The 230,686-nt window shown below is 63.4% G+C and carries 199 protein-coding genes, 2 tRNA genes and 1 riboswitch (1 of these 202 cut by a window edge); of the genes, 101 read left to right on the top strand and 100 right to left on the bottom strand.

All coding sequences use genetic code 11. From position 1 onward, the window contains the following. On the bottom strand, positions 1 to 478 hold the 5' portion of the coding sequence (locus tag EK416_RS05740; RefSeq protein WP_127076552.1) for a phosphoadenylyl-sulfate reductase. It extends 287 nt beyond the left edge of the window; 478 of the gene's 765 nt are visible here — the first part of the coding sequence; it begins with the start codon at positions 476 to 478; its stop codon lies off the left edge, out of view. A gap of 566 nt (positions 479 to 1,044) precedes the next feature. On the opposite strand from EK416_RS05740, the gene EK416_RS05735 reads away from it, so the two are divergent. The 4 genes from EK416_RS05735 (at position 1,045) to bamA (ending at position 6,519) form a co-directional block, all read left to right on the top strand. Further along, complete coding sequence (locus EK416_RS05735; protein ID WP_127076551.1) at positions 1,045 to 2,685, top strand: alpha-D-glucose phosphate-specific phosphoglucomutase; 1,641 nt, start codon at positions 1,045 to 1,047, stop codon at positions 2,683 to 2,685. Between the two features lie 307 nt (positions 2,686 to 2,992). Next, the gene (locus EK416_RS17675; protein ID WP_210210973.1) at positions 2,993 to 3,133 is read left to right on the top strand and encodes a hypothetical protein; all 141 of its coding nucleotides are present in this window, start codon (positions 2,993 to 2,995) and stop codon (positions 3,131 to 3,133) included. Positions 3,134 to 3,429: 296 nt separating this feature from the next. Beyond that, positions 3,430 to 3,924 (top strand): Ros/MucR family transcriptional regulator, encoded by a 495-nt coding sequence (locus EK416_RS05730; RefSeq protein WP_127076550.1) that lies wholly within the window; start codon positions 3,430 to 3,432, stop codon positions 3,922 to 3,924. A 351-nt stretch (positions 3,925 to 4,275) separates the two neighbouring features. After that, on the top strand, positions 4,276 to 6,519 hold the full coding sequence (gene bamA / locus EK416_RS05725) for an outer membrane protein assembly factor BamA (protein ID WP_245433952.1): 2,244 nt from the start codon (positions 4,276 to 4,278) through the stop codon (positions 6,517 to 6,519). Positions 6,520 to 6,530: 11 nt separating this feature from the next. Here the strand turns inward: bamA and EK416_RS05720 are convergent, their stop codons facing one another. Continuing rightward, on the bottom strand, positions 6,531 to 7,274 hold the full coding sequence (locus EK416_RS05720) for a sulfite exporter TauE/SafE family protein (protein ID WP_127076548.1): 744 nt from the start codon (positions 7,272 to 7,274) through the stop codon (positions 6,531 to 6,533). Between the two features lie 97 nt (positions 7,275 to 7,371). On the opposite strand from EK416_RS05720, the gene EK416_RS05715 reads away from it, so the two are divergent. From EK416_RS05715 to EK416_RS05685, 7 genes are all read left to right on the top strand, one after another. Next, a complete protein-coding gene (locus EK416_RS05715) occupies positions 7,372 to 8,256 on the top strand; it encodes a LysR family transcriptional regulator (RefSeq protein WP_127076547.1) in 885 nt (294 codons plus the stop codon). 196 nt (positions 8,257 to 8,452) lie between these two features. Then, positions 8,453 to 8,541, top strand: a riboswitch (glycine riboswitch). A gap of 156 nt (positions 8,542 to 8,697) precedes the next feature. Continuing rightward, positions 8,698 to 9,852, top strand: coding sequence for a glycine cleavage system aminomethyltransferase GcvT (gene gcvT, locus EK416_RS05710; RefSeq protein WP_127076546.1), 1,155 nt, complete (start codon positions 8,698 to 8,700; stop codon positions 9,850 to 9,852). A 20-nt stretch (positions 9,853 to 9,872) separates the two neighbouring features. Next, positions 9,873 to 10,250 carry a glycine cleavage system protein GcvH gene (gene gcvH, locus EK416_RS05705; protein ID WP_127076545.1) on the top strand — a complete coding sequence of 126 codons (378 nt, stop codon included), beginning with the start codon at positions 9,873 to 9,875 and terminating at the stop codon, positions 10,248 to 10,250. Further along, a complete protein-coding gene (gene gcvPA, locus EK416_RS05700; RefSeq protein ID WP_127076544.1) occupies positions 10,250 to 11,599 on the top strand; it encodes an aminomethyl-transferring glycine dehydrogenase subunit GcvPA in 1,350 nt (449 codons plus the stop codon). Before gcvH ends, gcvPA begins: the two co-directional genes overlap by 1 nt. After that, positions 11,592 to 13,148: an aminomethyl-transferring glycine dehydrogenase subunit GcvPB gene (gene gcvPB / locus EK416_RS05695; protein ID WP_127076543.1), complete on the top strand. Its 1,557-nt coding sequence runs from the start codon at positions 11,592 to 11,594 to the stop codon at positions 13,146 to 13,148. Before gcvPA ends, gcvPB begins: the two co-directional genes overlap by 8 nt. 80 nt (positions 13,149 to 13,228) lie before the next feature. Further along, positions 13,229 to 13,483 carry a type II toxin-antitoxin system RelE family toxin gene (locus EK416_RS05690; RefSeq protein ID WP_127076542.1) on the top strand — a complete coding sequence of 85 codons (255 nt, stop codon included), beginning with the start codon at positions 13,229 to 13,231 and terminating at the stop codon, positions 13,481 to 13,483. Between the two features lie 4 nt (positions 13,484 to 13,487). Next, positions 13,488 to 13,859, top strand: coding sequence for a helix-turn-helix transcriptional regulator (locus tag EK416_RS05685; RefSeq protein ID WP_127076541.1), 372 nt, complete (start codon positions 13,488 to 13,490; stop codon positions 13,857 to 13,859). An 83-nt stretch (positions 13,860 to 13,942) separates the two neighbouring features. On the opposite strand, the gene scpA is transcribed toward EK416_RS05685, so the two are convergent. Together scpA and EK416_RS05675 are read right to left on the bottom strand one after the other, a co-directional pair. Continuing rightward, positions 13,943 to 16,105, bottom strand: coding sequence for a methylmalonyl-CoA mutase (scpA, locus tag EK416_RS05680; RefSeq protein ID WP_127076540.1), 2,163 nt, complete (start codon positions 16,103 to 16,105; stop codon positions 13,943 to 13,945). Between the two features lie 174 nt (positions 16,106 to 16,279). Next, positions 16,280 to 18,265 (bottom strand): methylmalonyl-CoA mutase family protein, encoded by a 1,986-nt coding sequence (locus EK416_RS05675; protein WP_127076539.1) that lies wholly within the window; start codon positions 18,263 to 18,265, stop codon positions 16,280 to 16,282. Between the two features lie 279 nt (positions 18,266 to 18,544). Here EK416_RS05675 and carB point away from each other — a divergent pair, with 279 nt between their 5' ends. The 3 genes from carB (at position 18,545) to EK416_RS05660 (ending at position 23,123) form a co-directional block, all read left to right on the top strand. Further along, positions 18,545 to 21,874, top strand: a complete 3,330-nt coding sequence (gene carB, locus EK416_RS05670; RefSeq protein WP_127076538.1) for a carbamoyl-phosphate synthase large subunit — start codon at positions 18,545 to 18,547, stop codon at positions 21,872 to 21,874. Between the two features lie 116 nt (positions 21,875 to 21,990). After that, positions 21,991 to 22,470, top strand: a complete 480-nt coding sequence (greA, locus tag EK416_RS05665; protein WP_127076537.1) for a transcription elongation factor GreA — start codon at positions 21,991 to 21,993, stop codon at positions 22,468 to 22,470. 209 nt (positions 22,471 to 22,679) lie between these two features. Beyond that, a complete protein-coding gene (locus EK416_RS05660; RefSeq protein WP_127076536.1) occupies positions 22,680 to 23,123 on the top strand; it encodes a hypothetical protein in 444 nt (147 codons plus the stop codon). A 244-nt stretch (positions 23,124 to 23,367) separates the two neighbouring features. Here EK416_RS05660 and EK416_RS05655 read toward each other — a convergent pair whose 3' ends face one another. From EK416_RS05655 to metC, 12 genes are all read right to left on the bottom strand, one after another. After that, entirely contained in the window at positions 23,368 to 25,152 is a 1,785-nt protein-coding gene (locus EK416_RS05655) for a L,D-transpeptidase family protein (protein WP_127076535.1), read from the bottom strand. 485 nt (positions 25,153 to 25,637) lie between these two features. Next, positions 25,638 to 25,961: a YidB family protein gene (locus tag EK416_RS05650; protein WP_127076534.1), complete on the bottom strand. Its 324-nt coding sequence runs from the start codon at positions 25,959 to 25,961 to the stop codon at positions 25,638 to 25,640. Between the two features lie 270 nt (positions 25,962 to 26,231). After that, the gene (gene map / locus EK416_RS05645) at positions 26,232 to 27,035 is read right to left on the bottom strand and encodes a type I methionyl aminopeptidase (RefSeq protein WP_127076533.1); all 804 of its coding nucleotides are present in this window, start codon (positions 27,033 to 27,035) and stop codon (positions 26,232 to 26,234) included. Positions 27,036 to 27,313: 278 nt separating this feature from the next. Then, entirely contained in the window at positions 27,314 to 28,699 is a 1,386-nt protein-coding gene (locus EK416_RS05640) for a nitrogenase component 1 (protein ID WP_127076532.1), read from the bottom strand. A gap of 11 nt (positions 28,700 to 28,710) precedes the next feature. Beyond that, a complete protein-coding gene (locus tag EK416_RS05635) occupies positions 28,711 to 30,240 on the bottom strand; it encodes a nitrogenase component 1 (RefSeq protein WP_127076531.1) in 1,530 nt (509 codons plus the stop codon). A 9-nt stretch (positions 30,241 to 30,249) separates the two neighbouring features. After that, positions 30,250 to 31,779, bottom strand: a complete 1,530-nt coding sequence (locus EK416_RS05630) for a nitrogenase component 1 (RefSeq protein WP_127076530.1) — start codon at positions 31,777 to 31,779, stop codon at positions 30,250 to 30,252. Between the two features lie 37 nt (positions 31,780 to 31,816). After that, positions 31,817 to 32,671, bottom strand: a complete 855-nt coding sequence (gene nifH, locus EK416_RS05625) for a nitrogenase iron protein (protein WP_127076529.1) — start codon at positions 32,669 to 32,671, stop codon at positions 31,817 to 31,819. A 30-nt stretch (positions 32,672 to 32,701) separates the two neighbouring features. Next, positions 32,702 to 33,643 (bottom strand): radical SAM protein, encoded by a 942-nt coding sequence (locus tag EK416_RS05620; RefSeq protein ID WP_245433951.1) that lies wholly within the window; start codon positions 33,641 to 33,643, stop codon positions 32,702 to 32,704. Further along, positions 33,640 to 33,993: a NifB/NifX family molybdenum-iron cluster-binding protein gene (locus tag EK416_RS05615; RefSeq protein ID WP_127076528.1), complete on the bottom strand. Its 354-nt coding sequence runs from the start codon at positions 33,991 to 33,993 to the stop codon at positions 33,640 to 33,642. Before EK416_RS05615 ends, EK416_RS05620 begins: the two co-directional genes overlap by 4 nt. Positions 33,994 to 34,430: 437 nt before the next feature. Continuing rightward, positions 34,431 to 35,126, bottom strand: a complete 696-nt coding sequence (locus EK416_RS05610) for a methyltransferase family protein (protein WP_127076527.1) — start codon at positions 35,124 to 35,126, stop codon at positions 34,431 to 34,433. Between the two features lie 355 nt (positions 35,127 to 35,481). Then, positions 35,482 to 37,311: a single-stranded-DNA-specific exonuclease RecJ gene (gene recJ, locus EK416_RS05605; RefSeq protein ID WP_127076526.1), complete on the bottom strand. Its 1,830-nt coding sequence runs from the start codon at positions 37,309 to 37,311 to the stop codon at positions 35,482 to 35,484. A 155-nt stretch (positions 37,312 to 37,466) separates the two neighbouring features. Then, positions 37,467 to 38,645: a cystathionine beta-lyase gene (gene metC / locus EK416_RS05600; protein ID WP_127076525.1), complete on the bottom strand. Its 1,179-nt coding sequence runs from the start codon at positions 38,643 to 38,645 to the stop codon at positions 37,467 to 37,469. A gap of 151 nt (positions 38,646 to 38,796) precedes the next feature. On the opposite strand from metC, the gene EK416_RS05595 reads away from it, so the two are divergent. From EK416_RS05595 to EK416_RS17810, 4 genes are read left to right on the top strand one after another with little or no spacing between them, the layout of a single operon-like run. Continuing rightward, entirely contained in the window at positions 38,797 to 39,813 is a 1,017-nt protein-coding gene (locus EK416_RS05595; protein ID WP_127076524.1) for an amino acid ABC transporter substrate-binding protein, read from the top strand. Positions 39,814 to 39,853: 40 nt separating this feature from the next. Further along, a complete protein-coding gene (locus EK416_RS05590) occupies positions 39,854 to 40,927 on the top strand; it encodes an amino acid ABC transporter permease (protein WP_127076523.1) in 1,074 nt (357 codons plus the stop codon). Then, positions 40,924 to 42,000, top strand: coding sequence for an amino acid ABC transporter permease (locus EK416_RS05585; protein WP_127076522.1), 1,077 nt, complete (start codon positions 40,924 to 40,926; stop codon positions 41,998 to 42,000). The genes EK416_RS05590 and EK416_RS05585 overlap by 4 nt, the downstream gene beginning before the upstream one ends. A gap of 23 nt (positions 42,001 to 42,023) precedes the next feature. Continuing rightward, positions 42,024 to 42,593: a hypothetical protein gene (locus EK416_RS17810; protein ID WP_181952121.1), complete on the top strand. Its 570-nt coding sequence runs from the start codon at positions 42,024 to 42,026 to the stop codon at positions 42,591 to 42,593. Positions 42,594 to 42,775: 182 nt separating this feature from the next. On the opposite strand, the gene gltA is transcribed toward EK416_RS17810, so the two are convergent. Both gltA and gltX read right to left on the bottom strand, forming a co-directional pair. Beyond that, entirely contained in the window at positions 42,776 to 44,113 is a 1,338-nt protein-coding gene (gene gltA, locus EK416_RS05575) for a citrate synthase (protein ID WP_127076521.1), read from the bottom strand. 355 nt (positions 44,114 to 44,468) lie between these two features. Further along, the gene (gltX, locus tag EK416_RS05570; protein WP_127076520.1) at positions 44,469 to 45,968 is read right to left on the bottom strand and encodes a glutamate--tRNA ligase; all 1,500 of its coding nucleotides are present in this window, start codon (positions 45,966 to 45,968) and stop codon (positions 44,469 to 44,471) included. 191 nt (positions 45,969 to 46,159) lie between these two features. On the opposite strand from gltX, the gene EK416_RS05565 reads away from it, so the two are divergent. The 3 genes from EK416_RS05565 (at position 46,160) to EK416_RS05555 (ending at position 50,437) form a co-directional block, all read left to right on the top strand. Further along, positions 46,160 to 48,349 carry a ComEC/Rec2 family competence protein gene (locus tag EK416_RS05565; RefSeq protein WP_164729875.1) on the top strand — a complete coding sequence of 730 codons (2,190 nt, stop codon included), beginning with the start codon at positions 46,160 to 46,162 and terminating at the stop codon, positions 48,347 to 48,349. After that, positions 48,321 to 48,899 (top strand): hypothetical protein, encoded by a 579-nt coding sequence (locus EK416_RS05560; RefSeq protein ID WP_164729874.1) that lies wholly within the window; start codon positions 48,321 to 48,323, stop codon positions 48,897 to 48,899. Before EK416_RS05565 ends, EK416_RS05560 begins: the two co-directional genes overlap by 29 nt. A gap of 311 nt (positions 48,900 to 49,210) precedes the next feature. After that, positions 49,211 to 50,437 carry an LL-diaminopimelate aminotransferase gene (locus EK416_RS05555; RefSeq protein WP_127076517.1) on the top strand — a complete coding sequence of 409 codons (1,227 nt, stop codon included), beginning with the start codon at positions 49,211 to 49,213 and terminating at the stop codon, positions 50,435 to 50,437. Between the two features lie 101 nt (positions 50,438 to 50,538). Here the strand turns inward: EK416_RS05555 and ada are convergent, their stop codons facing one another. Both ada and EK416_RS05545 read right to left on the bottom strand, forming a co-directional pair. Then, the gene (ada, locus tag EK416_RS05550) at positions 50,539 to 51,732 is read right to left on the bottom strand and encodes a bifunctional DNA-binding transcriptional regulator/O6-methylguanine-DNA methyltransferase Ada (RefSeq protein ID WP_127076516.1); all 1,194 of its coding nucleotides are present in this window, start codon (positions 51,730 to 51,732) and stop codon (positions 50,539 to 50,541) included. Between the two features lie 131 nt (positions 51,733 to 51,863). Next, on the bottom strand, positions 51,864 to 52,808 hold the full coding sequence (locus EK416_RS05545) for a LysR family transcriptional regulator (protein ID WP_127076515.1): 945 nt from the start codon (positions 52,806 to 52,808) through the stop codon (positions 51,864 to 51,866). Positions 52,809 to 52,981: 173 nt separating this feature from the next. On the opposite strand from EK416_RS05545, the gene EK416_RS05540 reads away from it, so the two are divergent. From EK416_RS05540 to rpe, 7 genes are all read left to right on the top strand, one after another. Beyond that, the gene (locus EK416_RS05540; RefSeq protein ID WP_127076514.1) at positions 52,982 to 54,016 is read left to right on the top strand and encodes a class 1 fructose-bisphosphatase; all 1,035 of its coding nucleotides are present in this window, start codon (positions 52,982 to 52,984) and stop codon (positions 54,014 to 54,016) included. A 9-nt stretch (positions 54,017 to 54,025) separates the two neighbouring features. After that, the gene (locus EK416_RS05535; protein ID WP_127076513.1) at positions 54,026 to 54,907 is read left to right on the top strand and encodes a phosphoribulokinase; all 882 of its coding nucleotides are present in this window, start codon (positions 54,026 to 54,028) and stop codon (positions 54,905 to 54,907) included. 35 nt (positions 54,908 to 54,942) lie between these two features. After that, positions 54,943 to 56,937 carry a transketolase gene (gene tkt / locus EK416_RS05530; RefSeq protein WP_127076512.1) on the top strand — a complete coding sequence of 665 codons (1,995 nt, stop codon included), beginning with the start codon at positions 54,943 to 54,945 and terminating at the stop codon, positions 56,935 to 56,937. Positions 56,938 to 56,997: 60 nt separating this feature from the next. Beyond that, a complete protein-coding gene (locus EK416_RS05525; RefSeq protein ID WP_127076511.1) occupies positions 56,998 to 58,455 on the top strand; it encodes a form I ribulose bisphosphate carboxylase large subunit in 1,458 nt (485 codons plus the stop codon). Positions 58,456 to 58,538: 83 nt separating this feature from the next. Beyond that, positions 58,539 to 58,958 (top strand): ribulose bisphosphate carboxylase small subunit, encoded by a 420-nt coding sequence (locus tag EK416_RS05520; protein WP_127076510.1) that lies wholly within the window; start codon positions 58,539 to 58,541, stop codon positions 58,956 to 58,958. Positions 58,959 to 59,096: 138 nt separating this feature from the next. Next, entirely contained in the window at positions 59,097 to 60,017 is a 921-nt protein-coding gene (cbbX, locus tag EK416_RS05515) for a CbbX protein (RefSeq protein ID WP_425376110.1), read from the top strand. Positions 60,018 to 60,037: 20 nt separating this feature from the next. Next, on the top strand, positions 60,038 to 60,703 hold the full coding sequence (rpe, locus tag EK416_RS05510) for a ribulose-phosphate 3-epimerase (protein ID WP_127076508.1): 666 nt from the start codon (positions 60,038 to 60,040) through the stop codon (positions 60,701 to 60,703). A 52-nt stretch (positions 60,704 to 60,755) separates the two neighbouring features. Here the strand turns inward: rpe and EK416_RS05505 are convergent, their stop codons facing one another. Beyond that, positions 60,756 to 61,391, bottom strand: a complete 636-nt coding sequence (locus EK416_RS05505; protein WP_127076507.1) for a hypothetical protein — start codon at positions 61,389 to 61,391, stop codon at positions 60,756 to 60,758. A gap of 270 nt (positions 61,392 to 61,661) precedes the next feature. Here EK416_RS05505 and EK416_RS05500 point away from each other — a divergent pair, with 270 nt between their 5' ends. The 6 genes from EK416_RS05500 to EK416_RS05475 all read left to right on the top strand — a co-directional run bounded on the left by EK416_RS05500 (position 61,662) and on the right by EK416_RS05475 (position 68,492). Continuing rightward, entirely contained in the window at positions 61,662 to 62,702 is a 1,041-nt protein-coding gene (locus tag EK416_RS05500; RefSeq protein WP_164729873.1) for an aminotransferase class I/II-fold pyridoxal phosphate-dependent enzyme, read from the top strand. A gap of 140 nt (positions 62,703 to 62,842) precedes the next feature. Next, positions 62,843 to 63,826 (top strand): ArsR/SmtB family transcription factor, encoded by a 984-nt coding sequence (locus EK416_RS05495; protein ID WP_127076505.1) that lies wholly within the window; start codon positions 62,843 to 62,845, stop codon positions 63,824 to 63,826. After that, a complete protein-coding gene (gene metF / locus EK416_RS05490) occupies positions 63,823 to 64,728 on the top strand; it encodes a methylenetetrahydrofolate reductase [NAD(P)H] (protein ID WP_127076504.1) in 906 nt (301 codons plus the stop codon). The genes EK416_RS05495 and metF overlap by 4 nt, the downstream gene beginning before the upstream one ends. A 10-nt stretch (positions 64,729 to 64,738) precedes the next feature. Beyond that, positions 64,739 to 65,800, top strand: a complete 1,062-nt coding sequence (locus EK416_RS05485; RefSeq protein WP_127076503.1) for a homocysteine S-methyltransferase family protein — start codon at positions 64,739 to 64,741, stop codon at positions 65,798 to 65,800. A 182-nt stretch (positions 65,801 to 65,982) separates the two neighbouring features. After that, on the top strand, positions 65,983 to 67,464 hold the full coding sequence (locus EK416_RS05480) for a circularly permuted type 2 ATP-grasp protein (protein ID WP_127076502.1): 1,482 nt from the start codon (positions 65,983 to 65,985) through the stop codon (positions 67,462 to 67,464). Beyond that, positions 67,461 to 68,492: an alpha-E domain-containing protein gene (locus EK416_RS05475; RefSeq protein WP_127076501.1), complete on the top strand. Its 1,032-nt coding sequence runs from the start codon at positions 67,461 to 67,463 to the stop codon at positions 68,490 to 68,492. Before EK416_RS05480 ends, EK416_RS05475 begins: the two co-directional genes overlap by 4 nt. 178 nt (positions 68,493 to 68,670) lie before the next feature. Here the strand turns inward: EK416_RS05475 and phbB are convergent, their stop codons facing one another. Further along, a complete protein-coding gene (gene phbB, locus EK416_RS05470) occupies positions 68,671 to 69,396 on the bottom strand; it encodes an acetoacetyl-CoA reductase (RefSeq protein WP_127076500.1) in 726 nt (241 codons plus the stop codon). A 353-nt stretch (positions 69,397 to 69,749) separates the two neighbouring features. Further along, the gene (locus EK416_RS05465; RefSeq protein ID WP_127076499.1) at positions 69,750 to 70,940 is read right to left on the bottom strand and encodes an acetyl-CoA C-acetyltransferase; all 1,191 of its coding nucleotides are present in this window, start codon (positions 70,938 to 70,940) and stop codon (positions 69,750 to 69,752) included. Between the two features lie 215 nt (positions 70,941 to 71,155). On the opposite strand from EK416_RS05465, the gene phaR reads away from it, so the two are divergent. The 4 genes from phaR to tcuB all read left to right on the top strand — a co-directional run bounded on the left by phaR (position 71,156) and on the right by tcuB (position 74,970). Continuing rightward, on the top strand, positions 71,156 to 71,854 hold the full coding sequence (phaR, locus tag EK416_RS05460; RefSeq protein WP_245433948.1) for a polyhydroxyalkanoate synthesis repressor PhaR: 699 nt from the start codon (positions 71,156 to 71,158) through the stop codon (positions 71,852 to 71,854). 121 nt (positions 71,855 to 71,975) lie between these two features. Beyond that, positions 71,976 to 72,569 (top strand): RBBP9/YdeN family alpha/beta hydrolase, encoded by a 594-nt coding sequence (locus EK416_RS05455; RefSeq protein ID WP_127076498.1) that lies wholly within the window; start codon positions 71,976 to 71,978, stop codon positions 72,567 to 72,569. Between the two features lie 27 nt (positions 72,570 to 72,596). Then, complete coding sequence (gene tcuA, locus EK416_RS05450) at positions 72,597 to 73,838, top strand: FAD-dependent tricarballylate dehydrogenase TcuA (RefSeq protein ID WP_127076497.1); 1,242 nt, start codon at positions 72,597 to 72,599, stop codon at positions 73,836 to 73,838. Next, positions 73,825 to 74,970 (top strand): tricarballylate utilization 4Fe-4S protein TcuB, encoded by a 1,146-nt coding sequence (gene tcuB, locus EK416_RS05445; protein WP_127076496.1) that lies wholly within the window; start codon positions 73,825 to 73,827, stop codon positions 74,968 to 74,970. Before tcuA ends, tcuB begins: the two co-directional genes overlap by 14 nt. A gap of 6 nt (positions 74,971 to 74,976) precedes the next feature. Here the strand turns inward: tcuB and EK416_RS05440 are convergent, their stop codons facing one another. Genes EK416_RS05440 through cbiE form a run of 4 tightly spaced genes read right to left on the bottom strand, consistent with a single transcriptional unit; the run spans position 74,977 to position 78,726 of the window. Next, entirely contained in the window at positions 74,977 to 76,317 is a 1,341-nt protein-coding gene (locus EK416_RS05440; protein WP_127076495.1) for a cobyrinic acid a,c-diamide synthase CobB, read from the bottom strand. Then, positions 76,314 to 77,078: a precorrin-4 C(11)-methyltransferase gene (gene cobM, locus EK416_RS05435; RefSeq protein WP_127076494.1), complete on the bottom strand. Its 765-nt coding sequence runs from the start codon at positions 77,076 to 77,078 to the stop codon at positions 76,314 to 76,316. The genes EK416_RS05440 and cobM overlap by 4 nt, the downstream gene beginning before the upstream one ends. Next, positions 77,075 to 77,494, bottom strand: a complete 420-nt coding sequence (locus EK416_RS05430) for a cobalamin biosynthesis protein (protein WP_127076493.1) — start codon at positions 77,492 to 77,494, stop codon at positions 77,075 to 77,077. Before EK416_RS05430 ends, cobM begins: the two co-directional genes overlap by 4 nt. Further along, complete coding sequence (gene cbiE / locus EK416_RS05425) at positions 77,491 to 78,726, bottom strand: precorrin-6y C5,15-methyltransferase (decarboxylating) subunit CbiE (RefSeq protein WP_127076492.1); 1,236 nt, start codon at positions 78,724 to 78,726, stop codon at positions 77,491 to 77,493. Before cbiE ends, EK416_RS05430 begins: the two co-directional genes overlap by 4 nt. A gap of 41 nt (positions 78,727 to 78,767) precedes the next feature. On the opposite strand from cbiE, the gene EK416_RS05420 reads away from it, so the two are divergent. Beyond that, positions 78,768 to 79,547 carry a cobalt-precorrin-6A reductase gene (locus EK416_RS05420; RefSeq protein WP_127076491.1) on the top strand — a complete coding sequence of 260 codons (780 nt, stop codon included), beginning with the start codon at positions 78,768 to 78,770 and terminating at the stop codon, positions 79,545 to 79,547. Here EK416_RS05420 and cobJ read toward each other — a convergent pair. From cobJ to cbiB, 4 genes are all read right to left on the bottom strand, one after another. Next, entirely contained in the window at positions 79,514 to 80,278 is a 765-nt protein-coding gene (gene cobJ, locus EK416_RS05415; RefSeq protein ID WP_127076490.1) for a precorrin-3B C(17)-methyltransferase, read from the bottom strand. The genes EK416_RS05420 and cobJ overlap by 34 nt on opposite strands. Beyond that, positions 80,275 to 81,033: a precorrin-2 C(20)-methyltransferase gene (locus EK416_RS05410; protein WP_127076489.1), complete on the bottom strand. Its 759-nt coding sequence runs from the start codon at positions 81,031 to 81,033 to the stop codon at positions 80,275 to 80,277. The genes cobJ and EK416_RS05410 overlap by 4 nt, the downstream gene beginning before the upstream one ends. Beyond that, positions 81,030 to 81,677 (bottom strand): precorrin-8X methylmutase, encoded by a 648-nt coding sequence (locus tag EK416_RS05405; RefSeq protein ID WP_127076666.1) that lies wholly within the window; start codon positions 81,675 to 81,677, stop codon positions 81,030 to 81,032. Before EK416_RS05405 ends, EK416_RS05410 begins: the two co-directional genes overlap by 4 nt. A 236-nt stretch (positions 81,678 to 81,913) precedes the next feature. Then, positions 81,914 to 82,888 carry an adenosylcobinamide-phosphate synthase CbiB gene (cbiB, locus tag EK416_RS05400; RefSeq protein WP_127076488.1) on the bottom strand — a complete coding sequence of 325 codons (975 nt, stop codon included), beginning with the start codon at positions 82,886 to 82,888 and terminating at the stop codon, positions 81,914 to 81,916. 29 nt (positions 82,889 to 82,917) lie between these two features. Here cbiB and EK416_RS05395 point away from each other — a divergent pair, with 29 nt between their 5' ends. Continuing rightward, positions 82,918 to 84,132, top strand: a complete 1,215-nt coding sequence (locus tag EK416_RS05395) for a threonine-phosphate decarboxylase (protein ID WP_127076487.1) — start codon at positions 82,918 to 82,920, stop codon at positions 84,130 to 84,132. Between the two features lie 393 nt (positions 84,133 to 84,525). Here EK416_RS05395 and EK416_RS05390 read toward each other — a convergent pair whose 3' ends face one another. The 19 genes from EK416_RS05390 to EK416_RS05300 form a co-directional block, all read right to left on the bottom strand. Next, a complete protein-coding gene (locus EK416_RS05390; protein ID WP_127076486.1) occupies positions 84,526 to 84,753 on the bottom strand; it encodes a hypothetical protein in 228 nt (75 codons plus the stop codon). Between the two features lie 6 nt (positions 84,754 to 84,759). Continuing rightward, the gene (gene mce, locus EK416_RS05385) at positions 84,760 to 85,164 is read right to left on the bottom strand and encodes a methylmalonyl-CoA epimerase (protein ID WP_127076485.1); all 405 of its coding nucleotides are present in this window, start codon (positions 85,162 to 85,164) and stop codon (positions 84,760 to 84,762) included. A gap of 25 nt (positions 85,165 to 85,189) precedes the next feature. Next, the gene (locus tag EK416_RS05380; protein ID WP_127076484.1) at positions 85,190 to 86,878 is read right to left on the bottom strand and encodes a ribonuclease J; all 1,689 of its coding nucleotides are present in this window, start codon (positions 86,876 to 86,878) and stop codon (positions 85,190 to 85,192) included. A gap of 48 nt (positions 86,879 to 86,926) precedes the next feature. Further along, positions 86,927 to 87,670 (bottom strand): biotin--[acetyl-CoA-carboxylase] ligase, encoded by a 744-nt coding sequence (locus EK416_RS05375; RefSeq protein WP_127076483.1) that lies wholly within the window; start codon positions 87,668 to 87,670, stop codon positions 86,927 to 86,929. 6 nt (positions 87,671 to 87,676) lie between these two features. Further along, positions 87,677 to 89,155 carry an NADH-quinone oxidoreductase subunit NuoN gene (gene nuoN / locus EK416_RS05370; RefSeq protein ID WP_127076482.1) on the bottom strand — a complete coding sequence of 493 codons (1,479 nt, stop codon included), beginning with the start codon at positions 89,153 to 89,155 and terminating at the stop codon, positions 87,677 to 87,679. 2 nt (positions 89,156 to 89,157) lie between these two features. Next, positions 89,158 to 90,696, bottom strand: coding sequence for an NADH-quinone oxidoreductase subunit M (locus EK416_RS05365; protein ID WP_127076481.1), 1,539 nt, complete (start codon positions 90,694 to 90,696; stop codon positions 89,158 to 89,160). Further along, complete coding sequence (nuoL, locus tag EK416_RS05360; protein ID WP_127076480.1) at positions 90,693 to 92,627, bottom strand: NADH-quinone oxidoreductase subunit L; 1,935 nt, start codon at positions 92,625 to 92,627, stop codon at positions 90,693 to 90,695. Before nuoL ends, EK416_RS05365 begins: the two co-directional genes overlap by 4 nt. A gap of 7 nt (positions 92,628 to 92,634) precedes the next feature. Then, the gene (gene nuoK / locus EK416_RS05355) at positions 92,635 to 92,976 is read right to left on the bottom strand and encodes an NADH-quinone oxidoreductase subunit NuoK (protein ID WP_127076479.1); all 342 of its coding nucleotides are present in this window, start codon (positions 92,974 to 92,976) and stop codon (positions 92,635 to 92,637) included. Between the two features lie 4 nt (positions 92,977 to 92,980). Beyond that, a complete protein-coding gene (locus EK416_RS05350) occupies positions 92,981 to 93,583 on the bottom strand; it encodes an NADH-quinone oxidoreductase subunit J (protein WP_127076478.1) in 603 nt (200 codons plus the stop codon). A gap of 451 nt (positions 93,584 to 94,034) precedes the next feature. Next, positions 94,035 to 94,526, bottom strand: coding sequence for an NADH-quinone oxidoreductase subunit NuoI (nuoI, locus tag EK416_RS05345; protein ID WP_127076477.1), 492 nt, complete (start codon positions 94,524 to 94,526; stop codon positions 94,035 to 94,037). Positions 94,527 to 94,554: 28 nt separating this feature from the next. Beyond that, entirely contained in the window at positions 94,555 to 95,586 is a 1,032-nt protein-coding gene (gene nuoH, locus EK416_RS05340) for an NADH-quinone oxidoreductase subunit NuoH (protein ID WP_127076476.1), read from the bottom strand. Then, positions 95,579 to 97,678, bottom strand: coding sequence for an NADH-quinone oxidoreductase subunit NuoG (nuoG, locus tag EK416_RS05335; protein ID WP_127076475.1), 2,100 nt, complete (start codon positions 97,676 to 97,678; stop codon positions 95,579 to 95,581). The genes nuoH and nuoG overlap by 8 nt, the downstream gene beginning before the upstream one ends. A gap of 618 nt (positions 97,679 to 98,296) precedes the next feature. Beyond that, a complete protein-coding gene (locus tag EK416_RS05330; RefSeq protein ID WP_127076474.1) occupies positions 98,297 to 98,851 on the bottom strand; it encodes a GNAT family N-acetyltransferase in 555 nt (184 codons plus the stop codon). Positions 98,852 to 99,135: 284 nt separating this feature from the next. After that, the gene (locus tag EK416_RS05325; RefSeq protein ID WP_127076473.1) at positions 99,136 to 100,746 is read right to left on the bottom strand and encodes an oleate hydratase; all 1,611 of its coding nucleotides are present in this window, start codon (positions 100,744 to 100,746) and stop codon (positions 99,136 to 99,138) included. Between the two features lie 165 nt (positions 100,747 to 100,911). Beyond that, positions 100,912 to 105,060 (bottom strand): glycogen debranching protein GlgX, encoded by a 4,149-nt coding sequence (gene glgX, locus EK416_RS05320; protein WP_127076472.1) that lies wholly within the window; start codon positions 105,058 to 105,060, stop codon positions 100,912 to 100,914. Continuing rightward, a complete protein-coding gene (gene glgA / locus EK416_RS05315) occupies positions 105,057 to 106,532 on the bottom strand; it encodes a glycogen synthase GlgA (RefSeq protein ID WP_127076471.1) in 1,476 nt (491 codons plus the stop codon). The genes glgX and glgA overlap by 4 nt, the downstream gene beginning before the upstream one ends. Further along, positions 106,529 to 107,791 (bottom strand): glucose-1-phosphate adenylyltransferase, encoded by a 1,263-nt coding sequence (glgC, locus tag EK416_RS05310; protein ID WP_127076470.1) that lies wholly within the window; start codon positions 107,789 to 107,791, stop codon positions 106,529 to 106,531. The genes glgA and glgC overlap by 4 nt, the downstream gene beginning before the upstream one ends. A gap of 200 nt (positions 107,792 to 107,991) precedes the next feature. After that, positions 107,992 to 110,187 carry a 1,4-alpha-glucan branching protein GlgB gene (gene glgB / locus EK416_RS05305; protein WP_127076469.1) on the bottom strand — a complete coding sequence of 732 codons (2,196 nt, stop codon included), beginning with the start codon at positions 110,185 to 110,187 and terminating at the stop codon, positions 107,992 to 107,994. A gap of 119 nt (positions 110,188 to 110,306) precedes the next feature. Then, positions 110,307 to 112,808, bottom strand: coding sequence for a glycogen/starch/alpha-glucan phosphorylase (locus EK416_RS05300; protein ID WP_181952120.1), 2,502 nt, complete (start codon positions 112,806 to 112,808; stop codon positions 110,307 to 110,309). A 239-nt stretch (positions 112,809 to 113,047) separates the two neighbouring features. Between EK416_RS05300 and EK416_RS05295 the strand changes: the two genes are divergently transcribed. From EK416_RS05295 to EK416_RS05240, 12 genes are all read left to right on the top strand, one after another. Next, positions 113,048 to 113,740 (top strand): site-2 protease family protein, encoded by a 693-nt coding sequence (locus EK416_RS05295; protein WP_127076468.1) that lies wholly within the window; start codon positions 113,048 to 113,050, stop codon positions 113,738 to 113,740. Between the two features lie 224 nt (positions 113,741 to 113,964). Next, positions 113,965 to 115,248 (top strand): homocitrate synthase, encoded by a 1,284-nt coding sequence (gene nifV / locus EK416_RS05290; protein ID WP_127076467.1) that lies wholly within the window; start codon positions 113,965 to 113,967, stop codon positions 115,246 to 115,248. Positions 115,249 to 115,277: 29 nt separating this feature from the next. Continuing rightward, complete coding sequence (nifW, locus tag EK416_RS05285; protein ID WP_127076466.1) at positions 115,278 to 115,619, top strand: nitrogenase stabilizing/protective protein NifW; 342 nt, start codon at positions 115,278 to 115,280, stop codon at positions 115,617 to 115,619. Positions 115,620 to 115,643: 24 nt separating this feature from the next. Continuing rightward, positions 115,644 to 116,495, top strand: a complete 852-nt coding sequence (locus EK416_RS05280) for an electron transfer flavoprotein subunit beta/FixA family protein (protein ID WP_127076465.1) — start codon at positions 115,644 to 115,646, stop codon at positions 116,493 to 116,495. Positions 116,496 to 116,522: 27 nt separating this feature from the next. After that, the gene (locus tag EK416_RS05275; protein WP_127076464.1) at positions 116,523 to 117,632 is read left to right on the top strand and encodes an electron transfer flavoprotein subunit alpha/FixB family protein; all 1,110 of its coding nucleotides are present in this window, start codon (positions 116,523 to 116,525) and stop codon (positions 117,630 to 117,632) included. A 30-nt stretch (positions 117,633 to 117,662) separates the two neighbouring features. Then, complete coding sequence (locus EK416_RS05270) at positions 117,663 to 118,967, top strand: FAD-dependent oxidoreductase (RefSeq protein ID WP_127076463.1); 1,305 nt, start codon at positions 117,663 to 117,665, stop codon at positions 118,965 to 118,967. A gap of 31 nt (positions 118,968 to 118,998) precedes the next feature. After that, a complete protein-coding gene (locus EK416_RS05265; RefSeq protein ID WP_127076462.1) occupies positions 118,999 to 119,295 on the top strand; it encodes a ferredoxin family protein in 297 nt (98 codons plus the stop codon). Positions 119,296 to 119,496: 201 nt separating this feature from the next. Then, positions 119,497 to 119,994, top strand: coding sequence for a ferritin-like domain-containing protein (locus EK416_RS05260; RefSeq protein ID WP_127076461.1), 498 nt, complete (start codon positions 119,497 to 119,499; stop codon positions 119,992 to 119,994). A gap of 340 nt (positions 119,995 to 120,334) precedes the next feature. Beyond that, on the top strand, positions 120,335 to 122,146 hold the full coding sequence (gene nifA / locus EK416_RS05255) for a nif-specific transcriptional activator NifA (RefSeq protein WP_127076460.1): 1,812 nt from the start codon (positions 120,335 to 120,337) through the stop codon (positions 122,144 to 122,146). A gap of 19 nt (positions 122,147 to 122,165) precedes the next feature. Further along, complete coding sequence (locus tag EK416_RS05250) at positions 122,166 to 122,582, top strand: Rieske (2Fe-2S) protein (RefSeq protein WP_127076459.1); 417 nt, start codon at positions 122,166 to 122,168, stop codon at positions 122,580 to 122,582. A 154-nt stretch (positions 122,583 to 122,736) separates the two neighbouring features. Then, complete coding sequence (bioD, locus tag EK416_RS05245) at positions 122,737 to 123,363, top strand: dethiobiotin synthase (RefSeq protein WP_127076458.1); 627 nt, start codon at positions 122,737 to 122,739, stop codon at positions 123,361 to 123,363. Positions 123,364 to 123,370: 7 nt separating this feature from the next. Beyond that, complete coding sequence (locus EK416_RS05240; RefSeq protein WP_127076457.1) at positions 123,371 to 123,907, top strand: bifunctional adenosylcobinamide kinase/adenosylcobinamide-phosphate guanylyltransferase; 537 nt, start codon at positions 123,371 to 123,373, stop codon at positions 123,905 to 123,907. 46 nt (positions 123,908 to 123,953) lie between these two features. Here the strand turns inward: EK416_RS05240 and EK416_RS05235 are convergent, their stop codons facing one another. From EK416_RS05235 to EK416_RS05220, 4 genes are all read right to left on the bottom strand, one after another. After that, positions 123,954 to 124,511 carry a hypothetical protein gene (locus EK416_RS05235; RefSeq protein ID WP_245433946.1) on the bottom strand — a complete coding sequence of 186 codons (558 nt, stop codon included), beginning with the start codon at positions 124,509 to 124,511 and terminating at the stop codon, positions 123,954 to 123,956. 557 nt (positions 124,512 to 125,068) lie between these two features. Continuing rightward, positions 125,069 to 126,124: a quinone-dependent dihydroorotate dehydrogenase gene (locus EK416_RS05230; protein WP_127076455.1), complete on the bottom strand. Its 1,056-nt coding sequence runs from the start codon at positions 126,122 to 126,124 to the stop codon at positions 125,069 to 125,071. Next, positions 126,121 to 126,534, bottom strand: a complete 414-nt coding sequence (locus tag EK416_RS05225; protein ID WP_127076454.1) for a DUF952 domain-containing protein — start codon at positions 126,532 to 126,534, stop codon at positions 126,121 to 126,123. Before EK416_RS05225 ends, EK416_RS05230 begins: the two co-directional genes overlap by 4 nt. Positions 126,535 to 126,547: 13 nt before the next feature. Continuing rightward, positions 126,548 to 128,137 (bottom strand): lysine--tRNA ligase, encoded by a 1,590-nt coding sequence (locus tag EK416_RS05220; RefSeq protein WP_127076453.1) that lies wholly within the window; start codon positions 128,135 to 128,137, stop codon positions 126,548 to 126,550. A 203-nt stretch (positions 128,138 to 128,340) separates the two neighbouring features. Between EK416_RS05220 and EK416_RS05215 the strand changes: the two genes are divergently transcribed. Then, complete coding sequence (locus EK416_RS05215) at positions 128,341 to 129,315, top strand: DUF817 domain-containing protein (RefSeq protein WP_127076452.1); 975 nt, start codon at positions 128,341 to 128,343, stop codon at positions 129,313 to 129,315. Between the two features lie 30 nt (positions 129,316 to 129,345). Next, positions 129,346 to 129,729: an ArsR/SmtB family transcription factor gene (locus EK416_RS05210; protein WP_127076451.1), complete on the top strand. Its 384-nt coding sequence runs from the start codon at positions 129,346 to 129,348 to the stop codon at positions 129,727 to 129,729. Positions 129,730 to 129,762: 33 nt separating this feature from the next. Here EK416_RS05210 and queE read toward each other — a convergent pair whose 3' ends face one another. After that, the gene (gene queE / locus EK416_RS05205; protein WP_127076450.1) at positions 129,763 to 130,404 is read right to left on the bottom strand and encodes a 7-carboxy-7-deazaguanine synthase; all 642 of its coding nucleotides are present in this window, start codon (positions 130,402 to 130,404) and stop codon (positions 129,763 to 129,765) included. Between the two features lie 6 nt (positions 130,405 to 130,410). Beyond that, positions 130,411 to 131,139: a 7-cyano-7-deazaguanine synthase QueC gene (gene queC, locus EK416_RS05200; protein WP_127076449.1), complete on the bottom strand. Its 729-nt coding sequence runs from the start codon at positions 131,137 to 131,139 to the stop codon at positions 130,411 to 130,413. A 107-nt stretch (positions 131,140 to 131,246) separates the two neighbouring features. Here queC and eno point away from each other — a divergent pair, with 107 nt between their 5' ends. Then, positions 131,247 to 132,527 carry a phosphopyruvate hydratase gene (gene eno, locus EK416_RS05195; protein WP_127076448.1) on the top strand — a complete coding sequence of 427 codons (1,281 nt, stop codon included), beginning with the start codon at positions 131,247 to 131,249 and terminating at the stop codon, positions 132,525 to 132,527. Between the two features lie 488 nt (positions 132,528 to 133,015). On the opposite strand, the gene EK416_RS05190 is transcribed toward eno, so the two are convergent. Next, complete coding sequence (locus EK416_RS05190) at positions 133,016 to 134,125, bottom strand: hypothetical protein (RefSeq protein ID WP_127076447.1); 1,110 nt, start codon at positions 134,123 to 134,125, stop codon at positions 133,016 to 133,018. A 169-nt stretch (positions 134,126 to 134,294) separates the two neighbouring features. Here EK416_RS05190 and EK416_RS05185 point away from each other — a divergent pair, with 169 nt between their 5' ends. The 3 genes from EK416_RS05185 (at position 134,295) to EK416_RS05175 (ending at position 137,287) form a co-directional block, all read left to right on the top strand. Next, positions 134,295 to 134,570, top strand: coding sequence for a hypothetical protein (locus EK416_RS05185; protein WP_127076446.1), 276 nt, complete (start codon positions 134,295 to 134,297; stop codon positions 134,568 to 134,570). 343 nt (positions 134,571 to 134,913) lie between these two features. Further along, the gene (locus tag EK416_RS05180) at positions 134,914 to 135,210 is read left to right on the top strand and encodes a hypothetical protein (protein WP_127076445.1); all 297 of its coding nucleotides are present in this window, start codon (positions 134,914 to 134,916) and stop codon (positions 135,208 to 135,210) included. Positions 135,211 to 135,439: 229 nt separating this feature from the next. Continuing rightward, positions 135,440 to 137,287, top strand: a complete 1,848-nt coding sequence (locus tag EK416_RS05175) for an ABC transporter ATP-binding protein (protein ID WP_127076444.1) — start codon at positions 135,440 to 135,442, stop codon at positions 137,285 to 137,287. A gap of 126 nt (positions 137,288 to 137,413) precedes the next feature. Here the strand turns inward: EK416_RS05175 and EK416_RS05170 are convergent, their stop codons facing one another. From EK416_RS05170 to EK416_RS05155, 4 genes are all read right to left on the bottom strand, one after another. Next, entirely contained in the window at positions 137,414 to 138,175 is a 762-nt protein-coding gene (locus tag EK416_RS05170) for a protein tyrosine phosphatase family protein (RefSeq protein ID WP_127076443.1), read from the bottom strand. A 94-nt stretch (positions 138,176 to 138,269) separates the two neighbouring features. Further along, positions 138,270 to 138,620: a DMT family protein gene (locus EK416_RS05165; protein ID WP_127076442.1), complete on the bottom strand. Its 351-nt coding sequence runs from the start codon at positions 138,618 to 138,620 to the stop codon at positions 138,270 to 138,272. 508 nt (positions 138,621 to 139,128) lie between these two features. Next, positions 139,129 to 140,199 (bottom strand): ferrochelatase, encoded by a 1,071-nt coding sequence (gene hemH / locus EK416_RS05160; RefSeq protein WP_127076441.1) that lies wholly within the window; start codon positions 140,197 to 140,199, stop codon positions 139,129 to 139,131. 344 nt (positions 140,200 to 140,543) lie between these two features. Beyond that, positions 140,544 to 141,278: a hypothetical protein gene (locus tag EK416_RS05155; protein WP_127076440.1), complete on the bottom strand. Its 735-nt coding sequence runs from the start codon at positions 141,276 to 141,278 to the stop codon at positions 140,544 to 140,546. 166 nt (positions 141,279 to 141,444) lie between these two features. Between EK416_RS05155 and lspA the strand changes: the two genes are divergently transcribed. From lspA to EK416_RS05130, 5 genes are all read left to right on the top strand, one after another. Continuing rightward, positions 141,445 to 141,945 (top strand): signal peptidase II, encoded by a 501-nt coding sequence (gene lspA, locus EK416_RS05150; RefSeq protein WP_127076439.1) that lies wholly within the window; start codon positions 141,445 to 141,447, stop codon positions 141,943 to 141,945. A 35-nt stretch (positions 141,946 to 141,980) separates the two neighbouring features. Next, positions 141,981 to 142,460: a hypothetical protein gene (locus EK416_RS05145; protein ID WP_127076438.1), complete on the top strand. Its 480-nt coding sequence runs from the start codon at positions 141,981 to 141,983 to the stop codon at positions 142,458 to 142,460. Between the two features lie 420 nt (positions 142,461 to 142,880). Beyond that, positions 142,881 to 143,318 (top strand): phasin family protein, encoded by a 438-nt coding sequence (locus EK416_RS05140; RefSeq protein ID WP_127076437.1) that lies wholly within the window; start codon positions 142,881 to 142,883, stop codon positions 143,316 to 143,318. A gap of 188 nt (positions 143,319 to 143,506) precedes the next feature. Next, entirely contained in the window at positions 143,507 to 143,755 is a 249-nt protein-coding gene (locus EK416_RS05135; RefSeq protein WP_127076436.1) for a hypothetical protein, read from the top strand. Positions 143,756 to 143,995: 240 nt separating this feature from the next. Then, positions 143,996 to 144,072: transfer RNA gene (locus EK416_RS05130), tRNA-Pro, on the top strand. Positions 144,073 to 144,564: 492 nt separating this feature from the next. Here EK416_RS05130 and purL read toward each other — a convergent pair. The 5 genes from purL to purC form a co-directional block, all read right to left on the bottom strand. Then, entirely contained in the window at positions 144,565 to 146,778 is a 2,214-nt protein-coding gene (gene purL, locus EK416_RS05125) for a phosphoribosylformylglycinamidine synthase subunit PurL (RefSeq protein WP_127076435.1), read from the bottom strand. 226 nt (positions 146,779 to 147,004) lie between these two features. Then, the gene (locus tag EK416_RS05120; RefSeq protein ID WP_127076434.1) at positions 147,005 to 147,415 is read right to left on the bottom strand and encodes a hypothetical protein; all 411 of its coding nucleotides are present in this window, start codon (positions 147,413 to 147,415) and stop codon (positions 147,005 to 147,007) included. A gap of 56 nt (positions 147,416 to 147,471) precedes the next feature. Then, positions 147,472 to 148,155: a phosphoribosylformylglycinamidine synthase subunit PurQ gene (purQ, locus tag EK416_RS05115; RefSeq protein WP_127076433.1), complete on the bottom strand. Its 684-nt coding sequence runs from the start codon at positions 148,153 to 148,155 to the stop codon at positions 147,472 to 147,474. Next, positions 148,152 to 148,391, bottom strand: coding sequence for a phosphoribosylformylglycinamidine synthase subunit PurS (gene purS, locus EK416_RS05110; RefSeq protein WP_127076432.1), 240 nt, complete (start codon positions 148,389 to 148,391; stop codon positions 148,152 to 148,154). The genes purQ and purS overlap by 4 nt, the downstream gene beginning before the upstream one ends. A 29-nt stretch (positions 148,392 to 148,420) precedes the next feature. Next, positions 148,421 to 149,197, bottom strand: a complete 777-nt coding sequence (purC, locus tag EK416_RS05105) for a phosphoribosylaminoimidazolesuccinocarboxamide synthase (RefSeq protein WP_127076431.1) — start codon at positions 149,195 to 149,197, stop codon at positions 148,421 to 148,423. Between the two features lie 288 nt (positions 149,198 to 149,485). On the opposite strand from purC, the gene EK416_RS05100 reads away from it, so the two are divergent. Next, positions 149,486 to 149,809 (top strand): DUF1476 domain-containing protein, encoded by a 324-nt coding sequence (locus EK416_RS05100; protein ID WP_127076430.1) that lies wholly within the window; start codon positions 149,486 to 149,488, stop codon positions 149,807 to 149,809. Positions 149,810 to 149,866: 57 nt separating this feature from the next. Here EK416_RS05100 and EK416_RS05095 read toward each other — a convergent pair whose 3' ends face one another. Next, positions 149,867 to 150,937, bottom strand: a complete 1,071-nt coding sequence (locus EK416_RS05095; RefSeq protein ID WP_127076429.1) for an NAD(P)/FAD-dependent oxidoreductase — start codon at positions 150,935 to 150,937, stop codon at positions 149,867 to 149,869. A gap of 13 nt (positions 150,938 to 150,950) precedes the next feature. Further along, entirely contained in the window at positions 150,951 to 151,271 is a 321-nt protein-coding gene (locus EK416_RS05090; protein WP_127076428.1) for a 2Fe-2S iron-sulfur cluster-binding protein, read from the bottom strand. 433 nt (positions 151,272 to 151,704) lie between these two features. Between EK416_RS05090 and EK416_RS05085 the strand changes: the two genes are divergently transcribed. Further along, positions 151,705 to 154,788, top strand: a complete 3,084-nt coding sequence (locus EK416_RS05085) for a hypothetical protein (RefSeq protein ID WP_127076427.1) — start codon at positions 151,705 to 151,707, stop codon at positions 154,786 to 154,788. 542 nt (positions 154,789 to 155,330) lie between these two features. Continuing rightward, complete coding sequence (locus EK416_RS05080; protein ID WP_127076426.1) at positions 155,331 to 157,289, top strand: DUF4139 domain-containing protein; 1,959 nt, start codon at positions 155,331 to 155,333, stop codon at positions 157,287 to 157,289. 376 nt (positions 157,290 to 157,665) lie between these two features. Here the strand turns inward: EK416_RS05080 and EK416_RS05075 are convergent, their stop codons facing one another. The 5 genes from EK416_RS05075 to pdxH form a co-directional block, all read right to left on the bottom strand. Continuing rightward, on the bottom strand, positions 157,666 to 158,382 hold the full coding sequence (locus EK416_RS05075; protein WP_127076425.1) for a nitrile hydratase subunit alpha: 717 nt from the start codon (positions 158,380 to 158,382) through the stop codon (positions 157,666 to 157,668). Then, the gene (locus EK416_RS18090; RefSeq protein ID WP_127076424.1) at positions 158,324 to 158,791 is read right to left on the bottom strand and encodes an SH3-like domain-containing protein; all 468 of its coding nucleotides are present in this window, start codon (positions 158,789 to 158,791) and stop codon (positions 158,324 to 158,326) included. The genes EK416_RS05075 and EK416_RS18090 overlap by 59 nt, the downstream gene beginning before the upstream one ends. Next, positions 158,788 to 159,099, bottom strand: a complete 312-nt coding sequence (locus EK416_RS18085) for an SH3-like domain-containing protein (protein ID WP_127076423.1) — start codon at positions 159,097 to 159,099, stop codon at positions 158,788 to 158,790. Before EK416_RS18085 ends, EK416_RS18090 begins: the two co-directional genes overlap by 4 nt. Positions 159,100 to 159,235: 136 nt before the next feature. Beyond that, the gene (queD, locus tag EK416_RS05060) at positions 159,236 to 159,592 is read right to left on the bottom strand and encodes a 6-carboxytetrahydropterin synthase QueD (RefSeq protein WP_127076422.1); all 357 of its coding nucleotides are present in this window, start codon (positions 159,590 to 159,592) and stop codon (positions 159,236 to 159,238) included. A gap of 182 nt (positions 159,593 to 159,774) precedes the next feature. After that, the gene (pdxH, locus tag EK416_RS05055) at positions 159,775 to 160,389 is read right to left on the bottom strand and encodes a pyridoxamine 5'-phosphate oxidase (protein WP_127076421.1); all 615 of its coding nucleotides are present in this window, start codon (positions 160,387 to 160,389) and stop codon (positions 159,775 to 159,777) included. Between the two features lie 184 nt (positions 160,390 to 160,573). Between pdxH and fabI the strand changes: the two genes are divergently transcribed. From fabI to EK416_RS04990, 13 genes are all read left to right on the top strand, one after another. Further along, the gene (fabI, locus tag EK416_RS05050) at positions 160,574 to 161,398 is read left to right on the top strand and encodes an enoyl-ACP reductase FabI (RefSeq protein WP_127076420.1); all 825 of its coding nucleotides are present in this window, start codon (positions 160,574 to 160,576) and stop codon (positions 161,396 to 161,398) included. 59 nt (positions 161,399 to 161,457) lie between these two features. Beyond that, positions 161,458 to 162,678, top strand: coding sequence for a hypothetical protein (locus tag EK416_RS05045; RefSeq protein ID WP_127076419.1), 1,221 nt, complete (start codon positions 161,458 to 161,460; stop codon positions 162,676 to 162,678). A gap of 9 nt (positions 162,679 to 162,687) precedes the next feature. Further along, complete coding sequence (locus EK416_RS05040) at positions 162,688 to 163,266, top strand: histidine phosphatase family protein (RefSeq protein ID WP_127076418.1); 579 nt, start codon at positions 162,688 to 162,690, stop codon at positions 163,264 to 163,266. A gap of 225 nt (positions 163,267 to 163,491) precedes the next feature. Beyond that, complete coding sequence (gene aroC, locus EK416_RS05035; RefSeq protein ID WP_127076417.1) at positions 163,492 to 164,580, top strand: chorismate synthase; 1,089 nt, start codon at positions 163,492 to 163,494, stop codon at positions 164,578 to 164,580. A 312-nt stretch (positions 164,581 to 164,892) separates the two neighbouring features. Next, complete coding sequence (locus EK416_RS05030) at positions 164,893 to 165,420, top strand: hypothetical protein (protein WP_127076416.1); 528 nt, start codon at positions 164,893 to 164,895, stop codon at positions 165,418 to 165,420. A 380-nt stretch (positions 165,421 to 165,800) separates the two neighbouring features. Next, on the top strand, positions 165,801 to 167,822 hold the full coding sequence (locus tag EK416_RS05025) for a protein meaA (protein WP_127076415.1): 2,022 nt from the start codon (positions 165,801 to 165,803) through the stop codon (positions 167,820 to 167,822). Between the two features lie 94 nt (positions 167,823 to 167,916). After that, entirely contained in the window at positions 167,917 to 168,504 is a 588-nt protein-coding gene (locus EK416_RS05020; RefSeq protein WP_127076414.1) for a GNAT family N-acetyltransferase, read from the top strand. Then, complete coding sequence (locus EK416_RS05015) at positions 168,504 to 169,409, top strand: carbon-nitrogen hydrolase family protein (protein ID WP_127076413.1); 906 nt, start codon at positions 168,504 to 168,506, stop codon at positions 169,407 to 169,409. Before EK416_RS05020 ends, EK416_RS05015 begins: the two co-directional genes overlap by 1 nt. Before the next feature lie 141 nt (positions 169,410 to 169,550). Continuing rightward, positions 169,551 to 172,856 carry a transglutaminase family protein gene (locus EK416_RS05010; protein ID WP_127076412.1) on the top strand — a complete coding sequence of 1,102 codons (3,306 nt, stop codon included), beginning with the start codon at positions 169,551 to 169,553 and terminating at the stop codon, positions 172,854 to 172,856. Between the two features lie 113 nt (positions 172,857 to 172,969). Next, on the top strand, positions 172,970 to 175,723 hold the full coding sequence (locus EK416_RS05005; protein WP_127076411.1) for a [protein-PII] uridylyltransferase: 2,754 nt from the start codon (positions 172,970 to 172,972) through the stop codon (positions 175,721 to 175,723). Positions 175,724 to 175,734: 11 nt separating this feature from the next. Next, the gene (locus EK416_RS05000; protein ID WP_127076410.1) at positions 175,735 to 176,292 is read left to right on the top strand and encodes an NUDIX hydrolase; all 558 of its coding nucleotides are present in this window, start codon (positions 175,735 to 175,737) and stop codon (positions 176,290 to 176,292) included. Then, a complete protein-coding gene (gene rlmB / locus EK416_RS04995; protein ID WP_127076409.1) occupies positions 176,289 to 177,221 on the top strand; it encodes a 23S rRNA (guanosine(2251)-2'-O)-methyltransferase RlmB in 933 nt (310 codons plus the stop codon). Before EK416_RS05000 ends, rlmB begins: the two co-directional genes overlap by 4 nt. Beyond that, a complete protein-coding gene (locus EK416_RS04990) occupies positions 177,218 to 177,574 on the top strand; it encodes an ArsC family reductase (protein ID WP_127076408.1) in 357 nt (118 codons plus the stop codon). Before rlmB ends, EK416_RS04990 begins: the two co-directional genes overlap by 4 nt. A gap of 337 nt (positions 177,575 to 177,911) precedes the next feature. On the opposite strand, the gene EK416_RS04985 is transcribed toward EK416_RS04990, so the two are convergent. Then, positions 177,912 to 178,100 (bottom strand): hypothetical protein, encoded by a 189-nt coding sequence (locus EK416_RS04985; protein WP_127076407.1) that lies wholly within the window; start codon positions 178,098 to 178,100, stop codon positions 177,912 to 177,914. 567 nt (positions 178,101 to 178,667) lie between these two features. Here EK416_RS04985 and EK416_RS04980 point away from each other — a divergent pair. Next, positions 178,668 to 180,614, top strand: coding sequence for a cation:proton antiporter domain-containing protein (locus tag EK416_RS04980; protein ID WP_127076406.1), 1,947 nt, complete (start codon positions 178,668 to 178,670; stop codon positions 180,612 to 180,614). 128 nt (positions 180,615 to 180,742) lie between these two features. Further along, entirely contained in the window at positions 180,743 to 181,447 is a 705-nt protein-coding gene (locus EK416_RS04975) for a phosphatase PAP2 family protein (RefSeq protein WP_127076405.1), read from the top strand. Positions 181,448 to 181,492: 45 nt separating this feature from the next. Here EK416_RS04975 and EK416_RS04970 read toward each other — a convergent pair whose 3' ends face one another. Then, positions 181,493 to 182,323: a M15 family metallopeptidase gene (locus tag EK416_RS04970; RefSeq protein ID WP_245433945.1), complete on the bottom strand. Its 831-nt coding sequence runs from the start codon at positions 182,321 to 182,323 to the stop codon at positions 181,493 to 181,495. 124 nt (positions 182,324 to 182,447) lie between these two features. On the opposite strand from EK416_RS04970, the gene EK416_RS04965 reads away from it, so the two are divergent. The 3 genes from EK416_RS04965 (at position 182,448) to EK416_RS04955 (ending at position 186,988) form a co-directional block, all read left to right on the top strand. Continuing rightward, positions 182,448 to 182,873: a hypothetical protein gene (locus EK416_RS04965; RefSeq protein ID WP_127076404.1), complete on the top strand. Its 426-nt coding sequence runs from the start codon at positions 182,448 to 182,450 to the stop codon at positions 182,871 to 182,873. Positions 182,874 to 183,235: 362 nt separating this feature from the next. After that, positions 183,236 to 184,993: an arginine--tRNA ligase gene (argS, locus tag EK416_RS04960; RefSeq protein ID WP_127076403.1), complete on the top strand. Its 1,758-nt coding sequence runs from the start codon at positions 183,236 to 183,238 to the stop codon at positions 184,991 to 184,993. Positions 184,994 to 185,038: 45 nt separating this feature from the next. After that, positions 185,039 to 186,988, top strand: a complete 1,950-nt coding sequence (locus EK416_RS04955) for an SPOR domain-containing protein (RefSeq protein ID WP_164729872.1) — start codon at positions 185,039 to 185,041, stop codon at positions 186,986 to 186,988. A gap of 437 nt (positions 186,989 to 187,425) precedes the next feature. Here EK416_RS04955 and rpoD read toward each other — a convergent pair whose 3' ends face one another. Next, positions 187,426 to 189,501: an RNA polymerase sigma factor RpoD gene (rpoD, locus tag EK416_RS04950; protein WP_127076401.1), complete on the bottom strand. Its 2,076-nt coding sequence runs from the start codon at positions 189,499 to 189,501 to the stop codon at positions 187,426 to 187,428. Between the two features lie 258 nt (positions 189,502 to 189,759). Then, the gene (gene dnaG / locus EK416_RS04945) at positions 189,760 to 191,643 is read right to left on the bottom strand and encodes a DNA primase (RefSeq protein ID WP_127076400.1); all 1,884 of its coding nucleotides are present in this window, start codon (positions 191,641 to 191,643) and stop codon (positions 189,760 to 189,762) included. A 308-nt stretch (positions 191,644 to 191,951) separates the two neighbouring features. Between dnaG and EK416_RS04940 the strand changes: the two genes are divergently transcribed. Then, a complete protein-coding gene (locus EK416_RS04940) occupies positions 191,952 to 192,662 on the top strand; it encodes a retropepsin-like aspartic protease family protein (RefSeq protein WP_164729870.1) in 711 nt (236 codons plus the stop codon). 62 nt (positions 192,663 to 192,724) lie between these two features. Continuing rightward, positions 192,725 to 193,363: a retropepsin-like aspartic protease family protein gene (locus EK416_RS04935; protein WP_127076398.1), complete on the top strand. Its 639-nt coding sequence runs from the start codon at positions 192,725 to 192,727 to the stop codon at positions 193,361 to 193,363. A 16-nt stretch (positions 193,364 to 193,379) separates the two neighbouring features. On the opposite strand, the gene EK416_RS04930 is transcribed toward EK416_RS04935, so the two are convergent. Further along, on the bottom strand, positions 193,380 to 194,108 hold the full coding sequence (locus EK416_RS04930) for a DUF1614 domain-containing protein (RefSeq protein ID WP_127076397.1): 729 nt from the start codon (positions 194,106 to 194,108) through the stop codon (positions 193,380 to 193,382). A 356-nt stretch (positions 194,109 to 194,464) separates the two neighbouring features. On the opposite strand from EK416_RS04930, the gene EK416_RS04925 reads away from it, so the two are divergent. Together EK416_RS04925 and EK416_RS04920 are read left to right on the top strand one after the other, a co-directional pair. Next, positions 194,465 to 196,099, top strand: coding sequence for a CorA family divalent cation transporter (locus tag EK416_RS04925; protein ID WP_127076396.1), 1,635 nt, complete (start codon positions 194,465 to 194,467; stop codon positions 196,097 to 196,099). A gap of 165 nt (positions 196,100 to 196,264) precedes the next feature. Beyond that, entirely contained in the window at positions 196,265 to 196,687 is a 423-nt protein-coding gene (locus EK416_RS04920) for a hypothetical protein (protein ID WP_127076395.1), read from the top strand. A 22-nt stretch (positions 196,688 to 196,709) separates the two neighbouring features. On the opposite strand, the gene EK416_RS04915 is transcribed toward EK416_RS04920, so the two are convergent. Together EK416_RS04915 and EK416_RS04910 are read right to left on the bottom strand one after the other, a co-directional pair. Beyond that, on the bottom strand, positions 196,710 to 197,384 hold the full coding sequence (locus EK416_RS04915) for an alpha/beta hydrolase (protein WP_127076394.1): 675 nt from the start codon (positions 197,382 to 197,384) through the stop codon (positions 196,710 to 196,712). Between the two features lie 23 nt (positions 197,385 to 197,407). Beyond that, positions 197,408 to 197,692 carry a BolA family protein gene (locus EK416_RS04910; RefSeq protein ID WP_127076393.1) on the bottom strand — a complete coding sequence of 95 codons (285 nt, stop codon included), beginning with the start codon at positions 197,690 to 197,692 and terminating at the stop codon, positions 197,408 to 197,410. A 116-nt stretch (positions 197,693 to 197,808) separates the two neighbouring features. On the opposite strand from EK416_RS04910, the gene EK416_RS04905 reads away from it, so the two are divergent. The 4 genes from EK416_RS04905 (at position 197,809) to EK416_RS04890 (ending at position 202,180) form a co-directional block, all read left to right on the top strand. Beyond that, entirely contained in the window at positions 197,809 to 198,516 is a 708-nt protein-coding gene (locus EK416_RS04905; protein WP_342634622.1) for a DnaJ domain-containing protein, read from the top strand. A gap of 78 nt (positions 198,517 to 198,594) precedes the next feature. Then, the gene (gene cobS, locus EK416_RS04900) at positions 198,595 to 199,581 is read left to right on the top strand and encodes a cobaltochelatase subunit CobS (protein ID WP_127076392.1); all 987 of its coding nucleotides are present in this window, start codon (positions 198,595 to 198,597) and stop codon (positions 199,579 to 199,581) included. Between the two features lie 104 nt (positions 199,582 to 199,685). Beyond that, the gene (gene cobT, locus EK416_RS04895) at positions 199,686 to 201,551 is read left to right on the top strand and encodes a cobaltochelatase subunit CobT (RefSeq protein ID WP_127076391.1); all 1,866 of its coding nucleotides are present in this window, start codon (positions 199,686 to 199,688) and stop codon (positions 201,549 to 201,551) included. Positions 201,552 to 201,709: 158 nt separating this feature from the next. Then, complete coding sequence (locus EK416_RS04890) at positions 201,710 to 202,180, top strand: hypothetical protein (RefSeq protein WP_127076390.1); 471 nt, start codon at positions 201,710 to 201,712, stop codon at positions 202,178 to 202,180. Positions 202,181 to 202,436: 256 nt separating this feature from the next. Here the strand turns inward: EK416_RS04890 and EK416_RS04885 are convergent, their stop codons facing one another. Further along, the gene (locus tag EK416_RS04885; RefSeq protein ID WP_127076389.1) at positions 202,437 to 203,912 is read right to left on the bottom strand and encodes a catalase; all 1,476 of its coding nucleotides are present in this window, start codon (positions 203,910 to 203,912) and stop codon (positions 202,437 to 202,439) included. A gap of 95 nt (positions 203,913 to 204,007) precedes the next feature. Between EK416_RS04885 and EK416_RS04880 the strand changes: the two genes are divergently transcribed. Continuing rightward, positions 204,008 to 204,910 carry a hydrogen peroxide-inducible genes activator gene (locus tag EK416_RS04880; RefSeq protein ID WP_127076388.1) on the top strand — a complete coding sequence of 301 codons (903 nt, stop codon included), beginning with the start codon at positions 204,008 to 204,010 and terminating at the stop codon, positions 204,908 to 204,910. 9 nt (positions 204,911 to 204,919) lie between these two features. On the opposite strand, the gene EK416_RS04875 is transcribed toward EK416_RS04880, so the two are convergent. Next, positions 204,920 to 205,759, bottom strand: a complete 840-nt coding sequence (locus EK416_RS04875; protein ID WP_127076387.1) for a helix-turn-helix transcriptional regulator — start codon at positions 205,757 to 205,759, stop codon at positions 204,920 to 204,922. Positions 205,760 to 205,865: 106 nt separating this feature from the next. Between EK416_RS04875 and EK416_RS04870 the strand changes: the two genes are divergently transcribed. After that, positions 205,866 to 206,855 (top strand): aldo/keto reductase, encoded by a 990-nt coding sequence (locus tag EK416_RS04870; RefSeq protein ID WP_127076386.1) that lies wholly within the window; start codon positions 205,866 to 205,868, stop codon positions 206,853 to 206,855. 34 nt (positions 206,856 to 206,889) lie between these two features. On the opposite strand, the gene map (EK416_RS04865) is transcribed toward EK416_RS04870, so the two are convergent. Next, positions 206,890 to 207,723, bottom strand: a complete 834-nt coding sequence (map, locus tag EK416_RS04865; RefSeq protein WP_127076385.1) for a type I methionyl aminopeptidase — start codon at positions 207,721 to 207,723, stop codon at positions 206,890 to 206,892. A gap of 252 nt (positions 207,724 to 207,975) precedes the next feature. Between map (EK416_RS04865) and EK416_RS04860 the strand changes: the two genes are divergently transcribed. Further along, entirely contained in the window at positions 207,976 to 208,740 is a 765-nt protein-coding gene (locus EK416_RS04860; protein WP_127076384.1) for a competence/damage-inducible protein A, read from the top strand. Positions 208,741 to 208,742: 2 nt separating this feature from the next. Here the strand turns inward: EK416_RS04860 and EK416_RS04855 are convergent, their stop codons facing one another. From EK416_RS04855 to EK416_RS04810, 10 genes are all read right to left on the bottom strand, one after another. Further along, on the bottom strand, positions 208,743 to 208,979 hold the full coding sequence (locus EK416_RS04855) for a sulfurtransferase TusA family protein (protein WP_127076383.1): 237 nt from the start codon (positions 208,977 to 208,979) through the stop codon (positions 208,743 to 208,745). Then, complete coding sequence (locus tag EK416_RS04850; RefSeq protein WP_127076382.1) at positions 208,976 to 209,503, bottom strand: NADH-quinone oxidoreductase subunit B family protein; 528 nt, start codon at positions 209,501 to 209,503, stop codon at positions 208,976 to 208,978. Before EK416_RS04850 ends, EK416_RS04855 begins: the two co-directional genes overlap by 4 nt. Before the next feature lie 10 nt (positions 209,504 to 209,513). Continuing rightward, positions 209,514 to 211,028: a hydrogenase large subunit gene (locus EK416_RS04845; protein ID WP_181952118.1), complete on the bottom strand. Its 1,515-nt coding sequence runs from the start codon at positions 211,026 to 211,028 to the stop codon at positions 209,514 to 209,516. Then, positions 211,025 to 212,461 (bottom strand): hydrogenase 4 subunit F, encoded by a 1,437-nt coding sequence (locus EK416_RS04840; protein ID WP_127076381.1) that lies wholly within the window; start codon positions 212,459 to 212,461, stop codon positions 211,025 to 211,027. Before EK416_RS04840 ends, EK416_RS04845 begins: the two co-directional genes overlap by 4 nt. Continuing rightward, positions 212,458 to 213,123 (bottom strand): hydrogenase-4 component E, encoded by a 666-nt coding sequence (locus EK416_RS04835; RefSeq protein WP_245433944.1) that lies wholly within the window; start codon positions 213,121 to 213,123, stop codon positions 212,458 to 212,460. The genes EK416_RS04840 and EK416_RS04835 overlap by 4 nt, the downstream gene beginning before the upstream one ends. Beyond that, positions 213,120 to 214,085 carry a respiratory chain complex I subunit 1 family protein gene (locus EK416_RS04830; RefSeq protein WP_127076380.1) on the bottom strand — a complete coding sequence of 322 codons (966 nt, stop codon included), beginning with the start codon at positions 214,083 to 214,085 and terminating at the stop codon, positions 213,120 to 213,122. Before EK416_RS04830 ends, EK416_RS04835 begins: the two co-directional genes overlap by 4 nt. Beyond that, positions 214,085 to 216,103, bottom strand: coding sequence for a hydrogenase 4 subunit B (gene hyfB, locus EK416_RS04825; RefSeq protein ID WP_127076379.1), 2,019 nt, complete (start codon positions 216,101 to 216,103; stop codon positions 214,085 to 214,087). Before hyfB ends, EK416_RS04830 begins: the two co-directional genes overlap by 1 nt. Beyond that, the gene (locus tag EK416_RS04820; protein ID WP_037236944.1) at positions 216,100 to 216,366 is read right to left on the bottom strand and encodes a helix-turn-helix domain-containing protein; all 267 of its coding nucleotides are present in this window, start codon (positions 216,364 to 216,366) and stop codon (positions 216,100 to 216,102) included. The genes hyfB and EK416_RS04820 overlap by 4 nt, the downstream gene beginning before the upstream one ends. 710 nt (positions 216,367 to 217,076) lie before the next feature. Beyond that, complete coding sequence (locus EK416_RS04815; protein WP_127076378.1) at positions 217,077 to 218,180, bottom strand: D-alanyl-D-alanine carboxypeptidase family protein; 1,104 nt, start codon at positions 218,178 to 218,180, stop codon at positions 217,077 to 217,079. A 16-nt stretch (positions 218,181 to 218,196) separates the two neighbouring features. Then, a tRNA-Leu gene (locus EK416_RS04810) sits at positions 218,197 to 218,282 on the bottom strand. A 706-nt stretch (positions 218,283 to 218,988) separates the two neighbouring features. Here EK416_RS04810 and EK416_RS04805 point away from each other — a divergent pair. The 3 genes from EK416_RS04805 to EK416_RS04795 all read left to right on the top strand — a co-directional run bounded on the left by EK416_RS04805 (position 218,989) and on the right by EK416_RS04795 (position 220,554). Further along, a complete protein-coding gene (locus EK416_RS04805) occupies positions 218,989 to 219,225 on the top strand; it encodes a BolA family protein (RefSeq protein ID WP_127076377.1) in 237 nt (78 codons plus the stop codon). A 92-nt stretch (positions 219,226 to 219,317) separates the two neighbouring features. Continuing rightward, a complete protein-coding gene (gene grxD, locus EK416_RS04800) occupies positions 219,318 to 219,656 on the top strand; it encodes a Grx4 family monothiol glutaredoxin (protein WP_127076376.1) in 339 nt (112 codons plus the stop codon). Positions 219,657 to 219,867: 211 nt separating this feature from the next. Then, positions 219,868 to 220,554: an NnrU family protein gene (locus EK416_RS04795; RefSeq protein ID WP_127076375.1), complete on the top strand. Its 687-nt coding sequence runs from the start codon at positions 219,868 to 219,870 to the stop codon at positions 220,552 to 220,554. 124 nt (positions 220,555 to 220,678) lie between these two features. On the opposite strand, the gene EK416_RS04790 is transcribed toward EK416_RS04795, so the two are convergent. From EK416_RS04790 to erpA, 4 genes are all read right to left on the bottom strand, one after another. Continuing rightward, the gene (locus EK416_RS04790; protein WP_127076374.1) at positions 220,679 to 221,992 is read right to left on the bottom strand and encodes a DUF2130 domain-containing protein; all 1,314 of its coding nucleotides are present in this window, start codon (positions 221,990 to 221,992) and stop codon (positions 220,679 to 220,681) included. 233 nt (positions 221,993 to 222,225) lie between these two features. Then, positions 222,226 to 223,776: a 2-polyprenylphenol 6-hydroxylase gene (gene ubiB / locus EK416_RS04785; RefSeq protein WP_127076373.1), complete on the bottom strand. Its 1,551-nt coding sequence runs from the start codon at positions 223,774 to 223,776 to the stop codon at positions 222,226 to 222,228. Between the two features lie 206 nt (positions 223,777 to 223,982). Continuing rightward, entirely contained in the window at positions 223,983 to 224,771 is a 789-nt protein-coding gene (gene xth, locus EK416_RS04780; protein WP_127076372.1) for an exodeoxyribonuclease III, read from the bottom strand. 6 nt (positions 224,772 to 224,777) lie between these two features. Next, positions 224,778 to 225,113, bottom strand: a complete 336-nt coding sequence (gene erpA / locus EK416_RS04775) for an iron-sulfur cluster insertion protein ErpA (protein ID WP_127076371.1) — start codon at positions 225,111 to 225,113, stop codon at positions 224,778 to 224,780. Between the two features lie 110 nt (positions 225,114 to 225,223). Between erpA and EK416_RS04770 the strand changes: the two genes are divergently transcribed. Continuing rightward, a complete protein-coding gene (locus tag EK416_RS04770) occupies positions 225,224 to 226,423 on the top strand; it encodes a deoxyguanosinetriphosphate triphosphohydrolase (RefSeq protein WP_127076370.1) in 1,200 nt (399 codons plus the stop codon). Positions 226,424 to 226,522: 99 nt separating this feature from the next. Here the strand turns inward: EK416_RS04770 and EK416_RS04765 are convergent, their stop codons facing one another. Both EK416_RS04765 and EK416_RS04760 read right to left on the bottom strand, forming a co-directional pair. After that, on the bottom strand, positions 226,523 to 227,554 hold the full coding sequence (locus EK416_RS04765; RefSeq protein WP_127076369.1) for a cytochrome-c peroxidase: 1,032 nt from the start codon (positions 227,552 to 227,554) through the stop codon (positions 226,523 to 226,525). A 501-nt stretch (positions 227,555 to 228,055) separates the two neighbouring features. Beyond that, a complete protein-coding gene (locus tag EK416_RS04760) occupies positions 228,056 to 228,274 on the bottom strand; it encodes a hypothetical protein (protein ID WP_127076368.1) in 219 nt (72 codons plus the stop codon). Here EK416_RS04760 and EK416_RS17670 point away from each other — a divergent pair. Beyond that, complete coding sequence (locus EK416_RS17670) at positions 228,273 to 228,413, top strand: hypothetical protein (protein WP_164729869.1); 141 nt, start codon at positions 228,273 to 228,275, stop codon at positions 228,411 to 228,413. The two genes, EK416_RS04760 and EK416_RS17670, sit on opposite strands and share 2 nt — an antisense overlap. Positions 228,414 to 228,498: 85 nt before the next feature. Here EK416_RS17670 and EK416_RS04755 read toward each other — a convergent pair whose 3' ends face one another. Next, a complete protein-coding gene (locus EK416_RS04755; protein ID WP_127076367.1) occupies positions 228,499 to 228,975 on the bottom strand; it encodes a DUF2059 domain-containing protein in 477 nt (158 codons plus the stop codon). Between the two features lie 179 nt (positions 228,976 to 229,154). Between EK416_RS04755 and ahcY the strand changes: the two genes are divergently transcribed. Next, positions 229,155 to 230,555: an adenosylhomocysteinase gene (gene ahcY / locus EK416_RS04750; protein WP_127076366.1), complete on the top strand. Its 1,401-nt coding sequence runs from the start codon at positions 229,155 to 229,157 to the stop codon at positions 230,553 to 230,555. Positions 230,556 to 230,686 lie beyond the last annotated feature (131 nt).

The following is a 230,686-nucleotide window of genomic DNA, read 5'->3' as shown; positions in this document are numbered from 1 at the left end:
TGGACTGCTCGCGGCGAACGCCCGTCACCCACCCGGCCGCGTTTTCGAGCGCGCGCTGAAGAGGCAGCACCTTGCGAGCGTCACAGCACGCCTTGCGCTGGTCGACCGAATAACGGAAGCCGAAAATGCCATCGCGCGCGACAAGTTCCTCGACGTCGCCAGCATCGGGAAATACGACGCGGATACGGGTGCCGAAAACGCGCTCGCTGCGCGAAAGGATATCGTAAGTCTCGGGGAAATGCCGGCCGGTATCGAGTGTGAATGCCTCGATACGAGACCGCGCCTTGGCGATAGCGTGAAGAAGGACTTGATCCTCAATGCCGAGGCTGGTTGAGAATAAAATTCGGCCATCGATAGAATTTTCAATCGCGGCGATACGTGTCGGCAAGTCCTCGATGGAGAACAAAGCGTTATTCAGCGCCTCGGCGAGCTTTTTTCGCTCGGTCGGACGATCCAATTCTTCTACAGGTGCAGACATATTTTATTCAGCACTTTCGTGGGGCAAGTCAGCCGGGGCCCGGTATGTAGCGCCTAACATACACGCAAAAAACGTCTTCGAACGCCCGAATTGGAAATAAAGATCATTTTGTTTCGTGGGGCGGAAGCATGGAAAATATCTGTTATCGGGTGGCGGTGCGTATTATGTTTCTTTCAAAAAATCGCAAATTCATCGAATGTCAGTTCGCGGCCACTCAGAACTGAGCGGCGTGCAAAATGGAAAATTTGTAGCGCAAGGGGCCGATGTCGCGAAGCGGCACGTTTAGGCAAGAGGCGCTCGCGACATTTGTCGATCTGGAAATGCGGGCTGTTTTCCGTTTGCCGGGTCGGCTTTCGTGACGCCTCCGGTCACTGTTTTGCATTCGATTGGTACGGCCGTCAGATGCAAATCGGAACAGCACCCGGAGTCAGCAAGGTGCCGGTGCTTTCAGGGCGCGCGCCGGTGGTGTCATCGCTTCGCGTCGAAAAAGGCGCGTCATGATCCCGACTGGCGTAAAATGGCGGGACGGGGTATGCAAATCCCGATCAACGCCCTGCGGAGCCGATATGGAAATCCAGCGAATCGCAACCACCCCGATCGAGGGCATGAAGCCCGGCACGAGCGGGCTGCGCAAGAAGGTGACCGAGTTCGCCAAAGGGCACTACCTCGCGAACTTCGTGCAATCGGTGTTCAACGCGGTCCGGCCTCCCGAAGGCTTCGGCGGCGTGACGCTGGTGGTGGGTGGCGACGGGCGCTTCTACAACGCGCAAGCGATCCAGACCGTCATCCGCATCGCTGCCGCCAACGGCGTCGGGCGCCTGCTGGTTGGCGCGGGCGGTATCCTGTCCACCCCCGCTGCCTCGTGCGTCATCCGCAAGCACAAGGCGTTCGGCGGGCTGATCCTGTCGGCCAGCCATAATCCAGGCGGGCCGGACGGGGACTTCGGCATCAAGTTCAACGCCGCGAATGGTGGCCCAGCGCCGGAAAAGATCACCGACGCGATCTATGCCGCGACACTGTCGATTGATGAAATTCTCACGCTCGATACGCCCGACATCGACCTCGACCGTATCGGCAGCCATCGGCTAGGCGATACCAAGGTCGAGGTGATCGATCCCGTCGCGGACTACGTCGAGCTTATGCGCGAGCTGTTCGACTTCCCCGCACTTCGGGCGGCGTTCGCATCGGGCCTGACGCTTGCGTTCGATGCCATGCACGCCGTCACCGGCCCCTATGCCCACGCCATCTTCGAGCGTGAGCTTGGTGCGGCCCCTGGTACCGTGCGCAACGGCACCCCGCGCCCCGATTTCGGCGGCCATCACCCGGACCCGAATCTCGTGCACGCCAAGGAACTGCTCGACCTGATGATGAGCCCCGACGCGCCCGATCTTGGCGCAGCTTCGGACGGCGACGGCGACCGCAACCTTATCATCGGGCGCGGCATTTTCATCTCGCCTTCGGATTCGCTCGCGATTCTCGCGGCAAATGCGCATCTCGCCCCGGCCTATCGCAACGGCATCGCCGGCGTCGCCCGCTCCATGCCAACGAGCGGTGCGGTGGATCGCGTCGCCGAAAAGCTCGGCGTGGCCTGCTACGAGACGCCCACCGGCTGGAAGTTCTTCGGCAATCTGCTGGACGCCGGGCGCATCACGATCTGCGGCGAAGAAAGCGCAGGCACCGGCAGCAACCATGTGCGCGAGAAGGACGGCATCTGGGCGGTTCTTCTGTGGCTGAGCATTCTTGCCGTGCGTGGCCAGAGCGTGGCCGAAATCGCGAAGGATCACTGGGCAACCTACGGGCGAAACTATTACACACGCCACGACTATGAGGGGCTCGATACGCCCGCCGCGCAGGGGTTGATGAGCGGGCTTGAGGCACGCCTGGGGAGCCTCGCGGCGACTACAGTGCACGGTCGTCGCGTCGTCAAGGCAGACAATTTCAGCTACACAGATCCGGTAGACGGCAGCGTTTCCGGGAACCAGGGGCTGCGCGTCTTCTTCGAAGACGGGGCCCGGATCGTCTTTCGGTTGTCGGGGACGGGCACGACAGGGTCGACGCTCCGCGTATACATCGAGCGCTATGAGGCCGATCCGGCCCGTCTGGCGCTGGATACACAGGAGGCGCTCGCCGACCTCATCGCGACAGCCGATGAACTGGCGGATTTGCGCGAACGGACCGGCCGCGCGCAGCCGGATGTCATCACCTGAGGCCGTTCCGAGCCTCCACCAGCATCAACGAACTCAGAGCCATGTCCTTGCGGTCGCCGAGGTCGCGACCGCCTCCATGACGTGCGAGTTGCCGTCCCCGACATCACCAAAAAGCACGTGCAGATCGCGACGCTTGCGGCCGCCAGCGAGACCGCGCTCGATGGCACGCCGGGGCTCAAATACACCCGGTCGCTTTCGCGCCATGGCCTCTCGCAGGTGACCGCCGTTTCAGCGACCGGACGGATGTTTATTTCGCGCGCAAGCAGGTGCCGGAGCGGCGGTGGCGCGCGAAAGGCCATGCGCCTCGGTGTCGAGCGAAGCCCGACTCTATTTCGACGCGACGCTTCTGACGCTCGTCGTGCTTCCGGCGCTTTACGCTTGGCTCGGCAAGGCTCGGCGACAGCGAACAGGGCGCGAGATGCGGGCAGCAGGTGGCGAAGGCCCGTAGAGATCGCGTTTCGACCTGAACCCCCGATCCGCGCGCGGCGAGGGTTAGTCGTCCAGGTTCTGATGCCGCCGGGGCGCGGCGCAGATCGAAGCTTTTTTTGGCGCTGTATACCAGTGCGTGATCCAGATCAACACGAGCGACTCTCCCGTCCGTCATCCACAAAAATATACCGGATGGTGCACAATGGGCTACCCTTTACTCGCCAACATCTGTAAGAGGCGTCAAGAACCCGATGACAAAAACTGGCGCGTACAAAATAGATATACTTTCGCGCCAACAGCACAAGCCTGGGACTCATGGTAGACAGCAACGAAATCGAACTGACCTCATTCACGGCAGATGTGGTGGCGGCCTATGTCGCGAACAACGTGATCAGCGCCGACAAGCTTCCGGACTTTATTGGTTCGGTGTATGCGGCGCTCAGCAAAGCCGCGACGCAGGCCGTTGAACCGGTGAAGCCGGAATTGACGCCCGCTGTCCCGGTCAAGAAATCCGTGACGCAGGATTTCATCATCTGCCTTGAAGACGGCAAGAAGTTCAAATCGCTCAAACGGCATCTCAAGACTCATTACGACCTCTCGCCTGAAGAGTATCGCGAGAAATGGGGCCTGCCGCACGATTATCCGATGGTGGCGCCGGCCTATGCGGCAGCGCGCTCGAACCTCGCCAAAAGCATGGGCCTCGGCCAGCGCAACGCGGCCAAGCCCGCAAGCCCCGTTCAGTCGGCTCCTGCGGCCGCACCGAAAACAGCCGCCAAGGGCCGGGGCAGGCGTCCCAAGAACGCGGCGTAATCGTGTTGAGGACTGAGGCCCCGCCGAGGGCCTCAAGACTCCCCTCCGGTCCGCTCACGTGGGAGCCTTGGACCCGAAGGATGAAACCGCTTCGCGGTATTTGCGCCGGCAAACGGCCACCCAGAACAGGCCTGGTGCCTGCGCCCGCCAGGGCAATACGCTCCGGCCACGCTCGCGTCATAAAGCTGAGGCTCGCTTGCCTGCATGGCAAGTTGCAGAGCGTGCGAGGAGCGTTCGTCCTCGCGGAAAGTTAAAGTCGCGGCCGGGTTCGTTTCCTGGCTTCTCGTTTTCGGCGTGTTCGTCGCCGCGGCATCCTTTGCGAGGCAAGCGTCGGCTGCGGCCGACGGTGCCGTGATCCGTACCATAAACGTGGTCGGCACAAGCAGGATCGAGCCTGAAACCGTCCTGCATTACCTTTCGTTCAAGCCCGGCGACCGCTACGACCCGGCCAAGGCCGACGACAGCGTGAAGGCGCTGTTCCAGACGGGCCAGTTCCGCGATGCATCGCTCGCCATGCAGGGCGGTGCACTCATCGTGAAGGTTGCCGAAAATCCGCTCGTGGCCCGCGTCGCCTTCGAGGGCGCGAAGGACGTCACGTCCGACACGCTGGCGAAGGAGGTGCAACTCAAGGCGGGCGGCACCTTCTCGAAAGCGCGCGCCGAAGTCGATGTGCAGAACGTTCTCACCGTCTATCGCAGGCAGGGCTATTACGCGGCGCAGGTCGAGGCCAAGACCATCGACCGCGAGCGCGACCGCGTAGACGTGGTGTTCGAGATCAACGAGGGGCCGCAGATCAAGGTCGTCGGCATCAACTTCATCGGCAACGCGTCGATCTCCGACGCGGAACTTCGAAAAGAGATCACCACAACCGAGTCAGGGCTTCTCGATTTCCTTCGCAATTCCTCCGTCTACGATCCCGACCGCCTCAATCTCGACCGCGAGCTAGTGCGCCGTTTCTACGTGAAGAGCGGCTTCGCCGATATGCGCGTGCTTTCCGCCACCGCCGACATGGACGCCGAGAAGCAGGGCTTCTTCCTCACCTTCACGCTCGACGAGGGCGCGCGCTACACCTTCGGCAGTCTCGACGTGGAGGCGACCGCGCATGGCTTCGACGCGAAGGCGCTCGCCGCCGCCATCAAGGGCAAGGCGGGCGACATCTACAACGCCGAACTCGTCGACAAATCGGTGGAGGCGCTGACGAAAGCCGCAGCCGAGGGCGGCGCGCCGTTCGCGCAGGTGCGCCCGCGCATCGACCGCGATCCTCTACTGCGCACCATTTCGGTGGCATTCGTGGTGGAAGACGGCCCGCGCGTCTATATCGAGCGCGTCGAAATCAGCGGCAACACCGCCACGAAGGACGAGGTCATTCGCCGCGAGTTCCGCGTAGCGGAGGGTGACGCCTATAACAAGCTCATGGTCGAGCAGGGCCGTCAGCGCGTGATGCGCACGGGCTTCTTCAAGGATGTGAAGGTCGAGAGGCAGCCGGGCAGCGCGCCCGACCGCGTCGATCTCGCGCTGAAGGTGACGGAGGCCGAGACGGGCAATCTCGGTTTCGCGCTGGGCTATTCCTCGAACGACGGCATCATCGGCGAGGTGGAATATACCGAGCGTAATCTGATGGGCACGGGCCAGTATCTTCAGGTCAAGCTGTCGGGCAGCCTTTCGGGCAACGGCGCGTTCAACGTGAGCTGGACGGAGCCGCGCTTTCTCGACCGCAACGTCTCGTTCGGCCTCGACGCCTTCGCGAAGTCGGCGGACTACACCGAAAGCGCGGGCTACACGGTCGCGGGCTACAAGGATTTCCGCGTCGGCGGCACCACGCGCTTCGGCTTCCCGATCACCGAGGAATTTTCCACCGGGATCAACTACACGCTGATGATGGATCGCGTGTATGGCGTGGACGACGACGCCTCGCTCGCCGTGAAGCAGATCAAGGGCACGTCGGTCATCTCGTCCATCGGCTACAACATGATCTACGACACGCGCGACAGCAAGAAGAAGCCCACGCGCGGCTTCTACTTCAAGGGCGTGCAGGATCTCGCGGGCGCGGGCGGCGACGTGAACTACATCCGCTCCACCAGCGAGGCGCGCGCCTATTATCCCATCTCGCAGGAGATCGTGCTCGCGGGCCGCGCGCAGGCTGGGAACATCACCGGCTGGGGCGGGCAGAGCGTGCGCGTGGTCGACGCGTTCTACAAGGGCAGCGAAACCATCGCGGGCTTCAAGAGCTTCGGCCCGCGCGACGCGACGACGGGTTACGCGCTCGGCGGCACGCAGTTCTATTCGGCGACGGCGGAACTGCGTTTCCCGATCCCGTTCCTGCCGACCGACCTCGGCCTGTCCGGCGCGGTGTTCGCGAGCGCGGGCACGATGTTCGGCACCGACGCCGCCAGTTTCGCGAAGGCGTATGCGGCGGCGAACGGCACGTCGAACACGCTCGTCACCACGAATTCGTCGAAGCTGCGCGCCTCCACCGGCTTCAGCCTCATCTGGGATTCGCCGCTCGGGCCCTTGCGCGCCGACGTGGCGACCGTGCTGTCGAAGGCCAACGGCGACAAGACGCAGACCTTCGGCTTCGGTTACGCGGGCTGGTGAGGGGTCTATGCCTAGAATAGCGGCCTGAGTGCCATTTCGCTTCCGAGAAGCAAAAGGCAAACCAGGAACCCGCGGCGGAACGTCCGGGAGCTAATCCTGTAACGCACGATCTGGCCCGTCCACATACCAGCGAGCGCAGGCACGACGGCGAGTGCCGACAGGCCGATGTCATTCAGCTGGAATGCGCCACGCACAGCGAGACCCGCCGCCAGCGCAAGGGTGGAAACCGTGAAGGACAATCCGAGCGCCTGAACGAGATGGTCTTTTCCTAAACCGAGCGCTTGCAGATAAGGCACGGCCGGGATGACAAACACGCCGGTTCCGCCAGTGACAATGCCTGTCGTCCCGCCGATCACGGGCGACAGCCAAGGTTCGATGCGTCGCGGAACATTGAACTGGCGGGCCAGAAGCGTGTACGCCGAATATATAACCAGCGCGACGCCAAGGAGGGGACTCGTAAGATGCGTGTCCCCGCTTGCGATCCATGATGAGCCGATCGCGGTCCCTGCGACGATCGCCAACATCATCGGCCAAAGTCTCCAAGCGAGTTCCCCGATACCGGGCCCGGCCAGAAGCTGCCAGACATTGGTAATGAATGAAGGAACGATCAGCAGGCTCGCCGCCGCCAGCGGTGAGACGAGGGAACCGAGTACGCCCATCGCCACAGTAGGCAAACCCATCCCGGTGATGCCTTTAACGACACCAGCCACAAAAAACGTCGCAAGGATTGCAGCGAGAGAGTGTTTATCGAACATGGCGTCGGTTTAATTCTCCGGAGGAAAACGGCAATGCGGATTTCCCGATGGCTGACTTCGGCTGGCCCGAAGGCTGATCGTGGGATATGCTTGATGGATGCGGTTCGACCTGACCGATCTTCGCCTGTTTCTCGCTGTGGTGGATGCCGGCAGCATAACGCATGGCGCGGCGAACGCCGGCTTCTCTCTCCCGGCGGCAAGCGAGCGGCTGCGGGATATGGAAGCGGCAGGCAAGGTAACGCTGCTAACGCGGGGCCGACGAGGCGTAACGCCAACGGAAGCCGGTGAAACGCTCACCCACCACGCGCGTACGATCCTGCACCAGATGGCTCAGATGCGGGGCGAACTCGGCCAATACGCGCAAGGGCTGCGCGCCACCGTTCGTGTTTTCGCCAACACGGCGGCCATTACCGAGTTTCTGCCCCGGCTGCTGGCGCAGTGGATGGGCGCGCATCCTCAGGTCGATGTTGAGTTGAAGGAGCGACAGAGCAGCGAAATTGCCCGAAGTGTCGCGGCGGGCTTTGCCGAAATCGGCATTCTCTCGCGAGCGGTCGAAACCGGCGACCTCGTTTTGCGGCCGTTTGTGATCGACCGGCTCGTGGTGGTGGCCGCCCGGGGGCACGCCCTTGCCAAAGGGCGGCCAGTCTGTTTCGCCGATCTGCTCGCCCACCGCTTCATCCGCCTTGCTGACGGCGCCTTGCAGGATCATATCGACGCTCAGGCGATCAGGCTTGGAACGACACTCAAGAGCCGTGTGGCGCTCCGCAGCTTCGATGGCATCTGCCGCATGGCTGGCGAAGGTGTGGGGATAGGCATCGTCCCCGAGTCAGCCGCGCGTCGATACAGGCTTTCTGCGAAGATTTCCATCATTCGCCTTCAGGACGAATGGGCCACGCGCAGACTCTCGGTATGTGTGCGCCGCGAGTGCGATCTGACACCGCCCGCTCGAAGTCTCTTTGAGCATCTGACGGCAGGCGGTTAACGCCATAACGGGCATCATTCGCCTTCCGGAACGAGCCCCTTTCTACGGAGTGACACTGAGCGTTGCCAATCCTCTCGCGAAGCTTGCGGCGCGCGGCCCCGAAGGCGCAGGCGTGACGCGGTGTTCGCTATCAAGAACTTTCTATCCCCCGGGTGGTTGACAGGCGGCCACGGGCGGGCGACTTAAGATGTGCTGACCGATGCATGCGGGAGAGACCAGCCCAGGCTGGCGCCGAAGGAGCAACCGCCCCGGAAACTCTCAGGCAAAAAGGACCGCGCGCAGACAGCACTCTGGAAAGCAGCCGCCCGCCAAGGCGGCTCACCGATGGGGTAAAGACCGGCCTTCCGCCTCGCGGCCGTGCCGGTGAAATCTCTCAGGTTCCGTGACAGAGGGGGCTCATGACCGCGCAAGCGGAGCCTCGAATACACGGAGACGCCAGCCATGAGCGCTGCCCCCGCCACCACAGACCACGAAGCCGCGCCGCCGCTGCGCCAGACGCCACTTGCCGCGCTCCACCGCGAGCTTGGCGCGAAGCTTGTGCCGTTCGCGGGTTACGAGATGCCCGTTTCCTATGCAACCGGCATCGTGAAGGAGCATACGCATGTGCGCGAGCGCGCGGGCTTCTTCGACGTGTCGCATATGGGGCAGGCGCGGATTACGGGGCCGGACTTTGAAACCGTTGCCGCCGCGTTCGAGCGGCTCGTCCCCGGCGACATCGCGGGGCTGAAGTGCGGCCAGATCCGCTACACACAACTTCTCAACGACGAAGGCGGCATCATCGACGATCTGATGGCGACGCGCGAGGCGGACGGCACCGGTCTGTTCCTCGTCGTGAACGCTTCGCGCAAGGAGGTCGATTTCGCGCACATCGCCGCCCATCTGCCGCCGACCGTGACGCTCGCGCCGCTGGCGAACCGCGCGCTCGTCGCGCTGCAGGGCCCCGACGCCGCGCGCGTGCTTGCGCGGCAAATGCCGGAAGCGGCCGGTCTTGCATTCATGACGGCGGCTCCGCTCGATTGGCGCGGCGCGGCTGTGTTCGTGTCGCGATCCGGCTATACGGGCGAGGACGGTTTTGAAATCTCCGTGCCCGCCGATGCCGCCGAGGCCTTCGCGCGCAGCCTTCTCGCTCACCCCGAAGTCGAGGCCATCGGTCTTGGCGCCCGCGATACGCTGCGCCTCGAAGCGGGGCTTCCGCTTTACGGGCAGGACATGGACGAGACGACATCGCCGATCGAGGCCGCGCTCGACTTCTCGATCGGCAAGCGGCGTCGGCGCGATGGCGGTTTCATCGGCGCGGAACGCGTTCAGCGCGAGCTGGCCGATGGTCCGGCGCGTGTCCGCGTCGGGCTTCGCCTCGAAGGTCGCTCCGCCGCACGCACGCATATGAAGATCGCAAGCGAAACGGGCGAGACCCTCGGCGAAATCACCAGCGGCGCCTACACGCCGACCGCCGCCGCGTCCGTCGCTTTCGGCTATGTGCCGCCGCGCTCAAGCGCCCCTGGCACGCCGGTTGCTGTCGAAATCCGGGGAGCGTTCCAGCCCGCGCGCGTCGCGAGCCTGCCCTTCGTGCCGCATCGTTACGTCCGCAAAGCATAAAAACCCAAAGGTCAGAAGCCATGACGCTCATCAGATACACGGAAGACCACGAATATATCAGCGTCGAGGACGGCGTCGGCACGGTCGGAATTACGGACTACGCGCAAGGCAAGCTCGGCGACGTGACCTTCGTCGAACTGCCGAAGGTCGGCGAGAAGGTGAAGCAGGGCCAGCCCATCGCGGTGGTCGAGTCGGTCAAGGCCGCGAGCGACATCTACTCGCCCGTGAGCGGCGAGGTGGTCGAAATCAACGAAGCGCTTAACGACAAGCCGGAACTCATCAATCAGGAGCCCGAGACGGGCGCGTGGATCTACAGGCTTGCGCTTTCTAACGCCGGCGAACTCGACAAGCTCATGGACCGGGATGCCTATCTCGCCTATGCGGGCGCGGAGGGCTGATGCGCTATCTTCCCCACACGGACGCGGATCGCCGCGCCATGCTCGCCGCCGTCGGCCAGAGCGACATCGACATCGACGCGCTTTTCGCTGCCGTGCCCGAAGGCGCGCTCCGGCGCGACCTGCCTGATCTGCCCCGCGCGCAAAGCGAACTCGCGGTTGAACGCGTGCTGTCGCGGCTTGCCGCCCGCAACGTGCCCGCATCGTCGGTGCCGTTCTTTGCGGGCGCGGGCGCCTACCACCATCATGTGCCGGCAACGGTTGATCACATCATCCAGCGCTCGGAGTTCATGACGGCCTACACGCCCTACCAGCCGGAAATCGCGCAGGGCACGCTGCAATATCTGTTCGAGTTTCAAAGCCAGGTCGCTGCGCTGACGGGCATGGAAGTGGCGAACGCCTCCATGTATGACGGCTCCACGGCGGCGGGCGAGGCCGTGCTGATGGCGCATCGCGTGACGCGGCGCGGCAAGGCGGTGGTCGCGGGCGGGGTGCACCCGCATTACCGCGCGGTGATCGAGACGGTTTCGCGCCTTGGCGGGTTCGAGGTCGATGTGCGGGCGGTGGATCCCGCAACGAGCTTCGAGGCGGACGCCGACAAGGACACATCCTGCATCGTCGTGCAAATGCCCGACGCCTTCGGCCGCGTGGCGGACCTCTCGGCGCTTGCGGAAAAGGCCCATGAGGCGGGCGCTCTGCTCGTCGTCGTGGTGACGGAAGCGGTGTCGTTCGGGGCGCTGAAATCGCCGGGCGCGATGGGCGCCGATATCGTGGTGGCTGAAGGCCAGAGCATCGGCAACGGCCTCAATTTCGGCGGCCCCTATCTCGGACTGTTCGCTGCGCGAAAGAAATTCGTGCGCCAGATGCCGGGGCGGCTTTGCGGCGAGACGGTGGACCACGACGGGCGGCGCGGCTTCGTGCTGACGCTGTCGACCCGCGAGCAGCATATCCGCCGCGAGAAGGCGACGAGCAATATCTGCACGAACTCGGGGCTTTGCGCGCTCGCATTCACGGCGCATCTGACGCTGCTCGGCGAAGCGGGCCTGCGGAAGCTCGCGCGCATCAACCACGCGAACGCGGTGGCCTTGGCGAAGGCGCTCGACAGCGTGGACGATGTGAATGTGATGACGCCCGCATTTTTCAACGAGTTCACAATCCGCACGCCGAAACCCGGCGCGGCGGTGATCGATGCGCTGGCCGACCGCGGAATCATCGGCGGCGTGCCCGCATCGCGGCTCTGGCCGGACGCGCCGACGCTCGCGAATGCCATCGTCGTCGCGGCGACAGAAACGACAACTCCCGACGACATCGCCGCCTTCCGGGCCGCGCTCGAAGAGGTGCTCCATGGTTGAGATGCCGAAAGTGATCCTTCCCGCCGTCGAGGCGGCAGCCGCGCCCGCGCCGACCTTCACCGGCAATCGCGCGCTTCAGATCGAGGAGCCGCTGATCTTCGAGATCGGCTCGACGGAAACCACCGGAGTCGATTTCGAGGAGGTGGCGGAAACGGAAACGCGCCTCGGCGGCCTTGAGCGAGACGACGCCATCGGGCTGCCGGGGCTCTCTGAGCCGGAGACGATGCGTCATTACGTGCGCCTCAGTCAGAAGAATTACTCCATCGACACCGGCATATTTCCGCTCGGCTCCTGCACCATGAAGCACAACCCGCGCCTCAACGAGAAGATGGCGCGGCTGCCGGGTTTTGCGGACATCCACCCCCTTCAGCCGGAGAAGACCGTGCAGGGCGCGCTCGCGCTGATGACGGAGCTGTCGCGCTGGCTGCTCGAACTCACGGGCATGCACGCGGTCTCGCTGTCGCCCAAGGCGGGCGCGCATGGCGAATTCTGCGGCATGGCGGCGATCAAGGCGGCGCTCGAAGCGCGCGGCGAGGCAGACGCGCGCCGCGTCGTGCTGGTGCCCGTCTCGGCCCACGGCACGAACCCTGCGACGGCGGCGCATTTGGGCTTCACCGTTCGCGCGGTCGAGGCGGGGCCGGACGGCACCGTGAGCGTGGACGCCGTGCGCGCGGCGCTCGGGCCGGATGTCGCCGCGATGATGCTGACGAACCCGAACACCTGCGGGCTGTTCGAGCCGCATATCCGCGAGATCGCCGACGCGCTGCATGAGGCGGGCGCGTACCTCTATTGCGACGGCGCGAATTTCAATGCCATCGCGGGCAAGGTGCGCCCCGGCGACCTCGGCGCGGACGCGATGCACATCAACCTTCACAAGACGTTCTCGACGCCGCATGGCGGGGGTGGGCCGGGTGCCGGGCCGGTGGTTCTGTCGGAAGCGCTTGCGGCTTATGCGCCCGTGCCGTTCTTGCGCCGCGATGGCGATGCGTTGCGTCTCGTGGAACACGAAGCCGATGCGCCGGACGGGGCCGCGCCGTTCGGCCGTCTCGCAGCCTTTCATGGCCAGATGGGCATGTTTGTGCGCGCGCTCGCCTACATGATGAGCCACGGCGCCGACGGCATCCGTCAGGCGTCCGAAGATGCGGTGCTGAACGCGAATTACGTGCGCGCGCGCCTCGCCGACGTGCTGACGCTGCCATTCCCCAAGGGCGCGATGCATGAGGTCTTGTTCGACGACGGCTTCCTGAAAGGCACGGGCGTCTCGACGCTCGACTTCGCGAAGGCGCTGATCGACGAGGGCTTTCACCCGATGACTGTATATTTCCCGCTCGTCGTTTCCGGGGCGATGCTGATCGAGCCGACCGAGTCCGAATCGAAGCAGGGCCTCGACCAGTTCATCGAAGCGGTGCGAAGCCTCGCGCTCGCAGCGAAGGCCGGAGATGCCGCGCGCTTCACGCAGGCGCCCCGCTTCGCGCCGCGCTCGCGCCTCGACGAAACCCGCGCCGCCCGCGAGTTGGTGCTGAGCTATCAGGAGAAGGCGGCGAAGTGAACAGTCTTCAATGGCCCAAAGGCCAGGAGTTCCCAGCCTTTTGGCCATTGACGTTTTATCGCTATAAGCGATAATGCGGCATGCTGGCTATAACCTTCACCAGAGAGGCGGCAAAGGCGCTCAAACGAATGCCTGCGAACGTTGCTGCAACGATCCGAGCCAAGATCGAGCACTATGCGACGGACCCGGATTCGTTGGCGAACAATGTAAAAACGCTGAAGGGCTCAAACGGATTGCGAAGACTTCGCATCGGGGACTGGCGCGTTATCTTCACCGAGAACGGCGAGGTGCTTGCAATCCTCAAGATTGCTCCTCGCGGAGAAGCTTACGAGTGAGAGAATGAATACGCAAACCATCGTAACCCCATCCGGCGAGCGTCTGGTGATCCTTCCGGAGACAGACTACAACCGCCTTCTTGAAGCAGTGGAAGATGCGGCCGATATCGCCGCGGGCGATGAAGTCCTCCGCAAGCTTTCCGCTGGCGAGGAAGAATTGCTTCCATCGGAGTTTGTCGACCGGCTTCTTGCCGGTGAAAGTCCGCTGCGATTGTGGCGCGAGCATCGGCGGCTTACGAGTGCGGCGCTCGCCGAGAAGGCGGAGGTCGCCCAGTCCTACATTTCCGAAATCGAAACCGGAAAAAAGGAGGGGGGCCTTAAGACCATGAAAAAACTGGCCGACGCTCTCGGTATCGGCCTGGAAGATTTAGTCTGACATCATTACCGCAAGCCACGGAGAGGCCGCCCTTTACGGCTCTCCTCCGAAAGTATCCTTGCAAAGCGCAATGTGGCTTCTTGTCACTCCGCCGCGAGCTTCGTGTAGCCGAGATGCGCGTTGAGCTTGGCCAGAAGGTCGGTCGACGCATCCACGATGTTCGTGCCAGGGCCGAAGATCGCCACCGCGCCCGCCTTGTAGAGCGCGTCGTAATCATCCGGCGGGATGACGCCGCCAGCGACGATGAGGATGTCGGGCCGCCCCTGCGCCTCAAGTTCGCGCTTCAATTCCGGCACGAGCGTAAGATGGCCCGCCGCCAGCGACGACACGCCGACGATGTGCACGTCGTTTTCCACCGCCTGCCGCGCCACTTCGGCGGGCGTCGCGAACAGCGCGCCGATGTCCACGTCGAAGCCGAGATCCGCGAAGGCGGACGCGATCACCTTCTGGCCGCGGTCGTGGCCGTCCTGACCGACCTTGGCCACGAGCAGACGCGGGCGGCGCCCGTCTTCCTTCTCGAACGCCTCGCACAAGGCGATGACATGTGGAACCTTGTTTTCCATCGAGCCGACCTCCGCCCGGTAAACCCCCGAGATGGCGCGTGTTTCCGCCCGATGGCGACCATAGATCTTTTCGAGCGCATCTGAAATTTCGCCGACGGTCGCTTTCGCGCGGGCCGCGTCGACCGCGAGCGCGAGCAGATTGCCGCCGCCGCTTGCCGCCGCGTTGGTGAGCGCTTCGAGCGCCGGCGCGACAGCCGCGCCGTCGCGCTCGCCACGCAGACGCTCCAGCTTCTCGATCTGGGCTGCGCGCACCGCCGAATTGTCGACCTTCAGCACCTCGATGGGCGCTTCGTTCAACGGCTGATATCTGTTCACGCCGACGATGACCTGCTTGCCGCTGTCGATGCGGGCCTGCGTGCGTGCGGCGGCTTCCTCGATGCGAAGCTTCGGAACGCCCGCGTCGATGGCCTTCGCCATGCCGCCGAGACGCTCGACTTCCTCGATATGCTCCCACGCCTTCTTCGCAAGCTCATAGGTGAGCCGCTCGACGTAATAGCTGCCGCCCCACGGGTCGATGGTGCGGGTCGTGCCGGTTTCATATTCGATGAAAAGCTGCGTGTTGCGCGCGATGCGGGCCGAGAAATCGGTCGGCAGCGCGAGCGCTTCGTCGAGTGCGTTGGTATGGAGCGATTGCGTGCCGCCATGCGTCGCCGCGAAGGCTTCCACGCAGGTGCGCGTCACGTTGTTGAAGACGTCCTGCGCGGTGAGCGACCAGCCGCTTGTCTGACAGTGCGCGCGAAGGCTCATGGACTTCGGCGACTTTGCGCCCTCGGCCTTCATGAGCCGCGCCCAGAGCGCGCGGCCCGCGCGCATCTTGGCTACTTCCATGAAGTAGTTCATGCCGATGGCCCAGAAGAACGACAGGCGAGGCGCGAAGGCGTCGATGTCGAGCCCGGCGGCCTTGCCCGCGCGCGCATATTCCACGCCGTCTGCCAGCGTGTAGGCGAGTTCGAGGTCCGCGGTCGCGCCCGCTTCCTGCATGTGATAGCCGGAAATCGAGATCGAGTTGAACTTCGGCATGTTCGCGCTCGTATAGGCGAAGATGTCCGAGATGATGCGCATCGAGGGCAGGGGCGGATAGATATAGGTGTTCCGCACCATGAATTCCTTGAGGATGTCGTTCTGGATCGTGCCGGAGAGCTGCGCGGGCTTCACGCCTTGCTCCTCGCCCGCCACGATGAACAGCGCGAGGATCGGCAGTACCGCGCCGTTCATGGTCATGGACACGCTCATTTCCGAGAGCGGGATGCCGTCGAACAGCGTGCGCATGTCGTAGATCGAATCGATGGCCACGCCCGCCATGCCGACGTCGCCGCGCACGCGCGGGTGATCGCTGTCATAGCCGCGATGGGTGGCGAGGTCGAAGGCGATGGAAAGACCCTTCTGGCCCGCCGCGAGATTGCGGCGGTAGAAGGCGTTCGAGTCCTCGGCGGTCGAGAAGCCCGCATATTGGCGAACCGTCCAGGGCTGCTGGACGTACATCGTGGGGTAAGGCCCGCGAAGGAACGGTGCGAGCCCCGGATAGGTATTCAGGAAGTCGAGGCCTTCGATGTCGGCGGGGCCGTAGGCGGGTTTGAGTTGGATGCCCTCCGGCGTCTCGGCGGCCTCGCCGAAGGGGGCGCCCGCAAGGCTCGGCGTCTGCCACTCGATCTTCGAGAAATCCGGCAACGGAGAATTCGTCATCGTTCGCTTCCAGTGTCCCGCCCGGCCAACGCCGCTGCGGGTCGATCACCCCAGCGCGTATTGACCGATGCATTGAGTTCGGCTCCTCGGCGCGTCTTTTGACCGAAGGCAGGCCGATTGAAATCTGTTACCGAAGCGTCGTGCTCTTCAGAAAAGCGCGACGCTTCATCGCCATCAAGCTTCGTCGAATGCACCGAAGTTTTCATCCTCCGCCTCAAGACCGGCGGCCTCCGCCAGTTCCTCGACACGCAGGATGCGCTGCGCTTCTTCCAGGATGGCCAGCGCATTGCAGCCTTCATAGACGAGGCGGTCGACGGCCGTCCGGTCATGCGGATCAAGCGTCGAGAGCAAGGCCGCCGGGCCGGCGAGATAAACGTGGCTCGCGCCCGCACGCTTCAGCGCGGCGGCTGCTCCCTTCAACTCGGCATAGGTCGCGTTGGACGAGCACAAACAGGCGATCGGCGCCGGACTCTGCTTGAACGCAGCCGCGAGTTTTTCGACATCGGTGAAGCCTTCCTCGGGCACGATGGTCTCGATACCGCCCGCAGCGAAGAAGCTCTGGACCCAGAGCGACCGCGCGCGGTAGTCCGACGGCGAGCCGAGAAGCGCGAGGAACAGGGGCGGTCTGGAACCGATGCTGGCGAGTGCGAAGTCGGCGCGCTGGCGCAGCACTTCGAAAGGTTCTGCGTCGCGCCGGGCGACGTCGAGCGGGCCGGTCGCGATCAGGTCGCAGACGACGCGCGAAGCGGAGCGCAGTTCCGGCAACGGCACGCCGCGTGCGGCCGCCGCAACAAGCGCCGCAAAGCGTTCGCCCGTGCCGGGGGCGGGAAGCGCGAAATCGACGGTGGGATGCGCTTCTTCCGCGATGATGGAGGCAGGTTCTTCGAAGGCGATCTTCTCGTTGAGGTTCGGGAAGACCGAAACGCCGGTTATCTTTTCCTTGCGGTGAGCGATGGCACGGTCGCGCTTGTCGGCGGTTTCTTGCAGGCGAGCCGAAACGAAGCCGCTTTCGAGCGCCTTGAGCAGGCCGCCCTTGGCTTCAACCTCGCGGAAGAGCGCCCAGGCCGACGCCGCGAGGTTTTCGGTGAGCGTTTCGACATAGGACGAACCGGCGGCGGGGTCGGCGACGGCGGATAGCCAGGCTTCGCTCTGGAGCACAAGCCCGGTATTGCGCGCGATGCGCCGTGAAAGGGGCGTGGGCTCGGTCGCGGCCTCGTCGAATGGGTGAACTTCGATGGCGCTCGCTCCGCCGATGGCCGCGCCGAAAACGCTCGCGGTCGAGCGCAGCATGTTTACGTGCGGATCGTAGACGGAGAGGATACGGGGCGGTGTCTTCGCGTAGAGAAGAATATGCTCGTTTGGCGCCACGCCTGCCGCTTCATGGGCGCGGGCCCAGAGAAGGCGGATGGCGCGGAAGGCCGCAATCGTGAGGAACAGGTCGGCGGAGGCGGACAGCTTGAAGCCGATGGCGCGCGAGGCGTCCTCGCGCGAAAGCCCGGCGGCTTCGAGAGCGCGCCAATAGGCCACCGCCGCGGCGAGCGTGAAGCCGAGTTCGTCCACAACGGAACCGCCCGCGCCGTTCCAGGCCCGGCTCGACGCAAGGAACGGGGTTACGTTCGGGAAACGTTCGCGAATGGCAAGCGCCGCGTCGACCGTATCGGCGAGTGCGGCTTTCCGGTCGGCAGGAACCTCGCCCGCAACGGCGAAAGCGGTGATCGGGTCGAATCCGGTGGTGCCGACAATTGTCTTGTCCGCTTTCGCGAGAAGGAACGCGGCATCTGCGGGGGTGCTGCCGCCCGCGAGAAAAATCGGCACGCCCGCATCCAGTACGGCCCCAAGCTCGGCGGCCTTGCGAATGGCGGGACCGTTGGCGAGATCCAGGCTCAGCGCCGTCGCGCCGTTCGCAAGATCGTCGGCCAGTTGCCGCTCTGCGTCGGCAAGCGATGCCCCCGCGAGAGGCTGCACGATGAGCCAGCCGCGCTGGCCGTGACGCGCGGGCGACGTGGCTGCGCCGGTATAGAGCGGCGACGTCGCGAAGCCTTCATAAAGCTGGTTTTCGAGCACGCGGAAAGGCGCGCCCTTCAGCGCCTTTTCCACAATGGCGCGCCAGTCCGCTTCGGAGGCTGGCGGAAATTCTTTGGCGAGTGCGAAATGTTCCATGGCGGCGCATGATAGTGATGCGGCCCCTGTCAGTCCACAGCCGCGGGATCGTTTTTTTGCCTTTTTCGGGGGCGCAGCACCGCGCCTTAAGGCCGCGCTCGCGGCTAGTCATTCACAAAAGAGGGAAGACGCGGGAATTGCGAAACAAGGCGGCTATTCGGTGCCGCGGCGGCAGCATGGCTGCCTCCAAAATGCGCATTCGTGTAAGCTCGCTTCCACGCTGTTGTTGAATCGTCGCCCGCTTCCTTTATAACGCGACGAAACCCGAGCGCCAGAAGTATGCCCAAACGCACAGATATAGACTCCATCCTCATCATTGGGGCTGGCCCGATTGTTATCGGCCAGGCCTGTGAATTCGACTATTCCGGCACGCAAGCCTGCAAGGCTCTGCGTCAGGAGGGATATCGAATCATCCTCGTGAATTCGAACCCCGCCACGATCATGACCGACCCCGATCTGGCGCACGCCACCTATATCGAGCCGATCACGCCCGACATGGTGACGAAGGTGATCGAGCGCGAACGCCGCGAACATCCAGACGAACGAATGGCTCTGCTGCCCACCATGGGCGGCCAGACCGCGCTCAATACCGCGCTGAAGCTCGCGCGTGACGGCGTGCTCGACCGCTTCGGCGTCGAGTTGATCGGCGCGAACGCCGACGCCATCGACAAGGCCGAGGATCGTCAGCTTTTCCGCGAGGCGATGAAAAAGATCGGGCTCGCGACGCCGAAATCACGGCTTGCGCAAACCCTCCAGGAGGCCATCGAGGCGCTCGAACACGTTCCGTTGCCCGCGATCATCCGCCCGTCCTTCACGCTCGGCGGCACCGGCGGCGGCATCGCGTACAACCGCGAGGAATATCTTCACATCTGCGAGCGCGGCCTCGAAGCGTCGCCTACCACGCAGATCCTGATCGAGGAATCCGTCCTCGGATGGAAAGAGTTTGAGATGGAGGTCGTCCGCGACAAGAAGGACAACTGCATCATCATCTGTTCCATCGAGAACGTGGACCCGATGGGCGTGCATACGGGCGATTCGATCACGGTCGCGCCCGCGCTGACGCTGACCGACCGCGAATATCAGGTCATGCGCAACGCCTCCATCGCGGTGTTGCGCGAGATCGGCGTCGAGACCGGCGGCTCCAACGTGCAGTTCGCGGTCAACCCGCAGGACGGCAAGCTCGTCGTCATCGAGATGAATCCGCGCGTGTCGCGATCGTCGGCGCTTGCGTCGAAGGCGACGGGCTTCCCCATCGCGAAGGTGGCGGCGAAGCTCGCCGTTGGCTACACGCTCGACGAACTCGACAACGATATCACCAAGGGCGCGACCCCGGCTTCCTTCGAGCCGACCATCGATTACGTCGTCACGAAGATCCCGCGCTTCGCCTTCGAGAAGTTCCCAGGCGCTCCGACGACGCTCACCACGGCGATGAAATCGGTCGGTGAGGCGATGGCCATCGGCCGCACCTTCCATGAAAGCCTGCAAAAGGCGCTCCGCTCCATGGAAACGGGGCTCACCGGCCTCGACGATTACGTGCTCGAAGGGCTCGGCAAGGGCGACGACAAGAACGTCATCCGCGAGGCACTCGGCACGCCGTCGCCGGACCGGCTCCTCAAGGTCGCGCAGGCACTCCGCCTTGGCGTCGATCACGAGCAGATCCACACGATGTGCCGGATCGATCCGTGGTTCATTGAACGGCTTCAGGAAATCGTCGACGTCGAAACAAAGATCCGCGAGCATGGCTTGCCCGGCACGGAACGCGCGTTCCGCGAATTGAAGGCAATGGGCTTTTCCGATGCCCGCCTTGCGTCGCTCGCCGGTCTGACGGAAGCCGAGGTCGTGGAGAAGCGCCGCGCGCTGAAGGTGTTCCCCGTCTACAAGCGAATCGACACCTGCGCGGCGGAATTTCCCTCGCCGACGCCTTACATGTATTCGACCTACGAGAGCCCGATTGCCGGGCAGGCAAGCTGCGAGGCCGCGCCGTCCGCGCGCGAGAAGATCGTCATCCTCGGCAGCGGCCCGAACCGCATCGGTCAGGGCATCGAGTTCGACTATTGTTGCTGTCACGCGGCTTTCTCGCTGTCGAAGGCGGGCTACGAGACGATCATGGTGAACTGCAACCCGGAGACCGTCTCGACCGACTACGACACGTCGGACCGCCTCTATTTCGAACCGCTGACACCGGAAGACGTGCTTGCGATCATCGAAAGGGAAGCGTCGAACGGCAAGCTCAAGGGCGTGATCGTGCAATTCGGCGGCCAGACGCCGCTGAAGCTCGCGCAGACGCTCGCCGACAAGGGCGTGCCGATCCTTGGCACATCGCCCGACGCCATCGACCTCGCCGAGGACCGCGACCGCTTCAAGGCGCTCGTGGAGAAGCTCAATCTGCGTCAGCCGCAAAACGGCATCGCCTACTCCATCGAGCAGGCTCTCGCCGCGAGCGAGGAAATCGGCTTCCCCATCGTGGTGCGGCCTTCCTACGTGCTGGGCGGCCGGGCCATGGCGATCATTCCGCATCAGGCCGCGCTGAAGGACTATTTCGACACGACACTCGCCGCCTTCGTTCCGCCGGACGTGCACCATCGTTTCGCGGGCAACCGCCACGCGGAAGTGAATGCCGTGCTTGCGAAAAACGCGCTTCTGCTCGATTCCTATGTGCGCGATGCGACCGAGGTCGATGTCGATGCCATTTCAGATGGCACGGACGTCTTCATCGCGGGCGTGATGGAGCATATCGAGGAAGCGGGCGTGCATTCGGGCGACAGCGCCTGTTCGCTGCCGCCGCATTCGCTCTGCGAAGAGACGCTGCGGGAGCTTGAGCGCCAGACGGCCGACATCGCCCGAGCGCTGAACGTCGTGGGGCTGATGAACATCCAGTATGCGGTGAAGGACGGCGACGTCTACGTGCTGGAGGTGAACCCGCGCGCGAGCCGCACCGTGCCCTTCGTGGCGAAGGTGATCGGTTATCCGGTCGCGGCCATCGCCGCCCGCGTCATGGCGGGTGAGAAACTCGCGGACATGAACCTCAAGCATCGCGCAAACGTACAGCATGTGGGCGTGAAGGAAGCCGTGTTCCCGTTCGAGCGCTTCCCGGAGATCGATCCGGTGCTTGGGCCCGAAATGCGCTCCACCGGCGAGGTCATGGGCATCGACAAGACCTATGCGGTCGCCTTCGCCAAGGCGCAGCTCGCGAGCGGCAGCCGCTTGCCGACAGCCGGAACGCTGTTCGTGTCGGTGAAGGAATCCGACAAGGACCGCATCGTTCAACCTGTCCGCGACCTTGTGGACATGGGATTCAAGGTGCTCGCCACACGCGGCACGGCGCGTCACCTCGAAGCGAACGGCATCCCCTGCACGCGCATCAACAAGGTGCTCGAAGGGCGGCCGAATATCGTCGACGCGATGAAGAACCGCGAGGTCGATCTCGTCTTCAACACGACGGAGGGGGCAAAGGCGCTTGCCGACAGTTCCACGATCCGCCGTACCGCATTGATGTACAAGATTCCTTATTACACGACGATCGCGGGCGCGCTCGCGGTTACAAAATCAGTTGCGGCAATGCGCGCGGGCATCCTTGAAGTTCAGCCTCTGCAGAAATATATCGCCTAAACTGTGTGTGCCGGTTCCGGAGGGCGGTCCGGCATGCATTGCTTTTTGTCGAATTCCACTTTCAGATGGATGAACGGTTCCGGGGGGAGTTTCTCCGGACCTGGGGAGAATTGGGGATGAGCGAAAAAGTGCCGATGACTGCCCAGGGGCATGCAGCGCTTGAGGCCGAGCTTAAATATCTGAGAAGCGTCGAGCGTCAGCGGATCATCAAGGCCATCGCGGAGGCGCGGTCACACGGCGACCTTTCCGAAAATGCCGAATATCATGCCGCGAAGGAAGCGCAGGGCATGAACGAGGCCAAGGTGGCAGACCTCGAAGACAAGCTCAGCCGCGCCGAAGTGATCGACATCTCCAAGCTTTCCGGCGAGACGGTGAAGTTTGGCGCGACGGTGACGCTCGTCGACGAGGACACCGAGGAAGAGGTGAAGTATCAGATTGTCGGCGATCTCGAAGCCGATGTCCGGAACGGAAAGGTTTCCATCGGTTCTCCGATCGCGCGCGCGCTCATCGGCAAGAAAGCTGGCGATTCCGTCGAGGTGAACACGCCGCGTGGCGCGAAGTCTTACGAGATCCTGAAAGTCGCGTTCCTCGGCTAAGGCGAGAAAACTTCATTCCGTACGCTCCTGTAGCAAAGCCGCCGGCCAGGCGGCTTTTTTTTGCATCGGGCTGATCGCGTCATGCTCTTGCGATCAGGTGCGCTCGCGCGCTCCGGCACGCGATGTGAACATATTGCCTCCCTATTTTACTCCAGAAGGTCCGGTAGGGTATTCCCGGGACACGCAGGCACAATTCAGGGGGAGATAACATGAGACTTTTAAAGGCCGCCCGCGCCGGGCTGATTGCGTTCATCGCGTTTGTTGGCCTCTCGTCGGCGAGCTACGCCGACAGCGGAACGGTGACGCTGACCATCTACAAGGCCGGTTGGGTCATCGGTGGCTCCGGGGGCAGCGGCTCACTCGTCTTTCAGGGTAGGCGCTATGCGCTCTCGACCGGAGGCCTCGATTACGGGCTCGTCTTCGGAGGTTCGAAGACCGTGCTGCGCGGAAGGGTGAGCAACATCTGGTCGCCGAGGGATGTCGAGGGCGTCTATGGTGCCGCTGGTGCGGGACTTGCGGTGGGGCGGGGTGCCCGCGCTATCGTGCTGACCAATCAGAAGGGCGCGGTACTGGAACTCACGGGTAGCCAGGTCGGGCTGCTGGCCAACCTCGATCTGAGCGGCCTCGCGATTTCACTGGACCGGCATAGGTGATGGGCGGCTGTGAGCTGACTGCCCGACTGTTAATCCTGCGTCTTCGGTAAGCTACGGTCAGCTTGCCTCGGACACCGGCGAAACGGGCCAGCTCCGCTTCCAGAATGCGCCACGCGCAGCAGCAAAGGGCTTTCGGTCGCTGCCGCGGCTTCGCAGGCAACTCAGTCGTTGCCTTCGAACCAGGGGGAAGGCTGACTTTCGCTCTTCCTTCTCGACGATTGCCCGCGCGGCCAACGCGTTCGTTTCAGGGAAATCGGTGGTCCGGCTTCGGCAGGGCCACCGGCGCCAATCTGCTTGCAGCCAAGGGTGGCTGCGGGCAGGCCACCCGCAACGCGGGCGCGCTCTTGCTGTCCGTCCGGCCAGGCTGAACCACGTAGCGCTTGTTGCAAACGCTGACCTGAGGCGGGATGCGGCTTTCGTCGAAAAGATCGTAAGCCGGTTTCAGGTCGCGCCAGAACTCCGCCCACGGATGCCAGTCGAACGCGGCGAGACGCTCGTCTGTCATGCGGAACGGAAAGGCATGCACGCCGACCCTTTCCTGTCCGGCGTCGAGCGCGGCGGTGACGAGCAGCCAAAGCTCATCGATGAAAGCGTCCGTCATGGCATAGCAGCCGATGGACGCGCAGGCGCCATGCACCATGAGGTGCGAGCCGGTTCGGCTGTAAGCCCGGTCGAACAGGTTCGGGTAACCGATGTTGAAGGCGCGATGATAGCGGCTGTTCGGATTGAGCTGGCCCTTGCCGATCGTATAGAAGCCTTCCGGCGTCTGCGCATCGCCTTCAGCGAGTTTCGGTCCGAGCTGGCCCGACCAGGCGCAAATCGGATAGGTCGCGAACAGCGCGAAGCCGTCCACGCCCTTTATCCAGAGTTCTGCTTCAAGATCGGCCTTGAAAATGCGCAGGAACACCGGATCGCCCCTCTTCATGCCTTTCTCTCGCAGCCGCTTGTCGACATCGGCGGGATCGGCGGTTTTGGCGGCGGAGACGCCCTTGAAGAAATTGCGATAGCCGTTCGGCGAAAAGGTTTCGGATTGAAGATCGATGGCCCGCCGAACGTGTCCCCCGTCCACGTCCCATATCTTGAGCATCTTGTCCGGGCTTCCCGAAATGGCGAGGCTTCCGTCGACAGACACCGCAACCGATGCGACCGCGTCCGCATGCCCTTCGAACGTCCTGACCAATGCGCCTGTCTGCGCATCCCATAGTTTCAGCGTCCGGTCGGCGCCTCCGGAAAGGATGCGGCCACCATTCGCGAATGCGAGCGTCGTTGTTTCCGAGGAATGCCCCTCGAAGGTTTTGAGAAGTTGGCCGCTTCCGATGTCCCAGAGCTTGAGCGTCTTGTCCTTGCTCGCGGAAACGGCCTGCAACCCGTCCGGTGAGACCGCGAGCGAAGTCACGGCATCGCCATGACCTTCAAAGGTGCTTTCCGGCTGCCCCGTTTCAAGGTTCCAGAGTTTAAGCGTCTTGTCCGCGCTGGCCGACAACGCCCGGCCGCCATCGGGTGCGAAGACGACCGCCGTCACGTCGCTGGAATGGCCTTCGAGGGTTTTGGCAAGCTGGCCGGTTTCCAGATCCCAAAGCTTGAGCGTCTTGTCCTTGCTGGCCGAGAGAGCCCGCCGCCCGTCGGGGGCGATGGCGACCGAAAGAACATCGCTTGCGTGCCCCTCCATGGTGGTCACGAGTTCCCCCGTCTTGACCGCGAACAGCCGCAGTGTGGCGTCGGAGCCTGCCGCGAGAATGAACTGCCCGTCAGGAGAGAACGCCAACGCGTAAATCCGTATGGCCTGAGCATCCAGCGTTCTCAGCAAGAGGCCGGTCGGAACGTCCCAGAGCCTGACGAGGTTGTCCTGGCCGCCGGTGACGGCCTGCCTGCCATTCGGCGAGATCGCGACGGCGTTGATCGCTTTCGAATATCCGAGGAAGAGAGCAAGGGTTGGGTCGATCGCGGCGCTGGCCCGCTCGGAGATCGGAACGGCAAGACCGAGCAGCAAAAGGGCGATGCGCAGCGGTCCTCTCAGGCAAGGCGCCATGTCTTTCCCCTTGTTGCGGGCGACTGACGCGGCGCGACGCAGTTGAAAGCATCGGGCGCTGTAAGGGCCCTCGTCGCCCCTGTCATCGGGTCACTTGGGCGACAAAGTCAACTGCCGAGATAGGCCCTTGCTGGAAGCGTTGCGTCGAACCTTCGAGAAGATCGCCAACACTTGGCCGACCCTTGTTTTCATCCAGCGTCGGCGTCAGGCAGGACGGCTGGTCCTCGTCGACTGGGCTGCTCATCGGGCGCCCTGAAAAGGGGCGGCGATGCAGATGCGACCACGCCTGCCCCCCGGCGGAGCCGGCTCGGTGCCTCAGACCTTCGCGAACGCCGCGCCCTTTGCCGCAAAATCCGTGAGCGCTGCAAGACCAGCGCATATAGGCCGATGCCTTTGCGGGAAGACTGACGCGTCGGCGCGATTTCATTTCGGCGGCCAGGCCGGATGTCGGCAAAGCCGCCTCTTAGCGTGTCTCCCCAATTGACCTAGTACCGCCAGTCCCATCGGGCGCGCGTCGCGCCTCCGGCCGTCAGCGTACCGACCGTCTTCGGCAGGAGTTCCGACAACGCTTCAGCGGTTGCGTCGGCCGACAAACCGACTTTCGCCCCGAGCTTCTGCAACGTTTCAAACCCGAGGGCGCGGTGGATCTGACCGGCGGAAATCGGCTGTTTCTCTTCCTTGCCGACCCACGACCGGACGATGGGGCCGAGCCCTTCTTTCTCGAATTTGCTGATCAGGCCGCTAACGCCGCCCTGTTCCTGAATAAAGCCCTTCACTATGCTCTCGGCGGGATTATCTGAATGGCCCATGTTGAACACTCCCTCGCATTTTAATGAAACACCAATCAGCTATATTTATTAATCCATCGCAAGCGCCAGTTTGCCACGGGGCGGCAAGCCCGTTGAGTTGCGGCACACCACTTGCGTGTGCGAGCGTCATCTACTCCCACCGGCACAACACGTGCGTGCGGGAGCGTCCAGTCTCGTCAGTCGAGCCCTATCGCAACGAGCGACGCAAACCCGCCATATCCGCTGTTGCATCGATCGGGCGCGATCGCGGAATGTGCGTTCCGCGCGCGTTCAGAAATACGGCGGCTTGGTATGCCCGGCGGGCGATAACGTGAAGATTTCGCAGCCATCCCTGGTGACGCCGACCGTGTGTTCGAACTGCGCGGACAGGCTCTTGTCTCGCGTCACCGCCGTCCAGCCGTCCGAGAGAACCTTCACGGCGTAGCCGCCCGCGTTGATCATGGGTTCGATGGTGAAGATCATCCCCTCTTGCAGCGTGGGGCCCTCGCCGGGGCGGCCATGATGGCGCACCTTCGGGGGCTCGTGGAATTTGCGGCCGACGCCATGCCCCGAAAAATCGCGCACGACCGAGAAGCGTTGGCTCTCCGCGAAACTCTGAATGGCATGACCGATGTCACCGAAAGTCGCGCCGGGTTTGACCTTTGCGATGCCGAGCATCATGGCGTCATAGGTGACATCGACCAGCTTGCGCGCTTTCACGCTGACCTCGCCGCAAAGATACATGCGGCTGGAATCGCCAAACCATCCGTCCAGCACGGGGGTCACGTCTATATTGACGATGTCGCCTTCCTGCAGGCGCTTGTCGCCGGGAATGCCGTGACAGACGACGTGATTGACGGAAATGCAGGTTGCTTTCGGGTATCCCCGATAATTGAGCGGCCCGCAGATGGCCCCGTGATCCTCGATGAACCGCTCCATGAGGTCGTTCAGTTCTATCGTGCGCACTCCCGCCTTCACATGAGGCGTGATGAAATCGAGCGTGGCGGCAGCAAGTTGACCGGCGCGACGCACGCCTGCGAAATCATCCGGACTGTAGAGAGGGATTCCTGAAGACCCGGTTTGCGCGTCGTCCATGGAGACGTCTTTCGTTGAGGATGATGGAGTGCAATTTTCAAAGCGAGTGAAAATCGCCCCATTTCCCGCAAAAAGCAAATGAAGCCAGCCGCCTTCCTGATCGGTGCGGCTGAATGACCGGATCGGCAAGGTTTGGGAATGGCCGATCCTGACGGGAGGCCGTCCCATTCATGGGCGCTGAACAGCGGCAGGCCGCAGCACATGGCCGCGGCCTGGGTGATGAAGGCGCTTCGATAACAGCCGCTCCGTGGGTGGTTTGGCCGTCGGCCTGCTCGCTTTTACGCGCTGTGGCTGACCACCGTGCTGTAGATGCGTTCGAGAAGGGCAAGCGCACCCCGATAACCGACATAGCTTCGTGACAGCACGACCTCATAGGAAGCCGGAAAGCCGACTTCGACGAGCGAGCCCTTCATTTCCTTCACGAGGTCGCGCTCCCAGGTCGTGCCGAAGATGATCGGCGGCTTTTGGCCGAAATCGGCGGCGCGGAGCGACTGGTGGATGAGGTAGCTGTCCTCGATGAACTCAACCTCCACCGAAACGTCATGGTCGATGCGGCGGAACTCGTCGCGGATCGCGTCGCGATATTCGAGCGGCGGGTCTTCGGTCACGATCTGCTTTGCCGGGATCAGACCGAGCTGCGTCACGAGGAATTTCGTCAGCGCGAGGTTATAGGCGCTGTCGCCGGCCACGGCGAATTTCGCAGGCAAGCCCCACCAATATTCGGAATAGAAATCGGTGAAACCGTCGATGTAGTTGTAATAACGCAGCTCTTCGGCTTCGATGAAAGCTTCGACCCGCTTCTTGGGCAGCTTGGCGAAAGCCGCAACCTCGCGCAGGAAGGCCGCGCTCTGCCTCGCGCCGATCGGCAGTACGGGGATGTGCAGGAATGGCTGGTCGTACTTCTCCTGAAGCAGCTTTGCGGTCGAAAGGTTCAGCCAAGGCGTCAGCACCAGGTTGAAGCCTGCCTTCGGGATATCGCCCCATTCCGAAACGCCGGCGCTATCCGGGCCGAACAGCACATTGACCTTGAGGCCGATGCCTGTCAGCAGCCGCTTTATCTCTTCCAGGTCGCCGCGCCAGAACGTGTTGTGATAGGGCAGCAACGACCACAGGTTCACGGTTTTCGCTTCGCGCGTGCCGTCCCAAGGCTCCAGATACTGCTCGATGATGGCCTGCGTGACCGCTTCATGGCCGGTGAAGTTGTTGCCGCGAAAGCCGCCGGTCTCCGCGTAGACGATCGGAACGCCGCGTTTCTGGAAGTCGCGGACGACCGAGCCCACGTCGTCGCCGACGAGATCCGGGATGCACCCCGTCAGCACGACGAACAGATCCGAGTCGATGACCTTCAGCGAGGATTCGATCAGTTCGCGAAGCCGGTCGGCGCCCCCGAAGATCACTTCGCGCTGCGATGCGTTCGTGCTGGGCACGACGGGACCGCCGCCGTATCCTGCGCTTTGATAGCCGTTGTAGAACGCGATGTTCATATATTGCTTGTCGGCGCAGCCCGGCCCGCAATGGGTGATGGGAACGACGCGCGGGATCGCCGCCGCGCTCTGCATCGCGCCGATGGCGCACACATAGCGCACGAGTTCGATGTGTGTCGCCTCCGCGGCTTCCGGCTTTGTCTCGGCCGCAGCGCGGGGTTTCAAGGCGAGAAGGGCCATGAAGTCTCCTGTTAGCTGGCTTGGGCGCGGGCAAGCGCGAAGGGATCCTTCTCGCGTAGCCACGACGTTTTGTAGGGAAGGCGAACGTGCCTCGCGATGTCCTGATGGAACTTGCGATGGCGCAGGACGGCGAGAACGGACTCGCCGAGATTGATCATGCCCTGATAGCCGAGCGCATGGTGCTCGTCGCCGAGCGGAATCGCGGGGATGCCGACGCGGGCGGCAAGCGGCGCCAGACCGTTGTGGCGAATGATGATGAAGTCCGGATTTACGCGCTGGAGCAGGTTGTAAAACTGGAACTGCTGGCGATTACCCACGGTGAAGAAGTCGACATCGCCGTAATTTTCGAGAAGATGCGCGAGCGAGTCCTGCTTCGGATCTTCGCTGTCGTAGACCGGGTCGTGATGGAACACGAGCGAGCCGTCCACCTCGACGCCAAGCTCGCGCAGCACTTCGATGAGGCCGTGCGAGTAGGCCGACCCTGTCGCAACATAACCCTTGACGCCGCGGAGCTTCTCGCGAAGCGCCGCGATCTTCGGCTTCACTCGGGCATGCTCTTGCGCAATGTAAGCCTCCGCCCGGTCCTCGCGGCCTGTCACGCGGCCGAGTTCGCGCAGCAACGCGTCGGTGCCCGGAAAGCCGTAGGGCTGAGGCGCCTTGATCTGCGGCACGCCGAATTCCTGTTCCAGCGCCGTGCCGAGATACGAGCCGAGCGTGTAGCAGAAACTCACCGTCGCCGCCGCCTCCGACATCTGCGCCAGTTCCTCGACGGATGAGAGCGGCATCACGTAGTTCACGCGGAGGCCGAGTTCCTTCAGCATCGGCGTGAAGACGTCCGAACCCCAAAGGTTGATGACGTTGACGAGATCGTCCTGCTTTTTCGCGGGGGTCTTGCGGACGATCTGGCGAAGGACGCCATGCTGCGCCGCGTCGAAGCCGGTGCTCCAGTGCTTCGACTTGAAGCCCTCGCAATGCACGGGGATGACCGGCACGCCGAGCTTGGCTTCGGCATGGCGCGCCACGCTGTCGACGTCGTCGCCGATGATGCCGCTCGCGCAGGACGTTGCGATGAAGATTGCGGCGGGCTTGTGCCGCTCGAAGGCCGCGCGGATGGCGGCGTCGAGCTTGTCCGCGCCGCCATAGACCATGTCGCGCTCACGCAGGTTCGTGGAGATGAAACGGACATTGCGGACGGGAAGGCCACGCGCCTTGCAGCCGTTGCGGAAGCGCTGATTGTAGACGACCTGACCCGCCCCGCAGCCGATCGGCGAATGCTGGATCAGCACCGCGTCGCGGACATTACCCGCCTGCGTCTCCACCATCTGCTCGGAACAGACGGAGCCTTGCGTGAAGGGCCCCGTCAGTTCGCAGACGCGGCGCGCCTTGCCGCCGCCCCGTCCGCTTGGTCCGCATCCGCCGCAGTCGCCGCGCGAGAACGCGGACTCCTCGGCGAGCGCGGACGCGGTGCCGTCCCAGCCGATGATGGTTCCGAGACGCTGCTCGCGCGTTTCGACCGTCGGCGTCTTGAGGTTGATTGCCATGGCCCGAGGCTACTCCGCCGCCACGCGTGCGAGGGCGAACGGGTCTTTTTCGGCAAGCCAGGATTTCTTGTAGGGAAGCTTCACGCGGCCTGCGATGTCCTGATGGAACTTCCGATGCTGAAGCACCGCCAGAATGGCTTCGCCGAGATTGATCATGCCCTGATAACCGAAGGCATGCAGTTCGTCGCCGAGCGGGATCGCCGGGATGCCAAGGCGCGCGGCAAGGGGCGAAAGCCCGTTGTGGCGGATGATGATGAAGTCCGGGTTCACCCGCTGCAGCAGGTTATAGAATTGAAACTGCTGGCGGTTGCCGACCGTGAAGTGCTCCACCTCGCCATAGTTTTCGATGAGATGGTCGAGCGTGTCCTGCTTCCGATCTTCGCTGTCGTAGACCGGGTCGTGATGGAACACGAGCGAGCCGTCGACTTGCACGCCGATTTCGCGAAGCACACCGATGAGGCTGTGTGAGTAGGCCGAGCCGGTGGCGATGTAGCCCTTGAGCCCCGCCAGCTTCTTTTTCAGTTCCTCCACCTTCGGGCGGACACGGGCGTGCTCTCGCTCGATGAAGGCTTCGACCTTGTCTTCGCGCCCCGTGACGCGTGCGACTTCGCGAAGCCATGCGTCGGTCCCCGCGAAGCCGTAAGGCTGCGGTGCGCGGATCTGCGGGACGCCGTATTCCTGTTCGAGGCCTTGAGCGAGATAGGTGCCGAGCGTGTAGCAGAACGTGACCGTTGCCGCCGCCTCGGACATCTGCGCCAGTTCCTCGACCGTCGCCATGTCGATCACATAGTTCACGCGAAGGTCGAGTTCCTTCAGCATCGGCGTGAAGACGTCGGAGCCCCAGAGGTTGATGACGTTGACCAGATCTTCCTGCTTTTTCGTCGGGTTCTTGCGCACGATCTGACGCAGGATGCCGTGCTGCGTCGCGTCGAAGCCCGTGCTCCAGTGCTTGGAGGCGAAGCCTTCGCAGTGAAGCGGAATGACGGGGATGCCGAGGTCGGCTTCGGCATGCCTCGCCACGCTCTCCACGTCGTCGCCGATGATGCCGCTCGCGCAGGATGTGGCGATGAAGATCGCTTTGGGCGCGTGTCGCTCGAACGCCGCGCGGATGGCCGCGTCAAGCTTGTCCGCGCCGCCATAGACCATGTCGCGCTCGCGCAGATTGGTCGAGATGAAGCGGATGTTCTGCACGGGATGGCCGCGCATCGCGAGGCCGTTGCGATAGATGGAGTTGTAGATCACCTGGCCCGCGCCGCAGCCGATGGGCGAATGCTGGATCAGCAACGCGTCGCGAATGTTGCCGGCCTGGCATTCCACCATCTGCTCGGAGCAGACGGACCCTTGCGTGAACGGTCCGGTCAGTTCGCAGACGCGGCGCGCCTTCGCTCCGCCGCGCCCGCTCGCGCCACAGCCGCCGCACTCGCCGCGCGCATAAGCGGATTCCTCCGCAAGCGCGCTCGCCTTGCCATCCCAGCCGATGATCGTGCCGAGGCGCTGCTCGCGCGTTTCGACGGTGGAGGTTTTCAGGTTGATGGTCATGGACTCACGGGCTCCGTTGAGTTTGCCGAACTGGTCGTTAAGCGGCAGCGCGTTCCTGCTCGACGAGCCGGTCGGCCCATTTCGCGGACCATTCGCGCAGTTCGAGCGGACCGAGGGGTGTCGGCACCTTGGATTCGGTATGGTCGGCGATGCGGCGCGCGAGGGCGCGATAGACCTCCGCCTGCTCGGACTTCGGCGCGGCCTCGATGGTGGTCCGGCCCGAAAGCTCGGCCTGTGTCACGGTCAGCGAGCGAGGCACATACTGGACGATGGGCGTCTTCGTGTGAGCTGCGAAGTCGTCGATGATCTCGCGCTGGAAGTCGGTGTTGATCGAGTTGGCGATGATGCCGCCAAGTAGCGCGCCGCCAGCCGTCGAGAATTTCTCGATGCCCTTGAACAGGTTGTTCGCTGCGTAGACCGCCATGAAGTCGGACGACGACACCGTGAACACGTGTTCGGCGATGCCCTCGCGCACCGGCACGGCGAAGCCGCCGCATACCACGTCGCCGAGAACGTCGTAGATGACGTAGTCGAGGTCGAGTTCCTCGAACACGCGCTGCTGCTTCAGAAGCTCGACCGCGGTGATGATGCCGCGCCCCGCGCAGCCCACGCCCGGCTGTGGGCCACCCGCTTCGACGCAGTAGATGCCGCCGAAGCCCTGAAAGATCGCCTCATAGGCGTCGACACGGCGGCGTTCGGCCAGAAGGTCGAGCACGGACGGAATATATTCGCCGCCCCGCAGGGTGTTGGTCGAGTCGGCCTTCGGGTCGGCGCCGAACTGCATGACCTTGTAGCCCGCTTCGGCGAGCGCCGCGCTGATGTTCGACGTTGTTGTCGATTTGCCGATTCCGCCCTTGCCGTAGATGGCGATCTGCTTGAGTTTCTTGGACATCTTCTCTCCTGACAGGGTTTAGGCAGTTGTTCAGCCGTGCGAAAAGGTCGGCTCGGCCGCGAGGCCATCGCCGTAAAGCTCGTTGGTGTGGTCGCTGACGCCGGGGATGCCGCACGCATCGGCGCGGCAACGCTGGCAATGCGTGAAGACCCGAAGGTGCTTCGACGCCTCGGCTCTGGCGCGCTGACGCTCGATCATTCCGGGCTCTTTCAGATGCGCGAGCTTGTGCTGCGGGATCAGCGGAATGATGTTGATGAGGTGCGCGCCGAGCCCGGCGACACGGGCCGCGACATCGCCGATGTGGCGGTCGTTTACGCCGGGAATCAGCACCGTGTTGATCTTGATCGTGAGCCCGAGCTGCGCCGCCTTCTCGATCCCATCCAGCTGATTGGCGATCAGCCGCTCGGCGGCTGCGATCCCGTCGACGCGCTTTCTCTGCCACGCGATCTTCGGCGTGATCTGCGCCTGAATTTCGGGATCGACGGCGTTTACCGTCACCGTCACGGTTTCCACGCCAGCCGCCGCGAGCGCGTCGACATGTTGCGGCAACGCGAGTCCGTTTGTCGACAGACACAGCACGAGGTGCGGCCAGCGTTCATGCACGCGGGCGAAGGTGTCGAGCGCATGCGATGTGGCCAACGGGTCGCCCGGCCCGGCGATGCCGACGACGGCGAGGTTCGGCAACAGCGCGAGCGCGCGTTCCACGATGCCGACGGCTTCGTCGGGCGAAAGGAGCCGCGTGGCCACGCCGGGGCGCTGTTCGCGGCGGTTGAAATCGCGGCGGCAGAAAGCGCATGCGATGTTGCACGTCGGCGCGACCGGCAGATGCAGGCGCGCGGCGGCGGCGTGCCCCTCGGCGGTGGTGCTGAAACAGGGATGACGCCCTTCGAGCGCCGGAAAGGCGGGCGCTGCCGTCTCCTTCATGGCGCGAATTGCGCAGGAAAGGGCGGGCGGGTCGGAAGGGGCGGTCACGCTGCTTCCCTTTCGACAAGGAGGCCGCTTTCGGCAAGTTCGGCCAGTGCGTGTTCGATCGTATCTTCGGTTTCAAAGGCAAGGATGCCGAGCGCGTCGAGCCGGTTCACCGCGCATTCGCCGATGCGTGAAACGAGGACCGCGCGGCAATCGCTCACAAGGTCCACGGACACGTCCATCGGATCGCGAACCGTCCGTTCGTCGCGCGCGGCACCGCATGCGGGAAGGTTGCGCCGTTTTTCCAGAAGCCGGAAGCGGCCGTCCTCAAAATCCCAGATCTGGAATTGCAGCGCGTAACCGAAATGCTCGGTGACGGCTATGCCGTCGCTCGTGCCTATGGCGACTTTCATAAGCTTTCCCGGTTAATTGGTTGCCCGTATTGTCTCGCCGCGTTACGCCGCGACGCGCTCCTGCCGAATGGCGAGCGTTCCCGAACCAGCGATCAGCGGCTCTCTGAGCAACCGCTGCGGGTGGAAACCTTCAGAAAGCTGACCGTTTCCGTCGAATTTATCAAGAATAATTTTTACGCCGGAGGCGAAAGTGACGTGTCAGGAAGAGCGTAATTTTCGTGCCTGCATGACATGCAGTTAGTTTTTCTTTCCGGGGGCGCTCATGGCGCGAGACGCTTGCCGTTTCCGCTCAACATTTGGACGAGCACTATCGCGGGCCAATTCTGGAGCCCCCGACTGCTGAAGCCGGATCATGAAATCGTCCCGGGTTGCAAGGGGCGGCGGCGAACCGGCAGTTTCGCTTCCAGCCGGACAGGCTGGATCTCGCGGATAAACGGCTACCAGAGTCCCGGCACCAATCGATGGTGCGTGATCGCGGCATAGTCTTCGTATCCGGCGAGTTCCTGCCGCAGGGCGCGATCTTCGCGTGCGGTGCGCCATACAAACAGCATCATCACGAGGGCCATCGGCAGGAGCGCCCAGCCCGAACCGAGCATGAGCGCGGTGCCGGGCAACCCCAGCAGCGTCCCCACATACATCGGGTGGCGGACGACGGTGTAAGGGCCGTCGGTGACGACCGCGTGGCTTCTATCGCTCTGGATGCGGACGGTACTTTCGGCGTGGCGGTTCACGACCATCGTCCACGTCGTGATCAGCGAACCCGCCAGGAAGCAAAGAACGCCCGGATAGATGGTCCACCAGGGCAACGGTGCCCACGAAAAGCGTTCGGCATCCAGTCCGGCCAGAAAGGGATAGAAGAGGACGACGGGCAGGAACAGGGCATAGAAAAGCCTGTCGAAAGGCTTCGTGTCCTTGCGAATGCCTTTTGCGCGTTCTTCCAGAAGTCCGGGGCTTGCGAAACGCACGATCAGACTGCCTGCGACCGACACGCCGACAAACACGGCGGCATAAAGCCAGCCGCGGTTCCAATCGAGGCTGCCGGCTCCCAGAAAGGCAAGGGCGACATAAAAGCCTGAACCAACCGCCGGTTTGATCAGGGCACGAACAAGGCCCGGTGATATTCCCGCTGCCATGGTGACGAAGCCTCCCGCAATTCGGGAAGAATTACTCCTGAAATATGGCACCGCCAAGAGAATAACCGTACACGGACGGCGCGACACGTTAACGTCCGGTCAGGTGTCGCTCACGCTGAGTTTCTGCCCGTCCCCCTCTGAACTTCGAGGAAGGAGTTTCCCCGACCTGATCGCGATTCAATCGGAACGGCATCTAGTGGTCCGATTCCGACATTTGCATCCGTTTGCAGCACGCTTGCGAGCAAATGTGGAATCGAAGGACCACTACCAACATCATGATTTGATTGGAGTTTTTGAATTTGACATTTGAGCGAGAGCGCGCAGCCATCGGGACTCAAATGTGAAATTCGCTCCACTAGCGCGCATTCGCGGGCGCGACATCCTCGATGTGGAACTCGATGCGGCTCTTGCCGCCCCATTCGTCGCGCTCGATGCGGCCCGCCACGTGGCAGGCGAGGTCGCGCCCGGCGGCGAGCGCCGCGCCGATCTCGGTTTCCGCCGCACGGAAAGCGACCGCGCTGATCTGGCTGCCGTCCATATCCTGAAGAGCAAGGCGCAGGTGGCCGCCGGAAATTTCCTTGATCATGGTCGGGCGAACGGAGGCGAGGCTGAAGCGCGGCGCGGGATTGCCCTGTCCGTAAGGGCCAGCCGCCTCAAGCTGTGCGCAGAAATCGAGCGTCGCCGCGCGTGGCCTGAGCACACCGTCGATTGGCAACTCGGGCGCGGCGCTTGCAACGCGATAGGCGGGGTCGAGCGCCGCGCGCAGAAAGGCCGCCAGCTCGTGCAGCCGCGCCGTATCGACGGTGATGCCCGCCGCCATCGTATGGCCGCCACCCTTTTTCGCGACGCCGGCTTCAACCGCACCGCGCACCGCCGCGCCGATGTCGACGCCCGATACCGAGCGCGCGGAGCCGGTGGATTCGCCCGCTTCCTCGTCCTGCGAGAAGATCAGACACGGCCTCTGAAACCGCTCGGTGAGGCGGCTCGCCGCAAGACCGACAAGCCCCTTATGCCAGGCGGGCGAACCCGCGATGATGATCGGCGCGGACGGGTCTTCCATCAGCGTGCGGTCGGCCCAGGCGGCCGCTTCCTCGACCGTCTTGATTTCGATCTCGCGTCGTTCGCGGTTGAGGCGGTCGAGCGTTTCGGCGATGCGGCGCGTCTCGATTTCATCTTCGGACGCAAGCAGCCGTGCGCCAAGGCTCGCGTCGCCGATACGCCCGCCTGCGTTGATGCGCGGCCCGAGCACGAAGCCGAGCGTATAGGGCGAGGGCGGCTTGTTCACGCCCGCCGCGTCGGCGAGCGCGCGAAGGCCCGGATTGCGGCGATTGCGGAGCACTTTCAGCCCCTGCACCACGAAAGCGCGGTTGACCCCGGAAAGCGGCACCACATCGCACACCGTCGCCAGCGCCACGATGTCGAGCCAGCCGAGCAGGTCCGGCGCGGGGGATTTCGTGTAGGCGCCTTTAGCCCTAAGCCGCCGCTGGGCCGCGACACACAGGAGGAATGTCACGCCTGCCGCGCAAAGGTGGCCTTGCGCAGACAGGCAATCCTGCCGGTTCGGGTTCACCACGGCATAGGCAGCCGGAAGCTCCTCGTTCACCTGATGATGATCCACCACGACGACATCGATGCCCCGTTTCGCCGCGACGTCGAGCGCCTCGAAGCTGGTCGAACCGCAGTCCACCGTCAGGATGAGCTGCGCGCCGTCCTCGATGAGTTGAGTGATGGCGGGGCCGTTCGGGCCGTAGCCCTCGGTTATGCGGTCGGGGATGTAGATGCGCGCGTCGAGCCCATGCCACGCGAGGAAGCGCTTCATCAGCGCCGAGGACGACGCGCCGTCCACGTCGTAGTCGCCGAAGATGGCGATGCGCTCGCCCGTCTCGATGGCGCGCGCGATGCGCTCGGCGGCCTTGTCCATGTCGGTGAAGGTCGACGGGTCGGGGCAGAGCGCGCGCAGCGTGGGGTTGAGCACGTCGGCCACGTCGTCGAGCGAGACGCCGCGCGCGGCAAGGATGCGGCCGATGATTTCCGGAAGGTTATGGCGCTGCGCGATCGCCGCCGCGATATGCGCATCCTGCGGCGCCAGGCGCTCGATCCATTTGAGCCCGCGCGCCGAACGCTCCACGCCGAGAAACGCCGATTGCGCGCGAGGATGCTGTAACGGCAGGGACAGGGAACGCACTCGCAAAGCTCCATCTTGACCAAGAGCGCAAGTGTATTCGATTCGTTCGTCGTGAAACCGGCGTGAAACAAAAACTGCGACCGTTTTCCACGGATGTTCTCGCGGGTCAGCCTGCGTTAACGACCGACCTGATTCTGAGCGAGCGCAGCAGGCGATCAGCCCGCCAGCGCCGCGAAGCTGCGTTCGAGGTCGCGCTTCAGGTCGCCCACGTCTTCGAGGCCGATGTGGAGGCGCAGCGCCGGGCCTTCCGCCTGCCACTTCGTCGCCGTGCGCGAATGCGAGCAGTCGAACGGCACGATGAGGCTTTCATAACCGCCCCACGAATAGCCCATTCCAAAAATCTGAAGCGCGTTGAGGAAACGCCGTACGGCTTCCTTCGGCTGCGGCTTCAAGACGATGGTGAAAAGCCCGCTTGCGCCGAGAAAGTCGCGCTTCCAGAGGTCGTGGCCGGGACAGCCGGGGAGAGCCGGATGAATGACGCGGGCGACTTCGGGGCGCGCCGCCAGCCATTCGGCCATCGCGAGCGCGGATTTGTAATGCCGCTCAAGCCGCACCGGCAACGTGCGAAGGCCGCGCAAAGCGAGAAATGCATCCTCGCCGTTTACGCAAAGGCCGAGCGTCTCATGCGTGGCGGCGACCGCCGGGGCCGTCGCTGCGTCGCAGGTGATCGCGCCGAGAAGCGAATCCGCATGGCCGACGATGTACTTCGTCGCGGCCGTCACCGTGATGTTCACGCCGAGATCGAAGGCGCGGAGGAAGATCGGCGTCGCCCATGTGTTGTCGATGGCGACGGGCACATTGCGCCCGCGCGCGGCGGCGCAGATCGCCGGGATGTCCTGCACCTCGAAGGTCTGCGAGCCGGGCGACTCGGTGAAAACGAGCTTCGTGTTCGACCGGATCAGCGCCGCAATGCCGCCGCCGATCAGCGGATCGTAATATTCGACCTCCACGCCGAGCCGCTTCAGCACCTTGCTCGCGAAGCGCCGGGTCGGGAAGTAGGCGCTGTCGGTGATGAGGATATGCCCGCCCGCTTCGGCGTAGGTGAGAAGCAGCGTCGACACGGCGGAGAGGCCGGATGGCGCGAGAAAGGTTCGCGCGCCTCCTTCGAGCTTCGTCAGCGCCTCTTCGAGCGCGCGGGTGGTCGGATTCGATGGACGCCCGTAAGTATAGGGCACGTCGCGCGATTCGAGGCTCTCGGCGTTCGGGTACAAGACCGTCGAACCGCGATAGACGGGCATGTTCACGAAGCCGAAATAGCGATGCGGATCGCGACCGAGCTGTGTCGCTTCCGTCTCGACGGAAATATCCTCGTCGCGTCCGTGTTGGCCTGTCATGTCGCCTCGCCTCGTAAAAGTCTTTTGTTCACACCATTCAAGATGGGGCGTCAAGTTAGACCGCAAGCCCGCGTTTTGCCTTAATGCTGCCAAGTCAAGGACATCAGCCTGACGGAAGCCCCCCGCAGCGAGCCTCGAACCAGGAGACAGGATGAAGCGTCACGGGATTCTATATTGCGCTCTTGCACTTGCACTTCACTGTGTCGGCGCTCAGGCGGGGACGCTTGACGAGGTCAGGGCGCGCGGCAAGCTGAATTGCGGCGTCACGCAGGGGCTCGCGGGCTTCTCCTCGGCGGATGCGAGCGGCAACTGGGCCGGTCTCGATGTCGATTTCTGCCGCGCGGTCGCCGCCGCCATCTTCGACGATGCATCGAAGGTAAATTTCGTGCCGCTGTCATCGAAGCAGCGCTTCACGGCGCTCCAGTCGGGCGAGATCGACGTGCTTTCGCGCGTCTCGACCTGGACGATGCAGAACGATACGGCGCTTGGAATCACCTTCGTCGGCGTGATCTATCACGACGGGCAGGGGCTTATGGTGCGCAAGAAGCTCGAAGTGCAAAGTGCGCTCGAACTGTCTGGCGCGGAGGTGTGCACCAACACCGGCACGACGACCGAACTCAACATCGCGGATTTCTTCCGGGCTCGCTCCATGCCCTACAAGATCGTCGCCTTCGAGAAGTCGGACGAGGCCCTCAAGGCTTACGAGGCGGAGCGCTGCGACGTCTATTCCACCGACGCGTCGAGCCTGTCGGCGCAGCGCATCAAGCTCGCCCAGCCGGACGATCACGTGATCCTGCCGGATCTCATTTCAAAAGAGCCGCTCGCCCCGGCCGTCAGGCAGAACGACCCGCAATGGGAAAGTCTCGTGCGCTGGACGCTGTTCGCGCTCATCGACGCGGAGGAACTGGCGGTAACGAAAGCCAATGCGGACAAGCTTTCCCGAACCGACGCGGCCCCCGGTGTGCGGCGGCTGCTCGGCGCGGAAAGCGATTACGGGCGGGCGCTCGGTCTGGACAAGGACTGGGCGCTGAAGGCCATCCGCGCGGTCGGCAATTATGGCGAGATTTTCGATCGCAATCTCGGCCAGCAAAGCCCGCTCAAGATCGAGCGCGGGCTGAACAAGCTCTGGAACAACGGCGGCATCCTGTTCGCGCCACCGGTGCGATAGCTTTTCACCGACATCACTTCCACGGAAACGCAAAAGGCAAATGGAAGAGACGGGACGCGCGGCACGCTTCTGGATACAGGCTGCGCTTCTCGCCGCAGTGGTGGCGTTTGCCGGGTGGCTCGTCTTTACGGCATGGACGAACATCGGGCGGTTGCCCGTGCATTTCGGCCTCGGCTTCCTGTCGGAGCCTGCCGGTTTCAGCGTGCTGCAAACGCTCATTCCGTTTGACGAAAGATCCACCTACGGCCGCGCTTTCGTCGTCGGCCTTCTCAATACGCTGCTTGTAGCGGCCATCGGTATCGCCATCGCCACCGTCATCGGCTTCAGCATAGGCGTCGCGCGGCTTGCGCCGAATCGCCTGGTGCGCGCTGTCGCCGCCGGATATGTCGAGCTGTTCCGCAATCTGCCGCTGCTGCTGATCCTGTTCTTCTTTTACTTCGGTGTGTTGCGCCAGTTGCCGCCGCCACGCACAGGCTTCGAGTTCGCGGGCGCGTATCTCAACAATCGCGGGCTGTTCTTGCCGGAACCGCAAGGCGGCGGCTGGTTCTTCGTCGCGGCGGTGGCCTTGTTCGCGGCGGCTCTGGTCTTGAAAGCGCGGTGGCGCGTCTTCGCCAATGTCGGCGGGGCCGTCGCACTCATCGCCGCATTGGCGATGACGCACATCGTCTGGCCCGAAGCGCGCGGGCTCTCCGTCTCCGGCGGCTTGCGCCTCATCCCTGAATTCGTCGCGCTCGTCGCCGCACTTGCGATCTACACCGCCGCCTATATCGCCGAGATCGTGCGCGCGGGCATTCAGTCGGTCGCGCGAGGGCAGGGGCAGGCGGCCGCCGCGTTGGGGCTGACCGGCTTGCAGGCGATGCGCTACGTCGTTCTTCCGCAAGCCCTGCGTCTCGTCGTGCCGCCGCTCACGAGCCAGTATCTGAACCTCACCAAGAATTCCTCGCTCGCGGTGGCCATCGCCTACCCGGATCTCGTGTCGATCTTCGCCGGTACGACGCTCGCGCAGACGGGGCAGGCGGTGGAGATCATGGCGTTGACCATGGGCGTCTATCTCACGTTGTCGCTCGCCACGGCCGCGCTTCTCAACTGGCAGAATGCGAGGATCCGTGCATGACAATGCCCGACGCGCCGCGTTTCTCCGCCGATATGCCGCCGTTTCGCCGCCTGCTCGGGCGTGCGGTGAACGCCGCCGTGACGCTCGCGCTCGGCGTGGCGCTCGCCTTCGCCGCTTACGGCGCGCTGTCGTTCCTCGTGTTCGGCGCGGCGTGGAGCGGCGATGTCTCGGCCTGCCGGGCGACCGATGGCGCTTGCTGGCCGTTCGTCGCCGCGAAGCTGAAGCAGTTCGTTTTCGGCCGCTATCCCGACAACGAGCTATGGCGAGCGATGACGGGGATGCTGCTTCCGCCCGCGCTCCTGGTGGCGGCGTTCCTCGCGCGCCGTCGCGTCGGGTTGGCTGGCTACGCCGCAGCCGTGGCGCTCGGACTGCCGCTCGCGTTCCTTCTGGTTGCCGGCGACGGCGTCCTGCTCGCGCCCGTCCCAACGGACGTATGGGGCGGCCTCACCTTGACGCTCCTCGTGTCCTACACCGGGATCGCGGCCTCTCTGCCGCTCGGCATCGTGCTCGCGCTGATGCGGCGGTCGAGCTGGCCTGTGCCGCGCTGGCTTGCGATCTGTTTCATCGAATTCTGGCGCGGGGTGCCGCTCGTGACGGTGCTGTTCATGGCGGCTGTGATGCTGCCGCTTTTCCTGCCGGAGGGGGCAAGCATCGACAAGCTTGCGCGCGCTCTTTTCGCCATCGCGGTGTTCGCTAGCGCCTATATGGCGGAGACGATTCGAGGTGGCCTCCAGAGCGTGCCCGAAAATCAGGTTACAGCGGGGCGAGCGCTAGGCCTGCGCTATTCACAAATCCTCGCGCTCATTATTCTTCCACAGGCAATTCGTAGCGCCCTGCCGGGTATTGCCGGGACGTTCATCGGCCTTTTGAAAGACACGACCCTGGTCCTAGTCATTGGATTATTTGACTTCCTCGGCATGATACAACTCGCCGCCACTGATCCGGCATGGTCTGCATCGACGACGACATTGACTGGCTACGCTTTCGCGGCCCTTGTCTTTTGGAGCCTGTGCTATGCTATTGCAGCAGTCAGCGCATATTTAGAGCGCGTAACGGCCGAGGGCCGACGCTAACGTCTTTTCCGGGGGAATACGTTATGGATCCAGATCTCGTGCGTCAGCAGGAAGAAGCACAACGCGTGGCAAGCGGGGCCGCGCCAAAACCGGCCGAGGCATCGGCTGAACCCGTTCAAGTGGTGGAAGAACCCAAGGCTCCCGCATTCGAGCCCGGCCGCAAGCCGCCCCTTCCGCCGCATTGGCACGCGGAAGCCGCCCCCGCAGCGGAGGAAGCTCCGGCCGCTGCTCCCGCCCCGTCCGTCGAGGCGGTTGCCGAGGCTCCCGAGGTCGCTCCGGCGGTTGAGGCCCCGGTTGCACCCGTCGAGAAGGCTCCCGCGCCAAAGAAGGCCGTCAATCCCAATCGCCGCGCTCTTCCTCCCTTGGGACGCAAGAAGGTTGAGGGCGAGCCGGTCAAGAAGGGCTTCTTCCGCGGCTGGGTGAAGTTCGTGGTGCTGACGCTGGTCGGCGCACTTCTGGGCGCGGGCGCTGGCTTCGGCGCGTTCCAGTATCTTCACCTCGCGCCTGAGCAACTCAATACGACGCTCGCCTATGGTGGCGGTGCCGGTGCCCTGCTTCTGGGCCTTTGGGCGCTTTTGCACTTCGACGTCTAATCGTCATCAAGCGAAGCGCGTTCCAGAGAACGCGCGATCCGCCTTATATCATCAGATCAGGCCGGACCGAGAAGCGGTTCCGGCCTTTTTTGTTCGCTCCGTGGCCTGAGAAAGGAGCGATGCCGGCGGCCAGACCGCCGAAAAGACGGCGCGTCCCACAATGAGACGCGCGCCTTTCAGTTCTACGCGCGCAGATCCAGAGGCACGTAATCGCGCTGCGGCTCGCCGATGTAAAGCTGACGCGGACGGCCGATCTTCTGCTCCGGATCGGCGATCATTTCTTTCCACTGGGCGATCCAGCCGACCGTGCGCGCAACCGCGAACAGCACGGTAAACATCGAGGTCGGGAAGCCGAGCGCCTTCAGCGTGATGCCGGAGTAGAAGTCGATATTGGGATAAAGCTTCTTCTCGATGAAGTATTCGTCTTCGAGCGCGATGCGTTCAAGCTCAAGCGCCACCTGCAGAAGCGGGTCGTTCTTGACCCCGACGATGTCGAGCACTTCCTTGCAGGTTTTCTGCATCACCCGGGCGCGCGGGTCGTAGTTCTTGTAGACGCGGTGGCCGAAGCCCGAAAGGCGGAAGTTGTCGTTTTTGTCTTTCGCGCGCTTGATGAACTCGGGGATGCGGTCGACCGTGCCGATTTCCATCAGCATCTTCAGCGCTGCCTCGTTTGCGCCGCCATGCGCCGGCCCCCACAGGCAGGCGATGCCGGCGGCGATACAGGCGAAGGGGTTTGCGCCGGATGAGCCCGCGAGCCGCACCGTCGAGGTCGACGCGTTTTGCTCATGATCCGCGTGAAGCACGAAGATGCGGTCCATCGCGCGGCTGAGCACGGGATTGACCTTGTACTCCTCGCACGGCACCGCGAACATCATGTAGAGGAAGTTCGACGCGTAATCGAGATTGTTGTTCGGGTAGATGAACGGCTGGCCGATGGAGTATTTGAACGCCGTCGCCGCGATGGTCGGCATCTTCGCGATCATGCGGATGGCCGCGAGGTCGCGCTGCACCGGATCGTTGATGTCGATGGAGTCGTGATAGAACGCGGCAAGCGCGCCGACCGTGCCCACCATGACGGCCATCGGATGCGCGTCGCGGCGGAAGCCGGAGAAGAACTTGTTCATCTGCTCGTGGATCATCGTGTGATACGTCACACGATTGCGGAACTGCAGATATTCCTGCTTGTTCGGCAATTCCCCGTACAGAAGAAGATGGCAGGTTTCGAGGAAGTTGCCGTTCTCCGCGAGCTGATCGATCGGGTAGCCGCGATAGAGAAGAACGCCCTTGTCGCCATCGATGAAGGTGATGTCGGATTTGCACGACGCGGTCGAGGTGAAGCCCGGGTCGTAGGTGAAGGCGCCGGATTGCCCGTAGAGTTTGGAGATGTCGACCACGTCGGGGCCGACGGACCCGGAATAGACCGGCAGTTCGATTTGCTTGTTCTGAAGGATGAGAGTGGCCGAGCCGTTGGGCTTGGCGTCACCCTTGTGATGTGCGGAGTTGGTATCGGTCGAGCTCATGCTCGCCTCCTGGTGACGTTATGCCGCGCGCGGGAGGCGCGTAGGGTGCCGTGAGGGTGACACGCCATCGCCTAATTTGCCAGCACATTTTGCACTGCACACTTTGCGTGCAACCGCACATTATCGCGAGCGCAATCCCGTTTCGTGCGGGTATTAATGCAAAGGCTTGCCGCGCGTTCCAGGCTCACCAGCCTGCGCGATTAAGGCATGTTGTATACCAAGAATGCAATTCACGAAAAGCAGAGGCGATCCGTTTATGCCATGCATCGGCGGCGGCGAGCCTCGGCTTTTCGGTCAAGCGCGTTCGGAAGGCGGACTCAGCGATCGGGTTGCATCAACCCGATCGAATCCGGGTCTAGGCGGCCTGATCGGCGATGCGGGCCAGCGCCTCGTCGCGGCCGAGCACGGCGAGCACATCGAAGACGGGCGGTGACACCGTGCGACCTGTCGCTGCGGCGCGGAGCGGCTGCGCGATATTGCCGAGCTTCGCGCCCGTTTCCTCGGCGTAGGCGCGCGTAGCGGCTTCGATCGAAGGCGCGTCCCATGTTTCAAGCGCGGCGAAACGCTCCTTCAGCGCGGCGAGATGCTTGCGCGCCTCGGGCGAGAGAATCTTCGCGGCCTTTTCGTCCAGATCGAGCGGGCGCGGCACGAACAGATAACGCGCGGCAACGAGCAGTTCGACGAGCGACTTTGCGCGCTCCTTCAGCCCCGGCATCGCCAGTTCGAGCTTTTTCCAGCCCGCTTCGTCGATTCGCGAGGCGAACTCTTTCGCGGCTTCCACCTCCGGCGCGATCACCTTGATCTGGCGCACAAGCTCCGCGTCCGACGTGTTGCGGATGTAGACGCCGTTCAGGTTTTCGAGCTTGGCGAAGTCGAAGCGCGAGGGCGAGCGGCCGATGGCGTCGAGGTCGAACCACTCGGCGGCCTGCGCGGTGGTGAAGATCTCGTCGTCGCCATGTCCCCAGCCGAGCCGCGCGAGGTAATTGCGCATCGCGTCTGGCAGATAGCCCATCGCGCGGTACGCATCGACGCCGAGCGCGCCGTGACGCTTCGACAGCTTCGCGCCGTCCGGCCCGTGGATCAGCGGGATATGCGCGAAGGTCGGCACCTCCCAGCCCATGGCGGTGTAGATCTGCGTCTGGCGCGCGGCGTTGGTGAGGTGATCGTCGCCGCGAATGACGTGGGTGATGCCCATGTCGTGATCGTCCACAACCACGGCCAGCATGTAGGTCGGCGTGCCGTCCGAGCGCAGCAGCACCATGTCGTCGAGGTCTTTATTGGCCCATTGAACGCGGCCCTGCACCTGATCCTCGACCACGGTTTCGCCCTCGCGCGGGGCCTTCAGGCGGATGACGAAGGGCGCATCCGGCGCGGGCGGCGTCTTGCCGTCGCGATAAGGCGAATTGAAAACTCTGGGCTTGGCCGCAAGCACGGATTCGAGCCGCGCGATTTCTTCGGCAGGTGCTCCGGCCTTCTTCGCATCGGCGAGAGCCTTTCGCGCCTCGTCCACCTCCGCGCGATAGGCTTCAAGCTCAGCGGGCGTCGTGTAGCAGCGATAGGCGTTGCCGCTTTCGAGAAGCTGATAGGCGACTTCCTTGTGCCGCTCGGCGCGGGCGAACTGGAATACCGGCTCGCCCTCCCAGTCGAGGCCGAGCCACTGCAAGCCGTCGAGAATCGCCGCGATGGCCGCATCCGTCGAGCGCGCGCGGTCCGTATCCTCGATGCGCAGCAGAAAACGCCCGCCCGTGTGCTTCGCATAAAGCCAGTTGAACAACGCGGTGCGCGCGCCGCCGATATGCAGGAAGCCGGTGGGGGATGGGGCAAAGCGTGTCACCACGCCCGATGCGGACGCCATGGGAAACCTTCCATTTCGCGGATTGGGATCGTTCGGCTGCGATGTAGCACGATGACGCGCGGATTGGTAGGGCGGGCGACCGCCAGGACATGGCAGTATGGCGTGCGTCGCCTCCGTCTCGACCATTCCTGTGGACATTTTTTCCTCTTGGCGCTGTAAGATGTGCCGGAGCGGCGAAAATGGGTGGTGGCGTGAGCATTGTCGTTCCTGCGGGAGTGGGCGAGCCGCGCGGCGGGCGGCTGTCGCGTGCGCTTGCTTCGGCGGGGCGCGCGCTCGCGGCGGAACTGGACGCCGAGCAGGGGCGCTGGTTCCTCTGGGTTCCCGTGTTCTTCGGCGTGGGCATCGGCGCCTATTTCGCGCTGCCCGCCGAACCGGATCTGTCGCTTTCGGGCGGGCTGCTGCTCCTTGCGCTGAGCCTTCGCATTCTGGCGCGGGCGCAGCTTTTCGGGTTCTTGCTGACGACCGTAATTCTTTGCGCGAGCGCGGGCTTTTTCGCGGCGAAGGTGCGAACGGCGGTGGTCGCTGCTCCCACGCTCGAACGCCACGGCGCCTACGGCATGGAAGGTTTCGTCGAGCAATTCGACCGGCAGACGGAGAAGCGCGCCCGCGCGATCGTCCGCCTGTCGAGCCTCAAATACGAAGACGCCGAGATGCGGGCGCGGCCCTTCCGCGTGCGCGTGAGCCTTCGCGGAGACGTGGATCTGAGGCCCGGCGATGCAATCCGCTTCCGCGCCATCCTCGGGCCGCCGCCCGAGCCGGTGATGCCGGGCGGCTACGATTTCGCGCGCGCGAGCTATTATCAGGCTGTCGGCGGCTCGGGCTATTCGCTGACGAAGCCGGAGAAGATCGAAGGCCGCGCGCTGCCGTGGGACATGGTGCCTCGGACATGGCTCGCGGATCTGCGCGGGCGGATCGGCGAGCGCATCAAGGCCGCGCTGCCCGGCCAGACGGGTGAGATCGCCGCCGCGCTGACGGTCGGTCAGACCGCGGGCCTCGACGAGCAATCGATGGACGACCTCCGCGCATCGGGCCTCGCGCATATTATCTCGATTTCCGGGCTGCATATGTCGCTTGTCGCGGGCGGCGTGTTCTGGTTCGTGCGCTGGGTGCTTGCACTGTTCCCGGCCGTCGCGCTCCGCTATTCCACGCGCGGGCTGGCGGCGGGCGCGGCGCTCGTCGCCGTGACATGCTATCTGGCCCTGTCGGGCGCGGCGATTGGCGCGGTGCGCGCCTATCTCATGATCGCTGTGGTGTTTCTCGCGATCCTGATGAACCGCCCCGCCCTCTCGCTCCGAAACGTCGCGCTGGCCGGGCTTGCCATCCTCGTCGTGCTGCCTGACAGCCTCATCGACATCAGCTTTCAGATGTCGTTCGCTGCCACCGCAGCACTCGTCGCGGGTTATGAGCGTTTCGGGCGGTTTCTGCATTTCGACGCGCGCAACATCCGCGAGCGGCTCTTGTGGCAGCCGGTTTATCTCATCGGCGGCGTGCTTGTGACGACGGCCACGGCGGGGCTCGCGGTCGAGCCGTTTTCAGCCTACCACTTCCACACGCTGACAACCTATGCGGCGCTCGGCAATCTTGTCGGCGGGCCGCCGGTCGATTTCATCGCCATGCCCGCGATGATCGTTGCGCTTGTCGCCATGCCGTTCGGTCTGGAGGAAGCACCGCTCGCCGCGATGGGTGTCGGCATCGATGCCATGATGGCGGTCGCGCATCGGGTGGGCGGACTGCCCGGCTCGACCGTTCCCGTGGCGGCGTTCCCTTTCGCGGCGCTGCTCGTGATTGTGGCGGGCGGTCTCTGGCTCGTGATTTGGCGGCGGCCATGGCGGGTGCTCGGCCTCGGCGCGATCGGGATCGGCGTGGCGATGACATCCATTCACGCCCGCCCCGACATTCTCGTGGACCGGGATGCGAAACTCGTCGCCGTGCGCGACCGCGACGGCCGCCTGCAAGCGCCAAAGACGCGCCGCGCGTCCTACGCGCTCCAGCAATGGCTCAGGGCTGATGGCGATACGCGGAAGCCGAAGGACGCAGCAACCGGCGCGGGCTGGCAGTGCGACCGCACGAGTTGCATCGTTATGGTGAAGGGGCGGCTTGTGAGCCTGATCGCGCGCCCCGACGCCATCGAGGAGGACTGCCGCCGCGCCGCGATCCTCGTCATGCCGATGGACCTTGCTCGGCCCTGTCCTGCGCCGAAGCTCGTGCTCGACCGTGGCACGCTGTGGGAGCGCGGCGCGGCCGCGATTTCGCTTGGCGACGGCGTGATGGTCGTGGAGGCGGCATCGGAAGGGCGCGGGGTGCGCCCGTGGTCGCCCGCCCGGCGAAAGCGTGAAAGATTCCGCGCGGACGTTGAAGGCGACGACCCCGTCGACAACTGATTTTCCTGCGGGCTTCGCAACCGATCTTGACCGTTATGGAAAAATACCTGTCGAAAAGTGCTCTTCTCGCGAGCCTTCGGCATCGGCTAATCCTTTGCAAAGGTCGGGTCTTTATGATTGTGTTCGCGACGATTGGTGCGAGGCAGCTTTTGTCGCGACCCTCGATCAACTTTTGTTACAATTTGATGAAGATTGTTACCTGCGTGCGCGCTATATGATTCGATGTGGGCATCAAGATTCGCAGCTTCGCGAAACGGGGGTCGACATGCATCGAACCGAACAAGAGTTCGCGTTGCGTGCCGCGTCGGATTGTAATCGTCCTGTTCGCGCCGGTAGGGTGGGCGCAAGTTTGTTAGTAGTCGGTTTCTGTCTCAGTCTCGCCGCATGCGCGGAGGATCTGTCGTATCCAAGCGTTGCGGGCATTTCGGATGTCGGCAGGGTGCTTACGCCAGAGGAGCGCCAGAAGACGGTCGAAGAACTGCAAAGACAGCAGAACCACGCGGCTTCCGTGCGTACCGAGGTCGCCAGCACGGTCGCAAAGAGCGATTAGCTTCGGCTTTTCGATTTGAAGTGCTTCCGAACCGCATCGAAAGCACTTCATAGATGTCCTGATGGGGGACAGGAACGGGGAAGGATGCGAGTCGTTCCCCGTTCCTTAGCTTGTGCCTCGCGATCTTCGCCCCGGCCGAGTATCGTTTGAGCGCCCCTTGCTTCTGCGCCCGGCTCGTCTCAAAGCCCTGCAATCCCCTCCCTCCACCCTTATTGGCGCAAAGCTCCATGGACAGGGGGCTGACTCCGGCTTTATAGATGGTCCGGCGTCGGGCACGCACCCCGCGCTTTGCTACTCAGGAACATCCAACCATGACCGAAGAATTCCACCGCATCAAACGACTGCCGCCTTATGTCTTCGAGCAAGTGAACAAGCTCAAGGCAGCAGCACGAGCGCGTGGGGAAGACATCATCGATCTTGGGATGGGTAATCCAGACCTTCCGACGCCCGATCACATCACCGAAAAGCTGGTCGAGACGGTCGGCAAGCCGCGTACGAACCGCTATTCGGCGTCGCGCGGCATCCCGGGGCTGCGCCGCGCCCAGGCCGCCTATTACGACCGTCGCTTCGGCGTCAAGCTGAACCCCGACACGCAGGTCGTGGCCACGCTCGGCTCGAAGGAAGGCTTCGCCAACATGGCGCAGGCGATCACCGCGCCGGGCGATCTGGTTCTGGTGCCAAGCCCGACCTATCCGATCCACGAATTCGGCTTCATCATTTCGGGTGGCACCATCCGCCACGTGCCGGCGAGCGTTGACGACACGTTCCTGCGCGCGGTCGACAAGGCCGTGAAGCACAGCGTGCCGAAACCGCTCGCGCTCATCATCTCCTATCCGTCCAACCCGACGGCGTTGATGGCAAGCCTCGATTTCTACAAGGAAGTCATCGACTATGCGCGGAAGCACGATCTCATCGTGCTGTCCGACGTCGCCTATGCCGAGATCTATTTCGACGACAACCCGCCGCCGTCCATCCTGCAGGTGCCGGGCGCGTTCGATGTGGCGGTTGAGTTCACCTCGCTGTCGAAGACATATTCCATGCCCGGCTGGCGAATGGGATTCTGTGTCGGCAACGAGCGGCTTTGCGCGGCGCTGGCGCGCGTGAAGTCGTATCTCGACTACGGCGCCTTCACGCCGATTCAGGTCGCCGCGACGGCCGCGCTGAATGGGCCGCAGGAGTGCGTCGAGGAGATGCGACAGATCTACAAGCGCCGCCGCGACTGCCTCGTGGAAACATTCGAGCGCGCGGGCTGGCCTATCCCGGCTCCGGGCGGCACGATGTTCGCGTGGGCGCCGCTTCCTCCCGGATGGGAGAAGGTCGGCTCGCTCGAATTCTCGAAGCTGCTCCTTGAAAAAGCGGGCGTTGCTGTCTCGCCCGGCCTCGGCTTCGGTGAATATGGCGAAGGCTTCGTCCGCATCGCGCTTGTCGAGAACGAGCACCGCATTCGTCAGGCTGCGCGGGCGGTCAAGAAGTTCCTGTCATCCGGCGAGCAGACGCTGCACAACGTCATTCCGTTCGCTGAGGCGGGCGGGCGCTAGATCGGTCTCAGGTAATCGGCATCGATCGGCGTGGCCAAGCCGATCGACATACGAATTTGCAGCGTCGCGCCGCGTCGATTGACGGGCATGACGTTGCGGCATCAAGGAAGTCGGAGTTTTTCCGCGTTGCTTTGTGCGTGACAAAACCCGGCCTCTCCTTCCAGCGCGTTGTTGTCAGGCAAATCGGTCGCCTCGCGCGGAGAAGCGGGACGGTTGCGCTCGCGCTTAAGGAGTGCGTCTTTCCGCTCTACGCCCCATCGGTAGCCGGTCAGCGCGCTTCCCTTGCCCAGCACGCGATGGCAGGGGATCGCAACGGCGACGGCGTTGGAGGCGCAGGCCCGCGCGACCGCGCGAACGGCGGACGGGCACCCGGCCTGTGCCGCGAGTTCGCCGTAGGTCATGGTTTCGCCCGCGGGTATCTCCTGCAACAGACGCCAGATCTTTTCCTGAAAAACCGTACCGCGCACGTCGAGCGGTAGCGCGATGTCGCGCCAGGGCTCTTCGACAAGCGTCACGACGTTCGCCACCGCCTGTGAGAATGCTGCGTCCTCGGCAACGCATGCCCTTGCGAAACGTCGCCGAAAGTCATCCGCCAGCGCCTCGGCGTCGCCGCCCAGTTCGATGGCGCAGACGCCTTGCTCAGTCATTGCGACGAGAACGAAGCCGAGATCGCAGGGTGCGACCGCGAAGCGGATATGTTCGCCATCGCCGCCTTTCGACAGGGCACGCGGCCGCGCGCCGAGGGCCGGGGCAACGCTTTCGTAAAATCGGCTCGCCGAGCCATATCCCGCGCCCGCGATGGCGGATGTCACGCTTTCCCCTTGCCCGAGCGAACCGATGGCGCGTTGCTTCTTCAGCGCAGCGAGATAGCCGCCCGGCGTGATTCCCGTGACAGCCTTGAACATGCGGTGGAAGTGGTGGCGGCTCATGCCGCAGCTGCGCGCGATGGCATCGAAGTCCGGCCTGCCTTCGGTATTCTCGATCAGGCCACACGCCTTCGCTGCTAGGGCCGCGTTCCGTTCCGCCTGCGAGGCGCCGTCTGGATCGCAGCGCAGGCAAGGGCGGAACCCCGCGCGCCGCGCTTCGAACCTATCGGCGAAAAGGCGCACATTCTCCCGACGCGGCACACGCGATGGACAACCGGGGCGGCAATAGATGCCGGTAGAGGCGACGCCATAGACGAACGTGCAATCGGCATCACTCTGCCGGCGCTCGATCATCGCCCAGCAGTCGCGCTCCCACGCCTCGCGTTTCGATGGCTCGCGCTCGGGTGCGGACAGAGCGGCTGGCGTCATGATGGCGTCTCCGAAGGTTGTTCTGGAGGATGCCTCGTCGCGGGGCGCGTTTGCATCCCGGCGGTTGCTTTCAGAACGCCGATTTGAAATCGGACGCACTTTTATGGCGAATGCGTTGCCTATGGTCGCATCTAAAGTCCGTCGCTTTTGAGCGGCGATTTCCAGTCCGCGATCGGTTGCGGCAGGAATCGGTGCCCCTCGGAGGCGAGAAACGTCCACATCACCTGCGCGGCCGGCATGACCGCCTTTTCCTTCAGCCGCACCACGTACCATTGCCGCATCATGGGCAGCCCGGCGACATCCAGCATCACGAGCCGCCCGTCGGCGATTTCGACCGCGACCGTGTGAGCCGAGATGAACGCGATGCCGAGCCCCGCGATCACAGCTTGCTTGATCGTCTCGTTGGACCCGATTTCCATGCCCACGATGGGGTCGAAACGCGCCTCCTCGAACAGGCGTTCCATCAGGATGCGTGTACCGGAGCCGGGCTCGCGGATGAAGAAGGTCTCGTTCGTGAGGTCGGTAATGGAGATTTTCTTGCCCGCCAGCGGGTGGTTGGCGACCGCGACGATGATATGGGGATGCGCGCCGAGGGTGGCGCTTTCGAGAGCGAGATTCTCCGGCGGGCGCCCCATGACGGCGAGGTCGAGTTCGAGATCGCGAAGCGCCCGGATCGTTTCCTGTCGGTTGCCGACGGCAAGCCGCACCTCGACGCCCGGATGGCGCTGACGGAACGCCGCAAGGGCCTTCGGGGCGAAATATTTCGCCGTGCTGACCACCCCCGCCGAGACGTGACCGCCCGCCGCACCCTTCAACTGTTCCACTTCCTGACGGCACTCGGCGAGAAGAAGTTCGATCCGCTGTGCGGTTTTCAGCATGATCTGCCCCGCGCTCGTCGCGGTGGTCTTGTCGCCGATGCGTTCGAGAAGCGGCAATCCGACCGCCTGCTCCAGCTGCTGGATCTGGACCGTGATCGCAGGGGGGGTGACGTGGAGAGTCCGCGCGGCGCCGGCCATCGACCCCATTTTCGTGACGGCGGACAAAACCCGGAAATGCTTGAGCGTTACATTTTTCACTCGAACAAGATAGACCGTTAGAAAAACTTAATCAAAGGGAAAATAAATTAAAATTTACTTTCTGTGGTGTCCCGCCCATAGTCGCAAAAAACATGCTCAAAAAACAGTCGGTCACATCCCAGTGATGAGATAAGAATAATGGCGTGTCAATGACCGACAGGGAGGAAGTGCGGATGGGCGTTCATGCAAGTCTGCGTGAGCATTTGGCCGAGTGGGCGGGAGAGGACGCGCAGAAACGCGCCGTAGCCGAAACGGTCGAAAATCTTGCGAAAGCCGGAATCGAGATTGCGAAGATCGTCGCGCTCGGGCCGTTGGCGGGCGACATGGCCAGCGCGCGCGGCGAAGGCGGCGGCGGCGATACGCAGAAGGAACTCGACTTCCTCGCCAACAAGGTTGTCACGGACGCGCTGAAGGCGTCGCCGGTCGCGTGGCTCGGCTCGGAAGAAGACGAGAAGCCGGTCGCGCTCAATGCGGGTGCGCCGCTCGCGGTCAATACCGATCCGCTGGACGGCTCGTCCAACATCGACACCAACATGTCGATCGGCACGATTTTCTCGATCCTGCCCAACAAGGAGCAGGCGGCGCTGCTTCAGCCCGGTCGCAATCAGCTTTGCGCGGGCTACATCGTCTACGGTCCGCAGACGGCTATCGTGCTGACGGTGGGGCAGGGGACGCACATTTTCTGGCTCGACCCGCGCACCGGCGAATTCGTTCTCGGCAAGGCGAATGTCCAGATCCCCGTCGACACGAAGGAATATGCGATCAACTCGTCCAATTTTCGGCATTGGGACGACAAGATGAAGTCCTACATCGTCGACTGCAAGCTCGGCAAGGACGGCCCGCGCCAGAAAGACTTCAACATGCGCTGGCTCGGCTCGCTCGTGGCGGACTGTTTCCGCATCCTGACGCGCGGCGGCATCTACCTCTACCCGGCCGACATCCGCAAGGGCTACACCAACGGCCGCCTGCGCCTCCTCTACGAAGCGAACCCCATCGGCATGCTCATCGAACAGGCAGGCGGTGCCTGCACCCAGGGCAAGACCCGCATGCTCGACCTTGAGCCGATCTCGCTGCACCAGCACGTGCCGCTGGTCTTCGGCTCCAAAAAAGAGGTCGAGGAAGTCGCCTATTACTACAGCCAGCCCCCGGCGACGGGCGAACACTCCCCCCTGTTTTCAAAGCGCGGTCTTTTCCGCACCCCTCGTTAGGTCACGATCATGTCAGCGAAATTTCCCATCATCTCGGTTACAGGGTCGTCTGGCGCGGGTACGTCGACGGTCAAGCACACCTTTGAGCAGATTTTCCGCCGCGAGAGCATCAAGGCGGCCTTCATCGAGGGCGACGCGTTCCATCTCTACGACCGCGCTTCCATGAAGAAGGCCGTTGCGGAGGAGGAGGCGCGCGGCAACTTCCACCTCTCTCATTTCGGGCCCGACGCGAACCTGCTGAAAGAGCTTGAGGAGACATTCCGCTCCTACGGCGAAACGGGCACCGGCAAGACGCGGCATTATGTGCACGACGAGGCCGAGGCGCAGAAGTACGGCTCGCCGGCGGGCACCTTCACCGAATGGGAAAATCTGCCTGAGGGCGCGGATATTCTTTTCTACGAAGGGCTGCACGGCGCGGTGATCCTCAAGGATCAGGGCATCAACATCGCGAAGCACGCCGATCTGAAGATCGGCGTCGTTCCGGTCATCAATCTGGAGTGGATCCAGAAGATGCATCGCGATAACAAGGTGCGCGGCTACTCGAAGGAAGACGTCATGAAGACGATCCTCCGCCGCATGCCCGACTATGTGCACTACATCACACCGCAATTCTCGGAAACCGACATCAATTTCCAGCGCGTGCCGACGGTAGACACATCGAACCCGTTCACGGCCCGCTGGATTCCGACGCCGGACGAATCCCTGGTCGTGATCCGCTTCAAGGATCCGCGCGGGATTGACTTCGCCTATCTCAAGACCATGATCCAGGACAGTTTCATGAGCCGGGCCAATTCCATCGTCATTCCGGGTGGCAAGCTCGATCTCGCCATGCAGCTTATCCTTACGCCGATGATCCATCGGCTCGTCGATCTCAAGCGGCGCTCGTCCTGAGCGCTCCGAACGCCGCGAACAGAAGAAAGACCAAAATGACAACTTCCGTTTCCACTCCGTCGCAACGCGACCTCGCAAACGCCATCCGCGCGCTGTCCATGGACGCGGTCGAGGCAGCCAATTCGGGCCATCCGGGCATGCCGATGGGCATGGCGGACGTCGCCGCAGTGCTGTTCACGAAGTTTCTCAAATTCGATGCGAGCGCGCCAAAGTGGCCCGATCGCGACCGCTTCGTGCTCTCCGCCGGTCACGGCTCCATGCTGCTCTACTCGCTCCTCTATCTCACCGGCTCGCCCGACGTGACCATCGAGGAAGTGAAGAAGTTCCGCCAGCTTCATTCGAAGACGCCGGGACATCCGGAATACGGCCACACTCAGGGCGTCGAGACGACGACCGGGCCGCTCGGCCAGGGCATCAGCACGGCTGTCGGCATGGCCATCGCGGAGCGGCTGCTTGCGGCGCGCTTCGGCGACAAGGTCGTGGATCATCATACCTATGTCATCGCGGGCGACGGCTGTCTCATGGAAGGCATCAGCCATGAGGCCATCGACCTCGCGGGCCATCTGAAGCTCAACAAGCTGATCGTTCTGTGGGACGACAACTCGATTTCCATCGACGGCTCGACGAGCCTTTCCACCTCCACCGATCAGGTGAAGCGCTTCGAGGCGGCGGGCTGGAACGCTGTGCGCGTCGATGGCCACAATGCCGAGGAAGTCGAAGCCGCGATCGCCAGGGCGAAGACGAGCGACAAGCCGACGCTTATCGCGTGCAAGACCATCATCGGCTTCGGCGCTCCGAACAAGCAGGGGTCCGAGAAGACCCACGGCGCGCCGCTCGGCAAGGACGAAATCGCCGCCGCGCGTGAATTCCTCGGCTGGCCCTATCCGCCGTTCGAGGTGCCGGAACCGATCCTGTCGACGTGGCGCGCGGCGGGCAGCCGTGGCAAGGCCGAGCACGCGGCGTGGCATGAGCGGCTTTCCCAGCTCCCTGAGGGCGAGCGCGCGCATTTCGAGCAGTTGCTTGCGGGTGAAGTCCCGGCGAGCGTGAAGGAAGCGCTCGACGCTTTCATCGCGAAGAATGTGGCGGAGAAGCCGAAGCTCGCGACGCGCAAATCGTCCGAGAACGTGCTTCAGGTCATCAACGACACCACCGACATCACCATCGGCGGTTCGGCCGACCTCACGCACTCGAACTACACCATCACCAAGGGCATGAAGTCTGTCACGCCCGACGACTTCACGGGCCGCTACATCCACTACGGCATCCGCGAGCACGTGATGGGCGCGGCCATGAACGGCATCGCTCTGCATGGCGGTTTCGTGCCTTATGGCGGCACCTTCCTCGTGTTCTCCGACTATCTGCGCGGCTCGATCCGGCTCTCGGCGCTGATGGGTCTTCGCGTCCTCTATGTGCTGACGCACGACTCCATCGGCGTCGGCGAGGACGGCCCGACGCATCAGCCGATCGAACATCTCGCGGGTCTCCGGGCGCTGCCGAACGTCAACGTGTTCCGCCCGGCGGACGTCGTCGAGACGGCGGAAGCCTACGAGATTGCGCTCGCCTCGAAGCACACGCCGTCAGTGCTGGCGCTGTCGCGTCAGAACCTGCCGACCGTTCGCACGGAAGTTTCGAGCGAAAACCTCACCGCGAAGGGCGCCTACGTGCTTCGCGGCGACGCCAGCGCGCCGCGCGACGTGACGCTCATCGCGACGGGATCGGAAATCGAACTCGCGGTTTCCGCAGCCGAGCAGCTTGCCGCCGAGGGCGTAAAGGCCGTCGTCGTGTCGGCGCCCTGCTTCGAGCTGTTCGAGGCGCAGCCGGATGCCTACCGCGCTGAGGTGCTCGGCACCGCGCCGCGTGTCGGCATTGAGGCAGCGGGCCGCTTCGGCTGGGATCGCTGGATCGGCGACAAGGGCGCCTTCATCGGTATGAGCGGCTTCGGCGCGTCCGGTCCGGCTCCCCAGGTCTACAAGGAATTCGGCATCACGGTGGAAGCCGTCATCGCCGCCGCGAAGAAGCTTATCGCGTAAGAAACAGGGCCGGCGCGTCCGGCCCCGTATCCCCAATTCAAAAAAGAGAAGGTGGACCCCATGGATACCAAAAACACGGAAGTGACGGGGAAGGACCGCTACAAGGCGGGCGTGATGGAATATCGGAAGATGGGCTACTGGGAGCCTGACTACCAGCCCAAGGATACGGACATCATCGCGCTGTTCCGCATCACGCCGCAGGACGGCGTGGACCCGATCGAGGCATCCGCCGCTGTCGCGGGCGAAAGCTCGACCGCCACTTGGACGGTGGTGTGGACCGACCGCCTGACCGCTTCGGAGAAGTACCGCGCGAAGTGCTACCGCGTCGATCCTGTGCCGAACGCGCCCGGCTCCTATTTCGCCTACATCGCCTATGATCTCGACCTCTTCGAGGGCGGCTCCATCGCCAATCTCACCGCGTCGATCATCGGCAACGTGTTCGGCTTCAAGCCGTTGAAGGCGCTGCGCCTCGAAGACATGCGGCTGCCCGTCGCCTATGTGAAGACGTTCGACGGCCCTCCGGCCGGCATCGTCGTGGAGCGCGAGCGCCTCGACAAGTTCGGCCGCCCGCTCCTCGGCGCGACCGTGAAGCCGAAGCTCGGCCTTTCGGGCCGCAATTACGGCCGCGTGGTTTATGAGGCGCTGAAGGGCGGTCTCGACTTCACGAAGGACGATGAGAACATCAACTCGCAGCCCTTCATGCACTGGCGCGAGCGCTTCCTCTACTGCATGGAAGCCGTGAACAAGGCGCAGGCCGAAACCGGCGAAGTGAAGGGCACGTATCTCAACATCACCGCCGGCACCATGGAGGAGATGTACAAGCGCGCCGAATTCGCGAAGGAACTCGGCAGCGTCATCGTCATGATCGACCTCGTGATCGGCTACACGGCGATCCAGTCGATCTCGAAGTGGGCGCGCGACAATAACATGCTGCTCCACCTGCACCGCGCCGGCCACTCGACCTATACGCGCCAGAAGAGCCACGGCGTTTCCTTCCGCGTCATCTCGAAGTGGATGCGTCTTGCGGGCGTCGACCACATCCACGCGGGCACCGTCGTCGGCAAGCTCGAAGGCGATCCGCTGACCACCGCCGGTTACTACGACATCCTGCGCGAAGACTTCGTGCCGCAGAACCTCGAACACGGCGTGTTCTTCGATCAGCCGTGGGCTTCGCTCGGCAAGGTCATGCCGGTGGCTTCCGGCGGCATCCACGCCGGCCAGATGCACCAGCTCATCCACTATCTGGGTGAAGACACCGTGCTCCAGTTCGGCGGTGGCACCATCGGCCATCCCTACGGCATCCAGGCCGGCGCGACCGCGAACCGCGTTGCGCTCGAAGCGATGATCTTCGCGCGTAACGAAGGCCGCGACTATCTCGCAGAAGGGCCGCAGATCCTGAAGGATGCCGCGAAGACCTGCACGCCGCTGAGGCAGGCGCTCGATACGTGGGGCGAGGTGACGTTCAACTACACCTCCACCGACACGCCGGACTTCGTACCGACGCCGACCGCTTCGTAAGAGCGCCATGGCCGGGGCTCTCCCGGCCAACATTCGAATTCACTCAGGCCTCCGCAAGCGGAGAGCAGAACCGAGGAAACCCAATGCGCATCACTCAAGGACAGTTTTCCTTCCTGCCGGATCTGACGGACGAGCAGATCGCGAAGCAGGTTCAGTACGCCATCGAAAAGGGCTGGGCCGTCAACATCGAGTTCACCGACGACCCGCATCCCCGCAACACCTATTGGGAAATGTGGGGCCTGCCGATGTTCGACATCAAGGACGCGGCGGCGGTGCTGACCGAGCTTCAGGCGGCCCGCAAGGTCTATGGCGGCCGTTACTACATCCGCATCTCGGCCTTCGACGCGAGCCATGGCTGGGAGTCGCTTCGGATGTCGTTCATCGTCGACCGCCCGGCGGAAGAGCCCGGCTTCGATCTTCAGCGGCAGGAGGTCGACGGACGCAACATCCGCTACACGACGAGGCCTTACGCCACGACGAAGCCTGCGGGTCAGCGTTATTAAAGGCAGCAGAGGGCATGGCCGCCAACGCCATGTCCTCTTTCATTGCAGAACACGGCGCCGCCTTTCCTTGTTGATCTTCTGCGGAGGGCGGATCATTCGCTTGTGCGGGCGTGTCGGCCCATGGAGGAAGACGTGAGCGTGACGGCGGAACAGAACGAAAAGACGGCGGCGAACGAGACGATCGATCTGCGCCGCGACTATGAGGAATCGGGCGTCGGCGAGGTGCTCGACCAACTCGACCGCGAACTGATCGGGCTGAAGCCGGTCAAGACGCGCCTGCGCGAGATCGCGGCGCTGCTGCTTGTGGAGCGGGCGCGAAAGCGGCTCGGACTCGTCAACGAAGCACCGACCCTGCATATGAGCTTCACCGGCAATCCCGGCACCGGCAAGACGACCGTCGCCATGCGCATGGCGAATATCCTGCACCGCCTCGGCTATGTGCGGCGTGGCCAGCTCGTTTCCGTGACGCGCGACGATCTTGTCGGCCAGTATATCGGCCATACCGCGCCGAAGACGAAGGAAGTTCTCAAGAAGGCGATGGGCGGCGTGCTGTTCATCGATGAGGCGTATTACCTCTATCGCCCGGAGAACGAGCGCGACTACGGGCAGGAATCCATCGAGATCCTGCTCCAGGTGATGGAGAACCAGCGCGAGGACCTCGTCGTGATCCTCGCGGGCTATGCGGACCGAATGGACAAGTTCTTCACCGCGAACCCAGGCTTCCGCAGCCGCATCGCCCATCACATCGACTTTCCGGACTACGCCGACGACGAGTTGCTCCAGATCGCGGACAAGATGCTGGAGCACCAGAATTATCACCTGTCGCCGGATGCGAAGATTGCGCTTGCCGACTATATCGAGAAGCGCCGCCAGCAGCCGCATTTCTCCAACGCGCGGTCCATCCGCAATGCGCTCGACCGCGCGCGGCTTCGTCAGGCGAACCGGCTGTTCGCGCACACGGGCGGGGCGTTGACCGCCAACCAGCTTTCGGAAATAACGGCCGAAGACATTCTTGCGAGCCGCGTCTTCAAGGTCGCTGCCGAAAGCCAGAACCAATAACGAAACAACAGGATACGCCCATGTCCTCGCTCCCGCTCATCGCGCCGTCCATCCTCTCCGCAGACTTCGCCCGCTTCGGCGAGGAAGTGCGCGCCATCGACGAAGCGGGCGCCGACTGGGTGCATGTCGATGTGATGGATGGCCATTTCGTGCCGAACATCACGTTCGGGCCCCGGCTCGTGGAGTGTATCCGGCCGTGGACGAAGAAGCCGCTCGACGTGCATCTGATGATTGCGCCTGCCGACCCCTATCTCGAAGCGTTCGCGAAGGCCGGTTCCGACATCATCACCGTGCATGCGGAAGCCGGGCCGCATCTCGACCGTTCGCTTCAGGTGATCCGGGGGCTCGGCAAGAAGGCGGGCGTCTCGCTCAACCCGTCGACGCCCGAAAGCGTCATCGAATATGTGCTCGACAAGATCGATCTCGTGCTGGTGATGAGCGTCAACCCCGGTTTCGGGGGGCAGGCGTTCCTGCCGTCGCAGGTGGAGAAGGTGCGGCGCATCGCGGCGATGATTCAGGGCCGCCCGATTGCGCTTGAGGTGGACGGCGGCGTCACGCCGGAAACCGCGCCACAACTTGTTCAGGCGGGCGCGACCGCGCTCGTGGCGGGCTCGGCTGTGTTCAAGGGCGGCGAATACGCGAAGAACATCGCCGCGATCCGCGACGCGTGCCTTCTGACGGCTTGATCGCGGAACCGGCAGCGAGGCGCTACGCAGCGCCCCCCGCTCGGGCCATACCTTATCCGCCGAAGGAGAACGCCCAGTTGAAGCCGCCGGGCGCGGTCACGGTTGCCGTGAACGGCTTCGCGGGCACGAGCGCCGTGCTTTTCTGCGGCGCGGGCGTCTGCTGCGGAGCGGCGGGCTGCCAGATTTTCGTCCACACGTTGAAGCTCTCGGCGACGGCACCCCAGGTGTCGAAAGCGGCTTTCGTCGCAGCCGGGTTGAACCATGGATTGAGCGACGTCCACTGAGCCGCGAGGCTGCCCGGCTCAAAGCTTGTCAGCGGCGCCAGCAATTGCGGTTGCGACCATTGCGGGATGGCGGACGCGGGCGGCTTGAGCCCGAACGCAGCATAAGCCTGCGTAACGGCGGCGGAGGTTTCGCGCGCAGCGCGTTCGAAGGCCAGCGCGGCGGCGATCTGCGTGAACAGCAGATTGGCCCGGTTGCCCAATGCCTCGTAATGTCTGGCCCAGAACGCAATCGCCTCACGCAGAAAGTCGACGAACACATCGCCGAAATCGCGAGGGCGAACAGGTTCGGGTTTCGGCAGCGGGGCGGAGGCCCAGGGCGCTGCGAAATAATTGACGGACGCGCGGGACGACGGCGAGGCAGACTGAGACTGCGCCGCCGACGCGAATGCAAGAAATGGAAACATGGCTGTCGCCCTTTGCGTCAAATATATCTTGTCCGCGACATTAACGCAATCTATGCTGCGCTGCAATAAGTATAGTTTGATGATTGTGCGGTGCACAACGGGCCGCGTTGCCAAATGCCGGGTGACGGGCCGCGCCAGTCCCTTGAATTGCGTCAATTGCCGGAGTCTGCAGGCTTTCGGCGGTTTCCCGTCATTGCCTTTTCCGCACGCCCGGACTTTATAAGGCACGAAGGCGCCCGGATCGGCGCTGCGGTGAACCGAGTGCGCAGCATGGCTTTCCTTTTCCGTCCCGCCGATAAAATCGATCCCCGTTTCGTCGAAGCTGCGGGACGCCTCGACCTTGCCCGCTCGCTCTATCCCGATGCTGAGGCGCGCTGGCTCGATCTGTCGCGCGCGACTGCGCCATGGTCTTTTCCGGCGCCCAGGCTCGGCGACGACGAGTTTGCGCGCGGCACGGACGCGGACGCCATCGCGGCGCTTGCCGTTCTCGCCGCGAAGACCTACCGGGTCCCGCCTTCGGTGGAGGTGGTGCCTGTGCCTGGCGCCGATGCGGGCTTGCGCCTGCTGCCGTGGCTCTACCGCTCGCCCAAGCGCGTGGCTTTTCTGGCGCCCGTCGATGCCGGGCTGCGGGCGGCGTGGGAGGCCGCCGGGCACTCGACGGCGAAAATCGCCTCGATCGCAGCTGTCGGCAAGGCGGACATTCTCGTCGTGGACAATCCCGGCCACGCAGATGGCCGCATCGCGGCGCATGCTGAACTCGCCGCCGCGCTGCCCGCGCTCAAGCGCCGCGACGGCTTGCTCGTCATCGATGAAACGCTTGCCGATACGGACGACCGCGCTTCGATCCTGCCATCCGTCGCGCGGCTCGATTCAACGGTCGTGCTGCGGTCCGCGAATGCTTTCAATGGCGCAGGTGGCCTTCCGCTCGGCTTCGCGATCACATCGCATCCCATCGCGGAGCGGTTTCGCGCGGCACTCGGACCGGATGCGGTGTCGGCTGAGGCCGTTGCGTTCGGCAGGGCCGCGCTGGCGGATAGGGATTTCGCGGCGGAGCATCGCGCGCGGCTCGCGGAGATGGGGGGGAAGCTTGAAGTTGCGCTCATGCGCGCAGGTCTGCGCATCGCAGGCGGCACTCTGCTGTTTCGGCTTGCGGGGACCGACATGCCACATTCGCTGTTCCACAGGCTCGCGCGTGCGGGCATTCTGACGCGCCCGTTCCCAAAGCTGGACGCGCTCCGCTTCTCCCTTCCCAAGGATGATGTCGACCTCGCGCGCCTTCAGGCAGCTCTTGCCGCCTTTGCTTCGGCGTAACCAGCTCTCCTCTTTCCGCGCGCGCCCCTCGCGACCCCCGATATTTTGTCGGGGCTTGACCTCGATGCGCCTTGAAAACATATAAACATATCTTTATAAGCGAGCGACGTGCACAAGGAACCTGCGGCGGCAACCGGGATATGGGCAGTTTCGACGACATCGTGGGATTATTGCGCGCGGCGGGCGAGCCGACGCGGCTGCGCATCCTGCGGCTGCTCCAGCACGGCGAGTTCAACGTCACCGACCTGACGCAGCTTCTCGGCCAAAGCCAGCCTCGCGTGAGCCGCCACATCAAGCTCCTCGCCGACGCCGCGCTGATCGAGCGCTATCAGGAAGGCAGCTTCGTGTTCGTGCGCGCAAGCGGCGATGCTCAGGTGCAAGGGTTTCTTGCGTCGGTTCTGTCGATGGTGGCGCCGGACGATCCGCAATTCGCCCTCGATACCGAACGCGCCGACCAGATCCGGGCGCGCCGCGCCGAACTCGCGCAAGGCTATTTCGATGCGAACGCCGTCCAGTGGGATCGCATCCGCTCGCTGCATGTGCCGGAGCCCGAAGTGGAAGCCGCGATCCTCGACGCGCTGGGCCCCGGCCCGTACGATCTCCTGCTCGATCTCGGCACCGGCACCGGCCGCATTCTCGAACTCGCTGCGGAGCGCGCCGACCGTCTCGTCGGCATCGACACCAACCGCGAAATGCTGAAATGCGCGCGCGTTCGCCTCGAAAGCGCGGGCGCTACGAAATGCAGCGTGCGGCAAGGCGACATCTATAATCTGCCGTTCTCGGAAGGGAGCGCCGGTGCGGTCGTGGTCCATCAGGTGCTGCACTTCCTCGCCTATCCGAAGGCGGCGCTCGCGGAAGCCGTGCGGGTGCTGGAGCCGGATGGCCGCCTCGTCGTGGTGGACTTCGCGCCGCATAATCTCGAATTCCTGCGCGAAGAGCACGCCCATGTACGGCTCGGCTTCGGCGCGGATGAAATCAGGGGCTGGCTCGCGGAATGCGGGCTCGGCGAAACCGCCTATCGCGAACTCAAGGCCAGCCATGCCAGAGAGAAAGCGCTGACGGTGGCAATCTGGTCCGGCAAAAAGAAAGGCGCGGCAGCGCAAAAGTGGAGGGCGGCTTCGTGACGGAAGCAGGAACGCAAAGACGGGCGCACGCGCCGATTTCGGTGAGCTTCGAGTTTTTTCCGCCGAAGACCGACGCGATGGAGGCGTCTCTCTGGCAGGCGATCCGCAAGCTGGAACCGCTCGCGCCGGAATTCGTATCCGTGACCTACGGCGCGGGCGGCTCGACGCGCGAGCGCACCCATTCGACCGTGTCGCGCATCCTCGCCGAGACGTCGCTGAAGCCCGCCGCGCATCTCACCTGCGTCGCGGCCACAAAGGACGAAGTCGATGCCGTCGTGCGCGACTATTGGGAAGCGGGCGTGCGTCACATCGTGGCGTTGCGCGGCGATCCCCCGGCGGGCGCCGGCGCGGCCTATGCGGCGCATCCGGGCGGCTACCAGTCGAGCGCCGACCTCGTCGCTGGGCTGAAGGGCATCGGCGATTTCGAGGTGTCGGTTTCAGCCTATCCCGAGAAGCACCCGGAATCGGCATCGTTCGATGTCGATCTCGATGTGCTTCAGGCGAAGGTGGACGCGGGCGCCACGCGCGCCATCACGCAGTTTTTCTTCGATAACGACCATTATTGGCGCTATCTCGACCGCGTCCGCGCGCGCGGCATCAACATTCCCATCGTGCCGGGGCAGATCCCGATCCACAATTTCAAGCAGATCGCGGGCTTTGCGGCGCGATGCGGCGCGAGCATGCCCCCTTCCGTCGCCGCCCGTTTCGAGGGGCTTGCGGACGATCCGGAAACGACGCAGCTTGTCGCGGCGGCTGTCGCGGCCGAGCAGGTGCAGGATCTCGTGAAAGGCGGCGTGACGGAGTTCCACTTCTACACGCTGAACCGCGCGCCGCTCGTCAATGCGATCTGCCATACGCTCGGCATCAAGCCGCACGTTCCAGCTTCCGCCGCCAACGCATAAGGCCCCGTCCATGAATCGCACCGACCGCATCGCCGCCCTCGAAGCCGCCGCGAAAGAGCGCATCCTCATCCTCGATGGCGGCATGGGCACGATGATCCAGCGCCACAAGCCGACCGAGGCCGACTATCGCGGCGAGCGCTTCAAGGACTGGCCGAGCGACCTCAAGGGCAACAACGACCTTCTGGTGCTGACGCAGCCCGCCATCATCAAGGGCGTGCACGAAGCCTATCTCGAAGCGGGCGCGGACATCGTCGAGACGAACTCGTTCAACGCGCAGCGCATCTCGATGGCCGATTACGGCATGGAAGACCTTTCGGCGGAGATCAATCTGGAGGCGGCGAAGCTCGCGCGCGAGGCGGCGGATGCGTATACGGCGAAGACGCCGGAGAAGCCGCGCTTCGTCGCGGGTTCCATCGGCCCCACGAACCGGACGGCATCGCTCTCGCCGGACGTGAATAACCCCGGCTTTCGCAACATAAGCTTCGACGAACTCGTCGAAGCTTATGAGGAGCAAACGCGTGCGTTGATCGAGGGGGGCGTGGATGCGATCCTGATCGAGACCGTTTTCGACACGCTGAATGCCAAGGCGGCGGGTTTTGCCGCCAAGAAGGCGTTCGACGAAACCGGCGTGGACCTGCCGCTGATGCTTTCCGGCACGGTTACGGATCTTTCGGGCCGCAACCTGTCGGGGCAGACGCCCGAGGCATTCTGGTATTCGCTGCGCCATCTGAAGCCGTTCTCGGTGGGCATGAACTGCGCGTTTGGCGCGGATCAGCTTCGTCCACCCGTCGCGCTCCTGTCGAAGGTCGCCGACACTTATATGAGCGTTTACGCAAATGCGGGCCTGCCGAACGCCATGGGCGAATACGACGAATCGCCCGAGTCGATGGCGCGCGCGATGGCATCCTGGGCGGCGGACGGGCTTTTGAACATCGTCGGCGGCTGCTGCGGCACGACGCCCGATCACATCGCCGCGATTGCGAAGGCCGTTGCGCCCTATCCGCCCCGCCGTGTCCCCGCGCTTGAGCCGCGCCTTCGGCTTTCCGGTCTCGAAGCGTTCGTTCAAGGCTGAGACTATACTGGGCGATCGAGAAGAAAATGCGCAGAAACTAAGCATTCTGCTCAGCTTTTCATCTGAAAATTATATACCGGCCTAGTAGCGTGCTGTGATAGTCTCGTGACTGACATTGGCTCGAGTCTTTCCCTCCTCACGCATCGGCGATGACGGCTGACGTTCCCCGGGGGCCTTCCTGCATGGCGACGATCACAGCGCTAAAAAATCCATCCACCGTAGCCCCGCTCGACAACTACAATGCGGGGCAATTTTATTGCGAACTTCTGGGCTCGCCGGATAGCCGCAATCGCCATCTCACCGCGCTGTGGCATCGACTTCAGCAACTCGAGCTTGTTCAGCTTCGCGAACGCGCGGCGGATGCGGAGCGCGAGCTTTTCAACCTTGGCATTACTTTCACCGTCTACAGCGACCGTACGGCCATCGACCGCATCCTGCCGTTCGACGTGATCCCGCGCGTGATCACCGCCGAGGACTGGAAGACGCTCGACAAGGGCGTGAAGCAGCGCATCAAGGCGCTGAACCTCTTCCTGTGGGATGTCTATCACGACCGCAAGATCCTGAAGGACGGCGTCGTTCCCGAAGACCTCGTGCTCGGCAATGCGAATTACCGGCCCGAGATGATCGGCTACGATCCCCCTTGCGGCACATACATCCACATCGGCGGCATCGATGTCATCCGCGACCCGCGCGGCGAGTTCTACGTCCTGGAGGATAACGGCCGCACGCCGTCGGGCGTTTCCTACGTGGTGGAAAACCGGCATCTGATGCAACGCGCCTTCCCCGACCTCATGCACGGCTTTGCCATCGAAAGCGTGTCGGAATACGGCACGCAACTCGGCGACAAGCTCATCGAATGCGCCCCCATCGGCGTGAGCGAGCCGCAGATCGTGCTGCTTTCGCCCGGCGTCTTCAACTCGGCCTATTTCGAGCATGTGTTTCTCGCGCGCGAGATCGGCATACCGCTGGTCGAGGGCCGCGACCTGTTCGTGGACGACGACAAGGTGTTCATGAAGACCGTGTCGGGCCCGAAGCCGGTGCATGTCATCTATCGCCGCCTGAACGACGATTACCTCGATCCTGAAGCCTTCCGCCCCGAGAGCGCGCTCGGTGTGAAAGGCCTCATGCGCGCCGTGCGCAAGGGCAATGTCACGCTCGCGAACGCGGTCGGCACCGGCGTTGCCGACGACAAGGCCGTTTATGCCTATCTGCCGCGCATCATCAAATACTACCTCGACGAAGAACCGGTTCTGCCGAATGTGCAGACCAACATCTGCCGCGAGAAGGACGGCCTCGGTTACACGCTCGACAACCTCGACAAGCTCGTGGTGAAGCCGGTGGGCGAGTCGGGCGGTTACGGCATCTGCGTCGGACCGAAAGCGACCAAGGCCGAGATCGACCTGTGCCGCGACCAGCTCAAGGCCGATCCATCGAATTACATCAGCCAGCCGATGATCGAGCTTTCCGTGTGCCCGACGCTCACCGATCAGGGCGTGGAACCGCGCCATGTCGACCTGCGCCCCTTCGCCGTCACGGGCAAGGAGACCTGGGTTCTGCCGGGAGGGCTGACGCGCGTCGCGCTCAAACGCGGGTCGATCATCGTTAATTCGAGTCAGGGCGGTGGCACCAAGGACACCTGGGTGTTGAAGGAGGACAACGCGTGAGCAGCCTCCTTTCCCGGCATGCGGAGAGCGTTTTCTGGATGGCGCGCTATTTCGAGCGCACGGAAAGTCTCGGCCGCATCATCGAGACGCAAACTTCCTTTCAGCGGGGCCGCGTGGACGACAATGGCTGGGCCTGGATCGTCGCGCTTTATTCCGACGAGCAGGCCTTCGCGAAAGCCTTCCCCGAGGCGAATGCGGAGAACGTGATCCGCTTCTACATGGCGCACGCGGAAAACCCCGGCTCGATCCAGTCGTCGATCAGGTCGGCGCGGGAGAATGCGCGCGCGCTTCGGCCGATGCTGTCCATCGACATGTGGTATCAGCTCAACGACTTCTGCAATCGCGTGTTTGCCTTCAGCAACACCGATCTTTCCGAAGTGCGCCTGTCGCGCACCTGCGACGCGATCAAGCGCGGGTGTTATGCGCAGATCGGCGTTGCGGAGAACACGCTTTATCACGACGAGACGTGGCCGTTTTTCCGGATCGGCCTCTTTCTCGAACGCGCGGACCAGACGAGCCGTCTTCTCGATGTGCGCTTTGCCCAGCAGCAGACGGGGCTGGCGGCCGACGAAGGTCATTACGATCATACCTTCTGGTCGATTCTCTTGCGCGCCGCGTCCGCCTATCACGCCTATCGGCGCGTCTATCCCCGGCATATCGAGCCGCGCGAAGTCGCCCGCTTCCTGATATTCGATCCTCGTCTGCCGCGATCCATCGCTTATTGCCTCGGCGAGATCCAGGCGATGATCGAACTGCTGCGTCGCAATTTCGGCCTGCGCAATGCCGGACCCGCCGCGGAGCGCGTGGACGCGATGATCGAGGGGCTTCAGACGGCGAGCAACGACGACAACCTTCTGCAGAACCTGCACGGGTTCAACGACTGGGTGCAGTCGAGCCTCATTCATCTGAACGACGAACTTGGCTTGGCCTTCTTCGGCTATGCGAAAGCGCCGGAGGCGCCCGTTATCCTGCCCGCCGCCGCGATCGGCCAGACGCAGTCCCAATCCCAGACGCAGGCGGCACGGTAGAACATATCGCCTTTTGATTGGATCAGAAGCACGTTCTATCTTTGTCTCTCGTCCCGCGTCTTTACATCACGGCAGCAAGCATTCAATTGAATGCTACATGGCGTCTTGGTGTTTCGTCGCCGCCAATCCATAAAAAAGCCGGGCGTTGCCCGGCTTCTGCTTGCGTCTATGGCTTGCTTTACGTCGCGATATACTGGCCGCCATTCGCGGTGATCGTCGCGCCTGTGATGAAGCCCGCATCGCGGCTCGCAAGGAACGACACGCACTTCGCGATTTCCTGCGCCTTGCCGAGACGGCCGACCGGGATCTGCGCGATGATGCTTTCGAGCACGTTGCCGGGCACGGCCTGCACCATCTCCGTGTCGATATAGCCCGGCGCCACGACGTTTACCGTGATGCCCTTCTTCGCGTTCTCCTGCGCAAGAGCCTTCGTGAAGCCGATCACGCCCGCCTTGGCGGCGGAGTAGTTCGTCTGGCCCATCTGACCCTTCTGGCCGTTGATGGACGAGATGCTGATGATGCGGCCGTAATTTCGCTCGCGCATGCCGTTGATGACCGGCTGCACGGTGTTGAACAGGCTGTCGAGGTCCACGCGGATCACTTCGCGCCATTGCTGCGGCGTCATGCGGTGCAGCATCGCGTCGCGCGTGATGCCCGCGTTATTGACGATGACGTCGATGGGGCCGACTTCCTTCTCGACCTGCGCGAGGCCCGCCACGCTGGCTTCGTAGTCGCCCACGTCCCACTTGAAGACGGGAATGCCGGTTTCCGCGTTGAACTTCTGTGCCGCCTCATCGTTGCCAGCGTAGTTCGCCGCCACACGGAAGCCGTGATGCTTCAGATCGACGGAAATAGCGGCTCCGATGCCGCGCGTGCCGCCCGTAATGAGTGCTACCTTGCTCAACGTTCCCTCCGTAACAATAAAGTGTGTTGCTTTGAGTCTAGCTTTTTCGCCGAAGGATTGTAACCGAGACGAAAGTTTCCCGCGGAGGGCAAAGCTCCGCGGAAGGCCTGGTAGATCGTCCCATCTCTGCTTGCTGCATCAGAGTTGCACAGAGAGCTTGCGTCGGCTTGGCATCGTGAGGCCGCCACGCGGGTCAGATCTTCAAGCTGTACGCCAAACCGGACTATATGCGGCAAGCTTAAGACAATAGCCGGGCGCCCAGAGACTTTCGGCGACAAGGGATATGCACCGCCGGGAAGCGCCGCGCATATCCCGCGTCTGTGCCGGGGCGCTCGCACCCCGGCATTGGACCACTAGTCGCGCTCCACGCAAAGGGCGATGCCCATGCCGCCGCCGATACAAAGCGTGGCAAGCCCCTTCTTCGCGTCGCGGCGCTTCAGCTCGTGAAGGAGCGTCGTGAGAATGCGGGCGCCCGACGCGCCGATGGGGTGGCCGATGGCGATTGCACCGCCGTTGACGTTCACCTTCTCGACATCCCAGCCGAGGCCCTTGTTGACGGCGGCGGCCTGCGCGGCGAACGCCTCGTTTGCCTCGATAAGGTCGAGGTCGTCCTTGGTCCAGCCGGCCTTTTCGAGCGCGCGCTTGGATGCCGGGATCGGGCCGGTGCCCATGATGGACGGGTCGACGCCCGCCGTCGCGAACGACGCGATGCGCGCGAGCGGCTCGATGCCACGCTTCTCGGCTTCCGAGCGCTTCAACACCACGAGCGCCGCCGCGCCGTCGTTGATGCCGCTCGCGTTGCCCGCAGTGACGGTGCCTTCCTTCGGGTTGAAGGCCGGGCGAAGCTTCGCGAGGTCTTCCACTGTGGCATTGTCGCGAATGAATTCGTCTTCGGCGAACACGACCTCACCCTTGCGCGTCTTGATCGTGACGGGGATGATCTCATCCTTGAATCGTCCGGCCTTCCTGGCCGCGGCGGCCTTGTGCTGCGACGCGAGAGCCAGCGCGTCCTGATCCTCGCGGGTGATCTGCCACTGGCGCGCTACGTTCTCGGCCGTGATGCCCATGTGATAGCCGTTGAAGGCGTCCCACAGGCCGTCCTTGATCATGCTGTCGATGAATTCGAGGTTGCCCATGCGCTGGCCGTTGCGCAGATGCGCGACATGGGGCGAGAGGCTCATGTTCTCCTGTCCGCCCGCGACCACGATATCGCTGTCGCCGTTCTTGATCGCCTGCGCCGCCATCGCGACGGTGCGCAGGCCCGACCCGCAGACGAAATTGACGGTCATGGCGGTGGTTTCGATCGGCAGCGACGCTCCGATGGAGGCTTGACGCGCCGGGTTCTGCCCCTGACCCGCCGTCAGCACTTGTCCGAGGATCACCTCGGAGACTTCGCTCGGATCGACATTTGCACGCTTCAGCGCTTCGGTGATGACGATCCGCCCGAGTTCATGCGCGGGAAGCGTGGCAAGGCTCCCATTGAATGAGCCGACCGGAGTGCGCGCCGCGCTTGCGATGACGATGTCGTCGTCGTGCCTTGCCATGGTTGTCTTCCTTTCGAGCCTTATGTTTTGGCGCGAAGCTTAACAACATTGAACCTGCGCCGGTATGACCAAATAGGCGGAATTGCAAGGCGCACCGCGATGCGAAAAGCTGTCAGGCGGCAATGCAAGAGAAATCTCGCGGGTGCGAAAAAAAATCGCGCAAAGCTGAAACTTGCTTTATGATGGTATCACTATAATCCAACAGGCAACAATAGATGAACAAACCTGCGGAAAAGCTGTCTCCGGAAAGCGGATACGGGGAGGGTGCAAAGCCCATTCCTTTGAGCGCTGCGGGCAAAAAAGCCTTGGAATGCGACAAGTCCAAGCCTGTCATCATCAAGAAATACGCGAACCGCCGTCTCTACAATACGGAGACGAGCAGCTATGTCACGCTTGAAGATCTTGGCGAAATGGTTCGCTCCGAGCGGGATTTTCTCGTTTACGACGCGAAGACCGGCGAAGACCTGACCCACACCGTGCTTACGCAGATCATCGTGGAAGAGGAAGGCAAGTCAGGCTCGAACCTGCTGCCCATCGGCTTCCTGCGGCAGCTGATTCGCTTCTATGGTCACTCCATCGAACAGCTGGTGCCGAAATATCTCGAATACAGCCTGACGGCGCTGACCCGCGAACAGGAAAAATACCACAAGCAGTTCACCGATACTTTCGGCAACGTCGCCTTCGGAGCGATGCAGGAGCAGGCTCGCCAGAACATGGCGATCTTCGAGCGCGCTTTCGCGATGTTCGCGCCGTTCGCAAAGATCGAATCCCCGGCCGAGGGAGAAAAGCCGCAGGCCGCGAAGGCGACCGAGGCTGCCTCGACGCCGGAGCTTGCGGAATTGAAGACCCAGCTCGCAGCCATGCAGGCGCAGATAGATCGCCTGACGAAAGCGAAGGAAGAGGAAAAACGCTAGAGCCCGTTCCGATGTGATTGAACCGCAGTCGATCGAAGAGTGAACCGGTTTCCTCGTCCTTTTCACTTGGGCCGCTTCAGACGGGTCTTGCGAGCGAGCTTGATAAAGGCGCTTCATTGGGATGCATGAAATTATTTCGCTTCCCGGCTACGGCGGTTCGGGCGCGGCGCACTGGCAAACGCTTTGGGAGGCCGCACCCTCGTCAATCCGTCGGTTTTGTCCCACCGACTGGTATCGTCCCGAACTCGCCGACTGGCTTCGCGCCCTCGATACATCCGTTGGCGAAGGGCGCGAGCCGCCCGTCCTGATTGCGCACAGCCTCTCCTGCCTCCTCGTAGCTCACTGGGCGGTGCGCGCCCGCAGCACGATTCGCGGTGCGTTTCTCGTGGCTCCGCCAAACCCCGCTTCTCGGTCGTTTCCCGCCGCGGCGGTGTCCTTCGGAGACTTTCCCCGAGAGAGGCTTCCGTTTCCCGCGCAAGTCATCGCCAGCAGCAACGACCCCTTCGGCTCGATCGAATACGCCCGGGAACTCGCGCTTGCCTGGGGCGCGGAGTTCGTGGACGCGGGCGCGCTCGGACATATCAATGCCGAAAGCGGCATCGGCGACTGGCGCGAGGGCCGAGCGCTATTCGACGTGTTTTGCGCGCGCATCGCAGGGGCGGCAGATCTCGCGGGCGCAAGGCGCTGGCAGCACGAGGAAAATTCCTATATGTGAGGGCAACCCTCAACTTCCTCGCGCGGCATGACAGGCGCACTTCCCGAACAGGTTCTGGTCATCGGCGGCGGTCTGGCCGCGCTTGCGGCTGCGATATCCGCGCGTCGTGCCGGCGCTCGCGTAACGATGCTCGAAGCCGCTCCCCGCGAGCTTCGCGGCGGCAACACGCGGCATTCGCGCAATCTTCGTATCGCGCATGACGGGCCGACCGCGCAGATCCCAGGCTCCTACAGCGAAGACGAGTTCATGGCCGACCTCGCCAAGGCGAGCGAGGGCAGGGCAGACCCGGCTCTCTCGCGGCTGCTCGCGCGCGCATCGAGCGATCTGCCCGGCTGGCTCGCCGCGCAGGGAATAGTGTTCCAGAAACGGGACATCCCTCATTCGCGCAAGACCGCGTTTTTCCTCGGTGGCGGCAAAGCGGCGGTGAACGCGCTATATGCGACGGCGGAGCGGCTCGGCGTGCGCGTTCTTTACGGCGCGGGCGTCGACAGCGTGGACCTCGGGAGCGGTGCAGCGAAGCCGTTTCATCCCTGCGCGACGGTGATCGCTTGCGGCGGTATGCAGGCGGCCATGCAAGCCGCGCGGCCGGGCTTCATCAATCGCGGCACGCCCTACGCGCGAGGCGAGGTCTTGCGCCAGGCGCTGGCGGACGGGGCCGAAGCCACAGGCGACGCGGACGCGGCGCATCTGGTGGCGGTCGACGCCCGCTCGCCGCATGCCGACGGCGGCATCGTTACCCGGGTAGACGGAATGGAATACGGCATGGCGGTCGACGCGCGCGGCGCGCGCTTCGCGGACGAGACCGCCGTCACCGGCCCGACACGTTACGCGACGTGGGGCCGCCTCGTCGCCGATCTGCCGGAGCGAAGCGCCGCCCTCGTTCTCGACGCACTCGGCATCGAACGCGCCCCGCTTTCTGTGTTTCCGCCGCTCGAAGCGCCGACGCTCCCGGAGCTTGCGGAACGGATCGGCGCGGACGCAGCCACGCTGGAGGCATCCGCGCGCGAAGCCGGCCGCGTGACGCGCCCGCCGTTCTTCGCTTTCCCGATGCGGCCCGGCATCACGTTTACCTGCTTTGGGCTTCGGGTCGACGAAACCGCGCGCGTCGTGCGGCGCGACGGATCGCCCTGTGTGAACGTCTTTGCGGCGGGCATGATCATGGCTCCGAATATTCTGGGCACGGGCTACGTGGCGGGCGGCGGCATGACCGTCGGGGCGGTGTTCGGGCGCATCGCGGGAGAGGAGGCGGCCCGTCATGCGCTCGCCTGAAACGCCGCCATCGGGAAGCCTCGCGCCGCTGGCGGAAGCACGCCGCATTGCCACGATCTGCGCCGTCTGCAACTATTGCAATGGCTTCTGCGAGGCGATGCGGGCCATCGAGAGGCGGGGAGATCACCTGTCCCGCCGCGCTGCTGCCGCTGCGTCGCCGCGTGAGGATCGCGAACGAGGCGGCAGAGGCAAGAGCGTCGCGGCCCCCGCCTTCAGCGATGGCGACATCGCCTATATCGCGCATCTCTGCCACAATTGCGGAAACTGCCTTACCTCGTGCCAATATGCGCCACCGCATGTCTTCGCGGTGGATGCGCCGAGGGCGCTGGCGGAGGTGCGGAGCCTTTCCTGGAAGGAACGGCCATGGTTGGCGCTCGCGATCTTCGTCGCGGTTGTCGCGCTGACCGTCGTGCTCGTCCCGTGGGGCACGCTCACCGCCCGGCACTCGGGCGAGGGCGCATTTTACGCGGTCATCCCGTGGGCGACGATGACGGCGGCGGCGTTGGCCCCGTTTCTGTTCGGGACGGCTCTGGTCGGGGCCCGCGTCGCGCGGTTCTGGCGCGCTCTTTCGCGTCCCGACGACGTGCGCCGCGGCGGCTCCGCGTGGCGCGCGATCCCTCTTGCGATCCGCGATGTGGCGAGTTTGCGAAACCTCGAAGGCGGAGGCATTCCCTGCGAGAGAAGCATCGCACGGCGCTTCCTTCACCACGCGCTCGCATACGGCTTCCTGCTGTGCTTCGCGGCAACCTGCACCGCAACCCTCTATCATCACGGCTTCGGCTGGCTCGCGCCCTATCCGCTGTCGAGTCTGCCCGTGATCCTCGGCACTGTCGGCGGCATCGGCATGGTGATTGGCGCGGCGGGGCTCGCCGTGGCGCGCAGGGGCGGCGGCACCGCCTTCGACAACACCGGCGATTTCGTCCTGCTGGCCCAGCTTTTCGCCGTTGCGGCGTCCGGCCTCGCGCTCTTGGCCTTGCGCGACACGCCCGCGATGGGGCTGCTTCTCGCGGTGCATCTCGGCACCGTGCTGGGCTTCTTCGCAACGCTTCCTTTCGGCCGATTGGCACACGCGCCGTATCGCCTGACAGCGCTTCTCAAGGCGGCGATGGAGCGAAAGGCGGACGGTGCCTGACAAGGCTCAGCTTTCGACGGCGATGGCATGGAAGAAGGTGCCGCTGACGTTTCCGCGCCGCGCGCCCCTCTCGGCGCAGGGCTCGCCGCGCGCATCCAGCGCGTCGAGCAGCGGCGCGTCGTCCACCGACAGAGTGGACGCATAATGAAACTCGTGGCCCCAGAGAGTGCCGCCGGTGCTTCCGAGCGCGCTTTCCGCCAGCAGCCGCGCGCGACGATAGCCGAGATGCAGCTTGCGCCTTGCGAAGCTCGTTTCGAGACCGAGCAGGCCCGCCATCGCGTGCCGCAAGCCGTCCGCGTCTTCCAGCCCCGCACCGAGCACCATATAGCCGCCGCACTCGCCATGAATGCGCGCGCCCCGCATGGCGGCTTCGTGAAGTCCGCCGAGAAAACGCGAGGCGGCGGCGAGGCGCCCGGCGTGAAGCTCCGGGTAGCCGCCCGGCAGCCAGACCGCGTCCGCTGATGCGTCGGGCGCTTCGTCGGCCAGCGGCGAGAAGAACAGGATTTCCGCGCCCGCGCCGCGCCAACCTTGCAGCATGTGCGGATAGAGGAAGGAAAAGGCGCTGTCCCTCGCCACCGCGATCCGCTGGCCCGGTGGCGGCAGCGGCGGCGCGGATGGCTCTGCCGCAAGCATGCACGGCGCGGCGCTCGCCTCGATGGCGTCGAGCGAAACCTGCGAGGCGACCTCATCCGCCAGCGTATCGAGCCAGCCGTCGAGATCCGCATGCTCGCCCGCCTGCACAAGCCCCAGATGCCGGTCCGGCAGCGCGATGGCCGCGCGCCGCCGCATCGCGCCGAGCACCGGTATACCGATCCGCTCCAGCGCGTCGCGGATGGGCCGCTCATGCCCATCGCTCGCCACGCGGTTCAGGATTACGCCCGCGAGCCGCACATCGTTGCGGTAGAGCTTGCAGCCCAGCGCCACCGCCGCCGCCGTTTCGGACTGCGCGGACACGTCGAGAACGAGCACCACCGGCCAGCCCGTGAGAGCGGCGAGGTCGGCCGTCGCGCCGCGCGCTGTTCGCCCTTCCGCCGCCACGCCGTCGAACAGGCCCATCACGCCTTCCGCGATGGTCATGTCAGCCGACGCGCCCGCTCGCGCGATAAGGCCGCCGATCAGACCGCGCGGCATCGCCCAGCTATCGAGGTTGAAGCTCGGGCGCCCGCAGGCTGCTTCGTGAAACGCGGGGTCGATGTAGTCCGGCCCGGACTTGAACGGCTGCACCGTGAGCCCGCGCCGCGTCAAGGCGCGCATCAGGCCAAGCGAGAGCGTGGTCTTGCCCGCGCCGGATCGCACGGCGGAAATGATGAGGCCGCGCGCTTCGGAGGGAGCGACCGGGCCGCTCATTCGCCGCGGCCTCGATAGCGCCGCTGATAGCCCGGATCGTAGAGCGAGCTTTCGCGGAAGTCCGTCGCGCCGAGAGAGCGGCCCACGAGGATCAGCGCCGTGCGGTCGATGGTGCCCGCTTCCGCCACCTTCGCGGCCAGATCGCCGAGCGGCGCGCGGATGATCGTTTCTTCCGGCCAGCTCGCGCGATAGACAACCGCCGCAGGGCAGTCCGGGCCGTAGAACGGGAGAAGTTCGCCGACCACCGTTTCGAGCGCGTGGATCGAAAGATGCACCGCGAGCGTGGCGCGCGTCGCGGCGAATGCGGCGAGCGTCTCTGTCTCGGGCATGGCCGACGCGCGGCCCGATGTTCGCGTCAGCACGACCGATTGCGCCACCTCCGGCAGCGTCAATTCCCGGCCGAGCGCCGCCGCAGCTGCCGCGAACGACGGGACGCCGGGCGTCACGGTATACGGAATGCCGAGTGCGTCGAGGCGGCGCGTCTGCTCGCCAAGCGCGCTCCAAACCGACAGGTCGCCGGAATGAAGCCGCGCGACGTCATGGCCCGCCGCCGTCGCGTCCACGATCTCGGCGATGATTTCGTCAAGCGACATGGGCGCGGTGTTGACGATGCGCGCACCGGGCGGGCAGTGGCCGAGGATCGCCTGCGGCACGAGCGAGCCCGCATAGAGGCAAACGGGGCAGGCCGCGATGAGGTCGCGGCCGCGAAGGGTCAGGAGGTCTGGCGCGCCCGGCCCGGCGCCGATGAAATGAACGGTCACTCGGTCTCTCCCGTAGCGGCGGCCGCTTTACCGATGGCGATGGCGCAGGCCGCTTCGCGGTTGGTGACGCGCGCGCAGAGGAGCCGCGCCCCCGGACCCGCCGCCGCAAGCGCCGTTGCCTCAGCGACGGAGGGGACGCCTTTTTCCGCGAGGACGCGTTCCGAGACGGTCAGCCCGGCCTCCGACGCTTCGGTCATATCTGCGGCGCTCACGAGCGCGACGCGCAGGCGAAGACGCTGCGCCGTTTTCAGAAATCCCGGCTCGGCGGCCTTATCCGCGAGCGTGGCGAGCGCGTCGAGCGAGCTTGCCTCGACGCCTGCCGCTTCAAGCGCCGCCGCGACAGCGCCGCCGATTGCGTCCGCGCCAGCGTTCTTGCGGAAGCCGAGCCCCGCGACGATGGTCGTCGTGCCCCTCATGACTTCACCGCGCGCCACTGCGTCACTGGCATCGCCGCACGCCAGCCGGTGAAGCTGCCGAGCGCGGTCGCGCGTGAAATCTCGATGCGGGTCAGCTCGCCGCCGCGCCGTTTGAACGCATCGACCAGCAACGCCTCGCTTTCGAGGGTGACGGCATTGGCGACGATACGGCCGCCGGGCTTCAGCGCGGCCCACGCGGCGTCGAAAACGCCTGCGTCCGTCAGCCCGCCCCCGATGAACACCGCGTCCGGTGAAGGCAGGCCCGCCAGCGCATCGGGCGCGCTGCCTTCGACCACGCGAAGATCCGGCGCGCCAAGTGCCAGCGCATTGCGCATCGCCCGCGCGGCCCGCTCCGCGTTCTCCTCGATGCCGACGGCACGCATCGACGGATGCCGCAGCAGCCACTCGATGGCGATGGAGCCGGAGCCGAGGCCGATGTCCCACAGGAGTTCGCCCGGCCGGGGCGCCAGCGCCGCCAGCGTGACGGAGCGCACCTCGCGCTTTGTCAATTGGCCGTCGCTCTCGAACAGCGAATCGTCGAGGCCGGGCGTCAGCGGCACGATGCGCGCGCCCGCTCCACCTGCAACTTCGATGGCGAGCACATTCAGCGCGGCGATGTTTTCGAGCGCGAAACTTTCTGCTGGCGTGCAACGGATGCGTTCTTTCGGCCCGCCCATCTCTTCCAGAACCGTGAGCGTGGACGCGCCGAAGCCGAGATCCGTCAGCAGCCGCGCGGCCTTCGCGGGCGTCGAACCATCCCAGGACAGCGCGAGGATGCGGGCACCGGGAAACAGATGCCGGGTCAGTCCTTCCAGCGCGCGCCCGTGCAGCGTGATCGTCGCAACGTCCTGCAGCGCCCACGCGAGGCGCGACGCCGCGAGGCTGAAAGACGACGGCTGCGGCAGGCAGAGAATTTCATCTGCGCTGGCGAATTGGGCGATCTGTTTGCCGACGCCATAATGAAACGGGTCGCCGCTCGCCAGAACACACACGGGACACCCGCGCCGCCTGGCAATCAGCGGGAAGGCGTCGGAAAGCGGGCTCGGCCATTGGAGCGTCTCACCCCGGATCAGCGGTGCCGCGAGCGCCAGATGCCGCGCGCCGCCGACCACCAGCTCGGCGCCCGAAACGAGCGCGCGCGCATGCGCCGTCAACCCGTCGACGCCGGCCTCGCCGATGCCGACGATGGACAGCCAGCGCAGAAGCGTGTTTGGTCGAAGCGTTTCCATCATGAAGCCCGTCGCGACTTTGCGACATTCCGTGAGAGTTCACGATGCGACTTCTCATCCTCGGCGGTACGGCCGACGCTTCCGCGCTCGCGAAATTGCTCGCGGGCGATGTGCGCTTCGAGCCAACGCTGTCGCTCGCGGGGCGCACCGTTTCGCCCGTAACGCCTCCCATCCCGTTCCGCATCGGCGGTTTCGGCGGAGCGGAGGGCCTCGCGACGTATCTTCGCGACGAGCGCTTCGACGCCATGATCGACGCCACCCATCCCTTTGCCGCGCGCATCTCCGCCAATGCCGTGAAGGCGGCGGAGGCGGCTCGTGTTCCACTCGCAAGCCTCGTGCGTCCCGCATGGGCGCTCAGTGAAGGCGACCGCTGGATTTCCGTTCCCTCGCCCGAAGCCGCTGCCGCCGCTCTCGGCGACGCACCGCGCACCGTGTTCCTCACCGTGGGGCGGCTCGAACTCCCGGCTTTCGCCGCCGCGCCTCAGCATCGTTATGTGGCCCGCGTGATCGACCGGCCCGAGGGCGTGCCGTTGCCGCCGGACCTTGCCTTTATCGAGGCGCGCGGCCCCTACGACGCCGAAGCCGAGTTGCGCCTGATGCGTCAAGGCGGATTCGATGTGATCGTGTCGAAGAACTCGGGCGGCGCGGCCACATGCGGCAAGATCGAGGCCGCCCGCGCGCTCGGCCTGCCCGTTGTGATGATCGAGCGGCCCGACAAGCCTGCGGGCCATGTGCTCGGCTCCGCCAAAGAAGCGGTGGCATGGCTCGAAACGCTGCTCGCCGCGCGCGATCATTCCGGGGCGCGCTCCGACCGCGGCGTGTAGACCCAGGGCCGCGCGCCGCCATCGCGTTCGATGAGCCTTGTTGTGCTAGCGCCGATCATGACGAGCGTTCGCATGTCTACGATGGAGGGGTCTGCCTCGGCCAGCGTCGTCACTGTCACGCGTGCGTCCGCCGTGCCAGCCGCGCGTACGAAGAGCACGACCGTTTCGCCCGCCTTCACGTCGCGCAGAATGTCGAATGCGTGGCCCAACTGATGCGGCCGCGCGAGCGACTTCGCGTTGTAAAGCGAGATGACGAAATCGGCCTCAGCCGCCGCGCGAAGACGGCGCTCCACCGTGGCCCAGCTTTTGAGATTGTCCGAGAGCGAGATTGCGCAGAAATCGCCGCCGAGCGGTGCGCCGACTGCTGCGGCCACCGCCAGCATCGCGGTCACGCCCGGTTCGACGCGGATATCGAGCGCGCGCCAGGCGGGATCGCCCGCGTCCACCGCCTCGAAGATCGCCGCCGCCATGGCGAACACGCCCGCATCGCCGCCGGAGACGACGGCAACGCGGTGCCCCAGAGCCGCAAGTTCCAGCGCATGGCGCGCGCGGTCGATCTCCACGCGGTTGCCGGACGCGTGGCGCGTCTGCCCTTCGCGCTGCGGCACCCGGTCGAGATAGAGGCCGTAGCCGATGAGGTCGGTCGCCTCGGCCAGCGCGAGGCTGGCGGCAGGCGTGGTGTAGGCCGCGTCTCCCGGCCCGACGCCAACGATGACGAGCGATCCCGTCATATCCGCCTCCCGTTACCGGGGATAAGGATGATGGTGAAATAGGGAGCCGTTTCCGCCTGTATCTCGGCCAGCGGCAGGATGCGCTCGCCCGGCATGGTGCCGCGCTCTACGTAAATCGCGCGGTCGAGAACCCCGGCGGCGGCTATTGCGCGGCGTACCTTTGCGAGGTTACGACCGACCTTCATGATGGCGGCGGCGTCCGTGTCGGCAAGACGGCACGCGAGCGTCGCCTCGTCGAGCGTGCCAGGCAGCACCGTCAGCACGTCGTCGCCCCAGGTGAGCGGCGTGTTGGCCTTGGCCGCGCAGCCTGAAATACCGATGACGCCGGGCACGATCTCCACCGCGAAATCGCGCTCCAGCCTGCGCCACATATGCATGAACGAGCCGTAGAAGAACGGGTCGCCTTCGCCCATCAGCCCGACCGATTTGCCCGCGCGAAGCAGATCCGCCAGCTTTTCCGCCGACGCCTCGTAGAAATCGCGCATGGGTTCGTCATAGGCGCCGTCGCCGACCGGCGCTTCGGTCGTGACCGGGTAATACAGTGTCAGTTCCTCGCGGCCGGTCTCGATCAGCGGCGCGGCGACGGTGCGGGCGCAGCTGTTGCGGCCCTCTTTGGCAAAGCACGCGAGCACATCGACAGAGCGGATCAGCCCCGCCGCGCGCAGCGTGAGATAGCGCACGTCTCCCGGCCCGACGCCGATGCCGTAGAGCGTCCCGCCAACCGCGCCGCCCATGATCGCATCGAGCGCGCTCATTCCTTCTCGCTCGCGAGCGCATTGACGGCGGCGGCGGCCATCGCGCTTCCGCCCCGTCTTCCCTTCACCACGAGATACGGCACGCGGCCGTCGGCGGCGAGCGCGTCCTTCGACTCCGCCGCGCCGACAAAGCCGACCGGCGTACCGATGATGGCGGCAGGCGCGGGCGCGCCTTCGTCCAGCATTTCAAGGAGCCGGAACAGCGCGGACGGCGCGTTGCCGATAGCGACCACCGCGCCTTCGAGATGCGGCAGCCAAAGCTCCATCGCGGCGGCGGAGCGCGTGTTGCCGATGGTCTTCGCAAGCTCGGGCACGCTCTCGTCGGCAAGCGTGCAGATCACGTCATTGTCGGCGGGAAGGCGCGCGCGCGTGACGCCGAAGGCTACCATGTTCGCGTCGCAGAGGATCGGCGCGCCCTTGAGCAGCGCCTCGCGCGCGGCGGCGGCGAAGCCCGGCGACATGTCGAGGTCGTTCACCACATCGACCATCCCGCAGGCATGGATGATGCGCACCGCGACCTTCGCCTCAAGCTCGTCGAAGCGCGAGAGGTCGGCCTCGCTGCGGATGATCGAGAAGGAGCGGCGATAGATCTCGGCTCCGTCGCGGATATAGTCCCGCGGAGCGGGCTTCTGGTCGTCAGTCATCGATTTCGGGGCGGACATGGACAGGGCTCGGCTCAGTCGGATCGGCTCAAGGGATCGGCGTGGCGCTCCGTCAAAAAATGCAGTTAGCCAATGCGCGCGCGGGCTGTCAAACGCAATCGGGGCGGGTGGAATGCCACAGCGTCGATACGCGGCCGCGAAACGATCTGCAAAAGGAGCCGCGGGGTTTGCGACAGGATCATGCTCAAACGGAAGCCTGAAGCGTGCTTCTGATTTCGTCAAAGCGCCGTGAAAGCGACAACCGTCGCCGCGAGCGCATTCGCCTGAATGAGGCAGGCGGTGCGATAGAGACGCAAAGCCGCGCGGATATCGTCCGCAGTGAGCGCGGCACGCCCGTCGCCCATCCACGCGTCATCGACGGGCGTGCCGCCATAGATGCGCGGGCCGCCGAGCTTGAAGCCGAGCGCGCCAGCCATGGCGGCTTCCGGCCAGCCCGCGTTCGGCGAGCGATGGCGGCGTGCGTCCCGGAACACCGCGCGCGCGGCGTCCACGGCGGAGGCGGAAGGCTGAAGCAGCGCGGCAAGCGTAAGCCACAGCGCCGCAAGCCGCGATCCGGGCAGGTTCAGGAGATCGTCGAGCCGCGCGGACGCCCAGCCGAAGGCGAGGTAGCGCTCGGATTTGTGGCCGATCATGCTGTCGGCGGTGTTCGTCGCCTTGTAGAGAGCCGCGCCGGGAAGGCCGCCCAGCGCAAGCCAGAACAGCGGCGCGACAACGCCGTCTGAGAAATTTTCTGCAAGGCTTTCCACAGTGGCGCGGCAGACGCCCGCCTCGTCGAGCGCGGACACGTCGCGGCCGACAAGGAACGTTACAGCCTCGCGCCCGCCATCGAGACCGTCCGCCTCAAGCCGGTCGGCGACGGCTTCCACGTGCTCCGCCAGACTTCGCTGCGCGAGAAGGGAACTCGCGAAAATTCCGCCCACCACAGCGGCGGCAAGCGGGGGCAGGGCGCTTTCGAGCGCGGCCCATAAACCGGCGCTGACCGCGACCGTCGCACCGAGCACCAGCGCGATGGTGACAAGCCCCCCCGCTCGACGCTTGCCGAACGACCACGCGGGGCGGTTCAAGTTGCGGTCGCACCATGATAAGAGTGCGCCGATCCATGTCACCGGATGCCCCACGGCGCGGAACAGCGCGGGCGGATATCCTGCTGCGGCTTCAACCAGGAGCGCGATGAGGGCGAGCGTGACGAACATGATCCGAAAGGCGAAAGCGCGGACGCGCGATGAAGAGTAACGCTCCTATAGATGAAGCCGCGACTGCGGGAAAGCCGCACGAGCGGCGCCTCGCTCTGGCGCAAGGCGATGCTCCGGCGCATGGCGTCATTCCCCATGGCGGCGCGCTCGACGAAGCGCAGCGCCGCTGGCCGAAGGCGCCGCAACCGTGGATCGATCTTTCGACCGGCATCAATCCCGTCGCCTATCCTTTGCCCGCGATCGGCGCGGGGCTATGGACGCGCCTGCCGCTGGCCTCCGAAGAACGCGCGCTGCGGCAGGCGGCTGCGGCGCGTTACGGCGCGATGAGCGCCGACAATGTCGTCGCGGCTCCCGGCACGCAGGCATTGATCCAGATCCTGCCGAGGCTCGTCGCGTCGTCTCGGCAGCCGCTGCAAGGCGCCGGGGGGACCGACATCGCAGGCGCTCGGTCATGGGTGGCCGTGCTTTCTCCAACCTATGCCGAGCACGCGGCGGCGTGGCGGCGCGAAGGCCACGACGTGCGCGAGGTGACGTCGCTGGCGGAGGCGCAGGGGGCCGCCGCCGTCATCGTCGTCAACCCCAACAATCCGACCGGGCGGCTGATCGCAGCCGACACGCTCGCGGAATGGGCGACATCGCTTGCCAGGCGCGGCGGCCTGCTCGTGGTCGATGAAGCCTTCGTGGATGTGGTGGATACAAACGCAAGCCTCGTCAGGAGGCTGCCGCCGTCGACCATCGTGCTGCGCTCGTTCGGCAAGATGTATGGTCTCGCCGGTGTGCGCCTCGGTTTCGCCATCGCGGAACCCGCGCTTGCCGCGCGGCTTGTCGGCATGCTCGGCCCATGGGCCGTGTCCGGCCCCGCGCTCGCCATCGGAACGGCGGCTCTCGACGACAGCGCGTGGCTTGAAGCGGCCCGTGCGCGCCTCGCCGCCGATGCCGCCCGGCTTGATGCGCTTCTGGTGAGGGCTGGATGCGTGATTGCCGGCGGCACGCCCCTTTACCGCCTTGCCGTATGCGCGCCGGATCGCCCCCCATTTGAAAGCGTTCCGTTGAGGACGAATGAGACGATTCCGGCGCAAGGCAGAGCGAACGCCGGGACCAACACCGCGTTGGCGCTCGTGAACCGTCTTGGCGAGCATGGCATTCTGGTGCGGCGCTTTGCTTATGAGCGCTCGTGGCTCCGTTTCGGCATTCCGGGCAGTGAGGAAGCTTGGCAACGTCTCGAAAGCGCGCTCTGCCCCTGATCTGCAGGCGAGCGCTCCAGGGCACAGGTCTCAAGAGCGTTGTTTGTGGCTGTGAGGTTGTGCCCATTGAATAAGGCACGAACGCGAAAGCACATCCCGTAGGCAAGCGAAGTACGCCATTACCAGGCAAGAGGGAACGATTTAACGCCTCGGCAGGCTATTTGCGTATTTTTTCGCCTTGTTGCCCAATAGTAGAAGTGACAACCTCTGCGTTTTTTGCTAGTCTGCCATAACAATTTGACATGGGAATCGGATGGCTGAGCACAGAACGAGGCGCGGCGCCCAGGTCTAGGGAGGAAAACGGCTTGCGCTGTCCCCAAGGGCGCGGGCTGCTTAAAAAACATAAAAGCCAGCAGCAGTGCCTAAGGCAGCAAGTTTCCTTGCTGCCTTTTTTTATTGCCCGGCGAGGAAGGTGCCGGTGCCGATGATGCCGAGCGAAATCGCCTCATGCAGCGCCACGACGAACAGCGTCGCAACTACGGTCGCCAGCACGATGGGGCCGATCAGATATTTGCCCCGCGCCGGAATCTCGCCATGGACAGCGATCTTTCGGGGAATGCTGAAAAGGAACACAACCCACCAGCACGTGAGAAAGAACGCAATCGCCAGCAGGATGTTCATGGCGCCTTACCTCTGCTCAAGTTCAACGAGCGTGCCGCAGAAATCCTTCGGGTGAAGGAAAAGCACCGGCTTGCCATGTGCGCCGATCTTCGGCTCGCCGTTGCCGAGCACGCGCGCGCCCTTCGCCACAAGCCTGTCGCGCGCGGCGAGGATGTCGTCCACCTCGTAGCAAATGTGGTGGATGCCGCCGTCGGGGTTCTTTTCAAGGAACTTCGCCAGCGGCGAACCCTCGCCCAGCGGCTCCAGAAGCTCGATCTTGGTATTCGGCAGCGTGATGAAGATCGTGGACACGCCGTGGTCCGGCTGTGGCACGGTTTCGGAAACCTCCGCGCCGAGTGTCTCGCGATAGACGGCCGCGGCAGAATCCAGATTCTTCACGGCAATCGCAACGTGGTTCAAGCGTCCGATCATGCGACGGTCCTCATGTTTTGCGCGGTTAAAGCACGGAAACGAGCACCGAGCAAAGCGGCTTCTTGCCCCAAACGAGGCGCATCTCGGCGCGCACCGAGCGCGTCACCGCGTCGCGAATCAAGGCGGGGTCCTTCCGCCTCGGGCGCGGGATGCTCTCCACCGCGTTGTAGACGGCGGACAGGGCGCGCTCGCTTATCGGCGAGCCTTTGGCGTCGCGCGCGGGAAGCCCTGCCATGCTGACGACGGGGTTAGCCGCGAGATCGCCGCTGCGCGAAATGACCACCGACACCGCCACATAGCCGTTCCACGAAAGCCGCCTGCGTTCGGTTACGCAAGGGTCGTCCGCGTCGAGCACGAGATTGCCATCGCGGTAAAGCCGCCCGACCGGCACGCCGCTGTCTGCGATGTGCGGATGCTGCGGCCCGACATGCACGAGCTTTCCGTCGCGCACGCCGCGAAGCGTCATGAGGCCATGACCTTCGGCGAAGGTGGCGTGGGCTTCGAGGTGGCGCGGTTCGCCATGCATGGGGATGACGTATTGCGGCCGTGTGAGCCGGTACATGCGCGTGAGTTCGCCCCGGCGCGGGTGGCCGGACGCGTGGATCGGTCCCTCGTGCGCTTCCGTGATGATCGAGATGCCGCGATCCGCGAGCTGGTTCTGGATGCGGATCACCGAGTCTTCGTTGCCGGGAATGGTGCGCGAGGAGAAGATGACGCTGTCGCCCTGGTCGAATTTCACGAAAGGATGTTCGCCCTTCGCGATCCGCGCCAGAGCCGCTTGCCCCTCGCCCTGACTGCCGGTAACGAGCGCGAGAACCTTGTCGCGCGGAATCGACGGGAACGCATCCTGATCGGAATAGGTCAGATGCTCCGGCCAGAGACCGGAATCGCGCGCGGCCTCCACGATCCGGTGCATGGCGCGGCCGACCAGCACGACCTCGCGGCCGGCGGCGCGCGCGGCTTCCGAAATCGAAATCAGCCGATTGACGTTCGACGCGAAGGTGGTGAGCGCGACGCGGCCCTTCTGGCGGCCGATGACGAGCTTCAGATTGTTCGCGACCACTTCTTCCGTGACGCTGATGCCCTCGACGAGCGCGTTCGTACTGTCGCAGATCAGCGCGCGCACCCCCTCGTCGCCGAGCCGTGCAAGCTTCGCCTCGTCGCTCGGATCGCCATAGGCGGGAGTGTCGTCGAATTTCCAGTCGCCCGTGTGGAGCACATTGCCAGCGGGCGTGCGCAGGAACACCGAATTGCACTCGGGGATGGAGTGCGCCATCGTGACGAGGTCGATGTCGAAGCGTCCGATATTGAAGCGCGACCCCTGCGCCATCTCGACGATCGGCACTTCCGAGCCGTGGCTGTGCTCCTGAAGTTTCGAGCGCAGGAGATGGGCGGCGAATTTCGTCACGTAGACGGGCGCGCGCAGCTTCGGCCACATCTCCGCGACAGCGCCGATATGATCTTCATGCGCGTGGGTGATGAGGATGCCCGCGAGGTTCTGTCGATCGTTTTCGATGAACCGCAGGTCGGGCAGAACCACATCCACCCCAGGCTCCGAATCGTCGGGGAAGGTGATGCCGCAGTCGATCATCAGCCACTGGCGGTCTTCCTCGGTTCCCAGTCCGTAAAGGTAGACGTTGAGGCCAATTTCACCGATGCCGCCGAGGGGTAAAAATACGAGTTCGGAATTGGCAGGCGTTCCTGTCACTGTCATTCTTTTTATGGTTTCCAACAAAGGGAGTTATGTCGCTGGCCCAGTCGGTCAGCGAAGCGCATCCGGATAAATGTCGCCCGCGGTGACGGTCATGACAACCCCCGCCTCGGTGGTAAGCTTCAATGCGCCGTTATCGTCGACGCCGGAAAATCTACCGCGAATAATAGAACTGTTCAAATTTACGCTGATTGTCTCATTGAGCGCCAGCGCGCGAGCAAGCCACGCTTCCCGGATTGCCGGAAAGCCGCGCCCCTCATTCCACTGCGCGATCCGGCGTTCGAGCGCATCCGCGAGCGATTCGAAAACATCCTCGACGGATGACGGCGAAAGCGCGAGCGAGGCGACAGAGCGGCCTGTGTCGGCGGGCGGAGCCGCAACATTGATTCCGATACCGAGGATAACGGCGAGGCCATCCGCAACGGTAACGCTCTCAAGCAGAAGACCAGCCAGTTTCACGCCGTCGAGCATCAGGTCGTTCGGCCATTTGAGACGCAGGCGCGAAGCCTTGTCCTGCGAAAGAAAGGCCGAGGCGGCATCGTGCGCGGCGAGACCCGCCACGAAGGAAAGCTGCGTCGCGGTTGCCGCGCTGACCTTCAGCGTGATGGCAAGCGTCGCGTAGAGGTTCCCTCCGGGCGACTTCCACTGCCGCCCCGCGCGGCCGCGCCCACGGGTCTGCACCTCGGACACGACCCAGAATGGCGCTTTCAGGCCGGAAGCAAGCCGCCGCAGCGCCTCCTCATTCGTGGAATCGATGCTTTCGAAGCGTAAGACCGGTGTATCGCTTGGCGTCATCGAGCCTCAGAAGAACGTGCGCGAGGCTGCGTCGGCTGCAAGCTTGAGCGGGCTCGGATAGAGGAAGAACAGAAGCGTGAACGCGGCGGTGATGCCGAGCGTGATCTTCACGGATGGCGCAATCGGCTCGAAGGTTTCACCCTTTTCGTCGAAATACATCACCTTCACAACCCTCAGATAATAGTAGGCGCTGATCACTGAAAGCACGACGCCGACGATGGCGAGCCAGTAAAGCTGCGCCTGAACGGCTGCATTGAACACGTACAGCTTGGCGAAGAAACCGGCGAGGGGGGGAATGCCCGCGAGCGAAAACAGCAGCATCGCGAACAGGAAGGCGAACAGCGGCTGATCTTTGGACATGCCCGCGAGATCGGAGATGTTTTCACTGTATGCCGTGCGGCCGCTGCGCATTCCGAGCACGCAGGCGAAGGCTCCGGCGGTCATGGCGAGGTAGATCGCAAGATAGATCAGCACGCTCGACACGCCCTCGGCGGCGGCGCCGCCCGGAACGGCTGCGGCAAGGCCGACAAGCGCATAGCCGACGTGTCCGATGGACGAATAGCCGAGCAGGCGCTTGATGTTCTTCTGTCCGATGGCGGCAAAGGCGCCGAGCGCCATGGATGCAACCGAAATCGCGATGACGATCTGCTGCCATTGCTGCGTCGCGTCGGGGAAGGCGGTCAGCACCACGCGAATGAGCATGGCCATGGCCGACATCTTCGCGGCAGTGGCGAAGAAGGCGGTGACGGGCGTCGGCGCTCCTTCGTACACGTCGGGCGTCCACATGTGGAACGGCACCGCCGCGAGCTTGAAGGCAAGCCCGGCGAGAATGAAGACGAGGCCGAAGACGAGGCCCACCGATGCGCCGCTCGCATGCACCGCTTCGGCGATGCGCGCGAAGTTCGTCGCGCCCGTATAGCCGTAGACGAGCGACGAGCCATAGAGCAGCAGGCCGGACGAGAGGATGCCGAGGATGAAATATTTCAGGCCCGCTTCGGTCGAGCGCAGATGATCGCGATGAAAGGCGGCGAGCACGTAAAGCGCGAGGCTCTGGAATTCGAGAGCGAGATAGAGCGAAATCAGGTCGTTCGCCGAGATGGTCAGCATCATACCTGCTGTCGCCAGCAGGATCAGAACCGGATACTCGAAGCGCAGGATGCGCTCGCGGCGCAGATAATCGAGCGAGAGCAGGATCGCGAGCGCCGCGCCCGCGAGCGTCAGGATCTTCATGAAGCGGGCGAAGCCGTCATCCACGAACGCGCCGTTGAAAAGTTCCTGCGCGAGCGACGGCTGACGCGCGACGAGCACGATCGCGCCGAGGAGAACGCCGACAGCGACAATGCTGATGGAAAGCCCCGCCGGGTAGCGATTGTACACGCCCCACAGGAGGAGCACGAAGGCCGCCAGCACGACGAACAGTTCCGGGTAGATCGGCGCGTAGCTCGAAAGCATGGTGGAAGCTCTGGTGAAAGCGTCGGACAGCATCGTCACCGCCTGTTCTCAAGTTCGGCGAACGACTTCGCCACAGCGCCCGTGTCGGCTTTCGCCTGAAGTTCTTTCTGATACGGCTGGATCATCGCCTTGACCGATCCGCTCGTCATGTCGAGCACCGGTTTCGGATAGAAGCCGAGCACGATCGTGAGGATCAGGAGCGGAGCCATGATGCCGATCTCGCGCGGCCCCATGTCCTTGATCGTGGCGAGCGACGGCTTTTCGAGCTTGCCGAAGATCATCTTGCGATAGAGCGTCAACGCGTAGACAGCCGAGAGGATGAGGCCGAAGCAGGCGAAGAACGCGGCGACCGTGTTCGCCTCGAAAGTGCCCATCAGCGTCAGGAACTCGCCGATGAAGCCGCTCGTGCCGGGCAGCCCGACATTCGCCATGGTAAAGACCATGAAGAAGAAGGCGTAGATCGGCATGCGGTCGGCGAGCCCGCCATAGGCTGCGATTTCGCGGGTGTGCATGCGGTCGTAAACGACGCCCACTGCAAGGAACAACGCGCCGGACACGATGCCATGGCTGATCATCTGGAACACCGCGCCCTGCACGCCCTGCTCTGTGCCGGAAAACACGCCGATGGTGACGAAGCCCATATGCGCGACCGACGAATAGGCGATGAGCTTCTTCATGTCCTTCTGCGCGAAGGCCACGAGGGATGTGTAGATGATCGCGGCGGCGCCGAGCGTGAACATCAGCGGCGCGAACTGCACCGACGCATCCGGGAACATCGGCAGCGAGAAGCGGATGAAACCATAGCCGCCCATCTTCAGGAGGATCGCCGCCAGCACGACCGAGCCCGCCGTCGGCGCTTCGACGTGCGCGTCCGGCAACCAGGTGTGAACCGGCCACATGGGCAGCTTCACCGCGAACGAGGCGAGGAAGGCGAACCAGAGCCACGCCTGCACATTGACGGGGAAATCGTATTTCAGGAGCGCCGGGATTTCGGTCGTCCCCGCCATGCCGTACATGACGAGGATCGCGATCAGCATGAACAGCGAGCCGAGCAGCGTGTAGAGGAAGAACTTGAAGCTCGCATAGACGCGGCGCGGCCCGCCCCACACGCCGATGATGATGAACATCGGGATAAGCCCGCCCTCGAAGAACAGGTAGAACAGCACGAGGTCGAGCGCGCAGAAGACCCCGATCATCAGCGCTTCGAGGATCAGGAACGCGATCATGTATTCCTTCACGCGCACCGTGATCGATTTCCAGCTCGCGAGGATCGTCAGCGGCATGAGGAAGGTCGTCAGGATCACGAAGGGCAGCGAAAGCCCGTCGACGCCGACGTAATAGGTGATCGTGTTCGACAGCCACGGCCGGTGCTCCACGAACTGGAAGCCCGGATTGGCATAGTCGAAGTCGGTCAGAAGGATGAGCGACAGCGCGAAGGTGACGACGGTCGTCCACAGCGCGATCCAGCGCGCATTCTTCAGCGCGGCTTCATCGGTGCCACGAAGGACGGCGAGCAGGAGCGCGCCGATGACCGGCAGCAGCATGAGCGTCGTCAGAATGGGCCATTCTTTCATAGGGTGAACAAAGCCCCGCGGTAAAGGTAGGCGAACCAGGTGATGAGGACCGTCACGCCGATGAGCATGACGAAGGCGTAGGTGTAGACGAAGCCGGTCTGGATGCGGACGACGCGTTTTGTGGTCGCGACCACGCTGGCGGCGACGCCGTCGGGGCCGAGCCCGTCGATGAGCGCGCCGTCGCCGTATTTCCAAAGGACGCGGGCGATCCAGCGCGTGGGCCGCACGAAGATCCAGTCATAAAGCTCGTCGAAGTACCACTTGTTGTAGAGGAAGGCGTGGACCGGCTTGAAGGTCTTGACGGTCCAGGCCGGAATTCCGGGCGAGGCGATATAGGCCCAGTAGGCGACGCCGAAGCCCGCAGCCATCACGATGGTCGGCAGCCACTTCATGAAGGCGTCGGCCACATGCGGCTCGTGCCAGCCGTGCAGGAAGAACAGCGATCCGCGCCAGAACTGCGCGTAGTCCGCGCCGACGAAGTACGGTGCGAAGATGAGCCCCGCGAACAGCGCGCCGGCGGCGAGGATCAGAAGCGGTCCCGTCATTACGGGCGGCGATTCATGCGCGTGCTCGAAGGCGTGATGGTCCTTCGGCTCGCCGTAGAACGCCATGAAGATCAGCCGCCATGAGTAGAACGACGTGAGGAAGGCGGCGAAGATCAGCATCCAGTAGACGATGTGACCGACCGAGGAATGCGAGACTTCCGCCACCTCGATGATCATGTCCTTCGAGAAGTAGCCCGCCGTGAAGGGAAAGCCCGTGAGCGCCAGCGTGCCGATCACCATCATGCCGAAGGTGAACGGGATCGCCTTGCGCATGCCGCCCATCTTGCGAAGATCCTGCTCGCCGTGAAGCGCGTGGATCACCGAACCGGCGCCGAGGAAGAGCAGCGCCTTGAAAAAGGCGTGCGTGAAAAGGTGAAACACCCCCGCGCCGTAGGCCGAAAGCCCGAGCGCCACGAACATGTAACCGAGCTGCGAGCAGGTGGAATAGGCGATGACGCGCTTGATGTCGTTCTGCGCCATGCCGACGGTGGCCGCGAAGAATGCGGTGATCGCGCCGACGCAGGTCACAACGAGCAGCGCAACCGGCGCCAGTTCGAACAGCGGAGAAAGCCGCGCAACCATGAACACGCCCGCCGTTACCATGGTGGCGGCGTGGATGAGGGCGGAAACCGGCGTCGGGCCTTCCATCGCATCGGGCAACCACGTGTGCAGCAGGAACTGCGCCGACTTGCCCATCGCGCCCATGAACAGGAAAAGGCAGATAAAATCGAGCGCGGGCACCTGATAGCCGAAGAACGGAATGGTCGTGGCCTGATGCTCCTTCGCGGCGGCGAAAATCGTGTCGAAGTTCACGTCGCGGAAAATGAACCAGATCGCGAAGATGCCGATCGCGAAGCCGAAGTCGCCCACGCGGTTGACGACGAACGCCTTGATCGCCGCCGCATTCGCGCTTTCGCGATGGTACCAGAAGCCGATCAGCAGATAGGACGCGAGGCCCACGCCCTCCCAGCCGAAGAAAAGCTGCACGAGGTTGTCGGCGGTCACAAGCGACAGCATCGCGAAGGTGAACAGCGACAGATAGGAGAAGAACAGCGGCTGGCGGTCGTCGTCGGACATGTAGCCGACGGAGTAGATATGAACGAGCGCCGAGACGGTGTTGACCACCACGAGCATGACGGCGGTCAGCGTGTCGATCCGCAGCGACCACGATGTTTGCAGATCGCCGACGCCGATCCATGGGAACAGCGTGACGCGCGCCTCCTGTCCGAGCACTCCGACCTGATAAAGGGCCAACCACGAAAGGGCCGCCGAGACGAGCACGAGAGCGCTTGTCAGAAAACCGGAGTTCTTGTCGCCGAGCGTGCGCCCGAAAAAGCCGGCACTGAGCGCACCGATCAGCGGAAGTAGGACGATGGCCTGATACATGCCCGCCTCAGCCTTTCATCGAGTTGATGTCGTCAACGGCGATGGAGCCGCGGTTCCGGTTGTAGATGACGATGATGGCGAGCCCGATCGCGGCTTCGGCCGCCGCGACGGTCAGCACCATCAGCGCGAAGATCTGGCCCGTGAGATCGTTCAGATAGGCCGAGAACGCGACGAGGTTCACGTTTACGGCCAGGAGCATCAGCTCGACGGACATCAGGATGATGATGACGTTCTTCCGGTTCAGGAAGATGCCGAACGCGCCGAGCGTGAACAGGATGGCGGCGACGGTGAGATACTGCTGGAGTGCGATGCCGGTCGCGGCCTCCACGGGTGAGATCGTGTTCAGCATGGTCTCAGGAGATCCCCTTCCCGGTTTCGACTTTAACCACTTCGATGGCATCCTCGCGTCTGCGTCCGACCTGGCGCGCGATGGTCTGCCGTTTCGAGTCGGAGCGGTGACGGAGGGTCAGCACGATAGCCCCGATCATTGCGACGAGAAGCACGAGCCCGGAAAGTTGGAAGAAATAGAGGTAATCGGTGTAGAGGACGCGTCCGATGGCCTCGGTATTGGTGACGTGTTCGCCTGTAACCGGTCGGAACGCACCCGGCGCAACCGAGAAGCCCCCCACCACAAGGATGAGTTCGGTCACAAGCACGAGCCCGACCAGAATGCCGATCGGCAGATATCGGCTCATGCCCTTCCGCAATTGAACGAAGTCGATGTCGAGCGTCATCACGACGAACAGGAACAGGACCGCGACCGCGCCCACATAGACGATGACGAGGATCATCGCGAGGAACTCGGCGCCGAGCAGAACGAAAAGCCCCGCCGCGTTCAGGAAGGCGAGGATGAGAAACAGCACGGAATGGACCGGATTTCGCGCGGAAATGACCATCGCGCCCGATGAGATGAGCACGATGGAAAACAGATAGAAGAAGTATCCAGCGATTGTCATGCGCGGCCGATCTCGAAATGTGCGGCGTTAGCCGTGGAAGACATTGTTCGTGCTCTGGATCACGCCGCCAGGCGGCGCAACCCGTCCCTTCGTTCAAGCTCGACAGCGGGCCGGTGATCTGCCTCGCAAATCGATCTTTCGGAACACCCTTCGTCTTTGCCGACTTCGAGGCATCCCTGTTTCTGCCGATCGCGTCTGCTCCGAGGCATTTCGGCCTGACGGCAGATCGATCTCGTGTGAACCCCCTTATGTCCCCATCCGGGTCTTGCCCACTTGCCGGACGGCGGCGTTCCTGCGGCGAGGGGGAGAAGAAACATCGCTCATGGCAGACCACACTCCCCCGCCCCTCGTCGAAGGAGAGCAATTCGATTTACGCGCCTTTTTCGCCGTGTCAGGCGCTAAACGCGCGAGCCTGTGAGTGGAGACATTCGGATGTTACTGTCAGTAACGGTTAACGGTAGGGCGCATCGAGTTCAATGTTTTTTGCTAGAACGCGCTCCCATCTGTCCCCATTCGCAAGCAGTTTTTCCTTGTCGTACAGCAATTCCTCTCGCGTTTCTGTGGCAAACTCGAAATTCGGTCCTTCGACGATGGCATCCACCGGGCAGGCTTCCTGGCAGAAGCCGCAATAGATGCATTTCACCATGTCGATGTCGTAGCGTGTCGTGCGGCGCGTGCCGTCGTTGCGGCGCGGCCCCGCCTCGATGGTGATGGCCTGCGCCGGGCAGATGGCTTCGCACAGCTTGCAGGCGATGCAGCGTTCCATGCCGTTCGGGTAGCGGCGCAGCGCGTGTTCGCCACGAAAGCGGGGCGAGAGCGGGTTCTTCTCGAACGGATAGTTGATCGTCGCTTTCGGCGCGAAGAAATACTTCATGGCAAGCCATGTCGCGACGAGAAACTCGCCGAGAACCGCTGATCTCAAAGACTGGCCGAAGCCGCCCATGCAGGTACTCCCTTGGGAAAAGCCCGCGCTAGCGCGCGAGACCTCCGAATTGCAGAACCGCCGCCACAACCACCACCATCGCGAGCGACGTGGGCAGGAAGATCTTCCAGCCGAGCCGCATCAGCTGATCGTAGCGGTAGCGGGGCACGATCGCCTTCACCATCGCGAACAGGAAGAAGACGAAGCAGAATTTCAGCACGAACCAGATAATGCCCGGCACCCAGGTGAAGGGCGCCACCTCGAAAGGCGGCAACCATCCGCCCATGAAGAGGATCGTGGCCAGCGCGCACATCACGGTGATCGCGACGTATTCGCCGAGCATGAAGAGAAGATAGGGCGTCGACGAGTATTCGACCATGAAGCCGGCTACGAGTTCCGATTCCGCTTCGGGAAGATCGAAGGGCGGGCGGTTCGTCTCTGCCAGTGCCGATATGAAGAACACCACGAACATCGGAAACAGCGGCAGCCAGTACCAGCCGAACAGGCCGTAGTCGCTGCGTTGCGCCTCGACAATGCCGGACAGGTTCATCGTGCCCGCGCAAAGGAGCACCGTCACCAGTATGAAGCCGATGGACACCTCGTACGAAACCATCTGTGCGGCCGAACGCAGCGCGCCGAGGAACGGATATTTCGAATTTGAAGCCCAGCCGCCGATGATGATGCCGTAGACGCCGAGCGACGAAATCGCGAAGAGGTAGAGAATGCCGACATTCAGATCTGATACCACCCAGCCGTCCGCTACGGGGATCACGGCCCAGCCCGCGAGCGCGAGCACGGTGGTGGCGAGCGGCGCCAGCAGGAACAGCGTCTTGTCGGCTCCCGCCGGGATGACCGGCTCCTTTACGACGAATTTCAGGAAGTCTGCGAAGGATTGCAGGAGCCCGTAGGCACCGACGACGTTCGGGCCGCGCCGAAGCTGCACCGCCGCCCAGATCTTGCGGTCCGCCAGCAGCAGATACGCGATGAACAGGAGCAACGCGACGAGCGTAAGAAGGCTCTGACCGAGGATAAGCGCGGTCGGAAAGCCGTAGTTACTCCAGAGTGTGCTCCAGTCAGCCATCGGCGCCAGCAAGTCCCTGCTCGTATTCCTGATGCAGCGCGGAAAGCTCGGCGAGCACCGCCGAAGATCGCGCTATCGGGTTCGTCTGGTAGAAATCTTCGATGAAAACGCCAAGCGGCGCATCCGGCAGCGGCGGCACGTCGCCGAGCTTCAGCTCAAGCGGGCCAGGCTCTACGGTGTCGATGGCGGCGAGATGGGGATGCGCCTTGTAAAGCGCTCTGCGCAACGAGCCGAAACAGTCGAAAGGAAGCTTCGCGCCGAGATGCTCCGAAAGCGCGCGGAGAATGGTCCAGTCCTCGCGGGCATCGCCGGGCGGGAAGATCGCGCGCTCGCCAAGCTGAACGCGGCCCTCGGTGTTGACATACGTGCCGTTTTTCTCGGTGTACGCGGCGCCTGGCAGGATGACGTCCGCGATGCGCGCGCCCGAGTCGCCGTGCGACCCCTGATAGATCACGAAGGCGTCGCCGGTGCGGCTCACGTCGAACTCGTCTGCGCCGAGGAGATAAAGGACTTCGATGTCGCCGCTTTGGGTGCCTTCGAGAATGCCTGCCGTGTCGAGACCGCCTTCTCCGGGCAAGAAGCCGATGTCGAGGCCGCCGACGAGCGCGGCGCTCGTGTGGAGGATCGAGAGCGGGTTCCATCCCGCTTCCTCACGTCCCTTGATCGCCGCTGCCGCGATCTCCGCGGCCTTCGCCAGCACGGCATAACCGGCGTCATCCGAAAGCGCTTCCTGCCCGACGATGATGAGCGGATGCGTCGCTTCGGATAGCGCCTTCATCACCGCGTTATCCGGCTTTGCGATCTCGTCGAGCACCGCCAGCGAATTGCCGAGCCACTCGTAAGGGTAGGTCAGGTCGACCTCGGGGCCGATCAGGCCGATACGGGCGTGATTGTGCAAATAGGCGCCGCGAATACGCGCGTTGAGCACGGCGGCTTCCTTGCGCGGGTTCGTCGCCACGAGAAGGATGACGTCGGCTTTCGAGACGCCGGCGATAGTCGCGTTGAACAGGTAGCTGCCGCGCCCATGCTTCGGGTGGAGTTTCTGGCTGTGCTGGCGGCAATCCATGTTCGGCGAACCGAGAAGCTCCAGCAGCGTCTTCAGTGCGAACATGTCCTCGACGGAGGCAAGGTCGCCCGCGATCGCGCCGACTTTCCGCGCGCCGGCCTTCTCGATCTGCGCGGCGATCTCGGTGAACGCCTCGTACCACGACACTTCCTCAAGCACGCCGTCGCGGCGCATGTAGGGGCGGTCGAGCCGCTTCTTCTTGAGCCCGTCGACGAGCGCGCGTGATTTGTCGGACAGCCATTCCTCGTTCACGCCGTCGTGGTTGCGCGGCAGGATGCGCAGCACCTCGCGGCCGCGGCTGTCGATGCGAATATTCGAGCCGAGCCCGTCCATCACGTCGATGGATTCGGTCTTGCGCAATTCCCAGGGCCGCGCCTGGAATGAATAGGGCTTCGACGTCAGCGCGCCGACGGGGCACAAGTCGACGACGTTACCGCTGAGTTCCGAGTGAAGTCCGCGTTCGAGATAGGTGGTGATCTCCATGTCCTCGCCGCGGCCTATGGCGCCAAGCTCCGGCACGCCCGCGACTTCGGACATGAAGCGGACGCAGCGGGTGCACTGGATGCAGCGCGTCATGAAGGTCTTGATGAGCGGCCCGAGATATTTTTCTTCGACGGCGCGCTTGTTCTCGCGATAGCGGCTGCCTTCGCTGCCGTAATACATCGCCTGATCCTGAAGATCGCATTCGCCGCCCTGATCGCAGATCGGGCAATCGAGCGGATGATTGATCAGCAGGAACTCCATCACGCCTTCGCGCGCCTTCTTCACCATCGGGGAATCGGTGAAAATCGTGGGCGGCGTGCCGTCACGGTTCGGCCTCAAATCGCTGACATTCATCGCGCAAGATGCCATCGGCTTCGGCATGCCCGCGACTTCCACAAGGCACATCCGGCAGTTGCCCGCGATGGACAGCCGCTCATGATAGCAGAAGCGCGGGATCTCCGCGCCGGCCAGCTCGCATGCCTGCAGAAGCGTTATGCCGTCTTCGACCTCGACTTCATTGCCGTTGATGTTCAGCTTCGGCATTTTTGTCCTTTGTTGGCCCAACCCCCGGACGCCTTTATGTCATCAAGGGGCTGCGCGCGGCAACGGTTAACTAAGAGAAATTGCAAACAGAGTGCCTCCACGAGCTGTTTTTAGAACAAGTCGTCGCGCGACCTAAAAGCGCACCCTTTCGCAATGATTATTTGACGGACGATATGCCTAAGAGACGTGCCGCGATTGCTCTTATCGCAGGCACGGCAAAGAGCAAGCCGGTCGCCCATCAACCCTTGTCACGTATCGGTGAGACGCGAGTCGGGAGATTCGCGAGCCGGTGCCGCGTCCCGAGCCTCAGCCACACCCCCCTTCGAGCGCGATGCCGTTTCTTGCGAACGCGGCACAGCTCTCGGTAACAATCTTTATCCTAGATGGGCGTCGCCATTCCAATGATTTCGCACATGGAACGCTGAAATGCCGGACTTTTATTCCGGCCCGCGCATTGGGGCGGCGGCGTCGGTCGCATTCAAGCCCATGAGCCGCTCTGGAAATCACCTTCGCATCGGTTTGCGGACGCCATCGCCCGCGCGGGCGATGGCAGCGATTTCTGGTCTGGCTCTCGGAGAAAACGGGCCAATCCGGGGTGAAATGTCAGATCTTGAGCCGCTACGCCGCGTCCTCGGCGAGCGCTGGCGCGCTCTGGCCTAGGTCGCTCAATTCGCGCATGCCGCGAATAAGGCCGCTGTACTCTTCCAGCGCACCGGGAACGAGTTCGGCGTAAAGCAGCCGCGCCGGATCGACCGGCCCCGGAAGCTCCAAGCGGCCGAGCGGTATGGGGCGAAACCCGGCGCGCACGTAATAGGGCAGGTCGCCCACGAGGATAACCAGCCGATAGCCGAGGTCTTTCGCCTGTTTGAGCCCGTACAGCATCAGCCGAAGGCCGAGACCGTTGCTCTGATGATCGCCCGATACGATCAGCGGGCCGAGCAGCAGAGCGCCCGGCACGCCGCCGACGGAGATCGGCGTCAGGTCCAGCGCGCCGACGATTTCGCCGTCGAGCTCCATGCAGAAATTCAGCAGCGGATCGCGCGCCGCCCGCTCGCGGACGCGATAGGCGGTGCGGGCGAAACGACCCGGCCCGAAGGCGCATTCGTTCAGGTATAGAAGGGCTTGTTGATCGTCAGGCGTTTGCAGCCGGATCGTGGCGGACGGCATCGTCATCGCGAACCTGTTCTCAGAAAGACCGGGGAGGACAGCGGCGGCTTGCGGCGTTTTGCACGCGCAGGCTCACGCAAGGCGCGATCGTCGTCGGCTTTCGAAGGATGACAGGGGATGTGCGTCCGGTTCGGTCATGCGCCTGCCCATAACACGATCACGCGCGCGCGTAAACAGCAGTGCCGGTTGAATGCTTCCGCAGGCAAGCTCGGCGCGGATTCATTTCGGAATCCGGCGCCGGACGAGGCAAAGTTCGCCTGATGCTCTCTGTCCCGAAAAATCCCGGTCCTTCAACTCGTAAGCGACATGAATGCCTTGTACAGCACGACCGGGTTGTGGTGCCCCTTGTAAACCGGCGGCGGCGCCTTATCGAGCTGTAGCAGCGAGTAGACCGCCGTCTGTGCCGAACGCACGGAATATTCGACCGTGAACACGGTATCGTCGGAAAGCTCGCAAAACTGCCCGGCAAAGGCGAGGTTCCACCAGCCCTTCGGCATCACATGCGGCCGGTCGCCCGGCGCGCGCGTCAGGAACTCCGACATGATGTAGGGCATCGCGCGCGGAATGACGATGGCGTTATCCAGAACCCGGGCGGCCTTGTCCTCCGCGTTGAGGTGGCCCAGCACCTCCATCATGATCTCGCGGCCGGTACACTCCGCCATGGGCTTCTTCACGAAATTGCCGGGGCGGTCGACGCTGAGCCCGTAGCCCCAGAAGACTTCGACGCCATAAGGCTGGCCGATGAAATGCGGCTGCTGGGGCAGGGTGATGGAAAGGAGCCAGCCCGAGTCGGCGAAGGTGATCAGACCGCCTTCGCCCGGCACGTTGCCGGTGAAGCTTTTCACGAGCTGGAAGAACGCCGGATCGCGCATCGTGCCCGTGAAAGACACCCATTTGGACTGATCGACGCGGTTGTCGAACGCCGCCGGCTTGCCGAACTCCGGACGTCCTTCGGCGATCTTTTCCCACAGCCGCCATGCCGCGCCGCGCCGGCCCGGCTCGAATGGCGCGGGCTTGTCCATGGCGCCGGTGGATGCCGAGTCGATCATCGAGCCCAGCGTGATGATGGTGTAATCGTTCGAGTCGAGTTTGACCTCCTCGATCGCGCCGTCCTTTTCCAGAATGAGAGCAGAGGGGCGCTGCGCGTCCTCGATGCGCTCGAAGCGGATGTCGGTGACCGCGGCGCCCGTCTTGTAGCGGACGCCGCGCTGATCGAGCCAGCGCGCGAGCGGCCGCACCATGGTGTCGTACTGGTTATAGGGCGTGCGCATGAAGCCCTGAAGGCGGCTGAAGCCCGGCATCATGTGGACGAAGCGCATCAGATAGCGTTTCATCTCCACCGCGCTGTGCCACGGCTGGAAGGCGAAGGTCGTGGCCCACAGCGTCCAGAAGCCGGTCGAAAAGAACGCCTCGTCGAAGTGATCCCTGACCGCGCTCGAACCGAGCACGCTTTCGGGGCTCAGCGCGATGTCGATGATGGCGAGGCGATGCTCTTCGCTGAGGCCGAATGCGGGCGATTCGACCTTCTCGCCGCCGCGCACGATGCGCGCATGCGCGTTCGTCTTCAGCGCCTCGTTGCAGGCGAAAATCTCCTGCGTGACCGAACGCGAGCCGTCGAGCGAAGGAATGGTCGAGAACAGATCGAACGTGCAGACATAATGGGGTTCGAGCACGCGGCTGCCGCGCGCCACATAACCCGTTTCGACGGAGCCCGCTTGATCGAGGCTGCCGCCGGGCCTCGGCTGGTCGCCGTAGATGGCGATGTTACGTCCGGCGATCTTGCCGTCGCGGATGAGGAAAGCGGCGGCCGCGAGGGACGATATGCCTGCGCCGATGAGATGAAAACGGGCCTCGTGAGGATTGGGAAAGTCGGACTTTTCCGTTTGCGGTTCTATGCTCAAGGCCGGGCTCCATGGGTCGCAAATCGCGCGTCGATTGCGAATGAAGCAAACTATTCTTGCTGTCGGCTTGAAGCAATCGGTTCGGGTGTCGCGATAACGCAAAAGTCACCGCAAAGTCTCCGGCGGTGAAAGCAGCCGCGTCACGTCTCTGTCACGATCGCCGAGCTATCGCTTCGCGAGCGAGGGCATCGCCGCGAGCTTGCGCCGCCAGTTCGGACGCTCGCGGTCCGTGCCGGGCAGGTTGACGGCGGTCGTCTCGCCCGCGAGGTCGTCGATCTGCTCGATGGCGATGAGCGAAGACGCGGTGCCAAGCAGGCGATGTGCGGCATCCGTCAGCGCCGGATCGAAAGGCGTATCCGGCGCTGTTGCAGCTTCGATACCCTCCGCCGCAAGAAGCGCGATGAGCGCAGCCTTGTCGCTGGCCCGGCGCTCGCGAGCCGCAGCCGCCTCGTCCGGTGCGATGAGGCCCAGCGCTTCCTTCTCGCGGATGTCCTCGCCCTCCCACCAGCCTTTGAGCGTCGGCAAGTCGTGAGTCGAGAGGCAGGCGATGGACTTCGCGGGGTAAGTGCGGGGCGGAGCGAAGCCCTCACCGTGGCGCTCGAACCAGAACACGCGATAGCTCAACACGTCTGCGGCTTCCATCGTCTCGCGGAAGCCCCACGGTACGGTGCCGAGATCTTCCCCGATGACGACGCAGCGCGCGCCCCGGCTTTCGAGGGCCAGTTCGCCGATGAGATCCTCGACGGGGAAGCCGATGTAGGCGCCGTCGCGCCCGCTTGCGCCCTCGGGGATCACGAACAGCCGCGCGAGGCCCATCGCGTGGTCGATGCGAAGGGCGCCTGCGTGGCGCATGTTCGCCGCGATGACCCCGCGAAACACATCATAGCCGTTGCGCGACCAGGCGAGCGGGTTCGGCGGCCGAAGCCCCCAGTTCTGGCCGCCTTCGGCCAGCGGATCGGGCGGCGCGCCGATGGCTGCGCGCGTGAGCATTTGGTCGGCATTCGTCCAGGCTTCCGCGCCGTCGGGAGCCGCGCCCACGGCAAGATCGCGATAGAAGCCGAGCCACAGCCCGGCGTCCGCGCCGCGCCGCGCCGCTTCGTCGAGCTGCGTTTCGGCAACCCATTGCAGCCATTGATGAAAGCGAAGCCGTGGCGCATGTTCCGCCGCGAAGGACGCGAGCGCGGACGGATGGCGGTTGCGAAGCGCATCCGGCCATGCGGGCCATGGCTCGCCGGGGCGCGTCTCGCCGATGGCCTCGAACAGCGCGAAGCCTGCAAGCGCCGCTCCACCCGCCGCGACGAAGGCGTTGAAGCTTGCCTTGTCGCCTGTCGCCTCAAAATCCGCGAACGACGCTTCCAGAACGGTGCGCTTGGCGGCCCAGACGCCCGCGTAATCCACGTTCGGCTTGGCTGAAAGCGCTGCAAACGCGGCGGTGTGCTCTGCGGCTGCGGCGCGCGTGCGCGGGCCTTCGAGGGCCGAGACGTCGATGTAAAGCGGATCGAGGAAGCGCCGGTCGGAAGGATAATAAGGGCTGGCACGGTCGCGGTCGCCTGGAAACAGCGCGTGCAAGGGGTTCAGCCCGAGCGTGGCGTAGCCCGCGCGCGCCGTGTCTTCGGCGATCCGGCCCAGCGTCGTGAAATCGCCGATGCCCTGATCGCCCTCGCGCCGGAGCGCATAGAGCTGCGCGGCAAGGCCGGTCGCCTTTCCGCCGTCGCGAAGCTGGTCAGGAAGATAGCAGCGGCGCGGCGCGACCGTGAGGCGGCAGGCGGCGTCGGGATGGTTTTCGAGGCGAAGCGTGTAGCGGCCGGGCGCGAGCGGGGGCAGAGGCGCGCGGATGGTGTCGACGCGGCGCCCGTCCGGTGCTGTGATCGTTTCGGGCGCGGCTTCGTCAAGCGCGACGGCGTCCTCGCCGCCATCTTCGCGCTCGACGACGAACCAGCGAGGCGCCCGCCGATCATCGGAGGCGATGCGAAGCCCCGCGGTCTCACCCTCGCGCGCGACGAACGAAAATGGCAGCCTGCGCCGGTAGTGTTCATCGACGATTTGGCCGAGGCTCGCCCGCGCTTCGCCGCCTGTTTCGGCGGGAAGGCCCATGTCGAAGAGGAGCGCACGCTTCGTTTCGTTCGGTACAACATGGCGCTTGCCGGTGATGTCGTACCAATCCGGCGCGATGCCCGCCACCTGCGCGAGGCGGTCGAGAAGCTCCGGCTCGGGGCTGCGGCGCTTGGCCCGCTCGCCCGCTTCGCGTTCCTCTGTCAGGATTACAACCGAGCGCGGCGCGATTTCGGCGTCCCCATCCGCTGAAGCGCTTCGCGGCTCGCCGGTTTCGTCCGAGCTATCGAGCACTGCGCGCCACGCGAAGCCCTCGCGAGGCTCCGGCAGCGCAATCCTTGCCGGGTCTCGCCCCGCATGAAGCGCCACCAGCACGCGATCTGCCGCGCGGCCGCCCGCCTCGGGCGTGTAAAGCGCGGCGATCACGGTGTGAAGGTTTCCACGCGTCCAGTCTTCCGCCCGCATCGGCGCGCCGGTCGGCGATAGCCATTGCACATCCGGGACGCCGCTTGCGTCTTGCGGTTCGCCGGAAAGGAAGCGGTCGCGCCACAGCGCCGGATGCGCCTTGCGCAGCGCGATCGCGCGCGCGGTGAACGCCGTCAGCGCCGCGTCGGCGCCCGCCCAGTCGAGCCAGGCGGTTTCATTGTCCTGCGCATAGGCGTTGTTGTTGCCGAACTGCGTCTGACCGGTTTCCGCGCCCATGACGAGCATCGGCGTGCCGCGCGCGAACAGGAGCGTTGCGAGAAGCGCGCGTTCGTCGCGCCGCCGCGCCGCGAGGATGGCCGCGTCGCCGGTCGCGCCCTCGACGCCGTTGTTCCAGGAGATGTTGTCGTTCGTGCCGTCGCGGTTGTCTTCGCCGTTGGCATGGTTGTGCTTGTGTTCGTGGGCGACGAGATCGGCAAGAGTGAAACCGTCATGCGCAACGACAAAGTTCACGCTGGCGGATGGACGGCGCTTTGCGAATATGTCTTGCGAGCCGGAAAACCGCGTCGCCATCTCCGACGCAAGCCCACTGTCGCCGCGCCAGAAGCGGCGCGCGCCGTCGCGGAACTTGTCGTTCCACTCGCCCCAATTCGCGGGGAAAGCGCCCACCCGATAGCCGCCCGGACCGATGTCCCAGGGCTCTGCGATGAGCCGCAGGCGGCGCAGGAGCGGGTCTTGAGCGATGGCCGCGATGAGCGGCGCGTGCGCGTCGAACCCCGTTTCGCGGCGGGCGAGCGTCGTCGCGAGATCGAAGCGGAAGCCGTCCACGCCGCCGAGCGTCGCCCACGCGCGAAGGCTGTCCATGACGAGGCGCAGCACGGCGGGTCGGTCGGCGGCGAGAATGTTGCCGCAGCCCGCGTCGTTCACGTAGAAGCGCGCGTCGTCGGCGCGAAGGCGGTAATAGGTGGCGTTGTCGAGGCCGCGAAAGCTGACCGTCGGGCCGAGTTCGTCGCCTTCGCCCGTATGATTGAAGACGACATCCACGATCACTTCGATGTCCGCAGCGTGCAAAGCATCGGTGGCGGCGCGCACTTCAGCCCAGCCGCCGGGCGCAAGGCGCGGGTCCGGTGTCATGAAGGCGACGGGGTTATAGCCCCAGTAATTCGTCAGGCCCGCCGCTGCGAGATGGCGCTCGTCGATCCAGGCCGCAGAGGGCAGAAGTTCAACCGCCGTCACGCCGAGCTTCGCGAGGTGCTCGATGGCGGCGGGATCGGCGAGGCCCGCGAAGGTGCCGCGCACGGGTTCCGGCACGAGCGGGTGACGCTTCGTGTAGCCCTTCACGTGCAGTTCGTAGAGGATCGCAGGCGCGCCGTTCGTCGCGTGGGGGCGCGTTGGCGACGGGATTTGTGGAAGGTCGACCGCGATTGCCTTCGGCATGGCGGCGGCGCTGTCGGTGTCGTCGCGCGTGAGGTCATCGGTGCCCGGCCGATAACCGAACATGGAGCGATGAAGCTCGAACGGTCGGTCGAGCGCGAGCGCATAAGGGTCGACGAGCAACTTCGCCGGGTTGAAGCGATGGCCGCTCGCGGGATCGTAAGGGCCGTGGGCGCGAAGCCCGTAGCGCGTGCCAGCGCCGATCCCCTCGATATGGCAATGCCACACATCGCCTGTGCGGGCGGGAAGGCGGATACGCTCCACCTCGCGTTCCCCAGACGCATCGAACAGGCACAGCTCGATAGCCGTCGCATGCGCGGAGAACACCGCGATATTTGCACCGTGCGCATCGAGCGTCAGGCCAAGCGGCTCTGGCGAGCCTTCGCCGACGCGGATCGCCGTCACGCGGTCGCGCCCGAAACCGTCGAGCGCTCCGCGACAAGCTCGCGATAAAGCTGCGCGTAACGTCTTGCGGGTGCGCGCCAGGATACGTCCGTGGCCAGGCCGTTGAGCTGAAGCCGCCGCCATGTGCCGCGGTCGCGGAACAGGGTCGCTGCCTTGCGCAGCGCAAGCTCAAGGCTTTCGCGTTGGCCGGGCTGGAATTTGATGCCCGTTGCCACGCCCGCCGCAAGGGCCATTTCGTTCGCGTCGATGATCGTGTCAGCGAGGCCGCCGACGCGCGCCACCAGCGGAACGGCGCCGTAGCGCAACGCGCAAAGCTGCGTCAGCCCGCACGGCTCGAAGCGCGACGGCACGGCGAGAGCGTCCGATCCCGCCTGAATGCGATGCGCGACCGCTTCGTCATAGCCGATGCGGACGCCGACGCGGCCGGGATTTGCCTCCGCCGCCGCCCGAAAGCGGGCTTCGAGGTCCGCATCTCCGGCGCCGAGAAGCGCAAGCTGCATGCCTTCGCCAAGAAGCACCGGCAGCGCCTCGGCGAGGATGTCCAGCCCTTTCTGCCAGGACAGGCGGCTGACGACACCGACGACGAGCGCGCCCGGTTCGGGTTCAAGGCCGAAGATGTCCTGAAGCGTCGCCTTGTTGTTCGCACGCACGTCGAAGTTTTCGGCGCTGTACGTTGCCGCGATGCGCGGGTCCGTCGCCGGGTTCCAGACGTCGGTATCGATGCCGTTCAGGATCCCTGACAGCCGCGCGGATCGTTCGCGCAAGAGGCCGTCGAGGCCCATTCCCGTTTCCGGTTGCTGGATTTCCAGCGCATAGGACGGCGAGACGGTGGTGATGCGGTCGGCAAGACGCAAGCCCGCCTTCAGGAAGCCGACCGCGCCGTAATGCTCGACACCGCCGATGGAGAAGGATTCGGGCGGAAGGCCGAGAGGTCCAAGCAACTCGGCCGGAAACTGGCCCTGAAAGGCGAGATTGTGGACGGTGACGACGGTGGCCGCGCCGCTCTTTCCGCCATATCGCAGATAGGCGGGGGCAAGCGCCGCCTGCCAGTCATGGACATGCAGGATGTCGGGCTGGAACGCGGGGATCGCGCCTTCGGCGATGAGCGCGGCCGTCCTCGCGAGCGCGGCGAAGCGAAATGCGTTGTCTGGCCAGTCCTTGCCGTCCGGCTGCGTATAGGGATTGCCGGAGCGGTCGTAGAGATGCGGCGCATCGAGCACGAAAAGGTCGAGCGCGCCGGCCGTGGCAGCCAGCACGCGCGCAGGGCCGCCGAACAGATCCGGGATCGAAAGGACCGTTTCGCCCCCTTCCAGCGCGCCGATGACCTGCGGGTAGCCGGGAACGAGCGAGCGCACATCGATTTCGAGGCCGGACAGCGCGCCGGGCAGGGCACCCGTGACATCCGCCAGGCCGCCCGTTTTCACGAGCGGATAAAGTTCGGAAGCGGCAGACAGGACTTTGAGACGGCTCACTTTTCCAACCCGTCGATCATGCGCTGCGTGATGAGGCAGATGCCGCGCTCGGTCCGGCGAAAGCGCAAAGCGTCTTCTTCCGGATCTTCGCCAACGACAAGCCCTTCGGGGATTTTTACATTCGCGTCGATGACAACGTTGCGAAGGCGACAGGAGCGGCCGACCTGCACATAGGGCAGGATCACCGCGTTTTCGATTTCGGAGAACGAATTGACGCGTGAGCCGGTCGACAAAAGCGTGTTTCGGATCTTGGCGCCGGACACGATGCAGCCGCCTGAGATGAGCGATGCGATTGCGGAGCCGCGCCGTCCGTCCTCGTCATGCACGAATTTGGCGGGCGGCGTTACCTCGTTATAGGTCCAGATCGGCCAGTTCTGATCGTAGAGATCGAGGTCGGGAACGACGTGCGTCAGATCGATGTTGGCTTGCCAGTAGGCGTCTACGGTGCCGACATCGCGCCAGTAAGCTCCGGCTTCAGACTCCGCCCTTACGCAGGAGCGCTCGAAGCTGTGTGCCGATGCCTTGCCGTGCTTCACGATGTACGGAATGAGATCCTTGCCGAAATCGTGGCTCGAATTCGGATCGGCGGCGTCGCGGCGGAGCTGATCGAACAGGAATTGCGTCTCGAAAACGTAGATGCCCATGCTGGCGAGCGAGGTGTCCGGCTTGCCGGGCATGGTAGGCGGATCGGCGGGCTTCTCGACGAACGATATGATCCGGTCCGTCTCGTCGACATGCATCACGCCGAAGCCGCTGGCCTCGGCGACGGGAACCTCGATGCAGCCCACCGTCACGTCGGCGCGCTGATCGACATGCTGCTGAAGCATGAACTCGTAGTCCATCTTGTAGACATGGTCGCCGGCGAGGATGACGATATATTTGGTGCCGTAATCTTCGATGATGTCGATGTTCTGATAAACGGCGTCCGCGGTGCCGAGATACCAGAGCGACTCCGAGACGCGCTGGCTGGCGGGGAGGATGTCGAAGCTTTCGTTGCGGATCGGGCGCAGGAAATTCCAGCCGCGTTGCAGATGGCGGATAAGGCTGTGTGCCTTGTACTGTGTCGCTACCGCCATGTGCCGGATGCCGGAATTGTAGGCGTTGGACAGCGCGAAATCCACGATGCGCGACTTGCCGGCAAAGTAGACGGCGGGTTTCGCGCGTCGGTCGGTGAGTTCCAGCAGTCGGCTGCCGCGTCCACCTGCAAGGACATAGGCCATCGTGTTACGCGCGAGAGGGGAACTTCCAACCGGTCTCATCGTGTCCTCCGAGGCGAGCTTCCGCCTGCCGCACTTCAGGCGGCACGAAAAGCACGCGCTTTAATGCTGCCGACGCGTCGACGCGAGCGCCGGGGAAGTTGCCTAACCGTTCTCGAAACAGTGCGAAGCAGCGCTTAATGATCCCTGCGAGAGTGAAGGAGAACCATCACAGCTTTTTGAAAGATGCACACAATCTTGGTCTAACCTGAGTCATGCTCGAAATAAACAGTAGCGAGCGGGGGAAGGGTGATTTCCGCCGATGCCGGCAGACCGTGACTTTCGTTCAATGACGCGTGGACTTCACCCAGATTGCCAATGCCTGCGCCGCCATATTCGGGTGCATCCGTATTGAGAATCTCGCGCCAGCGCCCGGCGAAAGGCAGCCCGATGCGATAATTGTAGCGCGGCTCCGGCGTGAAGTTGCAGGCGACGACCACCGGCTTCGCGCCCGGACCGCCGTAGCGCACCCACGCGAAGACAGACTGCGCCTCGTCGTTGACGACGATCCACTGAAACCCTTCCGGCTCGCAATCGCGCGCGTGAAGCGCGGGCTTCTCGCGATGCAGGCGGTTCAGGTCGCGAACGAGCGATTGCACGCCGCGATGCGACACGTGGTCGAGCGACCACCAGTCGAGTTCCGCATCGAAATTCCACTCTGCCCGCTGCGCGAATTCCTGGCCCATGAAGAGAAGTTTTTTGCCCGGATAGCCCCACATGAACCCGTAATAACCGCGAACATTGGCAAATTTTTGCCAGTCGTCGCCGGGCATCTTGCTGAGCAGCGAGCCCTTGCCGTGCACAACCTCGTCATGGCTGATCGGCAGGATGAAATTTTCGGAAAAGGCGTAGAGCAGGCCGAATGTGAGCTTGTTGTGGTGATATTTCCGGTAGATCGGATCGAGCGCGATGTACGAGAGCGTGTCGTTCATCCAGCCCATGTTCCACTTGAAGCCGAAGCCGAGACCGCCCGCGCTCGTCGGTTGCGACACGCCGGGCCATGAGGTCGACTCTTCCGCGATGGTCGCGATGCCGGGATAGGCGCCGTAGACGCTGGCATTCGCATCTTGCAGGAAGCGCACGGCGTCATGGTTCTGGTTGCCGCCGTCCGGGTTCGGCAGCCATTCGCCGGCTTTCCGCGAATAGTCGAGATAGAGCATGGACGCGACCGCATCTACCCGCAGGCCGTCGATATGGTAGCGGTCGAGCCAGTAGATCGCGTTGGAGATGAGCGTGCTCGCCACCTCGCGGCGGCCGAAATCGTAGATCGCCGTGTTCCAGTCGGGATGAAAGCCCCGGCGCGGATCTGGATGCTCGTAGAGCGCCGTGCCGTCGAACTTCGCGAGCCCGTGCTCGTCGGTCGGGAAATGCGCGGGCACCCAGTCGAGGATGACGCCGAGACCGACACGGTGTGCGCCGTCGACGAAGCGCTGAAAGCCAGCCGGATCGCCGAAGCGGCGCGTCGGTGCGAACAGCCCGATGGGCTGATAGCCCCATGAGGCGTCGAGCGGATGCTCGGAAATCGGCATCAGCTCGATATGTGTGAAGCCCATGTCCACGGCATAGGGAATGAGCTGGTCCGCAAGCTCGTCATACGAGAGGAAGCCGCCGTCCCATTTGCGCCGCCACGAACTCGCATGCACTTCAAGGATGGACATCGGGCCGCGACGGGCTTCGACCGTCGGCCGCCAGGCCATATGCGCCTCGTCGCCCCATTCGTGGCGGTCAGTCCGCGCGACGACGGAGGCCGTCGAGGGGCGCATCTCGCCGGAGAAGCCGAACGGATCGGCCTTGAGCGGCTGAAGATCGCCATTCACGCCGACGATCTCGTATTTGTAGACGGTTCCCTCGCCGAGGCCCGGCGCGAACAGCTCCCATATGCCGCTGTCGATGCGCTTGCGCATCGTGTGGCGGCGGCCGTCCCACTGATTGAAGTCGCCGACGACCGATACGCGTCGGGCGTGTGGCGCCCAGACGGCGAACAGCACGCCGTCCACGCCTTCATGGCGGATGGGGTGCGAACCGAGCCGCTCATACAGGCGCTTGTGCGTGCCTTCGACAAGCAGATAATCGTCGAGCGGCCCGAGCACGGGGCCAAAGGTGTAGGGATCGTCGAATTCCCAGATGCGGCCGTCGTTTTCGGCGCGCAGGCGATAGCGGAAGCTTCCTGTCACGCCGGGCAGGAATGTCTCGAAGAAGTCGCCGAAGCCGCGCCGTTCGAGCGGGATCGTGGCGCCGCCGTTGACGGCGTTGAGCGACGCGACGCCCGGCACGAATGCGCGGATCGCCGTGCCGCCATCGACGCGATGGATTCCGAGCACGGCGAAAGGGTCGCCATGTGTGGCGGACGCGATCCTCGAAACATCCTCTTCCCGCGCTCGCCAGTTGGCCTCGGTCACGATATCACCCTTGGAGCCCTGCCGACCGGTTGCATCGCAAATCCGGCCGGTTATCGCCCTCTTCTTTGAAGTTCAGAACAGAATCGCCGATCAGGCTTGAGCCCGATCGGACACGGCTTTTAGCTTGCATTGACGGTACGGACGGGAACCCGCCAGATGTCTTCCGCATATTCTGCGATGGTCCGGTCAGAGGAGAACCAACCGACGCGCGCGGTGTTGAGAATGCTCCCGCGCCACCACGATTTCTTGTCGCGCCAGCGGATATCCGCCAGACGCTGGGCCTGACAATAGGCGTCGAAATCCGCGGTCACCATGAAATGATCGTGGTAGGTGAGGATATCCACCAGTTGTTTGTACCGGTCCTTGTCGTCGTGCGAGAAGACACCCGATGCGATGGCGTCGAGCACATCCTTCAGCACCGTCGACGCGGCGATGGTTTCGCGCGCGTCGATGCCTTTCGACCGTCTGGCCTGCACCTCTTCCGCCGTCAGGCCGAAGATGAAGATGTTTTCTTCGCCCACGCGCTCGCGGATTTCGACATTCGCGCCGTCGAGCGTGCCGATGGTGAGCGCGCCGTTCAGCGCGAACTTCATGTTGCCGGTGCCTGACGCCTCCATGCCGGCCGTCGAGATCTGCTCCGACAGGTCGGCCGCCGGAATGATCCGCTCGGCGAGGCTCACGCAGAAATTCGGCAGGAACACCACCTTGAGCAATCCACGCACGGACGGGTCGTTGTTGATGACGCGGCCGACATCGTGGATCAGCTTGATGATGAGTTTCGCCTGATGATAGCTCGCCGCCGCCTTGCCCGCGAAGATCTTCACGCGCGGCACGAAATCCTTGGTGGGATGCGCGCGGATGTCGTTGTAGCAGGCGATGGTCTCAAGCACGTTCAGAAGCTGGCGCTTGTATTCATGAATGCGCTTCACGTGCACGTCGAACAGCGCGTCCGGGTCCACCTTGATGAGGAGCCGGTCGGTGATGAGCTTGGCGAGCGCCTCCTTGTTCTTCTGCTTCACGCCGAGCGCGCGCGCCTGAAACTCCTTGTCGGCGGCAACAGCTTCGAGCTTCCGCAGCGCTTCGGGAGTGTCGAGGAAAGCTGTGCCTATGGTTTCGGAGATGAGGCGCGTCAGGCCGGGATTGGCCTCGAACAGCCAGCGGCGGAAAGTGATGCCGTTCGTCTTGTTGACGATGCGGTCGGGGTAGAGCCGGTGCAGATCGTGGAACACCGTTTCCTTCATGAGGTCGGTGTGGAGCTGCGAAACGCCGTTGATCTTGTGCGATCCGAGAAAGGCGAGGTGTCCCATGCGGACGCGCCGCCCGGAATGCTCGTCGATCAGCGAAACGCTCGAAAGCAGCCCCTGATCGTGCTCGCCCTCCTCGCGCAGGCGGTCGAGATGCAGCGCGTTGATCAGATAGATGATCTGCATGTGGCGCGGCAGCAGCCGCTCCATCAGCGGCACGGGCCAGCTTTCGAGCGCTTCGGGCAGCAGCGTGTGGTTGGTGTAGGAAAAGGTTTCCTGCGTGATGCGCCACGCGTCGTCCCATTCGAGCGCGTAGACATCGACGAGCAGGCGCATCATTTCGGCGACCGCGATGGCCGGATGCGTGTCGTTGAGCTGGATCGCGTTTTTCTCGGCCAGTGTCGCAATGTCGCCGTGCTGGGCGAGATGGCGGCGGATCAGGTCTTTCAGCGAGGCTGCCGCGAAGAAATATTCCTGCCGAAGCCTGAGTTCCAGACCGGCGGGGGTCGAGTCGCTCGGGTAAAGCACTTTCGAGATGCTTTCCGCGCGCACCTGATCGGCCTGCGCGGCCACGTAGTCGCCCGCGTTGAACACGTCGAGGCGCAGAGGATCGGGGGCGCGAGAACGCCACAGCCGAAGCGAGTTGACCGATGCGCCGCGCCATCCCACGACGGGTGTGTCGTAGGCGACGGCCTCGACGATTTCATTCGGCTTCCAGATCTGCGCGGCGCGGCCGTCCGCCTGCGCTTCGACCGAGCCGCCGAAGCCGATCTCATACTCGATTTCGGGCCGCGGGAACTCCCATGGATTGCCGAAGGCGAGCCAGTCTTCGGGATATTCATGCTGCCAGCCGTCCTTGATCGCCTGCCGGAACAGGCCGTGATCGTAGCGGATGCCGTAGCCGTAGGCCGCGACCGAGAGCGTCGCCATGCTTTCCATGAAGCACGCGGCGAGGCGACCGAGGCCGCCATTGCCGAGCGCCGCGTCCGGCTCGATCACGCGCAGTTCTTCAAGGTCGACATCGAGCCCCGCCAGCGCCTCGCGAACGGAGGCCGTGAGCCCCAGATTGTTGAGGGAATCCATCAGCAGGCGGCCGATGAGAAATTCGAGCGAAAGATAGTAGACCCGGCGCTGTCCCTTCTCGAAGCTTTCCTGCTTCGAGGCGATCCACCGCTCCACGATGCGGTCGCGCACCGTCAGGGCGGTGGCGAGGAACCAGTCCCGCGTACTTGCAGACGAGCGATCACGGCCCGTCTTTGAAATGAGGTGGGCGAGGATCTGTTCGCGAAGCTCCACGATCCGGTCTTCCTCGCTATAGCGTCCGCCGTTTTCGGCTGCGCGGACTCTCAACTCTGGCTGCGATTTCGTTTCGGTCATGGTTCCTTTTCCCCCGGTCCGCATCGGCTGACGATGCGGCGCCGTCTTGACACGGCTGTGAAGCCGAGAACTTCTGCGGCCGGATAACAGACAAGAACGCCCGGCATCGCGACCGCTCCCGTAAAGTGTGTCGGCGATGCCGACGCGAACAATAAAAAGAACGGCTTGTGCCGGACACGCCGTATAAACACTTTAACCCGAGAGTGGCGGCAGGCGAAAGCGCAGCGGGAGGCATCGGAATGGGCGGAGATTTGAACGCGATCCTGTATACGGTCTCCACCTGGGTCATTCCGCTTTTGCTCGCGATCACATTTCACGAGGCAGCGCACGGCTTCGCTGCCCGCCGCCTCGGCGACAACACCGCATGGATGCTCGGCCGTGTCACGCTAAATCCGTTCAAGCATGTCGATCCGGTCGGCACCGTGCTTATACCCGCCATGCTGCTTCTGGTGCGTGCGCCCTTCCTGTTCGGTTGGGCGAAGCCCGTGCCCGTGAATTTCCGCAATCTGAACAATCCGCGTCGCGACATGATCCTCGTGGCGCTCGCGGGCCCCGGAGCGAACATCTTTCTCGCCCTCGTCTCGGCCCTGCTTTTCTATGTGGCGCGGGAGTTGCCTTCGCCCGCGAACGCGTGGGTCGCTCAAAACCTCGTGAACAGTATTCTGATCAACGCGATCCTCGCCGTGTTCAACATGCTGCCCATCCCGCCGCTGGACGGCGGCCGCGTGGTGACAGGGCTTCTGCCCCGCCGTCTCGCCTATCGTTTCGAGGGGCTCGAACCTTACGGGCTGCTGCTGATCCTGACACTGGTTTTCCTGCTCCCTTACGCAGGGCGCAGTGCGGGCCTCGACCTCGATTTCTTCTCGCGATATCTGATCTGGGCATCGGGCGGCGTGGTTAGCGCGGTCCTCTCCGTAACCGGCATCAGGTAGTCGGCCGCGAACCGGAAGCTCGGCTTGACCGCTCGCGTGGATTTTACCTCTTTCGCACGCCATTTTCCGCTATGTAGTAAAGTCGACACATGTCGGACTTTCGACACCGCCCTCGATTTAAAACTATTCAGCACATTTCAGCCGCTTAGCCGTTTGGCACGGCTCCTGCTTTAAGAGGTGCGCGCTGCGGATCTACGCGGCAATCTTACCAGGCGGAATGCAGGATGCGCGACCTTTCAAACGGTCTCAACGGAACGAACGACGGCGAAGGGCCTGCGGGCGGCGATAACGCGCTGTTCGTCCGCCGCGCTCTTCCCGGGCGCGTCGCAATCAACGATACGACGCTTCGGGATGGCGAGCAGACGCCGGGCGTCGCCTTCACGGCCGCGGAGAAGCTGCAGATCGCGGCAGCGCTTTCCGATGTCGGCATCGACGAGATCGAGGCAGGCACGCCCGCCATGGGCCGCGACGAGCAGGAGGCAATCCGCCGGATCGCGAAGGCCGGCCTGCCGGTGCGCGTCATCGCGTGGTGTCGCATGCGCCGCGGCGACGTGGACGACGCAATCGCTTCCGGCGTCTCCATCGTGAACCTTTCGGCGCCCGTTTCACGCTTCCAGATTGCCGCAAAATTCGGCGGCTCGCTGCCGCGCGTCCTGGCAGCCGTCACCGATGTCATCGGCTACGCCCGCGCGAACGGCCTCGAAGTCGCTTTCGGCGGCGAGGATTCGTCGCGCGCAACGCGAGACACGCTCGAACCCATTCTCGAAGCGGCTGCCAAAGCCGGAGCGGTTCGCTATCGCTTCGCCGACACGCTCGGTGTGCTCGACCCGGTTTCCGTCCGTGCCGCCATCGGAGCCGTCAGGCACCTCACGGACCTTCCCATCGAATTTCATGGCCATGACGATCTCGGTCTGGCCACAGCCAACACGCTGGCCGCGTTGGAAGCAGGAGCGAGCGCGGCCAGCGTGACCGTCAACGGTCTGGGCGAGCGGGCGGGCAACGCCCCCCTCGAACAGATCGCCGTCGCGCTCGATTCGCTCTTCGGGCAGGCCACGCGCATCCATCTGCCGGCCCTCGGTCACCTGAGCGAACTCGTGGCCCGGTGCAGCGGACGCGAAATCGCACGCGCGGCCCCCATCGTCGGCAAGGACGTGTTCACCCATGAGTCCGGCATTCACGTTGACGGCATCCTCAAGAGCAAGGATTGCTATGAGGCGCTGTCGCCGCGGCGTCTCGGCCGGAATCACCGCTTCGTCGTCGGCAAGCATTCCGGGCTTGCGGGATTGCGTCACGAGTTGTCTTATCTCGGCCTGCAACTCACCGAGGACGAGGAGCGCCGTCTTCTTGCCGCTGTCAGGGGCTATGCGGAAAAGCACAAAGCCTGCATTCCGTCTTTCACCCTGCTGAGGCTCGCCGCCGCCCTTGTGGACGAGCGGTCCGACGGCAACGCGGGCGTTTGTCCCATCAAGCGGTCGGCCCCGTCGTCTCGTCTGAAGGCGGTATCGTAAGGCGCGGTGGAAACGAAAGGGTGGCATCAATGAGCGTTTTGTCGGATCTCGAAAAACTTCCATCGGCGGAAGATTTCTTCGCGTATCTCAAGGTCGACTACGATCCCGCGCGCCTCAGTGTGGCCCGTCTGCATATCCTTAAACGCATGGGGCAGTATCTTGCGCAGAAGGATTTCACGGGCGCGACCGATGAAGAGGTTTATGTCGCCACGCGCGAAACGCTGGCTCACGCCTATGACGATTTTCTGAAGTCAACGCCCCTTCAGGAGCGCGTCTTCAAGGTTTTGCAGGAGCACCACCCCGATCAGCCGAAGGAAGAAGCGCCCAAGGCTTTCGTGCCCCTCGAGTCTCTAACCATCATTGGCCGCTGAGCGGCACGCAGGAAGGGTTGATACATGCATATCGTCGTTTGCATCAAACAGGTTCCGGACAGCGCGCAAATTCGCGTGCATCCGGTGACGAACACCATCATGCGGCAGGGCGTGCCCACCATCATCAACCCGTATGATCTGTTCGCCATCGAGGCGGCGCTTCGTCTGCGCGACAAGCATGGCGGCAAGGTGACTGTGCTCACGATGGGGCCGCCGATGGCGGAAGACAGTCTGCGCCGCGCGCTGACCTACGGCGTCGATCGCGCCGTGCTCCTTACCGATCGTGCCTTCGCCGGTTCCGACACGCTGGCGACGAGCTACGCCCTTTCCCAGGCCATCATCAAGATCGGCCAGACCTACGAGCCGGTCGACATCGTGTTCACCGGCAAGCAGACCATCGACGGCGACACGGCGCAGGTCGGCCCCGGCATCGCCAAGCGCCTCGACCTGCACCAGCTTACCTATGTGTCCGGCATCAACGAAGTGAACCTCGAAGGCAAGACGATCACCGTCGAGCGTCGCGCCGAGGGCGGCGTGCAGGTGCTGAAGTCGAACCTGCCGTGCCTCATCACGATGCTCGAAGGCACCAACGAAATTCGTCGCGGCTCCATCGACGTGGCGCTGGCCGCCGCCCGCGCAGAGATCGTGACGTGGAGCGCCGCAGCGGCTGGCGTCGCCGAAATGGGCAAGTGCGGCCTCAAGGGCTCGCCGACCGTGGTGAAGCGCGTGTTCGCGCCGTCGCCGCGCGCCGAGAAGGCCAAGATCATCGACATCGGCGGTCTCACGCCGGACGCGGTCGCGGCGAAGACGCTGGACGAGATCTTCGGGCGTCTGCCGACCATCGAAAAAGAACTGACGGCCATGGCCCAAAGCTAAGCCAGCGCGCAATACGGAGATTTGGTTATGACGACGACACCCGCCCCGAAGCCCGCCGCCGCCGGCGGCCGCGCCGGAATGAAGAAAGAGCTTCCCGAGAAGTTCAAGTCCTACAAGCACGTCTGGGTTTTCATCGAGCTTGAGCGCGGTCACGTGCATCCCGTTTCGTGGGAACTCATGGGCGAAGGCCGCAAGCTCGCCGACAAGCTCGGCGTGCAGCTCGCCGGCGTGGTTCTCGGCGGTGCCGGCGAAGACACCCGCAACGCCGTTCAGGAATGTTACGCCTACGGCGCCGACGTGGCCTATCTCGTTGAAAGCCCGGTTCTGGCGGACTACCGCAATGAGCCGTACACCCGCTGCATGACGGAACTGGTTAACAAGTTTCAGCCGGAAATCCTGCTTCTTGGCGCAACCACGCTCGGCCGCGACCTCGCGGGCTCGGTTGCGACGACGCTGGCGACCGGCCTCACGGCGGACTGCACGGAACTCGCGGTCGACGCCGACGGCTCGCTTGCCGCGACGCGCCCGACCTTCGGCGGCTCGCTCCTCTGCACGATCTATACGCTGAACTTCCGCCCGCAGATGGCCACGGTTCGCCCGCGCGTGTTCTCGCTGCCCGAGCGCCAGGACGGCAAGTCCGGCCCGGTCATCGAATACGACTTCAAGATGATCGAGGACGAAATCGTCACGAAGCTTCTTCAGTTCATCCCGGACCGCGACTCCAACAAGTCGAACCTCGCCTACGCCGACGTTGTCGTCGCGGGCGGCCTCGGTCTCGGCAGCGCTGAAAACTATCAGCTCGTGAAGGACCTTGCGAAGGCTCTCGGCGCTGAATGGGGCGGTTCGCGTCCGCTCGTGCAGCGCGGCTGGATCCCCGCCGACCGCCAGATCGGCCAGACGGGCAAGACCATCCGTCCGAAACTCTACATCGCCGCGGGCATCTCCGGCGCGATCCAGCATCGCGTGGGCGTCGAAGGCGCAGACCTGATCCTCGCGATCAATACGGACAAGAACGCGCCGATCATGGACTTCGCCCATATCGGCCTCATTACCGACGCCGTCCGCTTCCTCCCCGCGCTCGCGAAGGAAGTCCGTCAGCGGATCGCCCCCAACACGCGCTCGCGCCTTGTCGGCTGATAGAGCGGAAGGTTTCGAAGGAGAACTCGCATGCCCGCAGAAAAATTCGACGTTATCGTCGTGGGGGCCGGACCGGCCGGCAATTCCTGTGCTTACACTCTGGCGAAGCGCGGCCTGAAAGTGCTCCAGATCGAGCGCGGCGAATATCCGGGCTCGAAGAACGTGCAGGGCGCGATCATGTACGCCAACATGCTGGAGAAGATCATCCCGGATTTCCGGGACGACGCTCCGCTTGAGCGCCACCTGATCGAGCAGCGTCTCTGGTATATGGACGACTCCTCCTATACGGGCGTCCATTACCGTTCCGACGACTTCAACGAGGAAGCGCCGAACCGCTACACCATCATCCGCGCGCAGTTCGACAAGTGGTTCTCGAAGAAGGTCCAGCAGGCTGGCGCGCTTCTCATCCTTGAGACGACCGTCACCGACCTTTGCTTCTCGGGCGGCAAGGTGATCGGCGTCAAGACGGACCGCGCGGGCGGCACCATCCTCGCCGACGTGGTCGTGATGGCCGAAGGCGTGAACGGCGTGCTCGGCACCAAGGCGGGGCTTCGTCCGCGTCCGAAGCCGGACACGGTTGCTCTCGCGGTGAAGGAAATGCACTTCCTCCCCTCGGACGTGATCGAGAGCCGCTTCAACATCTCGGGCGACGAAGGCGTCGTGATCGAAGCCGCGGGCACGATCACGAAGGGCATGACCGGCACGGGCTTCCTTTACACCAACAAGGAAAGCATCTCGATCGGCATCGGCTGCCTCGTCTCCGACTTCGCGCACACCGGCAAGGCTCCCTACGAGCTTCTGGAAGACTTCAAGAAGCACCCGGCGGTGGCTCCGCTGATCGCGGGCGCGGAAGTGAAGGAATACGCGGCGCATCTCATTCCCGAGGGCGGCTACAATGCCGTGCCGCAGCTCTTCGGCGAAGGCTGGGTGATCGTCGGCGACGCGGGCCAGTTTGTGAACGCCGTCCACCGCGAAGGCTCGAACCTCGCCATGACGACGGGCCGCATCGCGGCGGAAGCGATCTTCCAGATCAAGTCCCGCAAGGATAAGTTCTCGGCAGAGAACCTGTCCATCTATCAGAAGATGCTCGAACAGTCCTTCGTGATGAAGGATCTGAAGAAGTACAAGCGCCTGCCCGATTTCATGCACGGCGCGCGCGATCGCCTCTTCGGCAGCTATCCCGAACTCGTCTCCAAGGCCGCGCAGAACTGGTTCCGCGTGGACGGGAAGGACAAGAAGAGCAAGGAAAAGGAAATCGTTCGTTCCTTCGTCAAGGCGCGCGGCGTGAGAGGCCTCGCGAGCGACGCTTGGAAGCTCGCAAGGTCGTGGCGCTAGGTCGGTCGGGAACAGGAAAGGAACACTGGAAATGGCTGAAACACCAACGGTGCGCGTCGAAGAGAAGCTTTATCAGAATCGCTATCTCGTGGACGCCGGGCGTCCGCATATCGTCGTCGCTCCGCACGAGAAACCGTCGAAGGAGCTTCTCCTTCTCACGAAGATCTGCCCCGCTCATTGCTATGAAGTGAACGGCAAGGGGCAGGTCGAAGTGAGCCCCGACGGCTGTCTCGAATGCGGCACCTGCCGCGTGCTGGCGGAAGGCTCGGGCGCGCTGACGTGGACTTACCCGCGCGGCGGCTACGGCGTCCTTTTCAAGTTCGGCTAAATCGGGGACACGCGCACGCTGCTTCGAGGGCCGCCCCGATGGGGCGGGCTGCCGGCTTTCGAGGCGGCTTTCGTCCGCGACCGGTTAGAATTACTTGGGAACGCGCCCGAAAAGTAGACTATGATAGGCGCGTGCTGAGCGCACCGGCAGTTCAGGCCTGTCGGATTGTCGCTTTTTTGCAGGCTTACAAGGGGACAGATCATGGATTCCGTCGAGGAATTTCTCGCCTATTCCATCAAGCTCGAACAGGAAGCCACGCTTCGTTTCGCGCAACTCGCCGACGCCATGGACGGTGCTGGCAATCGTGAGGTGGGAAAGCTTTTCCGCCAGCTTTCGGAATATTCGCGTCTTCACATGGGCGATGCGATGGCCCGCGCCGGTTATCGCGAGATTCCCAAGAAGGCACCGGGCGACTTCGAATGGCCGGACCTCGAAAGCCCCGAAGCCGCGGCGATCTGGGGAACCGACCCGCTCATCGGTCGCGAGCAGGCGCTTGAAATCGCCCTCGACGCCGAGGTTCGCGGCTATCAGTTCTACAAGCATATCTACGACACGACGACCGATCCCGAGATCAAGGTTCTCGCTAAGGAGTTCGTCGCCGAAGAGGAAGAGCACGTCGCGGAACTGAAGCGGTGGATGGCGCTGCACAAGGCGGGCGAAACGCTCCCGCAGGAAACCAATCTCAAGGCGCCGCATTGAGATCGCGTCAGCGAATCTCGCCACGGCAATGAAGCGAAGGCGCACTTTTGTCATCGATGTCGGGAGGGCTGATGCCCTTCCCTCAGACCGCGCAGTCTGGAATTGATCAAAAAATATATTTTTGCCTTCTTATAAGGCAATCTCCGTCTTGGCCATTGTTTTCGCTTCGTATTTTCGCGTTTTTACGCGTTGCGAGCGACAAGGCGGGCAGAGAATTGATTATTCTATGGACGCGACATTGTCGCACGTCATTGTTATAATAGCTTCAAACGCGAAACTACCAAGCAAGCTCATGGGTTGGCCTTCGTGCCCGGCGTGAGTTTGTCGTATGAGGTTATTTATGACATCTTCCGCACCGGCGGGCACCGTCACGGTTCCGGGAAGCGTGAGATACAGCGATACAGCGCTGAGCGGCATCTACGAGATCTCGAAGATCGTGACCTCGCCCTCAAGCCTCAGGGTTATGCTGAATAATGTCGTCTCGGTGATGAGTTCGTTCCTCGACATGAGGCTTTCGACGCTCATGCTGCTGGACAAGGCCGGCGATCCCGAAATCAAGGTGTCGGCCTCGACGGAGCCGAGCATCGACCCGAGCGAGGACGGGGATCTTCCGCTCGCCGTCATCGACCAGATCGTGGCAACCGCCTCTCCGCTCGTGGTGCAGAATTGTGCCCTTCATCCTTCGTTCGCCGGGTGGAAGCGTCTCGGTCGCGTCGGCCCCAATGTCGTGCAGACCTTCATCGGCGTGCCGATCCGCGTCGACGCAAAGGTGGTTGGAACGCTCGCCATAGAACGTGTCTGGCAGGGCAGCATGGACGTGCGCATCGATCACGACGTCCGCTTCCTCACCATGGTTGCGAACCTGGTCGGCCAGGCGCTGAAACTCCATCGCGTCGTCGCGGAGGACCGCGAGCGCCTCATCCACGAGCAGCATCGTCTCGCCAAGGAACTGTCCAACATCAAGGCGAAGGCTCCGCCGCCTAAAGTTACAGGCATTCTCGGCAAGAGCCGGGCCATCAGAGCGGTTACGGAACGCATCGAACAGGTCGCGAAATCGAACGCGCCGGTTCTCATTCGCGGCGAAACCGGCACAGGCAAGGAGCTTTTTGCCCGAGCGATCCACGAGCTTTCGCGCCGCAAGGGCAAGCCGTTCGTCAAGGTGAATTGCGCGGCGCTGCCGGAAGGCGTCATCGAGTCGGAGTTGTTCGGGCACGAGAAGGGCGCGTTCACCGGCGCGGTCGGCCTTCGCAAGGGGCGGTTCGAGCTTGCGGACGGCGGCACCATCTTTCTCGACGAAATCGGCGAGATTTCCCCATCGTTTCAGGCCAAGCTCTTGCGCGTTCTGCAGGAAGGCGAGTTTGAACGTGTCGGCGGCCAGCATACGCTGAAGATCAATTTCCGTCTCGTCTGCGCCACCAACCGCGCTCTCGAACAGATGGTGGCCGAGGGCAAGTTTCGAGCCGACCTCTACTACCGCATCAACGTCGTGCCGCTCATGCTGCCGCCGCTGCGCGAGCGCCAGGGCGACATTCCCGAACTCGCCCAGCACTTCCTCAGCCGCTTCGCCGAAGAAAACGGCTATCAGCTTTCCTTTGGCCCCGACGCGATGGAAGTGCTCTGCAAGTGCTACTTCCCGGGCAATATCCGCGAGCTGGAAAACTGCATCCGCCGCACCGCCGCAATGGCTCTCGGCGACGTGATCCACGCGGCCGATTTCGCCTGTCAGCACGGGCATTGCCTGTCGTCGATGCTGTGGAAGGGACCGGCAAGCGGGGAGGCGGCGAACGAGCCTCAGCAACATCGCGCTTCCGAGAACAACGCCAATCCGCCGCGCGCAAACCCGTCTGCCGCCGCATCCTCTCCTTACACCCCGCCGCCCGCGCAGGAGCCGACGGAGGGCCGAAACGGTTACGCGAACGGAGCCGCCAACGGAAACGGCGCGTCGCACAATGGCGCCTCCAATGGCAGCGACGTCGCCGCGCATGACGATGCCGACGGCGGCGGCTATGCGCAACTCAGCAGGGACACGCTGATCAACGCACTCGAAAAGACGGGATGGGTTCAGGCGAAAGCCGCTCGCATCCTGGGGCTTACGCCGCGTCAGGTGGGCTATGCGCTCAAAAAGCACGGCATCGAGATGAAACGCTACTGATGCAGTGGAGGGAAACTCGATGACCGTCGCCTATGCCATCTGCGCAGTGTCCGACATTCCTAATCGGCGGGGACGCGGCTTCGAGCTTGTCCGCGTCGTCGATGGCGCGGAAAAGCCGTGGCCCATTTTCGTCGTGCGATGGGACAAGCAGGTTTTCGCCTATGTAAACCGCTGCCCGCACAACAACGTCAATCTCGACTGGGAGACCAACCAGTTTTTCGAGCCGGGCACCAGGAATATCGTCTGCGGCAAGCACGGCTCGCTTTTCGAGCTTTCCTCCGGCAAGTGCATCGACGGCCCCTGTCTCGGAAAAGACCTTGAACCGGTGCCGGTTTGCGTACTCGACGGCGACATCTGCGTCGTGGGCGTTGAGCTGGCCGAGTTGCCCGACAACGACGAGAGCGAGCCCGCGCGCGGGGCGCCGGCGTCGCCTTGAGCTGATCTTTCGATCTGGATTGACTTGCGCCGATTTGCCCGAGGCTTATCCTCGCGCGGGCTAATTTTCACCGCGCTCCAAACGCCTGAAGAGTCGGCGTTTCAGAAGAGCGCTTTCCTCCCCTTCATCCAGTGCGAAATCTTGAAAGGCAAAGATGCGCGCGGGCTTCATCGTTACGGGTACGGACACCGGCATCGGCAAGACGGTGTTCAGCGCGGCGCTTGCGGGCGCGCTCGGCGCGTCTTACTGGAAGCCTGTGCAATCGGGCCTTGAGGAAGAGACCGACAGCGCCACTGTCCGCCGCCTTTCGGGCCTGCCGCCGGAGTGCATTCTGCCGGAAGCCTACCGTCTGGCGCTGCCCGCTTCGCCGCATATCTCGGCTGCGCGCGAAGGCGTTACCATCGAAGCGGCGCGCCTCGCCCTTCCGGATGTCGACGGGCCGCTCGTCGTCGAAGGCGCGGGCGGGCTGCTCGTGCCGCTTGCGCCGGGCCTTCTGACAATCGACGTTTTCGCGCGGATGGGACTGCCCGTTATCCTTTGCGCAAGGACGTCGCTCGGCACCATCAACCACACGCTGCTCTCGCTCGAAGCGCTGGCGCGGCGCGGCATCTCAATCCACGGCGTTGCCTTTCTCGGCGATCCGGCGGATGAAGAGGAGGCGGCGGTGGCGGCCTTCAGCGGCGCGCGCCGTCTCGGACGCCTGCCGCGCGTCGATCCTCTCGACGCGGCGGCGCTGGCATACGCATTCCGCGAAAGCTTCGATCTCGCGTTGTTCAGGTAGAAACGGCATGGGCGACATCATTTTCCTGACCGGGCCAGTGCGGAGCGGCAAGAGCCGCCGCGCGGTCGACATCGCTGAAAGCTACGGCGATCGCGTGGTGTTCGTCGCTACCTATGCGCGCGATCCGGGCGACGCCGAGATGGCCGAACGCGTGCGTCGCCATCAGGCCGAGCGGCCCGCGACATGGCGCACGCTCGAAGCGCCGGACGACATTGCGGCGGCGCTTGCCGCACTCGATCCGGCCCCGTCTTGCGTGCTGATCGACAGCCTCGTGACGTGGCTCGCTTTCCGCACCGGGTTCGGCGGTCGCGAGGGGCTGAGCGACGAAGCGATCCTTGCGGCCTGGGCCCGCGAGCTTGAGGGCTTCCGCGCCGCGCCGTGGTCTACGGTGATCATCGGCGACGAGGTGGGGTGGAGCCTCGTGCCGATGGAGGCCGATCTGCGCCGCTTCCGCGACCTCGCGGGATTTCTCGGCCAGCGCACGGCGGCGGCGGCGAGCGAGGCATGGCTCATGGTGGCTGGCTGCGGCGTGCGCCTGAAATGAAGAAGGCGGGCCCCTCGCCCGCCTTCTCGTGATCGAAGCGCGCGATTTACGAGCGCGTGACGATGACCTTCCACGGACCATCCGGCACGTCGCTTTCTTCCACGAAACGCCATTCGGTCTTGTCATTTTCGGTCATGCCGAGATAGGACGCTGCGGCGGGCGAGATATCGAGGCCTGCTTTCTCGCCCATGCGGTTTTTCGGCTGCTTGGCGTTTCCGAACACCCAGTCGAAATCGTCCTCGCCGAAGGGGCCCACGTCAGCCCATTGAGCATAGACCGACTTGCCCTTGTAGCGCACCTCGACCCAGCGGTTCCTCGTGAGCGGCTTGCCCTCACCGAAGCCCGGAATTTTCTTCGCGACGGGCTTAAGCTTGCCGTTCTGGTCGACCTCGGCAAACGGCAGCGCGATGTAGAACGGATTTTCCTTCGGAGTAAACCCGGCGGGCATGAACCCCTTGCGGCGCTTCGGGCTGTCGATTCCGCCGAAGCTCTTGAGCCAGTCCGGATCCCAATAGCTGGCGTGATTGTGGATATGACCGTTGTCGTCATTCGCGTCTTCACCCACCCAGAAGACGGTTGTGATGGTCTTCTTGAAGTCGCTCATGGCGATGCCTTGCCCGGCTCGGGGATCATGAGAGGCGTAAGCGGATTCATGAGTGCCAAGATAGCACGAAGGCGCAGCCAGAAGAACCGCGATTGCAAACCCGCGTTTGAGATTGTACATAGACAGTCCTCGAATATGGCCATGGAATATTAGCGACAAATTTGCGCTAAAATTCACCGTCATAACTCGTATATCCAAGGGTACACGAGAGGTGTCCAAAAGCCTGATCTACACTGTGCGATGCGGAGGCGTCGCAATACTACTGCGCAATTCTATGACCTCAAATCTGTCGAGATTTTGATTGCACGCATACTATGCGTCGCGCCCGGTTTTTGTTCCCTGTGCTGTCATACAGGTAATTAGTTGCGCGCGAGGCTTGCGCGAAGCTAAGCGCGCGGCGTTTTCGACGCAAAATGACGATGGTGAGGAGGCGCAATCGAGAGAAACGCGCGCTGGATCGACCGCGTCAAATCAGCGTCGATTTGACGCAGGCGGGCTGATCGACAGCGCAAATCTACGGCGACGGGCGGCGTCCGATTAGCGGCATGACGCAGGAACTACGCCGCCCATTTCTCCGCGTCAGCCCCGACGAGCGCGGCGAGCGAGCCGCCGAAGGCGTCTGTTTCGGTCAGGAGAGCGGCCTTGATGGCGGGCAAGAGGCCCGCTCCTTCATAGATGAGGCCGGTGTAGAGCTGCACGAGCGACGCGCCCGCGCGGATCTTGGCCACTGCAGTCTCGCCGGAATCGATGCCGCCGACGCCGATCAGCGGCAGCCGTCCGCCCGTTTCGATGAAGCATCGCGCGAGAAACCGCGTGGAGCGCGCGAACAGCGGCCGTCCCGACAGTCCGCCCGCCTCGCTGCGCCGCCGGTCGGTCAGGCCGTCGCGCGACAGGGTCGTGTTGGTGAGGATCGCGCCGTCGACGCCGTGGTCGAGCAGGCAGCGCATCGTTGGCGCGATGTCGTTCTCGTGGAGATCCGGCGCGAGCTTGACGAGCACGGGCACCGCGCGGGCGAGTTTCTCGCGCGCGCCCATCACAGCATCGAGCAGCGCGGCGAGCTGATCCGGTGCCTGCAAATCGCGCAGACCGGGCGTGTTCGGCGAGGAAATGTTGATCGTGAGATAGGCGGCGATCGGCCCGAAGGCGGCGACGCCCGCGACATAGTCCGCGATGCGGTCCTCGCTCGTCTTGTTCGCGCCGATGTTCACGCCGAGAAGGCCGCGCGGCGGATGCGAGGCGAGCCGCCTCAGCGCCGCGCCGTGGCCCTCGCTGTTGAAGCCGAAACGGTTGATGACACCGCGATCCGCGATGAGGCGAAACGAGCGAGGGCGCGGATTGCCCGGCTGCGGCTTCGGCGTGATCGTGCCCGCCTCGACGAAGCCGAACCCCATGGCGAACAGCGGATTGTAAACGCGCGCATCCTTGTCGTACCCCGCCGCCACGCCGATGGGGTTGGGAAAACGAAGTCCGAAAAGGTCGACGGCAAGGCGCGGATCGTCCGGCTGCTGCTGGCGGGGATGGACGCCCGCTTCGAGCGCGCGCAGCGACGCTTCGTGCGCCGTTTCGGGATCGAGGAGGAAAAGTCCCGCCTGCGCTGCGCGCCAAAGGCTCACGACGCGAGATCCTCGGGGATGAGCGGCGCGCCGTCCGGCCCGGGCGCGATGTCGGTTTCGCCGACGACAGCCGCGAATGGCAGCGGCGCGTAAAGATGGGGAAACAACGCGCCGCCGCGCGATGGCTCGAAGCGGAGCTGGCCGGTTACAGCGGCATCCCTGGCGCTCGCCGCATCGAGACCGAGCGAGGGCAGGGCGGCGAGCATCTCCGCGTCCACAGCGACGAGTATCAGATCGGGCGCGCCCACGAAATAGCGCCGCGCCGTCTCGGCCACTTGCGCTGCGGTTGAAAAATGGATGAAGCCGTCGCGGCGATCCACCTCCGAGCCCGCAAAAATGCCGACCGCGCGCGCGGCTTCCCATTCGCCGCGCGTCACGAGCTTGTAAATGATATGCGGCCTGTCGCTCACCGCCGCCTCCCGCTTACGCCTGTGCCGCCGCGAGCCGTTCCGCGATCAGCGAGCGCGTGTTGTCGATGCCGTAGGCCTTGATGAACGAGCCGAAGCGCGGCCCCGCGCTCTCGCCGAACAACACCTCGTAGAGCGCCTTGAACCAGTCGCGCAGATTTTCGAACGGGTGCGACTTGCCGACTTCGTAAACGATGCCCTGCAAGGCCTCCGCGTCGAGAGAGGCGTCGGCGTGGCCGAGTTTTTCGTCAAGGTCGAGCATCGCGGCGCGTTCGAGATCGCTCGGCGCGCGATAAACCTTGAACGGCTTCTCCCGCTCCTCGAAATAGCGGATCGCGAAGCCGATGAGCCGGTCGAGTTCCGGGTGGCTCTCCGCGCTTGTGCCGGGCGCATAGTTCCGCACAAACTCCCAGAGAATGTCCTTCGTGTGGGCGTTGGAGGCGCTGACGAGGTTGCGCAGCAGCCCGAAGCTCAGCGGCACGTCGTGGCGGGGAGGCTTGCCGGCGTGGATGTGCCACACGGGGTTCTCGATCTGCTTCTTCGGCTCTTCCTTCGGGAAGGCGTCGAGCAGGCTGAAATATTCGTCGACCGTCTTGGGGATGACGTCGAAGTAAAGCCGCTTCGCCGTCTTCGGCTTCTGGAACATGTACAGCGCGAGGCTTTCGGGCGTGGCGTAGGCGAGCCATTCTTCCACCGCGATGCCGTTTCCCTTCGACTTCGAAATCTTCTGGCCCTGATCGTCGAGGAACAGTTCGTAGTTGAAGCCTTCGGGCGGGCGTCCGCCGAGCGCGCGCGCGACCTTGGAGGAGAGCGTCACGCTGTCGATGAGATCCTTGCCCGCCATCTCGTAATCGACGCCGAGCGCGACCCAGCGCATCGCCCAGTCGGCCTTCCACTGGCACTTCACGCGTCCGCCCGTGACGAGCGTTTCAACGCGCTTGCCCGTGTCGGGATCGGTGTAGACGATCGTGCCCGCCTCAACATCGCGCGCCTCGATCGGCACTTGCAGAACCTTACCGCTCGTCGGCGAAATCGGCAGGAACGGCGAATAGGTCGCGCGGCGGTCCGGGCCGAGCGTCGGCAGGATGATGGCCATGACCTCGTCGTAGACGGCGAGCATCCTGAGCAGGGTTTCGTCGAACCTGCCGGAGCGATAGCACTCCGTCGCAGACAGGAATTCATACTGGAAGCCGAAGCTGTCGAGGAAGCTCCGCAGCCGCGCATTATTGTGCGCGCCGAAGCTCGAATGCGTGCCGAACGGGTCGGGCACGGCGGTCAGCGGCTTTTCGAGCGCGGCTTGCAGAAGCTCCTGATTGGGCACGTTGGTCGGCACCTTGCGCAGGCCGTCCATGTCATCGGAGAAGCAGACGAGACGCGTTTTCACGCCGGGCTTCAGCGCTTCGAGCGCGTGCCGCACCATGGAGGTGCGCGCCACCTCGCCGAACGTGCCGATATGCGGCAGGCCGGACGGGCCGTAACCCGTCTCGAACACCACCTCGCGCGCCGGGTCCGCCTTTTCGAGGCGTTTCAGCAGCTTGCGCGCCTCTTCGAAGGGCCATGCCTTGGAGGTTTGCGCAAGTTCGGCGAGTGTGTCGGCGGTGGTCATGGTGTCCAAATTTCGTGGTGACGTTATGATTTCAGGCATTTCTTGCCGGGCGGACTATGGAAAGCCGCGCCTGTTGCGTCAACCGCCATCGCGCCGAACGCACAACAACGCGAGGCAATTGCATGCACCGGTTTGCGGGTATCCCGCGTTTTCGCCGCGTTCTTGCCCAAAGAAGACCGGAGGGTTGCTCCAAGGAGAAGCGCATGTCCTCGCCGTCGCACCGACGCCTTCCGTCCGCGATCTTTCTCTGGCCGCCACTCGCGCGTTTCGCGGCAGGCGAGCGGCGCCTGGCGTCATGGGCCGCACGCGAAGGCGGCGCGACGCTTGCCGTCTATGAGTTCGCCCGCTTCGTGATCAAGCAGGGCTGGGCCTGTCTTTTCGGCGGCCTGATGCTCGCGCTGCTGTTCCTCACGCACCTTTTTTATCCGCAGGATGCGGCGCTCGCTCGCTACGACTTCCTGTTTTTCGGCGCGCTCGCAATTCAGGCGGGGATGCTCGCCTTTCGCCTCGAAACATGGGACGAGGCGAAAGTCATTCTCGCGTTTCACGTCGTCGGGACAGCGATGGAGATATTCAAGACCTCGGTCGGATCGTGGATCTACCCGGAGCCGAGCGTCTTCCGCATCGGCGGAGTGCCGTTGTTCTCCGGCTTTCTCTATGCGGCCGTTGGAAGCTATCTCGCCCGCGTGTGGCGGCTGTTCGATTTCCGCTTCACGCGGCACCCGCCCGTTTGGGCAGTGTCCCTCCTTGCCTTGGCGATCTATGCCAACTTCTTCGCGCATCATTACTTGCAGGATATGCGCGTGCTCCTGTTTGCTGCGGCGGCGGCCCTGTTCGCACGCACATGGGTTCATTACCGCATCTGGCGGCGTCACAGGTCGATGCCGCTGCTCCTGGGCCTCGCCCTCGTGGCGACATTTATCTGGATCGCCGAGAACATAGGAACCTTCAGCAGAGCCTGGATCTACCCGCATCAGGCGGGAGTGTGGACGTTCGTCTCGTGGCAGAAACTCGGCGCCTGGTTTCTGCTGATGCTGATATCCTATACGCTCGTCGCGCTCGTCCAGGGTGTGCGACCTGCCATAGCCGAGCAGCGCGCCAACACCTCCCCCAACGTCGCGGCATGTCTTCCGAAGCGTCGGGCGGACAATCGCGCAAGTGTGGATCCCAAGCGTTGAACTCGGCCGCCGGCGCGCCATCTCTAGGCCATGGCCGAGGACGATCCCATCCGCGAAATCTGCGCGCCGCTGAGGCTTGAGGCGGTGCTATACGCCTTGAGCGATCCTGTGCGGCTGCACATCGTGCGGAACCTCGCAGAGCGCGGCGAACTTGCCTGTTACGCGGCGGTGACGGGCCTCGACATCGCGAAGTCGACGCAATCCCATCATTACCGCGTCCTGCGGGAGGCGGGCGTCATCGTTCAGCGTAAGGAAGGCGTGTGCTTCATCACGGCCCTGCGGCGCGGGGAACTCGACGCGCGCTTTCCGGGGCTTCTCGACGCGGTGCTCAGGAATATGGACGCTTCCGCCGCCGCGAGGTCTCACGCGGAGCAATGCGGCTCCGCTCCGGCCGAAGGCGACGCTTGCGGCTAACGGGGATGGCCTGACGCCAGAGGGCGTTTCCGGTCAGCGTATGCCAACGAGCTTGTGCATCTGCATGGATAGCCGCCATGGCGGGTTCGCCAGGCAATACCGGACCGCGGCCTCGATGTTGTTCCGATGCTGGGGGCCGTCCATCGGCTGAAGGAAAAAGTGGTCGAACTTCAGCCGCTCGAAAAGCTGCGGCAAAGCGCCGGTCTGGGGATAGACGAGCTTTAGTTCATTGCCCTCGCGCTGGGCGAGCGGCACGCCCGCCTTCGGGCTGATGCAGATCCAGTCCACACCGCGCGGCGCGGGACGCGTGCCGTTCGACTCGATGGCCACGGTGAAGCCGCGCTTCTTCAGCGCGTCGATCATCGGCGTATCGAGCTGCAGGGTGGGTTCGCCCCCGGTGCAGACCACATAGGGGGACGCGGTCTTGCCCTTCGTCAGCGAATTCCACATGCCGAACACGACATCGGCGAGATCGTCGGCCGTCTCGAACTTGCCGCCGTTCGGCCCGTCATAACCGACAAAATCCGTGTCGCAGAACCGGCAGAAAGCCTTGCTCTTGTCCTTGTGCTGGCCCGTCCAGAGATTGCAGCCCGCGAAGCGCAGGAAAACGGCGGCGCGGCCCACTTGCGCACCTTCGCCCTGAAGCGTGGGAAAGATTTCCTTGACCGTGTACATGTCTTTTTATTGTTGCGAAGCCACCATGTCGCGCCAAGCGTAATAGCCCTTCGCGCGAAGATCACAGGCTGGACACGTCCCGCATCCATAACCCCACTCGTGCCGATGATCGCGATCGCCTTTGTAACAAGTGTGTGAATGTTCTGCAACGATATCCACAAGTGGATTGCCGCCGAGCGTGTGCGCCATCGTCCAGGTTTCGGCCTTGGTACGCCACATGAGGGGCGTCACGATGCGGAATTGCTCGTTCGTGCCGAGGCTTATCGCGCTGGCGAGCGTCTGCAAGGTCTGGTCGCGGCAATCCGGATAGCCCGAATAGTCGGTCTGGCACATGCCGCCGACGAGGTCGCGGATGCCGCGCCGGTAGCCGAGCGCCGCTGCAAGTGTGAAGAATAGAAGATTCCGGCCCGGCACGAAGGTGTTGGGCAGGCCATTTGCGCCGAACGCGATTTCAGCGTCCGATGTCAGCGCGGTGTCGCTGACGGCACCGAGCACGGAAAGGTCGAGCACATGATCGGGACCGAGCCGCGCCGCCCAATCCGGCGAGAGCGCTGCCATCGTCTCGCGCAGCTTCGGTCGGCATTCGAGTTCGACATTGTGGCGCTGCCCGTAGGAGAAGCCCAGCGTTTCGACTTGCGCGTAATTCGTCAACGCCCAGGCAAGACAAACGGCGGAATCCTGTCCGCCTGAGAGAAGAACAAGACTTTTCGTCGCGCTTTCTTGTGTGGCCACCATGCCAACCGATTAAACCGCTTTAAGAGCACGCGCGAGTCCTTTATGAAGCCCTCAACTTGTCCCGCCGGACTCGAGTCCGCTCACGCTTCCGTTTCCACGAGGTTCACATGACCGCCATTACTGACATCATCGGCCGCGAAATTCTCGACAGCCGAGGCAACCCGACCGTCGAGGTGGACGTGATACTCGAAGACGGCGCCATCGGCCGCGCGGCCGTGCCGTCGGGTGCGTCGACCGGCGCGCATGAGGCGAACGAGAAGCGCGATGGAGGCGCCCGTTATCTCGGCAAGGGCGTGCTTCAGGCCGTCGATGCCGTGAACGGCGAGATTTTCGACGCGCTTCAGGGCTTCGATGCCGAGGACCAGCGCCGCATCGATCAGACGCTGATCGACCTCGACGGCACCGAGAACAAGAGCCGCCTCGGCGCAAACGCCATCCTCGGCGTGTCGCTCGCGGCGGCAAAGGCAGCGAGCATCTCTGCGGACGCGCCCTTGTATCGCTATCTCGGCGGCGTCAACGCGCGCGTGCTGCCGGTGCCGATGATGAACATCATCAATGGCGGCGCGCACGCCGACAACCCGATCGACTTCCAGGAATTCATGATCTCGCCGCTCGGCGCGCCGACGCTGGCCGAAGCCGTGCGCTGGGGCGCCGAGGTCTTCCACACGCTGAAGAAGCTGCTGAAGGACGGCGGTCACAGCACCAACGTCGGCGATGAAGGCGGTTTCGCGCCGAACCTCAAATCGGCCGATGAAGCGCTGACGTTCGTCGTGCGCGCCATCGAGAAGGCGGGCTACAAGCCGGGCGAGGACATCGCCATCGCGCTCGATCCGGCCTCGACCGAATTCTACAAGAACGGCAAGTATGAGCTGGCGGGCGAAGGCAAGAGCCTCGACTCGGGCCAGATCGTCGCCCTCTACCGCGACCTCGTTTCGCGCTATCCGATCATCTCCATCGAGGACGGCATGGCCGAGGACGACTGGGAGGGCTGGAAGGCGCTGACGGCGGAGATCGGCGGCAAGGTCAACCTCGTCGGCGACGATCTGTTCGTGACGAACCCGAAGCGTCTGCGCGAGGGGATCGCGAAGGGCGCGGGCAATGCGATTCTCGTGAAAGTGAACCAGATCGGCACGCTGTCCGAGGCGCTCGACGCCGTCGACATCGCTCAGCGCGCGGGCTTCAAGGCGGTCATCTCGCATCGCTCGGGCGAGACGGAAGATTCGACCATCGCCGACATCGCGGTTGCCACGAACGCGGGCCAGATCAAGACCGGCTCGCTGTCGCGCTCGGACCGTATCGCGAAGTACAACCAGCTCATCCGCATCGAGGAAGAGCTTGGCGATACGGCCGTTTTCGCGGGGCGGAGCATCCTGCGCGGCTCGCATTAAGACGCTTTTCGCATTGAATTGGCCCGGTAGAGTTTCGGGCCAATTTTTTTGGCACAAAACAGAACATAAAGGAAATAAAACAAAGAGTTGGTAAACGTAGTTGAAAACGTCACGTTATAGTCGGTTTCCTTCCTAGCGACATCAGGACGCATGTTATGCCTGGCCGAGTGATGCGTCGCCTTCAACAGCCGAGGTAAAACATGAAGAAAAAAGTAACCATGCGCATCATCTTGCGCATTCTAGCCTTCGTCGAGGTGACGCTCGCGGTTAACACGAGCGTCACCGTTAGGGCGTAGTTGTAAATCAACTGGTCCGAAGCGGCAGCCACATGCTGCTTCGGATATTTATTAACAACAGCTAATGCTTACATGCTCACGTTGCACCTTACAATACGCCCGTGCGATTTTGCACGATTGTTTCAAGCCGTGCTTGAAAGCGTGCAACAAGAAAGTTGCACGTATCTATTCGAGAATGCAGAAACAATAACTTCATTTACCGGTGCTTGACCTGTCTGCCTTCCTTTCGTCGGGCTTTGCTCCTTCAACCGGCTTCTGCTCATCGGGGCCGTCCTCGCCCGGCTGCTTCGCGTCGAAGCACGCGTAATATTTCGGCGCGTCGCTTTCCTTCGCTGCGCAATCGACGACCGGCTTCAGATCCTCGACATCGCCATAATACATGTAAGTCGTGATCGCGTAGCGAACCTCGCCGCTGGGATCGGAGCCGTAGCGGTCCATCTTGCCCTTGATGCTCGGGTCGATTTCGATCAGCGCGTCGCGCAGCGTGTCGCCCTCGATGAAATTGTCGGGCAACTGGTCGAACGGGCCGTCGAAATAGTTGTTGAGCTGCGTGTTGCCCATGAACACGCCGATGAGAATGCGGCGGTCGGCGAGCTTGTCCTTGTAGAACGCGAAACTCGTCCGGTTGCCGACCGTGACCTCGGGGAACGGCGAGGGCTCATATTGGTCAGTCTTCGGCGTATCGTTCAGCACGTAAAGGAACGTCTTCGAAGGCTTGTTGAAGACGAGGTCGAACCTTACGCCGGACTCGTCCCAAATCGGGCCGATATAGGTTTCGTCGTTGCGAACCACGCCGGGCGCGGGCTTCGTCTTCGACAGGTCCGGCAGCTCGAAGGCCACCGTCTTGCCCTTGAAGCTGACCGTGTAGTGAAGCTTGTCGATCTGCTTAACGTCGACGCCGTCTTCCTTGCCCAGCTTCTTGTAAGCCGGATCGAGCGGCTTGCGCCAGAAGGCATATTGAGGGAAGTAGGCGAAATGCACCTTGCCGTCGAACTGATCCCACGCGTCGAAGCGAATGTTGCCCGCGTACACGATGCCCTTGTAGGGAAACGTGAAATAATAGTAGCTCTCCGTGGGATATATGACCGCCTTTTCCGGAAGCGCCTCGAACACGGCGGCGAAAACCTGATCCGGATTGGCCGTGTCGATCTCCGGCCCGGGGGCCGTCAGCTCCTCGATTTCCTGCTGATTGGTATGGAGCTTGAGCGTGGCCGCATCGGCGGCGGTGAGGGGCATCGCCAGAAGAAGTGTGGGGAAAACGATGGCAAAGGCCCGGGAGACGAATTGGCTGTGAGCCGTCATGATGAACATCTCTTTTTCTTTCTCGGCACCGCTAGCTAACAATGCAATGCGGCGAGGAGATGCACGAATGAAAATCTGTCGTAAAATTAATGTTTATTGGAACTGATAGCTTTGGGGTGTGTTTTTCCGTATGCTTACAGATGTAACGAAAACGAGAGGGAATTTTCTCATGAAGGCATTTGCATTCGCCGCCGTAATTACGTTCGGCGCGCTATTTGGACTTTCGGCCAAGGCCGCGCCCGCTTCGTCCGTGGCACCCATGCTTCAGGCCGAAGCCGTCGTTACAGGCGCGACGGTGAAGGTTCAGCACTGGCGCTGGGGTTCTCGCGGCTTTCACGGGCGCGACCGCAGCCATTGGCGGCACGGTTCGCGCGGTCCGCGTTGGGGCGGCCCGGGCTTCCACAATCGTGCCCGCAGCCATTGGCGCTGGGGCTCGCGCCGCTAAACTGCGTCGCGGAAGCACCTGCGTTTTTTAGGCGCATAGGAAGATCTTTTAACCTGCGGTTGAGTGCTCTGCTCGACCGCAGGTTTTATTTTGCCCGAATCCGCGGCTGGGATGCGACGCCGCACGATGGCCCTTCTGCCGAGCTTTCCCTATTCCATTGATTCCACTAAGACATTTTAGGGGGTCTCGGGCGCCGGCGATCTTGGCGGAGATATGTCCAATCTGCGACCGCAGACGCCCCACTCCATAAAAAGAATGTCATGTTCGGGGGGCTGGATTTCTTTTTTGCATACCATATACTCAGTGTGCCGAGAAAAGGAGCGTTTAAACAAGGTCTGTTCAAATGAAGAAATACGTCGTTGCGATTGCGGTCGCATGCACGGCTCTGTTTGGAGCGTCCGTGCAGGCTGCTCCCGTTTCTTCTCAAGCCTCGGTCATTCAGAGCGAAGTCGCCAAAGCAGACGCGGTGGTGAAGGTTCAGCACTGGCGCTGGGGTTCGGGCGGCTGGCATAACCGCGCCCGCAGCCATTGGCGCTGGGGCTCGCGCGGTCCCGGTTGGCGTGGTCCCGGTTGGGGTCCGCGTCCGGGTTGGGGCCACGGCCCGCGTCACAGCCATTGGCGCTGGGGTTCGCGCTGGTAGCGCCTCCCTCTCATCGCTCCGAACGGCCCTTTCGAGGGCCGTTTTCTTTTTGCGGCATGCGGCACGTCGGTTCTGCCGGGCCTCGTTGGAGGGCACGGGCCCATTCGGGCGACATTCGCGCCCTGTCGACCGCCGGTGGAGGGCCGTTTGACAGCGAACGACACTTGTGCAAGCTGGCGCAAAGGCTTGTGCGCGGCCTTGGCGTCGCGCTTCACTCTCGCGCGGTTACATGTCGAAACGCCCTCACAGTCGCCCGATCCATAAAAGCTCGCGCTGGCTCATACGCCAGCTTTGGATCGATCACATCAGGGCCTACCTGTGGCGGCTCATCGGCGCGTTTATCCTGATTTCGATCCTTGCGGGCGTTACCGGCCTCTATCCCATCGTCATCAAATATTCCTACGATCTGCTCGCCAAGGGCGACATGGGCTACCTCTGGATGATCATGCTCGGGATGGTGGGTGTGACGGCGCTGAAGGGGCTGCTCGACTATCTCCAGGCCGTCTATACGAACCGGATCAGCATCACGCTTGGCCTCGACATGCAGAAGCGCCTTTATGCGCATCTCATGCGGGCCGATTTCGCGCGGTTGAGCAGCGAGCCGCCCGGCAACCTCCTGACGCGCGTCAACGGCGATCTCAACACCGTGCAAGGCGCGATCATGACGGTGTTCACGGTCGCGATTCGCGATGTCCTCACAGTCGTCTCGCTCGTCGTCTCGATGATCTATCTCGACTGGGTGATGACGCTCGTCATTCTCCTGTTTTACCCTCTGGTCGCTTTTCCCATCGCGCAAGTCGGGCGCATCGTTCGGAAATACGCATCGCGCGGCTGGGCTCAGATCGGCACCACGACCGCCGTTCTGATCGAGCATCTTTCCTCGCTGCGGCTGATCAAGACTTACCGCCTCGAACAGTATTCCTACGATCGCGTGAGCGATCAGCTCGAAAAAGCGGTGGAGTTTCAGCGCAAGACCGTTCGCATAAAGGCGGCGCTGAACCCGATCCTCGAAGTTTTCGGCGGCCTCGCCGTCGCGGGTGTGGTGGGGCTCGCGGCCTACCGCATCTCGCAGGATTCGAAGACCGTGGGGGATTTCACGGGCTTCATCGCGGCGCTGCTCATGGCAGCCCAGCCGATCCGCTCCTTTGGAAACCTCAACAATCGCATTCAGGAGGGGCTGGCCGCCGCCGAGCGCTTCTATGACGTTCTCAACGAAAAGCCCGTCGTCGTTTCGCCGCCGGACGCCAAACCGCTGATCCTCACCGGCGGCGGCCGGATTGTCTTCGACAACGTCTCATTTTCTTATAGCGACGACGGCCCGAACGCAGTGCGGGATTTCTCGTTGACTGTCGAATCCAACACCACCGTGGCGCTCGTCGGCAAAAGCGGCGCCGGCAAGTCGACGATCTTCAATCTCGTGCCCCGTCTCTACGATCCGCAGAGCGGCCAGATCGCGATTGACGGCCAGAATCTCCGCGAAGTCACGGTGGATTCGATCCGCGATCAGATGGCGCTCGTGAGTCAGGACATCACGCTTTTCGACGACACCGTGGCGGCGAATATCGCGCTGGGCAGGCTCGACGCAACCCGCGACGAGATTATCGCTGCCGCGAAGGCAGCCAACGCGCACGACTTCATAACGCGGCTGCCCGAGGGCTACGAGACGCGTCTGGGCGACCGGGGCCTCCGTTTGTCCGGCGGCCAGCGTCAGCGTCTGGCGCTCGCCCGCGCGATCCTGCGCGACGCACCCATTCTGCTGCTCGACGAAGCGACGAGCGCGCTCGATGCGGAATCAGAGCGGCTCGTGCAGGACGCGCTCGCGAGGTTCAGCGAGACGCGCACCACCCTCGTCATCGCGCATCGGCTTTCCACGGTGAAGAATGCGGACATGATTTGCGTGATGGAGGAGGGGAGCATCACCGAGAAGGGCACGCATGCCGAGCTTCTCGCGCGCGATGGCGCCTACGCGCAGTTGTGCAGGTCGCAGATGCTGACCCTTGAAGATCAGGACTATGCGACGCGCATCGCGGCGGAAGCGGGAAAGCAGGAAAAAGAGGCCCGGGAAAGCGCCGCGTGATGGGTGCAACGTGCCATTGCGGGTTTCAGGCGAGGCGCCTGACATCGGGACAATGCAAGCAATCGGTATGTCGCGTTGGCTTTGCGGAAAACGCTTTGCCTTGAAATGCCGTGCTCCAGCCGCCGCCTATTCGCGCTGAAGGGCGCGGTTGACCACGAAATTCGCCCAGTGGCTCGGCTTGAAGTTGCGCTTGATTTCGCCCGGATCGTAGCGCGTTTCCACCCACTCGAAGAACGTCATTGGCTCCTCGGTGTTGTCGGCGAGGTAGCGCTCGAAGAGATAGTCGAGAACGCCGGTTTCAGAACTGCGGATGTGCCCGAACTTGAGGCTGAGCTGCTTCGCCGCCTGCTCGATGGGCTGTCCTTCCTTCATGTACATGATGAGCGCGGCCATCATTCCGGCACGGTCCGCGCCGGACTTGCAATGAAACAGCACCGGATATTCGATCTCGTCGAATAGCGCGCGCGCCTGCCGGATCACGTCGGCCTGCGGCACCATTCGCGATTGCAGCTGAAAGTTGATCAGTCGGATGCCGTGACGCTCACACGCTTCCGCTTCGAGCCGGTAGCTGCCGCAATCGCGCTCGCCGCGCAGGTTGACGACGGTCTTGATGCCGCGCGCTGCGACCCACGCGATATGCGCCGGACTCGGTTGCGCGGAACGCCAGACGCCGGGCGCGATCTGATGCCGGTTTGAATAGATCGAGCGGAAAAAGTGGTGATCCATGAAGTACAGGTCGAAATAGTCGAGCACCTTGTTCGCACGCCGCCTGATGCGTTCCGGCGCGCGCCCGTCAAGGTCGTGTCGCCATCGACGGTAGCTGCCGCCCACTGCCTTGGAGTAGGGCTTAAGGAAGCGTTTGGCTGAGCGGAACGGATTGAAGGTCATGCAACCTGCGACATCGGGATTTCCTCGTTCTTTCGATATAGCCCGCTTCTGGCCCGGCGTCCAAGCGTCAAACGTCGACATCCCCCGCGCCCTCTTACGAGATCGGTCCCTTGAAAACGAAGAATGCGCCCAGCGCGATGAAGCTAAACCCGATAACGTGATTGATTGTGAACCGTTCGCCGAGATAGGTGATCGCGAACACCGCAAAGACGATGAGCGTGATGACTTCCTGAATCGCCTTCAGTTCTGCGCCGGAATAAACGGTGCTTCCGATGCGGTTCGCCGGAACAGCGAGGCAATATTCGAAAAAAGCGATGGACCAGCTCACCAGGATCACGATCCAGAGCGGCCGGTCGGTGAATTTGAGATGGCCGTACCAGGCGAACGTCATGAAGACGTTGGAGACGAGAAGCAGCAAAACGGGCACGATATTCGCAGATGTCATCCGGTTTCCCTCACTTGCGCTGCCGTTGGGCACGCCTTCTGCTCAACGCGCCGGCTTGTTGCCGCAGATGATCCCGAAGCGTATCCGCTTTACGCTTGACCGGACGCACTCCAACTCATGTCGACTTGTCCGCCGAGATAGCGGAACCCGGCGGCTTCCGATAAGCTTACGGCTTGAGACATGACGCGCTCAATTCTGCCGTCAAGTTTGCGCTTCCAGAATCCGCAAATTTCCTGAGCCGGGGGGCGGCCGGACGGATGATCGCAGAAGTTGCCGGGTCATCGGCAAGTGATACCGCGGGCGAGAAACAACGGCCGCCGTTGACGCCTCATTCCCAAGGTAAACAAACGCCGGCGGACCACGGTGGCGCAAAAATCGGTGCGGCCAGAATATTCTTTCAAAACAGGCTTTGGCGGCACGCCCGCCTGGCCGCCTGCTGAATTCATCGCGGCTGAAGCGTATCCGCTTTTGATCCACTCAAATGCGCGCACTTTTCCGCACGCGAGCTTTAGAAGTCGACCCAGCCGGAAAGCTCGCGTTTGATGATCGTCGTCAGCGCGTCGATGCTCTCGTGCGAATCGTTCAGGCAGGGCAGGGCAGCAAATTTCTCGCCGCCGTTCTCGGTAAAGATCTCGGCGCCCTGGATGCCCATCTCCTCCAGCGTTTCGATGCAATCGGAAGAGAAGCCGGGTGTTATCACCGCCACGCGCTTCACGCCCTTTTGCGCCAGTTCCGCGATGGTGTCTGCCGTGTAGGGCTGCAGCCACTCCGCCGAACCGAAGCGCGACTGGAAGGTCAGCAAGAGGCGGCTCTCGGACCAGCCGAGCGCATCGCGAAGAAGACGCACCGTTTTCGCGCAGTGACAGTAATACGGGTCGCCATTGTCCGTGTAGGAGCGCGGCAGCCCGTGAAACGAAGAGATCACCACCTCCGGTTCGAAATCGAGCGAGGCGATGCGCGACTTCGTGGATGCCGCAAGGGCATCGATATAGTCGGGGTCTTCGAAATAGGGGGGAACCACGCGAATGGTCGGCTGCCAGCGCATTTCCTTCAACGCGTCGAAAACCTTGTCGCACGCGGTTGCGGTCGTTGCCGCCGAATATTGAGGATAAAGCGGGAAGATCAGGATGCGGTCGCAGCCTTTTTCCTGAAGCGCTTCGAGCCGCGACTTGATGCTCGGATTTCCGTAGCGCATTGCCCAGTCGACTTCGATGCGCGGGTCGCGCGCAAGAAGACCGCTGATCTTGTCGCTCTGGCTGCGCGTAATGGTGCGGAGCGGCGACTCGTCGCGTTCGGAGTTCCAGACGGAGCGATAGGCTTCGCCGGACGTAAAGGGGCGCTTGGTCAGAACGACCATGTTGAGGATCAGCCACCAGACGACGGAATTGGCTTCGATCACGCGCCGGTCGGAAAGGAATTCCTTGAGGTAGCGCCGCATGGGCCAATAACCCGTGCCATCCGGCGTCCCGAGGTTGACGAGCAGAACCCCGATCCGGCCGTAATTAACGAGCGGATGGTCGGCGGGCGCAGCCAGTGGAGTGCGCGCCACCCCCCAGAAACGCTGCGGCATAAAGTTCATAATTCTGCCTCCCACCTGCTTTCGCGATCTGACGCCGCAATTTTCGTGCTCGTTTGTGCCCGCAAACGAAATACTCGAATAGCGTGTCGAGTGCAGCGTGTCATCCTACCTACGTCTATATATGCCCAAAAAATAATCGATTTTTCGTGAGCAGTGACGAAAACGCATGCTTGCGGGGAACAGATAGTAATCCACTCCTACGTTCGCAAACGCTGGCTGAACAACGTCTTAGTACCATTTCGCCGCAACGTCGGCTGACGCCACCTTATCTAGCCCGCTTTTGCAACGTTTTGTTAAACAAAACCGCTCGCGCAAGGCCCTAATTCGCCGCATCAAAACACGAATCAGCGCCAGTGTTCCGCGATCCACGGCGTCGGCCGCACCTGCTTGTAGAACACATGATACCAATGGTCGCGCGGCCATCTCCCGACGACTGCCTCGTCCGGATCGGGTTTGCCTGTGAAGGCCACCACCTTCGTTCCCGCTGGCAGCGGAGGGGTTTTGATGAGATTGAGCGGCCACTTCGGGATCAGGCTGTGCTTGAAGCTGTGGCACCAGGCATCCGGCCAGAACTCCATATCGCTGATTTCGCGGGAAATGAACGTCTGGCTGTTGCGATATTTTCCGTAATAGAGATCGAAATCGCTCATCAAGCGGTCGTAGAGGTAGGGGTGGCCGCCGACCGGGAACCGATAAACGGACGTGTTGCCGATGCGCTCTTTCGGCTGCGTCCAGTTGCGCGCCACGCAGAAATGCCCCGGCTTGTAGTCGAAGAAGTCGTCGAGGCTGCCGGTGATGACGACGTCGAGATCGAGAAAAAGCACCTCGCCCGAAATCCCGTCGAGTTCCTTTTGCCAGAGCGAAATCTTGCGCCAGGGCCACCAGCGCTGCTTCTCGGGCAGTTCGATATGCGGGAGCGGGTAGGTTTCGACACCTTCGTCTATGCCTTCCACGTCGTCCGTGTAGCAGACGAAACGGGCCGGGCGAGCGGTGTGGCGGCGGATCATGGAATGGAGACGGTTGACGTAATCCGGGCCGTAACGCTTGCCCCACTTCATGGAGATGATCGTCTGGCTCATCGTTTCCGTCCCCCCTTCTAGGCGGCGCTTATAGACCGGCCCCGTGCGGCTGTCACCTGTCGTTCTCAAGGCTTCCGGGGCCTTTTCATCCAAGCGCGGCGCTTGTGCGGGCGGATTTGCTCGGCTAGAGAGGCTTCGTCTGCTGCATCAGGTCTTCGAGGCACCGATGAGAATCTGGGGATCATATAGCCTGACAGGCCTCATCTTCGCCGCCGCAACCCTTCTCGTGGATCAGGTTCAGAAGGCGTGGACGATCGCCTTCTTTCAGACTGGAGAGACCGCGAAAGTTGTCGTCGCGCCGTTTTTCGACATCGTGCTCGTGTGGAATCGCGGCGTGTCCTATGGGCTTTTCAAGCAGGACGCCGCCGCCGGCCAATGGCTTCTGATCGGGTTCGCGCTTGCCGCGACGCTCGCGCTCTTCCTCTGGCTGGCGCACATGCAGACACGGCTTTCGGCAGTGGCGGTCGGCCTTATCATGGGCGGTGCGCTCGGCAACGCCATCGACCGGATGCAGTATGGCGCAGTCGCGGACTTCTTCCATTTCCACATGGGCTCGTTCAGCTGGTATGTCTTCAACCTCGCCGACATCGCCATCGTGGCGGGCGTCGGAGGGCTCCTTTACGACTCGTTAAAATCAAGCCATAAAGAAGCCGGAAACCAAGCCTAACGCTCGGTTTGGACGGGAATCGGGGGCGGCAAACCATGTTCGCATCGCGAAAAAGCGTGATTGGCGTGTCGGCGGCGTTTGCGCTTGCCGTGGTTCTGGCTGGCTGCGATGGCGGGCCGGATCTCGAAATTAACGCGCCCCTGCTCGACGCGGCCGGCGTGAACGTCAAGGAAACCCTGATGGGCAAGCCGGCGCCCGAGCCGAACCTTCAGGAACGCGCTCCCCTCGTCATGCCGCCGGCCCATGCGCCGCTGCCCGTTCCGGGCGAAGCGCCGCAGATGGCCGCCGCGCAGGCATGGCCTACCGATCCCGAAGAAGCCAAGAAGCAGGCCAAGAAAGACGCCGAAGCCAAGCGCAAGGAATATTGCCGCAACGGTGAATGGACAGACGACAAGGGCAACATCGACAGGTTCAACAAGAACGTGAATCAGGACACCCGTTGCCGTCCGGACTGGGTCTCTCGCGCCATCGGTACGACGAAGGACGACGACGAGAAGGGCAAAAAGGTCCAATAGCCAGAGCCCAGTACCAAGTTGCCACAGAGCGACAACGCTCCGGTATCGCCCGCTTAATGGTTTAAAATGACAATCGCCGGGGCGTGTGCGCCGTCAGGCAAGCGAAACGCGCCCGTCCGGCTGAGGTGATAAGCGGGCACCTTCCAGCGTTCCGACTTCTAAGCAATGGAGGTCCCGGATCGGTTGATCGGTGAAGCCGCCGACGTCGGCTTTCGCCCATAATGTCCCGGTCCCGCGCGAGGGACGCGTCTGAAACGCGACACGAAGAATTTGCCGCCCGCGCCAAAGAAAGCACCGCGAGCGCTTGCTAAATTGCCGCATATCTTCAATATTCAGGATATTAACCGTATCCGCGCGCATTGCGGAATACGGCAATTAACCCGTTTCGACTTCGCCGGGCAAATCAAAGGGAGAACGAACATGACCGATACACCCAATTTCGGCGAACTTCCCGATTCCGTTCGCAGCATTCTCAAGACGAGCATCGAGCAGGCGCAGAAGGCGTTCGACACGTTCGCAGCGTCGAGCGAAAAGCTTATTCAGGGTGTGGACACGTCGTCCGTTCCCGCCGCCGATGGCCTCAAGCAGCTTAACGAAAGGATCGCGGCCTTCACCCGCCAGAACGCCGATGCGAATTTCAGCCTCGCGCTCAAGCTGACCGATGCGAAACATCTGAGCGAGATCGTCGAACTGCAAAACGCCCATCTCCGCGATCAGATGGAAGCGTTCAGCCGTCAGTTGGAGGAACTGCGCGAATTGACGGTCAAGACGGTTAAGGAAGGCTCGCGCGCTGCCACGCAAACCGTGCAGAACGCCGCGAATTCGGTTCCGTCGAATCCCTTCTACAGCGGCAACTGATGCGATCTGGCGGAAGTCGCATGAGCTTTCTCGATGCGGCTTCGCCAAGTGTCGTCCCCCTTTCCGCCCTTGATCGAAATGAGACGTTGGTTAACGCTTTGACGTGGAATGGGCACATTCTTTGCTTACTTTTGCGTGTGGCCGGGCATCGGGCTGGTCGGCACAGGTACTCGTAAAGGGGAAGCAGTATGAAAAAGGATCACTCGAAGCGCGAACCGGCGGTCATTCGGGCTTGGGCGGAGGATGCCGACAAGAAGATTACCATCCAGATCGAGGATCGCGACGGAGAGGCACTCGCTTTCATTCAGCTTTCGCCAGAAAAAGCCTCCGAATTTTCCGACTGCCTCGCGATTTACGCGGCCAAGGTGAAGATGGCCGCCCGAGAGAAGAACACGTCCCGGCTCGCCTCCATGGCGCGGCCAGCCCTCCTTTGCTAGCGCGTCGTGCGCTTTGTGTCTGCCCGCTTCTGAACAGCGTGATGCTCGACATGTCGCCGGGGGGCGAGTTACACGACGTCTCCGACAGGACAGCAGAAACGCGCGACAAGGCCGCGTTCAAGAAATTGAAACAAACGCCTTTTCAGCGCTTGCGATACGGCAGCGAGGCGGGTATATACGGCAAACGCGTTCGGGACGACCGGACGCCCTGCCTTTCGCATCGCATCGATGCGATCATGTCGGAGTGTAGCGCAGCCTGGTAGCGCACCTCGTTCGGGACGAGGGGGTCGAGTGTTCGAATCACTCCACTCCGACCATTCTTATAACAGATGATGATGTCTTGAGGCTTTCGCGGCGCGTCGTTCGCCCTGCGCGGGAGCCTGCCGGCGATAGCTCTGGGTGCCCTTGCGCTTTTTCAATGCGCCCACTTCTGCCGGTAGCAAGCGGAAGGTCTGGCGGCTCTTGCGGGAAGGCCGTTCGCGTCGAGACACACACAGCTTTTCAGAGATGTGCCCTTCAGCCGGAAGCGTCTGCCTGATGAGCCGCCGCTGACCGGCACGGGCTTGGGGCCCCCCAGTCACATGGCTTCCCGGCAGGCCGATTGCCCCGCACTCTTGCCGGAAGGCGGAACCGATCCGCCTTTCCGGGAATCGAGGGCACGATCTTGCCCTGGCTTTGTCGCGTCTTGCCGGAAATCCGCTCCCGCCGCTGCCGTTGCCCAAGCCCGATCTTCTGATGAAACCGAGGCTTACCGCGCAAGCGCCCATCTTGCGATCGGCATGAAGCGCGTGCTTCGCAACAACGCGTCCCTACCGCTTCCCGCTCATATAGGTGGGCAGCCACTCTTCGTGCGCGCGGCGAAGCTCGGCGAGCGGCACCGGCTTTTCTCCGCCGATCACGATGGCATCGCCGCCAATTTCGGCCACGACGCGCGCGGATATACCGCCGGTCTTCGCATCGGTGAGGACGCGCTCGGCTTCCTTGCGAGACAGGCCGACGAGATAGCGGCCCTGCTCTTCGCCAAAGGCGGCGGCATGGGGCGCGAGGCTTTCGGCTGGAACATAGGTCAGCCCGCGCCGCCCGGCGATTGCCATTTCAGCGAGGGCGACGAGCGCGCCTCCGTCCGAAATATCGTGCACGGTGCTCGTGACGCCTGCCTCGACAAGGCCGCGCACGAAATCGCCCGCGCGCTTCTCGGCATCGAGATCGACGGGTGGCGGCGCCCCTTCGACGCGGCCGGTTGCGTGCTGCTGATAGAGCGACTGTCCGAGATGGCCGGTTTCGGCGCCGATCAGCACCACGACCTCGTCGCCGGGCTTCAGCGCCACCGTCGCCACGCGCGAGACATCGGCGATGAGCCCAACGCCGCCAATCGCGGGCGTGGGCAGGATGCCTTCGCCGTTCGTTTCATTGTAGAGCGACACGTTGCCGGACACGACGGGATATTCGAGCGCGCGACAAGCTTCGCCCATCCCCTCGATGGCGCGGGCGAATTCCGCCATGATCTCCGGGCGCTCGGGATTACCGAAATTCATGCAGTCGGTGATGGCAAGCGGCTTGCCACCGGACGCGGTGATGTTTCGCCATGTCTCCGCGACGGCCTGCTTGCCGCCCTCGAACGGGTCGGCGTAGCAATAGCGCGGCGTGACGTCCGTCGAAAGCGCGACGGCCTTGTTCGTGCCGTGGATACGCACCACGGCCGCGTCCGAGCCGGGACGCACCACGGTATCGTCCATGACCATGTGGTCGTACTGCTCCCATATCCAGCGGCGCGAGCACAGATGCGGCGACCCGATGAGCGCGACCAGCGCGTCGCCGAGGCTGTTCGGCGCGGGCACATTCTCCGACGGGATGACGGCGGGCACGGGCTTCGGCGCAATGGGACGGTTGTATACCGGAGCTTCGTCCGCGAGGATGCCGGTTGGCAGGTCGGCAACGGTTGCGCCCTTGTGGCGCAGCACGAGGTGCCCGGTGTCCGTGGTCGTGCCGATCACGGCGAAATCGAGTTCCCACTTCCTGAAGATGCGTTCGGCCAAGCCCTCCGAGCCGGGGCGCAGCACCATGAGCATGCGCTCCTGGCTTTCGGAGAGCATCATCTCGTAGGCCGTCATGCCCTCCTCGCGCTGGGGCACGAGGTCGAGATTCAGCTCGATGCCGGAGCCGCCCTTCGCCGCCATCTCGACCGACGAGGAGGTCAGGCCAGCCGCGCCCATGTCCTGAATGGCGAGGATCGCGTCTTCGGCCATGAGTTCGAGGCAGGCTTCGAGCAGCAGCTTCTCGGCGAACGGGTCGCCCACCTGCACGGTGGGGCGCTGCTCCTGCGAATTGTCGTCGAACTCCGCGGAAGCCATGGTTGCGCCGTGGATGCCGTCGCGGCCGGTCTTCGAGCCGACATAGACCACGGGATTACCCGCGCCCGCCGCCGCCGAATAGAAGATGCGGTTCGCATCCGCGAGGCCGACACACATCGCGTTGACGAGGATATTGCCGTTGTAGCGCGCGTCGAAATTCGTCTCGCCGCCCACGGTCGGCACGCCCATACAGTTGCCGTAGTCGCCGATGCCGGCCACGACGCCCGCCACGAGATGGCGCGTCTTCGGGTGGTCCGGTTCGCCGAAACGCAGCGCGTTCAGCAATGCGATGGGGCGCGCGCCCATGGTGAACACGTCGCGCATGATGCCGCCGACACCCGTCGCCGCGCCCTGATAAGGTTCGATGAAGGACGGGTGGTTGTGGCTTTCCATCTTGAAGATGATCGCCTGTCCGTCGCCGATATCGATCACGCCCGCGTTTTCACCGGGGCCACAGATGACGTGCGGCCCGGTCGTCGGCAGCTTCTTCAGCCACACGCGCGACGACTTGTAAGAGCAGTGCTCCGACCACATCACCGAAATGATGCCGAGTTCGGTGAGGTTCGGCGCGCGGCCGAGCTTCTCGCAGGCGAGGCGGAATTCGTCCGCGCCCATGCGGTGAGCGGCGGCCGTTTCTTCGGTGGCTATGAGGGCGTCATGGGTGGCGGGCATAGAGATGATCCTGTCGCGGGCCACTTCAGAGCGCGGCCCATCTCCCCGCTTGGCGGGCATGCCCGATCTTGAGGCGAGGTCGTTCTTCCAAACACGAGATCAACCTGCACTCGAAGCGCGTGCGCACGGGTTGACCGGCAACAACTAACAATCGCCCGGCCTGTCCGCCCGAGCGATCAGCATGGCCGGAACGCGTCCGGCCATGAAGTAGCTTGCGATGGCAGGCTCAGACGGAGCGCTGCTCGCGGTCGAGTTCATATTCGGCCAAACCGACCTTCAGCATGTCATACGCGTCTTCGAGGAATTCCTCCTCGTCCATGTATTCGACATAGCTGGGGAAATAGCCGGAATCGTCGTCATCGTCATCCGCATCGTCGGATATGCCGGCGGCCTGGAACGTGATGCTGCCGTCCTCATGGATATAGACGTTGGCGAGCGTCTCGCTGTCCGGCTTGTACTTGATCTGCACGATGGGGTCGCCCTCGGCCTCGGCGAGGACGAAGTCCAGCCGCTTCGAGGCGATCTGCTCGTTCAGACGCTCGACGAGCTTCGCGGCGGTCTCGCGGCGAGCTTCGGGGTCGAGCTTGGCGGTCTGCATCTCGCGCTTCACTTCATCAACTTCGTCGTCGAAACTCATGATGGCGATCCTTTCGCTGGAGCGGTTGACCCTTGAAGACGCAAAAGTTTGACTCGCTAGTTCAAAGTCCGTGTAAGCGATTCGAACAGGCGACGGCCATCGATTCCGCCTAAAGCGGCATCGGCTGCGCGTTCAGGGTGCGGCATGAGCCCCATGATACGCCCGGTGCGGTCGATAAGGCCAGCGATGTCGCGGCGGGAACCGTTCGGATTTCCGCTTGCGCCTTCGGGGGTCGGCGCGTAGCGGAACACCACCTGTCCTTCTCCCTCGATCCGGTCCAGCGTCTCGTCTTCCGCGAAATAGGAGCCGTCCTTGTGAGCGATGGGGATCGTAACGCGTTCGCCTTGCGTGTAGGCGTTGGTGAAGGCCGTATCTGTGCGCTCCACTATCAGGTCGACATCGCGGCAGATGAAGTTGAGGCCGCTGTTGCGCATGAGCGCGCCGGGAAGAAGCCCCGTCTCTGTCAGGATCTGGAAGCCGTTGCATATGCCGAGCACGGCGACGCCTCGCTCCGCTTCGGCCTTCACTGCGCGCACGATGGGCGACTGCGCCGCCATCGCGCCCGAGCGCAGATAGTCTCCATAGGAGAATCCACCCGGCAACACGATGAGGTCGACTTTCGGCAGGGCCTCGTCGCCATGCCAGACCATGACGGGCTTCACGCCCGTCACGGCTTCGAGCGTCACGGCCGCGTCGCGATCGCAGTTCGAGCCGGGAAAGACGATGACGGCAGACTTCATAGAAGTTCGACCCTGTAGTTTTCGATCACGGGGTTGGCGAGAAGCTGGCGGCACATGGCGTCGAGTTCGGTTTGCGCCGCCGCCTCGTCCGCCGCCTTCAACTCCACTTCGATGAGCTTGCCCTGGCGCACATCCTCGACGCCGCCAAAGCCCAGCGAATGAAGCGCGTTCGCGATGGCGCGCCCTTGCGGGTCGAGCACGCCGTTCTTGAGGGTTACGGTAATGCGCGCCTTCATTGTCGTCTCCGGCATTGATCGATATCTAGCTACTTCGATTGCACGAGCACCGGGCCTTTCGGCTTCGGCGCGGGGTTGTCGACAAGAATGCCGAGCCGCCTTGCAACCTCGGAGTAGGCTTCGAGAAGCCCGCCCATGTCGCGGCGGAAGCGGTCCTTGTCGAGCTTGTCCTTCGTCTCGATGTCCCAGAGGCGGCAGCAGTCGGGGCTGATCTCGTCGGCGAGAACGATGCGCACCTGCCCGTCGGGATCGTAGATGCGGCCGAACTCGACCTTGAAGTCGACGAGGCGGATGCCGATGCCGAGGAACAGACCGGAAAGGAAATCGTTGATTCGAAGCGCGAGCGCCATCATCTCGTCGATTTCCTGCGGCGCGGCCCAGCCGAAGGCGGTGATGTGCTCTTCAGTCACCATCGGATCGTTCAGCTTGTCGGCCTTGTAATAGAACTCGATGATGGAGCGCGGAAGCTGCATGCCCTCTTCGAGCCCGAGGCGCGTGCCGAGCGATCCCGCGACGACGTTTCGCACCACGACTTCGAGCGGGATGATCTCCACTTCGCGGATCAGTTGCTCGCGCATGTTAAGGCGACGGATGAAATGAGTCGGCACGCCGATCTCGTTCAGGCGGCTGAAAATGTACTCGGAAATCCGGTTGTTCAGCACGCCCTTGCCTTCGAAGCGCTCATGCTTCTGGGCGTTGAACGCGGTCGCGTCGTCCTTGAAGTGCTGGATGAGGGTGCCGGGCTCCGGCCCTTCATAGAGAACCTTCGCCTTTCCTTCGTAGATGCGGCGGCGGCGATTGTTCATGGTAGTAGACCCCCTTCTCAAGAAGGAAATAATCGTGGCGGATGTCATTGTCGGTACTTGAAGCGCATATTTGGTGCGTTGTCACGCGTCCACACGAAATCCGCTGGCAAAACGCGCTCTCGCGTCCCAAATCCAGAACGATTCCGAAATTGATGGGATGGCCATGTTGACTTCGAGCCAACCAACGGTATCCATGCTAAGGTGTTCAGGCAAGGCATTCATCAAAGATGGCTTCGCGAGCGGCAGTCTTAAAGTCCTCGCAAGCGTGGCCGAGGGAGGACTCTTTCCGTGACGACATTCGACGACCGCGAAAACGCTTTCGAAGCCAAATTCGCCCGCGACGAGGATCTGCGCTTCAAGGCGACGGCCCGGCGCAATCGCTATCTCGGCCTCTGGGCGGCCGAGCAACTGGGGATCTCCGGTTCCGAAGCCGATGCCTACGCCAAGGATGTGATCCGCGCCGACTTTCTGGAACCGGGCGATGAGGACGTCATCGCGAAAGTTCTGACCGATTTCAAGGCAAAGGGCGTTGCCGTCGACGACAAGGCTTTGCGCCGCAAGATCCTCGAACTGACGGGGCAGGCGCTCGCCGAGATCGAGGCGGGAAAATAGACAATCCGTCCAGCAAATAACAGGCGACAATGCCCGCGAGGCCGCTCGCGGGCATTGTCAGATAACGCCGAGCTTGCGCTGAAGGCTCGATGACGACGTGGTGTACTGGAAGACGGATCGCTTGTCGGGATAGACGATCTTCTGCGCGGCCTGCGCCATCAGCGCGGCTTCGTGAAAACCTGAAAGAATGAGCTTCAGCTTGCCGGGATAGGCGTTGATGTCGCCGATGGCGAAGATGCCAGGCTCCGACGTCTCGAACCGCGCCGTGTCGACGGCGATCTGATTTTCGTTGAGGTTCAGCCCCCAATTGGCGATGGGGCCGAGCTTCATCGTCAGCCCGAAGAATGGCAGGAGCCGTTCAGCCTCGACTTCATATTCGAGTTCCACGCCACCGACTGGGCCGCGAACCGTGACCGAGCGCAGCATGCCGTTGTCACCGTTCAGCTTCGTAAGCTGGCCCTGAATGAAACGCACGGACCCGTCGGCGAGAAGCTCGCGCAATCTGTTCACCGAGTCGGGGGCGGCGCGAAACTCTTCGCGCCGGTGAATCAGCGTCACGCTCTTCGCGATCGGCTGCAGGTTCAGCGTCCAGTCGAGCGCGGAGTCTCCACCGCCGACGATCAGAACTGCCTGGTCACGGAATGCGTCGATCTTGCGCACCGCGTAAAAAACCGATGCACCTTCGTAAGACTCGATCCCCTGGAGGGGCGGACGCTTTGGCGTAAACGAGCCTCCGCCCGCCGCGACCACAACCACCTTTGCGCGAAACCGGGTGCCGAGGTCCGTTTCCACCTCGAAGCCGCCATCGGTCTTTCTCAGCGCTTCGACGCGCTGCCCGAAATGGAATGTGGGTTCAAATGGACGGGCCTGTTCGAGAAGCCGATCCGTGAGCGCCTGCCCTGTTATCGTCGGATGCGCCGGAATGTCGTAGATCGGCTTCTCGGGGTAAAGCTCCGCGCACTGGCCGCCCGGCTTGTCGAGGATGTCGATCACATGCGCCTTGATATCGACGAGCCCCAGTTCAAACACGGCGAAAAGGCCGACAGGCCCCGCGCCGATGATGAGCGCATCCGTCCGGATTTCCGCGCCGCCGCCCGCGCCGAGCCCGACATTCATATCCAAGGCCATTCTCCCCCCTGCATCAGTTCTGGAATTCTGGGATGCGCACGACGAGTCCGTCAAGCTCTGGCTTGAGCCGGATCTGACAGCTGAGGCGGCTCGATGCCCGCACGTCGAACGCGAAGTCGAGCATGTCCTCTTCCATCTCGGAGGGCGCGCCGGTCTTGTCCTTCCAGGTCTCGTCGACATAGACGTGACAGGTTGCGCAGGAGCACGCGCCGCCACATTCGGCGACGATGCCGGGTACGGTGTGTTTGACCGCCGTTTCCATCAGCGTCTGGCCCGGCTCGCCGTCGACCGTGTGAACCGTACCGTTATGTTCGATGAATGTGACCTTGATCATGCCCAAATCCCTTGGCGAGCCTTCTATGCAGGAGAGATGGGGGGAATTTTCCGGGAGCCAATCGCAGAGACCGTCACGCCTCCGCACCGCGCCCGAAGTTGTCCTCCGCCGAAAAAAAAACCTGTGGTTTTCACGCACGAGCCGCTTCCGCCTTCATCCCCGCGGCTCGAATCGCACTATGACACTGAATGAATACGCATTGTTTCAGTGGAAAAGTTTCGATGCTTCATTAAAACTGCGTGTCTTCAGGTAATCTTTTTTTAGCCTCAAAAGTCCGTTAGCCAAGCTGTTGGATGGGATTTTGTCGGCGCTCGGTGAGCGTGTCTGAGGGGGCTATGACGATCTGCCTGGAGTTGATGCGTAGCGCCGTCACGTGTGTTTTTTGCGGCGCAGGCGGAATCTCGGTCACACCACATGCTGTCAGGACGGCCTGATGAGTCAAAAACAAGCGATCTCTCAGACGCCCATCGACCTCAAGCCTGAGGACGAGGCGAAAGACAAGGTCACCGGCGGCAACGCTCTGGAAAAAAATGCAGCTGCTCAGGGCGCCAACACACGCTCGCCCGCGGGCCGGGACGGCCAGCAGCCCCAGCCGCGCCGCGTACAGCCGGACCAAGACGACAGCACAGTTCATATCTCGTCCAACGCTCCCGCCCGCACGACCGGCGCGAAGCGGGTCGCCGCTCGGCCGGCCAATGACGACATGCCGTCCATCGGCGGCCTCATCTACGCCCTTCAGCAGAGGCCCTCGCGCTCACCCTTCATGATCGCGCTCGCCGCATCGGGCGTCTGGTTCGCGCTCGGCATGCTCGTGTCGTGGGCGGTCTTTCAGAAAAGCTTCGAGGGCGCCGAGACAACGGCTGAAATGATCGCGAACCCGGCCGTTTTCGGGGTCATCGCAACGGTCGTGATTCCGATCGCGCTCTTCTGGTTCCTTGCGATCCTTGTCTGGCGCGCGCAGGAATTGCGCCTCATGTCCTCCGCCATGACCGAGGTCGCGGTGCGGCTTGCTGAGCCGGATCGCATGGCAGAGCAGTCAGTCGCGTCGCTGGGTCAGACGGTCCGTCGCCAGGTTGCGGCGATGAACGACGCCATTTCCCGTGCGCTTGGCCGCGCCGGCGAACTGGAAGCCCTCGTTCACAATGAGGTCGCGGCGCTCGAACGGTCCTATACGGAGAACGAGAACCGGATTCGCAACCTCATCAACGAGCTTGCAAGCGAGCGCGAGGCGCTGGCGAACAACAGCGAGCGCGTCAGCGAGGCATTGCGCGGCATCGGCTCGCAGGTCACGCGCGAAATCACGGCCGCCAGCGAAAAGGCGACGCAGTCGCTCGGCCACGCCAGCAACACCATGACCGAGGCGTTCGCAACCCGCGGCCAGAAGATCACCGCCGCTGTCACGGCAGCCGGCGCCGCCATCGACGAGAAGCTCGCCGAGCGCGGGGCGCGGATCACAGACCAGCTCACGAAGCACGGCGCGCAGGCGGCGGAAGCGCTGCGCATTTCCAGCCTCGAAGTCACCCGCGCCATTCAGGAGACTTCAGACCGCACGGCTGCCGCGATCTCGGCCAAGGGCAACAGCCTCGTGACCTCGGTCATCGGCATGAGCGAGCGCGTCGGCCGCGAAATCCCCGTGCTCCTCGAAAAGCTCGGCACGGAGCAGACGCGCCTTAGCGGCATCATAGACGGCGCGACGCGGAACCTTGCCGCGCTCGAAACGGCGCTTGCCGAGAAGACACAGTCGCTCGACGCGACGCTTACCGACAAGACCTCCGTCCTCCAGACCGTGCTGAGCGAGCATTCGCGCTCGATCGACACGACGCTCGCCGAGCGCATCCAGGGTCTTGAGACGATCCTTTCTCGCCGTACGCATAATTTCGAAGTCAATCTGTCGGAGCGTGCGAAGCAGCTCGACCAGGCGCTCGCCGCCCGGACACAGGCGCTCGACTCTTCCGTCGGCAAGCACTCGGCGAATATCCGCGAGACCTTGGACAAGCACTCCGGGTCGATGGAGCACATGCTTGCGCGGCAGGCTTCCTCCATCGAGCGCGCGGTCACGACGAGTTCCGTGAATATTCAGCGCGCGGTCGAGGAACTTGCGGCGCGCTCGAACAGCGGCTCTGAAGCGCTGTCCAATCAGGCGCGTGTGCTCAAGGAAGTGTCGGCGAACCTCGTATCCCAGCTCGGCGGTCTGACGAAGCGCTTCGAGGATCAGGGCAATGCGCTTGCGACGGCATCCCGTACCTTCGAGATGTCGAACGCAAAAGTCGACACGATGATGGAGCACAGGCAGGCCGCCTTCACCAAGTTGATGGAAACGCTGTCGACTCGCGCGACCGAACTCGACCGCATGATGAACAGCTACTCCAACATGCTGGAGCAGTCCCTCAGTCAGGCCGAACTCCGCGCCCGGAAGGTGACGGAACTTCTTGCCAAGGACTCGGCGGAAAAGTCTCAGGTCGCCATCCGCGAAATCGAACGCCTCCGTGCCGACGCGCAAGAACACACGCAAAAAGCCGTATCCGAGTTGCAGGCCAACTTCACATCGCTTTCGGATCAGGTTTCGAGCCAGCTCACCGCCCTGTCCTCAAAGTTTTCCGATACGACGCGCGTGGTCCGGGACAACACGCGGCGCGCGGCGGTCGATCTCGAAACGGCGCAGAACGAGCTTCAGCGCCACGCGAAAGGCTTGCCGGAAACCGCCAAGCAGAGCGCTGGCGCGATGCGCCGCGCTCTTCAGGATCAGCTTTCGGCTCTCGACGCGCTTTCGGACCTTGCGAACCGCCATGCGTATTCCAGCGCGGTCTCCACGCCCGACCGGCGCGAGCAGGTCCAGCAGCAATTGCCCGCGCAGCAGGAGGCGTTCGCACCCCAGCGTCAGGGATACGATTTCGGCCAGCCGCCATCCGAAAAGGCGCTTTGGCCCGAGCAGCCGCCCGCGCGTCAGGCGCTTCCCGATCCTATCCCGGCACCGCCTCCTCCGCAGCCTCAGCCGCAACCCGTGCAGACCGTTTATCAGGAGCCTCCTGCGGCGGAGCGGCGGGGCAACTGGACCCTCGGCGATCTTCTTGCCCGCGCTTCCGAGGACGATGGCAACTTCTTCGACAAGGATGAGCAGGCCGGGCTTCCGGGCTCCTTCGCGCCCCGTTCGTCCAATGCTCCCCAGGCTGGAGATTCTGGCACGGACTTCACGATGAGCGACATCGCTGCGTGCATCGACGAGCGCCGCGTGATGGAGGTGTGGCAGCGGCTTAAGCGCGGCGAAACGGACATCCTGAAGCAGCGCGGTTTCTACAGCCGTCAGGGCCAGGGCGTCGTCGACCGTGTCCTGCGGCGATATGAGACCGACAAGACCTTCCGCTCCATTGTCGAACGCTACCTCGGCGATTTCGAGAAGATGCTTCAGGATCTGAGCCGCAGCGACCCGCGCGGTGGAAGCGTTCAGTCGAGGCTGGCTTCGGAAGAAGGGCGCATTTATTTCGTGCTGTCCCATATCAGCGGGCGCCTCGGCGGCTAAGCGCGTCAGGAAAAGTGCGACGGCGGTTTCCCTATGAGGAGGCACCTACCAGAGAGCCTCGCGTCGGCGGAGTTAATCAGTCTGAGCGCGGGCGCCTGATACGGCCCCCGCGCTTTTTCCGTCTGTCGCGCGTTTTCACGGCTCGTTCCGTCGGGCTCTCGCGTACTTTCGCATTTTGAAACACTCGTGTTCGCGCTCCGGCCTTGCAACCCCGTTGCGGTCAGGCTTCGCAAGCCACGGTTGAATCGACTTTCCCGCATGTCGATCTCACCGCCAGAGCCGTTCGTATCCGGCGCTGTCGCTGTCGGACCAGAACGCCCCGAAAAGCACCGCGCCTCATCGAATTCTTTGAGCCTCACGTGCTGCGAACGATCGCGCCTGGCGGTCCCGCGAGAGCCACCAAAAGGCCCCCTCCGTTCAGCTTTTCGCCCCGTTCGCACCCGATTCGCGGAGCACTTTGCCGCGTGTTCTTCTCTGCAATTACGCGGATCGCAAACATGAAACCAATAGTCGTGGCAGTAATTTTTGCAGGACTTTCTACCATGGCGGAAGCATCGGAACTGCCGCTGAAGCGCGTTGTGCTGTCTTCAAGCGGGCTGGCTCAGTTTACCCATGCGGGCGAAGTAACGCCCGGCGCGGCCTTGTCTCTCCCCGTCCGCGTCGATCAGGTCGACGATGTGCTGAAAAGTCTGACCCTGTTCGCCGCGCCCGGTACGCTCGGAGCCGTCAGCCTGCCCGGCAAGACGCCGCTCGCAGAACTTTTCCGCGACCTTCCCTTCGATCAGTCCGCGCTCTCGTCGCAAGCCGCCCTCCTTAATGCGCTCGTCGGCGCGGAGGTCGAGGTCGAAGGCAGCGTCAACGCCACGGGGCGCATTTTCCGCGTCGAAGACGAGGTGGCGCAACTTCCGAATAATGGGGGCGTCGTCAAACGTCATCGCCTCACGCTGCTGACACCGAAAGGCATGATTCAGGCGATCCTCGAAGACCTTACCGCACTGCGTTTCGCCGATCTCGCGACGCGCGCGCAGGTCGACAAGGCGTTGACCGGTCTCGCCGGCAACCGCGCGAAGGATCTGCGCACGCTCTCGATTTCGCTGACGGGCGACGCGAAGGCGGCGGCGTTCAGTTATGTGGTCGCCGCGCCGGTGTGGAAGACCGCCTACCGGCTCGTGCTGCCGAGCGACGGCGGCAAGGCGCGGCTGCAAGGTTGGGGCGTGCTCGAAAATCTCACCGGCGGCGACTGGAAGGACGTGGAACTGACGCTTGTTTCGGGCAATCCCGTCGCGCTGAAGCAGCAGCTCTACACCGCCGTCTTCGTGGACCGGCCGGAAATTCCCGTCACGGCCGGCGTGCGCATCGTGCCGAAGAAGGATGAGGCCGAGGTGCGCAAGCCGTTGCGCGCGGGTGCTCCCGCTTACCGCGCTGCGCCCGCACCAGCCTTGGCCGCCGCCATGGAGAAAGCCGACGGCGAGGCCGACCTTTACGCCCCGCAGTCTCTCGGCTCCGCCGCGCAGGCACCTGAGGCCGAAGAAGCCGCCACTCAGGTGCTCTACCGTTTTCCCGGCAAGGTGACGCTCGCCTCCGGCTCCACGCTGATGGTGCCGTTCGTCGATGCGGATGTCGCCGCGACTCGCACCTTCATCTATCAGCGGGACACGAACGAACGCCATCCGCTGGCCGCCGTGCGCCTCACGAATGACGGCGCTGCGGCGCTGCCGGGCGGCATCATCACGGCGTTTGAAACGGGCGGCGACGGTGCGGCCAACTTCGCGGGCGACGCGCAGCTTCCGCTTCTGCCGAAAGAGGCGACGCGTTTCGTGACCTTCGCGCTCGACGGGCGCACCGACATTCGCCGCATCGACCATGGCGTGACGCGGATCCGGCTCGGGAAAGCGGTTGCAGGCACACTGACGCTGACGACGAAGTCGCGCTGGGCCATCGATTACGACATCACGCCGCCCGCCACCGAAGACCGCGAGGTGGTGATCGACGAGCCGCGCGCGGACGGCTGGAAGGCGCTGGCGGATGCGGAGGATATCGAGGAGACGGCGACCCGGCTTCGCCAGAAGGTGAACGCGCCCGCCGGCAAGACGACACGCACGACGCTCTCGCGCGAGCGGGTGGATCAGACAACCGTCGTGCTCACATCGCTTTCGCCCGACGAACTGGCGGCGACCCTCTCGGGGCTTGAGAACGCCACGCCCGCGCTGAAAGATACGGTCGCGAAGCTCGGCTCCGTCGTCGAAACCCTGTCGAAGCTGAACAATCGCAAGGACGAGATCGACGGAGAGCGCAAGAAGATCGGCGACGATCAGGAGCGCATCCGCAAGAATCTTGCAAGCGTGGGGCAGGGGACCGACCTTGGCCGTCGCTATCTCGACCTTCTCAAAACGCAGGAAGACAAGCTGACGGCGTTCTCCACCGAAGAACGGAAGATCGACGGCGACCTTGCCGCCGCCAACCGCAAGGCCGAGGAGCTTGCGCAAGCGCTGGTGCTTTGACGATGCCACGAGGCACCCGGCTGACGTAGACGCACGAACGGCGCTGGGACGGCAACGCTTGCGAGCCCCCAGCCGCCCAATGTCAGCTCCCGGCTCGGCCAAAGCGTCGTGGGGCAAGACGGCGTACGGTGCTACGCGTCTTGGTTGTCGAGCGTCAATCGAGTCCGATTCAACGCAGGCCAATCCAGAGCCGCTTTGCAGAGCGGGCGGGGGAACGATCCACACGTTCGTCCGGGATAATTTCCGCAAATGCCGATGATGCGGCGCATCAGGCTTCGCCCAAACTGGTGCGTCCACCAAATGCGCCTTGGGACATGATCCACCGGATGGAACGCCGATTTGCTACGAGATGTCGTCGATTGTCGGAAAACAAGCTTCAGGCTTGGACCGGCGACGCGTCGCCCTCGTTCGTCAAAAGGCCGGGGAGGCGAGGAACGTGGACGCCGATCATGCTTTCGCGCGTGACGAGGGCTGCGAGATCCTCCTCCAGAAAAGCTTCGCTGCCGGAGGGCCGCATCGGCAGCACGAGATAGACGTGGTCCGCCGCCGCATCGTGGACGCGCACCTCCACATAGCTTGGAATATCCGTTCCGAATTCGGCCAGCACCTGACGCGGCTCGCGCACCGCGCGGCTTCTGTAGGCCGCGCTTTCATACCACGCGGGTGCGCGGCCGAGCAACGCGCGCGGGTAGGATGCGCCGAGCGAGGACACGACAAGATTATGCAGATGCGGCGTGTTTTCCACCACGATGAGCCGTCCCGGCCCCGCGTCGCAATCGAGTTCGCGCGCGGCAAGGTTGGCGTTCTCGAAGAGCCGCGCCTTGAAGGCGGGATCGGTCCATGCCCGGGCGACGAGTCTTGCGCCATAGGCGGGGGAGCCCGCATCGAGCGCCTCCACGGCGCGCTGGATGTCAACGGCCTTGACGAGGCCCTTCGCCACAAGAAGGTCGCTCAACGCTGCTTCGAGCGCTTCGTAATAGCCGAGCGGCGCAACCCTGCTCGTGGTCGCAAGCGCCCGCGACGTCGAACTCTGCTCAGGCGCGGCGCTTCCGCCGACCCGGCGCAACCCTACGATACCAAGGAAGTTGATCATCGGTCCTGTCTTTCGGATTGAGCGTCAGCCAGTGCTCGAACAACTCGATTTCGAGAGTGTCGTTCGGCGGACCCTTGTAATCGGGCCACAGATCGACCTGTCGGAACTGCACCCGATAGAGCATCTTTTTCGGAGTGAAGCGGCCATAGGCGATGTCGTCGGGATTGAAAAATTCGCCGAGCGGGCGCGAGATCGTGCCTTTCGCGCCCATGACATAACGCGGGGTGCGCGTGTAGGCGGGCGAAATCACGCGGCGCACATGGACCGTGTCACCGATGCCGAAGCGAGGCTCGTTGCCCTTGATGACCGGCAGCGTCGACGGCGCCATCGGCACAAGAACCGCAGGCGCGTCCGCCTGTGCGGAGCCTTCGGAATGAATTGCGTCGTCTCTCACGGACGTCTCGGTCATGGCCGCCCCCGATTCGAGACTGTGGCCAGCGAATCCGCCAGTTGGTCGCCGGTGATCGCGCCGCGTTCGAGCAGCGCGTGTGCCAACGCCACGACCGCGCGTTCATGATAGGTCGCGCCCTCGGCTGCGGCATTCTCGATACGGCGGCGCAACTCGTCCGGGGTGAACAACCCGCGCGCGGGATGCTGCAGGAGCGCGATGAGCGCCTCGACCCGATCATGCCAGGGCAGTGAGTCGCCGCCCGCAAACTCGATCGCACCGCCGGGCAAACCGCCGATATCGTTCTGTTTTCTCGGAGCATCTTGCATGGGAACGGCCACGATGACGGTTAGGTGACAGATAGGTCACGGTATAGCAAGACGGTCCGCGAAATGCAAAAATCAACGTAGGCGCGCAGGTGAGGCCGGTTATCGCAAGGCGCGCGAGTGTGCCCGGATCTGTTCACTACGCGCCGTTATATTCTGCCCAGCACTCCGGCGTTTCGTAAACGCGCACGGCGGTGAGTTGCGGCAGCGCGCCCGTCACGCGGTCCCAGATCCACACGGCGATGTTTTCGGCGGTCGGATTTTCCAGCCCGTCGACTTCGTTCAGGTAATAATGGTCGAGCCGCTTCAGGAGCGGGCCGAACGCCGCTTCGATATCGAAGAAATCGACGACGAACCCGGTGTCCGGATCGACCGGCCCTTCGAGCTGAAGCTCGACCCGATAGGAGTGTCCGTGTATCCGGCGGCAGGGATGTGTGTCCTTGACGAAGGGCAGGCGGTGGGCTGCCTCGAACCGGAACGACTGCGTGACTTTCATTGAAAAAATGCTCTCAACTTCGGATGGCGCGACGGCGCGCCGCTTCCTTATAACCCATGGGGGGGCAGGCGGCGCAAGGTTTCGCGCGGAATTGTGAGGATGTTGCCAGCTCGTTCCCTGGAACGAATCGGAGACGCGGCCGAGCGCGATTCGTGTCAAGCGCTCATGCGCGGTGATTTCTACTAAGGGAAAAGCTGCGTCTTCGTCCACACCGCGTCGCGGGTCTCGCGCCGGAAAACGATGCGGTCGTGCAGCCGATACTGGCGGTCGTGCCAGAACTCTATTTCCAGCGGCACCACGCGGAAGCCGGACCAGTAGGGCGGCCGCTTCGGCTCGATCCCCGCGAACAGCTTCCCGAAATGCTTGACGGCCTCGCCGAGAGCCGCGCGGCCTTCGAGCGGACGCGACTGCTTGCTCGCCCAGGCGCCGATACGGCTGCCAAGCGGCCGCGAGGCGAAATAGGCGTCCGCTTCTTCCGTACTTACTTGCTCGACGGTGCCACGCACGCGCACCTGACGGCGCAGCGACTTCCAGTGAAAGAGAAGGGCCGCCTGCGGATTCGCCAGAAGCTCACGCCCCTTGGTGCTCTCGAAATTCGTATAGAAGACGAAACCGCGCTCATCCACGCTCTTGAGCAGCACCATGCGTGCGTTCGGCATCCCGCGCTCGTCTGACGTCGCGACGGTCATCGCGTTGGGATCGTTCGGCTCGCTTTTCTCGGCTTCCTTGAACCAGGCATCGAAGAGGGGCAGGGGATCGCTCGCCTGCGTGAAATCGCCGTCAGTCGTCGAGGTCATTTTCCGGGTCCGGGGTTGGTCGCAGACGCGTCCCGCTTAAAGCCCGGCGGGTTGACGCGCAAGCAAACTCGCCCGCGCCGCGCAAACGACGCCCGAATTTATCGCGTTCGCTCACGCCAAGCTATCACTTTACGCGCGCGCCTTAATGTGTAGGATGCGTCACCGTTAATATCGGGGAACGAACGTGGTCCAGACAGCACCTTTGATGAGCGGAAAACGCGGCCTGATCATGGGCATCGCAAACAACCGGTCCATTGCCTGGGGGATCGCCAAGGCTGCGGCGGATCAGGGCGCGGAACTGGCTTTCACCTATCAGGGCGATGCGTTGAAGAAGCGCGTGGAACCGCTGGCGGCCGAGGTCGGCGTGAAGCATGTCCTGCCTTGCGACGTCACGGATGACGCCTCGGTCGACGCGGTTTTCGATCGCCTCAAGGAAGATTGGGGCAGCCTTGACTTTGTCGTGCACGCGGTCGCCTATTCCAACAAGGAAGAACTCGACGGCCGCTATGTCGATACGACGGCTGACAATTTTTCGAAGACGCTGCTCATCTCGTGTTACTCCTTTACGGCGATTGCCAAGCGCGCCGAGAAGCTGATGACGAACGGCGGCTCTCTCGTCACGCTCACCTATTACGGCGCCGAAAAGGTCATGCCGCATTACAATGTGATGGGTGTGGCCAAGGCCGCGCTCGAAGCGAGCGTGCGCTATCTCGCTGAAGATCTCGGCCGCCAGAACATCCGCGTGAACGCGATCTCGGCCGGGCCGATCAAGACGCTCGCCGCATCGGGCATCGCCGATTTCCGCTATATTCTGAAGTGGAACGAGTACAATTCGCCGCTCCGCCGGACGGTTTCCATCGAGGACGTCGGCGGTGCCGGGCTCTATCTTCTGTCCGATCTCAGCAAAGGGGTAACGGGAGAGGTGCATCATGTCGACGCGGGCTATCACGTCGTTGGCATGAAAGCAGAGGATGCTCCCGATATCGCCGTGATTCAGTCCAATAGCTAGGTTTCTTTAAAGCTGGCTTTTGCGGCGGCCGCGACCGCCGATGTGGCGCGAGGTGAGTCATGGAACCATTCAAGGCGCTGACTCTGGTTGTGGCAGCCGCCGCCGTTTCGCTTGTGACAGCGGGCGCGGCAGGCTTCTACGCGGGCTATTCCGCCGGTAGGGGCAATCTCGCGGAGATCAGAACCTACCTCGCAGAGGCGCCCGTTTCCGTCGCGGCGGGGCCCGGTGGAGCGCCTGTTTCGCTTAAACCCGTAACCGATGAAATTCGCGCCTTGTCCGGAAGGATCGAGGCGCTGGCGGCAGAGCAGCCGAAGCCGGTCGCGGCTCCGGTAGACGCTTCCGCGTCGGCGAAGCCCGTGCTCGACGAAATCCGCGCCCTGGCCCGTCAGCTCGACGGGGTGAAAGCCGAGGTTTCCAGGGGGCATGCGGTCGCGGCGCCGACAGCGGCGATCGAACGCACGGCGGCGGCAGCGCCCGACTATTCGGACGCGCTGACGGATATTCGCGAGCAGGTTCGCGGCCTCGCGCTCAAGCTTGACAAGCAGGAGCCGAAAGCGCCCAAAGCTCTGGTGGACGAAATCCGCTCGCTCGGCGCAGCCGTTCAGGCTCAGGATGGCACGAGAAAGGTTGTCGACGAGGTCCGCACGGGCTTCGCTTCGCTCCAGAACGCAGAGCCGAAAGCGCCCAAGGCGCTGGTGGAAGAGGTTCGCGCGATCTCGGCGACGATCAGCGCTCAGGCTGCCAAGCCACAGGTTTCCGTGGTCGATCAGATCAAGATCCTTCAGGCGTCGATCGAATCGCTGAAGGCGCGGCTCGCGAGCGGCCACGAAAGCGCGTCGTCCGATAGTGCCGATCTCGCGCAAATCCGGCAGCTTCTGCTCGCCGCGACGGAGCAGTTCGGCAAATGCCAGACGCAATTGGCGTCCTATTCGGGGGCTGCGTCTGCGTCCGCGCCTGTTGCCCAGACGGTGAGCGCTCCGGCGGCGGCAGCGATATCGGTCTCGCCAAGCACGCGTCAGGAACCGGCCGCTGTCGTGTTCTACGACAATGTCATGCTGAAAAAAGATCAGGAAAAGCAGTATGACGAAATCGGCGTGCGCCTTGCCCTTCAGGCCATCGGTCCGAAGCAGGTGAAGGTGGCGGTGAACCGGCAGGGCTTCGGGCTTGCGTTCGGCGAGCGGAAGGTTTTCCGCAGTCAGGACGTCGAATGCGAGATCAACCTGATGGAAACGAACCTCAACGAAGCGCAGGCTCGCGTCAGCCTGTCCTGCAAGCGCTGACAGCGAGACATGCCTCTCATCTATTTCATTCGTCACGGTCAGACCGATTACAATGCCGCGCGCCGTGTGCAGGGCTGGCTCGACATCCCGATCAATGCGACGGGCCGCGTGCAGGCGCTGCGCAACGGCGGTGTGCTCAACGAATTGATCAGCGACAAGTCGCGGTTCGATTTCGTCTCAAGCCCGCTGCTCCGGACGCGTCAGACGATGGAAATCATGCGCGAGACGATGGGGTTGCCCAAAACCGGATACGCAACGGATGACCGCCTGAAGGAAATCAGCTTCGGCGAGTGGGAAGGCATGAACCGCGAGGAGATCGACGCCATCGCGAAGGATCTGCACGCGAGCGTCGAGGCGGATCGCTGGAACAAGGCCCCGCCCGCCGGACAGTCTTTTCGCGACTACTCGGCGCAGGTGCTGTCATGGCTCGCGGAAATCAGGCGCGATACCGTGGTCGTCGCGCATGGGGGCACGAGCAGGGTGGTCCGCGCGCATTTCATGAAGCTCCCGCCATCGGACATGCAGAAGCTCGATGTGCCGCAGGACAAGGTTCTGCTGATCGAGGGCGGCACTCTGCACTGGCTTTGAACCGCGCTATCCGGTTAAGAACGGGCGATTTCGTCTATCGCCGCGCGCGCGGACGGGTTTTCCGTCGTTGCCCGGCGGGCACGTCGGTGCCAATCTGACAACAATTGCGTTATCGAAAGTCGATTGCGCGATTTCGCTGCGGGCGCTGAACGGTTCTCCGGCGCTTCCCGCCGTATTTCGCACGCGGGGATGAACCAGCCGCTCCTGAAGGGGCGAGGAGCAGACATGTCCTACAACACCTTCGGCCATATGTTTCGCGTGACGACCTGGGGCGAGAGCCACGGCCCCGCCATCGGCTGCGTGATCGACGGCTGCCCTCCCGGCATCCCGCTGACCGAGGAAGACATTCAGCCGTTCCTCGACAAGCGGCGGCCCGGTCAATCGCGCTTCACGACGCAGCGGCAGGAAGAAGACCGGGTGCGCATTCTGTCCGGCGTGTTTCCGAACGAGGCGGGCGTGCAGGTGACGACGGGCACGCCCGTCGCGCTTGAGATTCAGAACACGGACCAGCGCTCGAAGGACTATTCCGACATCAAGGACAAGTTCCGTCCGGGCCATGCGGACTTCACCTATATCGAGAAATACGGCATCCGCGATTATCGCGGCGGGGGGCGCTCGTCCGCGCGCGAGACGGCGATGCGGGTCGCGGCGGGCGCGGTCGCGCGGAAGGTCGTGCCGGGAATCGCCATTCGCGGCGCGCTCGTGCAAGTCGGCGCCGAGCAGATCGACCGTGCACGCTGGGACTGGGACGAGGTTGAGCGCAATCCGTTTTTCGCCCCCGATGCGGGCATCGTCGAGCGCTGGACGGCCTATCTCGATGGCGTGCGCAAGGCGGGTTCGTCCTGCGGCGCGGTGATCGAAATAGTCGCTGACGGGGCGCCCGCCGGGCTTGGCGCGCCGCTCTATGGAAAACTCGACCAGGACATCGCCGCCGCTTTCATGAGCATCAACGCGGTAAAGGGCGTCGAAATCGGCGAAGGCTTCGCGTCCGCCGCTCTTTCGGGCGAGGACAATGCCGACGAAATGCGCATCGGCAATGACGGGCAGCCGGCTTTCCTGTCGAACCACGCGGGCGGCATTCTCGGCGGCATCTCGACCGGCCAGCCCATCGTTGCGCGTTTCGCCGTGAAACCGACGTCATCGATCCTCACGCCGCGCCGCACCATCGATGCGCAGGGCCACGAAGCCGAGATCCTGACCAGGGGGCGGCACGATCCTTGCGTCGGGATTCGCGCCGTGCCGGTCGGAGAGGCGATGATGGCCATCGTTCTGGCCGACCACTGGCTCAGGCATCGCGCACAAACGGGCCGGTAGGCCCGAAAGGTGCGTGCCCGTCGCGGGTCGATGGACCCTGCGGCGGCTTGTTGTAAATCGGAAGAGGCACAACGCCATATGGTTCAGGTGTCGACCGGTTTCTCTGCGTGAGACCCGATTTGACGCGGGCTGATCTGGGCGTATGCCCGAACGTATGCCGGAACAGCGGCTTTCGGAGACACGGCAGGTGCGCCAAATTGTGTTAACGTAGGCGGAACGATCCGGCGGAGTGCGTCACGGCCGCCCGGTCTCCGAAGCATACATCGCTCGCCGTGACCTGTCGTTCAATGCGTTGTCCAATCGGGTGTGCTCATGGCGCGGCGGCCAGACCTTCCGGACTACCTGCAGGACGGGTTCATTCTGCCTTATTCGCGGTCGGAGATACCGCGCTTCCACGTGCTTGCCTTCATCTCGGCCGCGACGTTCGCGGCGTGGCTGACATGGGGCTACGAACTGCTTTCGATCACGGCGATTCTGGCGGGATGCTCGGCTTATTACTTCTTTCCGTTCACGGAGAAGCGGCCGCGCCTCGGCGCGAATCAGTACGGTCTTTTCATCGACGGCCTCGGCCTGATCGCGTGGCGTTCGATCGGGGAAGTGACGCTGGTCTCATTTTCCGTGCGCACGCTCGACATGGAGGAGCTTCACGTCAAACTTAGGGAACCGCTCGGCCGCGCGCTGATCGCGGACTGGCGGCGGTTGCCGATCTGGCGCCTTCTCATGCGCCTGCCGTGGAAAATGGGGCACGACGGCATCATCCGCATCAACCTCCAGCCGTTCGAACCCTCCGGCGACGAGATCGCCAAGACGATGGAACGGATGTGGAAGTTCTATCGATGAGGGCTCCGCACCGGAATATCAGTGAATATTGTTGCCAACGACAACAGCAGTGTAGGTAACTCGACCATCGAATGTAAAATTCGGAGCTGCATTGGAAACGACAATGTGCCCGTGCTCTCAAGCGCATGCGTTTGCTTGAGAGCGAGCGGCAATGTGGGCCTGAAGGTACGCGCCGGAGCATTTGCGTCGCTGGCATGGAACGAGCTTCCGCTGTTGCCGGCTATCGCGCGGCAAGCCGGTTTCAGCTTCGCGCGGAACATCCGGCATGGAGATCGTTCACGCAGCGGGCCGCCCATTTGTTCGTCTATTGGAGGGTGGGGCGTTAGCAACCCGCGTGCTATTGTGCACTGCAAACGGATCAAGAAGAACGAGACCGGCCGATGTCCGACCAAGCAAAGCCCGACGCACAAAAGCCCGACAACCGCAAGCCCGACCAGCCCTGGATCTTCCGCACCTATGCTGGACATTCGACGCCCAAAGCCTCGAACGAGCTTTACCTGAAAAATCTGGCGAAAGGCCAGACGGGTCTTTCGGTCGCCTTCGACCTCCCCACGCAGACGGGCTATGATTCGGATCATCCGCTGGCGAAGGGCGAGGTCGGCAAGGTCGGCGTGCCGGTCGCGCATATCGGCGACATGCGCACGCTTCTGAACGGCATTCCGCTCGGCAAGATGAACACGTCGATGACGATCAACGCGACGGCGGCGTGGATGCTGTCGCTCTATGTCGCTATCGCCGACGAGCAGGGCGTGAGCCGCAATCAGCTTACCGGCACCGTGCAGAACGACATCATCAAGGAATATCTCTCGCGCGGCACCTACGTGTTCCCACCGCAGCCGTCCATGCGTCTCATCAAGGATGTGACGGTCTTCTGTTACCGCGAAGTGCCGAAGTGGAACCCGATGAACGTCTGCTCCTATCATCTTCAGGAAGCGGGCGCGACGCCGGTGCAGGAACTCGCCTATGCGCTCGCCACCGCGCAGGCCGTGCTCGATACGGTCAGGGACAGCGGCGAAATTCCGGAAGAGGAGTTCGGGCAGGCTTTGGCGCGCGTGTCGTTCTTCGTCAACGCCGGGATGCGCTTCATCACCGAGATGTGCAAGATGCGCGCGTTCGTGGAACTCTGGGACGAGATCGCGGAGAAGCGCTACGGCGTCAGCGATCCGAAGCTCCGCCGCTTCCGCTATGGCGTGCAGGTGAATTCGCTCGGCCTCACCGAGCCGCAGCCGGAAAACAACGTCTACCGCATTCTCGTCGAGATGCTGGCCGTGGTGCTGTCGAAGAAGGCGCGGGCCCGTGCGGTCCAGCTTCCGGCGTGGAACGAGGCGCTGGGCCTGCCGCGTCCGTGGGATCAGCAATGGTCGCTCCGCATGCAGCAGATCGTGGCCTATGAAACGGACCTTCTCGAATATGGCGACATCTTCGACGGCAGCCGCGAGATCGACGCGAAGGTCGAGGCGCTGAAGGCTGAGGCGCGCGAGGAACTGGCGCGCATCGAGGCCATGGGCGGCGCGATTGCGGCGGTCGATTCGAGCTATATGAAGCAGCGTCTCGTCGAGGCGAATGCGGCGCGGCTCCAGAAGATCGAGTCGGGCGAGCAGGTCGTCGTCGGCGTGAACCGCTGGACCGAAACCGAGCCCTCGCCGCTGTCGGGCGGTACCGGTGGCGCGATCCAGACCGTGCCGGAATGGGTGGAACGCGAGCAGGTCGAGGCGCTGAAGGCGTGGCGCGCTGCCCGCGACGCGAAGGCGGTCGATGCCACGCTTGCCGCGCTCCGCGAGGCGGCGCAGGAAGGCCGCAACATCATGGAGCCGTCGATTGCCTGCGCGAAGGCGGGTGTGACGACCGGCGAATGGGGCGACACGCTGCGCCAGGTTTTCGGCGAATATCGCGCGCCGACCGGCGTTTCACGCGCCGCCGCGCAGGGGACACGCGCCGATCTTGTTACCATTCGCTCCGATGTGGAACGTGTCTCCGCCAAGCTTGGCCGCAGGCTGAAGCTTCTCGTCGGCAAGCCGGGCCTCGACGGCCATTCCAATGGCGCCGAGCAGATCGCCGTGCGTGCCCGAGACAGCGGCATGGAAGTCGTTTACGAGGGCATTCGCCTTACGCCGGCTCAGATCGTCAACGCGGCGCTCGAAGAAAGCGTGCACATCGTAGGGCTGTCGATCCTGTCGGGCAGCCATGTGCCGCTCGTGCGCGACGTGATGGACCGCATGCGCGCGGCGGGCCTCTCCGACATTCCGGTGGTCGTGGGCGGCATCATCCCGGTCGAAGACGAGGCGACGCTCAAGGCGTGCGGCGTCGCGGCGATCTATACGCCGAAGGACTTCCAGCTCAACGACATCATGGCGGGGCTCGTGCGGCTCACCGATCCCGATCTCAGGGTGCTTGCCTCCTGAACGCCGCGCAAGCATAGTAAAGCGTTACCGTAGCGGAACGAGACGGCCCGACCGGGGGTTCTCTCGCTCGAAGCAACCGGGGCGCTTTCACCACATGCGCATTTCGACACTCACAGGGCCGGATCTTGAACGCGCGCTGCCTGAACTGGCGCGGCTCAGGATCGAGGTTTTTCGCGCTTACCCGTACCTCTACGATGGCTCGCTCGATTACGAACAGAGCTATCTCGCGTCTTTCGCCGGAGCGGCGGACAGCATCGCCGTCGTCGCGGAAAACGACCACGGCCGCATCGTCGGCTGTGCGACGGGTTCCGCGCTGGAAGGGCACAACGAAGAGTCTGGGGAACCCTTTCGTGCGCGCGGTATCGATGCCGCGCGGATTTTCTACTGCGGCGAGTCCGTTCTCGATCCGTCGTTTCGCGGGCGCGGCTTCGGCCACGCATTTTTCGACGCGCGCGAGGCCCATGCCAGAGCGCGCGGCTATCGCTCGTCGGCATTTTGCGCCGTCGTCCGCCCCGATGATCACCCGCTGAAGCCGGCGGCCTATTCGCCGCTCGAACCGTTCTGGAAAAAGCGCGGGTATCGCAAGGCGGAGGGGCTGATTGCCACCTTCCATTGGAAGGACGTCGATCAGGCGGACGAAACAGCGCATCCCATGCAATTCTGGATACGGGAATTCGACTGATGGCCCGAACCATTCGCATCGCGTCGGCCCAGTATCCCATCGATGAACTTACGTCGATGGCGGCCTTCGACGCCAAGCTCGCCCGCTGGGTCGAGCAGGCTGTGGTTAAAGGCGCGCAGTTGCTCGTTTTCCCGGAATACGCGTCGATGGAACTGGCTCGTATCGCCGGGCGGCATATCTCGCGCGACCTCCACGCCTCGATCGAGGTCATGCAGTATTGCATTGCCGATTACGAAGCCGAATATGCGCGCCTCGCAAAACGGCATGGAGTCCATATCCTCGCGGGCAGCGCGCCGACGCGCCTTGCCGATGGGAGCGTCGTGAATCGCGCGCGGCTCTTCACGCCACACGGCGAAACGGGAAGCCAGCAGAAGCAGATCCTGACACGTTCGGAAGTCGAGGACTGGGGTATCGATGCCGGCTCGGGCCTGTGCGTCTTCGACATCGGCCTGGCGAAAATCGGCATCGCCATCTGCTACGACTCGGAGTTCCCGCTGATCGTGCGCGCGATGTGCGATGCGGGTGCGGAAGTCATCCTCGTCCCGTCCTGCACCGATACCGCCTATGGCTACTACCGCGTGCGCAACGCCTGCGCGGCGCGGGCGCTCGAAAATCAGGTGTATGTCGTGCAAGCCTGCACGGTTGGGGCGGCGGACTGGTCGGCGGCGGTCGATCAGAACGCGGGCGCGGCGGGCTTTTTCGCGCCCTCGGACCCGCTGTTTTCCTCTCCCTCCGGCGTGCTGGAAGAAGGCCAGATGAACGCGGCGCAATGGGTGTTCGCGACGCTCGACCTCGACCTTCTCGCCGAGGTGCGCAAGGATGGCGACGTCTTCAACACCCGCGACTGGGGCAAGCAGCCCGGCGCTGCGGAGTTGCCGCCAGCCAAGGTGGTTACTTTCAGATAAGGCGCTTTCCGTCGAAACCCCCTTCCATCAAATCAGCACTGCAAAAAACGCCGCTGTTTCTCAGGCATGACGCTTGCACGGTGCATCCGGGCGAAGCATTGTGCGCCCGCACCCGACTCACGCCCGCCGTCAGGAGAAACGATGGCCATCCATGTCGCGCTGACCCATCGGACCGAATATGATTACGACCGCCTGACCGGGCTCGGCCCCCAGGTGGTGAGGTTGCGGCCGGCGCCGCACTGCCGCACGCCGATCCTGTCCTATTCGCTCAGCATCACGCCGGAAGAGCACTTCATCAACTGGCAGCAGGACCCGTTCGGCAACTATCTGGCGCGGCTCGTCTTCCCGGAAAAAACGCGCGAGTTCAAGGTGGTGGTCGATCTCGTGGCGGACATGGCCACGATCAACCCCTTCGACTTCTTCGTCGAGGAATACGCGCAGAACTGGCCTTTCGACTACGATGCGTCGCTGAAGGAGGAACTCGCGCCCTACCTCAAGGCGGAGGAACCGGGGCCGCTTCTGAAGGACTATATCGCGGGCCTCAGGATCGACGCGAAGACCTCCATCGATTTCATCTGGGCGCTAAATTTGCAGCTTCAGAAGGATATTGCCTATCTGATACGCATGGAGCCGGGCGTTCAGACGCCGGAAGAGACGCTGGAGAAGCGCTCCGGCTCGTGCCGCGACTCGGGCTGGCTGCTCGTGCACATCATGCGGCATTTCGGCCTCGCCGCGCGTTTCGTGTCGGGGTACCTCATTCAATTGAAGGCGGATCAGAAGTCGCTCGACGGCCCATCCGGCACCGAGGTTGATTTCACGGATCTGCACGCATGGGCCGAAGTCTATCTTCCCGGCGCGGGCTGGATCGGCCTCGATCCGACATCCGGCCTGTTCGCGGGCGAAGGCCACATCCCGCTTGCCGCCACGCCCTCGCCGCAGAGCGCCGCGCCGATCTCGGGCGCGCATGACGAGGCGGAAGTCACGTTCAGCTTCGACATGCAGGTGCAGCGCATCTACGAAAGCCCGCGCGTGACGCTGCCCTACACGGACGACCAGTGGAAGGCCATCGCGGCGGCGGGGCACGAGGTCGACCGGCGACTCGATGCGGGCGATGTGCGGCTCTCGATGGGCGGCGAGCCGACGTTCGTTTCCATTGACGACGTGGACGGCGCCGAATGGAACACGGACGCCGTGGGGCCGACGAAACGGCGCTATGCTGAAAACCTCATCCGCCGCCTGCGCGACCGCTTCGCACCGGGTGGACTGCTTCATTACGGGCAAGGCAAGTGGTATCCGGGCGAACAGCTTCCGCGCTGGTCGTTCTCGGTCTACTGGCGCGCGGACAATCAGCCGCTCTGGGAAAACGAAGCGCATATCGACCACGAAATCCCCGTAAAGCCCGCAACTCAGGAAGACGCGGGCCGTTTCGCGGAAGTGCTGGCCGAACAACTCGGCCTTCCCGCCGATGCAGGCGTTCCGGCCTATGAAGACCCGGCGCATTTTCTTCTCATCGAGCAGAAACTGCCGATCAATGTCGAGCCCGAGGACAACAAGCTCGAAGACCCGCAGGAACGCGACCGCGTCATCCGCGTGTTCGAGCGCGGGCTCGACAAGCCGTCCGGCTACGTCATGCCGATCCAGGTGTGGCACAGTCAGGCGCGCGGCCGCACATGGGTGACGGAGAAGTGGAACTTCCGCCGCCGCAGGCTCTATCTCGTGCCGGGCGACTCGCCCGTGGGCTATCGCCTGCCGCTGTCGTCGACGCCCTACATCGTGCCGTCGAACTATCCGCACATCATCCCGACCGATCCGTTCGCGGCGCGCGCTTCCATGCCGTCGCGCGAGGTGCTTTTGCGCAGCCGCCGCGAGTCGGTGACGCTGCTGGCCCCTCCGGCGGCGCCCGCGCCGCTCGTGCCGACCGAAGTCTTCGGCAATGTCCGCACCGCGCTCGCCATCGAGCCGCGCGACGGGCATCTTTGCGTGTTCATGCCGCCGCTCGCCGACGCGGAAGACTACGCCGCGCTTGCCGCCGCCATCGAGGAAACCGCGAAGATCACGGGGCAGCCGGTTCATATCGAGGGCTATCACCCGCCGCACGATCCGCGCCTCAACGTGATCAAGGTCACGCCCGACCCCGGCGTGATCGAGGTGAACATTCAGCCCGCGTCGAACTGGGACGAGGCGGTGAACATCACCGAAATCCTGTATGAGGAAGCGCGGCTCGCCCGGCTCGGCACCGAGAAATTCATGGTCGACGGCCGTCACACCGGCACCGGCGGCGGCAATCACATCGTGCTCGGCGCGAAGACCCCGGCCGACAGCCCCTTCCTGCGCCGCCCCGATCTGCTTGCCAGCATCATCGCGTACTGGCAGAACCACCCGTCGCTGTCCTATCTGTTCTCGGGCCTCTTCATCGGGCCGACGAGCCAGGCGCCGCGCATCGACGAGGCGCGGAACGACTCGCTCTACGAAATGGAAATCGCGTTCAGCCAGATCCCGGACAAGGATTACGGCTGGATTCCCTCTTGGCTCGTGGACCGCGTCTTCCGCAATCTGCTCATAGACTCTTCGGGCAACACGCACCGCGCGGAAATCTGCATCGATAAACTCTACTCGCCGGATTCGTCCTCCGGGAGGCTCGGCCTTGTGGAGTTCCGCAATTTCGAAATGCCCCCGCATGCGCGCATGAGCCTCGCGCAGCAGCTTCTGCTTCGCGCGCTGATCGCATGGTTCTGGGAAAAGCCCTACAAGCGCCGCCTCATTCCGTGGGGCACGGAACTGCACGACCGCTTCATGCTACCTGATTTCGTCTGGGCCGACTTCAAGGACGTGATTGCGGATCTTAAGGAAGCGGGCTTCCCGGTCGCGGTCGAATGGTTCGCGCCTCATTTCGAGTTCCGCTTCCCGCTTTACGGCGCGGTGGATTATCAAGGCATCGAGATCGAACTGCGACAGGCGCTGGAGCCGTGGCACGTGCTCGGCGAGGAAGGCGCGCCGGGGGGCACCGTCCGCTATGTGGACTCGTCGCTCGAACGCCTTCAGGTGAAGGTGAAGGGCAATCTCGGCAACCGCTATCAGGTGCTTTGCAACGGCGTGACCGTGCCGCTGAAGCCGACGGGCACGCATGGCGAGGCCGCTGCCGGCGTGCGCTTCCGCGCGTGGTGGCCCGCAAGCTGCCTCCAGCCGACGATCCCGCCGCATACGCCCCTCGTGTTCGACCTGTACGACAGCCATGCGGGGCGCTCCGTCGGCGGCTGCCGCTATCACGTCGCGCATCCGGGCGGCCGCGCGCATGACAATTTCCCGATCAATGCGCTCGAAGCCGAGACGCGCCGCCTCGCGCGCTTCGAGCTTTACGGGCATACGCCGGGCACGATGCAGCCCTACAATCCGGGGCCAAACCCGAGCTTCCCGCATACGCTCGACCTGCGGCGCGTCGGATTTTGACTGCTGGCGGCGGGCGGGGGTCCGGCCGCCGCTTCTTCCGCTTCCGGCAATGAGACCATAGGCCGGAGCGGCGAACCGTTGTAAGGTGAGGGCACAAACGTGAAGCCTCGCCCATGGACCAGATCAGCATCGCCACGCCGCCCTTCTTCGATCCCGCCGAGTTGCGCGCGGAGCTTTCGGCCTATTGGAAGGAAAGCGCGGAAAATCCGGCGCAGATGCGCCCGCGCGTGGTGCGCCGCCTGAAGGAACTGAAGGCGACCGCGCAAGCCGAGGCCGAGGCGCTGCTGTTGCGCACGGGCGACGGGCGCGCCTGCGCGGCAGCGCTCGCGCTTTTCCAGGATGAACTGATCAAGCTCATCTACGATTTCTCGACGAAGCATCTCTATCGCGCGCGAAACCCTTCCGCCGCCGAACATATGGCGCTCGTCGCCACGGGCGGGTACGGGCGCGGCCTCATGGCCCCGAAATCGGACGTCGATCTCCTGTTCCTCCTTCCGTACAAGCAGACGGCGTGGGGCGAGAGCATCGTGGAGTCCGTGCTCTATTTCCTGTGGGATCTCGGTTACAAGGTCGGCCATGCCACCCGCACCGTCGACCAGACGCTGAAGGCCGCGCAATCCGACATGACGATCCGCACGGCGCTGCTCGATGCGCGGCTCATCCACGGCGAAGGCGCGCTTTTCGATGATATGTGGTCGCGCTTCATCGCCAACGTCGTCAGCGGCTCGAAGCGGGAGTTCATCGCGGCTAAGCTCGTCGAGCGCGAGGAGCGCCTGAAGCGCGCGGGCCAGTCGCGTTATCGCGTCGAGCCCAACATCAAGGAAGGCAAGGGCGGCCTTCGCGACCTGAACCTGCTGCACTGGCTCGCGGTCTACCTCAACCCGGCGCACAACGGCCAGAAGGCGGAAAACGCGATCTTCACGCATAGCGAGGTCGCCACCTTCAACCATTGCGAGGGCTTCCTCTGGACGATCCGCTGCCATCTGCATTTTCTCACCGGGAAGGCAGAAGAGCGGCTTTCTTTCGACGTGCAGCCGGACATGGCGCGGCGGCTCCGCTATCATGAAGGCCGTGGCCTGCTCGCCGTCGAGCGGTTCATGAAGCACTATTTTCTGATCGCGAAGGATGTCGGCGATCTCACGCGCACCGTCTGTTCGAGCCTCGAATTGCGGCAGTTGAAGAGCGTGCCGACGCTCAGCGACTTCGTCGGCGCGCTGCCATGGAGCCCGCAGGCCAAGATCGCCGCGACGACCGATTTCCGCCTCGACAACCGGCGTCTGAACGTCAAGCAGCCGGACGTCTTCCGAAAAGACCCGCTGAACCTGATCCGTTTCTTCATCGAGGCGGAGCGCGAAAACCTGCTGATGCATCCCGAAGCGCTGCGCCTCATCCGCGCGTCGATGAAGCTCATCGACGACGATTTCCGCAGGAACCGGGAGGCGAACCGCCTTTTTCTCGATCTTCTGACCTCGCGCGAGGCGCCGGAAAACTCGCTCCGCTACATGAACGAGTCGGGCGTGCTGGGCCGCTTCATCCCTGAGTTCGGCCGTTGCGTGGCGATGATGCAGTTCAACATGTATCATCACTATACGGTGGACGAGCACACGCTTCAGGCGATCGGCATCCTCTCGCGCATCGAGAAGGGGGAGTTCGGCAAGGAGCTTCCGCTCTCTACCGAAATCATCAACGACATCCAGAACCGCAACGCGCTCTATGTGGCGCTCCTGATGCACGACGTGGCGAAGGCGGTCGAAGGCGATCATTCCCTCGTCGGCGCCGACTGGGCCCGTTCGGTGGCGCTGCGCCTTGGTCTGTCGGCGGCTGAAGCCGAAACCGCCGCGTGGCTCGTCAGACATCATCTCGTCATGAGCCAGACGGCGCAAAGCCGCGATATCTCGGACCCGCAGACCATCCGCAACTTCGCGGACCTCGTGCAAAGCCCGGAGCGGCTGAAGCTGCTTTTGCTGCTTACCGTGGCCGACATTCGCGCGGTCGGCCCCGGTGTATGGAACGGCTGGAAAGGACAGCTTCTCCGCCAGCTTTATTACGATACGGAGCCGATCCTCGCCGGCGGCCATACGCGCGTGCCGCGTCAGGCTCGGATAGCCGCCGCCAAGGCAAGGCTCGGTGAGGTTCTGCGCGACTGGGACGCCGCCGATGTCGAGCACTTCATCCAGCGCCACGAATCCGACTACTGGGTGCGCACCGATCTCGAACGGCAGATCCTGCATGCGAACCTGATCCGCCGCTTCGAGACGGAAGCCGCGCCGCTTGTCTACGATGTGCGTTGCTGCGACATCGTCCGTCCGATCCCGGAGCTGACCTTCGTCACGGGCGATCACCCGCAACTTCTGATGCAATGCGCGGGAGCCTGTGCCGCCTCCGGCGCCAGCATCGCGTCGGCTCAGATCGCGACGACGCGCGACGGGCTGGCGCTCGACACGCTGCTGTTCCAGCGGAAGTTCGTCGACGACCACGAGGAAATTTCCCAGTGCGAGAAGATCGCGCGTTCGATCACGGATGTCGTGTCCGGCGCGCGGGTTCTGGATGAGGCGAGAGTTCGTTCGGTGCGCAAGATGCCGAAGGTGGACGCGTTCACCGTGCCCCCCGACATCGTGATCGACAACACGGCATCGCAGGAAACGACGGTGATCGAGGTGCATGCGCTCGATCGTCCCGGCCTTCTCTACGATCTCGCGCGCGGCTTCGACGAATTGGGCCTCGACATTGCGTCCGCGCATATCGCAACCTTCGGCGAAAAGGCGGTGGACGTATTCTACGTGACGGGGCCGGGCAAGCAGAAGGTGACGGACGAGGCGACCAAGAGCAGGATTCGCGCGCAGATTCTCGACCTTCTCGAAGAGTGAGGGCAGACACGATGCTCCATGCCGACGCGACGGCAGCACTCGCCGAATACGAAAGGCTCTTTCCCTGCGAGGCGCTTGAAGGCGTGCGGGATTTTCTCGCGCGCAATTCCGAGGACATTCTCAGGTCGAACCCGGCCGGGCACGTCACTGCGAGCGGCCTCGTCTTCGACGGCAGCGCGCTGCTCCTGATCCTTCACAAGAAATCGGGGCGGTTCCTTCAGCCGGGCGGCCATGTCGAGAGCGCGGACGCATCCATTTACGATGCCGCCAGGCGCGAAGTGCTGGAAGAAACGGGTCTTGCCGTGACATCGTCGCCGCTGTTTCCGGCGCGCGTGCCGTTCAACATCGATGTGCACATGATACCGGCGCGCCCCGACCGCGACCAGCGCGAACACTGGCATTATGACTTCCAATATCTGTTCGAGCCGGTTGGCCGGGACGTGCACATCGATGAAAGCGAGGTCGAAGCTTATCGGTGGGCGCCTCTCGATCATCCCTTCGCCGCGAGCGGGCTCATCGCTGCGGCCCCGAAACTGCAAAAGCTTCTATCGAAGAGGACGCTTACATGACGCGCATCGTCAAACCATCGAAACCGCGTCACGATGAAACGCGAAAGCAGGCTCGTGGCCCCGGAGCGAAGGAGGCGGGCGCCGGTTCGCGCGACACGGCACCGAAGCAGGAAGCGTGGGCTTTTTCCCGTTTCGGCGATGCGGGAAGAAATGCCCGGCCACAGAAATCCGCTGGCCAAAGCTTCGCAAGGCTCGCAGCGGGCGAGACGCTTTACGGCCTGCATTCGGTCGAAGCGGCGCTCGCGAACCCGAAACGGCGCATCCATCATGCATGGCTGACCGAGAACGCCGCCGCGCGACTGCGTCCGCTTCTTGACGCGCGCAAGATCGCCGCGACGCTCGCGCTGCCCGCCGACCTCGACGCGCTGACCGGACCGGGCGCGGTGCATCAGGGCGCGGTGCTTCATGTCGAACCGCTCGCTCAGCCCGGCCTCGACGATTTTCTCGACGCGCTCGACGACGCGCCCGCCACCGTCGTCATCCTCGATCAGGTCACGGACCCGCACAATGTCGGCGCGGTGATCCGCTCTGCGGCGGCGTTCGGCATCGGCGCGATGATCGTACAGGATCGACATTCTCCGCCTCTGACGGCCACGCTCGCGAAGTCCGCCTCCGGCGGGCTCGAACATGTGCCTGTGATCGAGGTGGTCAACCTGTCGCGTGTGCTCGAAAAGCTGAAGGAGCGCGACTTCCTCTGCATCGGCTTCGATTCCGAGGGCGCGCAGCGGTTTGATGCCGCGTTGGCGGGCGGGCGGCGCGTGGCGTTCGTTTTCGGCGCGGAGGACAGGGGGCTGCGCCGGCTTGTGCGCGAGAAGTGCGATGCGATTGCCGCGCTCGCCGCGCCCGGCCCGATCAAGAGCCTCAACATCTCGAACGCGGCCGCGATCGTGTTCCATGCGCGCGCGCTGGAACGGGGAGACGAAAAGTGACCATAACAGTTTACGGCATCAAGAACTGCTCGACCGTGAAGAAGGCGCGGGGCTGGCTCGAAGAGCGCGGCGTCGCCTATGCCTTCCACGACTACAAGACGGCTGCCGCGGACGAGGCGCTGGTGCGCCGCTTCGTCAAGGAGCATGGCTGGGAAACGCTCCTCAATCGCGCGGGCACGACGTTCCGAAAACTGCCCGAGTCGGAAAAGGAGAACATCGACGAGGAAAAGGCCGTCGCGCTGATGCTGGCGAACCCATCGATCATCAAGAGGCCGGTGCTCGACCTCGGCGACAGGACGCTCGTCGGGTTCAAGCCGGAGGTTTACGACGCGGCGTTTCCCGCGACGCACTGAGTTGCACTTTCGAGAAAAGCGCTTTGGCCGCTTAGGCGCCACGCGGGGCGCGCATCCCGGCAGAGGCGTAGGTTAGATCGGCTCGTGACGCGGGAAACCGATCAGACACCAGGAGTCACGCGCTGTCGTGCCGCGTCCGAATTGCCGCAGGACGCGGTTGAGGCGTCTGGAATGTCCGAAGCGGGTTCCGATGAGACGTGCCACAAGACAGAAAGGTAACGCGTCTTTTTTCCATAAAAGCGGATGCGTAAAAGCAGTCGCATGGAGCCCGAGACGGCACCGAAGAACGCGAGAGTAGAGGGGACGCGAGACGTCGTTGGCCACGAGTGGCGGGTTTTTATCGGCGTTGCTGGCGCTGCTCGTTTTGCGCCGCGGGTTCGCGCCCAAGCAGCCAATCGAGACTGACATCGAGAACGTCGGCGACGTAGCAGAGCCGGTAGAGCGGCAGATGGATCGCCGACACGGCAAGATCCTGCCCTGCCTCGGCGGGAAGTCCGGCGCGTTCGGCCACTTCCTCCGGCGGCATCCTTTTTGCCCGACACGCATAAGCGAATCTGGACGGAAAGACAGATAGGTTCGTCATCTCACGCTATACACTCGGTACGCCGGAAATCCGATCCGACATTTTTACCAGCCCGCGGTCACTCGCAGTGAGTCCCCACCAGGCATCAACTCTCTGATTCAACTCTACGTCTGTCATCGACGCCTGAGCCATTGCCCGCACGAGACGTAGCCCGGACGTCGGATACGCTTCAAAGGTTATCACCGTCTTAAGATTGTAACAATAGCTTCATACAAATGGTAGGTGAATCCGAAAGCGCTCGAATGGTTAACCACAGCCGCATTTTGTGCCTTTCGCGAAAGCTTCGTGACAGGAGCCGGGCTTAAGGAAAAGCCCACGTCTCCTGCGGCACGCGCGCTGTGCCTCGCACCAGACGCAGGCTTCTCGCCTCAACCTCCGACGGTCGATCTGCCGGGCAACTGAATCCAGAAAACGCGGGCCGATCCGGGTTGGCAGCGGCAATGTTTCCTGCCTTAATGGCTACAGACAGTCGCGCAGGCCATCCGCTGCGGTTCCCCTGAAAAAAGAGCGATGGACGGAAAACTCCTTATTCAGCTTGTTGTGTTCCTGGGAGTCGCCGCGTTGGCTGCGCCTCTCGCGCGCATGCTCAAGCTCGGCTCCATTCTTGGCTATTTGTTGGCGGGCGCCTTCATCGGCCCCTACGGCATAGGCTACATGTTGGGTTATTCGACGAACGACGCCGAGATGTTGCGTCATATCGCCGAACTCGGTGTGGCCATGTTCCTGTTTCTCATCGGCCTCGAATTGCGTCTCAAACGCCTTTGGAAGATGCGCGAAGGTGTGTTCGGGGCGGGGTCGGCGCAATTCGTGGTCACGGGCGTCCTGCTCGTCGTGCTGATCTGGGGCATCAATCCGAGCACCGATCTTTCCTTCTCGGAAGCGATGCTTGTCGGGCTCACGCTTGCGCTGTCCTCCACCGTGCTCGCGCTGCAAACCCTGGAAGAGAAGGGCGAACTCACGACGCGGCACGGCCGCCTCGCCTTCTCGGTGCTGCTGTTTCAGGATATCGCCGCGATCCCGCTCCTCGTTGCGGTGCCGCTCCTCGCCGTCAAGGCATCTTCGCCGGAACTTCTCACCGTGGCGGGCGTGGTGAAGATCTTCGCGGCCATCGCGCTGATCATCGTGGCCGGGCGGTATGTGTTGGACCGGCTCTATCACCTGCTCGCCCTGACGCAGGTGCGCGAGGCGATGATCGCCGCGTCGTTGCTGACGGTGGCGGCGGTTTCGCTCCTCATGACATCCATCGGGCTGTCTGCTTCGCTCGGCGCGTTCCTCGCGGGCGTGCTGTTGGCCGATTCGCACTTTCGTCATCAGCTCGAAGCCGACATCAAGCCGTTCGAGATGCTGCTGCTCGCGCTGTTCTTCACGTCCATCGGCATGGCGCTCGATTATCATGCGCTGTTGCGCCAGCCCTTCCTGATCGCCGCGGCGGTGATCACGCTCGTGGCTGTGAAATTCGCGGTTCTTTATGCGGTCGGACGCTGGCAGCGGCTGAATAGGCCGTCCGCCCGGCGGTTCGCGATTGTAGCCTCGCAGGGCGGCGAATTCGCCTTCGTGGTGTTCGCCAGCGCCGAGCAGGGGGGCGTGCTGACTTCCGCGCTGGCGTCCTCGCTCGGGATCATCGTGACGTTGTCGATGATGACGACGCCGCTGCTTCTTGCGCTCGACGACTTTCTTCGCAAACGCACGGTCAAGGCGGAACCCCTTTACGACGACCTCCCCGCAACCGCCGGGCATGTGGTGATCGCAGGTTTCGGCCGCGTCGGGCAGGTGGTGGCGCGCGTGCTCACCGCGAAGGGCATTCCCTTCACAGCGCTCGACGCCGATCCCGATCAGGTTCAGCTTGTGGGCCAGTTCGGCAACAAGAGCTATTTCGGCGATGCGAGCCGCCTCGCCATTCTGGAAGCGGCGGAAGTCGGCAAGGCGCGGGCCTTCGTGCTGGCCATAGACGACGTGGAAAGCTCGCTCAAGGCGGCGCAGCTCGTGAAGGCCTATTTCCCGCATGTGCCCATCTATGCGCGCGCGAGAAACCGTCGCCATGTCCATCAGCTCATGGATCTTGGCGTTGAAAACATCGAGCGCGAAGCCTTCTATTCGACGCTTGAAATCACCCGCGATCTCCTGCGCGGTCTCGGCCTTTCGGAAGGCGAGATCCGTTTCACCATCGAGACATTTCGCGAGCACGACGAGGCGCGGCTCTACGAGGACTACGCGCATTATACCGACGTGGAGAGGATGGCCGCGCTTGCCATGCAGCGATCGGAGGAGCTTGCGCAGCTTCTCGCGCAGGATTGGGAGAAGGCCGCCGAACGCACGAAGCGCGCGGAGGAGAAGAAGCGGGCCGACGAGAAGAAACGGCAGGACGACAAGAAGGCCGAAGAGAAAAAGAAGGCCGAGGCCAAGGCCAAGGCGAGTACGCTCGCCGAGGGCAAGCCCGTGACATCGCCTCCGGCTTGACGACGCAAGGCGCGGCTCCTCGCGGCCGCAGCATGCGTGCATGCGGGAGCTTCCGAACCGTTGGAGCATTTACCTCCCGGAAGAGCGCTCGGGCGATAATGCCCACCTTCGCATCACCCGGAGACCGGATGACATCAACCCTTCGAGATCCCGCGTACCCTCCACGGCGTGAACCGGCGGAGCCGCCGCGCGTAGCACCTCTCGTTGCGGCAAGTGCCCTGTTTGCGTTGTTCGCAGGCATATCGGCGGCGATCTACAGCGGCAGTCTGGTCGATTTCGATCGGGGTCTGCTTCTTGCGCTGCGAGACCCGCTGAACCCCGCCGACGCACTTGGTCCGCGCTGGCTTGCGATTGGCGCGCGCGATGTCACGGCGCTCGGATCGACGGTGGTGCTGTCGCTCGCGACCGTCGTGGCGCTGGCCTATTTCGCGCTCGAACGGCGATGGGGTAACTTCGCGCTCGTGTTCGTCGCCATCGTCGGCGGCACGCTCGTCAACAATTCGCTGAAGGCGCTCGTGCAGCGGGCCCGTCCCGACTTCGTCGCGGAGATCGTCGAGACCTCGACCTACAGCTTTCCGAGCGGCCATGCGTTCATGTCGGCCGTAACCTTCCTGGTCCTTGGCGCGCTCATGGCCCGCGCGCGGCCCGATGCGCTTGGAAGAGCTTTTGTCTTTGCCGTCGCAGTCGCGCTGATGTTTCTGGTCGGCGTCAGCCGCGTCTATCTCGGGATGCACTGGCCGTCGGACGTGCTCGCCGGATGGTGTGCGGGCGCGAGCTGGGCGCTTTTGTGCTGGGCCGCCGCCGACCGGTTCGAAAAGCGCGCGCGGCCTTGAGACGCTGCGCTTGCACCGAGCGCCGGGGAAGCGAACCGCTGCCGTCTATTGCTGCGGGCGGGACGTGATCGGAAAATCGTGGCTTCGGCGGTTCGCTGCGCGGGCGAGGCTGAAATGCCACCACTCCGCGGGATAGTTCGTGAAGCCCGCGCGCTCCATCAACGTGACGAGGAGATCCCGTGACCGCCGCTGCTCCGGCGTCAGGCCGGGAAAGGCCGTGTTGGACGCGCGGTCGAAGCAGTCGAACGACGTGCCCATGTCAAGCTCGCCCGGCCCCAGTTTCCCGAGCGCCACAGCATTTGCAGTATTCCCGAGCTTGTCTTTCGAATCATCAGCCTGGGCTGCTGGCGCATGGGGTGGCGCGGTACAGGTGTCGCGCACAAGCGGCGGGCGGTCGCCCGCGCCCTGCCGCACAAGGGTGAGATCCACCGCAAGCCCCGTCGAATGCGAGGACTGCGAAGCGATGTAATGCGGCACGAGCGCGTCTTTCGACAGATGCGGATACTGGCTCTTTGTGCGCCCGTCTTCCCGCGCTCGCGCCCAGGCCCCGAATGCCCTCACCGCGCGTTCCGGGCGATAGCAATCGAACACCTTGAGCGAGAGGCCAAGCGCCTGAGCCGAGCGCTGGGCCCGCTTCAGCGCTTCGGCGGCGTCGCGCCGCAGCACGCATTCGCCCGCCTCGTAACCGGGGACAGGGGCGCCTGTGAAATTGTTCAGCCCAGCATAGCGCATGTCCTGCTCGATATCGGGCGCGACATCGCGAAGATAAACGAAACCGTCCGGGAGATCGGCGCGCGCGGGCACCGGCGTAAGCCCTGCCACAACAAGGAAGAGCGCCAACGCAAAGCTTCGCCGATCCATTTCTCCGCCTCTCACGACTTCCTCGCGAAATTGTTTGTCGTAATCCGTAAATTCACGGCTAAGAACGCGAACTGAAAATCTGCTTTTGTGTCTGCTTCCGTTATAGGATGACGGAATGGGAAACCGAGGAGGACATCCCGTGGCCGAAGAATGGCTTTATCAAATTCGCGTCGGGCTCAGCGATCAGGCCGCCAGCCTCCTCAACGTCGATCCGCAAAACAGCGTGTTGCAGCTCTTGACCGAGGTCCTTCACAAGCATCACGCCGCAGCGATAACCGTTTACGATGCCTTCTCCGGCTATGTCAGCGAGGCGGAACAGCAGGGCGTGGAGCGCTATCCGCTCTATGCCTGGACGAAGGCCGCGCTGGACGATCCCGCCAAACGCGAGAAATTTGCGAAATTGTGCACGCTGCACGTGAACGGCGACGAGGTTTATGAAAAGGAGGTTGCCGACGCGCTCGAAGCGGATCTGCTGCCGCTCGTGGAGGGGGGCGTGCTGACCCGCGTGACGAAGCACGACTCGAACCCGGCGAACAATCCGCAGCCGCCCGCGCGTTTCCGGTAAGCCTCGCGCCCGAGCCCGAGGCTTTGCTGCGTTCGAGGCGAGCGGCGGCAGGGCCCTCGTCCCGTACGGCAGTTACTGTGTCGCGACTGTGAAAAGCCTGCCTTTCAAGGAGGAACCCGAGCTGGACTGCGCGAGTCTCGCGCGTTCAAGTATGAACGCTGCGATGTTGGGGCAGGGGACTGCCGCACGTACGGCGACCAATGCTGGTAAACCAGGAAGTCTGGATTGAGGTTCGTGACAAGCGGATGCCTTGCCGGGGCCGCGCGCACTTTTTCTTCGCGTCTTGTTTTTCTTTGCTTGAGGGGGCTGCTTTTCGAGGCGACGGGATTGCGCGGCATGCGCCATTTCGCCTATGAGAAGGCATGAACATTTTCCTGAATTTCGAAACGCGAATTCGCGGCATCCTGCGCGAGATGCAGGCCGAAGGCGCGCTCCCCGAGGATGCGAAGCTCGACAGTTTCGTGGTCGAGCCGCCGCGTCAGGCGACCCATGGCGACCTCGCGACCAACGCGGCGATGGTGCTGGCGAAGCCCGCCCGACAGAACCCGAAGGCGCTCGCGGAAGTCATCGCCGCGAAGCTCGCCCGCGACCCGGACATCGAGAGAGTCGATATCGCCGGGCCCGGCTTCATCAACCTCACGCTGAAACCGGCGATATGGGGCGACGTGCTGCGCGCGGTGCTCACGCAAGGGCCGGATTACGGACGCGGCACGCTCGGAGCGGGCCAGCCCGTCAATGTGGAGTACGTTTCCGCAAATCCGACCGGCCCGATGCACGTCGGTCATACGCGCGGCGCTGTGTTCGGCGATGCGCTGGCGAGCCTTCTCGACTTCGCGGGCTTCAAGCCGACGCGCGAATATTACATCAACGACGCGGGCGCGCAGGTCGACGTTCTCGCCCGGTCAGCGCATCTGCGCTATCGCGAGGCGCTCGGCGAAGACATAGGCGAAATCCCGGCGGGCCTTTATCCCGGCGATTACCTGAAGCCCGTCGGCGCCGCACTCGTCAGGGAGTTCGGCGACACGCTCAAGGGCGATGAGGCCGAATGGCTGCCGAAGGTGCGCGAGCGCACCATCGCGGCGATGCTCGACATGATCCGCGACGATCTCGCCTCGCTCGGCATCGCGCACGAGGTTTTTTTCTCGGAGCGGTCGCTCACCGCGGACGGCGATGACAAGATCGCCGAGACCATCGAGTTTCTGCGTGCAAAGGGCCTCATCTACGAAGGCCGCCTCGCGCCGCCCAAGGGCAAGCTGCCTGACGATTGGGAAGACCGCGAGCAGACGTTGTTCCGCGCGACCGATTTCGGCGACGACGTTGACCGCGCGCTGAAGAAGTCGGACGGCTCCTATACCTATTTCGCAGCCGACATGGCCTACCACAAGACGAAGATCGAGCGTGGCTTCAGGACGCTCATCAACGTGCTTGGCGCGGATCACGGCGGCTACATCAAGCGCCTCACGGCGGCGGTGAAGGCGCTGTCGGGCGGCGAGGCGCAGGTCGACGTCAAGATTTGCCAGCTCGTGCGTCTGTTTCGCGGCGGGGAGCCGGTGAAGATGTCGAAGCGCGCCGGCTCGTTCGTGACGCTGCGCGAGGTGGTGGACGAGGTCGGCGCGGGGCCGGTGCGGTTCATCATGCTCACGCGCAAGAACGATGCGACGCTGGACTTCGACTTCGAGAAGGTGCTCGAACAGTCGAACGATAATCCGGTGTTCTATGTGCAATATGCCCATGCGCGCGCCTCATCGGTTCTCGGCAAGGCGCATGAGGGCTTCCCGGATATGGACCTTTCGACCGATTCGCTTGCCAAGGCGGACTTTTCGCTGCTTGTCGACGATGCAGAGGTTGCGCTCGTGAAGAAGCTCGCGGAATATCCACGGCTTGTTGAGCAGGCCGCGCAAGCCCATGAACCTCACCGCGTGGCATTCTATGCGCATGAAATTGCTGCGTTATTCCATAGTCTCTGGGCGCGAGGCAAAGAACTGCCACATTTGCGTTTCATGGTTCCCGCAAGCTCGGACATTACAATGGCGCGCATGGCGCTTATAACAGGGACCGCGCTAGTATTGCGCTCTTCTTTGAAGTTGCTCGGTGTAGAAGCAATTTCAGAAATGCGTTAGTCCTGCCCCGGTCCGTGAATAGCGAATATGGAGGACAATCGTTCGATGTCTACGAATGACGATTCGGCATCGCGGCGCGGACGGAGTCCTGTCGAGGGAGAAAGGCGAAACCCCGCACAGGAACGCGACGAGAGATGGGAGCAATCGTCTTCGCGCGATCCGGCTTCCGTCGGGTATCCCGAGCAGCGCGGTCGCGAGCCGCAGCGTCCGGCCTTTTCCAATTTCAGCCGCCACGCTTACGAGCAGCCGCGTCAGGTTCCGCAGCCTCCCGTCCAGCCGCCGTTCCCGTCGCGGAGCGAGCCGCCCCGGTTCTCCGATCAGGGTCCCGCGAGCTATGTGCCGCCGCCCTCGCCCTACGCGCCGGAGCCCGGCCCGATCGACTATCGCAGGGATTCCAGCGACGATCTTTTCGTGAGGGATACCCCGCAGTTCGATATCCCCCCTTTCCCGGCGAAAGGGCCCTCGTATCAAGACGACCTTTACGAGCAGCCCGTGCAGCGTCAGCAGGATCCTTACGCGAATCTGCCGGTTCGTCAGGCTCCGCCCGCACCGCAGGCCCCGGCCGCGCGTCAGGATGATGCGGCCTATTACCAGCGCGAGGTCCGCTCGCCGCTCGACGACTACGATCAGGGTTTCGCTTCGCAGGAAAGGCAGGCGTCACGCTTTTATTTGCCCGAGGAACAGCCGCAAGCGCAGCCGCCCTTGCCGCCTCGGAGCCCCCAGCCGGATCGCGGTTTCTCGTCGCAGCCGGATCGCGGCTACGCAGTGCAACCGCCGAAAGCTCCGGTCGACCGCGGCTATGCTCCGCAGCTGCCGCAGCAGAGCGCTCCGGTCGATCGTGGCTACGCTCCCCAGCAACCTCAGGGCTTCGCTCAAAACGCCTACGCCCCGCAGGATGATTACGGCGCGCGCTTTCCCGCTCAGGGCGGATGGGCCGACGACGCGGCTCCGCATGGCGACGACCTCAGCCGTCATAATCCTCACGCGGACGAACTCGACGAGGATTTCTTCGCAGACGAGGACGAACTCGAACAGGATCTCGGGCCCCAGCGCAAACGCAGCCGCAAGCTCTTTGTCGCGGCCGCGCTTGTCGGTGCGATCACGGTCGGCGGCGGCGGAGCGTATCTTTACAAGTCTATGAGCGGTCCGGTGGATGAGGCCGGCGTCATCCGTGCAGATAATCGGCCGCTGAAGGCCGCGCCGGAAAACCCCGGCGGAAAGCAGTTCCCCAACGGCGAAAAGACGATCTACGACCGGCTCACGCCGGACGGCCAGCAAGTGCAGGCGGCTTTCGCGGCTCCGGCTTCCGCGCCCGCTCCGCAAAGCTATGCTTCGGCATCGGCCGCGAGCGGCGGTCAGCCGAATTCGCTTGAGGACCGCATAGACGAGGCTTTGCGAAAGGCCCAGCGCACCGGTGATGCGCCCCAGCCGTCCGGGCCCGTCGCACGCGGTCCAGATCTCCCCACGGTGGTGCGGAGCGAGGTCTACCGCCCGGATGGTACGCGCGTCGATACGAACCGGGCTCCGGCACCCAGCATAGCCAGCGCGGCGAACGGCGAGTTGCCGCCCCCGTTTGGCAATGGACCCTCCACATTCCCGGCCACTCAGGCCGTGCCGTCTCCGGCTCCGGCGGTTCAGCCGTTCCGAACCGGTGCCGTGCCCTCGGCTCCCGCGCCCGTCACCAGGTCGGCCTCGCTGACGCCGGCGGAGCCTGCGACGGCATACGCCACACCGGCGCCGGCGGGCAGTTTCTGGGTGTCGTTGAAATCCGCGCCCGACGAAAAGGCGATCCAGCGCGATATTCCGATCCTGACCGACAAATACAAGGGAGCGCTCGGCGCCGTGCCGGTGCAGGCGAAGATCGCCGACCTCGGTTCCAAGGGCGTTACTTTCCGCGCCGTGGCGGGACCGCTCGGCACGCGTCAGGAAGCCCTCGATCTGTGCCAGAGGATCAAGGGCGTCGGCGGCGACAAGGCCTGCTTCGTAACGAACTAGTGGTCCGATTCTGACATTTGCACCCCGTTTGCAGGGCGCTTGCGAAGGCGCGGAAGAACGGGCGCGCCGCTCGCACGCGAGGCCCGGATCGCCCCTGCGCGTCGAGTTTCGCGCGCGCCTTTGATGAAAGGCGCGCTGTAGATTACGCTCGGAAAAGCGAGAAACGGATCGTCACGCGTAAAATGTGTGCGGTCCGATGCCCTATGCTACGAGTGTGAGCGGCTTCCCGGAACCGACCCCGATTTAACGCAGGCTAATCTGGGCGCGATCTACCCGAATCGACTCGATCGGTCGAACGGGGCATCCGAGCCGCTTTCGTTCGACCCTTATGGGTGGCGTCAAACTCTCCCATAACAAAAGGGCCGGCAAGGATGCCAGCCCTTTTCATCTATGGTGCCTTGATTAAACGTCTCGAAGCTGCCAGAGCTTGCGGCTTTCTAGTTATCCAGGAAGCTTCTCAGCTTCCTCGAACGGCTCGGGTGCTTCAGCTTGCGCAGCGCCTTCGCCTCGATCTGGCGGATGCGTTCGCGCGTCACCGAGAACTGCTGGCCGACCTCTTCCAGCGTGTGGTCGGTGTTCATGCCGATACCGAAACGCATGCGCAGCACGCGCTCCTCTCGCGGCGTCAGCGAGGCCAGAACGCGCGTTGTCGTTTCGCGCAGGTTCGACTGAATCGCGGCGTCGATCGGCAGGATCGCATTCTTGTCCTCGATGAAATCGCCAAGGTGGCTGTCTTCCTCATCGCCGATGGGTGTTTCGAGGCTGATCGGTTCCTTCGCGATCTTGAGTACTTTCCGCACCTTTTCCAGCGGCATGGAAAGCTTCTCGGCCAGTTCTTCCGGCGTCGGTTCGCGGCCGATCTCGTGCATCATCTGGCGCGACGTGCGGACGATCTTGTTGATCGTCTCGATCATGTGCACCGGAATACGGATGGTCCGCGCCTGATCCGCGATCGAGCGCGTGATCGCCTGCCGTATCCACCACGTGGCGTAGGTCGAGAACTTGTAGCCGCGGCGGTATTCGAATTTATCGACCGCCTTCATCAGGCCGATATTGCCTTCCTGAATAAGGTCGAGGAATTGCAGACCGCGATTGGTGTATTTCTTGGCGATGGAGATCACGAGGCGAAGGTTTGCCTCGACCATCTCCTTCTTCGCCTGCCGGGCTTCGCGTTCGCCCTTTTGCACAATCTTTACGATACGGCGGAATTCGGCGATATCCAGTCCGGTTTCGGTGGCAAGCGCGTAGATTTCCTGACGGATTTCATCGATGCGCTGGCGCTCCTTCTCTACGAACTTCTGCCAGCCCTTGCCTTTCAGGGTGCCGATGCGGTCGATCCAGTTCGGATCGAGTTCGCTGCCCTGATAGTAGGACAGAAATTCGTCGCGGCGGACGCCGAACCCGTCGGCGAGGCGCAGGAGCCGGCCTTCGTAGCCGATCAGGCGCTTGTTGATGTCGTAAAGCTGTTCGACAAGCGATTCGATACGCGCAGGGTTGAGCGAAAGGCTCTTCACGTCCTGAATAACCGCGTCGCGCAGCTTCCGGGAGCGCTTTTCCTGCTGCGGCGACAAGGCGTCGTCGGCGAGTTTGCGCTCGACATGCTGATCCTGAAGCTTGCGGAGCTTCTTGTATTCGGTTGCGATCCGATCGAAGGTTTCGAGAACCTTCGGCTTGAGTTCGGCTTCCATCGCCGCGAGCGACAGGCTGTTTTCGAGGTCGTCGTCCTCGTCCTCGCCACGGAACTCGGTGGCTTCACCTTCGGGGCCGATGGCGTCGCCATCCCCGCCTCGCGCCGCGTGACCGTTCGCGCCATTAAGGCCGCCTACGCCGTTTGAGGCAGGGCGGGCGCTGCTTGCGGGTTGCGGTTGCGGACGCTCCTCGGGCTCGTATTCTTCTTCGGAACCGTCGCCCTCCTCGGAACGCGAGAACGGGCCGGAATAGGTCGCTTCGAGGTCGATGATGTCCCGGAGGAGAATTTTCCCCTCGTTCAACTCGTCACGCCAGATGATGATGGCCTGGAACGTCAGCGGGCTTTCGCAAAGACCGCCGATCATGGCTTCGCGGCCCGCCTCGATGCGCTTCGCGATGGCGATTTCGCCCTCGCGCGACAGAAGTTCGACGGAGCCCATCTCGCGCAGATACATGCGCACCGGGTCGTCCGTGCGTTCGCCAACCTCGCTGGAGCGCTCTTGCTTGACGGGCAGATTGGCTGGCGTGGCCCGATCGTCTTCGTCGTCGTCGAGATGCTCGGCGGAGGCTTCCTCCACCTCTTCCGCGTCGACGACGTTGATGCCGAGGTCCGAGAACATCGTCATGATGTCCTCGATCTGGTCCGGGGACACATCCTCGGGCGGCATGACTTCGTTGATCTCGTCGTAGGTGACGTAACCGCGTGCCTTTGCGGTTTTGATCAGGCGTTTTACGGCGGCATCCAAAAGATCAAGAACCGGGCTGTCCGTGGATTCGGACGCTTGCGTCTCCTGGTCCTCGTTTTTTGTCGTCGCTGTTGCCATCATGCGCTCCAGAAATGCCGGGAAACGGGGCTCGCAAGGGGATGCCACCCCGTCAGGGTAGTCAATTCTCGTTGTGTACGTTCAAGACGTATAGCGGCGCTCGCTGGAGAGCCTGCGATCCAGGATCATCGAACCACTTGCAGAAATACGTGGCTGTGCTTAATGCGCCGTTACCCATGAAGCTCGTTTTCCGCCCTGCCACGCGCCTCATATATTATCTGGTGAATGTTTGTGCCGCTCGCAATATAGGCGAGTTGATTAAGACGACACAATTTCAACCTGTTGTTTCACGGCAATGAGCCGAACCGCATTTTCGTCGGACTGGTCGCTCATCCACTCATTCTCCGCCTCCAGCAGCGAACTCGGAACGCCTGCCTTGTCATGAAGCATCATGACATGACGCCAGCCCTCCTGGACCTGCTCTCTTTCTGCATCCGGCGCGAAATGTGGATCAGCCTTGCAAGCGCACGCCTTATCTAGGCGCTCAAGCTCCGCCTCATAGCCCTCCTTTGAGAGGTGCTCTAACAATTTTTTGTTGTCAAGCGATTCATCAATCTGATGCACGGTTAACACAGCGTCGCGGAGACGGTTGCAATCCGCATCCACAAACGGAATCCGAGCGATCTCCTCCATATGCTCATCGATCAGCCACGGATGGGTGAGAATGGCGCCGATGATGACGGCTTCCCTGGGCGCGGTGACGGGCGCTGCCGCCTGCGCCAGCGGGCTGGACAGAAGCTCGCTCGTGCGCTGCGGAAGCATGGAGCGGCCGGCGGCCGCAGGGCGCTGCTTGCGGGCGCCGCCGGTCGGCGCGAGCATGGAGCGGGTGCGCCAGCCCTCGGCATCGGCGCGCGGACGCGGCAGACCGCCGCTTTTGTGGCCGATGCCGCGAAGCCGCTCCCGGAACCCGGCCAGATAATGAAAGCGAAGGCTCTTGTGCTCGATCTTCTGCGCGGCCTCGGTGAGTCGCGCCTCGAAGCTCGCGCGCTGTTCGGGCGTGTCGAGGGCGTGCTTTTCGGCCTCGCGCGACCAGAGCACGTCGATAAAGGGCAGCGGTTCGGCCAGAAGCTTCGCCAGCGCGTCCCGAGCGCCGCTCGACACCATGTCGTCCGGGTCGCGGCCTTCGGGCAGGAAGGCGAATTGCAGCGAGCGGCCCGGTTCGAGGAACGGAAGTGCGGTGTCGAGCGCGCGATGGGCGGCCTTGCGGCCCGCCGCGTCGCCGTCGAAGCAGAGCGTCGGAAGCGGCGACATCGCCCATAGAAGTCGAAGCTGATCGGCGGTGAGCGCGGTGCCGAGCGGCGCGACCGCGTTCGCGAAGCCGGCGCGGGCCAATGCGATCACGTCCATGTAGCCTTCGGCCAGGATCACGGCGCGCCCGGCCTTCGACGCATCGCGCGCGGTGGCATGATTGAAGAGCACATGGCCCTTGTGGAAGAGCAAAGTCTCGGGGGAGTTCAGGTATTTCGGCTGCTGATCGGGTTGCAGCGCACGACCGCCGAACGCGATGACGCGGCGTTTTGCATCAGTGATCGGGAAAATGAGGCGGCCGCGAAAACGGTCGTAGGGAGCCGGAATATCGTCGCCGTGAATGAGAAGCCCGGCGTCCTGCATCTCCGCGAGCGTAAAGCCCTTGGCCGAAAGATGCTGCTTCAGGCGGGTCTTTGAGTCAGGCGCGAAACCGAGCCGAAATGCGGCGCTCTCCGTCGCGCCGACGCCGCGCTTTTCGAGATAGGCGCGAGCTGCCGTCCCGTCGAGGCTCGACAGCACCACCTCGAAGAATCGGCATGCCTCTTCCAGCGCCGCGCGCACGCGGTTTTCGTGGCTCTCCCTCACCGCGTCCACGGGCTCGGGTTCCGGAAGCATAACGCCCGCTTCGGCCGCGAGCCGCTCCACCGCTTCGGGGAAGGAGAGACCTTCGACCTTCATCAGGAATGTGAAGATGTCGCCATGCTCACCTGTCGCAAAGCAGTGGTAGAAGCCCTTGTGGTCGTTCACCGTGAAGGAAGGCGAGCGCTCGGTCTTGAACGGAGACAAGCCGATATATTCGCGGCCCTGCCGCTTCAGCTTCACGCGCCGCTCCACGACGCGGCTGACGGGCAAGCGGCTTCGGATTTCATCGAGCAGGTCGGGCGGATAACGCATGCTGGCTAGGGGTTCGATCCCAACATTTGCTTACCTTTGCGGCACCCTTGCGGGCAGACCGGAATCACAGGGCCACAAGGCTTTATCTGACGGGAATGAGCATTCGACGTTTGAGCGAGAGCTTTCGGCAACCCGGGCACAAATGTCAAATTCGCTCCAATACGCATTCTGTTCTCGCCGCAGCGGAACGGATAGGCTGCGCCGAGAATATGGATCGATTCGCGCAGGGCTTCGCTTGTTTGCGCGACAGGGGGCTGACTTTTCCGCGATATCCTCCATATTGCACGCGTTGAAAGATGGTTGGTTCGATGATTTTCCTGGCGATAGGGCTTCTGGCCGTCAGTTTCGCGCTCTACCTGCTGACAGGCGACGGCGACACCATCGCCGGCCTTCCGCGCGACGAATTTCCGCGCGTCGCCGCACTCCTCGCACTCCTCATCTTCCTGATGGCAGGGGTTACGCGGCTCACCGCCGGACGCGTGGGCGACGCGCTCAAGGCCCTCGGAAGCTGGGCGGCGATCTTTCTTGTCGTCATCTCTCTTTATACCTATCGGACGGAACTGGGGGAGGTGCGCGACCGCGTTGTCGAGGAACTCAACCCCGGCACGGTGCAGACGGTTTCACCGGGTACGGAAGGCACGGGCAAGGGCGCCGTGGTGTCGGTCAGGCGGCAGGGCGACGGCCATTTCATCGCCAAGGTGCAGGTGAACGGCAAAGCGGTCCGCATGATAGTCGACACCGGCGCATCCACGGTCGTTCTTCGCCCAGAGGATGCGCGCCGCGCAGGGATCCTCCTCAGCGCGCTCGATTATACCGTGCCTGTCGATACGGCCAACGGCCGCGCTTTCGCCGCGCGCGTGAAGCTCGACAAGGTCTCGCTCGGCGCTGTGACGCTCGAAAAGGTCGATGCGCTTATAACGCGTCCCGGAGCGCTGCATCAGAGCCTTCTCGGTATGAGTTTTTTAAGCCGATTGCGGTCTTATGAATTCTCAGGGAACAGGCTCATGATGAAGAGTTAGGGCGAGGCGCGCGCCCCCACTTTCATCGCGGTGCCGGTCGTTACGGGGAATGGTAGCCGCCGATGGAAAGCCGGTCGTTTCAGCGATTGATCGCGAAGGAACTCTTCGTCTGGTCGGTTGCGTTGGTTGGAGCCTACGCCACGTTCCATTCGTTCGAGCCGCTCTACGAACGCGTTCGGCAAGCGGCGAACGATGCCGGGTTCTCGCATCTTTTCAGTTTCGAACAGACATCGCCGGGAGTGTCCCGCTTCAACACGCGCGTGTTGACGGCTTCATCGCTGCCCTTGCGCGGGACGATCAACGCGGGGCAAGCCGATCAGGCCGCCACGGCGCGCAAGGTTGTGCTGAGCGCCAACGACTATGGCCATTTTCACGCGATGGCGTCCATCCGCGGCCAGCAGGTCGAGTTCATGACCGACACGGGCGCGACCTATGTCGCGCTGTCCTATGAGACGGCGCAAAAGCTCGGCCTTCAGCCGCAATCCCTGCGGTTCAACGGGCGGTCTACAACCGCAAACGGCGTGGCGCGTGTGGCGTCTGTGACCCTCGATCAGGTGCGTATCGGCGACATCACGGTGCGTGACGTTCAGGCCGTGGTGGCAGAGCCCGGCCGCATGGCTCAGAATCTTCTGGGCATGAGCTTCATCAAGCAGCTCTCCGGCTTCGAGTTGAACGGCTCGAAGCTGACGATGATCGAATAGCGTCGGTCTCGCGGCTTCAGGCGCGCTGGGCTGCGCGCCGCTCGCTGATCGCGCCGACGAGGCTCGCGAGCAGCACGGCGAAGATGCCCGTCACGAAGATGCCGTCGAACGTCCCGGCGCCGCCGATGGAGGCGACCGGCGTGCCGATCTTTCGGATTTCGTCGAGGTTGAGAAGATCGGCGCCGATGAGCGTGCCGAGACTGCCGCTGACATAGGCGACCGAGGGTGCCTTGCTCCAAGCCACGATCAGCGCGGCGGCACAGGCGAACAGCGGCGGAATGAAGATCGGGATCATGATGCCGGCACCGGGGACAGGCTCGGCGACCATGTAGCAGACGGCGCTGACGATGGCCGTAGCCAGGATGCTCGGCAGCCAGATCCTGTTCGTCACCAGGAGATAAAAAGACAGAAGGATCGGAATCACCGCGCCGCCGATGTTGATGGCGATGATGGTTCCGGGCCAGTCGACCTCTTTCGGCAATGCGACTTCCATGCCGAAAAAGTCCACATATTGGCGCACGACCACCGTTTCGCCGGGAAAATGCGCGAGCGGGATGTTGACATAAGAGCCTGCGAGGCTCGCCAGCAGCAGCAGGATGGCCGACAGCGGCGTGATCCCGAGGCGGGTATAGACGTAGCGGATCAGGCCGATCTTGATGAGAACGCCAAGGACGAGCAGGGCGCCCATCAGCGCGATGTACAATTCGCTGGATACCGGCAGGTAGTCGAGATGGCTCGAAAGCATTGCGTCTTCCTTGCGGCTGGGGCGCACGGCCCTTTCTGGAAACGTGCGAAGGGTTGATCTCGATCCGTCGACGGCCTGACGTTCGCGTCGCGGACGCGAGGACACCGCCGCTACAGTCCGGTGACCGCCCTTTCGACAAAAAGTGCGCGTCTCGTCGGAAGCGCTTCCCGGGAGCCATGCTAAGCCACGGGGCTGAGAAAATCGTTGAGAACCCCGAGCCTTCGAGCGGACCCCGGCCCTTACGACCGGATGATGCCGATCCCGCGAATTATTTCGAACGGCCACGCGTTCGTTTCGTGAAACCGTCCTGAATCTGGTTTAGCTTCTCGCGAGTTTCAGGAAGGCCGCAGGTTCGCATGCAAGACAAGGTGATGCTTCCCGAGGAAGCGAAAACGCGTCCCGCGCGCATGGCGCAGCATTTTCGCGAAATCGTGCTCTGGCCGCTCCAGATCGTCACCTCGGGCGAGAAGAGCGGGTTCGGAGGCTGCGGCGCGCTGTTCGACAAGGAGAGCGAAGACACGCCGTGGCGGTCCGCAGGGCCGTTCGGCGGCGATCATTTCGAAGAGCGGCATTACCGCGAGTTCATCTCGTTCCTTCCACACGCACAGCGCTTTCTGTATGGCGATGCCCCGGATGCCGCGCGGAAGAATCCCGGCGACCTGCCGATGAAGGTCTATCGGCGCAGCGACATCAAGAAGGTGCGCATCACGACGGAGCGCGGCGCGACCCCCGTGATTTGCGATGTTTCGCATATCGATCTGTATTTCTTCTATGAGGTGAACACGGCCATTCTCGTCTGCGAGATCGGGGCCGAGAACATTCCGCTCGAAATAGCGCAGGGTGTGACGCAAACCTTCGGGCGAGCCTATCCGGCCGGGTGGACGAAGGACGGCCAGCCCGTCCACTGCGCGGCCCGCGTCGAATGGCTCGACGAGGCCGGCGCCGTTCTAAGTGCGTCCGATTACGAAGACCGCGAACGTTATATCGACTTCGTCGGCAGCCGCCGCTCGCCCTGCATCGCGCGGCACTGGGAATTCGTGCTGTCGCCCATCGTGAACGCAGCGTCGAGCGACACGGGCCGCCTCAGGTTCCGCGAGATAGAATATTACCGGATGCCTGTGATGACCTATATCACGCTGCCGTCGCTCGACGTGCTGACGAAGCGCGATTACATCGCGTTGACGCTCGCGACACGGCCGTCGAAGACCGGCATCATGCCCTATTCCAAACGCTTCGTGCAGAAGTTCGAGGCGAACCACGTCTACGACCGCATGTATTCGGGCGGCCTCGACGCGCCGGAACTCGAAACGCGCTTCCTGACCTCCGGCGAAGCCTTCGCCATCGTCTCGGCGGGCGACAACCCGAGCCTGACGGACGACCAGCGCGGCTTGTTGAGCCAGTTCCGGCATCAGTATTTCCGGCTGTTCCTCGTCGCCCACTTCCACAAGGCTTCGCTCCTGATGATCTCGGATCAGCTCGTTGCGACGTTGAAGCGGCTCGATCCGTCGAAGCCCGACTCGCGCATGGCGTTTCGCGACGAGACGTTGTTGTTGCAGGAGAATTTCCTGCGCTTCTCGCAACGCTATTTCTTCACGGAGCTTTCCGGCCGGGCGCATGTCCGCGACCTGTTCCGCATGCTGCGCAAACATCTCGCCATCGATGCGCTTTTCGCCGAAGTCCGCAGCGAACTCTTCGATCTCGTGAAGTATCTCGACAGCAACGCGCTGCGCAAACAGAACGCCTCGATGCACCGGCTCACGGTCGTCACCACGGTCGGCCTGATCGGCACCATCGTGACGGGGTTCCTCGGCATGAACCTGATCGCCTACGCCGAAGAGTCCATGTCCTTCCGCGTCGAATATTTCTTCGCGGTGCTGGTCGCGGTCACGGTCTTCGTGGGGCTCACGATCATCTATTCGCGACGGCTCACGGACCTTTTCGACACGCTGTCCGGCGAGAACCAGCGGGACCGCGAAGAGCCTCCGTCCTGACGGGCGCTTCAGGGGAAGCATTTAAGCCGCGTGTCCATCGGCGGTCGCGGCGGCGTGGCGCCAATGGCGCACCCTTCGCAAAGACCGACTTAGTCATCCATGCGCATGAGGCGGCTATCGCCTCGGAAATGATAAAGTCTAGGTCGGTCAATCGGAGGGGACGTCATGGGCATATGTGCAGGCTTTTCAACCGCGCGGGCCGCCTTAATTGCGGTTGCGCTTGGGGCGGCTGCGGAAAGCGCTTTTGCGGAAACGATCGACGTTTATGACGACCACGGCGGCTCGGTCGCAGCCTACGATCAGCGTTGGGCCGACCATGCGCGGCGCGGCGTCAACGTCCGTATCGTTGGTCCATGCCAATCGGCATGCACCGTACTCCTCCGCCATATCCCGCGCAGCCGAATCTGCGTGACGCCCGCTGCTTCGTTCGGCTTCCATCTCGCGAAGTCACAGCGCGGCACGGACCTGCTGCGGGCGAGCTACTCGCCCGATATTATGGGCTGGATCAACAGGCATGGCGGGTTGACGCATGACTTCATCTGGATGAGCGCCCCAGATACCTATCGCTTTTTCCGGAAGTGCGGGTAGTTCCGGCGAGATGCTGTAACGCTCAGTCGAGGTCGAAGCAGGTCCGAAGGAATTGGCCCGACGCAAGGAGGCCGTGCCCGTCGATGCCGTGGCCGAGGCCGGGGCGGATCTGCCATTGCACCGGCACGCCGGCGGCTGCCAGCGTCTCGCGCGCGAGATGGATCGCGGCGACGGGGATCACTTCATCGGCCGAGCCGTGGAGGAGCAGAACCGGCGGCTTCGCCTTTATTTCATCCGCGAGCCGCGCAGCGCCCGCGAGATGGCCCGAAAAGCCGACTATGCCCGCAACCGGCTCTGGCAGGCGCAATCCCGTTTGCAGCGCCATCATCGTGCCCTGGCTGAAGCCGACCAGCGCAACCTTCGACAGCGGCAGCCCGGCGTTTTTCGCCTCTGCCTCGACGAAGGCGGCAAGCGCAGGCTCGGCGTTGCGGACGCCTTCTTCCCACTCCCTTTCGCTCCGTGTCGTGAGAGCGAACCATTGCCGCCCGCCGAAATAGCCGGGGATCGATTCCGGCGCGTCGGGCGAGACGAATGCGGCGTCCGGCAGAAGCGGCGCCCATTCGCGGCCGAGGCCGATGAGGTCGTTGCCGTCGGCGCCGTAGCCGTGCAGGAAGATCACGAGTTGCCGCGCCGCTCCGCGCGAGGCAGGGGCAAGGCGAGGGCCGTCGAGAAGGGCTTGCGATACGTTCGCTGACATGTCGTCTCCGGAAGCTTGATCGATTACGCCGTTTCGGGGGGCGTCAGCGCCTTGATGGCGAGAGCGTGGACCGGGCCGGCAAGTTCTTCGGCAAGGGCCGCGTTCACCGCGCGATGGCGCTCGACCGAGCTTTTTCCCTCGAAGGCCGCCGACACGATCCGCACGCGAAAATGCGTTTCGCCGGACGGACCGGCGCGCCCTTGCTGCTCGACATGATGAGCGTGCTTGCCCGATTCATTTTCAATGGCGAGAGCCATCGGAAGAAACGCATTTTCCAGTTTCTCTCGGATAGACTTTTCGACGGACATCGAACCTCCAGCCTCGAATACACAGGCGCAATTCCTGCTACAATTTACGAGGTACGATTTGGCGTTCTGTCAAGACCTTGTAAGGAGTTGCAGCTGGCCGCATACTGCGGTTGAGAGTGGATGCGAAGCCGGAAGCATCCGCACAGAACCTGGTTCCGGCAGGCGACACCCGTTTCCGCATGAAGCTCGACTCGAAATATTTCGACAGCATCCGCGTGACCAAGGGGCGCGGCCGCGGGCGTGCCGACAAGCCCGCCGCCGCGGCTCCGCGCACGTGCCAGTGGCGCGGGTGCACGAAACCTGGACCGCACAAGGCTCCCAAGGGCCGGGACGCCGAAGGGGAATATTACTATTTCTGCCGCGACCATGTCGTCGAGTACAACAAGACCTACGACTATTTCGCGGGCATGAAAGACGAAGATGTCGCGGACTTCCAGAAGTCTGCGGCCACCGGTCATCGTCCCACCTGGTCGATGGGCGTGCACGGTCACGATGCGCCGGAGCTTCACGCCGCACGCGATGCTGCCGCCGCAGCGGCAGCCAGCGATCCGTTCGAACTCCTGAAACGGGTGCGCGGGCGCGAGCAGGCGCGATCCGCCGAAGCGCTCAAACAACGTCGCGCAGTGTCAAAGGGCGCGCTGAAACATCTTCAGGCGCTTAACCTTGACGAGACAGCCTCACCCGACGACATCAAGATTCAGTTCAAGGCCCTTGTAAAACTTCATCATCCGGATCACAACGGCGGGGATCGCAGTTCCGAGGATCGCTTCCGCGAAGTGCTCGCAGCCTATAATTATCTGAAACAGTCCGGTCTCGTTCGCTAGTGCCGATCTCTGGCGGGCGGCCCGACCGGATGGCAAGCCGGGGAAGCGCTGGCGCGAAAACAATCCCGAGGGGAAGCCATGACCAACGGTGAAGCAGGCCTGGCGGGCCTGCCCGACATGAAAGTTTCTGTCCGTCAGGTGTTCGGCATCGACAGCGACATGGAGGTGCCGGCGTATTCGCAAGCCTCCGAATATGTGCCCGATCTCGATACCGACTATCTTTTCAACCGCGAGACGACCCTCGCGATCCTCGCGGGCTTTGCGTACAACCGCCGCGTGATGATCCAGGGCTATCACGGCACCGGCAAGTCGACACATATCGAGCAGATCGCTGCGCGGCTCAACTGGCCGTGCGTGCGCATCAATCTCGACAGCCACGTGAGCCGGATCGATCTCGTCGGCAAGGACGCCATCGTGGTGCGCGACGGCCAGCAGATCACGGAATTCCGCGAAGGCATCCTGCCGTGGGCTTTGCAGTCGAACACCGCGCTCGTGTTCGACGAATACGACGCGGGGCGCCCCGACGTGATGTTCGTCATCCAGCGCGTGCTCGAAGTGTCGGGCAAGCTGACGCTGCTCGACCAGAGCCGCGTGATCCGTCCGCATCCCGCCTTCCGCCTTTTCGCCACCACGAACACCATCGGGCTTGGCGACACGTCGGGCCTCTACCACGGCACGCAGCAGATCAATCAGGGCCAGATGGACCGCTGGTCGATCGTCGTCACGCTCAATTATCTGCCTTACGAGGACGAGGTGAATATCGTGGTCGCCAAGGCGAAGGGCTACGAGAGCGACGTCGGCCGCCGCACCGTCGGCAATATGGTGCGCGTGGCTGAACTGACACGCACGGCTTTCGTGAATGGCGATCTCTCCACCGTCATGAGCCCGCGCACGGTCATCACCTGGGCCGAAAACGCGACGATCTTCGGCGATGTGGGCTTCGCGTTCACGCTGAGCTTCCTCAACAAATGCGACGAGTTGGAGCGCGGTCTCGTGGCCGAGTTCTATCAGCGCTGCTTCGGCGAGGAACTGCCTGCGTCGACCGCCAATATCGCGCTCGCCTGAGCGCTGCGGGCGCGGCAGCGGCATCCGGGCCGCGCGCAAACAAGATCCGGGAGCGGCACGCCGCTTTCCGGCAAGACCGATAAAGCGCCTTGAAGGCTACGCCCATGCCGAACACTCCGAAGAGGAAGGCCGATCCGATCCAGCCGTTCAAGCGGGCGGTTTCGCTCGCGACGCGGTCGCTGGCGGAGAGCAAGTCCGTAAACGTCACATTCGGCCCCGAGACGCCCGGCTTCGACGGCAAGACGGTGCGTCTGCCGTTGCCGAGCCGCGCGATCACGAAAAAGGAAATCGCGATCATACGCGGCTATTCGGATTCGCTCGCGCTCATGATCTCGGCGCACGACGAGAAACTGCACAACGCCTATGCGCCGCCCTCCGGCGACGCCCGCCTGGTTTACAACGCGATGGAGCGCGCGCGTGTGGAGGCGCTCGGGTCGCTCCGCATGAAGGGCGTGGCGAAGAATCTCGACGCCAAGCTCGCCGCGATCTACGAGCGTTTCCCCGATCGCGACATCGACCGGCAGGACGCGCCGCTCGCCGACGCTCTTTCGCTCATGGTGCGCGAACGGCTCACGGGGCAGAAGCCGCCACGCGGCGCGAACGGCATCGTCAACGTTTGGCGCGACTGGGTGAATGAGCGCGCGGGCAATATCCTAGATCGCGCCGATGCCACCGTCGCCGATCAGGCCGCCTTCGCCAAGCTCACGCGTGATGTGCTCGTCGCGCTGCAATTGATGGAAGCGCCCGTCGAAGACCCGGAGACGGAGCAGAAGGCCGACGCGGACGAGCAGAAGAACGAGGACAATCCCGGCGAGAGCACGCAGGAGGAAAGCGATCAGAGCTCGCAGGCTTCCGAAGCGCAGGCGGACGACGCCGAAGGTTCGGAGGCGGACGATGAAGCCGACGCCGCCGACATCACCGAGAAGGACTACAAGCCGTCCGAAACAGAAGGCAAGGAGCAGCCGCATTCCTCGCGGCGGCCCAACATGTCGGTTCTCGATGCGCCGGGCGATTTCGGCTACAAGGTCTACACGCGCGGTTTCGATGAGTTCGTGCCCGCGGAATCGCTTTGCGACGCTGACGAACTCGAACGCCTGCGCGCCTTCCTCGACAAGCAACTCGCCGTGATTCAGGTGGCCGTCAGCCGTCTTGCGAACCGCCTTCAGCGCCGTCTTCTTGCGCAGCAGAACCGCTCGTGGGACTTCGACCTTGAAGAAGGCCTCCTCGACACCGCGAAGCTGTCGCGTGTCGTCACCGACCGCTTTCAGCCGCTGTCCTTCAAGCGCGAGCGCGACACCGAATTTCGCGACACGGTGGTCACGCTCCTCATCGACAATTCCGGCTCGATGCGCGGGAGGCCGATCATGGTCGCGGCGTGCTGCGCCGACATCCTCGCGCGCACGCTGGAGCGCTGCGGCGTGAAGGTGGAGATCCTCGGCTTCACGACACGGCAGTGGAAGGGCGGACAGGCCCGCGAACAGTGGCTCGCCGCCGGCAAGCCGTCGCAGCCCGGTCGCCTCAACGACCTGCGCCACATCATCTACAAGGCCGCGGACATGCCGTGGCGGCGCGCGCGGCGCAATCTCGGCCTGATGATGCGCGAGGGGCTTCTGAAGGAAAACATCGATGGCGAGGCGTTGACCTGGGCGCATTCGCGCATGCTGGCGCGCCCCGAGCAGCGGCGCATCCTGATGATGATCTCGGACGGGGCGCCGGTGGACGATTCGACGCTGTCGGTGAACTCCGGCACTTATCTGGAGAAGCATCTCCGGCAGGTGATCTATGAAATCGAGACGCGCTCGCCCGTGGAACTCATCGCCATCGGCATCGGCCACGACGTGACGCGCTATTATCGCCGCGCGGTTACGATCTCGGACGCCGAAGAACTCGCGGGCGCGATGACGGAGAAACTCGCCGAACTGTTCGCCGAGCGCGGGCGCGGCACCGGCGCGCGCGGCAGGTTCCATTAGAGCGGCGGATTTGAAAGCGGCGGCGCTTCCGATTTAGCGCGGCACCACGAGTATCGGTTTGCAACCTTTGGTTGTCCTTTTGGGGATAACCAGCCTGGAGCGAGCCACACGCAAGCATCTTTTCCGATCATGAAGGCCCAAGACCATGGGAGGGCCACATGACCGACATTGCCGCTACGCTGGACGCCTCGGCGACGCTCGCTGCCACGGGGCAAAACTTTCGACCTTTCAAGCCGCACCGCTGGACCGTGCAAAATACGCCGGCGGCGCTGAGGCTCGTGCCGGACCGCGACGGCGTTCCAGTCATTCCGCGCGACGATCTCGATTTTCTCCTGAACGCGAGCGCCCGCGATCTTCTGATCTGGCGATACGATCCGCGCTTCCCGGTGGAGCGGAAATGCGCCTATCCCGAAGCGTCGGGATACCGACCGGATGAACTGATCGCCTTTCTGAAGACGCGTCAACCGCAGGATCAGGCGCGCGTATGTCCGCTTCTGCCGCTCGGACCGGTGAACGCGATGCGGCGAGCGTGGTTCAGCCCGACGCGGGTGGAATTTTTCATCTCGGTCGGCGTCGGCGCGGTCAGCGCGGTCCTGTCATTTCAGGGGATCATGGCCGTTCTGCTTTGAAGCCCCGCCGATGGGCAAGGCCGGTGCTCCACAATAAAAGGCCCCGGAAAGCCTGAGCCTCCGGGGCATTTCTTGAGAAAAACCGCAACCACGGACACGTGATCTGCTGGACGTCACCGGCTAATGGCTGAAAGACGGCGCCATCCGTGTAAGACCATGTGTAACAACAACATAGACCCTTATCGAGCGTTTGATAAGTGTCATTCGCATAAAATTTTGAGGCCGGGCCAAAAGTCGTGGCCCAGCCTCCCCGTGGCTACTCCGCCGCCTTGAGTTGCACGTCCTCTGGGGCAAGGCCGACCTTGGCCGCAACGCCCAGCCCATACTCCGGATCGACCCTGTAAAAGTGCACGACCTGCCGCTTCACGATTTCCACCGGCACGCCTTGCAGGGCTTCGGCGATGTTGCTGAACAGCCGTTCCTTCTGCTCCGCGTCGAACAGCCGGAACAGCGCGCGCGGCTGGCTGTAATCGTCATTGCCGATGCGGTGATTGTAGCGGTCCGCGTCGCCCGATATCCTGAGCGGCGGTTCGCGATATTGCGGTGCTTCCGCCGCGCCACCGAACGAATTCGGCTCGTAAAAGGCGTCGACATTGCCGGTCTGGCCACTGAAGAAGCGCATCGCGCCGTCCTTGTGATAGTGATGCACGCCTGACTTCGGCGCGTTCACCGGCAGCGCCTCGTAATGCGTGCCGAGGCGATAGCGGTGCGCATCCGCATAGGAAAACACGCGCGCCTGCAGCATCTTGTCGGGGCTGTGGCCGATGCCGGGCACCACATTCGACGGCGAGAAGGCGAGTTGCTCGATCTCCGCGAAGTAATTGTCGGCGTTGCGGTTCAGTTCGAGGATGCCGACCTCGATCAGCGGAAAGTCGCCATGCGGCCAGACTTTCGTGAGGTCGAAGGGATTGTACGGCGTCTTGTCGGCGTCGGTCTCCGGCATGATCTGCACGAAAAGCCGCCATTTCGGAAAGTCGCCACGGTCGATGGTGCCGAACAGTTCGCGCTGATAGCTTTCGCGATCCTTGCCGACCACGTCTTCCGCCTCGCGATTGGTGTAATGGCGATGCCCTTGCAGCGTCTTGAAATGGAACTTCACCCAGAAGCGTTCATTCTGTGCGTTGATGAAGGAGTAGGTGTGCGAGCCGTAGCCGTTCATGAACTGCGGCGCGACCGGGATGCCGCGATCCGAGAACAGGATCGTCACCTGATGCAGGCTTTCGGGCGACAGCGACCAGAAATCCCACATCGCCGTCGGCGAGCGCAGGTTCGTCTTCGGGTGGCGCTTCTGCGTGTGAATGAAGTCGGGGAATTTCAGCGGATCGCGGACGAAGAACACCGGCGTGTTGTTGCCGGCAAGATCCCAGTTGCCTTTCTCGGTGTAGAATTTCACCGAGAAGCCGCGCACGTCGCGTTCGGCATCGGCGGCGCCGAGTTCGCCCGCCACCGTCGAAAAGCGCGCGATGACATCGGTCTTCTTTCCGACATCGGAGAACAGCTTTGCACGGCTGTATTTCGTGATGTCGTTCGTCACGGTGAACGTACCGTGCGCGCCCCAGCCCTTCGCATGCACCACGCGTTCGGGGATGCGTTCGCGATTTTGATGCGCGAGCTTTTCGAGCAGGTGGACGTCTTGCAGAAGCACCGGGCCGCGTTCGCCCGCCGTCAGAGAATTCTGGTTGTCGGGAACCGGAGCGCCCGCCGTCGTCGTCAAAATGGGTTTATCGGCCATTTGTTTGCTTGCTCCCTGTTTAGAATTGCTCGAACTTAACCACATAGCTCAATCAGGGCTATTCGCATTATCTGAAGTTGCGATAAGTTTATCTAATGGCAAATATCTCGCTGAAACAGCTTCGTTATTTCGATGCGCTCGCCCGCTCGCTGCATTTCGGCCGCGCGGCGGAAGCCTGTGCCGTAACGCAGCCTGCGCTTTCCATGCAGATACAAGAGCTTGAGCGCGAACTCGGAGCGGCTCTGATCGAGCGCACGCGTACAGGCGCAAAGCTCACACGCGAGGGCGAGGAAGCCGCGCACCGCGTGGCGTCGATCCTGGCCGCCGTTCGCGATCTTGAGGCATCCGCGCGACAAGGTGACGCGCCCTTGTCCCACGCGCTTCGGATCGGCGTCATTCCGACCGTGGCCCCGTATATGCTTCCGCGCCTGCTGCCCGTGCTCCGCGAGGATTATCCCGATCTCGACGTCGAACTGCGCGAAAGCCAGACAGGGCACCTCCTCGCCGACCTCGCGGGCGGACGGCTCGACACGGTGCTGCTGGCGCTTCCCGTCGATCTCCCCGACATCGAAACCCTCCCGTTGTTCGAGGACGAGTTCGTGTTCGCCGTGCCGGAAAGCCGCGTGGTGCCCGAGGGGGCGCTTGCCTCGCCGGACATGTTCGTCAATGAACGCATTCTGCTTCTCGAAGAAGGCCATTGCCTGCGCGATCAGGCGCTGAGCGTGTGCTCCCTGAACCGCGCGGGCAAGCTCGACACGATGGGCACGACGAGCCTTTCGACGCTGGTGCAGATGGTAGCGGGCGGCTTCGGCGTGACGCTGCTGCCGCGCATGAGCCTGGCCGTCGAAGCGCGGTCCGGCGTGCGGCTGATGCGCTTCGCGCCGCCGGTCCCGCACCGGACCATCGGCCTCGCCTGGCGCACATCGTCTCCACGCAAGGCGGATTTTCGCGAGCTTGGACGGATTGTGGCGACGCTGGGCGCCGGACTAAGCCAATGATCGGCGGGGTCAGTCGCCGTCGACCAGCCGCGCGATCTTGCCCGCCGTGTCCGAACCTGGCGCGGGCGTGTAAACCACCATGCGCAGGTCCGGGTCGCTCTCCACGATGAAAGCCGTGTATTCGAGCAACATCAGGCCGACCTTCGGATGGCGCACGGCCTTCACGCCCTCGCCGTGATTGCGCACGTCGTGGCGCGGCCACCACTGGTGAAACTCGGGGCTCAGGCGGTCGAGTTCGTCCACGAGTTCCAGAAAACGCGGATCGTTGCCCGCGCGCGCGAAATCGGCGCGGAAGATGGCAAGCGCCTTCTTGGCGTCCGCCTCCCAGTCGACCATCAGCGTTCGCCACGCGGGGTGCGTGAAGACGAGACGGATCGAGTTCCGCTCATGCGGCGCCATCGCGCCATAATCGGCAAAGGTCAGCGCAACGGCGCGGTTCCAGCCGACGATGTCCCAGCGCTTCGTTCGGATGTAGGCAGGAGAATAGGCGAGCCCGTCGAGCATGCGCTGGAGCGCTGCCGTGACCTCGCGAGGCCGCCATTCGGCCATCGCTGGCGGGCGCCCTTGCGCCAGAAGAAACAGGTGCTCGCGCTCGGCGCGGTCGAGCCGCAGCGCCCGCGCGATGCCTTCAAGGGTTTGCGTCGAGACCTGAATTTCGCGGCCCTGTTCGAGCCACGTGTACCATGTCACGCTGACACCCGCGAGTTGCGCGACCTCTTCACGGCGCAGGCCGGGCGTGCGGCGGCGGCCCGCCGGAAAACCGCAGTCTGACGGGTCCAGCCGTGCGCGCCGCGACTGAAGAAACTCGCCGAGCGGGCGGCGATCATATCCCACGTGAGCGAGCGACATGGCAATCCGTCATCCTGTTAGCGCCAATACCAGTATAAACTGTGGCCTAGTAACATTATGCAGCAAGGTTAAGATGGCGTCGAGGCAATAACGAAAGGAGCCTTTCATGGAAAAGCGCAAACTCGGAACGCAAGGGCTCGAAGTGTCCGCCCTTGGCCTCGGCTGCATGGGCATGAGCTACGCCTATGGTGCGGCTGACGAAGCCGAAAGCATCGCGGTTCTTCACCGCGCGCTCGACCTCGGCATCACGCTGTTCGACACGGCTGAAATGTATGGGCCTTTCACGAACGAAGTGCTGGTAGGGCGCGCGCTGAAAGACCGACGCGACGAGGCGATCATTGCGACGAAGTTCGGCTTCGTGATCAAGGATGGCGCCCGCGAATTCAAGGCCAACGGCCGCCCGGAGCATGCGAAGAAGGTCTGCGACGAGTCGCTGAAGCGCCTCGGCGTCGACCACATCGACCTCTATTACCAGCACCGCGTCGACGTGAACGTCCCGATCGAAGAGACGGTGGGTGCGATGGGCGATCTCGTCCGCGCGGGCAAGGTGCGCTATATCGGCCTGTCGGAAGCGTCGCCCGCAACGCTGCGCCGCGCGCACAGGGAGTTTCCGGTTTCGGCGCTGCAAAGCGAATATTCGCTTTGGGAGCGAGGTGTCGAGGACGAGGTGTTGCAGACCTGCCGGGAGCTTGGCATCGGCTTCGTGCCGTATAGCCCGCTTGGCAGGGGCTTCCTCACGGGCACGGCCAAGCGGGCGGAGGAATATCCCGAGGGCGATTTCCGTCGCACGCAGCCGCGCTTTGAAGGCGAGAATTTCGACCGCAACATCAAGATCGTCGATGCCGTGAAGGCAATCGCGAAGGCCAAGGGCGCGACGGCGGGGCAGGTTGCGCTCGCGTGGTTGCTGACGCAGGGGCCGGACATCGTGCCGATCCCGGGAACCAAGCGGCGCAAATATCTCGAAGAGAACGTCGAAGCGGCACAGCTTGCCCTGACCGCCGACGACCTTGCGGCGATCGACGAGGCCGCTCCGCGCGGGGCGGCGTCGGGAGAACGCTACGGCAGCGCCGCGCTGCTCGATCTGCTCGACAAGTAGCCGAGGCAAGGGAGCGCGCCGCGCTCCCTTCATCTCACTGCGCGACGGGGTAGGGCGGCTGATGATAGCCCTTGGGGCTGTAGGTAAAGACCTCGACGCCCGTCGCCGTCACGCCGACCGTGTGCTCGAACTGCGCGGACAAAGAGCGGTCGCGCGTGACCGCCGTCCATCCGTCTGACAGCATCTTCACATGCGGCTTGCCGAGATTGATCATCGGCTCGACCGTGAAGATCATGCCTTCCTCAAGCATCACGCCTTCGCCCGGCACACCGTAATGGAGGATGTTCGGCTTGTCGTGGAAGACGCGGCCAACGCCGTGGCCGCAGAAGTCGCGCACCACGCTGCAACGCTCCGCTTCGGCGAAGACCTGGATTGCGTGGCCGATGTCGCCGACATGTGCGCCCGGCTTGATGACCGCAATGCCGCGCATCATGGCTTCGTGCGTCACCTCGATCAGGCGCTCGGCCTTCCGCGGCACCTTGCCGACCGTGTACATACGGCTTGAATCGCCGTGCCACCCGTCGAGGATCAGCGTCACGTCGACGTTGAGGATGTCGCCTTCGATGAGGACGCGCGGGCCGGGAATCCCGTGGCAAACCACATGATTAAGGGAGGTGCAGGTGGATTTCGTATAGCCGCGATAGTTGAGGGTGGCGGGAACGGCGCCGTGGTCCATCGCAAAGTTGAACACGAACTGGTCGATGGACTCCGTTGTGACGCCGGGTTTCACAAGGTCGGCGATCTGATCGAGCGCGACCGCGCAAAGCTGCCCCGCCTTGCGCATGGCCGCGAAGGCTTCCGGCCCGTAAAGCCTGATCTTGCTGTCCTGTGCGAGCCTCACGGGCGCGCCGTAATCCGATCCGTTCATGCCAAGATCCCGCGCGCCCTCGCGCTTGATGGGTCAGTCGATATCCTTGCGCCGGACCCGTCCACCGGCAAGCCGGGGGCAGCGCTCCAGATGTTCAACCCGCAATATGGCAGGTGCCGGGCCAACCCACAACATCTGATGGCCGGATCATGATCGTTGCGAGTTGCGCGGCGCGTTGCAGCGCGCGTGTCGCCATGGCGAGATGCACGCTTTCCTGTTAGTTTCCGCGAAACCGCTTGCGAAGAGGCTCCCATGACCGGCGCGCCAGTATCTGCTTCCGAAGTCACCGCCGCGCTGCTCGTCATCGGCGACGAAATCCTGTCGGGGCGAACCAAGGACAAGAATATCGGCACCATCGCCGACCACTGCACCGAAAACGGCATCCGGCTGAAGGAAGTGCGGGTCGTGGCCGACGAAGAACCCGCGATCATCGCAGCCGTCGATGCGCTGCGCGCGGCTTACGACTACGTGTTCACCACCGGCGGCATCGGTCCGACGCATGACGACATCACGGCCGACGCCATTGCGAAGGCTTTCGGCGTGGCGCTTCCCATCGATGAGCGCGCCCGCGCGCTGCTGCTCGAACGCATCCCCGAGGGCGAGATGACGCCCGCCAGGCTGCGCATGGCGCGCATTCCCGTTGGAGCGGACCTGATAGAAAACTCCGTGTCCAAGGCGCCCGGCTTCATGATCGACAATGTGATCGTCATGGCGGGCGTGCCCTCGATCATGCAGGCGATGCTGAAGGCGGTAACGCCGAGACTTCGCACGGGCGCGAAGATGTTGTCCGTCTCGGTGCGCGTGGACCGGCCCGAAGGGGCGGTCGCGGCGCCGCTTGAAGCGTGCCAGCGCGCCTTCCCGGATGTGCCGATGGGCAGCTATCCATTCATGGACGAGGGGCGCTACGGCACGACGCTTGTGCTTCGCTCCGTCGACGAGGCGCGGCTTGCAGCGGCGAAAGCGGACCTTGAGGCGCGGCTTGCCGCCGTTTTCGGCGATCCGGCGGACGGGAGGTAAGGTCAGCCTTTTGCCTGCCGGATCGTGATTTCGAGCGCGCCGTCTTCCGCTTCGCGCGACCCGATCCACACGCAGCCGGAGACGCGGCAGAAGTCGCGGAAGTCTTCCGGCGCGAGCGGATCGGTTGCGAGGATGCGCACGAGCGTGCCGCCTGCTATGGCGCGCAAGTGTTTCTTCGCGAGCAGAACCGGCAACGGGCAGGAAAGGCCGCGCGTGTCGATGGTGATCGTGTCCGTCATCGCGGGGAACGCGTCGCGCCTTCCACGAGCGCCAGCAGCCCTTTCAGAAGGTCGGTTGGCGTCGGCGGGCAACCCGGTATCACAAGATCGACGGGAACGATTTTCGCCACGGCACCCGCGCAGGCATGACTTTCGGAGTACACGCCGCAGCCCGCCGCGCAATCACCCGCCGCGACGACCCATTTCGGATCGGGCGTCGCCGCATAGGTGCGTTCCAACCCCTCGCGCATGTTCCAGGAAACGGCGCCGGTCACGAGCAATACGTCGGCGTGGCGAGGCGATGCGACGAACTTGAGGCCGAAGCGCTCGACATCGTAGACCGGGTTGCCGAGCGCGTGGATTTCGAGTTCACAGGCGTTGCATGAGCCTGCGTCGACTTCGCGAATGGCGAGCGACCGGCCAAGGCGCGCGCGGGCGCGGGTCCCGAGTGCGCGGGCGAGATCGGCCACCGCCGCTTCATCCGGGGAGGGCGCGCGTTCCGTGGCGGGGCCTTTCAGGAGCGCATCGAGAAGGAGAATGTGCATCGGTGTGTCCTTAAAGATCCACGCCCGAATAGGAGCAGTTGAACGACTTGTTGCACAACGGGAAGTCGGCGACGATGTTGCCCTTGATCGCGGTTTCGAGCAGCGGCCACTGGAACCAGGAGGCGTCGCGCGCGTGCATGTGTGCGATGCGGCCTTCATCCTCGATGCGCACGGCAACGAACAGGTCGCCGCGGAAGGCTTCCACCAGCGCCGCGCCCGCGCCCGGCTGAAAAGGCGGAGGAGCAGCGCGGATCGGGCCGTCTTCGAGCCGGCCCAATAATTGGCGGATGATGGCGGCGCTTTCGGCGATTTCCTCGATGCGAATCCAGATGCGCGCGTCCACGTCGCTTTCCTCGCGCGTCGGCACCTTGAAGGCGACCGCGTTGTAAGGCGGATAGGCGAAGGCCCTGCGCGCGTCGAAGGCGCGTCCGCCGGCTCGGCCGACAAAGCCGCCCGCCGCGAACTGGCGAATGAAATCGGGCTCCGCGATGCCGGTGCCGTGCGTGCGGTTTTGCAGCGATGGCGACTGGTCGTAGGCGCGGATCACGCGATGGAAACCCGTCTCGATGCGCTCCAACAGCGCGAGGATCGCCGCCGCGCCGCTCGCGTCGATGTCGCGGACGACGCCGCCCGGCACGACGGCGTCCATCATCATGCGATGGCCGAAAAGCGCATCCTGCGTGCGCAGGATGTCTTCGCGGATGAGCGAACAGCGGGCGAGGAGCGCCGCGACGGCTGCGTCGTTGCAAATGCCGCCGACATCGCCGACATGGTGCGAGAGCCGTTCGAGTTCGGCCATCACGCCGCGCAGGATTTGTCCTCGCGGCGGCACGTCCCAGCCGAGCGCGGCCTCGACCGCATGCGAAAACGCGAAGCTGTAGGCAACGGTGCTGTCGCCCGACATGCGCGCGGCTAGTCTCGCGGCCTTTTCGACCGGCGCGCCTTGCGCCAGCGCTTCGACGCCCTTGTGCACATAGCCGAGCCGCGCTTCGAGCCGCGCGACCGTCTCCCCGTTGGCGGTGAAGCGGAAATGCCCCGGCTCGATGATCCCCGCATGCACCGGGCCGACGGGGATCTGATGCAGGCCGTTGCCATCGACGGCGAGGAAATGATAGCCCGGCTCATGCTCCCGCCCCGGCCAGACGCCGTGATCGAGCCAGCGGCGCTCGTCGGGAATGCCCTCCGGTATCGCGCCGTAGAGGTCGCGCATCGCGCGTTCGAGGCGTAGCGCTGGCGCATGATGCAGGCCGACGGACGGGTAAGCGCCCGCCTTGAGCGTGAGCGAGACGATGGCGCGACAGTTCTCCCTGGCATCCCAAAGCGCCATGCGGACGTGGTGATCGTCGATCCACAGCGCGCCGAGATCTTGCCAGCCGGCGGCACAGCCTCTGGCAAGGCCGATCCAAAGCGCCGTGTCTGCTTCGATGCGGGCGAAACCGTCGGCGCGAACCTGCAGCGCGGCGCGGATCGCGTCGGCGAGCGCAACCGGATCCGTATCGGCACCTCTCTCGTTCAGGGTGATCATCCGAGCGTCTCCGCAGCGCGCTTGAACCAGACGACGACGGCGGGGGGCAGAAACAGCCCCGCGATCAGGATCAGCGACAGATGGACGAAGATCGGCGCCGATGCCGCGCTGACGGGATGATTGGGGGTGGTCGGTTCGCCGAAGAGAATGTCCTGAAGACGCATGAGCAGCGCGCCCAGCGCGACAAGCAGGCCGAATGCCACCGCAAGGGCGAGCAACGGCTCGCGCGCGAAGGTGGAGGTGAGGATCAGGAATTCGCTCATGAACGCCCCGAACGGCGGCAGCCCGGAAATTGCGATCACCCCCGCCGCGAGCGCGACCGAGAGCACCGGGTTTGAAACCGACAGTCCGCGAATGGCGGACAGTTCCTGCGTGCCTTTCGCCTGCGTGACATGGCCGACCGCGAAGAAGATCGCCGATTTCGTGAGGCTGTGCATCACCATGTGCAACAGCGCCGCGAAGTTCAAGAGCGGGCCGCCGAGGCCGAAGGCGAAGGTGATGAGGCCCATGTGCTCGATGGAGGAATAGGCGAACAGCCGTTTGATGTCCTGCCGCTGGTAGAGCATGAACGCAGCGAAGATCAGCGACACGAGGCCCATGGTGATGAGGATCGGCCCCGGTTCGAGCGCGTGCGGGTTCGCCGCGATCAGCATCTTGAAGCGGAGCAGCGCGAACAGCGCGACGTTGAGGAGCAGGCCCGACAGCACGGCTGAAATCGGCGTCGGTCCTTCGGCGTGGGCGTCGGGCAGCCACGCATGCAGCGGCGCGAGGCCGACCTTCGTGCCATAGCCGACGAGCAGAAAGATGAACGCGATGTTGAGCAGCGGCGCGTCGAGTTGCGGCGCGATCTTGAGAAGCTCGCTCCACGTCATCGCCGCCTCGCCTTCGCCGAGAACGCCCTGTCCCGCGAGATAGACGAGGATCGTGCCGAAGAAGGCGAGCGAGATGCCGACGATGCCGAGGATGAAGTATTTCCACGCGGCTTCGAGCGCGGCGGGCGTGCGGTAGATGCCCACCATGATGACGGTCATGAGCGTCGCGAATTCGAGGCCCACCCACATCAGGCCGATGTTGTTGGCGAGCAGCGCGAGGTTCATCGCGCCCATCATCCCCTGGAACATCGCATGGTAGAAGCGCACGAACAGCGGCGTGAGGTGGCCGGTTTCGATCTCGTGACGGATGTAGCTGCGGCTGAAGAGCGACGTGGTGAAGCCGACGAGCGTGTTCAAGATGATGAAGAACTTGTTGAGGTCGTCGAGGATGACATAGGTCTCGGTGACGGGCGGCAGCGCGAGGAAGGAAAGCCCCGCCGCGAAGGCGAGGCCCGAGGCGAGCACGTTGCCGAGCGCGGTCAGCCGATAGCTCGGGCTCAGCGCGAGCAGGATTGCGGACAGGAACGGGATGCCGACGACGGCATAAACGGCCTCGTTCATCGATGCGCCCTCGCCGCTCTCACCTTGTCGAGGCTTTCCACGTCGACGCTGTCGAAGCGCTCGCGGATGCGGAACAGGAACACCGCGAAGACGAACAGCGCGATGAGCACGGAGAACGCGACGCTTACCTCGACCACGAGCGGCATGCCGCGCGCGCCGGTCGCCGCGAGGATGAGGCCGTTCTCGATCGACATGAAGCCGACGATCTGCGTCACGGCATTGCGGCGCAGGATCATCTGGAGGAAGCCGAGCAGGATGATCGCGAGCGCGAGCGCCAGCCCTTCGCGCGTGAAAGACGCGGCGCCCGGCGTGACCTTCAGCACGAGCAGGAGCGCGAGGCTCGTCAGCCCGAGACCGAGGAACATGGCGACGCCGACATTGACCACCTGATCGACGTCACGCTTGATGCCGAGTTTCTCGACCATGCGGTTGAGCGCGACGGGGATGATGATGCCCTTGAGGCCGAAAGCCATGGCCGCCGTGATGAACAGATCCGGCGCGTTGCGGACATAGCCCTGCCAGGCGACGGCGAGCGACAGCATGATCGCTTGCACCGCAAACGTGTTCAGCACCGCAAGAATACGATCCTGATAAAGGAGCGTGAAGCTGCAGACGAGCATCATGCCCGCAAGGAAGTGTGCGATGTCATAGGCGTTGGTCACCGCTGCACCTCACGCGACAGGAATTCGAGCAGGATTGCGAGGAAGGCGAAGATGAATGCGCCGCCGAGGAACTCGCTCATGCGGAAGACGCGCATCTTCGCGATGCTGACTTCCCACACGCCGAGCGCGACGGCCGCCAGCACGAGCTTGGCGAGATAGGTGCCGATGCCGATGGCCCATGCAGCGGCGCTTCCGTCGAACGGCGCCATGCCGAAAGGCAGGAACAGGCAGATGATGAGCGAAATGTAGAGCGTGAGTTTCAGGTGTCCGGCGGCCTCGATCATGGCGAGGTGGCGTCCCGAATATTCGAGCACCATCGCCTCGTGCACCATGGTGAGTTCGAGATGGGTGGCGGGGTTGTCGACCGGGATGCGGGCATTTTCCGCCATCGCCACGATAACAAGCGCGACGAAGGCCAGCGCGAAGGAGACGCGGATCTCGATCGGCTGCGAGATGAGAAACTGCGCCACTTCGGGCAGCCGCGTGGTGCCCGCCGCGAATGCGATGGTGAGCGCGACGAGAAGCGATGCGGGCTCTGCCAGCGAGGCGATCATCATTTCGCGCGACGAGCCGATGCCGCCGAAGGCTGTCCCTGCGTCCATCGCGGCGAGCGCTAGCAGCGCGCGGGCCGCTCCGATCAGCGCGACGAGGGCGACGACGTCGGCGGCCCAGTTGAACATCAGCCCCGAGGCGAGCGTCGGCACCAGCGCCGCCGCAACCCAGGTGAACGCGAAGATCATGTAAGGCGCGGAACGGAAAAACCACGTCGCGTTCGGCGCAAGTACGGACTCCTTGCGCACGAGCTTCAGAAGATCGCGGTAGGGCTGGAATATGGAGGGTCCGCGCCGTCGCATCAGGCGCGCCTTCACCTTCCGCGTGATGCCTGTCACCGCAGGCGCGATGGCCAGCACGAAGAACATTTGCGCGCCCTGAGCGATGAAGGATTGAACGGTTGCGGGCATCACATGAACGTCGCGGTTATGACGAGCAGCACGATCAGCGTGGAGAACATCAGCACGAGATAGCGGCGGATCGTCAGGTAGTGGATGTGGTCGAAACGCTCCGAAAGCGCCCAGAGCGCCTTGGCGGGCATGGCGTAAAGAAAGCGCCATAGATAGTCCGCAAAGCGGATGCGGAAGTGACCTTCGCGCAAGCTCCCGGGCGGCGGCATGTCGACGGTCTCGGTCGCGCTGTAGACGACCCCGCCATAGACACGGCGCAGCGGCTGGCTGTAGCTCGACGCGGTATATTGCGTCGCTGGCGAAGGATCGGGGAAGCCGCAGTCCCATGCGGGCGAGCGCCGCGTCTTGCGCGTGGCGAACAGGTGCACGGCGGCCATGGTGGTGAGCGACGACACGGCGACAAAAAGCGCGATCATGGGCGCGTCGTAGATCGCGCGGCCCTGATCGAAGGCGATGAGCGAGAAGGGCGTGGGGCCGGTCTGCGTGTTGATCGCGGCGGCGCCTCCGGCATACTCGACGAGCAGCGGGTTCAGCGCGAACGCCGTCAACCCGCCAAGGAGGCCGCCGAGAATGCAGAGAAGGGCAAGCAGTCCGATGGCGAGCGTCTGCGTGAACGGTGCTTCATGCGCGTTTGCCGCTTCGGGGCTGCGAGGGCGGCCAAGGAACACGGTCCCAAAAGCGCGCACGAAGCAGGCGGCAGCGAGCCCGGCCGCGAGCGCCAGCATCGCGCCGAGCACGGGCGACAGGAAACGCAGGATAGGTTCGGGGAAGACGGGTCCGGTCAGCACAGCCTGAAACAGCAGCCATTCGGAGACGAAGCCGTTAAGAGGAGGTAGCGCTGAGATGGCCAGCGCGCCGATAAGCCAGAAAGCCGATGTCTTCGGCATGCGATGGATGAGGCCGCCGAGCCTGTCGAGTTGCTTCGTACCGGTTGCGTGCAACACTGCGCCCGCGCCGAGAAACAGAAGCGATTTGAACCAGGAGTGATTCAACGCATGAATCAGCGCGGCGGCGAGCGCGATCCCCGCCGCCGGCGGGATATTCGACGATTTGAACGCGATGGCGAGCCCGAGGCCGGCAAAGATGATGCCCACATTCTCGATGGTCGAGTAGGCGAGCAATCGCTTCAGATCCTGATCCTGCACGGCATAGAGGAGGGCGCCGACAGCCGAAGCCGCGCCGAGCAGGATGAACGGCAGCGACCACCACCATTGCGGATCGCCGAGCAGGTCGAAAACCACGCGGATGACTGCATAGATCGCCACCTTTGTCATGACGCCGCTCATGAGCGCGGAAACGTGGCTCGGTGCGGCGGGATGGGCGAGCGGCAGCCAGGCGTGAAGCGGCATGATGCCCGCCTTCGACCCGGCGCCGAACAGCGCTGCGCCGAGGACCAGCGCCGAGACGAGCGGCGTCAGGTGGCTCGCGCGCATCGTGTCGAACGCGTAGCCGCCCGACGCACCGGCGAGGCCGCCAAAGGCAAACAGCAGCGCCATCGTTCCGCCCGCCGCCATGATGAGATAGACGTAGCCGGCCTTGCGGTTGTCGGGGTCGGCATGCCGCGACACGACGAGCGCCCACGACGACAGCGACATCAGTTCCCAGAAGAAAAGGAAACCGAACGCGTCGTCGGCGAGGAGCACGGCGTTCATCGCGGCACAGAACGCGGGATAGAGCGGCTCCACGCGCTTTGAAAGGTCGTCGCGCTTGATGCCCGTGCCGTAGAGGCTTACCATGAGCACGCCGACATTCACGACGAAGCCGAAGAAGGCAGAAAGCTTGTCCAGACGAATGTGGAGGCCGACCCCCGGAAGGCCGACCGGCAAGTGCTCCTTCAGCGTGACTTCACTGAAGAAGGCGGAAACGTCGGCGACAACGGCGAGCGAAGCCGCGACCATGGAGGCCACGTAGACGAAACCGAGCCAGCGCCGGGGCACGAAAACCGCAGTGAGCGCTGCTCCCGCGTAGATCGCGAGCGCGGCAAAAAGCGCCTGAAGCTGCCAGCCCGCGCCGATCATTCCTCGGCCCTCTCCGGCGGCTTCTTGAGGCGAACGCCGCGCCCGCCGCCGCTCGATACGGCTCCCTCTCCGATGAGTTCGACGCCCGCCCGATCCAGCGCTTCGACGATCTTGGTAAGGCTGTCGACCACGCCGCGAACGATGCCGGGACTTGCTTCCATGCGCTGAACGGTCGGCAAGGAAACGCCGGCCTGATCGGCCAAAGTTTTCTGGTCGATGCCGATAAGCGAGCGCGCAGCGCGCAACTGGGCTCCGGTAAGCACCGAACTTCCCCCTCGAACTCTGGATCGGCCCGCCGTCAAATCGGACTCGATTTGACGCAGGGAGCTGATCGACAACCGCACCGCGTTTCATTTGCGCACGAGGCTTTCAGGACGCTTTCGAACGGATTGTCTCGCGTGGCGAAAACGCGTCAAAGCCTGAAGGCAAACCTCGCGATTGGGGTCGCAAAGGCTACGATTGTGAATTTAAACCCCTAAGGCTGATGTCTCAAGCATCAATTTCGATGGAAAAGCCATGATCATCGGGGTGAACGGCGTTTTCCACTTCGATTCCTCCCGCAGGGGGCGAAATCCTTTTGGAAGGCTTGGGACCGACAGCGCCGTTGCGTCGGACGCGGCATGGCGCTGTTCAGCGTCTCCCGGGGCGAATTGCGCGGCTCTTCGGAGCGATGCAGCGCGCGGTCGAGCACGGGGCGGGCTGCCGCATCTCCTCGCTCGGTCCGGTGGCGAGAGGTTGCGCGGTGCTCCTGCTCGGCGTTCCAGTGCGTATCCGCTTTTGATTTATCTATCTATTTGTCGTGTCGCGCATCGTGACGGAAAACCGCGGCACACTTTTCCGGGCGCGCTCCGTTGCAAAGCGTATCGGGCGAGAGGGGAATGCCGGGATAGCGGCACCCGGTTGACCCGCGATGCTTACCCGTTCACCCGTTCACCGTTCACCGTTCACCGTTCACCGTTCACCGTTCACCCGTTCACCCGTTTGTGCGGGCGGCGGCAGGGTCTGCCGCACCGGGATGGGCAGCCTTGGGCACAGGCTTCTTCTGATCCCCCGGTGCCTGCACGGCTTTCGGTTTCGCGCCGGATGCGCCGTGTCCGGGTTGCGATGCGGGGCGCTTGGGCTTCTGTTTCGCGCTGACGGCGGGCTTGCGGCCGCTGCAGACAATGCCGCGCATGTCGGCGGGTTGCGCGCCTTCGGGTGTTTCGACGGGCCAGGTCGCGAGCGTCGGAGCGAGCACCGCCTTCCAGGGATAGATCTCGAAGCCGTGCTCGAACAACGCCGCTGCGCGGAGTGTCCTCGCCCCGGACGAGCGTTCGCCGAGCACCACGGCGACGAGCTGGCGACCGTTCCGCGTTGCGCTCGCCACGACATTATATCCCGCCGCGCAGACGAAGCCGGTCTTCATGCCGTCCGCCCCGTCGTAACGCTTGAGAATGCTGTTGTGCGACGCAAGAAGCCGGTTGCCGACGCGAACCTCGGTCATCGAGAAAATGGGCGCGTATTGCGGGAACTCCTTGAGGATCATGTTCGAAAGGAGCGCCATGTCTCGCGCCGTCGTAACCGCCTGGTCGGGTGTTTCGGTGCCGTCCGGGTTGAATTGCGGCAGGCCGTTCGGGTTGACGAACCTCGTGTTCGTCATGCCGAGCCGCTTTGCCGTGCGGTTCATCATCTCGACGAACGCTTCGCTCGAACCGGCGATCTTTTCGGCGATCATGATCGCAACGTCATTCGCGGATTTGACGATCAGCGCCTTGATGGCGAGATCGACCTTGATCTGCGCGCCGAGCGGAAGGCCGAATTTGCTGGGGGGCTGGCTGCGCGAAAGCGCCGTGGACGTCAGCATGTCCTCGGGAGACAGCCTGCCGTCACGGATCGCCTCGAAAGCGAGATAGGCCGTCATCAGCTTTGTGAGCGAGGCAGGCCGCCATGGCAGGTCGGCGTCTTCGGCGTAGATGACAAGACCTGTCGCCGGTTCGGTGAGAAGCGCGGGGCCAGCGGCGGCGCCTTGCGCGCCAGCGAGCAACGCTGCCGTTCCGAGAAGGATGAGCCTCGTCTTCTTCAACAATGCTGCGTACATGAATGATCGCTCGATTTGGTGCCCCAGGCCGGACTCGAACCAGCACGCCCTTGCAGGCAACAGATTTTGAGTCTGCCGCGTCTACCGTTCCGCCACTGGGGCACTCGCATCGGGAAGCTGGATCATAGCGAGGCTTTGCGAGGCGTCAACTGCTTGCTTGAGAAAAGCACAGCAGACTTGAATGGAACTTGCAGAGCGCGAGCGCCTTTCTGCCGCCTTGTGCGGACAAGGCACGATACCCCCTATCTGTTGATGGAGCGTGCATGGACCACGCGTGCATTGGACCACGAAAGCCGCGTCGGATTACGACGTCGCCTTGTCTTTCCCTTGGAAGTCTCTGAAGCGGGATGCGCCAGGGCTTGCCCGCTCTCTTGAAACAAGGCGTGCTCTATCAATTTGTTTTGTCGCCTGTCTTCTCGGAAAACCGCTTCACACTTCGCGGACGCGCGCTGGAGCCGTTCTGCGTCCGATCTATAGCCTGACGCTTTCAGGCGCCGTCAATTTACCTGCGAAGACGACGCCGATGGCTGGAGCACGGCTTGCTTTCGGGGGTTGCCGGGAGCGTGATTGCGCCGCACTGCCTTCGGTTATTCGCCGATGTCTGCCGGATGTCGTCAACGGTGGCCACCGAGACGGTCGTCTCGCCGCCGACCGTTGCTTCAGGCCACATGCCTCCACGGGCGCGCTGCACTCTCACCGATCACGTGCCTTTGAACCGCATGCGGCGGTCCGGTGTCGGCGCTTGTTGCGCAATGCAGCAATTCGCCTGTAATCTCTCGGCACATGAATTGAAGGAGAAGTGTCGCCGATGCCTATGGAGGCTCACGAAATAGAGCGCCTGATCAAGGAGCACCTGCCGGATGCCGAAGTGCTGATCGAGGCGCTTAAAGGCGACGGCGATCATTATGCGGCGCTCGTGACATCGGCCGCTTTCGCAGGAAAGTCACGCGTGCAGCAGCACCAATTGGTTTATGCGGCGCTCAAGGGCCGCATGGGCGGCGAGTTGCACGCCTTGGCGCTTACCACCAGACTTCCCGGCGAGTAACGGCGTTCCGCGGGGCAGATCTAGTCGCCGCGCCTTGTTTTTCCGCGCGCGGTTGACACCTTTTAGTTACGACATCGCAAAGGAAGGCTAGCATGAGCGAAGACGTCCAGAGCTGGATCAAGGATCAGGTCACGACAAACGACGTGGTGCTCTTCATGAAAGGGACCAAGGAGTTTCCGCAGTGCGGTTTTTCCGGCCGCGTCTCGCAAATTCTGAATTTCCTCGGTGTCACCTACAAGGACATCAACGTCCTGGCCGATGACGGCATTCGCAATGGCATAAAGACCTACACGAACTGGCCAACGATCCCGCAGCTCTATGTCAAGGGAGAGTTCATAGGTGGCGCGGACATCGTGTCCGAGATGTTCCAGTCGGGCGAACTGCAGAAGTTTCTCACCGATAAGGGTGTCCCTACGAGCAAGGCAGCTTAGCAGGGTATCCCTGGTTCTCCCCGGTTCTATTGCATCGGGATGCGGCGCACGCTCTAAATCCGACGGGCGAGCCGAGCGCAGGGGCCTATGGCGTTCGGTCACTGCCGGCGGATGGCGTGAATGCTCTTCCGCTCGTATTGTGACGGGCAAAAAACACCTCATCCAGTCGCCATAAAAACGGCACTCGCGGGACCGTTCGGGGGAAGAAAGCATGGTTACATCGACCGCCTTGTACATCGCATCGGCCGCCTTCTTCACTCTCCATCTCCTGCCGTCGACACCCGTTCGGCCAAGAGCGCTCGCGATGGTAGGGGAGGGTGTGTACACGGCGATTTTCTCTGTCCTTTCGGTGATCTTGCTGTGGCTTCTGGCCAGAGAATTCAACGCGGCGAACTATGGCGCAAAGCTGTGGCTCATTCCGGCCTGGTGGCTGTGGATAAAAGCCTTTCTGATCCTTTTCGCGTATGTCCTCATCTTTGCCGGTGTCCTGACCCCGAACCCATCGTCGCCTGGCTCGGCAAACAGCCTCGAAAATCCGGACATAGCCAACGGCATCTTCGCCATAACCCGGCATCCCGTCATGTGGGGCGTCGCGATATGGGCTCTGACCCACATGATTTCCCAGTCGACGTGGCGCGGTTTTGCGTTCTTTGGCAGTTTTGCAGCCACGGCGCTGATCGGCAGCTGGCTCCAGCAGCGACGAAAACGCGCTTCCGTTCCCGGATGGGCCGATTTTGAGGCCCGAACCTCCTTCTTTCCTTTCCTCGCCCTGATCGAAAACAGAGCCACCCTGAGATTGAAGTCGATTGCCTGGGGGCCGGTGGCTGTTGCCGTCATCGCGTGGGGTGCGGTCCTGCACTATCACGGATGGATTTTCGGCACGCCCGCCCTGCGCTGATACGCTGCTACACCCTGCACGTCTCGGTGCGGGCTTTGTCGGAAGTGCTCGGCAGACTTCTGGTGAACCAAGAATGTGAGTTGCAGGCCCGGCGGCATGGGAGCTACCGCAGGCTGAACCGGTCTCAGGATGCGCCGTCCGAATTGAGCAGCCTTATCCTTCCCTGATCGGGCCGGCCCAACTCGACGTCCTTGTCGTGACCGAAGTCGAGGCCATCGATCTCCTGGAGCGACCGCCCCGCGATGCCCTGCATGTCACCATACATGCCCGCGGTTGCGTCGATCACACCACGGATCTGCGTCTCGCGCTTGGCCCAGGCCTTTTGCATCGCTTTGCGCTCGCGCTCCAGGTCGGCCTGCATTTCGGCGAATTTCTCGACAATGGCCTCCACCCGATGTCTGAAGCGGGGGCCGGTGAGATACTGATACATCGCCTCCATCTTGGTCTGCTGTCCCTCGGCCGATTTTCGCGCGCCTGCGACCTCGATGAGCAAATGACGGACGGCTATCGCCATCGCCACCGCACATTTGGGCGAAACGACCCAGATCCCATCGATCTGCCCGAAGGTCTCGATCGTCTTGGGGAGCGCGTGGCTGACGATGATCGCCGCATCGGCCTTGGCCATCCGCTGATCGTCGCGCAGCTTGGCGAGCCATCCGTCGCTCCAATTCCGTGTCCGCTTGGATTCCCAAAGGATCTTGCCACAGTCCTGGCCGAACGGGGTCATCACCTGTTGTATGGCGTCGCCCCCGAACTCGCCCTTCGGCACCGGAGTGACGATGTCGTGCGGAAACCCCGCGCGTAAAAGCGCTTCGAGCTGCAACTCCTGCACCTCGCCCTGAAGCTGCTGCGAGCCCTGCTCGGCCTTGCGTTTCAAGTCCTCGATCTGCTTCTGCATGGCATGGATCGTCTGTTCGCGCTCCTGAACCTTCAGCAGTAGCTGCTCCTCGGCTTCCTTCCGGGCACGCGCCTGAATCTCGGACTGCTGTGCCGCCACCCGGCGTTCGATCGTCAGATCAAGTTCGCGGCGGGCATCCTCAAGTTCGCGCTCCTTACGAACGGCGTCCGCCTGCGCCTTCTGTGCCTCGGCGAGCTTTGCGGCCTGCTCCTTGTTGCGAAGGTGCGCTTCCTCAAGCTCTCGCGCCTTTTGCTGAAGGTCGATCAGAACGGCCGCCCGCGCTTTGCGGGCCTCTTCCTCGACGAGTTTCCTGCGCTCCGCCGCTACCCGCTCGGCAACCTCGGCCTCCAGCGCGTCCTTCGCTTCCCGGATCTGGTTCTGCTGCGCGCGGATCGCCGCTTCGCGCTTCTGGAAGTCGACTTCCTTCCGGCGCACAAGCTCTTCACTTTCGGCCCGGATCTTCTGGAGAAGGGGGGCTGCCAAGGTTTCGGTCAGCTTGATTTCGGACCGGCAATTCGGACAGACGATGGACGGCTCCACGCGACGCCTCCCCTTAGAGAATTGATGGAACAAACCATAAACTAAAAAGGATCGAAGGGGAACAGGCGAGCGTCGATCTCGGCATTTGTTTGTGGAAAAGCTTGGACAGCCAGTCAAGCGCCGCGGGTTGCGCTGGAAGTATTCGAATACAGGCCGTTGGCGCGTCTTGCGATGCGGAGAAGCAGAAGCTCCCCAGCCATCTCACGATGCAAGACGGGTCACGGAACAGCGGGTCACGGGAAAAGAAGCTTCGCGGCGATGGTGACAAGCGCACCCGTCGCAAGCCACAGCGGCACCGCGATAGGCCACCGGCTGGGCCTTGGCGATGTTTCTCGCGGCTTGTCTGGATCGAGGGCATCGACGATCTTCGCGCCGCGCTCGATAAGGTCAGGCGCCTGCCTGAGCGCGCTCGCCAGGGCGTTGACGTTCGACACGGCATCGCGGATCTGCGCGCGCGGCCCGAGCTGGCTCGTCAGCCATTCGCGAACCACCGGCTCCGCCGCGACCCAGATATTGAGCTTCGGATCGAGCGAGCGGGCGACGCCTTCCACGACCACCATGGTCTTCTGAAGAAGCAGAAGCTCCGGCCGCATCTTCATCTGGAACACTTCGGTATTGTCGAAGAGTTGCGTCAGAAGACGCGCCATCGAAATCTCCTCTGCGGGACGCCCCATGATCGGCTCGCCGATGGCGCGAAGCGCCTGACCGAAAGCGGCAACGCTCTGGTTCGCGGGTACGTAACCGGCCTCGAAGTGAATCTCCGACGCGCGGTAGTAGTTGCGGGTGATGAAGCCGTAGAGGATTTCCGCGAGAAAGCGCTGTTCCTTGGGACCGAGCCGCCCCATGATCCCGAAATCCACCGCGATTAACGCGCCGTCGCGCGGATCGACGAACAGATTGCCCTGATGCATGTCTGCGTGGAAGAAGCCGTCGCGAATGGCATGCTTGAGGAACGACTGGATGACGGTCAGCCCGAGCGCTTCCATGTCGACGCCGGCCGCGCGAATGGCCTCGATATTCGTGAGCGGGATGCCGTCGATCCAGTCGAGCGTCAGCACGCGCTTCGACGTGCGTTCCCAGTCGACACGCGGCACGCGAAAGCCGACATCGCCTCCTTTGGCGATATTATCGGCCATCTCCGAAATCGCGGCGGCTTCGAGGCGCAGATCCATCTCCAGCACGACCGACTGCGCCAGTGTGTCGACGGCAGCAACCGGCCGCAGGCGCCTCATTTGCGGCGAAAACCTCTCCGCCGTATGCGCCGCAAAATAGAAACTTTCGAGGTCGCGTTCGAAGCGCCTCTCGACGTCGGGCCTTAGGATCTTGACCGCAACGGCGCGGGTATTGCCTCCCGGCGTGCGCACGGCCGCCTTGTGGACCTGCGCGATGGAAGCCGCTGCGAGAGGCGGTCCGAACTCCACGAACACGTCCTGCCAGCGCTTGCCGAAGGAGGCTTCGATCTCATGATGAGCCTTGTCGACCGAGAACGGCGGCAAGCGATCGCGAAGCGAGCCGAGCGCCGTGGCGAGATGAGGCCCCACCACATCGGGCCTTGTCGCGAGAAACTGCCCGAGCTTGATATAGGTCGGCCCGAGCGCGCGGATCGCCTTCGCCAGCCGTTCGCCTCTGGCCTGGCGTTTCGCGCCCGATTCACGCTCGTCTGCGCGCAGGATGCGGAGCGGCGCGGGAAGCGTCACGTAGTCGGGGACGAATCCCACGCCGTACCATGCGAGCGTCGCGCCGGCCTTCGTCAGTCGGTATGTATTCCTGATGGCTTTGAACATGAGCGGGGGGTGTGGAATTGACTTAGCTGCGGATTAGCACGTGCGAGGATTAATGTCAGGTTTTTGAATCGCCGCAGCTTGAAGTTTCGCGGAAATTTCGTCTTCGCGAGGATGGTTTGGCTTCACCTACGGGAGTTGCGAGCGGTCAAGGAGCGGCAAGCGCTGCGCATCGATGACGGCCGAGCCCCCTCCATCGGGGCATTGCGTCACATACCGAGGGTGACCTGAACGGGCGTGTGATCCGAGGGCTTGTCCCAGCTTCTCGGCGTGCGGTCGATAGTTGCGGAGCGAAGCCTTGAGAGGGCCTGCGGCGACAGCAGGATGTGATCGATGCGCAGGCCGAGATTTTTCTGCCAGGCGCCCGCCTGATAGTCCCAGAAGGTGAATTGGCCTCCGCCGGAATTGCAGGTCTCGACCGCGTCCGCGAGGCCGAGGTTGAGAATGCGGCGGAACGCCTGCCGCGATTCGAGGCGGAACAGCGCGTCTTCCGACCAGGCGGCCGGATTATAGACGTCGATGCCGCGCGGAATGATGTTGTAGTCTCCCGCGAGCGCGAAAGGCTCTTCATAGGCGAGAAGCGTTTCGGCGTGGTCCTTGAAACGGGCGAGCCATGCGAGCTTGTAATCGAGCTTCGGCGAAGCCACGGGGTTGCCGTTCGGCGCGTAGACAGACGCCACGCGAAATGCACCGCCGCCGGGAAGCGACAGCACCGCCTCGATGTAGCGCGATTGCTCGTCCGTGTCGTCGCCGGGCAGGCCGACGACGGTTTCGTCGATCGGAAATCTCGACAGGATGGCGATGCCATTGAACGACTTCTGCCCGATGACGGCGCAATTATATCCGAGATCCTCGAACACGCTCCGCGGGAAAGCCTCGGTCTGGCATTTGATTTCCTGAAGGCACAGCACGTCAGGGCGCGCGCGCTTCAGCCACTGCACCGCTGCGGTTTCGCGTTGCTTGATGGAGTTTACATTCCACGTGGCGACGGTGAGCACGGCGTGTCAGATCGAGAAAGACGTGCCGCATCCGCAGGAGGCGGTTGCGTTCGGGTTGGTGATCTTGAAGGAAGAGCCCATCAGGTCGTCGATGAAATCGATCTCGGAACCTGTCATGAACGGCACGGACACGGGATCGATGACCACGCGCGCGCCGGATTTCTCGATCACGATATCGTCCTCTGCCGGTGCGGGAACGATCTCGAAATTGTAGCTGAACCCCGAGCAGCCGCCGCCTTGCACGCTGATGCGCAACGCATTCTCGCCTTGTGAAGGCCCTACGATCTCCCGAATACGGTTGGCGGCCCGCTCGCTCACGCTTATGTTGGCATCCGTGGTCATGACGATTGTTCGCCTCTCCTGAACCTTGACCTCAGTTTGGATGTTCGCGCGTCAATGTCAACCGCGCGGGGGCCGGGAACTTTCCCGGAGGAGACATCGGAGACGGGATCATGACGGAGCTTGCACCCTACGCGGCCCATGCCGAAGCGAGCCTCGGGAGGCTTCATCCGGAGGCGCCTTGCCCGACCCGCGACGTCTATCAGCGCGACCGGGACCGCATCATTCACTCCACCGCCTTCCGCAGACTGATCCACAAGACGCAGGTGTTCATCTATCACGAGGGCGACCATTACCGCACGCGGCTCACCCATACGCTCGAAGTTGCCCAGATTGCGCGGACGCTGGCGCGTGCGCTCGGCCTTAACGAAGATTTGACCGAAGCCATCGCGCTCGCCCACGACCTTGGCCACCCGCCGTTCGGCCATGCGGGCGAGGACGCGCTGAATGAGGCGATGGCTTCCATCGGCGGCTTCGACCATAACGCGCAAAGCCTGCGCATCGTCACGCTGCTCGAACATCGCTACGCGGCGTTTAGAGGCATGAACCTGACGTTCGAGACGCTGGAAGGCATCGTCAAGCATAATGGCCCGCTCGTCGCCGCCGATGGCCGTCCACTCGCGCGCTACGCTGCAAGCGGTCTGCCGCTCGCAATCCGGGCCTACGCCAGCGAACAGGATCTGCGTCTCGATACCCAGGCGCCGCTCGAAGGTCAGGTCGCGGCGCTCGCCGACGATATCGCCTACAACAATCACGACATCGATGACGGCTTCCGCGCCGGCTACATCACCGTTCGCGAAATGGAAGACGTGCCGCTCGTCGCGCGGATGCTGGCGGAGGTGCGCGGGCGTTATGGTGATCTCGCCGACGCGCCGCTCGTCTATGAAATGAACCGGCGCATGGTCGCGGCTATGGTGCAGGATGTGCTTGCCGAGACGCGCGCGCGGATCGCCGCGGCCACGCCGTCATCCATCGAGGACGTCCGCGCCGCCCCCGCGCCCCTCGCCCAATTTTCGGACGGCATGGCCGCAGGCATCGGCGAACTGCGGCGCTTTCTGTTCGCGCGGGTCTACAAGCACCGCGACATTGTGAAGAAGATGACGGATGCGCAGGCGATTCTGCGCGAGCTTTACGATCATTTTGCCGCCAATCCCGCCGAAATGCGTCTCGAAGCACGGGCCGCGTCGCTGTCCGACGATACGGCGCGGCTTCGCGCAGCCGGCGACTTCGTGGCGGGCATGACGGACATGTTCGCAATAAAGGCTTATGCGGCGATCAGGAGCGGCCTCGCGAACGGGGCGCCGCCGCTTTAATCGGGATGCGCTTCGATGCGGTCGTCAGGCGCGAGTCCGTGGAAGCCGCGCCCGACGGGAACGCCCGAAACGGTTCCGTCCGCTTCGGGCGTCTCTGTTCTATTCGGGCTTCGGCGTGTCGTTCGTGCGGACCGGCAGGATCGGCAGTTCGACGCGCGGCTGCTCGCCGGTCAATGTCTTGAGGAAGGCGACAATCAGCTTCGTTTCCTCGTCGGTCAGCTTTTCGCCGAGTTGCGCGTCGCCCATGACGGCAACGGCCTGCTCAAGCGACCACACCTGCCCGCTGTGGAAATAGGGCGCACGCAGGGCGACGTTACGCAGCGGAGCCGCACGGAAAACATATTCGTCCGAGGCGGTCTTGCTGACAGCGAAGCGGCCCTTGTCGCCGACCGGCAGGATGTCCGCGCCGGGCTTCTGGATCACGCCGAACGGATAGTAGCCGTTACCGCCGACATTGATGCCGTTGTGACAGGCCGCGCACCCCTTGTTGAGGAACAGGCGAAGGCCCTTTTTCTCGGTTTCGTCGATGGCCGTTTCATTTCCTTCGAGGAACTGGTCGAAGCGCGCGGCAGGCGTGATGAGCGTGGCTTCAAATGCCTCCACGGCCTTTGCGAAATTATCGAAGGTGACCGGTGCCTTCTCTCCGGGAAACGCCTTCTTGAACGCATCCACATAACCCGGCATCGCGGACAGCGTCGCGACGACATTGGCGGGCGTGTTGTTCATCTCGACGCTCGCCTGCACCGGGCCCTTCGCCTGAGCATTGAGGTCTTCGGCGCGGCCATCCCAGAATTGGGCGACATTGAACACCGCGTTCAACACGGTGGGCGCGCGGCGCGGCCCTTTTTGCCAGCCGTGACCGATGGACGTGGGCCCCGCATCGACGCCGCCGGTGCCGAGATTGTGGCAACTGTTGCAGCTGATGATCTGACTGCGGGAAAGACGCGGATCGAAGAACAGCATCTTGCCGAGTTCGACCTTGTCGCGCGTGACGGCATTATCCTTCACCGCCGGAACGATCGACGGAATCGGTTTGAAGACGGCATTTGCATCGGCGCGCAAATCGTCTGCCAACGCCACCGCGGGCAGCATGAGACCAAGTCCCAATGCCACGGAGAAAATTCTGTTCATGAGCCCACTCCCTTTTTGAAAGGCAGCCCATTTCGCGCCATTGCGCAGGGGTGTGCGTTGAGCGAGGTCAAAGTTTAGAACGACTAAAAAGAGAAGCTCATTTTTCAAAGAGAGCAGGTTTGAACAAAGTGCGCATGGATCTCCCAAGACGCCAAAAAATTGCGCTCCAAACACGCAAAGCGCGAAATTCTCTCGCGAAGCGGGCAGGGTGCGCGCCAACATGTCGCGGATTTTTTGTAAAGATTGGAAGGGGGAAGCCCCAGATGGCAGCGTGAAGCCCCGCGTCGGGGCGCAGGTTCCGGCTTCGCTTATTCAGGCGTCCGGTTGGCTTCGCTCGAAACGCCAGCGACGTCCCCGCCAGACCGGTCGAGACCATCCAGGCATTGCGCGGAGAGCGTCGCACCAGCGTGGCGCCGCAAGCGGGAAGCGGCACGACGCCATGCGGTTTCAGAAATGGCAGCGAGTCTCCGTCGGATCGGGTCCGATTTGACGCAGACGGATTTAATTCGCTTCCTTGTAATGGTCCTGGCAGCGCGGAAGCAGGTTCCGCTCGTTCTTTGCGAGACACGCCTTTAGGTCGCGCAAACGCTTGGCCTTGATGTCCTTGCAATATTGTTCCATGTCGAACCTGCACACGTCCCTGATCTTGTAGGTCGTGGTTGCGGCCCCGGCGTTCGTCGCGAACAGGCAGGCGAGCGCGAAAGCGGCGGCGTGTTTCATGGGCATCCTCATCACCAAAATTCAGCCGACGGATTACGCGTCTGCCTGGGCAGAAGTTGGACATGATCGCCGCGAAGGCGGGCGCATCGTGGCGAAAATTGCGGCGCGGGCTCAACCGCGTGCTTCATCGTCGCCTTGATCGCTCACCTTGCGCGAGCGCGCGGGCAGCCGCTTCGAGAGCGCGCAAGACGCGGGCTTTCGAGCGGCACCAATCGCATTCGGCGTTATTTCTTCGGCTCTTCGGCGGGTTTGGCGTCGCCCGCTCCCTGCGGGTGCAGTTCGGCCTGGACCTTGGCAATCGCCGCCTGAAGCTCCTGCTCCGTTGCCGGCAGAACCTCGGCCCTGTAGGCGTCCATCTTGCCCACGGCGGACTTGGCAACCTGCGAGCCGTAGAAATCGGCAAGCGCCTTCAATTCGTCGGCGGTGAACGTCTTCACCATAGCCTGCCTGATGGCCACCGACACCTTGTCGATGTCGAAATATTTGAGCATGAGCGCCTTGAACTGCTCCTGCTGCTCGGGGGGCAACGTCTCCGCGATGCCCGCCACGGTATCGGCGATCTGGGATTTCGGCGGCACGGCCGCGAGATAACGTTCGGCCTGCGCCTCGCGGTTCTGCGGGGTGTCGTCGAGCGCGAGGGCAGGAAGCGAAAACGGGAGCAGAACCGCCAGAAAAAGCAGGCGAGCGGCTAGGGCAGGCATGTTGGAAATCCTTCGCTTGGGGTTGGTAGGAATCTGGAAGCCGGAGTCGAAACGTCAAGTTGCGGAAGGCGGGGACGACATAAAGCAATGTTTATGTCTTTATTGCTTTTCTACAGGACAGGGGATACGACTGCCTCAAACCATCTTGCCGCTGTGGCAAACAAGCCTGGGAGAAGCCTGTGTCGAACGATTTCATTGTCAAAGATCTAAGCCTAGCGGACTGGGGCCGCAAGGAATTGGATATCGCCGAAACGGAAATGCCGGGCCTGATGGCCGTGCGCGAGAAGTTCGGCAAGGAACAGCCGCTGAAGGGCGCGCGCGTCGCGGGCTGTCTGCACATGACGATCCAGACCGCCGTGCTGATCGAGAGCCTTCAGGCGCTCGGCGCCGAAGTCCGCTGGGCCTCGTGCAACATCTTCTCGACGCAGGACCACGCCGCCGCCGCCATCGCCGCGCGCGGAACGCCCGTCTTCGCGGTGAAGGGCGAGACGCTCGATGAATATTGGGACTATGTGGACCGCATTCTCGAATGGCCGAACGGCGAAACCGCCAACATGATCCTCGACGACGGCGGCGACGCGACGCTGATCGTGCTCCTCGGCGCGGAAGCCGAGACGAATCCGGCGGTGCTCGAAAACCCGCATAGCGAGGAAGAGGCAAGCCTCTTCAAGACGATCAAGAAGCGCCTCGCGAAGACCCCCGGCTGGTATTCCAAGGTGAAGGCCAACATCAAGGGCGTGTCCGAAGAGACGACGACCGGCGTGCTTCGCCTCTACCAGATGGAAAAGAAGGGCACGCTCGCCTTCCCGGCCATCAACGTGAACGACAGCGTCACGAAGTCGAAGTTCGACAACCGCTATGGCTGCCGCGAAAGCCTCGTGGACGGTATCCGCCGCGCGACCGACGTCATGATGGCGGGCAAGGTTGCTGTGGTGGCGGGTTATGGCGACGTCGGCAAGGGCTCGGCGCAGTCGCTGCGCGGCGCTGGCGCGCGCGTGGTCGTGACCGAAATCGACCCGATCTGCGCGCTTCAGGCGGCGATGGACGGCTTTGCCGTGCAGACGCTCGACGAGGTTGCCGACAAGGCCGACATCTTCGTGACGGCGACCGGCAACAAGGACGTCATCACCATCGAGCACATGCGCAAGATGAAGGACATGGCCATCGTCTGCAACATTGGCCATTTCGACAATGAAATCCAGGTCGCGAGCCTGAAGAACTACAAGTGGACCAACGTCAAGCCGCAGGTCGATCTGATCGAGTTCCCCGGCGGCAACCGCATCCTACTTTTGTCCGAAGGCCGTCTCGTGAACCTCGGCAACGCGACGGGGCATCCGAGCTTCGTCATGAGCGCGTCGTTCTCGAACCAGGTTCTGGCGCAGATCGAGCTTTGGACGAACTCGGGCAAGGGCAAGTACGAAAACAAGGTCTATGTGCTGCCGAAGCATCTCGATGAGACGGTCGCGCGTCTGCACCTCGAAAAGCTTGGCGTACACCTGACGCAGCTCTCGAAGGAGCAGGCCGAGTATATCGGCGTGCCGGTCGAAGGGCCGTTCAAGTCGGACCTTTACAAGTACTAGTGATCCGATTCCGACATTTGCATCCGTTTGCGGCACGCTTGCGAGCAAATGTCGGAATCGAAAAGACCACTAGCAACATCATGATTCTAGTGGAGCTTTTGAATTTGACATTTGAGCGAGAGCGCGCAGCC

It is taken from the genome of Rhodomicrobium lacus, from assembly GCF_003992725.1.
Taxonomy (GTDB): domain Bacteria; phylum Pseudomonadota; class Alphaproteobacteria; order Rhizobiales; family Rhodomicrobiaceae; genus Rhodomicrobium; species Rhodomicrobium lacus.
Note: the sequence above shows the minus strand (reverse complement) of the source record. Positions and strands in the feature narration are given on the sequence as shown.

Excerpts from the sequence above, each read along its gene's own strand:
- EK416_RS05735 (WP_127076551.1), top strand. The coding sequence starts at position 1,045 with ATGGAAATCCAGCGAATCGCAACCACCCCGATCGAGGGCATGAAGCCC.
- EK416_RS05730 (WP_127076550.1), top strand. The coding sequence starts at position 3,430 with ATGGTAGACAGCAACGAAATCGAACTGACCTCATTCACGGCAGATGTG.
- EK416_RS05720 (WP_127076548.1), bottom strand. The coding sequence starts at position 7,274 with ATGTTCGATAAACACTCTCTCGCTGCAATCCTTGCGACGTTTTTTGTG.
- EK416_RS05715 (WP_127076547.1), top strand. The coding sequence starts at position 7,372 with ATGCGGTTCGACCTGACCGATCTTCGCCTGTTTCTCGCTGTGGTGGAT.
- gcvT (WP_127076546.1), top strand. The coding sequence starts at position 8,698 with ATGAGCGCTGCCCCCGCCACCACAGACCACGAAGCCGCGCCGCCGCTG.
- gcvH (WP_127076545.1), top strand. The coding sequence starts at position 9,873 with ATGACGCTCATCAGATACACGGAAGACCACGAATATATCAGCGTCGAG.
- gcvPA (WP_127076544.1), top strand. The coding sequence starts at position 10,250 with ATGCGCTATCTTCCCCACACGGACGCGGATCGCCGCGCCATGCTCGCC.
- gcvPB (WP_127076543.1), top strand. The coding sequence starts at position 11,592 with ATGGTTGAGATGCCGAAAGTGATCCTTCCCGCCGTCGAGGCGGCAGCC.
- EK416_RS05690 (WP_127076542.1), top strand. The coding sequence starts at position 13,229 with ATGCTGGCTATAACCTTCACCAGAGAGGCGGCAAAGGCGCTCAAACGA.
- EK416_RS05685 (WP_127076541.1), top strand. The coding sequence starts at position 13,488 with ATGAATACGCAAACCATCGTAACCCCATCCGGCGAGCGTCTGGTGATC.
- scpA (WP_127076540.1), bottom strand. The coding sequence starts at position 16,105 with ATGACGAATTCTCCGTTGCCGGATTTCTCGAAGATCGAGTGGCAGACG.
- EK416_RS05675 (WP_127076539.1), bottom strand. The coding sequence starts at position 18,265 with ATGGAACATTTCGCACTCGCCAAAGAATTTCCGCCAGCCTCCGAAGCG.
- carB (WP_127076538.1), top strand. The coding sequence starts at position 18,545 with ATGCCCAAACGCACAGATATAGACTCCATCCTCATCATTGGGGCTGGC.
- greA (WP_127076537.1), top strand. The coding sequence starts at position 21,991 with ATGAGCGAAAAAGTGCCGATGACTGCCCAGGGGCATGCAGCGCTTGAG.
- EK416_RS05660 (WP_127076536.1), top strand. The coding sequence starts at position 22,680 with ATGAGACTTTTAAAGGCCGCCCGCGCCGGGCTGATTGCGTTCATCGCG.
- EK416_RS05655 (WP_127076535.1), bottom strand. The coding sequence starts at position 25,152 with ATGGCGCCTTGCCTGAGAGGACCGCTGCGCATCGCCCTTTTGCTGCTC.
- EK416_RS05650 (WP_127076534.1), bottom strand. The coding sequence starts at position 25,961 with ATGGGCCATTCAGATAATCCCGCCGAGAGCATAGTGAAGGGCTTTATT.
- map (WP_127076533.1), bottom strand. The coding sequence starts at position 27,035 with ATGGACGACGCGCAAACCGGGTCTTCAGGAATCCCTCTCTACAGTCCG.
- EK416_RS05640 (WP_127076532.1), bottom strand. The coding sequence starts at position 28,699 with ATGGCCCTTCTCGCCTTGAAACCCCGCGCTGCGGCCGAGACAAAGCCG.
- EK416_RS05635 (WP_127076531.1), bottom strand. The coding sequence starts at position 30,240 with ATGGCAATCAACCTCAAGACGCCGACGGTCGAAACGCGCGAGCAGCGT.
- EK416_RS05630 (WP_127076530.1), bottom strand. The coding sequence starts at position 31,779 with ATGACCATCAACCTGAAAACCTCCACCGTCGAAACGCGCGAGCAGCGC.
- nifH (WP_127076529.1), bottom strand. The coding sequence starts at position 32,671 with ATGTCCAAGAAACTCAAGCAGATCGCCATCTACGGCAAGGGCGGAATC.
- EK416_RS05615 (WP_127076528.1), bottom strand. The coding sequence starts at position 33,993 with ATGAAAGTCGCCATAGGCACGAGCGACGGCATAGCCGTCACCGAGCAT.
- EK416_RS05610 (WP_127076527.1), bottom strand. The coding sequence starts at position 35,126 with ATGGCAGCGGGAATATCACCGGGCCTTGTTCGTGCCCTGATCAAACCG.
- metC (WP_127076525.1), bottom strand. The coding sequence starts at position 38,645 with ATGACAGGCCAACACGGACGCGACGAGGATATTTCCGTCGAGACGGAA.
- EK416_RS05595 (WP_127076524.1), top strand. The coding sequence starts at position 38,797 with ATGAAGCGTCACGGGATTCTATATTGCGCTCTTGCACTTGCACTTCAC.
- EK416_RS05590 (WP_127076523.1), top strand. The coding sequence starts at position 39,854 with ATGGAAGAGACGGGACGCGCGGCACGCTTCTGGATACAGGCTGCGCTT.
- EK416_RS05585 (WP_127076522.1), top strand. The coding sequence starts at position 40,924 with ATGACAATGCCCGACGCGCCGCGTTTCTCCGCCGATATGCCGCCGTTT.
- EK416_RS17810 (WP_181952121.1), top strand. The coding sequence starts at position 42,024 with ATGGATCCAGATCTCGTGCGTCAGCAGGAAGAAGCACAACGCGTGGCA.
- gltA (WP_127076521.1), bottom strand. The coding sequence starts at position 44,113 with ATGAGCTCGACCGATACCAACTCCGCACATCACAAGGGTGACGCCAAG.
- gltX (WP_127076520.1), bottom strand. The coding sequence starts at position 45,968 with ATGGCGTCCGCATCGGGCGTGGTGACACGCTTTGCCCCATCCCCCACC.
- EK416_RS05555 (WP_127076517.1), top strand. The coding sequence starts at position 49,211 with ATGACCGAAGAATTCCACCGCATCAAACGACTGCCGCCTTATGTCTTC.
- ada (WP_127076516.1), bottom strand. The coding sequence starts at position 51,732 with ATGACGCCAGCCGCTCTGTCCGCACCCGAGCGCGAGCCATCGAAACGC.
- EK416_RS05540 (WP_127076514.1), top strand. The coding sequence starts at position 52,982 with ATGGGCGTTCATGCAAGTCTGCGTGAGCATTTGGCCGAGTGGGCGGGA.
- EK416_RS05535 (WP_127076513.1), top strand. The coding sequence starts at position 54,026 with ATGTCAGCGAAATTTCCCATCATCTCGGTTACAGGGTCGTCTGGCGCG.
- tkt (WP_127076512.1), top strand. The coding sequence starts at position 54,943 with ATGACAACTTCCGTTTCCACTCCGTCGCAACGCGACCTCGCAAACGCC.
- EK416_RS05525 (WP_127076511.1), top strand. The coding sequence starts at position 56,998 with ATGGATACCAAAAACACGGAAGTGACGGGGAAGGACCGCTACAAGGCG.
- EK416_RS05520 (WP_127076510.1), top strand. The coding sequence starts at position 58,539 with ATGCGCATCACTCAAGGACAGTTTTCCTTCCTGCCGGATCTGACGGAC.
- rpe (WP_127076508.1), top strand. The coding sequence starts at position 60,038 with ATGTCCTCGCTCCCGCTCATCGCGCCGTCCATCCTCTCCGCAGACTTC.
- EK416_RS05505 (WP_127076507.1), bottom strand. The coding sequence starts at position 61,391 with ATGTTTCCATTTCTTGCATTCGCGTCGGCGGCGCAGTCTCAGTCTGCC.
- EK416_RS05500 (WP_164729873.1), top strand. The coding sequence starts at position 61,662 with ATGGCTTTCCTTTTCCGTCCCGCCGATAAAATCGATCCCCGTTTCGTC.
- EK416_RS05495 (WP_127076505.1), top strand. The coding sequence starts at position 62,843 with ATGGGCAGTTTCGACGACATCGTGGGATTATTGCGCGCGGCGGGCGAG.
- EK416_RS05485 (WP_127076503.1), top strand. The coding sequence starts at position 64,739 with ATGAATCGCACCGACCGCATCGCCGCCCTCGAAGCCGCCGCGAAAGAG.
- EK416_RS05480 (WP_127076502.1), top strand. The coding sequence starts at position 65,983 with ATGGCGACGATCACAGCGCTAAAAAATCCATCCACCGTAGCCCCGCTC.
- EK416_RS05465 (WP_127076499.1), bottom strand. The coding sequence starts at position 70,940 with ATGGCAAGGCACGACGACGACATCGTCATCGCAAGCGCGGCGCGCACT.
- phaR (WP_245433948.1), top strand. The coding sequence starts at position 71,156 with ATGAACAAACCTGCGGAAAAGCTGTCTCCGGAAAGCGGATACGGGGAG.
- EK416_RS05455 (WP_127076498.1), top strand. The coding sequence starts at position 71,976 with ATGCATGAAATTATTTCGCTTCCCGGCTACGGCGGTTCGGGCGCGGCG.
- tcuA (WP_127076497.1), top strand. The coding sequence starts at position 72,597 with ATGACAGGCGCACTTCCCGAACAGGTTCTGGTCATCGGCGGCGGTCTG.
- tcuB (WP_127076496.1), top strand. The coding sequence starts at position 73,825 with ATGCGCTCGCCTGAAACGCCGCCATCGGGAAGCCTCGCGCCGCTGGCG.
- EK416_RS05440 (WP_127076495.1), bottom strand. The coding sequence starts at position 76,317 with ATGAGCGGCCCGGTCGCTCCCTCCGAAGCGCGCGGCCTCATCATTTCC.
- EK416_RS05430 (WP_127076493.1), bottom strand. The coding sequence starts at position 77,494 with ATGAGGGGCACGACGACCATCGTCGCGGGGCTCGGCTTCCGCAAGAAC.
- cbiE (WP_127076492.1), bottom strand. The coding sequence starts at position 78,726 with ATGATGGAAACGCTTCGACCAAACACGCTTCTGCGCTGGCTGTCCATC.
- EK416_RS05420 (WP_127076491.1), top strand. The coding sequence starts at position 78,768 with ATGCGACTTCTCATCCTCGGCGGTACGGCCGACGCTTCCGCGCTCGCG.
- cobJ (WP_127076490.1), bottom strand. The coding sequence starts at position 80,278 with ATGACGGGATCGCTCGTCATCGTTGGCGTCGGGCCGGGAGACGCGGCC.
- EK416_RS05410 (WP_127076489.1), bottom strand. The coding sequence starts at position 81,033 with ATGAGCGCGCTCGATGCGATCATGGGCGGCGCGGTTGGCGGGACGCTC.
- EK416_RS05405 (WP_127076666.1), bottom strand. The coding sequence starts at position 81,677 with ATGACTGACGACCAGAAGCCCGCTCCGCGGGACTATATCCGCGACGGA.
- cbiB (WP_127076488.1), bottom strand. The coding sequence starts at position 82,888 with ATGTTCGTCACGCTCGCCCTCATCGCGCTCCTGGTTGAAGCCGCAGCA.
- EK416_RS05395 (WP_127076487.1), top strand. The coding sequence starts at position 82,918 with ATGAAGAGTAACGCTCCTATAGATGAAGCCGCGACTGCGGGAAAGCCG.
- EK416_RS05390 (WP_127076486.1), bottom strand. The coding sequence starts at position 84,753 with ATGAACATCCTGCTGGCGATTGCGTTCTTTCTCACGTGCTGGTGGGTT.
- mce (WP_127076485.1), bottom strand. The coding sequence starts at position 85,164 with ATGATCGGACGCTTGAACCACGTTGCGATTGCCGTGAAGAATCTGGAT.
- EK416_RS05380 (WP_127076484.1), bottom strand. The coding sequence starts at position 86,878 with ATGACAGTGACAGGAACGCCTGCCAATTCCGAACTCGTATTTTTACCC.
- EK416_RS05375 (WP_127076483.1), bottom strand. The coding sequence starts at position 87,670 with ATGACGCCAAGCGATACACCGGTCTTACGCTTCGAAAGCATCGATTCC.
- nuoN (WP_127076482.1), bottom strand. The coding sequence starts at position 89,155 with ATGCTGTCCGACGCTTTCACCAGAGCTTCCACCATGCTTTCGAGCTAC.
- EK416_RS05365 (WP_127076481.1), bottom strand. The coding sequence starts at position 90,696 with ATGAAAGAATGGCCCATTCTGACGACGCTCATGCTGCTGCCGGTCATC.
- nuoL (WP_127076480.1), bottom strand. The coding sequence starts at position 92,627 with ATGTATCAGGCCATCGTCCTACTTCCGCTGATCGGTGCGCTCAGTGCC.
- nuoK (WP_127076479.1), bottom strand. The coding sequence starts at position 92,976 with ATGCTGAACACGATCTCACCCGTGGAGGCCGCGACCGGCATCGCACTC.
- EK416_RS05350 (WP_127076478.1), bottom strand. The coding sequence starts at position 93,583 with ATGACAATCGCTGGATACTTCTTCTATCTGTTTTCCATCGTGCTCATC.
- nuoI (WP_127076477.1), bottom strand. The coding sequence starts at position 94,526 with ATGGGCGGCTTCGGCCAGTCTTTGAGATCAGCGGTTCTCGGCGAGTTT.
- nuoH (WP_127076476.1), bottom strand. The coding sequence starts at position 95,586 with ATGGCTGACTGGAGCACACTCTGGAGTAACTACGGCTTTCCGACCGCG.
- nuoG (WP_127076475.1), bottom strand. The coding sequence starts at position 97,678 with ATGCCGAAGCTGAACATCAACGGCAATGAAGTCGAGGTCGAAGACGGC.
- EK416_RS05330 (WP_127076474.1), bottom strand. The coding sequence starts at position 98,851 with ATGACGATGCCGTCCGCCACGATCCGGCTGCAAACGCCTGACGATCAA.
- glgC (WP_127076470.1), bottom strand. The coding sequence starts at position 107,791 with ATGAGACCGGTTGGAAGTTCCCCTCTCGCGCGTAACACGATGGCCTAT.
- EK416_RS05300 (WP_181952120.1), bottom strand. The coding sequence starts at position 112,808 with ATGACCGAAACGAAATCGCAGCCAGAGTTGAGAGTCCGCGCAGCCGAA.
- EK416_RS05295 (WP_127076468.1), top strand. The coding sequence starts at position 113,048 with ATGGGCGGAGATTTGAACGCGATCCTGTATACGGTCTCCACCTGGGTC.
- nifV (WP_127076467.1), top strand. The coding sequence starts at position 113,965 with ATGCGCGACCTTTCAAACGGTCTCAACGGAACGAACGACGGCGAAGGG.
- nifW (WP_127076466.1), top strand. The coding sequence starts at position 115,278 with ATGAGCGTTTTGTCGGATCTCGAAAAACTTCCATCGGCGGAAGATTTC.
- EK416_RS05280 (WP_127076465.1), top strand. The coding sequence starts at position 115,644 with ATGCATATCGTCGTTTGCATCAAACAGGTTCCGGACAGCGCGCAAATT.
- EK416_RS05275 (WP_127076464.1), top strand. The coding sequence starts at position 116,523 with ATGACGACGACACCCGCCCCGAAGCCCGCCGCCGCCGGCGGCCGCGCC.
- EK416_RS05270 (WP_127076463.1), top strand. The coding sequence starts at position 117,663 with ATGCCCGCAGAAAAATTCGACGTTATCGTCGTGGGGGCCGGACCGGCC.
- EK416_RS05265 (WP_127076462.1), top strand. The coding sequence starts at position 118,999 with ATGGCTGAAACACCAACGGTGCGCGTCGAAGAGAAGCTTTATCAGAAT.
- EK416_RS05260 (WP_127076461.1), top strand. The coding sequence starts at position 119,497 with ATGGATTCCGTCGAGGAATTTCTCGCCTATTCCATCAAGCTCGAACAG.
- nifA (WP_127076460.1), top strand. The coding sequence starts at position 120,335 with ATGACATCTTCCGCACCGGCGGGCACCGTCACGGTTCCGGGAAGCGTG.
- EK416_RS05250 (WP_127076459.1), top strand. The coding sequence starts at position 122,166 with ATGACCGTCGCCTATGCCATCTGCGCAGTGTCCGACATTCCTAATCGG.
- bioD (WP_127076458.1), top strand. The coding sequence starts at position 122,737 with ATGCGCGCGGGCTTCATCGTTACGGGTACGGACACCGGCATCGGCAAG.
- EK416_RS05240 (WP_127076457.1), top strand. The coding sequence starts at position 123,371 with ATGGGCGACATCATTTTCCTGACCGGGCCAGTGCGGAGCGGCAAGAGC.
- EK416_RS05235 (WP_245433946.1), bottom strand. The coding sequence starts at position 124,511 with ATGAGCGACTTCAAGAAGACCATCACAACCGTCTTCTGGGTGGGTGAA.
- EK416_RS05220 (WP_127076453.1), bottom strand. The coding sequence starts at position 128,137 with ATGACCACCGCCGACACACTCGCCGAACTTGCGCAAACCTCCAAGGCA.
- EK416_RS05215 (WP_127076452.1), top strand. The coding sequence starts at position 128,341 with ATGTCCTCGCCGTCGCACCGACGCCTTCCGTCCGCGATCTTTCTCTGG.
- EK416_RS05210 (WP_127076451.1), top strand. The coding sequence starts at position 129,346 with ATGGCCGAGGACGATCCCATCCGCGAAATCTGCGCGCCGCTGAGGCTT.
- queE (WP_127076450.1), bottom strand. The coding sequence starts at position 130,404 with ATGTACACGGTCAAGGAAATCTTTCCCACGCTTCAGGGCGAAGGTGCG.
- queC (WP_127076449.1), bottom strand. The coding sequence starts at position 131,139 with ATGGTGGCCACACAAGAAAGCGCGACGAAAAGTCTTGTTCTTCTCTCA.
- eno (WP_127076448.1), top strand. The coding sequence starts at position 131,247 with ATGACCGCCATTACTGACATCATCGGCCGCGAAATTCTCGACAGCCGA.
- EK416_RS05190 (WP_127076447.1), bottom strand. The coding sequence starts at position 134,125 with ATGACGGCTCACAGCCAATTCGTCTCCCGGGCCTTTGCCATCGTTTTC.
- EK416_RS05185 (WP_127076446.1), top strand. The coding sequence starts at position 134,295 with ATGAAGGCATTTGCATTCGCCGCCGTAATTACGTTCGGCGCGCTATTT.
- EK416_RS05180 (WP_127076445.1), top strand. The coding sequence starts at position 134,914 with ATGAAGAAATACGTCGTTGCGATTGCGGTCGCATGCACGGCTCTGTTT.
- EK416_RS05175 (WP_127076444.1), top strand. The coding sequence starts at position 135,440 with ATGTCGAAACGCCCTCACAGTCGCCCGATCCATAAAAGCTCGCGCTGG.
- EK416_RS05170 (WP_127076443.1), bottom strand. The coding sequence starts at position 138,175 with ATGACCTTCAATCCGTTCCGCTCAGCCAAACGCTTCCTTAAGCCCTAC.
- EK416_RS05165 (WP_127076442.1), bottom strand. The coding sequence starts at position 138,620 with ATGACATCTGCGAATATCGTGCCCGTTTTGCTGCTTCTCGTCTCCAAC.
- hemH (WP_127076441.1), bottom strand. The coding sequence starts at position 140,199 with ATGAACTTTATGCCGCAGCGTTTCTGGGGGGTGGCGCGCACTCCACTG.
- EK416_RS05155 (WP_127076440.1), bottom strand. The coding sequence starts at position 141,278 with ATGAGCCAGACGATCATCTCCATGAAGTGGGGCAAGCGTTACGGCCCG.
- lspA (WP_127076439.1), top strand. The coding sequence starts at position 141,445 with ATGAGAATCTGGGGATCATATAGCCTGACAGGCCTCATCTTCGCCGCC.
- EK416_RS05145 (WP_127076438.1), top strand. The coding sequence starts at position 141,981 with ATGTTCGCATCGCGAAAAAGCGTGATTGGCGTGTCGGCGGCGTTTGCG.
- EK416_RS05140 (WP_127076437.1), top strand. The coding sequence starts at position 142,881 with ATGACCGATACACCCAATTTCGGCGAACTTCCCGATTCCGTTCGCAGC.
- EK416_RS05135 (WP_127076436.1), top strand. The coding sequence starts at position 143,507 with ATGAAAAAGGATCACTCGAAGCGCGAACCGGCGGTCATTCGGGCTTGG.
- purL (WP_127076435.1), bottom strand. The coding sequence starts at position 146,778 with ATGCCCGCCACCCATGACGCCCTCATAGCCACCGAAGAAACGGCCGCC.
- EK416_RS05120 (WP_127076434.1), bottom strand. The coding sequence starts at position 147,415 with ATGAGTTTCGACGACGAAGTTGATGAAGTGAAGCGCGAGATGCAGACC.
- purQ (WP_127076433.1), bottom strand. The coding sequence starts at position 148,155 with ATGAAGTCTGCCGTCATCGTCTTTCCCGGCTCGAACTGCGATCGCGAC.
- purS (WP_127076432.1), bottom strand. The coding sequence starts at position 148,391 with ATGAAGGCGCGCATTACCGTAACCCTCAAGAACGGCGTGCTCGACCCG.
- purC (WP_127076431.1), bottom strand. The coding sequence starts at position 149,197 with ATGAACAATCGCCGCCGCCGCATCTACGAAGGAAAGGCGAAGGTTCTC.
- EK416_RS05095 (WP_127076429.1), bottom strand. The coding sequence starts at position 150,937 with ATGGCCTTGGATATGAATGTCGGGCTCGGCGCGGGCGGCGGCGCGGAA.
- EK416_RS05090 (WP_127076428.1), bottom strand. The coding sequence starts at position 151,271 with ATGATCAAGGTCACATTCATCGAACATAACGGTACGGTTCACACGGTC.
- EK416_RS05085 (WP_127076427.1), top strand. The coding sequence starts at position 151,705 with ATGAGTCAAAAACAAGCGATCTCTCAGACGCCCATCGACCTCAAGCCT.
- EK416_RS05080 (WP_127076426.1), top strand. The coding sequence starts at position 155,331 with ATGGCGGAAGCATCGGAACTGCCGCTGAAGCGCGTTGTGCTGTCTTCA.
- EK416_RS05075 (WP_127076425.1), bottom strand. The coding sequence starts at position 158,382 with ATGATCAACTTCCTTGGTATCGTAGGGTTGCGCCGGGTCGGCGGAAGC.
- EK416_RS18090 (WP_127076424.1), bottom strand. The coding sequence starts at position 158,791 with ATGACCGAGACGTCCGTGAGAGACGACGCAATTCATTCCGAAGGCTCC.
- EK416_RS18085 (WP_127076423.1), bottom strand. The coding sequence starts at position 159,099 with ATGCAAGATGCTCCGAGAAAACAGAACGATATCGGCGGTTTGCCCGGC.
- queD (WP_127076422.1), bottom strand. The coding sequence starts at position 159,592 with ATGAAAGTCACGCAGTCGTTCCGGTTCGAGGCAGCCCACCGCCTGCCC.
- pdxH (WP_127076421.1), bottom strand. The coding sequence starts at position 160,389 with ATGACCTCGACGACTGACGGCGATTTCACGCAGGCGAGCGATCCCCTG.
- EK416_RS05045 (WP_127076419.1), top strand. The coding sequence starts at position 161,458 with ATGGAACCATTCAAGGCGCTGACTCTGGTTGTGGCAGCCGCCGCCGTT.
- EK416_RS05040 (WP_127076418.1), top strand. The coding sequence starts at position 162,688 with ATGCCTCTCATCTATTTCATTCGTCACGGTCAGACCGATTACAATGCC.
- aroC (WP_127076417.1), top strand. The coding sequence starts at position 163,492 with ATGTCCTACAACACCTTCGGCCATATGTTTCGCGTGACGACCTGGGGC.
- EK416_RS05030 (WP_127076416.1), top strand. The coding sequence starts at position 164,893 with ATGGCGCGGCGGCCAGACCTTCCGGACTACCTGCAGGACGGGTTCATT.
- EK416_RS05025 (WP_127076415.1), top strand. The coding sequence starts at position 165,801 with ATGTCCGACCAAGCAAAGCCCGACGCACAAAAGCCCGACAACCGCAAG.
- EK416_RS05020 (WP_127076414.1), top strand. The coding sequence starts at position 167,917 with ATGCGCATTTCGACACTCACAGGGCCGGATCTTGAACGCGCGCTGCCT.
- EK416_RS05015 (WP_127076413.1), top strand. The coding sequence starts at position 168,504 with ATGGCCCGAACCATTCGCATCGCGTCGGCCCAGTATCCCATCGATGAA.
- EK416_RS05010 (WP_127076412.1), top strand. The coding sequence starts at position 169,551 with ATGGCCATCCATGTCGCGCTGACCCATCGGACCGAATATGATTACGAC.
- EK416_RS05005 (WP_127076411.1), top strand. The coding sequence starts at position 172,970 with ATGGACCAGATCAGCATCGCCACGCCGCCCTTCTTCGATCCCGCCGAG.
- EK416_RS05000 (WP_127076410.1), top strand. The coding sequence starts at position 175,735 with ATGCTCCATGCCGACGCGACGGCAGCACTCGCCGAATACGAAAGGCTC.
- rlmB (WP_127076409.1), top strand. The coding sequence starts at position 176,289 with ATGACGCGCATCGTCAAACCATCGAAACCGCGTCACGATGAAACGCGA.
- EK416_RS04985 (WP_127076407.1), bottom strand. The coding sequence starts at position 178,100 with ATGCCGCCGGAGGAAGTGGCCGAACGCGCCGGACTTCCCGCCGAGGCA.
- EK416_RS04980 (WP_127076406.1), top strand. The coding sequence starts at position 178,668 with ATGGACGGAAAACTCCTTATTCAGCTTGTTGTGTTCCTGGGAGTCGCC.
- EK416_RS04975 (WP_127076405.1), top strand. The coding sequence starts at position 180,743 with ATGACATCAACCCTTCGAGATCCCGCGTACCCTCCACGGCGTGAACCG.
- argS (WP_127076403.1), top strand. The coding sequence starts at position 183,236 with ATGAACATTTTCCTGAATTTCGAAACGCGAATTCGCGGCATCCTGCGC.
- EK416_RS04955 (WP_164729872.1), top strand. The coding sequence starts at position 185,039 with ATGTCTACGAATGACGATTCGGCATCGCGGCGCGGACGGAGTCCTGTC.
- rpoD (WP_127076401.1), bottom strand. The coding sequence starts at position 189,501 with ATGGCAACAGCGACGACAAAAAACGAGGACCAGGAGACGCAAGCGTCC.
- dnaG (WP_127076400.1), bottom strand. The coding sequence starts at position 191,643 with ATGCGTTATCCGCCCGACCTGCTCGATGAAATCCGAAGCCGCTTGCCC.
- EK416_RS04940 (WP_164729870.1), top strand. The coding sequence starts at position 191,952 with ATGATTTTCCTGGCGATAGGGCTTCTGGCCGTCAGTTTCGCGCTCTAC.
- EK416_RS04935 (WP_127076398.1), top strand. The coding sequence starts at position 192,725 with ATGGAAAGCCGGTCGTTTCAGCGATTGATCGCGAAGGAACTCTTCGTC.
- EK416_RS04930 (WP_127076397.1), bottom strand. The coding sequence starts at position 194,108 with ATGCTTTCGAGCCATCTCGACTACCTGCCGGTATCCAGCGAATTGTAC.
- EK416_RS04925 (WP_127076396.1), top strand. The coding sequence starts at position 194,465 with ATGCAAGACAAGGTGATGCTTCCCGAGGAAGCGAAAACGCGTCCCGCG.
- EK416_RS04920 (WP_127076395.1), top strand. The coding sequence starts at position 196,265 with ATGGGCATATGTGCAGGCTTTTCAACCGCGCGGGCCGCCTTAATTGCG.
- EK416_RS04915 (WP_127076394.1), bottom strand. The coding sequence starts at position 197,384 with ATGTCAGCGAACGTATCGCAAGCCCTTCTCGACGGCCCTCGCCTTGCC.
- EK416_RS04910 (WP_127076393.1), bottom strand. The coding sequence starts at position 197,692 with ATGTCCGTCGAAAAGTCTATCCGAGAGAAACTGGAAAATGCGTTTCTT.
- cobS (WP_127076392.1), top strand. The coding sequence starts at position 198,595 with ATGACCAACGGTGAAGCAGGCCTGGCGGGCCTGCCCGACATGAAAGTT.
- cobT (WP_127076391.1), top strand. The coding sequence starts at position 199,686 with ATGCCGAACACTCCGAAGAGGAAGGCCGATCCGATCCAGCCGTTCAAG.
- EK416_RS04890 (WP_127076390.1), top strand. The coding sequence starts at position 201,710 with ATGACCGACATTGCCGCTACGCTGGACGCCTCGGCGACGCTCGCTGCC.
- EK416_RS04885 (WP_127076389.1), bottom strand. The coding sequence starts at position 203,912 with ATGGCCGATAAACCCATTTTGACGACGACGGCGGGCGCTCCGGTTCCC.
- EK416_RS04880 (WP_127076388.1), top strand. The coding sequence starts at position 204,008 with ATGGCAAATATCTCGCTGAAACAGCTTCGTTATTTCGATGCGCTCGCC.
- EK416_RS04875 (WP_127076387.1), bottom strand. The coding sequence starts at position 205,759 with ATGTCGCTCGCTCACGTGGGATATGATCGCCGCCCGCTCGGCGAGTTT.
- EK416_RS04870 (WP_127076386.1), top strand. The coding sequence starts at position 205,866 with ATGGAAAAGCGCAAACTCGGAACGCAAGGGCTCGAAGTGTCCGCCCTT.
- map (WP_127076385.1), bottom strand. The coding sequence starts at position 207,723 with ATGAACGGATCGGATTACGGCGCGCCCGTGAGGCTCGCACAGGACAGC.
- EK416_RS04860 (WP_127076384.1), top strand. The coding sequence starts at position 207,976 with ATGACCGGCGCGCCAGTATCTGCTTCCGAAGTCACCGCCGCGCTGCTC.
- EK416_RS04855 (WP_127076383.1), bottom strand. The coding sequence starts at position 208,979 with ATGACGGACACGATCACCATCGACACGCGCGGCCTTTCCTGCCCGTTG.
- EK416_RS04850 (WP_127076382.1), bottom strand. The coding sequence starts at position 209,503 with ATGCACATTCTCCTTCTCGATGCGCTCCTGAAAGGCCCCGCCACGGAA.
- EK416_RS04845 (WP_181952118.1), bottom strand. The coding sequence starts at position 211,028 with ATGATCACCCTGAACGAGAGAGGTGCCGATACGGATCCGGTTGCGCTC.
- EK416_RS04840 (WP_127076381.1), bottom strand. The coding sequence starts at position 212,461 with ATGAACGAGGCCGTTTATGCCGTCGTCGGCATCCCGTTCCTGTCCGCA.
- EK416_RS04830 (WP_127076380.1), bottom strand. The coding sequence starts at position 214,085 with ATGCCCGCAACCGTTCAATCCTTCATCGCTCAGGGCGCGCAAATGTTC.
- hyfB (WP_127076379.1), bottom strand. The coding sequence starts at position 216,103 with ATGATCGGCGCGGGCTGGCAGCTTCAGGCGCTTTTTGCCGCGCTCGCG.
- EK416_RS04815 (WP_127076378.1), bottom strand. The coding sequence starts at position 218,180 with ATGTACGCAGCATTGTTGAAGAAGACGAGGCTCATCCTTCTCGGAACG.
- EK416_RS04805 (WP_127076377.1), top strand. The coding sequence starts at position 218,989 with ATGCCTATGGAGGCTCACGAAATAGAGCGCCTGATCAAGGAGCACCTG.
- grxD (WP_127076376.1), top strand. The coding sequence starts at position 219,318 with ATGAGCGAAGACGTCCAGAGCTGGATCAAGGATCAGGTCACGACAAAC.
- EK416_RS04795 (WP_127076375.1), top strand. The coding sequence starts at position 219,868 with ATGGTTACATCGACCGCCTTGTACATCGCATCGGCCGCCTTCTTCACT.
- ubiB (WP_127076373.1), bottom strand. The coding sequence starts at position 223,776 with ATGTTCAAAGCCATCAGGAATACATACCGACTGACGAAGGCCGGCGCG.
- erpA (WP_127076371.1), bottom strand. The coding sequence starts at position 225,113 with ATGACCACGGATGCCAACATAAGCGTGAGCGAGCGGGCCGCCAACCGT.
- EK416_RS04770 (WP_127076370.1), top strand. The coding sequence starts at position 225,224 with ATGACGGAGCTTGCACCCTACGCGGCCCATGCCGAAGCGAGCCTCGGG.
- EK416_RS04765 (WP_127076369.1), bottom strand. The coding sequence starts at position 227,554 with ATGAACAGAATTTTCTCCGTGGCATTGGGACTTGGTCTCATGCTGCCC.
- EK416_RS17670 (WP_164729869.1), top strand. The coding sequence starts at position 228,273 with ATGGGCATCCTCATCACCAAAATTCAGCCGACGGATTACGCGTCTGCC.
- EK416_RS04760 (WP_127076368.1), bottom strand. The coding sequence starts at position 228,274 with ATGAAACACGCCGCCGCTTTCGCGCTCGCCTGCCTGTTCGCGACGAAC.
- EK416_RS04755 (WP_127076367.1), bottom strand. The coding sequence starts at position 228,975 with ATGCCTGCCCTAGCCGCTCGCCTGCTTTTTCTGGCGGTTCTGCTCCCG.